Below are 229,981 nucleotides of genomic sequence, written 5' to 3'. Positions count from 1 at the left end.
TCCCTGACGAAGCCGATTTGTTACAGCCGCTGGGCGCGGAGCATATCGCCGCGCTGCGCGATTATTCGGTTGAGGAAATGAGCCAGCGAGCGGTGACGGGCGAACAACGAAAATGGTCGGTAAATGCGCTGCTGGATTCGGTTTTGCCGGGTCACGGTGGCGAAATAGCACCGGTGATTGGCTACGGAGTTTCGCAAGATCTGCATAACACGCCGCCAATGCTTAACCCGCACGGGTTCTCCGTGGAGTGGTTGCGCATTCAGCACGACAATCACATTGGCCTGCACTGCTGCCCGGATGTTCAGGTTTTGATGGTGTTTAAAGGGACGCTGGAAGTGACGTGGAATCGCCCTGGCGAAGAAGTGACGATTGTGGCTGAAGAAGGTTCAGTGATTTCCGTGCCTGCGGGGAGCTGGCGTAAATACCGCGCGGTTGACGGCGTGATGGAAGCGACGCTGACGACGCAGGGCGATCATCGTAAAAAAATCTACTGGGATGTAGAAATTATTGAGCAGGCGCTGGCGCGGGATCGCTGTCTCGATCCCGACGGCTATGTGGCTACGGCAAGTATTTTGCCTGTAACCGCACGCCGGGCGGGTGAGAAAATAGCTCGCGCGTTGTAGACGAGCTTCTCATTATATTGCAGGGATGCATGGCGGCTGAAAGAAACCGCGTGACGGCTTACTTCTGAGCGGTTACGCGGCTCGCAAGCGTTGAGAGGTCGTTATCGGGGAATGGGCTTTCCATGGAAAAGTCCCATTCTTGCGCAGCACAAACACCGTCACTGTTGCCGTGGTTCTCACATTGCGCAATCCGTTTCGCCGGGGCATTCCCACAAGCAACAAAAAAAGCAACAGCGATGACAGCAGGAACCATAAACTTAATCATTAATCTTTTTCTTCATTAAATAAAAACACTGAATGAGGAGAACTGCCTGGTTGTTGATTAACTCATTCAAAAAAATATTATATTATACAAATATATTTTAAGTAAATTTTCTTCTCAGGAAAAAATTGATTTATCCGTTTTTGCCCACCAATTTCATTCATGTTTTTGTAACCCACCGATAACACCTCGCTGTATTTATGTGCATTCTGAATTTGAAACAGCGTTTTCAATTCCTTTCGGTGCAAGTTACCTCTATAATGTGCGCGTCTTGACTTGAATGGTTTCAGCGCATTGAACTGTCCTAATATACTAGAAAGCAATCAATATCCCCGGCAGGCTGAACCGCAAGCACACTTTCCTCTGCACGCTTTATTTCTGTCACCTATCCTTACCGGGTGGCACATGAACAATACCAGCTTTAGTTTGCGCTCCGGCGCCCGTATCGACCGGAACCGAATTTTCACAATCCTTCTCAACTTACAGATAAGACTGTCATGAAAAAGACTAAAATTGTTTGCACCATCGGTCCAAAAACCGAATCCGAAGAAATGCTGAGCAAAATGCTTGATGCTGGCATGAACGTTATGCGTCTGAACTTCTCCCACGGTGACTACGAAGAACACGGTCAGCGTATCAAGAACCTGCGCAACGTGATGGAAAAGTCTGGTAAGAAAGCAGCTATCCTGCTGGACACCAAAGGTCCTGAAATCCGCACAATCAAACTGGAAGGCGGCAACGACGTCTCCCTGAAAGCGGGCCAGACCTTTACATTCACCACTGACAAAACTGTTGTGGGTAACAGCGATATCGTTGCTGTAACTTACGAAGGTTTCACCAGCGACCTGAGCGTGGGCAACACCGTACTGGTAGACGATGGTCTGATCGGTATGGAAGTGACTGCAATCGAAGGCAAAAACGTTGTTTGTAAAGTACTGAACAACGGCGACCTGGGCGAAAACAAAGGCGTTAACCTGCCAGGCGTTTCCATCGCACTGCCAGCACTGGCTGAAAAAGACAAGCAAGACCTGGTGTTCGGTTGCGAGCAAGGCGTTGACTTCGTTGCTGCGTCCTTCATCCGTAAACGTTCTGACGTTGTTGAAATCCGTGAACACTTAAAAGCTCATGGCGGCGAAAACATCCAGATCATCTCCAAAATCGAAAACCAGGAAGGCCTGAACAACTTCGACGAAATCCTCGAAGCTTCTGACGGCATCATGGTTGCTCGTGGTGACCTGGGCGTTGAAATCCCAGTTGAAGAAGTTATCTTCGCTCAGAAGATGATGATCGAGAAATGTGTTCGCGCTCGTAAAGTTGTCATCACTGCAACTCAGATGCTCGACTCCATGATCAAAAACCCACGCCCTACCCGTGCAGAAGCTGGTGACGTGGCTAACGCCATCATCGACGGCACCGACGCAGTAATGCTGTCTGGTGAGTCTGCTAAAGGTAAATACCCACTGGAAGCTGTGACCATCATGGCTACCATCTGTGAGCGTACTGACCGCGTGATGACCAGCCGTCTGGATAACAATCAAGACAGCCGTAAACTGCGTATCACTGAAGCAGTTTGCCGTGGTGCAGTAGAAACTGCAGAAAAACTGGACGCTCCAGTTGTTGTTGTTGCGACTCAAGGCGGTAAATCTGCTAAAGCTGTGCGCAAATACTTCCCTAACGCAACTATCCTGGCTCTGACCACCAACGAAGTAACTGCTCGCCAGTTAGTTCTGAGCAAAGGCGTTGTTCCTCAGCTGGTGAAAGAAATCGCATCTACTGATGATTTCTACCGTCTGGGTAAAGAAGTTGCACTGGAGAGCGGTCTGGCTCGTAAAGGCGACATCGTAGTGATGGTTTCTGGTGCTCTGGTACCAAGTGGCACCACCAATACTGCGTCTGTTCACGTACTGTAAATTTCCTGTGAACGAATAATTTGCTTAAAAAGCGCCTTCGGGCGCTTTTTTTATTCGGTTAAATAGACAATCTGCACTAAAAAGCAAATCGGCTTGCTCTATTTAAGTCGCAATTTAGTAAGATGAATCCGATTAAAATCCTCTGTTTTTTCTATTTTTTTTAGATTTTAGCCCCGGTTCGGTGTTTCTTTGAGCGAACGATCAAATTTAAGTGCATTCCCATCAAAAATTTATTCTCAAGATAAAAAAGTTTGTGTAATACTTGTAACGCTACATGGAGATTAACTCAATCTAGAGGGTATTAATAATGAATCGTACTAAACTGGTACTGGGCGCGGTAATCCTGGCTTCTACTATGCTGGCAGGTTGTTCTTCTAATGCTAAAATCGATCAACTGTCTTCTGACGTTCAGACTCTGAACGCTAAAGTTGACCAGCTGAGCAACGACGTGAACGCAATGCGTTCTGACGTTCAAGCTGCTAAAGACGACGCAGCACGCGCTAACCAGCGTCTGGACAACCAAGCTCACTCTTACCGTAAGTAAGAGTACTTGTATTAAAATGGCGCACATTGTGCGCCATTTTTTTGCCTGAAATTCCTGCAACTCAAAATACCCCGCTAATTCATCACCACGCTGCTTTGCCCACTTATCACACTTGCACCACTACTTGTTACGGGCGCACTGCCTGTCGTCGTCCTGACGCTCTGTATAGGCGTGATATTGACCGGTTGCGACGGCACACCCTGCGGTGCATTCACCAGTACCGGATAACCCGCTCGCCGTGATATGGCACTATCAACCTGCGCCTTGTCGCTCATCGGGTTGTCGATAAACGAACCGAACGAGGCTGAAATGGCAATCGGGACCGTTTGTGGGTTTTCCCAATCGTTGCGCGACAGCGGTTGATGTACTTCCACAAAACGCCGGCCATCCGGCTCAATGCTATATTTCACCGGTTCATTGATGATTTGCACACGCGTGCCCCAGGCGACCTGGCTGAATAACGCTTTAATATCTGGCGCTCGCATACGCATACAACCCGAACTCACACGCAAACCGATACTGTTACGCGCATTAGTGCCATGAATCAGATATTCACCCCCGCCCTGCTCGAGGCGCAGAGCATAACGCCCAAGCGGGTTATTTGGACCCGCAGGCACCACAGCAGGCAGCGTAATGCCTTGAGCCGCTGAGCGCGCGCGAATGTTAGCAGTTGGTGTCCAGGTTGGATTTGGGATCTTTTGGCTGATACGGGTCACCATCACGGGGGTTTCACGCCCCAGCTGACCAATCCCCAATGGATAAACCTCAACACGATTCTGTCCTGGCGGATAGTAATAGAGCCGTAACTCAGCAAGGTTAATAACAATTCCCTCACGTGGCGTATCGGGGAGGAGCATTTGTGAAGGAATAGTCAGTTCACTGCCGGGTTTAGGCAGGAATGGGTCAACGGTATTATTCGCCTCAAGAAGAAGTAACACGCCGGTATTATATTTTGCAGCGACTGTTTCGAGATTTTTACCGTCATTAGGCACAATATAAGTTTGATTCTCACCGATTATCCGACTGCCCGGTGGCGGGAGTAAATAATCGACAGCCCACGCCGACTGGCTTGCCGCCAGAGCGCTAATTAAAAATAATGTTATTTGAGAGAACGCGCGTTTCATACTGAATTCCTGTATTCACCGGCTGAATGCCGGAATGCTGAAAGCCATGCGAGGCAATGAAATTACCTCGCGTTAACAGGATGAAAGCTGTTCTTTGAGTTTAGCTAAGATTGGCGGCTTTGGTACGAATAGCGCGGATCATTGCTTCAAGCCCTTGCGAGCGCGAGGGGGTAAGATGTTGAGCCAGTTCAAGTTTCTCAAACCAGGGGCGCACATCAAACGCGACAATATCCTGTGCAGTCATCTGTTGGTAGAGAATAAATACGATAGCAATCAGCCCCTTGACTATCGCGGCATCGCTATCACCCTCGAGCGTAATTACACCATCAGGCTGTTGATGGATAACAATCCATACCTGACTCTGACAGCCCTGAATAATGTTTTCTGCTTTATGCTCAGCTTGCGGCAACTCCGGGAGGCGCGCGCCCAGCTCTATGATGTAGAGATATTTCTCTTCCCAATTGCTGCACCGACTAAAGTTTTTCAGCAGTTTTTCTTTATCTGGCAACGTAGCCATGGCTTGCTCCCTGTTAGCCCAAAAGGCGATGAATCCGCTGTAAACCAGCCACCAGGCGATCCACCTCTTCTTCGGTGTTGTACATAGCAAATGAAGCGCGGCACATTGCTGGCACTTTGTAGAACGCCATCAGCGGCATCGCACAATGGTGGCCGGTGCGCACTGCAATGCCGTAATTATCGAGGAAACTTCCCACGTCATATGCATGATGTTTACCGAGATTGAAGGCGATAACCCCAAGACGATGTTCAGGCCCGTAGATGGTTAAATCGGGAACCGCTTGTAACGCCTGCTGTGCGTAGCGCATCAGAGAGTGCTCATACTCGCTCACCTCGGCAAGATTGAGGCTTTCTACGTAGCGTAGAGCGGCCCCCAGCCCGATAATCCCGGCAGTGTTTGGCGTACCCGCCTCAAAACGCCACGGGGCTGCGGCATAAGTGGTGCCTTCCGTCAGGCTGACGTTGGCAATCATTGACCCGCCCCCTTCCCATGGCGGCATCTTTTGCAGGATTTCTTCACGCGCATACAACACGCCAATCCCCGTCGGTCCATAAATTTTGTGACCGGAGAAAAGATAGAAATCGCAATCCATCGCCTGCACATCAATGGCATGGTGCATGATGGCCTGTGCGCCATCCACCAGCACTTTTACGCCAGCCTGATGAGCAGTGGCAATCATCTCACGTACCGGGTTTTCCGTACCCAGTACATTCGAAACCTGAGTAATAGCCAGCAGTTTTGTGCGCTCATCAATTAGCGTTGGGAAGACATCCAGCTGCAACATGCCGTCTTGATTCAATGGAATCACGCGCAGCGTCGCATCCGTCTGCTCGCAGAGCATTTGCCATGGCACGATATTGGCGTGGTGCTCCATCGCGGAAATAATGATGTTGTCACCAGCCTGGATATTGGCTCGCCCCCAGCTGTTTGCAACCAGGTTAATTCCTTCGGTTGTCCCACGCACAAAGACAATTTCTTCCGGGGTTCGTGCATTAATGAAGCCTGCCACCTGATTACGCACGTTCTCCATAAGCTGCGTAGCTTCGGCACTCAATGTGTGAATGCCGCGATGCACCGCCGCATAACCATGGCTGTAAAAATTCAGCTCGGCATCAATCACCGCCTGCGGCTTTTGCGCGCTGGCAGCACTGTCTAAATAGACCAGCGGCTGCCCATTCACTTCCCGGCTTAAAATCGGGAAATCAGCCCGCACCCGTTCTATGGAAAAACTCATGCATCGCCCCCTGCAAAGCGCTGGCCGATTCGTGCCAGAACCTGCTGTTTTAATGCCTCGTCACGAATGCTTTCCGTAAGCTCTGCGGCAAAGGCAAAAATAATCATTTGAAGTGCGGCCTGCTCTTTAATCCCGCGCGATCGCAGATAGAACATCTGCTCATCGTCAATGCGGCCAATCGTGGCACCGTGGCTGCATTTCACGTCGTCGGCATAAATTTCCAGTTGCGGCTTGGTATCTACCTCCGCCAGACGCCCCAACAGAAGGTTATTGTTGGTCATCTGCCCGTCGGTTTTAATCGCGTACTTCGCCACTTTGATCATGCCGTTAAACACTGCGCGGCCTTTATCGCGGACAATCGTTTTATGTAACTGGCGACTGTTACAGTAGCCCTTGTTATGTTCAAGCCAGGTGCGGGTGTCGCACACTTCGTTGTTGATTGGCAGCGCCAGGCTGTTCATTCGCAGTTGTGTGTTCTCGCCATTCAATTGGGTACTGGTGTTGTGGCGTAATACCGCGGCTCCCAGCAAGAAACTGCTGCTTTCAACCGCCGCATCCTGACCAATGATTAAATCATTATGAGCAAAGTGGTAACTCTGGGCATTTTCAAAAGCCAATTTGTCATGAAGCAACTGGCTGTTTGCACCAACTTCAGCCGTAAAACGCGCCCCGGTAAAATGGGCGTGCTCATCAAGGCTGACGTAATGCTCAATCACTGTTGCCTTAGCGCCTTCACCAAGCGACAAGTGGTGGCGATAATGCGCGGTATTCATCTCGCCCTGCTCACTACCCCGGCTAATATGCATCAGCAACAGTGCTTTCGCTGGGCTGTGATTACGCGCCACGCGTATATGCGTTACGGTTTCGGCGAGGCTTTCGGTGAGATGCAAAAATACTTCGCCCTGTACTGCCGCCGGTAGAGAGTCGCGAGTTTCATCCACTGTCACGTCAAAACCACTGTGGGTTAAATCGTCACTCAATTGCGCATTGAAGCGCCCGTCGACAAACACCAGCCGCCACGCATCCACTGACAGCGCCAGCGCATCGCGTTGAATCTCAGTCAACTCCTCAGGCGCAGGCAAGACAAACTGGTTATTAAGCAACCCTTCCAGCGGGGTGTATTTCCAGTTTTCATTTTTGCGCGTCGGCAACCCCAGGCGCAGCATTTGCTGCATATGTTCCTGAGCTTCTTTGCTGCGTTTCTCGCCCTGTGTTTCAAACAGGTGGTGCCACTGTTGCAGGGCGTTGCTGTTACTGCTGTTCGGTAAGCCAGCCATAACCCTGCTCCTCCAGTTGTTTCACCAGACTGAAATCACCTGATTTCACAATTTTCCCCTGATACAACACATGGACAAAATCAGGTTTGATGTAGTCAAGAATGCGCTGGTAGTGCGTGACGATAATGAACGCACGGTTGCCATCACGCAGGGAATTCACCCCTTCAGCAACGATCTTCAGCGCATCAATATCCAGCCCGGAATCGGACTCGTCAAGAATACAAAGTTCTGGTTCAAGCACCGCCATTTGCAGAATATCGTTACGTTTTTTCTCACCGCCAGAGAAACCAACGTTGACCGAACGTGTCAGTAAATCCTCCGGCATTTTCAGTAATTTGATCTTCTCTTCCATCAAATCCTGGAAATCGAAACGGTCGAGCTCTTCGAGCCCGCGATATTCGCGCACCGCATTCAGCGCGGTTTGCAGGAAGAACTGGTTGCTGACGCCGGGAATTTCTACCGGGTACTGGAACGCCATAAAGATGCCTTCACCCGCGCGATCTTCAGGTGACAATTCCAACAGATCTTTGCCTTTAAAATGGACTTCACCACCGGTCACTTCATAGTCGTCGCGCCCGGCAAGTGTTGCGGAAAGCGTACTTTTCCCTGAGCCATTCGGCCCCATAATGGCGTGCACCTCGCCCGGTTTTATTTCAAGGCTTAAACCGCGCAGGATCTCTTTGTCCTCAACGCTTACCTGTAGATCTTTAATGCTCAGCATAATTTTCCCTTAATCCTTAACCAACACTGTGCTCAAGACTAATCGCTAATAATTTTTGTGCTTCCACCGCAAATTCGAGCGGCAATTCCGAGAACACGTCTTTACAGAACCCGTTGACGATCATTGAAATCGCATCGTCCTGGGCTATCCCGCGTTGCAGGCAATAGAACAACTGGTCTTCACCGATGCGCGATGTCGTCGCTTCGTGCTCGAGTTGGGCGGTATTGTTGCGGCATTCAACGTACGGGAAGGTATGCGCGCCACTGTCCGGGCCGATAAGCATCGAATCACACTGCGTAAAGTTACGGGCGTTGGTCGCCGTCGGCATGATTTTCACCAGCCCGCGATAGCTGTTCTGACTGTGCCCGGCGGAGATGCCTTTCGAGATAATCGTCGAGCGGGTGTTTTTGCCGATGTGGATCATCTTGGTTCCGGTATCCGCCTGCTGATGCCCCGCCGTCAGCGCCACCGAGAAAAATTCACCGATGGAGTTATCGCCACGCAGGATCACGCTCGGGTATTTCCAGGTAATTGCCGAACCGGTTTCTGATTGCGTCCAGGACATTTTGCTGTTCGCCCCTTCGCACAGCGCACGCTTGGTCACGAAGTTCAGAATGCCGCCGGTGTTTCCATCGCCCGGGAACCAGTTTTGCACCGTGGAATATTTCACTTCGGCATCTTTGTGGATGATGACCTCCACCACTGCGGCGTGAAGCTGGTAGCTATCGCGAACCGGCGCTGAGCACCCTTCGATATAACTGACGTAGCTGCCTTCGTCGGCCACTAAAATGGTGCGTTCAAACTGGCCGGTTTTCTCGGCATTAATGCGGAAATAAGTGGAAAGCTCCATCGGGCAGCGCACACCTTTGGGCACGTAAATAAAGGTGCCGTCGGATGCTACCGCCGCATTCAGCGCGGCAAAGAAGTTGTCGTTACTCGGAACCACTGTACCGAGATATTTTTGCACCAGATCAGGAAACTCGTGAATCGCCTCGCCAAAAGAGCAGAAAATAATGCCCTGTTCGGAGAGTTTTTCACGGTAAGTGGTCGCTACAGAAACGGAGTCAAAAATTGCATCCATGGCGATATTCGAACCTTCGCGCACCGGAACACCGAGCTGTTTAAAAGCTTCTTCCACTTCACCTGTCAGATACGCGTTGCTGCCTGGCTGCTGGACAGCGCCAGGTTGCGATTCACAATTGTCATCGCAACTGCCACACGACGGCGCGGAGTAGTAGCTGTAATCCTGATAGTTAAGCTTATCGTAATGGGCCTTCAGCCAGTGCGGCTCTTCCATTTCAAGCCAGGCGCGATAGGCGCTAAGGCGAAATTCCAGCATCCACTCAGGTTCATTGCGCCGCGCAGAGATTGCCCGCACCACATCTTCGTTGATGCCGTGCGCCATTTCGTCGGTTTTTAGCTGGGTGAAAAAGCCTTCTTTATAGGAATGGCTTCCCGCCCAGGTTTGCACTTCTTCAGACGTTTCAGTGTTACGTGACATAATCCCGCCTACACCCCAAAGCTTTCACCACAGCCACATTCGTGCTGGGCTTTCGGGTTGTTGAATTTGAATATTTCGTTTAATCCTTCATGCACATAATCGACTTCCGTTCCGTCGATAAACGGCATCGCTGAAAGTGGAACCCACAACTTTGCGCCGTCCAGTTCAAAAAGGAGATCGTCAGACTTAGGTTCCTTAACGGTATCCAGCACGTAGCCGAAACCCGCGCACCCGGTCTGTTTAATGCCCAAACGCACACCAAGGAAGCCCGGCTGCTGGCTTGCCAGTTTGCGAATATGAGCAGCAGCATCAGGAGTTAACGTCAGTCCCTTCCAGGCAAATTCACTGGGATCGAAGCTACCGGTTTGCACATCCATAATTCACCTCTTTATGTTTTGCCGCCCAAAGGCCAACACCCTATGTTAATGATAACTATTATCAATACAACATCCTGATAACAGGGGTATTCACGAAATGCGCTATTTTTAGGCGTCTTAACTAAGGATAGACCCTGCTGAAAGTCTTGCAGGCGGTGAAATGAGCTATTTAACTCAATGAAATTAAGAGCATTTAACTGGAATAAGAAAGCTTAGGTGATAGAAAGTAAAAGATGTATAGAGAATACCGATTTATGCGATTGGTGGCCCCAGGAACACGATGATCTCCATCGGCAATGCATACATGAGTATTTGTAATAAACGCCTGGCATAGCATGTTCACCCGGTGGAGTGGTGCACAGTCACAACTTAGGCTATTTTCATTTTCATCAAATACATCTCCCCCTGATTTTGTTTAGGGGTTATCTGGCTAGAAATGGGGCTTTTATGAAAAACTTGATACTGGGTGTGATAGCAAAAATCTCTAAAATGGATGCCGAAGCAAAGCAACTGGCGGCAAAAGTCGAAGCTCAGTCTCTGCTTATCGGCGCATTGTTACTGACCATTGGTAAAAATGGCGGTATGAATGAAATGTTGGAGAACGTCAGAAAAGCAATCAATGCGGCTTTAGACGCGGCTGATACTCCCCTGAAGACTGATGCCGAGATACTTTTAAATGAATTCAATAACCTTCTTTTGTTAACACAACTGCTGGAAACAAACGATGCTGAGATTGATCTTGAAGCTCTGAGAAGTATGCCTGGCGAAACAGCTGCTGAATGAGTTTACCCCGGCCAGAAGTCACCCTTTTAGCCTTTTGCTTGGAATACAGTTACAACCCTATAAAAAAGATAAGTAGATGATAATCATTGAAACCGAAAGATTAATTTTACGTCCTCAAACCATTGCAGATTTTGATGTTTGGTTGCCCATGTATGCAGACCCTCAAATTTTCCATGTGACCAATTCTCCAGGTTTTACACCGGAAGAGGGATGGAATCGTATTTTGAGAAACATCGGGCACTGGTCAACATTTGGATTCGGGATCTTCTCCATCTTCCAAAAATCTGATGGTGTTTTTTTAGGGGAAACGGGGCTGGCTAATTTTCATCGTAGTGTTGATGAGAAGTTTGATAAATGCGCTGAAGCTTCATGGGTTATTACAAGCGCTGCCCAGGGCCAAGGGATTGCAAAAGAAGCTGCCGATGCCGCACACCATTGGTATGTCGATTCGTTTTCGCCAGTCAAAACTGTGTGCCTGATTGTGAAACATCACCCAGCATCAATTCGCGTTGCTCAACATATCGGTTACCGTATTTATGATGAGTGCTTATATAAAGGAGCGGAGTGCTTCAAGCTAGAACGCTTATACGAAAAATAATCAGCTTTTCAGACACCATTAACATCATCAATATTCCTCTTCTTACTCAACACGTTCAGAAGAGGAATTATTTAATCCGCTTTCACAGTTTGTTTAAATCTTAATAACCCGCAGCTTTGTTAGCCGCTTTTATGCGCTTATTTCTTGAATCTTTTTCATTTTTATCAGTAGCCTGCATTATCCCACCAGCAGCATCTACCCAATCACTCGCGGTGCACCCGGATAATGTCAGACTCAATATAAGTGCGAACATATACTTCATTTTAACTCCCTTACTTCTCATCAATGTATAAAAAACGTCCGTGTAATACGCAAAGTATTTGACGCTGAATACATTATTTTGACAAAAAATCTCAAGAGGAGCAAAGGAGAATATGTTGCACAAGTGCTTTTATACATGACATTACACTCCACAATACGCCTGCAACATCATGAAATTCGATTTCAGGAAGCGTTGAGGGCTACTTTATTTGCCTCTAACGCATCAACGGCACATTGCTGATCCAAGTGGCCACCCGGCGCACCGCCAATACCAATGGCACCGATGGTTTGGTTATCAACTTTCACTGGGATACCACCGCCCAATAATAAGAAACCTGGGATATCACGCATGTTCTGCGCACCAGCGTTATCCTGTGCACTCTTCATAACATCGCCCGTTGTATTTTTGGTAGTCAGTGCGGTATAGGCTTTCATACGACTGGCTTCAACGGTGTGCGGGCCTGCGTTATCCATACGCTTAACGATTTTCACAACGCCGGCACGGTCAACAACGGTTACCGCGACATTGTAATTTTTGGCGCTACAGGCCTGAATGGCACTCTGTGCGAGCTTATCGGCAAACTCGAGAGAGAGATTTTTTTCGGTCAGAACATTGCTTGCAAACGCAGGCATTGCTGCGGCAGTGCTGAAAAGAGCAGCGGCTAACAGGATGGATTTTTTCATGGTTTCTTCCCTCAACTCGGTTGTGATTAATTAACGAGAGTTAAGGTAGCGAACCAGGTTGCGCAAAACCATTCGGATGAATACCAGGGAAACCAGGTAATTTTACGTAGTGCCTTTCAGCCCGCCGTAGATTTTTATTAACTTCGCCAACGAGTTGATTTCAAGCCGCGCAAACAAACTTGCGCGATGTGCCTCGACGGTTCGTGGTGACAACGACAGATCCCGCGCCATCTCTTTGTTCGATTTCCCCTGCATGATTAGATTCATCACTTCTTGTTCGCGCGCTGAAAGCGTCGCCAGTTTGGCCTGCAAATCGGACTGGTTTTCACGCTGCTGCTGGCTTTGTTTTTGTTGCTCAAGCGCAGCACTCACAGTTTCAATTAGCAGGTCGGCATCAATGGGTTTTGTTAAAAATTCAAATGCCCCATTTTTAAATGCGCGACGGCAAAGATCTATACTGCCATGCCCGGTCATCATGATAACTGGCAGGCTGCATCCCATTTGTTCCCAGCTTTCCAAAAGCGTGATCCCGGACTTTCCAGGCATACGAATATCCAGCAACAGGCAACCATTCAGGGCTGGCATATCTGGCTCGGATTCCAGGAAATTTTGTACACTGGTGTAGGTTTGTGTTTCCCAACCCATCGTTGCCAGAAGTGCGGTTAATGAAAAGCGTATCGCTTCATCATCGTCAATAAGATAGATTCGCTGCCCCATCACGCCTCCTGGTGTATGTGTGGAAAAGTCAGGGTGAAACACGCGCCACCCGCAGCACTATTTTCTGCGTAGATACTGCCATTTAGCCGCTGTACCAGCGTTTCGGTCAGCGCCATTCCTAGTCCAAGCCCTTCTTTACGGGTGGTAAAGAAAGGCATAAACACCTGTTCTAATGCTTGCTCGCTCAGCCCTGGTCCACCGTCAGTGACGGTCAACACGATGTCGTTCCCGGCCTGACGGGCATTGATTGACACCCAGGCTTTGTCATTGTGCTGCTGGGCCTGAATCGCGTTACTGAGCAGGTTATGGAATATCTGCTCAATACCTAGTGGTGAGGCCATAAGTGAAGGGAATGATTCAGGGATTTGGTTTATTACCGTGACTTTTCCACATTCAATCTCATTACCCAGCAGCATCGCTACTCTTTCCCAGGTACTGTACAAATCCACCGGTTGCAACGTCTGTTCATCACTGTGCAATTTCTCCCGAAACTCCAGCAGCAATGCACTAATACGCTTTGTTTGCATAACCGAAGCTTCCAGCAGCGGCTGAGCTTTTTCAGCCTGTTGTTGTGCAATCAGGCGCTGCGCGGTTTGTGAATAGCTCAAAATTGCCGTAAGCGGTTGATTGAGTTCATGCACCATTCCTGCAGCAATTTCTCCCATCGCGTTCAGACGTGCTAGTTCTGAAAAATGGGCGCGTAAATCAGCAATATTGCGCTGGCGCTTCGTCGTCTGATACTGGTTATATAAGTTGATAGCCATTGCCCAGAAAACACCCACCAGCACCAGAATTAGCCAGGGTAAATTTCGCCAGTCAGGATTATTCGTCACCTGCAGATTTAGCGGTTGCGAGGGGCTGGAAATCTGTTTCTCCCAACTCCACCAATCATCATTCCCGGCTGCGCCCTGAGTGAGAAGTGCGACACCTTGCCAGCTTAGACTAAAGTGATGAAACCTCTGTGTACGCACCAGATCAGTAAGCAATGTGGGTAAATCAATCAACAAAGAACCTTGTGGTGAATTGATCCAGTAGGTCCCCGCGCGTGCAGGGTTGATATCCGGCCGTGGAGGATCATGAGGCGTGGTTTGCCAGCGCAAAATATAGGGGAATTTCTTCTGCACTACCGCCGGGTCGCTACTGTTTGAAAGCAAGGCGAGAATGACATCGTTTTGCGCAAGTTTGACCGTGATATCGCGATACAAAATACGGAACTCAGCGCTTTGTTCCTCATACTGCTGATGCAGAGCATAGACAACCACTCCCCCGCCGCAAAGCGCAGAGAGAATCAGCCAGATAAGGACTTTACGCATCGAGTTCCTTAATTTCGGAGATGTTCAACAGAGATCAAAGCCAACCTTTTTTGCTGAAGGTCGCTCGTGTCGCTTCATTCAAATCATAGTTGCCCAGTTCAGAATGTTTAACCCAGGCGATTTCCTGAAATTCTTCGTTAAACGTGACATGGCGATTGGCGCTCACGCAGTCAAACAACAGATAAATCATGTAGATTTCTTCTTTGCTGCCATCAGCATAGGTCTTCACGCGCACGTCGTCGGCAAAGGTCCAGGGTTTAACACAGCTTATCTGCAGTTCTGCGCCCAGCTCTTCATGAATTTCGCGTAGCAACGCCTCTTCCATTCGTTCACCCGGCTCCATTCCACCGCCGGATAACGCCCATTGCCCAGGGAACACACCGCGATCGTCTGCCATCTTACACAGCAGCACTTCACCGTTATTTTCAATAATTGGGCAGACGATAATTCTCTGACGCATACGACCTCCTGATGTCTTTAGTTTTGCTGACGTTAGCAGAAATGCGCTCGTGAGTCTCACCTGGCATAATGCCTATGGCGCTGATAATTAGATATTTGCGAGGAGAAAGGTCATTAGAATTTATCGAAATAATTGCGGTTGCTTAATGGAGTATTGATGTACCTGGTGAGTGCGCGGGTGGATGATTTGAAAACACCGACTCCTGCGAACCACAAACATAGCTTAAAAAAACCGGTGGATATCGCTTGCGCTAATCCACCCTTGTATCTTGAAACGGTGTCGGGTTAGCGCAGCGTCATCCAACATTAATTCCTTCTATCACTGCCATTCACGACCACGCAAATGCAATGTCTCAGAAGGTTTTTCCAGGAACAAGCGTTGATAGTCAGTGGCGAACTGTCCGAGGTGCCAAAAGCCCCAATGCATCGCCGCGTCCTTCACCGTATTCCAGTTAGACCACGGGCTTATCAATTCCCGGCGAACTGCATTTAAACGGAGTGTTTTAAGCCATGCATTCGGCCCGATACCCAGTACTGCATGGAAACCATTTTGCAAAGTACGGCGACTAACGTGTAACTCATTGCATAGCTCGAGTACCGTTAACGGTTCCGATGTGCGACTTAACACGCAGTCACGTGCCTGTGATACCAGGCGTTGATAGCTGATTTTACGGGACATCAGTTCTGATGCTACCGGCTGGGCACTTTCCAGTAGTTCACTCATCCCCGAGAGCAAATTATGTGTCAGTACTCTGCGCACGTTTTCGTTGCGCATACATTCAGGGTCATGACTGCCATGTGCCAGCGCTTCATTGATAAAACGCCAGATTGTCTCTTTTTTCTGCTGGCACACATCCAGCGCAGAGTTATTTTGCAAAAGCTCAAATAAAACATCGGGTTGCTGAAACAGCCCTGCATTACGAAATAGCACATCGTTGGCAATCACCACGCCAAGAATAGTGTATTCATCTGGTGTGCTAAGCTCAAACTCCGTCCCTCCGGGGCGGGCCGCGATCTCTTCTTTTCCCAACAGTTGAGTACCGATAAACCCTTTTTCGCCATGCGTGGCCGGAATGCCAAACCAGAAGGCATTCGGCCACACCATGCAAGACTGGCGAAGAGCAAGGCTGGTGTATTCACGAAACATTTGGATGTCATCAAATAGCATCTCAGTCAGTTCACCCTGAAAATGCCCAGGCTGGAGCTGATCGTAAAGTTGCTGCCACGCAGTGATGGTGCAGGCATGTTCATAGACATCTTTTGTCACACGCTGTTGAATGACATCATCTTCAATCAGAGGTGTCACCTTTTCGTCCCGCGCATACTCCGTTTTACGCAGATGATGTAAGTCAGTATTAATTTTCTTACTCATACGCGACTCCTTGCGATACTACTCAGACTTCAGACGATAACGGCTGCTACGCTTACGCAATTTTCCGTCATGGAATAAAGCCTCAAGTTGCGTTCTGGCTTCTTCGAGCGGCCAGTTAAAATGCGCCGCGACTTCACCCGCCGTCATCCCGTGCTCCTGGGTTTGCAGCACATCGAGTAACGCTTGTGTTTCCATGGGTTTGACTGCCACCCGTTTGGCTGCGGGCTTACGGCCAAAACTGCAAACTAGCCGCTCAATGTCTTCATCAGGGCGGCCCAGTTCCTTACGGCTAACCACTCGTCCGGTGCGGCTGGCAGCAGCAGAGCCTGCATCCAGCGCTGCACGACAAGCCGCGAGATCCCCTTCAACAACCAACGTCACCATGCCAGGATTGAGCACTTCGTGGTTCAATAAGCGCACGTTTGCTGCTTTTAGCATCGCATCCGCAGCATCAATTCCCGCGACCAGGCCGTACACTTCGAGCAAACCGAGTGAGTTCATCGTTTAGCCCCTATGCACGCTGAATTGGATTACGCGCTATCTCAAGCACAGCTTCACTAAAGGCGTTACAAGCGGCTTTACAAGCGGCCTGACTGCCCGTCATAAACGCTGCTGAGTAGTTGGTTTCCGACGGTGGCGGCACGTAAGTGACAATGCGCACATCAGCAGATTTCAACGCAGCATCAATGCCAAACGTGGCTTCCAGCGGCGGTGCAACCAGGTAAGCCATAGGGTCTCCCAGCAAGATCCCTGCCGTTGTTGAAAGATACGAACCTGTCCGGGAGATTAGATGAGCCAGAAATGCGGTATCTTCCGCATCGTTAGCCCACTGAAAAGCAGGCCCCTGTTCAATAGTGGCAAACATCGAATCCAGCCCGGCACGCACTTCCGCAGGGTTTGGCCCACCCAGCATAATCAGAACTTCCCCGGCTGTAGGTGACGGGCCGTGTGCGGCGCCAGCATACAACGAACGTCCAAACACCACTTCAACCTGTGCCTGTTTTGTCGCTTCGTCGGCGGCAATATAGGTTACATCATCAGAATCAGCAGTAATCAAACCCAGGCTACGAATATGGGCAGGCAATTTCAGCTCACGGGCAAACCCTTCACTGACGTTGGCGATAACCCGCATCGCTTTCACATTCGGTTTAATCAAATCTAAAGCTGGCATGGTAATGCTCCCTTTAACGAGTCAGGTTGATGCCCGACGCTTTCTGCGCCAGCATACGTTTAGCAAGTTCGACAATGACGGCAGCCGCTTCCACTGGCGGTGTACCACCCCGGTGAATGTTAGAGATACAGGTGCGGTCGGCTTCTACCGTGGTGGCAGTTTTTGGCGAGTAAACGGCGTAGCAAGACAAACTTTCCGATTGCCCAAGCCCTGGGCGTTCGCCCACCAGCAAAATCACCACTTTCGCCCCCAGTAGCTCACCGATTTGATCTTCAATCTTCACGCGACCATAGCGCACAAAGAACGGTGTGCCGACATGCAGCCCGGATTGTTCCAGTCCTTGCAGCAGTGGCGGCAAAATTTCGCCGTAGTTGGCGGTGATAGCATCTGTTGAAAGACCGTCGGAAATGACGACCTGGACATCCGGGTTCTGTTTGCAACTGGTGCGCAGCAATTCGATGGCATTAGCGCTAAGGCGGCGCCCCAAATCCGGGCGTGTAAGGTAGAGGTTTTTGTCGCTGATTTCTGATTGCAACTCCAGCAACCCCTGCTGCTGCACCCATTCGGCGGGCACTTCTTTAAGAACGGTATCTTTCGAACGTGAATGGTCAGCTAAAAAGCGCAACAAAGCCTGAGTGCGCGGGCGCGGACCGGCGCGGCCGGTGCATACACGCGCAACCGTACTGTGGCGCAACTCTTCAAGCACATCAGCACGATGCGGGTTCTGCACGCCAATCCACATTTTGGCCTCGGTAGAACCTAAATCGACACTGCAACTTTCTTCTGTTGTTTGCACCACGACAGGCGTAGTTGGGGAAGCAACAACCGCAGGCTGCACGGCATTAGCTGGGGTTTCCATATTCTCCAGCACGCTGCGTACAATTTCTTCAATCTGTTTTTGGTCCATGATGATTTCCCTGATGATTTCAGAAGAACAGCGACGGATCGCCAGCCCGGGACGTTAAACGGCCATTAGCCATCAATCCCATTGTTTCCAGCCACGCTTCAAACTCCGGCGATGGGCGCAGGTTTAGAAGCTGGCGCACGGTAGCGGTATCGTGGAATGCCGTGGTCTGGTAATTGAGCATGATGTCGTCACCCAGCGGCATCCCCATGATGTAATTACATCCGGCGGTCGCCAGCAGGATCATCAGGTTCTCGTTGAGATTCTGGTCCGCATCTGCGTGGTTGGTGTAACAGCAGTCACAGCCCATAGAGATGCCACTTAACTTGCCCATGAAGTGGTCTTCAAGCCCGGCACGGATAATCTGCCGGTCGTTATAGAGGTACTCCGGCCCGATAAACCCGACAACGGTGTTGACGATGAAAGGATCGTAATGGCGTGCCAGGCCGTAATTTCTGGCTTCCATTGTCACCTGATCGGCACCAAAGTTTGCCCCGGCGGAAAGTGCCGAACCTTGCCCGGTTTCGAAGTACAGGCAGTTTTCCCCGGCGATGCGGTTGAACTCCGCTCCTACCGCACGAGCCTCATCCAGCATAGCTAACTCAACGCCGAACTCTTTTAGCCCCTTCTCGCTGCCACAAATACTCTGGAAGATAAGCCCGCCTGGCGCGCCACGCTTGATGGCCTCAATTTGCGTGGTGACGTGCGCCAGTACACAGCCTTGCGTCGGAATCGAATACTTGTCGATAACGCTGTAAATGGTGTCGAGCACGCGGGTTAAGTTGCCTACATCATCCGTCACCGGGTTGACGCCAATCACCGCATCGCCCACACCAAAACACAGCCCTTCGTAAATTTGTGCTTCGATACTACGCACATCATCACGCGTATCGTTCGGTTGCAGGCGCGCACTAAAGGTGCCCGGCAAGCCAATTGTGGTATTCGCTTTTTTGATGACCGGCATTTTTTTGCCGCCATAGATCAAATCCGCGTTCGAGCAGATTTTAGCCACTGCTGCTACCACTTCGGAACTGATGCCTTTGCGTAAAAAGGCAATATCATCAACGCTGGTCTCATCACTGAGGATGTACTCGCGCAGCTCGCTGATGCTCCAGTTTTTAATCCGCGCATAGGACGTTTCGTTGATGTCGTCCTGGATAATGCGCGTCACGCAGTCATCTTCATAAGCGATAACCGGGTTCATGCGGATATCCGCAACCGTCATCTCAGACAACACCTGTTTTGCCGCCACACGTTCCTGTGAACTGTGAGCAGACACGCCCGCCAGCACATCGCCGGAACGTAATTCGTTGGCTTTCGCCAGCACTTCTTTAACATCCTTGAACTGATAAACTTGCCCAAACAGCGTGGTTTTTAGTTTCATTGTGTCGATCCCTCAGGAAGGAAAGGCGAGTGATTTAATGGTTACCGGGACGACGGCTCCGCCAAACAACGGCAAACCAATGTCGATATAATCGCCAGTGCGGGTGACCACTTCGTCAATCACCGCAAGCTTGCGCTGCTCCATTTGTGGATACAGCAGCATCCCCAGCGCCTTGCCCAGATCCTGTTCCGCGACAACAATAAGCGGCTGCAGACCTGGGTTGCGTTGGGTAAAAATATTCACTGCATTGATGACCAACTGCACAGTGGCGTAGCTGGTAGAAAGCTCCGGTGGAATGGCAAGCGCGTAGCTGTCTTGCGCGGCATTAAGGTCCATTAGTGCCAGCCCCTGTTGCCAGTTATCAGCCAGCCCGTCGTGCCCGACAGGGTGAACAACCGGAATATTGCGCAGCGGTAATGTCAGCTCATCGAGCCAGATGGTGCTACCCGAAAGCGAGAGTGTATGTGCGCCAGCGCCAATTACGGTGGCACGAACGGTTTGATCGGGAACTTGTACCGGTAGCGAAGCAAATCCAGCATGGCGATGAATCGCCTGTGCCAGAAGCGGGCCAATATCACCAAAGATAAATGGCGTTTCTGGTGGCTGGCGGTAGCATTCCCCCACTCCACCAGACAGCGTGATCACATCGGCGGGCTTTCCAGCGGGCAACGCATCCGTCATTAACAGACGTTGTGCCAGTGGTGTAATCTCGCCTGCGATAACTTCATAAAGCAGTTGTGCCATGCGGTCGGCAACGGCTTCAAGCTGTGTAGGCGTTAGTGTTTTTTTACCTTCACCGAACAGCTCATCGGCAATCCACTGCCCTGGGCGATGGATGAAAGCGACGTTGCCTTGAGTGTCGGTTTCAAACAAGCGCCCCCCCACATTCAGGCAAGCCGAGGCGACAACTTTACCGCCTTCGAACAGCACATAGTTTGCCGTGCCGCCACCGATATCAATATTCATCACCCGGTTTAATTGACGCTGCGATAACGCCTGCGCTCCGGAGCCGTAACCAGCAATGACCGACTCAAGATGCGGCCCTGCGGTGGCGACAACAAAATCGCCCAGTCGCTGGGCTAGCGCCATCACGGCTGGCCGCGCGTTGCGGGTTTTAGCTGTTTCACCAGTGATAATAATGGCACCAGAATCGATTGTTTCTGGTGCAATGCCCGCAGCCTGATACTGAGCGAGGATAAGGTTTAATAGCTCGTCCTCACGCAGATGGCCGTCAACATCAACAGGGGTAAAGAACACCGGGCTTTGCCAGGTAATTTCACGTTTTACGAACTCATAGCGCGGCACCTGCGAAATAGCAGCCCGGTTCACCAGCGCAAGACAGGAGAAAATCACCTGTGTTGTCGTGGTACCTACATCAATACCCACGCTAATCAGTTCGCGGATTTTCACGATTGCGCCTCCACAGACGTAGCCACAACCTGAGCACTTTCTTCCTTAGGCACCAGCAGCATTGCGACACCAATCGCGGTCACGCCACCCACCAACTTGCCGACAATCATCGGGAAGATCATCGGTGACATATTGGCCGCAGCAAAGCCCAGGTGGTCGCCCAGTGCAAAAGCCGCCGAGACTGCAAACGCACAGTTGATGACTTTGCCACGCGCATCCATATTCTTCATCATGCCGTACATCGGGATATTATTAGCAAGTGTCGCCACCATGCCACCCGCTGCAATATTGTTAATTTTCAGCAAATTACCAACGCGCATTAGCGGTTTGTCAAACCAGCGAGTCAACAGCAGCACCATTGGGTAAGCGCCCAGTAACACGCAAGAAATCGAACCAATCACTTCGATAGCACGCATCACTTCGCCGGGTTTATCACCCTCACTCATAAAGATAGGATCAAGGCCTGGGATCAGTGTCCAGCCTACAAGGAACTTCACCACTGCTGCCGCAAGGCCAACAGTAATAATCGCGACGAGAATTTTGGCGAAAATCTGGAAGCCGTTAATCATTTTTTCGGGGATAAACTTCAACCCCAGTGCCACCAGAATTGCCACGATCAGAACCGGGATCATATTGAGCAGAATCAGGCTCATAGTGAATTCAATCGGCTGCCCGTTCACTTCTACGCCGGAATACATCGCCACCAGGCCACCGGCAATACAACCAATTGGGATCGTCACAATTCCCGCCAGCACGCCCAGCGCCAGATAACGCCGGTCGGAAGGTTCAATAATGCCCAGTGCTACAGGGATCGAGAATACGATGGTTGGCCCCATCATTGAGCCGAGGATAAGCCCTGAATATAGCCAGGCTGCTACATCGCCCCCGGCCAGTTCTTTAGCGAGGAAGAAACCGCCCATATCACAAGCCAGCAGTGTTCCGGCGAACATCGAAGGGTTCGCGCCAAGCATTTCATAGACCGGGATAATCACCGGGCCAAGCAGGTACGCCAGAACCGGGGCCAGCGCAGTCATCCCGACCATCGCTAATCCCAGCGCGCCCATTGCCATGAAGCCCTCTTCAAACTGGCTGCCAGAACCGGAAATGCTTTTGCCGAGCTTGCCAAGCCCGATAAAACCGAGGATTTTTTCTGACCCGCCAAACTGAGTAAACACCCGGTCGACAGCAGCAATCAGCATAAAAATCATCATGATGTACATGATAATGTCGTTAATACCCATATCCCTTCTCCTTCGTCGCCTGCGGGCAGGCGGGTGTAATGTCCGTTCAGGCGTCCTGATACAGCGTGATAATTTGGGCTTCCGTCACAGTGCGTGGATTGGTGGTAATGCAAATGTCGCTCATGGCTGCGTGGGCAAAACCGGCAAAGTCGGCATCACGCCCTCCAGCGGCGCGTAATCCGCTGCCAAGTTCAAGTTCATCAATCAGGTGTTCTACAAAAGCGATACTCTCGCTTGCCGCACAAGGTTTTCCCGTCAGCGCATGGCCAATTTCGCTATACGCTGTTTTGCAAACTAACTGATTAAACTTCATGACTGCGGGCAACATGATGGCGTTTGCCTTGCCATGTGGAATGTCGTATGCCGCGCCAATCTGGTGAGCCGTCGCGTGGCATAACCCTAGTCCCGCGTTAGAAAACGCCATTCCCGCCATATAAGACGCAAGCATCATCGCTTCACGCGCCACCAAATCATGCCCCTGCCCAACAGCTTGCGGTAACGCCTGACAGATGCTGTTAATCGCGCGATACGCAAGCCCACGAGTCAGCGGTGTACCATTACTTGCTACGTAGGCTTCAATGGCGTGGGTTAAGGCGTCGATTCCTGTTGCGGCGGTAATATGTGGCGGGACACCAAGCGTCAGACAAGCATCAATAATCGCTAAGTCTGGGATCAGCATGGCGTGAACCAGCACCTGTTTACGGTGAGTTTGTGCCGCAATAATCACCGCTACATTGGTGGCCTCCGATCCTGTTCCCGATGTAGTTGGAATAGCGATAAACGGCAGGCGGCGATTGAGGCGTGCTCCGCCGACAAGACTTTCCAGGGGGAGCTCAGGATTGGTAGCAATAACGGCGACTACTTTCGCCGCATCCAGAACGGAACCGCCACCTAGTGCGACAATGCCATCACACTGGCAACGGCTGATTTGTTCAACCGCCGCACCTATATCACTGTCGACAGGCTCTCCCGGCGGGCAAGACCAGATTTCATATGCGATGCCGCTATGTTTCAGATTACGTTCCAGAACCTCAGTCATTCCAGCACGGTGCAACATGCCATCGACCATCACCAAAGGGCGATTAATACCGCGCTCGCGCAGCGCTTCACCACAACGCGCCACCGCCCCCGGTCCCATAAACGTGGCGGGCGGAACAGCAAACTCACGCACGTTGCGAGCATTCATCATGTCCAGCGCCTGATATAACGCGGATTGCATTTCTTCACTGTGCATGAGCACCCTCTACTTGTGCCATGCCGCACACCGCGATGGCTAATGGCGTCATGAAAATGGAATGAGGGGGAAGCTGAACGGTGATACCTGGAAAACGTTGGCGGAATAACCCTGCAACACCCGGTTGCATACAAGAACCACCCGCCAGCCAGAGCTGTTCGACGTCGTAACCTTCAATGTGGCGAGCAACAATGTCTGCCATTTTTTCGTAAACCGGACGAACCACCGGCCAGAGGCTGCCGTCGCTATTGCGCTTCATTTGTTCGGCGTCTTCTAGTGCAATGCCTTGATTACCTGCGAGCGTGAGGGAAATATGGTGCCCACCAGTCGCTTCATCCCCGGAGTAAATCACTTGCCCTTGTGACACCACAGCAATGCCGGTTGTGCCACCGCCAATATCCACCACGGCCGCTTTGTCGAGCTGCAACATATCGGCAACGGCTGTCGGTTCATCCAGCACACGGCTCACTTCAAGCCCTGCGGACTCCAGCACGTTGAGCGAAATTCGCGGGTCTGTTCCCGGCGGGAATGAGGTCGCAGCATGGCTAAACCGAAAGCCCAGTTGCTGCTCCAGCGTGTCGAGGTGGCGGCACACAATCTGCACCGCACCAAAGAAATCCCACACCACGCCATCACGAACTACATCGGCCCAGTCAAGGCAAACGGCAACGGGCTGGCAGTCGTTATCGACAACCAGCGACACCACATCGCAAGTGCCAAGATCGATACCCAGCCACAGCGGTTGCTGTACCGTTTTCGGTTGCCCGTTACACAGCAAAGACGCGTTTCTTAAACGGTCGTTGAGCCAGGTCTGCTCGGTGCGTGCCATTACTGCCTCCTTAAACGATGCGGAATCCATCTACCAGTACGCAACGACGCAGGCGCACAAAGGTTCTGGCTGATGTCACACCCTCACCGGTTGGCGTGGTGATGGTCATAGAGGTCCAGCCCTCGCCACCCAATCCCAGTCCGGCAATACAAGGGCCGTTCTTGACGAAAATACTGGTGTCGATGGCGTTCGCCATGGCATTCATATTGTCGATATTGCGTGAGTGCATAGCGGCGGTGTGATGGCAACCACCTTCCAGTTTCACCGCAAGCGCAATGGCTTCGCTGACGTTTGCCACGCGGATCATCGGCAACACGGGCATCATCATCTCTGTTACAGCAAACGGATGACGCGCAGTGGTTTGTACCAGCAGCAAGCGTGTTTCAGAGGCAACGTTGAGGTCGATAGCTGCGGCAATTTTGGTAGCATCACGCCCGACCCAGTCACGGCAGACTTGCCCTTTACCTTGTTCATCAACATTTTTCAGTAGCACTGGCAGCAGTTTTTCGGCCTGTGCATCACTGAGTAAAACTGCGTGATTGCGCTGCATTTCTTCAAGCAGGGCGTCGGCCACGCTTTCCACCACAATCAGCACTTTCTCGTCAGCGCATATGATGTTGTTATCGAATGAAGCGCCCTGCACGATGGCTTTTGCTGCGCGAGGAATGTCGGCAGTTTCATCCACTACAACCGGTGGATTACCCGCACCCGCCGCAATCAAACGTTTGTTGGTGTGCTTACGTGCGGCATCTACTACCGCTTCACCGCCTGTCACCACCAATAAACCGATGCCGGGATATTTGAATAATCGCTGCGCGGTTTCGATATCAGGATTGAGCACCGTGACCAGTAAATTCGCTGGGCCGCCTGCCGCAACGATGGCTTCGTTAAGCCATGTGATGGTTTGCTGCGAGACTTTTTTTGCCGCCGGATGCGGAGCAAATACCACGCTATTTCCGGCTGAAATCATGCTGATGGCGTTGTTGATGACGGTCGCTGCAGGATTAGTAGAAGGTGTAACCGAGGCCACCACGCCCCACGGTGCATTCTCGATGAGTGTCAGGCCGTTATCACCCGTTAACACTTGAGGGGTCAGGCACTCAACGCCCGGAGTACCACGAGCCTGAGCTATATTCTTGGCACATTTATCTGCAACACGGCCCATTCCGGTTTCCGCGACAGCCATTTCGGCAAGCTGTTGCGCATGTTGTTCGCCCGCCAGGCGAATTGCCGCAACGACTTTCTGGCGCATCGCCACGCTGGTTAAGGCTTTTTGGGCGACACTGGCTGCCTGAACGGCGTCATCCAGTGAGGCAAAAACGCCTGTACCGCAAGGTGGGGTAACAGGTTCTGGCGCTGAGTTAGCGGCCATTCCTGCCAGCACGGCTTTCACCACCTGCTCAATTTGTTGCCTGTCCATGTCGTTCAATCCTCACTATTTATGGAAGATGATTTCTCTGTCCATGACCACTTCATCGACAATGCCTATCACGCACATGTCGACCGGAGAGGCTTCACTATGGTGCGCACGGCGAGCGGAACTACCGCCCACCAGCAACACCCACTCGCCGTTTCCGGCACCAATGCTGTCGGTGGCTATTGCGCACTCGCCGCTCGGCTCACCCTGACGGTTAATCATCTCCACCATCAGCAACTTGTCGTGTTCAAGTCCGCTATGGCGGACTGTGCAAACGATTTGACCAATGACCATTGCCAGCTTCATGCTCGCCTCCGGACAAAATTCAGGTACAGCTATCCCGTGCCGCCCTGAGGCTGCCAGATGACTGAATTAAGGAAAGGTGACGTCCGGGGGTGACGTCACCGGCTATCAATCGATAGTCTTGTCGCTACCCAGGCCAATTGGGAACACTTCTTCCAAATCGCCATGTGGACGTGGGATGACGTGAACGGAAACCAATTCACCAATGCGTTGGGCTGCAGCAGCTCCGGCATCGGTTGCCGCTTTACAGGCCGCCACATCACCACGAACCATTGCTGTTACCAGCCCACCGCCGATTTGCTTTACTCCAACCAGTTTGACGCGAGCCGCTTTGACCATCGCATCCGATGCTTCAATCACTGCTACCAAACCTCTGGTTTCGATCAGTCCTAATGCTTCCATGATTTATTTCCTCTCACTCGGTTAAAAATCTAGTTTTATCCAGCTTCACTGTTTGCCCTCTCCCTGAGGGAGATGGTTGGGGTGAGGGTGGTTTGAGCCACCAGCACCAACTCAATAATTTCGCGGGTACTGCATCCACGGGAAAGATCGTGCAAGGGCGCGCTTAACCCCTGAATCAACGGGCCGAGAGCGCGAAACCCTCCCAACCGTTGTGCAATCTTGTAGCCGATATTGCCTGCCTCAAGCGACGGGAATACCAACACATTCGCCTGCCCTGCCAGCACACTTTCAGGTGCTTTTTGCGCAGCAACCTGGGGAACGAAGGCCGCATCGAATTGCAATTCACCATCCACACACAGTTCAGGTGCTCGTTCACGCACGATGTCTGTTGCCTGTTGAACGGTGGCGACACAAGGGTGCCTGGCACTGCCGTTGGTAGAAAATGACAACATGGCGACGCGAGCGGGTTGCCCGGTAATGGCCTGCCAGCTTTGTGCACTACTGATAGCAATATCAGCAAGCTGCACCGCAGTTGGTTGTGGCACTACGCTGCAATCAGCAAATCCAAGAATCCGCTCCCCTTCGGGTGGCAGCATCAGAAACAGTGAGGAAAGCGTTTTAACCCCCGGTTGTAGTCCAATGACTTTTAATCCAGCACGCAAAACAGCTGCTGTTGATGAAATATTCCCCGCAATACACACATCAGCTTTCCCTGCTTTAACCATTGCGGCGGCAAACCAGAGAGGGTCACGCAAGCGTTCTGTTGCGTCATCCGGAGTTTTGTCACCCTGGCGCTGAGAAAGCTGCTGATGAAATTGCACCAGCCAGTCATGTGATGTTGCCGGATCAATAATATGTAACCCATCGAGCGGCAGCCCTGCCGCGAGGGCGAAATGGCGTAAGGCAAATGGATTGGCCAGGATGATGGGTTGTGCCAGGCCATGATGTTGCAGGTAATGCGCCGCTTCTATTACACGAGCATCCTTCGCATCCGGGAAAACAACCCGGCGTGGCTGGTTTTGGGCCTGGCGGCGGCAGCGATCAAGCAGCATGTTGGCCTCCTGTCAGGCGCCGTTGTAGCGCAGATGCATCCGGCCACTCTTTTTTCAGGCACAAGATCATCAGTACATAAACCGCACTCGATAGGCGATTCAGCGCCTGCAACAAATCAGCTTTTTGCACGTGGTAATCCACACCGATAAACACCGTTGCGGCACAAATTTCGGTTTCGCGGATCCTGGTACGCAGAAGATTGAGCAATGCCACATCACGCCCGTGAGCGGCATCTGGCACCAGATGATCATGCCCCAGGTATTTCAACGGTTGATGAGATAACCGGTGTAAATCGTCAGCCGATAACCCAACGATATGCTGTTCTGGTAGCGCCTGATCCAGAGCATCAGCACGCATGATATTCCCAAGCAAAGAGCGGATATCTGCAAGCCAAAGTGCCGCTGTTTTATCAAACTCAGTTTGTAGCCACACCGCAGTCGCAATGGTGCTATCAAGGCTTGCGCGAAACGCCAGACGAGGATCGTTTTTCGCCACAAACACCTGCGCATTGAGATGAGTTAGCGTGTCTGGTTTTTCCTTCACTTGCTGCTGGCACAACTCACAATGGGCTACCTGCGCTACTGCCTCACTCGTCAAGCCATGAACTGGCTGTAACTGCTCCTGCATTTCAACAAACAACCGTCCGTCGTCATCCTGGAATTTCACCAGTAAATGACGAGCGTCAATCAACTCGCGGGCGGATGGCGTCATACGGCTGTCAGCAGGCAGACGAATTTCGCTCCCTTCGCTGAGGGTATGGTTTGCCCGCAGCCAGTCTTCGGTGATGAAGGTGCTCATACGCGCCTCGCCTTAGCATTCCTGCCAGTTGGCAGGCCAGGCAACATAAAGAAAACGAACGTGGCCTGGGGTGCCAAATTCAATACTGGAGCCTTTCGGGATAAACATCACATCCCCGGCTTTGCCGATAAGCGTTTCGCCTTCGTGGCGAATATGTAATTCCCCTTCCAGCACCATATCGATTTCGTCGTAATTCAGCGTCCAGGGGAAAAAGCCGTTTTCCCACTGCATAAAACCCGCGGCCATGCTGCTGCCATCTGCGCCTGTCACCAGATCAGTTAGCCCAACGCACGGCTCTTGCGCACCATCGAAACGACCAAACTTTACCGAGCTGCCATCAATGACTTTAATTCCGCCCTTGCCCGTGACCGCGTGGAAGCTGGGCTGCATTCCGCTGCCCGAGCGGGTTTTCTGCTCTTGCTCAACTTTATCGATGAGTTGTGCCATCAGGCTTTCCGTGAACTTACCTTCAGGTAACTGAGAGAGGATTTCTTCACGAATACGCTGACGTTCAGAACGAGGCGGCGTATGGTCTGCTGCCACCGGGCCTGCATCCTCTTCGACTAAGGTTATCTCGAGTTGGTCGGCAACCACGCGGGCTTCGGGCGTGACAATCGATTCTTTTAGCACGAAAGCGATAGTTTTAAGGCCACGAGTCTGGGCTTCACGAACATCGTTTGCAGTAATCAGCTTTTTCATTGAACAGGTTCCTTCAGGCCTGCGACTTCGGCCAGATAATCCTCAAGTTGCCTGACGCTCTCAGCATCCAGGCTGTTCAGTGCAAATATTGGCGACGTAAATCCTGAGTCAATTAGCATCGCCTGCGTTTGGGCAATATTTGCATCGGGCAAATCAATTTTGCTTATTACCGCAACCTGTTGCAGGTGCGGGTAAATATCCAATAAACCGGCGGGAATACGGCATTGCGAATCATTGGCAGCATGGACATATATCAATAAATCCGCATCAATCAGGGTATTTATTAATGCACAATATAAACGAGGGTGGCTGATAAATTCCCCCGGCGTATCAATATTCCCTGCATCGCTAAATTCAACCGCCTGAGTTTTTCTCGCCAGTGAATAATTTCCCTGTAATGCGTTAAACAACGTTGTTTTTCCCGCGCCCACGGTGCCGACAAAAACGATGCGTTTCATCAGACCTAGCTCCGCGTCATGGTACAGACGGTATAGTTAAGAATGCTGCTCAGGCCGGTAATCGTTTGTTGTAATGCTTCTTCTACCGACCCGACCGAACCGTAAACCACCAGTGCGCCGCTAAATCTGTCCAGAAAACCTATTTGTACGCTGGCAGCTTTCGTGGCGAGATCACCTGCTATCATTGCCGTTTCACCGGGAGTCAGCGTCATAATGCCAATGGCTTCAGCGCCGGGCACACCTATTTTCTTTGCCAGTTCTTCGCCTGGGTGGGCAATTAAATGCGCCAGTGTTACCTGTTTTCCAGGAACAAATTCCTGAATAATGCGTTCCTTTTCCATTGCGCCTCCTGAAGAATTACCGCCATGCTGACAATAAACTGCAAAAGGGAATAACAAATTTCGGCAACTAATGGGGAAAGGTGAAGTGGATCACTCAATAAATACAGAAAAGCACGATTATTCATTTCAGGATGTAAATAAAAAGCGGCGGGATAATATCCCACCGCCATTATTATTTATTTTTGAATAATTCCTGATTCAGGCTATTTATCAAACCACCGCGGTTGTTAAGCGCGATGTGCAACAAAGCCGCCCTTGCTCGTCGCTGATTTCGATTTGCCAGACCTGGTGCCTACGCCCAACATGCACTGCAGTACAAACACCGCGCACGATACCTTCACGCGCGGAACGCAGATGGTTGGCATTAACCTCAAGCCCGACAATTTTCTGCTCGCCTTCGGTACACAAGTACCCGGCCACAGAACCGAGTGTTTCAGCTAACACCACCGACGCACCGCCGTGCAACAGGCCAAATGGCTGGCGAGTGCGGTTATCAACCGGCATAGTGGCTTCCAGCTCGGTTTCTGTGATGCGGGTAAATACGATACCCACATGCTCCACCATATTGTCAGCGCCCATTTTATTAAGCGCATCCAGGTTTACTTCACGTCGCCAGATCATCCCATAATCTCCAGTAGTGCCTGTAGCGGATGGCGAACACCGTTGCCTTCCACACGTTTGACCTGGCTGCGGCAGGAATAGCCGGTTGCCAGGCAGCGTTGGCGCGGCAGGCGCTGCATTGCCTGGTGCCACGAAAGCTCGTAAATCCCCAGTGAGTTAGCATGGTTTTTAACTTCATGCCCGTAGGTTCCCGCCATGCCGCAACAGCCGACGCTGACGTTTTCAAGTTTTGCGCCCAGGCGCGCAAATATTGCCGCCCACTGGTTTGGCGCAGTGGGTAGTGCGGTGACTTCGGTACAGTGACCAAACAGATACCACGACTCACCACCAACGCTTGTCATTTCACGGTTTTCCAACACAGCAGGCAACCATTCATGCACCAGTTGAACGTGGAAATCACCGCGTTCTTCACCGAGCGTCTGCTTATATTCGTCGCGATAGCAGAGCACCAGAGCCGGGTCGACCCCCACCATTGGCATTCCCAATTTCGCAATGCGGTTGAGGAAGTCCGACGTTTTACGCGCGGTGCGAGCGAATTTTTGCAGGAAGCCTTTGATGTGTTGCGCTTTGCCGTTGGGTGAGAATGGCAGAACTACCGGCTCGTATCCCAGCTTTGTCACCAGGCGCACAAAATCCGCCACCACTTGCGCATCGTAGTAACTGGTGAACGGGTCTTGCACCACCAGCACCGTTTTAGCTTTCTGCTCAGCACTGTAGCTCTCAAGCTGCTCAAGTGTGGTATTTGCTGAAATGTGCCCTACTAACTGCTGCTGCAACGATGGCGTCGAGAGCATTGGGAGATCGATCATGCCGATATGTTTGGCAGATAGACTACGTACCCACAGCTGACTCATAAAGAAGTTGAAGGTCTTTGGCGCACGCGCCATTAACGGTGCATAGCTTTCGACAGTTGCCACCAAATGGTCACGCATTGGGCGCAGATAGCGGGTGTGATAGAGCTGCAAGAAGCGAGAGCGGAATTCCGGCACGTCGATTTTAATTGGGCATTGCGTTGAACACGCTTTGCAGGCCAGACAACCCGACATCGCCTCTTTCACTTCATGAGAGAAATCATATTCGCCTTTACGGGCATGCCAAGTATTGCGTGTACGTTCGATAAGCGTACGCAGGCTAGCGCGTTTTTCCGGCAACTGTTTTTCGAGTGCATCCGGGTCAACGCCACGGTCGGCAAGCAAACGCAGCCATTCACGTGTTAACGTCGCCCGCCCTTTTGGCGAGTGAATACGGTTGCTGGTAATTTTCATCGACGGGCACATCGGGCTTTTCACATCGAAGTTAAAGCACAGACCATTGCCGTTACACTCCATTGCACCGCGCCATGAGGTGCGCACCGCTATCGGGATTTGCCTGTCGAAAGTACCGCGCTTCACCGCATCGACCTGCATCATTGGGTCATCCACACCTAACGGCGGGCAGATTTTCCCAGGGTTCAGGCGGTTATCCGGGTCGAATACCGCTTTGATGCGACGCAGTTCTTCATATAACGTTTCGCCAAAGAATGCCGGGCTGTATTCGGCACGGAAACCTTTACCGTGTTCGCCCCACAATAAACCGCCATATTTCGCGGTGAGCGCAACCACATCGTCAGAAATGCGCTTCATCAGCACTTCCTGATGAGGATCGGTCATATCCAGCGCCGGACGCACGTGTAAAACGCCCGCATCGACGTGGCCGAACATGCCGTAACTCAGGTTATGGCTATCAAGCAACGCGCGGAACTCAGTGATGTAATCAGCCAGATGTTGCGGCGGTACACAGGTATCTTCCGCAAACGGGATAGGTTTCGCCTGCCCTTTCGCATTACCCAGCAGGCCAACGGCTTTTTTGCGCATGTTATAAATGCGCTCGATACCAGCCAATTCGGTACAAACCTGCCAGCCGATAACGCCACCTTCGCCTTGTGAAATCAGCGAATCGAGACGCTCACATAGTGACGCAACCTGGTCTTCGATGAGCGCCAGGTCATCACCCGCAAACTCCACGATATTCAGACCCAGCATCTCTTTGCCTGGAACGTCGGTGATTAATTCACTGACCGAATGCCAGACGATATCCTCACGCGCCAGGTTCAGGACTTTTGAATCGACGGTTTCGACGGAGAGCGCACGGGCTTCTACCATAAACGGCGCGTTGCGTAGCGCGGAGTCGAAGGAGTCGTACTTGATATTCACCAGGCGGCGCACTTTTGGCAGACGCGTGATATCCAGTTTCGCCTCGGAAATAAACGCCAGCGTGCCTTCTGAGCCGCAAAGAATGCGTGTCAGGTCGAACTGCGAAAGGTCGTCGTTGAAGACGTGGCGCAGATCGTAGCCGGTCAGGAAGCGGTTAAGTTTCGGAAATTTATCGATAATCAACTGACGATGTTCGCGGCAACGCCCAAGCACCGTGTTATAAATTCTGCCGGTTGGGCTTTCGTCGCGCCCCATTTCTTCAGCAAGCATTGTCGCCATCGGGTGCGTGTCGAGAATATCGCCTCCCAACAACACAGCACGAACGCCCATAACGTGGTCAGACGTTTTGCCGTAAACCAACGAACCTTGCCCTGAAGCATCGGTATTTATCATCCCGCCGAGCGTGGCGCGGTTACTGGTAGAAAGTTCCGGTGCAAAAAAATAGCCGTACGGTTTCAGGTATTGGTTGAGCTGATCTTTAATCACACCTGCTTCGACCCGCACCCAACCCTGCTCGGGGTTAATTTCAATGATGCGATTCATATAGCGCGACATGTCGACAACGATGCCTTTATTCAAGGACTGACCGTTAGTGCCGGTGCCGCCACCGCGTGGTGTAAAGACCAGTGTTTTGAAGCGTTCCTCAGAGGCCAATCTGGCAAGTAATGCCACGTCTGCCGTAGAACGAGGGAATAACACCGCATCTGGCAACAGTTGATAAATACTGTTGTCAGTGGCCATGGTGAGCCTGTCAGCGTAGCTGGTGGCGGTATCGCCGGTAAAACCTTGTTGTTCCAGTGCCTGCAAAAAATTGAGCACCAATTGAACAAGACCTGGTGCCTGAGAAATTTGTGGGATCATTAGTGGGTCGACCCTGCCTGACGTTATAAGTTGTGAGTTATCGTTTGCGTTTAATAATTCTAATACCCTAAATAATTCGAGTTGCGAGCAGGCGACATGGCCGTAAGTCCCCAGGAGCATAGATTGCTATGTGACTGGGGCGCACGGGTGTAGTCAACACACCTGCGGCTCGAATTATGACGGGCATTCGTTTTTAACACATTTTATTCAGACATTCCCGTCTGTTTTGTCCCTGTCCAAAATCGAGGAAATACATCATCATTAACACATCCGCTTCGCGGTTTTAACGTGGCGTTTTGCCCGTTATCAGTAATTAAGGGATTTTATCTATGGTTAAAGTGAGTCAGCCAAAGGATCTGCTACAAATCCTGCTGTCGGTGTTGTTTATCTCGGTGATGATCATCGCCTGTTTGTGGATAGTGCGCCCATTTGTTCTTGGTTTTGCCTGGGCAGGTACAATCGTGCTCGCCACCTGGCCACTGATGCTCAAAGTTCAGAAATTATTGTGGGGAAAACGCTCACTCGCCGTTCTGGTTATGACGCTATTGCTGTTGATGTTGTTTGTTATTCCGGTGGCGTTGCTGGTGAATAGCCTGGTAGATAACAGCGGCCCGGTTATTGATTGGGCGACCAAAGGCAATATGGAGTTACCGAAATTTGAGTGGCTTAATACCATTCCGCTTATTGGCGACAAACTCTACGCAGGCTGGAATACACTGGTCGAGAGTGGTGGCAGTGCCATTATGGCGAAAGTGCGTCCATATATCGGCACCACAACAACCTGGTTCCTGGGCCAGGCGATACACGTAGGTAGTTTCCTGATGCATTGCGGCCTGATGCTGCTGTTTAGTGTGCTGCTGTATGCGAAAGGTGAAACGCTAGGCAATGGGATTCGCCACTTTGCATTCCGCCTCGCGGGAACGCGTGGTGATGCGGCTGTATTACTTGCAGGGCAAGCGATTCGCGCTGTAGCACTTGGTGTAGTTGTCACCGCACTGGTTCAGTCGGTTTTAGGTGGCGTGGGGCTTGCCATCTCCGGTATCCCAAATGCGACACTGCTAACCGTAGTGATGATGTTATGTTGCCTGGTGCAAATCGGCCCATTGCTGGTGCTGGTGCCTTCAATTGCCTGGTTGTACTGGACCGGTGATAACACCTGGGGCACGGTGCTGCTGGTATGGAGTTGCGTAGTCGGCACGATGGATAACTTTATTCGTCCGGTACTGATTCGTATGGGCGCGGACTTGCCGATGATCCTGATTCTTTCCGGCGTTATCGGTGGGTTGATTGCCTTTGGCATGATTGGCCTGTTTATCGGGCCGGTTCTGCTGGCAGTCTCTTACCGTTTGATTTCGGTATGGATGCACGAGGCACCAGCGCCGCAGGATGACCCGAATGAAGTCGTGGAAGTCCTTGAAGAATACGAATAAGTACACCACCTAAAACGAATGTTGCTTCTACAACTGTAGGAGCAACATAACTAAACTGATTAACACTACTTATCAATTCCAGGCTTGCCCCCCTCTCCAGAACTCCTTGATGCATTAAACATCCCGTAATGTGACCCCAACCGTTTACTTTCTATTAACTATTGAGACGAATCCGAGTGACGCTCCAGGATGAGATGCCTACTATTACTTCACGGCTATGAATCAACACATTGATTTATAAGCATGGAAATCCCCTGAGTGAAACAACGAATTGCTGTGTGTAGTCTTTGCCCATCTCCCACGATGGGCTTTTTTTTGGGCTACCCTGCATGCCAGATGTCATAAAAAAAGACCCATCATGAACAAGGTAATGCCGTTCACTTAACGCTTGAAGACTTCAATGCTGCCATATATGCGATGAGCCCTATCAGCTTCAGATGGGTAGTTTCTGCCGCTGGCGCGGCCAGAATTGATAGGGGGATTACAGAGTATTACTGACGCGAGGGGTACCGGGAGAGGATAAATCTGCAATCATCTGGCCGCCAGAGCCAGCGGAAAGTCTTTATCTATAGAGCTAAAAACATACCGGGCATTGCCACATTGATGCAACAACACCTGGTAAGTAGCCAATTATGTCCATCTCGCTTTCTGTACGGCGAGCACTTCTACTGGTATTTCCCTGGAAAGAATCAAACCCTGATGGCAGTGAATAATTGGGTGAGTTAACTACCTGATATTTTTGGTCTGCTGCCCTTTATATAGAAATATTTTGTATGTTATGTGCTGAACTATCTTATTAAAGAGAATTGATGGTTTAAGGCCCTATTTGCAAGTCTAATTTAATATGGTTAAATGATGGTTTAGGGAACTCGGGTTAATAGCCCTTCAATGGAATTGAACCATGAAACTAATATTGACTATAATTATGATTACTACCCTCTCTGGTTGTATTACTGGATATTCAGCAGACAGGGAGAAGCTTTTAGCTATTTCTCCGTGGGGAATAACAGAGATAATGTGATTTGTGTTAGCTCAATCAGGTGCGAAATTTACGGTTTACTTCACGGAAGTGTCGTTGTGGCGTAAATTACTAAATATTATGGTCAACTATAACTGGCCATAATATTTGAGTTTCAGGAGTCGATGTATCTCTTCGTTTGGCTGTAATCAACGGTTATCTTCATGTACTTAAGCCCAGTCCCGGTTCATTCAAATACTGGTCGCGCAGAGTAGTTACAGTTAAACCCCATGACTTGATCGGGTATGACCACCGGTGTCAGCAGACAGGCTTTATCTGCAGACACCGTCACAATTAAAAACCTTTAATCCTTCAATCCCTTTGCAGCCATAGCTGCCGCCGCATGCAAGAGCTGGTTGTGGCTAGTTGCTCGTTTTCATTAAAATCAGCTTTGATTCATCGCCCTATTTTTAGATTGGCTTAGACATCACTTAACGCGAATCAAGTCCAATAGTAAACCGTTCGGAAGTGAAAGCGGGATTGTGACTGCATTTAGGAAAACCGAAGGAACTCTGCTTACAGTTCTGTTTCCTTGAATCGGAGACCCGAATTATCGGGCCTCCATTCCTTAAGTGAACGACATAACTCAAGAACAAGGAGCCTTTGTAGACTTCTGGCGGATGACTCCACCCTATTAAAGAACTCTATTTATTGGTTTCTGCGAGACTTAGCCAGGTTTGCACCACGGTGTCAGGGTTCAGAGAAAGACTATCGATCCCCTCTTCCATCAACCAGGCTGCAAAATCTTCATGGTCGGATGGACCCTGACCGCAAATTCCCACATATTTGCCCTGTTTCTTCGCCGCTTTAATTGCCATCGACAGCAGTGCTTTCACCGCATCGTTGCGCTCGTCAAACAGTTCAGAAACTACGCCGGAGTCGCGGTCCAGCCCCAGCGCCAGCTGAGTCATATCGTTTGAACCAATGGAGAAACCATCAAAATATTGCAGGAACTCATCTGCCAGCAAGGCGTTAGATGGGATCTCACACATCATGATAATTTTCAGCCCGTTCTCACCGCGTTTCAAACCCTGACGTTCCAGCTCTTCCACCACTGCTTTGGCCTGCGCAACAGTTCGTACGAACGGCACCATCACTTCGACGTTAGTCAGGCCCATGTCGTTACGTACCCGTTTCATTGCAGCACATTCCAGCGCGAAACAGTCGCGGAAGCTGTCAGCCACGTAACGGCCTGCGCCACGGAAACCGAGCATCGGGTTTTCTTCATGCGGCTCGTAACGCTCGCCGCCCACCAGGTTGGCGTATTCGTTAGATTTAAAATCAGAGAGACGCACGATAACGCGCTTCGGCCAGAATGCCGCACCGAGTGTCGCAATCCCTTCCGTCAGGCGAGCGACGTAAAACTCAACCGGATCGTCATAACCTTTCATCATCTCGCGGATTTCTTTTTGCAACGCAGGCTCTTGCTGGTCGAACTCCAGCAACGCACGCGGATGCACGCCAATCATACGGTTGATGATGAACTCCAGACGCGCCAGTCCCACGCCTTCGTTCGGCAGGCAGGCAAAATCAAATGCACGATCCGGGTTACCAACGTTCATCATGATTTTCAGCGGCAGATCCGGCATGGTATCTACCGTTGAACTGTTGATGCTGAAATCCAGTAGTTCCTGGTAAACATAACCGGTGTCCCCTTCGGCGCAGGAAACCGTAACGTTCTGGTCATCCGTCATGCGTTCAGTGGCATCGCCACAACCCACAACAGCAGGAATCCCCAGTTCACGAGCGATAATCGCCGCGTGACAAGTACGGCCGCCACGGTTGGTGACAATTGCCGCCGCCTTTTTCATGATCGGTTCCCAGTCCGGGTCGGTCATATCGGTGACTAAAACGTCGCCTGGCTGAATGAGGTTCATCTCGCTAATGTCATGAATCACTTTAACCGGGCCCGCACCGATGCGATGACCGATAGCGCGTCCTTCAGCAATGATTTTGCCTTGAGAATGCAGCTGGTAACGCTCCATCACCTGACCCTGAGAACGCACGGTTTCCGGGCGAGCCTGGACAATAAACAACTTGCCAGTGTGCCCATCTTTGGCCCATTCGATATCCATCGGGCGGCCATAGTGTTTCTCAATTTGTACAGCCTGCTTCGCCAGTTCCTGCACTTCTTCCGGCGTGATAGAGAATTTATCGCGGTCAGCTTGCGGCACATCTTCGATACGCACCTGCTTGCCATGCTCCTGGCTTGGAGCATAAACCATACGGATTTTTTTCGAGCCCATATTGCGGCGCACAATCGATGGTTTACCGGCAGCTAAAGTTGGTTTGTGAACGTAGAATTCATCAGGGTTAACGGCACCCTGCACCACCATTTCACCCAGACCATAGGCGGAGGTGATAAACACCACCTGGTCAAAACCAGATTCAGTGTCGATGGAGAAGAGCACGCCAGAGGATGCAAGGTCTGAACGAACCATGCGCTGGACGCCAGCCGAGAGCGCAACACCACGGTGATCATAACCCTGGTGGACGCGATACGAGATAGCACGGTCGTTGAACAGGGAAGCAAATACATGCTTCACGGCAATCAATACCGCGTCATAACCTTGTACGTTGAGGAAAGTTTCTTGTTGTCCGGCAAACGACGCATCTGGCATATCTTCAGCTGTTGCAGAAGAACGCACGGCAAAAGAAGCATCAGCATCGTCTGAGGAAAGCTGTTCGTAAGCATCATGAATGGCTTTTTCAAGCTCAGGCTGGAATGGTGTATCGATTATCCATTGGCGGATTTGCGCACCGGCTTTTGCAAGCTCAGTCACATCGTCAATATCCGTTTTGTCCAGCAATTCATAGATACGCTGGTTAACACCACTCTGATCAAGAAACAGGTTAAATGCCTCGGCCGTGGTGGCAAAACCATTCGGCACGGAAACACCCATACCGGAAAGGTTAGTAATCATTTCACCCAGAGAGGCATTTTTGCCCCCGACCCTGTCTACATCATTCATGCCGAGTTGGTTGTACCAAAGCACCAGCGGTGACGAGTTGGACATCGAAACAATCCTTTTGTGATATATAAATGAGAATTACATTACATCCCTTTTAGATTGGCATAATTAGATGAGGGAATAAAACAGGTGAATCGTTCAAGCAAAATAAAAATTTGAATTTTTCAGATATATTTACATTTTATCTAACTTGTTGATTCTTAATTTAATCCCTATATTAATAAAGGTTTATCAAGAAAGTAAAAATGAACCGTACATTTCATTAAAAATAAAAACTACGTTTCAGTTTTAAAAATGAAATGAGATTGATCCAGGATGGAAGGTTTTAATTTATGCTTCAGCCTATGTGAAACATTTCAGGAATAAAAAATGGATAACTCAGCAGACAGGCAAGTTTTTTATATTTCCGATGGCACCGCGATCACCGCCGAAGTCCTTGGACATGCGGTTATGTCTCAGTTTCCTGTTGCCATTAACAGCATCACGCTGCCGTTTGTTGAAAACGAAAGCCGGGCCAATGCGGTGAAAGAACAAATCAATGCCATTTATCAACAATCTGGCGTGCGTCCATTAGTGTTCTACTCCATCGTTTTACCAGAAATTCGCGATATTATTTTGCAAAGTGAAGGTTTTTGTCAGGATATCGTGCAAGCGCTGGTTGCGCCTTTACAGCAGGAATTAAAGCTGGAACCGACGCCGATTGCTCACCGAACTCACGGTCTTAATCCGGGCAATTTAATCAAATATGATGCGCGTATTGCCGCCATTGACTACACACTCGCGCATGATGACGGCATTTCAATGCGCAATCTCGATCAAGCACAAGTTATCTTGCTTGGCGTATCGCGCTGTGGCAAAACCCCAACCAGTTTGTACCTTGCGATGCAGTTTGGTATTCGAGCGGCAAACTACCCGTTTATTGCCGATGATATGGATAACATTCAGCTGCCAGCAGTGTTGAAACCTTTACAACATAAGCTCTTTGGTTTGACTATCAACCCAGAACGTCTTGCGGCAATTCGTGAAGAGCGCCGTGAAAACAGCCGTTATGCGTCGATGCGCCAATGCCGCCTGGAAGTGGCTGAGGTTGAAGCCCTATTTCGTAAAAATCAGATTCGCTATCTCAACAGTACCAATTACTCGGTTGAAGAGATGGCGACCAAGATCCTCGATATCATGGGCTTAAATCGTCGCATGTACTAACAAACTAGTGCAAAGGTGCAATTTTGTATGGTAGGGTGTACAGAATCTGGTGGTAACGATTCAGTTCTACGGTTGAATTCAACATAAATTGGTTTATCGTGACTGCCATCACTTCCCGGTACTCCTGCCGAGCTGAAGACAAAATTTCTGAGACACCCAATGAATAAAACAGATGAATTGCGCACAGCGCGCATCGATAGTCTGGTAACACCTGCGGAACTCGCACAGCGTCTGGCTGTATCCCAGGAAGTTGCACAAAACGTAACGGCTTCCCGTCGCCGGATCGAAAAAATTCTTAATGGCGAAGACAATCGCCTGCTGGTGATTGTTGGCCCTTGCTCAATCCATGACCTGGATGCGGCAATGGATTACGCCCGTCGATTGCAGACTGCACGTGAGAAACACCAGCATCGTCTTGAAATCGTGATGCGCACTTACTTTGAAAAACCGCGCACGGTAGTCGGTTGGAAAGGGTTGATTTCAGATCCCGATTTAAACGGTAGTTACCGCGTAAACCACGGTATCGAGCAGGCGCGCCGCCTATTATTGCAGGTGAATGAACTCGGCGTGCCAACGGCGACCGAATTCCTTGATATGGTGATCGGGCAGTACATTGCCGATTTGATTAGCTGGGGTGCGATTGGCGCACGTACCACCGAAAGCCAGATCCACCGTGAAATGGCATCTGCCCTTTCATGCCCGGTCGGTTTCAAAAATGGCACCGACGGCAACACGCGTATTGCAGTTGATGCCATTCGTGCCGCCCGCGCCAGCCATATGTTCCTTTCGCCGGACAAACACGGCCAGATGACCATTTACCAAACCAGCGGCAACCCGTACGGCCATATCATCATGCGCGGTGGCAAACAGCCGAACTACCACGCAGCCGACATCGCCGCGGCGTGTGACAGCCTGCATGAGTTTGATTTGCCAGAACAACTAGTGATCGATTTCAGTCATGGCAACTGCCAGAAGCAGCACCGCCGCCAGCTCGAAGTTTGCGAAGATGTCTGTAACCAAATTCGCAATGGTTCGCGGGCAATTGCGGGCGTTATGGCTGAAAGTTTCATTCGTGAAGGCACGCAGAAAATTGTTGCCGGGCAGCCACTGGTGTACGGACAATCAATTACCGACCCTTGCCTGAACTGGGAAGACACCGAAACGCTGCTCGATATGCTGGCAGACGCAACGGATAGCCGTTTCTAAATTTTCGGTGGATGACGATCATCCGCACTATAACCGCATTTCCCAGGTCGGATTAGCGTAAGCGACATCCGACCTTTTCCCCTCTTCCGCTCAAAATTGATCCATTCACAAATTTCTTACAAATAACACTTGATGATGAAACATAGTTTATTGATAATGATTATCATTGTTACATTGATTGTCATTTGTAAACAGAGTGAAACATGGATAAAGCATTCACCCCTACGAATCCGCAATCTGCGGCTGGCCCACGTCAGATAGACAGCAAGCTTTTGCTCGGCCCTGACGGACGAGTGGTTATTGTTCACGAAGGCCAGCAATATCAGTTAAGACAAACTCAGGCCGGGAAGTTAATCCTGACCAAATAAATTCCCTTCATACTTCAAGTTGTAGGTGCGTTAGCGACTCGCCTTCCTACAACTCGAATTATTTAGGGGGAATAGAACCTAAATACAACCCAAATTATTTCTCCGAAATAGTTCGAGTTGCATCGCGGCGACAAGTGAACGAATCCCGATGAGCTTACATAAGTAAGTGATTCGGGTGAGTGACGCAGCCAACAAAGATGCGGCTTGAAATATGAAGGAGAAACGCAAGCCACCCAGGTTTTTCATCATCCCAGGCAGCCAGCGCTTTTAAATTTTCTTATGGAGATTTGCGCATGCCTGCTTTACACACAGTCGGCTTCCGTCTGTCATTACTGACTGTTGCGGTTTTTTCTGCCCTGCCCGCTTTCGCGAAAGACGATCAAATGACCGTGGTGGCCACTGGCAACCAACGCAGCACATTTGAAGCACCAATGATGGTTACCGTTATTGATGCCAATACCCCTGAAAGCCAAACTTCATCATCTGCCGCTGACATGCTGCGCCGGGTGCCCGGGATCACTCTTTCCGGCACCGGCCGCACCAATGGTCAGGACGTCAGCATGCGCGGTTACGATCGCCGTGGCGTGTTGATGCTGGTTGATGGCGTACGCCAGGGCACGGACACCGGGCATCTCAACAGCACGTTTCTTGATCCGGCTTTAATCAAGCGTATCGAAGTGGTGCGCGGCCCGGCAGCTCTGCTGTACGGCAGTGGCGCACTCGGCGGTGTGATTTCTTATGAAACAGCAGATGCCAGCGATTTGCTGTATGAAGGCCAGAACAGTGGTTTCCGCGTGTTTGGTAGCGGTGCGACGGGCGATCACAGTGTCGGAATGGGTGCCAGCGCCTTTGGCCGCACGGATAACCTTGATGGCCTGGTTGCGTGGTCGAGCCGCGACCGTGGCGACATCCGCCAGAGCGACGGCGAAACCGCGCCAAACGATGAAAACATCGGTAACTTCTTGACTAAAGGCACCTGGTATATCGACCCGGCGCAGTCACTGGCAGGCTCTCTGCGTTATTACAATAACGCCGCACAGGAGCCTAAAAACCCACAGACGACTAACGCTGACTCAAGCAACCCGATGGTTGACCGCTCAACCATTCAGCGCGACGCACAGCTGAAATACCACATTGGGCCGGACCAAAGCGATTGGCTAAATGCCGATGCTACCGCCTACTGGTCTGAAGCTCGCATCAACGCGCAGGGCCAAACTGATGGTGCTGAGTTCCGCAAGCAAACCACCACTGGTGGAAAAGTCGAAAACCGCAGCCGTGTATTTACCGACAGTTTCGCCGCCCACCTGCTGACTTACGGCGGTGAGTATTATCGCCAGGATCAAAAACCTGGCGGCAACACCACGGGCTTCCCACAGGCCAACATCGACTTCGGCTCCGGCTGGTTGCAGGATGAAATCACCCTGCGCGACCTGCCTGTCTCCCTGTTAGCCGGCACACGCTATGACAATTACAGCGGCAGCAGCGACGGCTATGACGACGTGAACGCCGATAAATGGTCATCGCGTGGCGCACTGTCCATTACGCCAACCGAATGGTTGATGCTGTTTGGATCTTATGCGCAGGCGTTCCGCGCCCCAACCATGGGCGAAATGTATAACGATGCGAAACACTTCTCTATCGGCACTCGTTACACCAACTATTGGGTTCCGAACCCGAATCTGCGCCCGGAAACTAACGAAACGCAGGAATACGGCTTTGGCTTACGCTTCGACGATTTAATGCTGGCTGAAGACGGCCTCGAATTTAAAGCCAGCTACTTCGATACCAAAGCAAAAGACTACATTTCTACCACCGTCGATTTCGCCAAAGCGACCACCATGTCCTATAACGTTCCTGATGCCAAAATCTGGGGTTGGGATATGACGGCGAAATACACCAGTGCGTGGTTCAGTTTAGATCTGGCTTATAACCGCACCCGTGGTAAAGACACCGGCACAGGCGACTGGATTTCAAGCCTGAACCCGGACACTGTCACCAGCATTCTGGATGTGCCTGTCGCACAAAGTGGCTTCTCCGTGGGCTGGGTTGGCACCTTCGCCGAGCGCTCAACGCATATCAGCAGCAGCTACAGCGCGCAGCCGGGTTACGGTGTGAACGATTTCTATATCAGCTATACAGGCCAGCAGCAGTTGCGCGGGCTCTCCACTTCCCTGGTACTGGGTAACGCCTTTGATAAGGAATACTGGTCGCCACAGGGGCTCCCACAAGATGGCCGTAACGGCAAAATCTTCGTTAGTTATCAATGGTAAGGAAGCAATATGACTCAGCGTTATGACAACTGGTTGCAGCTCAAACAACAGCACCCTAAAAAATATGCTCGCGACATCGCTCGTCTGATGAACATCAGCGAGGCCGAACTGACTCATGCTCGTGTAGGGCATGATGCATGGCGCTTAAAAGGTGAAGTTCGCGACATTCTCGCCTCCCTTGAAAACGTCGGCGAAATCAAGTCCATTTGCCGTAACGAATATGCGGTGCATGAACAAGTTGGCCGTTTTGAGAACCAACAACTTCATGGCCATGCAGGGTTGGTTCTTAACCCCCGCGCGCTGGATTTGCGTCTATTTCTGAACCAATGGGCTTTCGCTTTCCACATCCGTGAAGAAACCGCTCGCGGTGAACGCCAGAGCATTCAGTTTTTTGACCATCAGGGTGATGCGCTGCTGAAGGTGTATACCACCGACAACACCGATTTCGCTGCCTGGGGCGATATGCTGGCGAAGTTTATCTATGCTGATAACCCGGAGCTTGAGCTGCAAGCAACAGAAGAAAGCGTGATGACACCTGCGGTAGATGGCCAACAGGTTGATTCCGAATGGCGCAGCCTGCGTGACGTGCATCAGTTCTTTGGTCTGCTCAAACGCCACCAGCTAACACGCCAGCAGGCATTTCGCCTTGTCGCTGAAGACCTGGCCTGCCAGGTTGATAACAGCGCACTGGCGCAGCTGTTAGCTCAGGCGAAACAGGATCAAAATGAAATTATGATCTTCGTCGGCAACCAGGGCACCGTGCAGATTTTCACCGGCAAGGTGGAAAAAGTTGTGCCAATGGATAACTGGATCAATATCTTCAACCCTCAGTTCACCTTGCACTTGATGGGCGACACCATCGCTGAAAGCTGGGTGACGCGTAAACCAAGCGGCGATGGCTTTGTGACGAGCCTGGAACTGTTTGCGGCTGACGGCACGCAAATCGCGCAGCTTTACGGGCAACGTACAGAAGGCGAACCTGAGCAGCAGCAGTGGCGCTCACAGCTGGAAGCATTGGTAAGCAAAGGGCTGGCCGCATGAAACGCTGGTTAATTGCCCTGCTTGCAATGCCAGTGATTGCCGCTGCCAATGAACGAGTGGTGGCAATTGGTGGCGACGTTACGGAAATTGCCTTTGCACTAGGTTCGGGTGACCAGTTGGTCGCCCGGGACAGCACCAGTCTGCATCCGGAGGCTGCAACAAAGCTGCCTGATGTCGGTTACTTGCGCCAGCTTAATGCCGAAGGGATTCTGGCTATGCGCCCGACGCTGGTACTCGCGAGTGCGCAGGCCAAACCTTCGCTCGCACTTGAGCAAGTCGCCAGTAGCAACGTCAAAGTGGTCACTATTCCGGCGAGTAATTCACTGGATGCTATCGATGAGAAGATTGACGCAGTCGCGCAAGCGATGGGGAAAACGGCTCAGGGCGATGCTTTGCGCAAGCAAGTGCATAGCAAACTGGCTTCGATTCCTGAGAAACCATTGCCGGTGAAAGTGCTGTTCATCATGAGTCACGGTGGCATGACTGCCATGGCGGCCGGGCAAGAGACGGCGGCTGATGCTGCGATTCACGCCGCGGGTTTGCAAAATGCGATGCAAGGTTTCAAGCGTTATCAGCCAATGTCGCAGGAGGGCGTGATTGCCAGCAAGCCGCAATTGGTACTGGTCACAGCCGACGGCGTGAAAACGCTGGGTGGTGAAGATAACGTCTGGAAACTGCCGGGTCTTGCGCAAACTCCCGCTGGGAAAAGCCGCCAGCTGCTAGTTGTTGATGATATGGCGTTGCTCGGTTTTGGCCTGCAAACACCCGATGCGATCCTTGCGTTACGTAAGAAAGCGGAGCAATTGCCTTGATACGCCGTCCCCTGCCCCAACGCGCTCTGTTCGCCATGATTCTGGCGTTACTGGCACTGTCTTTGGTTGCCGCCAATTTAGGTGCCATGCGTCTTTCCATCGCCGTGCTGTGGCAAACTCAGGATGAAGCGTTGCGTCATATCTGGCTCAACATTCGTCTGCCGCGAGTATTGCTAGCAACGCTTGTGGGCGGCGCACTGGCACTTTCAGGCTGCGTGATGCAGGGGCTATTTCGCAACCCGCTGGCTGATCCAGGTTTACTTGGGATCAGTAGCGGTGCTGCACTTGCGGTTGGGTTTTCAGTAGTCCTGCCGATCGCACTACCGGCAGTCCTGGCATTATATGTTCCAATGCTTGCCGCATTTGTTGGCAGTCTTGCGGTCACGCTGGTGATCTTCTTCTTAAGCCGCCAGGGTAACAACAGTCTTTCGCGCTTGCTGCTGGTAGGGATTGCCATCAATGCGCTTTGCGGCGCGGCGGTCGGCGTGCTTTCCTGGATAAGTAATGATGCCCAATTGCGACAATTATCGCTTTGGGGAATGGGTAGCCTTGGGCAAGCCCAGTGGTCAACCTTACTTGCTACTGCTTCGTTTATTCTCCCGGCTTCGCTGGCTATCGCGTTTCTGTCCAGACGCCTTAACCTGTTACAGCTTGGAGATGAAGAAGCCCATTATCTTGGCGTGGATGTCAAAAAAACCCAACGGCAACTGCTGATTTTAAGTGCGTTGTTAGTCGCAGCAGCCGTTGCCGTAAGCGGTGTGATTGGCTTTGTTGGTTTAGTTGTTCCGCACTTAGTACGGATGTGGCTAGGTGCCGATCATCGCTGGCTGATTCCCGGCTCGGTGCTGGCTGGCGCAATGCTCCTGTTGGTTGCCGACACCCTCGCCCGCACGCTGGTTGCTCCCGCTGAAATGCCCGTTGGCCTGCTGACCAGTCTGCTTGGCGGCCCATGGTTTTTAGCAATGATTTTCCGCCCGGGGAGGGAAACTGATGGCTGATTTATTACAGGCGAAAAACGTTACGTTTCGGCCAGGCGAGCGAAAATTACTCGATGACATTAATCTGACGCTGGCTGCCGGTGAAGTCGTGGCGCTAATCGGCCCTAACGGTGCCGGAAAATCTACGCTGCTGAGAGTACTGACTGGTTTCCAGCCACCAGACGGTGGTGAAATTACCCTTGCTGGGCGTCCACTCACTTCATGGTCTGGAGATGCTCTGTCGCGTAAACGTGCGGTCATGCGCCAGCGCAGTGGTATGGCCTTTAGCTGGGCCGTTAAGGATGTGATTGCTATGGGGCGCGCGCCGTGGCCGGAAAAAGAGACTAAATCTGTCGTCCAGGAAGTGATGGCGCTAACGGGGTGCGATACGCTTGCCGGGCGCGATTTCTGCCAGCTTTCTGGTGGTGAACAACAGCGCGTACAACTGGCTCGCGCACTGGCGCAGCTATGGCTGGATGGGCAACCCCACGGCTGGCTGTTTTTAGATGAACCGACCTCGGCGCTCGATCTTTATCATCAGCAACATATCTTGCGTTTACTGCGCCGTTTATCGCTGATGGGAACATTGTCCGTTTGCGTGGTGCTGCATGATTTGAATTTGGCCGCGTTGTGGGCTGACCGGATTGTATTGCTGCATGAAGGGAAGCTGGTGGCAAATGGCTCGCCGCAACAGGTGTTGAATGAATCGACCTTGCAACATTGGTATCAGGCGGATTTACGGGTGTTCAATCATCCAGAACACCCGGTGCCTCAGGTTTGGTTACAGCAATAATAGGCTAACTAGAGCAACTAACCTCCAGGCGTTTGCCCCAGTCCGGCGGACGCTGTGTCAAATCTTCCGAATGTTCCGCAAATGGCTGGCGCAGTGCTTCATGTAGTTCAGCCAGAACACTCACATCACCTTTATCGGCGGCATCGATAGCACGCTGAGCCAACCAGTTACGCAGAACAATTGAAGGATTTGCAGCTTTCATTGCCTGCTGGCGCTGCTCGTCACTCACCTGCTCCATTTGCAGTCGAGTACGGTAGCGGGTAAACCAGCTATCAAAAGCGGCTCTGTCGATAAATTCATCCCGTAGCGGCGAGCTTGCTGAATTTTGCTCAGTCAGGCTTAGCATTCTGAACGTGCGCGTGTAATCGCTCCCTTCTTTTGCCATCAAGCCAAACAGTTCCGTGAGAATTTCATTATCTGCCGTTTGTTCGGTCAACAGGCCCAGTTTGCCGCGCATTAATTCCCCGAATGCTTTCATCAGCGCGAACTGATAGTGATCGAGCAATTCGTTGAGCCATTCCACCGAAATAAATGGTGACAGCGTCTGCGCCAGGCGCTGCAGGTTCCACAGACCTACTGCTGGTTGATTATCAAAAGCATAACGCCCCTGATGATCGGAATGGTTGCAGATAAAATCAGGCTGATAGTCATCAAGGAAACCGTACGGGCCGTAATCCATTGTCAGGCCGAGAATCGACATATTGTCAGTATTCATAACGCCATGGGCGAAACCGACAGTTTGCCAGTTAGCAATCATCAGTGCGGTACGCTCGACAACATCGCGGAACCAAAGCTGATATTTATCTTTTTCATCAACCAGATGCGGCCAGTGATGGGCAATCACATAATCTGCCAATTGCTGTACTTTTTCGGGTTCACGACGATAGTAGAAATGCTCGAAGTGGCCAAACCGGGCATGGCTTTGCGCCACACGAATCAGCATAGCGCCTTGCTCAGTGGTTTCGCGGCGTACTGGGGTGTCGCTGGTGACGATACTGAGCGCACGCGTGGTTGGTATCCCTAAGCCATGCATCGCTTCACTGGCGAGAAATTCACGTACCGTTGAGCGCAACACAGCGCGGCCATCCCCCATCCGCGAATAAGGTGTTAAGCCTGCACCTTTCAAGTGCCAGTCAAATTTTCGCCCGTCATCCAACTGTTGTTCACCGAGCAAAATACCGCGCCCGTCACCAAGTTGCCCTGCCCAGACACCAAACTGATGACCGCTATAAACCTGAGCTAAAGGCTGCATACCCGGAAGCAGCATTTCGCCACTCCAGATACCCGCATGAGATTCGTCAAACAATGAGGCATCAAGCCCGAGGTCATCAGCCAATGGACGGTTATAATAAAAAAGCCGGGAATGATGCAGCGGCGTTGGCTTCAGAGCCGTGTAAAAGCCGGGCAATTCGTCGTGCCAGCTATTGTTAAATACAGGTTTATTGGTCATGTTACCTCCTGCCAATAGTGTAGTGCTTGTACGAGGTTTTAAACACAGCACGTTGGCAGGGGTATTCACTCGAGCGGGTTAATTAGAATGAAACCAGTCGGTTAATGCCTCAGGTGAAATAGCCGGCCAGCAATTACCCTGCATGGCGAAGGCAGTTAATGAGAGGACTTTCTTACGCGTTGCATCTTCATCAATACCCGTTATAACTAATGTCTGGCAAAAAGGAGTAAGTTGGGCAAGCATTGCTAACATAAAGGGTTCAAAAGAGCGTTGTTTAATTTGTTTATGAATAAATAATTTATCCATAAATACACGTTTAAATAGCCCGTCAAAAATCGGTTTAGTCGTCGCCACTCCCGCACCAAAATTAGCCAACACTAATGAATAATGCTTACACATTGTTACTAACCGCGTATTTTCATTGCCAAGATTTAACTCGGGGAAGTTTTCATTGATAGAAAACTCAATGAACGGAAGTTGCGCCAGGCGGGAAGCCAGCACCGGATTGGCTAAAATCTCATCAACGATTACCGCACTTATATTTACCCAGACAACCATGCTCTGAGCCTTAAAGAATTCTTGATAGTTTTCGAGTAATTCTATTTGCTCATGAAACAATATTAATTGCTGTTCTGATTTAATAACTGGCGCAACTAATTCTGTTGGAATACGCACCGGCGCATCGACCCCAACAAAATTAACCAATAATTCAACACCTAAAACTTCGCCCTTAGGTAAGTAAACAGGCTGGAAATAAAAATCCGAACGATATTGTGCATCGAGTGAGAGGATCATGTTGCCAGCCGTGTTTCGAATGAGGTGGATGGCATCGTGACACGATGAACATCCAGCGTTAACTGGATTGATTTGATTGTATTTAAACGCAAGGTCATCCTTGATATGTGTATCAGATTCTTTTCGAATATAATTATATTATCCTGGTTATCTTCCTATCGCCAGTTTTAGCGAATATGACGGACAGAATCACGGTGGATTATCTCGGGAGAAAAGGATTCATTCTCATAATCATTTTCCAATAATTTACGGATCGCAAAACGCGCCATTTCACTTATCGGAAAATGAACACTGGTAATTGCAGGTCGAACAAACGCGGCTCTTTCTCCACTGTCGTAACAAACCAGTGAGATATCCTGGGGAATTCGCAGCCCACGTTCAGTGATTGCCAGCATCGCACCCACTGCCAATTCCTCATTACAACAATAAATAGCCGTCGGTTGGCTACTTTCAAGTAACTGAGATGCCAGCTGATAGCCAGCCGGCATGTCGTACTCGCCACCCAGCACCGCAGTAGGCACAAGCTGCGCCTGATTCATGGCATCAATAAAGCCCTGAAGACGCAGTAAGCTTGAAGATCGCCCACCCGGCCCATGCAAACAAGCAATTGCAGTATGGCCAGCATCAATAAGAACCTGAGTACCAAGAGCACTCGCCGCAAGATGATCAAACACCACACAGCGTGGCTCAAGCCCCGGTACATCCCGGTCCAGAATAATAAATTTGCGGTCTTGTTCAGCCAATTGCACAAGAGTGTCATCGGTGATGGCGCGGACATGTAATATCAGGCCATCGCAACGTAAATTAAACAGTCGCTGAATAGCATTGAGTTCTTTCTCAGCAGTATCACGCCCTTGAGTCACTAATAGCTGTTTTCCCTGTAATTCAGTTTCACTCTGAATGGTATCCATCAGTGCCCCAAAGAAACCGCCACGATAAGAGGTCGTGACAAGCCCTAAGGTATTGCTTTGACTGGATGCTAAAGCTCGGGCCGCAGGATTCGGCGTGTAGCCTAATTCAATGATCGCCGCTTCAACTTTGATTCGGGTCTGCGCGTTAACTTTACTATCGCCATTCACCACGCGCGAGACGGTCGCCCGGGATACACCTGCGCTGGCGGCAACATCTTCGAGAGTAACCATGAACTATCCTTTAGTGGGAGCGAAATGCTCCCAGATATTACCTGATATCGTGAATCACACCTGGGTTAGCCACGGAATTGCTGAAGGGAGTCACGTTTAGGGCCAATAGACTGGCCCTGCGCGAGGAAAAAGCTGTGCTAGATACGGCGGGCCTGCCAGAATTTCTTGCTCCAGTAGACATTATCGAGAGACGAACGCATCACGCCGCGACTGGTCGAGGCATGAATGAATTGGTTGTCCGTATCGTAAATACCAACATGCAAGCCACTTTCACCGGACCCAGTCTTAAAGAACACCAGATCGCCCGGGAGTAAATCATCTTTATCAATTTCAGTGCCAATTTTAGCCTGTTGGCGCGTTTCCCGTGGCAGTTGCAGATCAAACCGGTCACGGAAAGTAATTGACACAAAACCGGAGCAATCGACGCCACGACGGCTCATGCCACCATAACGATACGGAGTGCCATGCCAGCCGCTGAGTTGATCATTAAGCCTGGCAATTACCGTTATCGAGTCTGAAAGTCGAGAATTTGGAGGTGGCGCATGATGACTACACCCAGCGAGCACCAGACATGCCACTACAAGAATCCATACACGCATTTTCAGGCTAGTCCTCACCCGTTTATAATTTCCAGTAATTTAGCGCTTACCTATGATTTGGTGCAAGTTTTTACCAGCAACTAAAGTGTGGCTATCAGCATGCTATGCCCTTCAACCTGCATTCTGCGAAAGTGCATGTTATAGGCTGTCGCTAAATGCTGCACAGACAGCACATCATCCCGCTGACCTTGCGCAATCATTTTACCCGCACGCAACAACCAGACAGTATGTGCATGACGCAAACTGTGGTTCAAATCATGGCTGCTCATCACCACCGCAATGCCCGCTTCGCATAATGCCATCAGAATTCTGTCCAGCGCAGTTTGCTGAGCAATATCCAGACTGTTCATTGGCTCATCCAGCAGGAGCAAGCGCCCATGCTGGTTAATTTCAGGGTGAATTTGCAATACAACTGCTGCCAGGCGAACACGCTGCCACTCGCCACCAGAAAGCTGGTTAACACTGCGCGTGAGTTTATCTGTCAGACCCAGACTGCTAACGAGCTTGAGCATCACGTTATCGTCAGGACTGACTTGCTGATGCATTTGCAGGTAGTGCCAGACAGGCATGGAAAATGGTGGCATTTGTTGCTGAGAGAGATAAGCACGATGGCGAGCCAGTTGCGTAGGTTGCCATTCGTTCAGGTTGCTGCCGGCAAAGGTAATTTCCCCGCCCCCCAAACTCAACCCCGCAGCCCTCATTAATAATGTGCTTTTCCCCGCGCCGTTTGGCCCGACAAGATGCACCAGTTCACCCGTGCGTACCGTGGCGGAAATCGGCCCTAGCCGCTCCGCCACAACCACATCGTTAAGCTGTAATAACGACATTATCTCGCTAGCGCCGACTTAATAGCATTAATAACCACTGGATCTTCAGGCGTCATATCCGGTGAAAAACGTTGAATAACCTGGCCATCTCGCCCGATAAGGAATTTCTCGAAGTTCCACAGAATATCGCCTACATGAGCGGGCGCACGGCCTTTGCTGCTCATGCGTTCAAAAAAACCACTCCCATCAGGCGCAACCGCAGTTGGCGCAGCAGCCACTAATTTTTGGTACAACGGGTGACGATTCTCTCCGTTGACATCCACTTTGCTAAACATCGGGAACGTTACGCCATAAGTGGTGCTGCAAAAGGTTTTGATCTCTTCTTCATTGCCCGGCTCCTGGCCCAGGAACTGATTGCATGGGAAACCGAGAACCGAGAAACCTTCGTGCTGCAGCTCTTTTTGCAGATTCTCTAACTGTTCGTATTGCACCGTCAGACCGCATTTAGAGGCTACATTTACCACCAGCAGTACTTTACCTTTCCAGTTTTCGAGCGTTGTCGCTTCACCGTCAATGGTGGTGACTTCAGTATTCAGAATGTCTTGCATTGTGTCCCCTTAAATTGAAATCAAACGATGGATTATTTCCCAGCCTTTAATAGTAGCCATATAAATAGCGGAGCGCCCAGCGTTGCTGTCACAACACCTATCGGCAATTCGGCTGAAACCAGCGCCAGACGTGCAATGACATCAGCGCCAAGCAACACTGTTGCTCCAGCCAGCGCACTGGCAGGCAATAAAATACGATGATCCGTTAGCCCCTTAAGACGCAGCATATGCGGGATGACCAGGCCGATAAAACCAATAGCGCCGGCAAGTGCCACACTCACACCGACCAGCCATCCTGTTGCAATAACCATAATATTGCGCCACAACCAGACGGGCAGACCTAGCTGACGAGCAGACATTTCACCCAATGCCATTAAGTTTAATGGTGCATAGTTCCGACATAGCCACAGCATCACCGGAAGCAGAGTTATCATCAGCCACCATTGCCGCCAATCTACACCTCCAAAACCACCCATCATCCAATACATTAACTGGCGTAAGTCGAGGCTTGAACTGAAATAGATAGCCCAGGTCATCAGCGCACTACAGATAATCCCCAGGGCCACACCTGCAAGCAGCAATCGACTATTAGAAAGATGGCGCCGCGAAAAACGCAGCAGGATAAAAGTGATAATCAGCGCACCAGCGATCGCGCAAATACCCAGAATCCAGTCTGGCAGCATCCCTTGTCCAAGTAATACTGCTGCTACCAGCGCAACCCCTGCTCCATTGGAGACACCAAGCAGACCAGGCTCGGCCAGTGGGTTTTCAAATAAGGCCTGCATAATGGTGCCAGAAATCGCCAATGCCGCGCCAACCAAGAGCACTGCTAAGGTACGGGGCATACGGATCTGCCAGATGAACAACTGTGCATCCTCACGCATCCAGTGTTGAGGAGCAAACCACTGGTCCCCGGCGCTTAAACTCAGCACCACCATCCCCAACATTGTGGCAAACAATGCAAGTAGCCAGCGGCGTTCGTGGCGGCGTTGTTGAGCGACAAAAGTGAGCATCTGCTTGGAAAGATCCGATGAGAGTGAATTCATGCAACTGATTTTACGGGGAGTTTCCTACATCCGACAAGCGCTAAAGGAAGCGCGCGGGCCTGCGCATGAGATTTCTTCTATTCTACGCTCCCAATAATACATGAAAGGTAAATAGATAATAATTTATGGCGGAAATAGCACTGATAGTTTCACTTCCATATATAACCAACCACAGCCACCATAAGACCCCATCACGTCATAATTAGCTTTGTAATTATTTAATAAATAACCATTATTTATCAACGGCATTACGAATATTAAATCGGGAATAAACGAAGTGTGATTATAAGAAGGCAAGGCGTGATCATTGCAGACTGCAGGGATTAAAATAAATAAAAACTCAAGGAAAGGTAATTACCGTGTCTGACAACACTCTGCAAAATACATATCTGCAAACTCCCGACAGAAACCTTATTTCTGATCTCATTACAGGAAAACTGCTCCCGGGTGCAATATGGCACAAGCGTAATTATCGGTTTAAATTTATGATGCGCACAGCCCTGTTCTACAATCCCACTCGCCGGATGCTCGAGAGTCTTGCCCTGCGACCTGATTTTGAGCAGATGTTAAAGGCGCAAATAACGTTACCAAGTAAACCTCATCGCCAATATTTAGTTCGGGGATTAAATGCCAGCCAACGTGCTGACGCGGTGATCGGGCATTATCAGTTCGTGGACTCATTATCATCAAAGCAGTTGGCTGGCGCATTAATTGCGGTACAAGAAAAAACACTGGTGACCCTTACAGGAAAAGATGACTGTCAGTTTTCGCTCTCGTCTTCTTGTGCAGGAAGTGCCGAACGTGAAGGTGAAAGTACACTGTGGCTTAAGGACAGCAACCAACACGTGCTCGCCAGTCTCACTTTTAGCGTTTTACGCTCCAAAGACCAATGGCAACTTGTTATTGGTGGCCTACAGGGACCAAGACGGGAAGTACCTCATGAGGTAATAAAGCAGGCAACACGAGCCTGCTACGGTCTGTTCCCTAAACGTCTGCTAATGGAGTTTATCTGGCAATTAGCAGCCCGGAGCGTAATTTCCAGCGTATATGGGGTCAGCGATAATGGTCATGTCTTCAGGGCGCTGCGATACAGGTTAAGTAAAGGCCGCCATTTCCACGCAAGTTATGATGATTTCTGGCAATCCATTGAAGGTGTAAAAGACAACGCATGCCGTTGGCAGCTCCCTTTGCAGTTGGAACGAAAAACTCTTGAGAGCATCGCCAGTAAGAAACGTGCGGAATATCGTCGCCGCTTCCAGCTACTGGATGATATGGCGGCGCAAATTGCTAATCTGTCGTAGAGACGTTTCTTGCTGCGGCATAAACTGAGATAAATTGCTGGATTTTAAGCAAAGAAAAAGGCCGCTAAAGCGGCCTTGATATTTAAATTTAATCGACTGAAATAAAAGGATTTATTCCAAACAGCGTCCACGTGCTGTCCACATCGAAAAATCCAAGCCTCGGTTTTCCGGGGCTTTTTCGTTTATCACATCCACATCGTTTGTTGTCCACCTTGCATCGGGTGAGGCAACACTGGTGTTCTCTCGCCAGGCTTTACGATGTAGTGCTTCACGGTCTCGAGCGTCACAAATGTCGCACTGCAATTCACATTCTGGCACTGGTGGTAACGCTCTTTTGTTTCCGTTGAATGATAGCGACTTGTCCGGGCGTGGGCGGCGGTCTGACACAATGGGCAATGGAACATTTCAACACCTCGACTGAGTTCGTTTGATGCTGATATTTTACCAATTAAATCATTTATTAACAATGAGTTATAACATTTCATTTGCTTTCACCCTCCTCCTGATACTCAACATCAGAAAGCCTCACCTCAAGCTCTAAGGTCGTCGTGTAGCCGCTATTACTGAGCGAATGCATCACCTTAGTGATTGTCCACGCCTGCTCGTCTATGACGCGCTTAAAGCCTGACACTCTGACCGGTGTTTCCGGGTAGAGATCTGCGCGCCCCATGGCAAGACTAATTGAAAACTCCGCGACACCGCGTTGCAGTTTGTCCCATTTCGCCTGAGCCGCACGCATGGCCTGCGCTTTACTGGCGTAAATGGTGGTCAGCGCAAACACATTATCTTCCTCGCCGACCATGTATTCGCCCTCGCGCGCTTCCTTTTCCTTCGGTGTCTTTTTCGCTTTTACCGGTTTGGCTGTCGGGTGCTGGAGTGCGCGCAGGTGCTGCGGCTTTGCCTTGCGCTTGAGCTTCACCTGCTGCTTTTGCTCTTTTGGCTCTTTGGTGTGCAGCCATTTCACTGTCACGCCGGTATAGGCTCCCCGGTCGGCAATCGCAAACTGATGACGGTCACCGTCACGGCGCTCGATGGTCATCTGCGGAATAGGCTTACCGCTGACCGTGACAGCGGCACCCGCTTTCAGAAACAGCAGTTTTCCGGCTTTGACCGACACCTCCGCCCCGTTGCGTTCTGCCAGGCGGGTGAGGAATTTCGCGTCGGACTCCTGCGTCTGGTCGATATGCGGGATGGTAATCGCGGCAAACTGCGGGGCGACACTGGCCGTCAGTTTGTTGCGGCTGGCAATGGTGTTCAGCACTTCACCGAGTGTGGTCTCGTGATACGACGCCTCTCGGCGTGAATTGAGCGTACCGCGAAAATCTGCACTTCTTGCCCGGATGGTCAGCGTGTCCGGTGCGCCCCGGTGCTCAATTTCATCGACCGTGAATTGCCCTTTACCCAGCAATGCCGAACCCTGCCAGCCGAGAAACAGCGACAGCACTGCACCGCGCACCGGCAGCTCAATCAGGCCGTCGCTGTCATCAAGTTCGATATCGAGCTGGTCAGCCTCAAAGCCCCGGTTATCCGACAGACTGAGGCTTATCAGGCGGTCACTGATATTGCGGGTGATATCCTGATTATTCAGGGTAAGCATAAATGCCGGTGCCATCGTCGCCCCGGCATCGAGCGTCATTCCGATCAGCATCAGAATAACCCTCCGATTTTGCTCTGCATGTTCCCGACCAGGCTGTCGGCCTGTTTCTGGATGTCGCCAAACATCGCTGTCAGGGATTCATCCACACGTGTGAGGTTGACGGTGAAATCAATTTTGCGAGCCGAGCCGTCGGCAAAAAACTCGGTGTAGGTCTCGCTCACCGCATTAATCACAAACATGCCGTAAATGGTGCCACTGCCATCGAGCAGCGGCCAGGCGCGCCCCTCATCGGCCATCAGATTAAGCGCCAGCAGTGACAATCGGCCACCGGTGATTTCCGGCAGCAGGCTTCCGCTTAAGACAATTTTTTCCTCATTCACGCCGAGAAACTGCATCGCCGGTCGCTGGCCGACGCGGCTGTTTGACGGCCAGCGGTAATCTACGTCCCGTTGCAGGCTCTGGTAAGGCAGCGTCTGTAACTGAAAAACAAACATGCCGAGAACAAGCATCATGATCGGTCTCCTTAGTCATGCATCATGCTGGCGCGCTGTTTCGCACGCTTCTCACGCTCGTATTTTTCCAGGCTGTCACGGAGCTGGCGGTCAAGCTCGCCGCCGTTCTGCACCCCGCCACCGATGGCAATGTGATATTCGTTGCGGCTCTGGTCGGTATAGCTTTTACCCGCGCTTGCCGTCACTGGCTGATAACTGCCATAACCGCCGGTCAGCACGCCACCGGTCGGGGAATACCCACCACCGCTGGCGTATGCATTTACCATTTCGGCTTTTGCATCGAGCTGGCCGGATTCCTGGTTGATGAGTCCTAGCTTCTCCAGCACGTAATCAATGCCGCTTCGCAGCGCGGTGACCGGTGCCAGGGCGAGTTTAAACGCCCCGGCGAGCGCCTGCCCGACGGCAACCCCCGAATCTTTCCAGGCATCAAGCGTGTCTTTGCTGGCTTTCACCGGGGCAATCAGCTCGGTGAACCACTGCCACACCGCCCGGAGTTTCTGCACCACAGCGTCAAAAATCGGCACGAACGGGGCGAACATTTCCCCGACCGGGGCAAAGGCAGCGGTCAGTCCGGCCACCACACCGGAGAAGAAGGCACCGAGCGGCTCCCAGTATTTGCGGATGAGTATCACACCGGCGACGACTGCCGCACCCACTGCCACAATCGGCCAGGTGAGCGCCCCGAGCACCGTCATCATCGCACCACCGGCGACAGTAAAGGCGGTACCGAGCAGACCGGCAGCGGCAATAATGCCATTGATGCCCGCAATCACCGGCCAGGCCACCAGACCAATCGCGCCGACCATACCAATCACGGCCAGTGCGACACCGCCGACCTTGAGCAGCGTCTGTGCCAGCCCTTTGTTCTGCACAATCCAGTGGTCGAGTTTGAGCACATATTTCGTGGTGGTCTGCGTGAGTTTTCGCAGGGAGGATTCCTGCTGGTCAAACAGGTCGGTGCCGACCGCTTCATACGCTGACTGAAACTCCTTAAAGTCGCCGCCGAGGTTGTCCTGCATCACCTTCACCAGCTCGGCGGTTTTTCCGTCTGAGGCTTTAAAGGTGGCGGTGAGCTTATCGAGTTTGCCGGTCATGGCATCGGTCATCAGGACGGCAGCCGCCGAGCTGGCTTCCTCACCAAAGATGACCTTCATGTACTCCGCACGCTGCGCCGTACCGAGTTTGTTTTTTTCAAAGCTGGTCTGCATTTCTTTCAGGATGGTAAACAGCGGGCGCATGTTGCCCTGGCGGTCGGCGGTGCTGACTTTCAGCTCACTGAGTGCCGTTTTCGCCTGACCGACCGGAGCCTGCAACCGACTGATCACCGCACGACTGCCGGTACCTGCCATCGAGCCGGTGATTTTCGCGTCATGCAGCGCACCGGCCATGGCGGCAGTTTCTTCGATACTGATACCGGCATTTTTCGCCACCGGAGCCACATAGGTGAGCGCATCACTCAGCCCGTTAAAGTCGGCGGCGGTTTTGTTCATGGTGCTTGAGAGCACATCCCCGATGTGTGCGACCTTGTCGTTTGAGAGCTGGAAAGCCGAGCGCATCCCCATCAGCAGCGCGGCGTTTTCTTCCATGGTGCGCTGGTTGGCGAGCGCCATATTCAGCGTGACCGGCGTTGCTGCCTGGATTGCGGCACTGTCACCACCGGATTTGGCGATAATAATCTGCGCACCGGCAGCGTCATCGGCAGAAGCGGCGGTGTTGTCCCCGAGCTGGCGCGCCTGTTTGCGTAAGGCTTCCATTTCCGGCGAGGTTTTTTCCACCCCAAGCACGGCCTGCAACTCCGAGTTTTTCTGCGCAAAGTCATAGCCCGGTTTGAGGATACCGACACCTGCGGCCACACCGGCGGTTGCCATACCCACACCTGCGGCACCGACCGCACCCGCCGTTCCTGCCAGCTCTTTACCCGCCTGATAACGGTTTTTGACCGCGTTGAGTTTTGCCTGTTTCGCGCTGACCTGCTCGAGCGCCAGCTTCTGCCGGTTAAGCTGACTGGTGGTTTCGCTGATGCGACCTTTCAGGCTCTTTTCATCGCGGGTGAGGTTGCGGGTATTAATCCCGGCCTGGCCGAGCTCGCGCTGCTGACGCTTCACCGACTCGGTGAGGCTGTTATATTTGGCCTGTAATCCTTCCGCCGCCGCTTTTGCCGTTGCCAGTACTTTGGCCTGCTCACGCGTCGGGCGCTCGGTGTTTTTAAACTGCGTCGCCAGCGCTTCGGCATCATTCTTCGCTTTCGTCAGTGACTGCCCGGTAACCGCAAGCTGCGCGCTGGTTTTGCGAAAACCCTCGATACGTGACGCCTGGCCGTTTAAATCTTTGAGGGTTTTCTGAGTGTTGCGGATATCACCCGACAGCGTCTTACTTGCCGTCTGGATGTGTTTAAACGGGCGCGTCGCCTGGTCAACGGCTTTTAACAGCACTTCGATTCTGACGTTATTGCTCATGAGAATTTCCGCTCCGTTTCAGCGCCATCTCGCGCCAGCTGATGAGGTCGCTCAGGCTCAGGGCGTAGAGTTCTGACGGCGGCCAGTGAAAAATCACCGCGATATCCGCCATCAGGTCGTCAACCGATAAACCTGGCGGAAAACTTAAGCCACCGAAGCCGGAGCCAAAAAACCGATCACCTTCGCGGCCAGCGTCATCATGTCCGGCAGCTCCATAGCGACGACATCCGACTCGGTCAGACCCGGATAGGTCATGCGCGGCAGCACTTTAATCAGTGCGTTCACATCCGAGCTGGCGACATCAGCGAGGCTCACCCCGCGCAGGGTGCCTGCCGTCGGCTTAATCAGGGTGATAGTTTCAATCACGATGTCGCCGCGTTTAATCGGCTTCACCAGGGTCACAATGTTCGGGTTATCAGAGGTGTTTTTGTAATTTTTTGCGTTGCTCATGAGGTTTTTCTCCGGGAATTTACCAAGGGTTAACCGGCCAGCCAGGCTGACCGGGAAATGCATTAAGACAGACCGATATTGCGGCGGCGCTGCTCAAGACGGTCGACACCGTTGACCTTCTCAATCATGTTGATGGTGTCGATTTCAATCAGCTCTTTGCCGTTCATCGTCAGCTTGTAGTAGGTGCACAGGGTGGTGATTTTGGTCTCGGTGTCCTCACCCTGTTTGCTGTCGCCGCCGTCAAATTCTTTATGACGGCCACGCACCACCACCTCGACGGCGGTTTCTTCTTCGGTGTCGTCGCGCTGATAGGAGCCAGCAAAACGCAGCGGCACACTGGAAGCACCCGGCAGCGCGTACTGCGCCCAGAGTGCCTCATCCGGGAAGCCGCCGAGCGTCCATTCAAGGGTCAGCGCGTCATCATCGAGACCAAAATCCACATGCGCGGCACCGTTCATCCCGGCACCGCGCCAGGCTTCCAGCTTACGGGTGAGTTTGGGCAGCGTGACGGAGGACGCCACACCCATGTAACTGAGGCCGTCGTTAAACAGGTTCAGCGATTTAAGCTTGCGGGGCATTGCCATGTTTCTGGCTCCTTATCCGTTAACCGAGGCAATCAGGTTCACCAGGTATTTATCGGTGATGCGCTGACGCAGGGTGAGGTTTTCCAGTGGCGGCACCGGCGTGTAGTCGTAATCGAGATAGAGCTTCCCGGCTTTCAGCGATTCCTTATCATTGGCGGTTTCATCAAACCAGCAATCCGCATCCACGATATAACCGCCGCTTTTCAGTTCGCGGAATTTGGCTTTGATACCGTCAACAATGTCGCGGATGAGCACCGGGGTGATCGGTTTATCCACCGCCCACATATGCCCCTCCGCCATGGTGTCGGCAATGACCTGCGCGGTGCGGCTGTAGTTTTCAAACAGGAATAACGGGTCGTCAGAACAGGTGCGGTTTCCCCAGAAGCGGAAACCATCTTTGCGGATCAGGGTGGTGACACCGGCTTCGTTCAGCAGGTCAGCATCGGTGCCGGGTGCCTGTAAATCCCAGAACACTGATGCACTGATGCCGGTGACACCCTGCACACCAACGTTAGAAAGGGTTTTATGCCAGCCGACCGTCTGGTCGATAAAAGCACGCAGACCGAGTGCGCGCGCGGTCGCATAAGCCGGAGCACTGGCATTCTTCACCGTATCCCAGGCGATAAAGTCCGGCCAGATAACCATCAGCTCACGCTGGCTGAAATTGTCGCGATACTTGATGGCGTCAGAAATCGTTTTGCAGTTCCACGCACTGACATAGCCAAAGGCGCGCAGACTGACACACACCGAGGCCAGCGCAACCGCCACTTCCTGCGAGTCCAGCCCCGGCACGCCGAGAATGCGTGGGCGGACACCGGTCACCGCTTCGGCGGTCAGCAACGCTTTAATGCCGGTATATTTGCCGTGCTCATCGGTGCCGCCGATGATGTTGGAAATGGTCTGCGCGTGCGCATTGGCTTCATCATCGCCGCTGCCCTCTTCAACACGCACCACGATGGTGACCGGTTTGCACTGGTCAGCAATCGCCTGCAAGGAGGCCGCCAGCGTGCCCAGGGTTCCGGCTTTGGCAATCGCGGCCTGCACATTGGTGATTAATACCGGTTCATTGAGGGGGAAAGTCTTTGCGTCAGCATCGCTGGCGGTACACACCATGCCGATGACCGCCGTCGAGACCGTGGAAATAACACGCGTGCCGTCGTTGATTTCAACAACCTGCACACCGTGGTGATAGTCAGCCATCCGGGTTACTCCGTCGTTTTCAGGAGTGTCTATTTTCAGGTGTTTTTTATCGTGCAGGCGAGCAGTCTGAGATGGCTAGTACAAGGGACAACAACGCATTCAGCAATTAAACATTGCGAATTAAATATTAGAAGTAAGTTGATGATGTATACCTGCTATCAATAAATGCTTAATGTATCTATCGATCCCGCGATTAACGTTCGCACCAACATTTTTTTGGAGTATTTTTCCATGGAGGTATGACTTTGAGGCTGAATTAAAAAGGATAAAGATTAAGAGAAAATTGACGATAATAGGCGCTGGTGATTTTTAATGAGAATTTATAATGAATAGGCAAGATTCTTCTAACTACGTTTATCATTGGATTAAGACAGATTTAGAGAGTAATGATCCAATAGAGCTTTTCGACGCAGCTTTTGATGTCATGCAAAGCATAATTCATGATGGAGTGATAAAAGGAAGTGATAAATTCATTGTTGGTAAAGAAAGATGTGTCTGCTTCACGGAGTCACCACGCAATTTCATTGTGAGCGATATATCTCGTTATCAACCTTTTGGGTTTGGTTTTTCAAAGCAAAAAATATTTGAACTAGGTGGGCGCCCCGTCATTTATCAACCATCAGATGAACTGAGGCTACTAGATAACTCAATTAAATGGAGGCACGTCCAGTATGATCCCCGGAACAACTCTCATCGCAACAAAAAAGGCATTGATTTTACTTGGGAACGTGAGTGGCGCTTAAAAACTGATGAATTAAGCATTCTGGACTGTGTCGAAATTATTGTGCCTGACAGGATGTATAAAAAGGCCATTAATGACTGGGTAGATGCAGGAATTGATTTCACAATGTATAGCAATGAAGTAAGTTATGGTTACCCAGTACCTGACGAACCTTATATCTCTTATGATGAACGATTTAGAGATATAATATTAACCCTTGCAAAAGACATTTAAGGTATGACTAAGAGGGTAACGTGAGAGAGTATTGATCGGCACCAGCGATCAATCAGATGCAATTGATCGTTTATATCCATTGTCTATCAGGGGGTATTGTCGCTATCGTTTCTGCCATTCACGGAGGCGATGCGATGGAATATGTTTTGTGGGGCGTGGTGGCACTGGTCGGCTGGTTGTTATTGGGCTACTTCTGGTGCGTCTGGTTTGTGGACGATGAAGATGATGAGTATCAGGAATGCCCGTATGACTAGCCCGCTTTATGCGGGCTTTTCTTTATCTGTCAGGCAGCAACAGGCGGCTGCGGCCATTCATTGCGACTCATCACCGAAACATCAACGCGACTGAGTAGCACACGATATTTCTTCCAGGCGAGAAGCTGCTCAGCTTCTTTATTCGTTGCGATACCCAAATCAACAGCATCCTGTAGCGGGGATATTACCGCCGCCGCATCGAGTAATAATTCCGCCTTTTCCCGTCCGGCCAGCTCTTTTTCATCCGGGCGGATATCGATAAACACGCCGTTCTCGTATTTATAATTGCCTACCACGTGTTGAGGCACATCTGCCGGATCTACCTCATAAACGCTGCGCCCCTCGGCCATCCCCATCATCGACACATCCGATTCACAGGCGCAAACGATATCAGATTCATTGACCGCAATGGCACCCGCCCAGCCGGTCAGCGTCTCGTACCAGTCACGATCCCTGTCGTCTTTGAAGTAAAGCCCCGTATAAAACATGCCTTCAATATGCACGGATTCATTTTTATAAATTCTCGGATTCAAAAATGTGTCCATATCAATCTCCAATATTTACCCAGGCACCGGTTTGTCTGTTCAGATACTGCAACTGCCGATAATAAATACCCATTTTCCGCCCATCATTTCCCTCGTCGGTATTCAGGCCGGTCATGATGCAACCGGCTGGCGCTTCCCATGCTTTGATCCAGTCGCCGCCAACTTTATGCTGCTGCCCCCCACGCCGGATACCATTCACCACACCGTAACGTGCATCACTCTGGGCTTTGGTATAAGCCTCACCGGCGGGGGTATAGCTGCCTTTGGGCTGATATTTCAAATCAAAATTTGCGTAGTTTGACGGTATTATCTGGCCTGCTGTCCAGTAAAGATTTGAAGTATTCCAATATCCTACGCTTTTGTTGTTAGCCCAGAATGCACATCCACCATCCCCATTAGAATGCAGCCCTGAATCACTGTCTCCAACGTAAACGGCACTCTTTGCCCACACATTTTCATTTACAGTTATAGAGTTATTTACTGTTACTGAGCCATTTATGGTGCCTCCGTTTAAAGGCAATGCCCCAACATCCCCCGCGCTGGGTTTAAATCTTGTATCAAACACCCCGAACCAGGCAGTCCAGACTCCAGTATAAAACCCACGCCGATATTGTCTGCCACTGTTGTATTCCGTGTAAATTTGCGTACAGCCTGCATCTTTAAGCACCATCAATGAGCCGGCATTGGTCGATGGGTAATTTTTTGCGGGGGTTGCATTGGCGTTTGCCGGGTTATAGTAAAGTCCGGGCGTTGTGAGCGTATTTAAATCAATATCGGCAGTAAGGCCGATGGCCTGCCCGTTAAAAATATCCTGTGACGTCACATTCACATCGGCACTGAGCGCGCGACCATTGATTTTTCGGGTTGACGGTACGCGACCATTGGCATTGTCATTCGCCGCCTTGACCGCTTTCGGTGTCGCGGCCAGTACCTCACTGGTGCTGTCAGTGGCACTGCTGAGCTGGACAATCCCTTTGCGCGCGGTCGATGCATCCTGTGCACTGTATTTGCCGTTAGCCAGGTCAAAAGCCGTCTTGACCGCTTTCGGTGTCGCCGCCAGCACTTCACTGGTGCTGTCGGTGGCACTGCTGAGCTGGACGAGGCCTTTGCGCGTAGTGGTCGCATCCAGTGCGGTGTATTTGCCGTTAGCCAGGTCATAAGCCGCTTTCACCGCTTTCGGTGTCGCCGCCAGTACCTCACTGGTGCTGTCGGTGGCACTGCTGAGCTGGACGAGACCTTTGCGCGCGGTGGTCGCGTCCAGTGCGGTGTATTTGCCGTTAGCCAGGTCGTAAGCGGCTTTCACCGCTTTTGGTGTCGCGGCCAGCACCTCACTGGCGCTGTCAGTCGCACTGCTGAGCTGGGTCAATCCTTTCGCGGTGAGTGAGGCATCAGGGTGCCTGCGGGACTGTTCGTGCTCGGCGATTTTGTCGTCGACATAGTCCTGGGTTGCCATCACCATCGTGGTGTCGATAACCAGGTCGACTGACTCCACCGCACTGACGATAATCACCATGCGCAGCGTCTGCGCGCGCCCTGAACCCTCGGCCAGTTCCGGCTTGTAGCTCTCCGCCATATTTGCCACCGCAACCAGGGTGCCGTCAGCGTCATAAAGCCCCATTTCACGCAGCCAGAATCCGCCCACCTCCGGGGGGATCACCAGCTCGGCAATCACGTAGTTTTTCTTTTTCGCGTCCACACTGATTTTATTGAGTGCCGCGCGCCACTTTTCACGGATGAGTTTCGTCTGGGCGACATCAGGCACCGGCAACGTGCCACCACCGTCACCGACGGCCATCTGCGTGATGGTGATTTTTGTCCCGCCTGCGGTTGCAGCGGCAAACTTTGCCGCCCCGGCGGTGGTAATGAGTGTTTTATATTTAACGGTCATGCCTGCCTCTTTTAGCCGGGGTAAACAGTAAGAATGTCGCCGTCGTAGCTGACGCCGCCGGTGTACAGATAACCGGGAATGTCCTGGATAATGTTCAGGCCAATCAGGTGACGGCTGGCTGCTTTTGCATCGGCGATGAGTCGCTCCATTTCGTAGTACATTTCCTCGGTGATACCGCTTTCCAGCACACCGATATCCAGACGGAAAGTGCCGGGGGCATCATTGGTCTGCCACCATTCGGTCACGTTAATCAGGTAGCCGAGCGGCTCCACCACGCGCCGGATGGCCCCGATAGTGCCTTTGTGTTTGTGAATGTATTTCGCCGTCTGAATCACGTTGCGTTTTGCTTCTTCCGTCCAGTTCTCATCCCAGCGGTCGACCGAAAACGCCCACGCCAGATACGGCAGCAAACTTAACGGGCATTCCTGCGGGCTCCAGAGCTGGCGAAGTGGCACCGGGACGCGCGTCAGTTCCGAACAGGCTTTTGCCGCCGCCAGCTCAAGCGGCGATGAGCCCACCGGCAGCAGCCGGACGTTATTCATCAGCACCTCCAATCACGATTTTGTAATCCGCGCAGTAAGAAGCCTGGGTGTCATCGAGCACAATGTCGGCCAGCGGTTTAGCCAGCTCGACACGCTGCACACCTTCCACGTGCAGCGCGGCATAAATCGCAGACTTGCGGATATCACGCCCGAGGCGGTGCTGCGCACTGATGTAAGCCTTGAGTTTCGCTTCGGCTGCCTGCCTGACCGGCTCCATTTCCGGGCCGGGATAAAGATAAAGCGTGGCGTCGATTTCATAGTCGACGATGGCCGCTGACTGCACCGTCACCCGGTCAGCCACCGGACGCACATCCTCATCATTCAGGGCAAGGCTGACGATATTCACCAGCTCGGCGCTGGCGGTGCCGTTCCCTTCACGCGACAACACCGAAATAGTGACGCAGGCCGGTGACGGGCTGATCACCGACACATCCGCGACCCGCCCGTCGGCACTGCGACCATGGAACTGATACGCCCCGACCGGCCCGGCGACACTCAGCCCTTCAAATGACTGCTGAATCCGCAGACGGAAATCACTGTCAGATTCCATCACCGCAGCCACCGGCGGGATAGCGGTGTCATCGGCAGGCGTAATGACAAGGCGGGTGACGTTATTATTTGCGCCGAGCACATCGAGGTCGTTTGCCCTGGCGTGTGCCAGCATCACGGCCAGTGCTGACTCGTTAATGCGCTGGCGCAAAATCAGCTCACGATACGCATTCTCTTCCAGCAGTTTGACGATAGGCTCGGATTCCAGCGACAACGTGCGCGCGACCGCTTCCTGCTCATCTTCGGGATAGAGGGAAATCAGCGTCGCTTTGCGCTCAGCGAGCAGGGTTTCATAGTCCAGCACCTCGACCACATCCGGGGCGGGTAACTGGCTCAGGTCAATGGTTGCCATAGTCTCAGCTCAGGGGAATGGTTAAGGAAAATGACGCGCCACCGGTGCCGGTACGCACGCCTGTGATGTCGACAAATAACGTGCCAACGGTGGTGCTTTCAAAGGTGATGGCCGTCAGCCGGATACGCGGCTCCCATTTCAGGATTGCCATATAGCAGGCGGACATAATTTGCAGGCGCAGCGCCGGGTTATCGGGCTGGTCAATGAGTGCCGACAGCAGCGAGCCGTAGTCGCGGCGCATCAGGCGCGAGCCGATGGGGGTGATAAGAATGTCGTGCACGCTCTGACTGATATGTGCGGAATCGGACACACTCAGACCGGTGGCACGGTTCATGCCGAGATAGCGCACCGTCATTGGGTTCCCTCCGTCTGACTTCCGCCACGCTCAACGCCACCATGTTTATGATTATCCACCTGCACACCGTTGGATTTAAAGGTGCCGCCGCCGTGCTCGATATTGCCGCTCATGCTGCCGCCCTGTTTCACTTCCAGCGTGCCAGTGGTGAGCTTGTTTGTGCAGACCACTTCCGGGGTATCGAGGGTGATTTTCTGGCTGGCCTTAACCGTCACCACCGGCACCGTGACGACCACAGATTCGGATGCCGTGACCGAGGCGGTTTTAATGCCTGAAACGATGAGCGCCCCGGTCTCCGGTTCGTACTCCATCACGGCACCATCAGGAAAGGAAATATGCAACGCATCGGCAGACGCTGATGGCGCGGGGTGGTCATCGGAATAGATGCCAGGCAGCACAAAGGCGGTATCCAGCTCGCCGCCCACCGCCAGCACTAACACCTGCTCGCCGACCGAGGGTGCCCACCATGTGCGGGAGCGACCGGCGCGGGACGTCAGCCAGTGAAGCCAGTCGGTTGTGATGCCGCCTGTTTCAATGCGGCACAACGCCTGCACGGTGTCGACATCGGTCACGATGCCTGTGCGGATAATGTTGCGCAGAAGGCGCGCGAGATCATTGAGTGATGAAAGTGTTTTCATGAAAGAAAGGATGCCGCCCGTAGGCTCGAGCGGCAATGTAGTAGTGTTATTTCAGGAACTGCACAACGTTAAATTTATTTTTTTCGTGACTCAGTTAGTAGATAAGCCAAGTTTGGGAATTTTTTATTGAGACTCGTAATTTCTTTATCAGAAAAACTTTCCTCTAGTAATGGAGCATTATTATCATCGCCACCAGAAATAAATTTATGGATTACATAAATAGAAGGCTCAGAAATTGGCTTGTTGTTTCTCGGTGATGAATTAAATTTATCAATCCCATCACAATAATAATGAACCCCAAAATCTTTAATAATGCCCCTGAATTTCGATTTCCAAAATTCCCTTTCCTCACTATAGGATTCTTTATGGGAATCCATAAGTATTTTGTGACCTAACCGGTCAGCTGTTTTGAGCAATCTCGCAGCATCTAACCACAATTCCCTATCATCAGGCGCTGCGTCATCTTTTTTAGGTTCAAGGACTTCATAAGCACGTTTCAAATATTCTTTGGCATCTTTGAAATAATCTTCTGACATGTGCCTTCTCAAGTTATATATCAACGTGGTCAGTGTTGCTACAGCTGCCAGAAGAGCCACAAAGCTGACATAATGATCACTCTCGGAACTAATAAGAAGGCGCACCAAAAAGAACACGAAAAAAATGAAACTGAAAAGGCAAAAAATATAAAAAATAACATTCACAAATGAAAATGGCCTAAGCCAACGCAGCATTTTCTTCGCCTTCAAAAACAGGCTGCTTTCTATAACATCATCCCTAAGATTTTCCAGCATACGACCCCTCTTAATCAATCCTTCTAGCGAATGCCTCAACTATTAGTTTCGTCATTAGATATTCATCATCTCTGCTAATACCTAACAATACCCTGGGAGAATATACCACCTCTTTTTGATTACGCCCTGGCTTATCCTTTAACCCCTCCTGATGCACCCGCGCAATCCGTTGCACCCGCCCGGTAAACTCCACCAACGCGGCCTCATTTGTACCCTTAGCCTTCATATACCGGTTGGTGCGCAGCTTCGTAAACATTTCACGCTTCACCCGGCCTTTCTTGCCCTTCACCGGCTGACGTTTTCGGGTGGCATACGGTGTGCCGTCCGGTGCCTGCTGGCGTTTAATTCGTTGCTGCTGCGAAGCTCTGAGCTGCTTCGCAATCTCGGCGGTCATCCTGCGGCGCGCAGCCGGTGACAGGCTGGCAATCAGCCCGGCGAGCTTGTCCTCAAAGGGTCTGAACTCATTCATGCCACTGACTCACCAGCTCGCCATGCGCATAAAGCTCCATCGGACGGGTGACATTCTCCGGCAATGGCGGCTCTGGGACGTGCTTCACGTGCAGCGCTTCACCTTCCTGCCTGACCAGCGTGCGCTCGGTCAGCAGCAGGCTGATACTCACGTCGACACTTTCGTCGTCGTTAATATCCGCGATATAGGTGAAACCTCTTTTCTTACCCTCATCCGTGGTCATGATGTCAGGCTGGTTTTCCCGCAGCCAGGCATTGACCGGCACAATGAGATAATCCAGATCGCCGTGATAATCCGTGACCACAATGTTGAGCGTGTACTGATTTTCAAACGACAACGAGGTCGCAAGTGTTGCGGCAATTTTCCCGCTGTCGATAAAAATGCGCAGCATATCTGGGTTATTACGCAGCACCGGAGCGGCATCACAAAGGGCTTTGCGTAAACTGGCGGGCTTGAGCATCGAGTTCGTCCTGGCAGTGTCTGATGGTTTCAGTCTGGGCAGCACAGCTAATGAGTGCTGCCTCAAGCTGGCGAATATCCGCGCTTAAATCACCGTTAGTGCGCGGGCGGCTTGCCGGGATCGGACACAGCGCCACTTTCGGACAGCCACTGTAAATAATCGGCGGTGGTGGTGAAGGCGGGACGGGTGTGCAGCCGGATAATGTCATCAGGCAAATCAGACTCATACCATTCACGCAGCGCTTTATTTTCATTGAGTAACCTCGTCACGGTGTTGCCACGGTTTGCCGCCAGCGTGTTCGCGGTGGCGAGTTTATTGCTTAAATCAACCTGCGCCTGCTCGTTACGCTGTCGGATACTGGCGGCAACATCGAGCTGATTGCGCAGCATGGTTATCTGGGTTTTCTGCTCACCAGCGACACGGTTTGCCTTTTCAAACGAGCGGGTGAGCGTGCTGTTTTCGCGCTTCATCCACACCAGACCGGCGACAGTCAGCACCAGCAGAATAATCAGCGTTTTCATTGCGCCCCCTTAAGGCAGTAAGTCAGCTCACGCGCGCGGCGGTTTTCGAGACCTCTGTTTTTTTCGCCGTTGACGTACACCCAGCGCGGAAGCTGGTTGCACGCCTGCGCCCACTGCTGGCGCTTGATAAACGAGACCAGCGTCGAGCGACAGGCCGCCCCGGTGCCGACGTTAAACGCAAAACTGACCACCGCGTCATAGACTGGCTGCGGCATGGCAACTGGTGCGCAGACTGCAAGGCGTCGCTCAACATTCAGCACGTCGCTGACCAGGTTTTGCGCCGCCTGCTGCTCGGTGATATTGCCTTTAGGCGTGACACCGGCGGTATGCCCGATGCCTGACGTCCAGACACCGGCGCTGCACTGGTAGGGTTTCAGGCGGCACCCTTCGAGGTCGGCAATCAGCGCCAGCCCGTCGGGTGAGGTTTTCAGTAAGCGGAAATCCGGCACCATGACAGCGAGTGCCAGCACCACGGCCACGCTGCAACGTTTAACGATTGATGCCACGTATCACCCCCTCATCCAGCCCCATTGCGCGCAGATAACGGAAGGTCTGACGGCGATACCAGAAATTCACCAGCGCGGTGAAAATCGCACAGCCGCCGCCGACATAAAGCGCCATTTTTTCCGGCGTCTGCGTTCCGAAATACGCCAGCGCCACCGACAGCCAGTAGGTGACAAACGTCGTGATTTTTTCCATTGTCAGTCCCATAAGTTCAGCGTCTCCGCAACAGGGGAAGAATCGATATCCGGCAGCTCAACGGCGGTGCCGTGGGGCATTTCCTCGCCCAGTTCGGCGAGACCGGGATTCGCCAGCAGCACCGCCTCAACCACACCGCCGGTGCGCCCGTAGTGGCGCGCACAGAGTGCGTCCAGCGTGTCGCCCTGCAGGGCAATCACCTTCATCAGATTTGCCCGATGATGCAGCGTGATTTCCCCTGTAAACGGGAGACCGCCCAGCGCATATCGCGCCACAGCTCATCAATGGTGCTTTCCACGTCGTCGGCTTTTTTGTCGCCTTTGGCGCTCGCATCCACGCCGCGATAACGCTCGTAAAGGGTCGCGGTGGTCATCGCGACGACCGCACGCAGGTAGTAAAAACAGCGCACGCTTTCACCGTCGAGTATTTCGGCAGGCACATCGGCCAGGCACTCAAAGCCGAGTGCCATCTGCACGCTGCGGTACTCGAATAACTCGGCGTTGGTCTCGGCGATGCCGTCCTTAATCGCCACGCGCAAGCGTTCCGGGGTAACGGTGTGCTCAAGGCGCATCAGCTCCCGGACGCGTACCGGGTCGACCGGCGGGAAAAAGAAGGTGTTGCTGATAACCGGCTCGCGCACCGGCGGCGGGGGAATAACCACACCGGCCTGCGGTGAGTCGGGCTTGCTGATAATCACTGTCGTCATGACAACCTCAAAATAGGTGGACGGTGGACGCCGGTATCGGTAAGGAATCAATCCAGCCTCAACCGGCGTGCCGTCCGGCGCGGGGCGCATTCTTAACCGGTGGTTTTATCCACTTTGCGGGGGCGACCGCGTTTGCCTGGTGTGGTCGCAGGTTTACGCGCTCCGTGTTTTGTCTTTGGCTTTTTAACCGGTGCAGGTTTGGGTTTCAGCGCACTTTCGAGGCGCTCAATGTCCTTTTTTACCCCCGCCTGCGCATCGAGCTGCATCGCACGCTTGAGGTGCTCCAGCGCATCCGCCAGCAGCCCTTCGTCACGCAGTACCAGCCCGGTGATTTTGTGCAGGCGCCCACGCACTTTGTCGGGCATATCGGCGGCGCTGGTCAGCGTCTGGGTGGACAGCAGCAACCCAATATCGACCGGCTCACCGGCAGCGTGTGCACGCATGGCCGCCAGTGCCACATCTTCGGCCAGCACATACGGCGTGGTGCGCTTATGTTGCGCGGGCATGGTGAGACCGTACTGCATCGCGTAGCGGGCAATCTCCAGCGCACCGGCAATGTCACCGGCATCGAGCTTCCACAGCATGACGGTCATCACGATGTCATCCTGCGCGCCTTTTCCCTCGCTCAGCACACCGGCAATCCAAGGCGCATAGGACGGCAACAGCGCGCGCTTTTTGTCGGCTTTGCGCTCAATGGAATGAATGGTTTTTAACGTGCGTTGGTCAGCGGCCAGTTTGACCAGCATCTGCTCGTAAGCACTTGCATGACGCAGCGGGTTATCGTCCCGCTGCGCGGTCACAATGGCCGAGACCCGCATCATGTGACGTGCGGCGGGACTCGTCATGGCTTACGCCTCCTGCGCCGGTGCGTCGGCTTTCACTTCTTCCGGCGGTGCAGCAAACTCACCGAGCTTGATGTTTTCCACCAGGCAACCGGCGGCGTAGTCTTCAATCACGTAATCGATATTCATTGATTCGTAGTTTTCGATGCGGTCGAGCTTGCCGTTCTCATCAATGATGCGGCGGTGGCTGTCGTCCATGTAGTAAATCGACAGGTTTTCCAGTGTGGTCACCATCAGACCATTGGCCGGGAAGTACGGCACGCGCACCGCAGGCAGGTTGCCGATGCGTTTCTGGCTGACAATCACATCCGCCGCCATCGCCTCGGTGTTGGCCTGCTCCTGGTTCACAATCGGGAAATATTTATCCGCCAGCAGCTGACGGCCACAGATGACGACTAAATCCGGATCTTCCTGATACCACGGCGCAATCATGTTGTTGGTCGCATCCATCACCAGCGCGTCGAGGTTGGCGTAATCACCGTTTTTACCCACGCGGATCACCGCTGAAATCACGCTGCCATCGTCGGCGGTGACTTTATCCATCACGCGCGCTTTCGCTTCGTTGCGGTACTTCTGCAACCAGCCGACCGCCACGTCCTGCAACAGCGGATTTTTGCTGCGGTCAGAGGTCGCCGCACGCTTGATACCATTGAAACCCGCCATAATTAAATCGAGCGACTGACGCTTGATGATGGCGTTACGGATACGGAGCTGGAAGTCCTGGAAACGCGCCCATAAATCGAGGGTGCGGAAACGAATATGGAAATCGAAGTTAATCTGGTCACATTCGTATTTGTTGGACTCCAGCGCGGTGAAATCTTCGGTTTTGCGTTCGTCACCGCTGGCGGTATCGGCGGTGCTGGCAATCGAGCCGGAGACACCGACACCGATTTTTTCACCCTTCATTTCCGCGACCGGCACCATGTTGATGCGGGTCAGAAAGTCGGATGACTCCTGCATGGTGTTCATCAGGGTCTGCGTGACGGACGGGTCAACGCTGAATTTTTTGGTCATGTCACCGGCGTCGACGTTGTTGAGCTTCGCCACCTGGGTGAGATAGGCATTAAATTTAAATCGGGTCTGTGGCTTCATGGTTATTCCTGAATGAGTGTTGGTTTTGTTCCGGCAGTGCGTCCGGGCTTAACAGTTGGTCAGCATCGAGTCGCCATTGCCGCCGCTCGACGGTTCACGGCGGCGCTGCGCAAAGCTCTCGGTCTTATCGAGGGAGGTTTCCAGTGAGGTGAGTTTCTGCTGGCTTTCCTCAAGCTGGGTGGTGAGTTCGCCCTGGAGGGTGTTGAAGGATTGCTCCATCGCAGAAAGACGCTGCTCAGTGGCGTCGTGGTTGGCCTGCACCTGCTCGGTGACAACGGTGACCGCCTCATGCACATCGTTAAAACGCGCGTCATCATCGGCCTGTTTACGGCTGAAAATGCCTTTCACGGTGTCGGTCAATTTGGTCAGCAGGGTGTCGGGCTGGTCTTCAAATTCCAGCTCGGCCAACGTGGCAACCGAGAACAAATCCTCCGGGCGCTCTTTACGGCCAGAAAGTGGATTGGTTTTGGCACGGGAGCAGAATTCCAGATATTCCGTGCCGAGGCTTGCCGGATCGTCGGTGACCGCGAGACCAATCAGATAGCACTTGCCGGTGTTGGAGAAATTCGGGCGAATTTCCATGGAGGTGTAAACCTTCTGGCCTTTACCGACCATTTCCACCAGGTTTGCCAGTGGGTTGATGCGGGCAAACAGTGCCAGCTTGCCATTCAGCGCGGAATCGTCATCAATGGTTTCGGCTTTCAGCTCGGTGACATCGCCGTAACGGCAGAATGGGCTGTCGGGTAACACACTGGTGATGTGTTCGAGATTGATGCGTGCGCCATAAACGCGCGGGTCAAATGAATCGGCCATTTCCTGAATATCGGTGCCGCTGATGACACGACCGTCGCAGGTATCACCTTCGACGCCGATGCGGAACCATTTAGAAACTTTTTTTGCCATGGTCAGGAGTCCTGAGTGTGGAGTGATTGGGTCAGGCTTAGTTTCCTGACTCCGCACCCGGTCTGCCATTCATCCCGGATGGCTTACCCCTGACACAACAGCACCTTAGCGCACATCACCCGCCGCTTAAGTAGCCTTGCCTCTATAAAATAATGCGAGGCAATCATGACCATCATCACAGACACCTCCCTGACTCTTGACCCACGTCGACAGGCGTCACTGCTTTACTGGCAGGGATTTTCCGTGCCGCAGATTGCCGAAATGCTCGGCCAGAAACGCCCGACAGTGCAAAGCTGGAAACAGCGCGACGGCTGGGACGGCATTGCACCGATTACCCGCGTGGAAAACAGTCTTGAAGCGCGGTTAATTCAGCTCATCACCAAGACGAAAAAAGACGGTGGCGACTTCAAAGAAATTGACCTGTTAGGCCGACAGATTGAGCGGCTGGCGCGGGTGAACCGTTACAACCAGACCGGCAGTGAAGCGGATTTAAACCCCAACGTGGCGAACCGCAATAAGGGCGAGCGTAAGAAGCCGAAAAAGAACTATTTCAGCGATGAGGCTATCGGGAAACTGGAAGAGATTTTCTTTGCCGAATCCTTTGAATATCAGCTCGGCTGGCATCAGGCGGGACTCCAGCACCGTATCCGCAATATCCTCAAATCCCGCCAGATTGGCGCGACGTTTTATTTCTCGCGTGAGTCGCTGTTACGCGCCCTGAAAACCGGCCATAACCAGATTTTCCTCTCGGCCAGTAAGACGCAAGCGTATGTGTTCCGCGAATACATCATCCAGTTCGCGCGCCTGGTCGATGTCGACCTGACCGGCGACCCGATTGTCATCGGCAACAACGGTGCAAAACTGATATTTCTCGGCACCAATTCCAACACCGCGCAGAGCCATAACGGTGACCTGCTGGTTGATGAAATTTTCTGGATACCCAACTTTCAGAAACTGCGCAAAGTGGCATCGGGCATGGCGTCACAGCAGCACCTGCGTTCGACCTATTTCTCGACCCCGTCCACGCTGGCGCATGGCGCTTATCCGTTCTGGTCTGGTGAACTGTTCAACAAGGGGCGTGCGGATAAAAGCGAGTGTATTGACCTCGATATCAGCCATGCGGCATTAAAAAACGGCGTGGCCTGCGCCGATGGTCAGTGGCGGCAGATTGTGAACATTGAGGACGCACTCGCCGGGGGCTGTGACCTGTTTAATCTCGACACCTTAAAACGCGAAAACAGCGCCGATGATTTCCGCAATTTATTCATGTGCGAGTTTGTCGACGACAAAGCCTCAGTATTCCCGTTCGAGGAGCTGCAACGCTGCATGGTCGACAGCATGGAAGCCTGGGCGGATGACTGGCAGCCGTTCGCCACACGCCCGTTTGGTTATCGCCCGGTATGGGTTGGTTATGACCCGTCACACACCGGTGACAGCGCCGGATGTGTGGTGCTGGCCCCGCCAGTGGTTGCAGGGGGTAAATTCCGCATTCTGGAGCGTCACCAGTGGAAGGGGATGGACTTCGCGACACAGGCCGAGTCCATCAAAAAACTCACCGAAAAATACCACGTCGAATACATCGGTATCGATGCGACCGGCATCGGCCAGGGTGTTTACCAGCTCGTCAGAGCATTCTACCCGGCCGCACGGGAAATCCGTTACAGCCCAGAGGTGAAAACCGCGATGGTGCTCAAAGCCAAAGACACCATTGGCCGTGGGTGCCTGGAGTATGACGTCAGTTACACCGACATCACCGCCTCGTTTATGGCAATCCGCAAAACCATGACCGGCAGCGGTCGCAGTGCCACCTATGAAGCCAGCCGCAGTGAAGAAGCCAGCCACGCCGATGTTGCGTGGGCAACCATGCACGCCCTGTTAAATGAGCCACTCACCGCCGGTAGCGGCAACGCATCAACCTCAATACTGGAGTTCAACTAATGGCGAAGAAAAATAAAAAACACGCAGCAAAAAACACAGTCACACCACCGGCTGCGGCACCGCAAAAAATGGAAGCCTTCACCTTTGGTGAGCCGTCGCCGGTGCTCGACCGCCGTGACATTCTCGATTACACCGAGTGCGTCGGTAACGGCAAATGGTTTGAGCCACCGGTGAGTTTTACCGGGCTGGCGAAAACCCTTCGCGCCGCCGTTCACCACAGCTCGCCGATTTACGTAAAGCGCAATATTCTTGCCTCGACGTTTATCCCGCACCCGCTGTTATCGCAGCAGGATTTCAGCCGCTTTGCGCTGGATTTTCTGGTGTTTGGCAATGCGTTTCTTGAAAAGCGGATGAGTGTCACCGGCAAACTGTTAAGGCTGGAAACCTCACCGGCCAAATACACCCGCAAGGGCACCGGCGAGGATGCGTACTGGTTTGTGCAGTCGTTTGTCACCCCGCATGAGTTCGCGCCCGGTTCCGTGTTTCATCTGCTGGAGCCGGACATTAATCAGGAGCTTTACGGCCTGCCGGAATACCTCAGCGCGCTTAATTCTGCCTGGCTGAATGAGTCGGCAACCTTATTCCGCCGCAAGTATTACCAGAACGGCGCGCATGCCGGTTACATCATGTATGTGACTGATGCAGCGCAGAGCAGCACCGATGTGGAAGCGCTGCGCGAAGCAATGCGCAGCTCAAAGGGGTTGGGGAATTTTAAGAACCTGTTTTTCTATGCGCCGAACGGAAAACCGGACGGGATTAAAATCGTGCCGCTCAGTGAAGTGGCAACCAAAGATGATTTCTTTAACATCAAAAAGGCAAGCGCTGAGGACTTAATGAGCGCACACCGAGTGCCACCGCAGATGATGGGTGTCATCCCGAATAATACCGGTGGTTTCGGTGACGTGGTGAAAGCCGCTCAGGTGTTTGTGCGTAACGAGCTGACGCCATTGCAGGAGCGAATTAAAGAGGTAAATGAGTGGGTTGGTGCCGAGGTGATCCGCTTTAAACCTTACGAACTGACTCCCGCCGAATAACTCTGATTGAAGCCGCTCACAAAGCGGCTTTTAACACCATCGCCTTACTTCCTCAGACGCTCCACAAAGCAATCCGCTGATAGCTACAACCAAACGCAGCAGTATATTTAAAAAATCCCACAACGATGCAATGAGACAATAATAATCTGTAGAAGCCGAATCCTTTTTCTAACTGTGTGATACGGCAATGCGAGATTAAAATTACAGTCGGCTAAGAGCGAGCAGCGGACGTTAGCCGCTCTCACAAAGAGTAATCTGTATTACCCATGGGCTTTAGTCTTAATAAATATCGATATCATTACATCTGCTTTAAAATCCGGCTGATATTTGCAGCCAGATATTCCTCATTTCCCGAATAGCAGTTTCAACCATGTCATCACCTGACGAAGTGGCGCTGATAGCGCCTTGTACTAATTTTCTACCTTCTGATGAAGAAATCAGGGTGTGCAGTACTCCCCATCCTTCCACTTGATGAGATATGGAGATTACTGATAGTCTTAATTGGAGGGCGTTAACTTTACCGGAGTATTATATGATTAGGATGATAATACCTTGTTTTCTATTCCTATTTTGTTCGCCTTTAATGGCTGAGTCTGTTACATACACGTGCGAACAAAAGTATAGTGTTAATATTGATGCGAGTGGTCATACTGGAACCATAAAAGTTTACAAAAATGGTAAACCAGCAGCAATAACCAAGTCAGATAAATTTTTTATAGATCTAGTGAAACAAGCTTATGATATGAATGGTAATACAGTTACTAATTACTCAGCATATAAAGGATTTGATCATTCTAAAGAAAGCGTTACCGTTTCTGATTTTTATACATTAATAACTCAAAATGATTTTTTAGATCGTCCTTCAAAAAAAGCCAAACTTCAGACTTTGTTTCCTGGCCGTTCTAAACCTGAATTACTAAGTTGCGATTTGGGTCTTGATTTTAAAGGTGTTGATCTGTCAGGTATAGACTTTTCCGATCTTATCCAAGAGGAATCGAAAAAGCCACCGCCTCGGTAATTCTAGGGGCTGCACTTTAATTGGTTAGACAATGAAATAAATACCTGCATATTAACTATGCGGTCATGTAACTAAAAAACTCCTAATATGGACTGACCCCATGTCGCATTGATGGGGTGGCAGTTGATGCAAAGTTACATCATGACTCAACTCGCAGAATGCGCGAGCTATGTAAACGTAAACCAACCATCACCCAGTTCGCCATGATTTTAATAGTGCAAAACGTCTTGAAGAGAAAATATTCACCATTCCCCACGAATAGTTGATGTCTCATGTGGCTCTGTACCAAATGCAGATGCCACAAGAGCACCTCCGTTCCTGGCCTCACCTGCCTCTCGAACACATTAGGCAGCTAAGAGCGAGGAGCAGACGTCATGTCATTCGTGAAGATCCCTGAACACACTGGTTTTAAAGTGTCTTGATGATAAATTGTGACTAAATTACCACATGATGTAAGCAATAAACGCAGGACAGGATGTAGATTTAGCAGTAATCTTATGAATATACAGTAACCTAACCACCAAAGAGGCATAGCATGCGGAACAGCTTTTCAGGATTCTATGGCATCAGTGAAGATTCGATAGGTACAGTGTTTACATCAGAAAATACGATATTCATTTTCGATGCAAACATCCTCCTTACTCTCTATCGATGCGAGGAAGAAACCCGTAACCGCTTCTTTGAAATATGGGGTAATATAAAAGAACAATGTTGGTTCCCTCATCAGGTATGTCTCGAATATCAACGCAACCGGCTAAAAGTGGTCAAGGACAGCCGTGATGCGCTAGAAAAAATACCCAAGAAAATCAAGATATCTATCAATGAGCTAAAAACTCAATTCTTTGATGGTGAACATAATCAAACTATCTCACGATATTCCAATTTAAAAGGTGAGCTAAACACCCTTTTTAGTCAGATAGATAATATTGTCAATGAATTTTCTGAAAACCATATTGATGTCAGAAAAAATAATATCGATTTTTTGAAAAATCATGATGTGATACGTGATAAAATTGACGAATTAACGGAAGGTCGTATCGGCTCTGCACCTCAAGAACAGAGTATTATAGACGCTCTAAATAAAAGTGGAAAAATCCGCTATAAGTATAAAACCGGCCCTGGCTTCGAAGATAGTGCAGATAAGAAAGAAGGTTTCTATTCATTCGGCGGTATTAATTATGATGCTGAATATGGTGATTATTATGTCTGGAGTCAGATTCTTGAATATGTAAGCGGAAAACCAGACAGCAATGTCGTTTACGTTTCGAATGATGCTAAATCTGATTTTTACTATAAGATCGAAGGTAAAATTCGCGGCCCTAATGAATCTCTTCGCTCAGAAATAAAAGAACAGGGTGCAGCAGAGTTTCTACTTCAAAATGTTGATACCTTTCTCCATCATGCTAATAACCATTTAAATGCAAGAATAGATGAGAATGTCATTACAGAGCTGACAAATGCCAGTGCAACCAATGTAATTAGCTCACCATCCCTTAAATACTTTAAAAATAGAAGTAGAATATCTAATTACCTATCCGAAATCAATCAATTAGATATAGAAAGCATGGTGAGTGCTGATCAAATATATCCTATTTACTCTAAATATCAACAACTACTGATATCTTACAGTATTGAATTAGAGAATATAAATGATGCACCTTTGGAAGAATTAGAGAGCTTGCAAGGTGCTGGACTTATGGCGAGAAAAGAACATCTGGCATTACATATAAGCCGCATCAAGGATTTACTAGATTCTTTAGGTGCCAGAATGACATATTTACAAGAAGTAGATGCTATTGAGCAACTTCGGCAGAATGAATAACCTACCATCAGCCCCCCTTATCTCTTTATTATAGAAGAAAAATGGGGGGCTGATTGTCATCGCTCAGTCCGATTAGTGATTTTTTTATTTGGCAACAGAGCAGATCAAACAATCCGAGTTGAGTTCATTTAAATTAATATACTATTTCGTACGACTAGATAGGCAACGTCCGCTTTTGGCACAGAGCGGCCCATCAGATTATGTTTAGCCCTATGCTGTACCATTGTCCGTTCAAATCTGAGCTAATACATTTGAACTGACACCCACCGCATAATCCACGGTATCACCAGATCAGGTAGCGCATTTTCAACGCCCTCTTTTCACTTACTCAGACGTCCCTCACACCGCGTAACGCCACAACCACAACGTGCATACCTGCGCATCGCTCAACACCTCAGCGAGGCGTTCATACGGTGGAAAATAAAATAATTAAATGCTTCAGCGCGCAATGCTATCCCCGCCACGCCTGCCCGCTTCATGAGGTGGTTTTAATGCAGGTGCATTTAGGCTATCAGCCCACTACTGGCAAGAAGATAAATATCGAAGCCCTCACATTCTTTCGGATGCAAATTCATTCACTATAGACATGCAGTGAAAATATGTTGTAATTCTGAGTATTGAGGTAAATTTTACCTTGTTAATCGACTTCACACACATCAAACAGGAACGTTGAAATGGGCGGGGAAACCTCTGCAATACAGCATGTCGCGAATAAAATCACTCAAGACATTTTTAAGGTTTTTAAGTGGCAACGAGCTGTCAGCCAAGACATGAACTGGGACTGCGATCTTCAAGCTCATGACAAAAAAACACACCCAAGTGATGTAGTATTTTTTTACATCGACCCTTATGAAGAAGAACTAGTTTATTTAAACACCGATCTGAAAAGTTATGCCGAAGGAAGTATTGGTAAATCAATAGTTGAAGGTGCCATCTCATCTTTAGCTCTCGCCACAGAATGCGCAAACATCAGTCCTCAATGGCGTACAAGATACGTTTTAGATGAGTCATTAGGGTACAATGTTCGTGGCTTACTTTTTCTTTACAATCATGACAATCTTTATGACAAAGATTTTTACTCTAAAGTAATGAAAAAAGTAGATCCGGAAGTTATTAAATGCCCTCCTAATGTAAAACTACATATTTTAGACCCCTATAAAATATCAGACATAATAAACATATCGTCTGACATCAAAATGCTCATTGGCTCGGGTGAACTACCGCAACCAGACCAGTATCATTATTACTACCCTGACCTTGCGCTAACCAGAATAAAACACCCTGTTAACCACAAAACTGCTGCAACCATTGAAATGTTGTCATCTCCATATGTGATACTGAAGCATGAAAGTTTTAGTTGGATGGGTGATGCAAAAGATAGCGGTTATGTTATTTACTATAACCAGCCAGGCAATAGTGTTGATGAATTTGTTTATTTTTTTGATATGTTATCAAATTATCAAATTCTTACTGATGCAAAAAAAATCACCATCAGACACTGCTATATAAATTCACATCAAGATGCTATCCACAATTTTGAACGAGCAAAGCTTAAATACAGCTCACATTGGCTGCTTGGGGAAAATGAACGGCTTTTTTCTAAAGTTAGCTTTGATAAAGTTGCAACGATTGTTGTTCAATACAGTCTTGAAGCCATTGGGATGGAGCAACGCTAATGAAAAACTCAAATATATACTTTGCAACTGATAAAAACATTTATGATGCATTGCATCACAAACGAATCACAATAACGAAATTGCGAGACATCCTTTTAACGAAAGGAATTATTGTTTCATCGGAGCTTTCAAAGGAAGAATTAATCGAGGAAGTGTGTAAACTCCCTCAAGGGTTCAATGATTTAGATGCTTTAAAAGAACTTGTCCAGACATACGACAAAAGAGAAAGTACAACCAATGTCAAATTAAACACAGTATCATCTCAAAATGAGCTGAAGGCAGCAGCGGAGCAAATAAAGAAAAAATTAACAACAGGTGCAGGTGAGACAGTTTCCATTACTGCAAAAAAAGACGGTTCACTTTCAATTGAAGTAAACTATCAAGATATAGATTTATCAAGAACAGCATTAAGACAAATAGATAATAGAAATATAAAAATAGAAATGAAACCGGGTGACTGTAATGTTGATATCCGCATGCCGCAGAACCAAAAGGCAAAGGATGTAGTAACATTATTCCAAAGTGAGCTTTCAAAAATAAAGTCTGTAGATGTTGAGAAGTTTGAAATATCTCTTGAAGCTGTTACAACCCCGGTACTCAGGAGTCAATTCTTTCAGGAATTGATGAATGGATTAAATGGTTATGAAATTGATGACGTCACTAATGTAGAGCTAAATCGCTATAAATCCCAGAATAGCGATGATGAGGATGACGAAGAAATTGAAACAGGATTTGTTAAAAAAGCCGTTCTAAAAGGTGAATCCGTTAATAGCTCAGGTATATTTTCTCAGTTACATAACAAAGGTTATTACATCGGTAGAATTGCATGGTCTGCCACACCTAAAAATGGTGTCGGTGATCGCATTCTTGTAGAAGCGTTCTTTAAAAATGCTGAAAAATGTTCTGATTTCTCATACCAAATTAAAGGAATGAATAATCACAGACCAAACGGCTATAATGTATCGATACGAGCCGCAAATGATTTTGAGAAAAAAGAAATTAGTAGCTTAATTGAATCATCAGCAGAGAACGCCTATAATATCGTAATTGGTAATAAGGTGGATGAGCATGAAAAAAGTTAAATGGATTATATTAAATAGCCGTTTTTCAATAAGCGAGACCATTGAAAAACTTATGAACGACCCTTTTACAGAACATAAAGGGAAGGGATTTATTTTTGACAAATCCAGGAAATCTAACTTTCATGGCCGCTTTATTGAAAAAGTAATCAGTGAAGACAAAGTCAGTAATTTATACGGTGACATCACGACAATAGAAAGAATTGACTATAGAACGACCTCGTTTAGTATAGACGAACAATTCTCCCCAGTTGTCTTAATTGATAATCCACCAAGGACTCTTAAGCCATTTGCTCAAGCCCTTGTTCGAAATTTAGGATTAGGTGTCAGTTTAGAGGAAATAGATGTTGATCCGTTTACGTGGTTTACTGCTTTAAATGAAAATATTACATTAAAGATCCTACAGCTCGATGTATCTCAAATACAAGTTGCTGAGTTTGCAGTCGCAAAAATGCAAATCAATAGCTCAAATGATTTAAAAAAATATTTCATAGATGATTTATCAAAAAAGACTCTAAGGCTCGATCGCTTGACCTGCTCTATTCATGAACAAGAATTCAGTGGGAAATTAAAGCTATTCCGAAATGGTATGGCTCAAATTGATGCTCGTTCGGAAAGAGATCTGTCTGAATTGCTTTTTTCAAGTTTAATGAAAGCTAGATAGTTTTTCTTGATGGCTGCCTAAATGACAGCCATCACCTTTAAATTTATCCTCTACCCCCTGAAAAAACAATAATCAATAATTGGATAAGAAAATATTTTATCCTTGTAAGTAACCGTTCCTCCACGGGTAAGTACCTCCAACTCCCACCTATTAGGGATTATTCCCTGCTTCGACAGGTCAAAGCGAATTTGTGTAAAACGTTCACATTCCTGGCGTGTTAATCTCGCTGATGGTGCTCTGCCTAGAGATTTTAATAAACTATGACTTTGTAGTGGTGTCTTATCCTGTAATGATTGTTCTTTCAACTCATCCCTGAGTACCTTCAGTACGTCAGCATCTCTCCAACTAACATCGCCACTATCCAGAAGATTTAACACCGCTGCGGCTTGCTCAGACGCTGTAGGTAGCACATCAACCTCACTATTCAAATCATCCAACCCACAGTTATTGACAGGACTCCGAGTCGCGGCAGAGCCGCTCTTTAAGGTCAAAAGACCAAGGTCAACGTCAACGGCTTTAGCAACGATGCGCCATTGAGTTGTACGCGTAACATGAACATTGTCAGAACCAAGATGCGGGGCGAAGATGCCCACAACCTTCTGCACCTCCTCGTCATACGCATTCAGCTCGTCAGCCACCTTACGGGCGACACGGACGGTTTGCGCGTCACGTGGTACGTTTGCCCCACCCTGTGCGGCAATGTACAGGTCAAAATCACCGCCGTCGGCTGCGGCTCTGACATCTTCGACTCGCTCATCAAGTTCACTGGCGATGCTCACGCCACGCGGTAATTTACGCAGCTCGCGATAAGCGCCCATTGTCGGTACACCAATCGGTTTAAATTGAGGGATGCGCCATGTGGACGCCCAGGCATTAACTGCTGCTGCGGTGTCTTTTAACGGCTTGCCGGTGTCTTTATCCAGTTCGCCATCCAGCGCGTAACCGTCGATATTCTTCGCGATGTATTTTGCGATATAACCCGCCGCCCCACCTTTGTTGAGGTGCTTACACTCAAAGCGATTTTTGGCCGCCCCACGCTCATCACCATCTTCTTTTAAAGAGTAACGACTCATGATCCCGATAACCTGTTGACGCTGGTCAGGCTGGCAGAAAAGCATCATGTGCCAGTGTGGAGTGCCGTCATGGTGAGGCTCGACGACGCGCATGCCATACACATTAAGGCCATTGTCTTTGAATGCGGTGCGCATCTTGCTCCAGATGCCACACAGATAGCGCTGACCCTCTTTTGGGCTGTAGGCTTCATCGTTCCATTTATGGTTAAGCTGGACGGTTTTATCCGCGCCAGTGACGCGTGTGGGGTGATATTTGGATGGAGTCGTGATGGTAATAAACAATCCGACATCACCTTTGCTGGAGGCGTAACGCTCAATCCCCGCAATAGTGTTCATTAATTCCATGCGGCGGATTTCAGGGTTTGAAATGCTTTTAAGCACCTTATCAATCAGGTCGATTCGCTCGCCTGTTTCCACGTTCTCCAGTTCGCGGCTTTTCAGATATTCCAGATTAGCCAGGCGACGCGCATGTACATCCCGAATGGCTTGTTTGCTGGCGTAAGGTGAACGTTTTTTACTGACCTCGCCGACCGCAATTAACAGCGCTTCATTCCATCGGGTGCGCTGTGCTTTAAACTGAGCAACCCACCAGTCATCGGTAATCAGACGGAAAACGGCTGAAAACGCTTCACGTGCAGTCAGCTTTCCTTTGCGATACTTTTTCCAGTGCAGCGGCGTGACATTGAACGCGCGGGCTGCCCCCGCAATTTCACCGTAAAGCCAGGATTGAGCCTCATCGGTAAACAGCACTTCTTTTTTATCGCCCTCATGTTCGCTGGCGTAGCTGTCGCTGAGTTCTTCATATGCACTGAATAACTGAGCCGCTATCCGTCCCGCGAACTTCTCCAGCGCTTTATCGTTCATACCCGGCAGATGTGAGTAAGCATCCTGTTCGGACAAAAAACGTATTGAAGCGTCGGTGTTCATCCGGTGATTGCGATTTACGCGTTCAATGCGTGGCCATAAGCGCCGCTTGAAAGTGGAGGTCAGGAACCGCAATGCATCAAGCTGGCTTGAGTGGCGTTTCAGCCAGTAATAGCGATTACTGAATTTGTTGCAGAGGTTATGCGGGAGCGTATTTATCTCAGCTAAAACCGCTTGCACCTGACGGTGTTCGTCACGTGTAAGAGGTCTGTCATAGGGATCTCGCGAGATAGCCTCGCGCGGAGCGTTCCAGGGATAAGCACCGACAAATGATTTGCCGGTGCCTTGAATCAGGGGTGTGGCAGAAGGAGCGATACGCCCCCGCTCATTATTGAGCATTGGCATTAAAAGCGTTTTCACATACCAGCGCAATGCGCGCAATTTCTGCGGCCATTGCCTCAACCGAATCGACAACTGAAGTCTGGATATGATGGTGGATCAGGCCGGATACGAGCTGGTTAATCTTCGGGTAATAACCAATAGTATCTAACCATTCTTTGCCAGCAATTTTCCCTGTTTTCGCTATCTTTTTTTCCTGCAAAATAAACTGATACTGATCGCTGGTAATGACCCACTTATCGCCAACCTGAATATGGACAGACATATTTAACCCTCAATATTATTGATTTTATTCATGGCGGTCTGACACAGCTCGCCACAGTGATTTATCTCTTTTAAAAGTTCGTTGGTGTTATTAACTCGTTTCAGATAAATAGCCCGTTTAACCATCAGGTTAATCAGGTCGGAAATCAGCTTTAACTCACTGGAATAAATTGCGACCGTTGGATAAGAAACCGCACCGGTGTCCTTATCGTGTTTAACATCAGCCAGAACAAATGAGCCATTCAGCTTAGTGACCGAATACCAGTTTTTGACGATGACCCGTTTGGTGCTCACAGGGCTGCCCCCTGTTGTCGGCTCAGCCCTGATATGTGCAGTTTCTGTGACTCTTGGTGAAGCAGCTCAACAATCTCAACATTGGATAGTTCATGACTTGTGATGTGACGAATCAGTCCGTCAATGTGTGATGAGTACATAACAGCCGCATCGGCCTGTGCTTCCTCCCTCGCATGGATGAGAAGTGAATTTAATTGTTCAGTGTTACGTTGGTTATTAATTCTTACGGTCATAATCCCTGACTCCAGATAATAAAAAGCCACACACAGTGAAGTGCGTTAATTTTTTCCGTACATTAATTAATGGAGGTATTGTTCAGGTTTAACAGCTGTCAATATTACAGGCGTGTATTCAAACAAATTAAACAGCTCTCGCATTGCCCGTATGAGAGCATCCCGCCAATGACATTGTTCGTTTTCGATATACCAGTACGGTTGATTAAATTCATCTTCTGTCAGCCCGGCATGTAGAAACAGAGCTCGCCGCTGGCTCACAGTCAGGCGACCAATAAATCCTGCTTTGCTTACACCTATAGCTCGCTGTTTTGTAAAAGCGCTGCGCAGTTCATCAATGGCGCAGACAATACGCTCACGATCGCAATCGTTCATTTCTTCCAGACGCATGACTGAATGGCGTTGTTTTAGCTGAGCGTGAAAGCAAACAGTGAGGCGTTCACGTTCCATCATATCGTTGTAGAAATTACAGGATTCAACCCAGCGAGGTTTTGCCAGGTGCTTAGCAACCAGACCACGCAATCCAGCCGGTTGATTTTTCACTACTGCAAATGTCATGACTGTCATTTAAATAGTCTCCCTGCCATTTTCAAACAACGTTGAAAAGCTCCGGCAACGTTATAACGACGCGGCTGACGAATGATTACGCCTTTACGTCCTTTACCGTGGGTAATGGTGAAGTCCACCGGATTTCTGACTTGATGATTCCGCAGTAACTGAGCAATACATCTTGGTTCTGACATCCCCTTCCCCCTAACGTGTTGGCTCACCCAGACCTAACCACATTAACCACCCTTCCCTGATTTCTTTTGGGCGGCTCTCATACGCCATTTTCATTCCATTATTCCAGGCCGGTAAGTAGACCCAATACTCACCAGCTCGTTTCGTTGCTGACAGCGGGTCGGACATCTCGATGATGGGAAGCTTTCCTTTTTCAATCATGCCTCTGACTGCTGCCGGAGTTTTGCCAATGAGGCGGGCAAATTCAGGATATGGGACAGCATCGCTGATACTTACAACTTGTTTGCTCATCTGCTAACCTTTTATCTAGATCTAACCAATGGGTTCTAATGTTCTCTAATGGGCTTTAGTGTACTCGCACTAACAATAGAGAAACCTGATACAAACTTGAAATTCACGATGATTATTAGAGGATCTCGATAACATGTCAATCGCAATTAGCGAAAAACTGGCGCTTATGCGCGAGTCTGAAAGATTAAACAGAAGGCAATTCGCTGAAATTACAGGGGTTCCATACAGTTCTTTGACTTACTACGAAAGTGGAAGAACAACCCCTCCCACCGATGTAACGATGAAAATCCTAAATCACCCGCAGTTTATGAAATACACGATGTGGTTTATTACTAATCAAATAGCACCAGAATCCGGGCAGATTGCACCGGCACTCGCACACTTTGGGCAAGAAACAACAACCTCACACCACTCAGAGCAAAAGACTGGTTAATCATTTACCGGCAATACATACATTTGAAATGTATATCATTGGCAGATAAATACCCTAACCACAGATATAAAGAGTTAAGAGCAAAAAGCAAGAACACCAATCGGAGGGTTTTCTGATGACAATCAAGAAACTCGATGATGGTCGGTATGAAGTGGACGTAAGGCCGAACGGGCGCAACGGAAAGCGCATCCGTCGGAAGTTTGATAAAAAAAGTGAAGCAGTCGCGTTTGAAAAGCATGTGCAGTTTAACCATCACAACAAAGAGTGGTTATCTAAACCGATTGATAAACGTCAGCTGTCAGAGTTGAAAGATATATGGTGGAAGTACACCGGAAAACATGAGGAGCACGGGACGTCATATCTTCGCAAAATTGAGCGGTTCATAGATATGACATCAGATCCCAGCGCTTTTCAGATAAGCCGCACCTTGATTGCTCAGTATTGTGCAGCCCGCAGAGCTCAAGGGATTAAACCCTCGACGATTAATCGAGAGCTTACTACTTTGGGTGGCATGTTCACTTCGTTAGTTGAGTCCGAGTTATTCATGGGGGAGCACCCTTTCCGGGGAATAAAGCGCCTCAAGGAGCAAACACCGGAAACCGGTTATCTGACCACTGATGAGATTGATTTATTACTTTCCAGATTGGATGGCGATAATCGATTGATTGCAGTGCTTTGTTTGAGTACTGGAGCCAGGTGGGGTGAAGCTGAAAGTCTGAAAGCGGAGCATATTGTCCATAATCGGGTGTCGTTTGTAAAAACCAAAACAAACAAACCCAGAACGGTTCCAATTTCTGAAGAAGTTGCGCAGGAACTGGTAGGTGATAAAAAAGGATTTCTCTTCCCTCGAGCCTCGTATCGGGAGTTTAGAGAAACGTTGAAACAGGTGAAACCTGATTTACCATCAGGCCAGGCGACTCACTCATTGAGACATAGCTTCGCAACTCATTTCATGATTAACGGAGGAAGCATTATCACTCTGCAGCGGATACTGGGACATACCAGAATTGAGCAGACGATGGCGTATGCGCATTTTGCTCCTGAGTTCCTACAGGATGCCATTGCACTTAATCCACTTAGGGGAAATTTGCGTCCACAATGCGTCCACACACAGGTGGTTTCAGGTGGTCACTGATGGGCTTCTAAGCCGCATTAAACCGTTGTAGGTCGGCACTTTCAGGTGCCAGAAGCAAAGAAAAAGGCCGCTAAAGCGGCCTTTTTGGTTAATTCAGGTTACTCGTCTTTCGGCGACGCGTTTTCAACCCTACTCTTCAACTTCTGACCAGGTCTGAAGGTCACTACACGGCGTGCCGTGATAGGAATATCTTCACCAGTCTTCGGGTTACGCCCGGGACGTTGGTTTTTATCGCGTAAGTCAAAATTACCAAAGCCTGATAGTTTAACCTGCTCGCCGTTTTCCAAAGCACGACGGATCTCTTCGAAAAACAGTTCTACCAACTCTTTAGCATCACGTTTGCTAAGCCCTAGCTTATCAAACAGATATTCTGACATTTCAGCTTTTGTAAGCGCCATACGTTCAATCCCTCAATGATGCCTGGAATCGCTCTTTTAATGCCTCTACACATTTTGCAACGGTAGCGGCCATCTCCTCTTCTTCGAGTGTACGGCCCGTATCCTGCAGGATAAGGCTTATGGCAAGGCTCTTATAACCTTCGGCTACACCTTTACCACGGTACACATCAAACAAGTTTACGCCAACTACCTGATTTGCGCCAACTTTCTTACACTCTGCCAAAATATCTGCTGCGGGAACGTTTTCTGCAACCACAACTGCAATGTCACGACGGTTCGCAGGGAAACGAGAAATCTCTTTAGATTCAGGCACAGCGCGGTCTGCAAGCTTGTTCCACAGCACTTCGAACACCAGTGTACGACCGTTGAGTGAAAGCTTACGTTCAAGTTCCGGGTGCACAACACCAATGAAACCAACGTATTCCCCGCATAAATAAATGGCAGCACTTTGGCCTGGATGCAAGGCTGGGTTGCTTGCTGCTTTAAATTCGATGTCTGAAAGTTTACCGGTCAGATCCAGAACAGCTTCCAGATCGCCCTTCAAATCATAGAAGTCGACGGTGTTACGCGCCAGATCCCAATGCTCTTCGTAGCGGTTGCCACAGATCGCACCAGCCAGCATAAGATCCTGACGAATACCCAGGTCTGCCTGCGTATCAGGAACAAAGCGTAAACCGGACTCAAAGATGCGCACACGTGCCTGTTGGCGGTTTTGGTTATAAACCACGGTATTGAGCAGGCCGGTCAGCAGGGACAAACGCATTGCTGACATTTCGCTGGAAATTGGACTTGGCAGAATCAGATTTTCTTCACCCGGGTGCAGCAGTTGTTGAACTTTAGGATCAACAAAGCTGTAGGTGATCACTTCCTGGTAGCCTTTATCGACCAGCATGGTTTTCACACGCTTGAGCGAAAGGTCAGCTTCACGGTGAGTACCCATGATCAGACCCGCTTGTACAGGCTCATTAGGAATGCTGTTATAGCCATAAACGCGCGCTACTTCTTCAACCAGATCTTCTTCAATCTGCATATCAAAGCGCCAGCTTGGAGCCACTGCCGTCCACTGGTTATCGCCTTCAGTCACTTCGCAGCCAAGACGACGCAGAATATCGCCAACCTGCGCATCTGAAATATGATGGCCAATCAGACGGTCCAGCTTGCTGCGACGCAGAGTAATTGTGGCAGCTTTTGGCAGATGTGCTTCATTAGTCACATCAATTACCGGGCCTGCTTCACCGCCACACATATCGATCAACAGACGAGTAGCACGTTCCATTGCTTTGTACTGCAACGCTGAATCCACACCACGCTCATAACGATGAGAAGCATCGGTATGCAAACCATGGCGGCGCGCGCGGCCGGTAATTGACAGCGGGCTGAAGAATGCACACTCAAGCAGTACGTTCTTGGTTTCATCATTCACACCAGAATGTTCACCACCAAAGATGCCGGCCATTGCCAGCGCTTTGTTGTGGTCAGCAATGACCAGAGTATCGGCATTCAACTTCGCTTCGTTACCATCAAGCAGCGTCAGGGTTTCGCCCTCTTCTGCCATACGTACAACAATGCCACCTTCAATGCGGTCTTTATCAAACGCATGCATCGGCTGGCCGAGTTCCAACAGCACGTAGTTAGTTACGTCAACTACCGCATCGATAGAACGAATACCACAACGACGCAGTTTTTCTTTCATCCACAGCGGCGTAGGAGCTTTGACGTTGATACCTTTAACCACACGGCCCAGGTAACGTGGACATGCTTCAGGCGCATCGACACGAATTGGCAGCGTGTCGGTAATAGTCGCCGCTACAGTAACTATTTCTGGCACATTTAATGGCAGTTGGTTCACAACCGCAACATCACGGGCAACACCGATGATACCGAGGCAATCGGCGCGGTTTGGCGTGACGCTGATTTCGATAGTGTTGTCGTCAAGCTTCAGGTATTCGCGGATGTCGGTGCCAATCGGCGCATCCAGCGGCAGCTCAATAATACCGTTATGGTCATCGGAAATACCCAGCTCGGAGAATGAGCAGAGCATGCCTTCTGATGGCTCGCCGCGCAGTTTTGCAGCTTTAATTTTGAAATCGCCTGGCAGAACAGCACCAACGGTTGCCACAGCAACTTTCAGGCCCTGACGGCAATTTGGTGCACCACAAACGATGTCTAACAGACGGTCGCCACCGACATTAACTTTTGTTACACGCAGCTTGTCAGCATTCGGATGTTGGCCGCACTCAACCACCTCACCCACAACCACGCCGTTGAATTCGCCAGCAACGGCATCAACACCATCAACTTCAAGACCAGCCATAGTAATTTGACCGGAAAGCTCTTCACTACTGTTGGCTGGGTTTACCCATTCGCGTAACCAGAGTTCACTGAATTTCATTGGATATCCCGCCCTTATTTAAACTGTTTGAGGAAACGTAAATCATTTTCGAAGAATGCACGCAAATCGGTAACGCCGTAGCGCAGCATGGTTAAACGTTCCATGCCCATACCGAAAGCAAAGCCTGAATAAACTTCTGGGTCGATACCAACGTTACGCAGAACGTTCGGATGCACCATGCCACAGCCTAATACTTCCAACCATTTGCCATTTTTACCCATTACATCAACTTCTGCGGATGGTTCGGTGAACGGGAAGTAGGACGGGCGGAAACGAATCTGCAAATCAGCTTCGAAGAAGTTATTCAAGAAATCGTGAATCGTGCCTTTCAGGTTGGCGAAGTTGATATTGGTATCAACAATCAAACCTTCCATCTGATGGAACATTGGCGTGTGAGTCTGATCGTAGTCGTTACGATACACGCGGCCCGGCGCGATAATACGAATCGGCGGCTGCTTGTCTTTCATGGTGCGAATCTGAACGCCAGAAGTCTGGGTGCGCAGTAAACGAGTTGCATCGAACCAGAATGTATCGTGGTCAGCACGAGCCGGGTGGTGCCCTGGAATATTCAGCGCATCGAAGTTGTGATAGTCATCTTCGATTTCCGGGCCAGTCGCCACGGTGAAGCCTAACTCACCGAAGAAGCTTTCAATACGGTCGATGGTGCGTGTTACTGGATGCAAACCACCATTTTCAACACGGCGACCAGGCAGTGAGATATCAATAGTTTCTTCTGCCAGGCGAGCATTCAGTGCAGCACTTTCAAGTGCATTTTTGCGAGCATTCAATGCTTCCTGCACTTTCTCTTTGGCTTCGTTAATTACTGCACCCGCTGCTGGGCGCTTTTCTGCTGGCAATTCACGTAGGGTGGTCATCTGGAGGGTCAGATGACCTTTTTTCCCTAAATACTCGACGCGTACGTTGTCTAACGCGGCAACATCCTGGGCCTCGTTTATGGCGGCCGTTGCGTTGGCAACCAGCTCTGCGAGATGTGGCATGGTATTCCTCTTATGCCGGCATAATTACCGGGGTAGTTGATTCGTATACAAAGATAAAAAGGATGCAAAAAAAAAGCCTCCATTATGGAGGCTTTCGGCGCTATTTTTCGTTTCTTTTCTTACGCGCAAAGCCCCGAGTTCAGGTGCTAAAGTAAAAAAAGAAACGGAAAATAGCAGCATTCATGCTTGCAGTTACCTTATTGAACAGTGTTAAACATTACCGTTAGAAATTAAAAGAGGGAGCAAGCTCCCCCTAATAACTGGCTTACGCCAGAGCTGCTTTCGCTTTTTCAACTAGTGCAGTAAATGCCACTTTGTCGAATACCGCGATGTCAGCCAGGATCTTACGGTCGATTTCAACAGAAGCTTTTTTCAAGCCGTTGATGAATTTGCTGTAAGAGATCCCGTTCTGACGAGCTGCAGCGTTGATACGTGCAATCCACAGCTGACGGAATTGACGTTTACGTTGACGACGGTCACGGTAAGCGTATTGGCCAGCTTTGATAACAGCCTGGAAAGCAACGCGGTATACGCGTGAACGCGCACCGTAGTAGCCTTTGGCTTGTTTAAGGATTTTTTTGTGACGAGCACGTGCGATAACACCACGTTTTACGCGAGCCATATTAGCTCTCCTGTTCTATATTCTGAATTAATTAAAAAATGCTACTTATGCGTACGGCAGGCAAGCGATGACCAGGCCCAGATCCCCTTTGGAGACCATACCTTTCGGACGCAGGTGACGTTTACGCTTAGTAGACTTTTTAGTCAGAATATGACGCAGGTTAGCGTGCTTACGCTTAAAACCACCACCGGCGGTCTTTTTGAAGCGCTTAGCAGCGCCGCGTACAGTTTTAATCTTTGGCATTTAATAACTTTCCACTTCGCATTGTTAATAAAACGAACCAGAAGGCGAACAAAACTCACGAGGCCGAAACCTCGCGAGAACTGTTACTTGATGGCCTTACTGTTTCTTCTTCGGAGCGAGCACCATGATCATCTGACGGCCTTCGATCTTCGATGGGAAGGATTCGACGACTGCCAGTTCACTCAGATCGTCACGGACGCGGTTAAGCACTTCCATACCAATCTGTTGGTGAGCCATTTCACGACCGCGGAAACGCAGTGTGATTTTAGCTTTATCACCCTCTTCCAGAAAGCGAACCAGGCTGCGGAGTTTTACCTGATAGTCGCCATCATCGGTACCAGGTCGGAATTTGATTTCCTTGACCTGAATAACTTTTTGCTTCTTCTTCTGTTCCTTAGAAGATTTGCTTTTTTCGTAGAGGAATTTGCCGTAATCCATAATTCGACAAACAGGCGGTTCAGCATTAGGACTGATTTCAACTAAATCAACCCCAGCCTCCTCGGCTTTTTCTAAAGCTTCATTCAGACTCACAATACCTAGTTGCTCGCCGTCTATACCTGTCAGACGAACCTCAGTGGCACGAATTTCTCTGTTTATGCGATTAGGACGCGCCGGTTGAACTCTTTTTCCGCCTTTAATAACTCTATTCCTCTAGTTGATTAAGATTGCGACTGCGAATTTCATTCTGCAGCTTTTCAATCAATTCGTTGACGTCCATGCTCCCCAAATCTTTGCCACGACGGGTACGAACGGCAACTTTGCCTGCTTCGACCTCTTTATCGCCACAAACTAACATGTAAGGGACACGACGCAACGTGTGTTCACGGATTTTAAAGCCAATCTTCTCATTTCTCAAGTCTGCTTTTACGCGAATGCCTGCATTTTGCAGTTTACGGGTCAATTCTTCGACATAATCAGACTGTCCATCAGTGATATTCATAACCACTGCTTGTACCGGCGCCAGCCAAGTTGGGAAGAAGCCCGCAAATTCTTCGGTCAGGATACCAATGAAACGTTCCATTGACCCGAGAATTGCACGGTGAATCATTACCGGAACCAGGCGTTCGTTACTTTCGCCGATATAAGACGCGTTCAGGCGTGATGGTAAAGAGAAGTCCAGCTGTACAGTGCCGCACTGCCATGCACGATCCAGGCAGTCATACAGCGTAAATTCAATTTTAGGGCCATAGAATGCACCCTCACCCGGCTGATAATCAAACGGTATATTATTTTCTTGCAGCGCTACGGCCAAATCCGCCTCTGCACGATCCCACATTTCGTCGGTACCGATGCGTTTTTCCGGGCGGGTAGACAGTTTCACAACGATTTTTTCAAAACCGAAGGTGCTGTACATGTCATAAACCATGCGGATACAGCTGTTCACTTCATCGCGAACCTGCTCTTCGGTACAGAATACGTGAGCATCATCCTGAGTAAAGCCACGAACACGCATCAGGCCATGCAACGCGCCTGACGGCTCGTTACGGTGACAGCTACCAAACTCAGCCATACGTAATGGCAGGTCGCGGTATGACTTCAGACCCTGGTTAAAGATCTGCACGTGACCCGGGCAGTTCATTGGCTTGATGCAGTATTCACGGTTCTCGGAAGAAGTAGTAAACATCGCATCTTTATAGTTGTCCCAGTGGCCAGTTTTTTCCCACAGCACACGGTCCATCATGAACGGGCCTTTCACTTCCTGATATTGGTACTCTTTGAGTTTGGAGCGTACAAACACTTCCAACTCACGGAAGATAGTCCAGCCGTCGTTATGCCAGAACACCATACCTGGCGCTTCTTCCTGCATATGATACAGGTCGAGTTGCTTACCAATTTTGCGGTGATCGCGCTTAGACGCTTCTTCCAGGCGTTGCAGATAAGCATTCAACTGCTTTTTATCTGCCCACGCGGTGCCATAAATACGTTGCAGCATTTTGTTGCTGCTGTCGCCACGCCAGTATGCACCGGATGTTTTCTGCAGTTTGAAATGATGGCAGAAACGCATATTCGGTACGTGCGGACCACGGCACATATCAACGTATTCTTCATGATGATACAGACCTGGCTTATCATCATGGCTGATGTTTTCATCAAGAATCGCAACCTTGTAGCTTTCGCCACGGTTAACGAAAGTTTCGCGGGCTTCGTGCCAGCTCACTTTCTTCTTGATGACGTCGTAATCTTTCTCAGCCAGCTCGTGCATACGCTTCTCGAGCAGCTCAAGATCTTCCTGCGTCAGCGTGTGGTCAATGTCAACGTCGTAGTAAAAACCGTTATCAATAACCGGGCCGATCGCCATTTTAGTGTGCGGCCACAGCTGTTTGATGGCATGACCCAATAAGTGGGCGCATGAGTGGCGGAGAATCTCCAGGCCAGCTTCATCTTTAACGGTGATAATCGCGAGTTTAGCATCGTGCTCAATAACATCAGATGCATCAACCAGTTCGCCATCAACACGGCCAGCGATACACGCTTTTGCGAGGCCAGGACCGATGTCCAGGGCTACATCCAGCGGGCTAACAGCATGGTCGTAATGGCGTTGGCTGCCATCAGGAAGAGTAATAACAGGCATTATAAGTCCTTATTCGCAGTGGTGACCCATACGCAAGATCACATGCAACATGTATTTTACTTTGGTTTCAACCGGTTGTGTCGTCATCTCGCCCACAATTGCAAGGCCGACTCCACAATTTATGCGTGAGTGCGAAGTTCACAGCCTCACGACGGTTGAGAATACTATCACTTTAAGGAGGGTATGTCGCGTTTTGCAGTCCAGAGTCATCTTGATACCGGTAATAATAACTGACTGTTTTATCCCCATTTTTTCACGCAACTATCAGTGAAAATACGTTTGTATTCTCGAAAAACATGCAAATGAAACTAATAAGATTTTCTAAACATTGTGCTGACCAATAATTACATTATCGGTTTATAAGATTAGGAAAATAAAAAAACCGGGCATCTTGCTCCGGTTTTTTATTTCATACGAATTTGAAAAATGAGCGATCAATTAGCAAGTTCGTATAAATGAAAACTAATCAGTATTGCTCAATTACTAATACCACTCGCCAGCAACAAGTGTATGGACATCAAAAGCATCATCCATTGAACGGCCAGTTGATTGAGCACCCGGTTGGATATTTGAACCAGCTTCGATATCAGTCGCATGCCACGTGTTGGAAGGTGCAGTCTGCGAGGCGGCTGTAGTGCTTGTTAAAGTAGTGACCGTTACAGGTTGAGCGGCAAACGCACCGCATGAAATCACAGAAAGTAAGGCTGCAGTAGCGATATATTTAATATTTTTCATATTCTTGATTCTCTTATTTAGTGGGACAGCAAGTTATTATCTCGCTATGAAATAAGAGTAGATCCAGATCACACTTTTCACAAGGTGATTTATTTATCAATTTGTGCCAAATATAAAGAAAATATGACGAGACAGATGATTAAGGAGAAATTGTGAAGAAAATTAAAAAAAGATCTTTTTATTTAAAATAAAACCATGGACCAAAATAATAATAGCACATTACGATAAAATAAAACATTAAAGCCGGGAATTACCCGGCTTTGCCAATTACATCTTATAACCAAGAGTAACTGCGGTGCGTCTATCTGTATGCTCTGGAGCTGAATCAGGTGGATTTGAGTTCCAGGTGACGTTGTAGCCAACCCGCAAACCAAAGTGCTCATTGATTGCAACTTCAAGAGCAGTTTCAGAGTTTACCGTCGTATCCTGACTACCCAGCACAGAAACACCCTGGATAAATTTGGCATTGTCGGTCAGCTGCCAGTTATAGATACCTGACGCGTAACCCAACGGCTGAGTCTTATGCCCGCCATCAGTGTACTCGTCATAACGCACGCCTGGACCAAATTCCACACGCAAACTGTGTACCGGGCCACTGAGGAACTGACGACCATAACCTGCGGTCAGCACATCACGCGACTGATATCCGTTGTAGCGGTCTGTTAACCAGCTGGCCTGACCAAAGAGATAATCGCTATCAGTCATGTTGTAACGGCTACGACCACCAGCAGCATAAGTCTCAGAAGAGCGCTCATCGTTAGAAGACGTGTTGTTTGCATTACCCCACAGTGACCACGCGGTAGAGGTGTCGTACCAGGTCATGTTGGTGTTCGCAGTCAACGAAGAACTTGTGGTGTTGCCTGATTGCGCAAGATAACCCGCATTCAGGTTACCTTCGAACGGTTTCTTAGCGGTAGATGGGTCATCCATGACAGTGAAAACCGAATTATCTGCAATTGCAAAGTGACTCAATAGCGCACTTCCGGTCAGCAAAATTGCAGCCGGTACTGTCTTAACTAAATTCATTTAATCGTCCGTACAACATAAAAAGAAACCATCAAGGTTCCGGAATCTCTTCTCTGGATCAAATAATTATGAGCCAAGAAAGGTTACAAATTATAAAAAAGCCCGAATAACATAGCAATGAATTCTTCTTTCATTTTTTGAATAAGAGAGCTCTTAAAACATCTTTATTTTCATAAACATAGTGTTCTATTGCTTTTTACAAATCATATGATAAATCATTGTGTTAATTGACATTATTTGGGCTGAAACAGTGCTACGCTTTAACCCAACGCTCAATTAAGGAGGATATATGGCTCGGATTTATACATTGACACTTGCTCCCTCACTAGATAGCGCAACATTAACCGCACAAATTTACCCGGAGGGAAAACTCCGCTGTACCGCACCAGTGTTTGAACCTGGCGGTGGCGGCATTAACGTTGCACGGGCGATTGTGCACTTAGGAGGCGAGGCAACAGCCATATTTCCTTCTGGTGGCGCGACCGGGGAACACCTTTGTGCCCTCCTGCTAGATGAACATGTCGCTATTGATACTATTAATGCGCGCGACTGGACTCGGCAAAACTTACATGTTCATGCGGAATCAACCGGCGAACAGTATCGTTTTGTGATGCCTGGAGCCGCACTCACCGATGATGAATTCCATCTGCTCGAAGAAAAAGTATTGTCCATTGAACCCGAAGCTATTTTGGTTATCAGTGGCAGTCTCCCACCAGGCATTAACGTTTCTAAACTTTGTGCATTAGTAAAAACAGCTCAACAAGCAGGTATCCGCTGCATCGTGGATAGCTCTGGCGAAGCCTTAAAAGCAACCCTTGAAATCGGCAATATTGAGTTGGTTAAACCAAACCAAAAAGAGCTCAGTGCATTAGTAAACCGTGATCTCACTCAACCTGACGATGTGCGCCAAGCCGCCCAAGAGATTGTCGACAGTGGCAAAGCGAAACGCGTGGTGGTTTCTCTGGGTCCACAAGGTGCTCTTGGTGTTGATGCCAGCGGTTGTGTGCAAGTTGTACCACCACCAGTCAAAAGCCAAAGTACGGTTGGCGCAGGCGATAGCATGGTCGGGGCAATGACGTTGAAACTGGCAGAAGGTGCACCTTTATTAGATATGGTTCGTTTCGGTGTTGCCGCCGGTAGCGCAGCCACCCTAAATCATGGCACTCGTTTGTGTTCACTGGAAAATACGCAAAAAATCTACGATTACTTGCGTAGTTAGCGACTACATCCTGAATGGCGACTTGTCGTTTCGTCAGAAGTCGCCATTTCATATAGATCAACTATGCTGAAACCTTCGGGATAACAATGAGGTGAATAATGAGTAGCGGAGACATCGTGCGCTATGTTGTCACATTTAAGTTCCAGGAAAATAATCTCACGGATCTTAACGAGCTCAATAACCAACTGACACGCGGCGGTTTTTTGCTCACTATGTCAGATGACGAAGGTAAAATTCACGAGTTAGGTATCAACACATTTGGGTTAATAAGCACGTCAAGCCAGGCAGAAGTTGAAGAGTTATCCCGTGGCCTTGGTCAGTTAGCACTGGGTATCGAACCCGAAGTGTCAGTAACAACATGGGAAAACTGGCTACAAGAGAGTAAATAACCAAGTTTTAAATATCATGACCGGGGATGTGCGTCAGTTCGAAGTTTGACCCGGTTAACAGCGATAAGCTAATGATCTACCAGAAAACCTGGGGAGAAGCATCATGTGGCAAGCTATTAGTCGTCTGTTAAGTGAACAACTCGGCACTGCTGAAATTGAACAACGCACGGAATTACCCGGCGGCGAAATTCATGCCGCCTGGCGAATTCAATATGCCGGTCATGAGATCTTTGTCAAAAGCGATGCGCGTGAAATGTTGCCCATCTTCACTGCTGAAGCCGACCAGCTTGAGTTACTTTCGCGCAGCAATACGGTACGCGTACCTAAAGTCTGGGCGGTTGGCAGCGATCGCGATTACAGCTTCCTGCTGCTCGAATACATGCCATCAAAACCGCTGGATGCGCATAACGCCTTTTTGCTGGGGCAACAGCTGGCACGGTTGCATCTATGGAGCGAACAACCGCAATTTGGCCTCGATTTTGATAATGATCTTTCCACTACCCCTCAACCCAATGCCTGGCAACGACGTTGGTCTACATTTTTTGCGGAACAACGCATTGGCTGGCAATTAGAACTCGCCGCTGAAAAAGGGATCCATTTTGGTGATATCGATCTCATCGTCGATTTTGTACACCAAACGCTTGCCTCCCACCAGCCGCAGCCATCATTGCTACATGGTGATTTGTGGTCAGGAAATTGCGCAATGGGGCCTGATGGTCCATTTATTTACGACCCGGCGTGTTACTGGGGAGACCGCGAATGCGATCTGGCAATGTTGCCATTGCATCCTGATCAACCACCGCAAATCTACGACGGTTACCAGTCGATATCCCCTCTTCCCGCCGATTTCCTCCTACGCCAACCGATCTATCAACTCTATACCCTACTTAACCGGGCGATTCTTTTTGGCGGCCAGCATTTAGTGGTCGCAGAAAAAGCATTGGATAGAGTTCTGGCGGCGTAATGACTTCGCCACTCCTCAAACAGGAGTGGCGTTTTCTAGATAAAACCCAGTAATGAAAAGAAGAAGTAGCCGATGACGATAATGATGATGGGTAAAACATAGAGCGGGAAAATTTGCAGGAAAATCGTGTGTCGCGGCACGACAATTTTTGCATCAATCTGCGCTTTCGTTAACCCTTCCGGGCCTTTTGCTTGTTCCAGAATCAATTGATCTTGCACACCTTCACGCAGAAACTTCGCCTGGCGGCTCATACGTGCGCCAGATGCCTGTAATGCGAGGCCAACAAATATCAGCGCGTAGATGACCCAGAACAGAATGTTTGCCTGCTGATGGAACTCCGGTTGTGGCGAGTTGTACCAGAAGAAATTTAAAAATGGAGTATTGAAACGCATCATCTCAATCATGACATGAGCAAAATCCAGCATCACGGCATTAATGCCCGCCTGTTTTTCGCTATGCGCATCCATAAACTTCAAAATCGAAATCAGTGTAGAAATTACCGCTGGGATAAAAATTACCCAGCCAGCCACACGTTTGAGTACGGCAATGCGTCCAGCTTGTTGATACGTCATTCGTTCCCCTTGGTTAAGACGCAACTTGTACGCACAAAGTCTACCTTGTCCGGTGTGATTTCGCCTGAGCTTTACGGGCGAATTTCACAAAGCAGTGGCATCCGCGGGTAATTCCAGCTATTGATTAGAGATCTTATCTTTAATACATAAATGACAGGAGTCGTTAAATGGCTGTTACTCGCCAAATTGTAGCTGCAATTTTTGATATGGACGGTTTGTTGATTGATTCAGAACCGTTATGGGATGAAGCAGAGCTAGAGGTTATGGCAAGCATTGGCGTGGATATCTCCCGCCGTTGCGAACTGCCCGATACGCTCGGCTTGCGTATCGACCTGGTCGTCGACCTGTGGTTCTCCCACCAACCGTGGAATGGCCCAACGCGTGAAGAAGTGACTAACCGCGTCATTACCCGTGCCATTTCCTTAGTTGAAGAGAAACGCCCTCTCTTGCCAGGCGTGCGTGAAGCCGTTGCATTGTGCAAAGCACAGGGGCTGAAAGTAGGTTTAGCTTCTGCATCACCTCTGCATATGCTTGAACGCGTTCTGGAAATGTTTGATCTGCGTGACCAGTTTGATGCCATCGCCTCAGCTGAACACCTGTCTTACAGCAAACCGCACCCTCAGGTTTACCTCGATGCCGCCGCTAAACTTGGCGTCGACCCGCTATCTTGTGTGACGCTTGAAGATTCCGTAAATGGGATGATTGCCACCAAAGCTGCGCGTATGCGTTCAATCGTGGTTCCCGCCGAAGAAAACCATGATGACGTGCGCTGGTGTCTGGCCAACGTAAAACTGCCGTCACTGGTTGAATTACGCGCCGAACACCTGCTTGGCTAATCTTTTATAAGGTGCGGGGCTACCCCGCATCTTTCTCAAAATCATACCTCCGTCAAAATTATTGAAACGCTATTTCATATTAATTTGAATTTCCCCCATCCCGTATCTATTCTTTATTTACACGCGCATATGCGCTTTTCCGGATACCGGGGTAACTATGATTCTCGATGCTTTTAATCTGCAGGGTAAAGTCGCTATCGTCACAGGTTGTGACACTGGATTGGGTCAGGGAATGGCGATCGGCCTTGCTGAGGCTGGTTGTGACATCGTTAGTGTGAACCGCAAAATTCCACACGAAACCGCGCAAAAAGTGGAAGCGCTGGGGCGACGTTTTCTCGCCATCCAGGCAGATTTAAGCCAGCACGAGGTCATTCCGGGCATCATCGAACAAGCCGTGGCGGGAATGGGGAAAATAGACATTCTGGTCAATAACGCGGGCACCATTCGCCGCGAAGATGCCCTTGAGTTTAGCGAGAAAAACTGGGATGACGTGATGAACCTGAACATTAAATCAGTGTTCTTTCTCTCTCAGGCGGTAGCAAAGCAATTCATCAGGCAAGGTGGCGGCGGGAAAATCATTAATATCGCCTCAATGTTGTCATTCCAGGGCGGTATACGGGTTCCCTCTTATACGGCATCAAAAAGCGCGGTGCTCGGTGTCACGCGACTGCTGGCAAACGAATGGGCACAGCACAATATTAATGTGAATGCTATTGCACCCGGATATATGGCTACTAACAATACTCAACAACTGCGTGATGACGAAGTGCGCAGCCAGGAAATACTAGACCGTATTCCGGCAGGTCGATGGGGCGTTCCCGCGGACCTACAAGGCCCAATAGTTTTTCTCGCATCAAGCGCGTCCGATTACGTCAACGGATATACCATTGCAGTCGACGGGGGCTGGCTAGCCCGGTAAATCCGCTATCGCCGGGTAACCGGCGGTAGCAAAATGTTACGCCGTCACCTCTTCCGTCTACTGTATAAAATCCCTATACTGTATGAATCGACAGTTTTCATCCAGGTAGTATCATGACGGCGGAAGGCCATCTTCTTTTTTCCATTGCCTGCGCAGTTTTCGCAAAAAACGCCGAACTCACGCCCGTGCTTGCTCAAGGAGACTGGTGGCATATTGTGCCGTCAGCCATTCTGACCTGCTTATTACCAGATATCGACCATCCAAAGTCGTTTCTGGGCCAGCGTCTGCCGTGGATTTCCAAACCTATTGCCCGAGCCTGCGGTCATAGGGGCTTTACACACAGTTTGTTTGCGGTGTTTGCAAGCCTTGCACTGTTCTATCTTAAAGTCCCTGAAACCTGGGTTATTCCCGCCGATGCGCTACAAGGCATGGTGTTGGGTTATTTGAGCCATATTCTGGCAGATATGCTTACGCCTGCTGGTGTTCCACTGCTGTGGCCATGCCGTTTGCGCTTTCGCTTTCCGATTGTCAGACCGCAAAAAGGCAACCAACTTGAACGCGTTTTGTGTATGGCGCTGTTTGGTCTGGCTGTGTGGATGCCGCAAAGTTTGCCCGATAACAGTGCGGTACGTTGGTCATCACAGGTGATAATTTCAATGCAAATGACCTTCAACAGCATTTTAAATCACCATTCAGCACAATAATTAGACGAAACCATTCAAAATGTAATAATCAATTCCTTTTGAATATAAGTGTCGTTCTAAGCTTCTGGTACGATTTACAGAATAAAGATGGCAATCAGTCCATCTATTTAAAAAACACTCAGGAGATACGGGGATGAATTTTCCACTTATAGCGAACGTTATCGTGTTCGTTATTCTGCTGCTGTTGCTGGCGCAAACTCGCCACAAACAGTGGAGTCTGGCAAAGAAAGTACTGCTTGGTTTAGCAATGGGCGTAGTATTTGGCCTTGCGCTGCATACCATTTATGGCGAAGACAGCCCGGTACTTAAACAATCTATCCAGTGGTTTAACATCGTTGGTAACGGTTATGTACAACTGTTGCAAATGATCGTCATGCCATTAGTGTTCGCCTCAATTCTGAGCGCGGTAGCTCGTTTGCATAATGCCTCTTCACTGGGGAAAATCAGCTTCCTGACTATCGGGACCTTGCTGTTTACCACTTTGATCTCGGCACTTGTCGGCGTGTTGGTGACCAACCTGTTCGGCCTGACCGCTGAAGGCTTGGTACAAGGTACAGCTGAAACCGCCCGTCTGAGCACCATTGAAACCACGTACGTGGGCAAAGTGGCTGACCTGAACGTGCCGCAACTGATTCTGTCATTCGTGCCGAAAAACCCGTTTGCTGACCTGACTGGGGCGAATCCAACCTCAATCATCAGCGTGGTGATTTTCGCCGCATTCCTGGGTGTCGCTGCTCTGAAATTGCTGAAAGACGATGCGCCGAAAGGTGAACGTGTTCTGGTTGCGATTGATACGCTGCAAAGCTGGGTAATGAAGCTGGTGCGCCTGGTCATGCAATTGACGCCATACGGCGTACTTGCACTGATGACTAAAGTTGTTGCCGGTTCAAACCTGCAAGACATCATCAAGCTCGGTAGTTTCGTGGTTGCGTCTTATCTCGGTCTGGCAATTATGTTCGGCGTGCACGCAGTATTGCTGGCCGTAAACGGCGTAAGCCCGCTGAAATACTTCCGCAAGGTTTGGCCGGTACTAACATTTGCCTTCACCAGTCGTTCTAGCGCCGCCAGCATTCCATTGAACGTTGAAGCGCAAACTCGCCGTCTGGGTGTTCCTGAGTCCATCGCAAGCTTTGCGGCGTCCTTTGGTGCCACTATCGGCCAGAACGGTTGTGCTGGTCTCTATCCTGCCATGCTGGCGGTGATGGTCGCTCCAACAGTCGGTATTAACCCGCTGGACCCGGTCTGGATTGCAACTCTGGTTGGTATCGTAACCGTAAGCTCCGCAGGTGTTGCGGGCGTTGGTGGCGGTGCAACCTTCGCAGCCCTGATTGTTCTGCCAGCCATGGGCTTGCCGGTCACACTGGTAGCATTGTTGATTTCTGTTGAGCCACTTATTGATATGGGTCGTACTGCTCTGAACGTTAGCGGTTCAATGACTGCCGGTACTATCACCAGCCAGTTGATGAAGCAGACGGATAAAGAATTACTCAATAGTGATGAAGAAGCGGAATTGGCGCATCGCTAATCAGTAGCAAAACCACCTTATAATCTGCGACAATAAACGGTTCCTGTAACAGGGAACCGTTTTTTTATTTATAACTTAGAGCCCCTCTCAGGGTGCCAAAACACTTTCGCCTTCTACGGACCTCTTCCCTCAATGAAACGACTCTGCATTCTACTTTTCTTCTTTGTCTCTGGCGCCTGGGCAGAAAATGTCGATAGCCCTTACCTGAAACATGCGCAGGAAGGTGACAGCCGTGCGCAATTCTATCTTGCCGATACCCTGGTTAGCGCAGGCGAATATCAGCAGGCAGAAAGCTGGGCTGCCAAATCAGCCGCTCAGGGTGATGCCGATGCCATGGCATTATTGGCTCAACTCAAAATTCATGACCCTGCCACCGCTGATTACCAACAGGCTAAATCGTTAGCACAACAGGCCGTACAACGAGGCAGCCAGTCTGGAAAAGTGACTCTGGCACGCATTTTCGTTAATACCCAAGCGGGTAAACCCGATTACACCAGGGCCATTGAACTGCTGGAAAGCGCCTCGCAGGATATAGAAAGTGACTCAGCAGTCGATGCGCAAATGTTTCTGGGGTTACTCTACGCCAATGGTGTAGGGACAGCGCAAGATGATGAAAAAGCCACTTTCTGGTTTAAACGCAGCTCTACGCTCTCCCGCACCGGATATGCCGAGTATTGGGCTGGAATGTTATTTTTAAACGGTGAAAAGGGTTTTATCGCTGTCAATAAACAGCGTGCATTGCAGTGGTTAAATCTGAGCTGCATGGAAGGCTTTGATACCGGTTGCGAAGAGTTTGAGCGGCTCAGTAACGGCGGGTAAGTCAATCTGCGTTGCAGGGCCTGCACTCGACAGGCCTTTAAATTCAAGTCTCTTAAAACAGCTCTGAGCTCGTTCTTCTCTCAGTAAATCTCATTTTCATGTCTGACCTGTATTGCCCAGCGTTGTGCCGATTCCGGTAAGGTAAAGGGCGGTGACTGGCGGAACGCATTTCCTACCAGCACAAAAGCCACGTAGCGGTTGCGTAGCAGCCACACATCCTTAAACCCATCCACTCGAAAAGCATGAGACGGTGGTGAGGGTTCAACACGCGCTTGGTACGTAAGAACGGGACGAGTATTCGGTTGGCGTAAAGGTTTCATAGGCAATGGAATCAAAACTAAATTGATGAACAACTTCGCTATGATAGCGGAGAACTGTCCCATAAGTCTCGCGTCGAGATGACCTTGTCCTATAGTTAAAGCTGTTTTGGGCCATACGAAGCCCAATGAGAGCAGAACTAAAACAGGAGATGAGTTCAATGTCGACGAACGATAAGCACCCTCTGAATCACAGTGCACCTATACATGACGCCAATGAATCGAAGCCTGGTATGGATTCACTGGCACCCGATGATGGCTCTCATCGCCCTTCAACTGAACCGAGCCCTCCGGGAGCGCAACCCACTGCGGCAGGGAGTTATAAAAGCCCGGACACCTCCAACGAAAAATTAAAATTGCTCGATAAGCATCGCAAGAACGGTGAAAACTTCCCTCTGACCACCAATCAGGGAGTGCGCATTGCCGATGACCAGAACTCGCTGCGTGCTGGTACGCGTGGGCCTACGCTTCTGGAAGATTTTATCCTGCGGGAAAAAATCACCCATTTTGACCATGAGCGTATTCCTGAGCGTATCGTTCACGCGCGCGGATCAGCGGCACACGGTTATTTCCAGCCATACAAAAATATGGCGGAAGTGACCAAAGCAGATTTTCTTTCCGACCCCGACAAAATCACTCCGGTATTTGTGCGCTTTTCAACGGTACAAGGTGGTGCAGGTTCCGCCGACACAGTGCGTGATATCCGCGGATTTGCCACTAAGTTCTACACCGAAGAAGGCATTTTCGATTTAGTCGGTAACAATACTCCGGTATTTTTCATTCAGGATGCGCATAAATTTCCTGATTTCGTCCATGCAGTGAAACCTGAGCCACACTGGGCTATCCCGCAAGGTGGCAGCGCGCACGACACCTTCTGGGACTATGTCTCGCTGCAACCTGAAACACTACACAACGTCATGTGGGCGATGTCTGACCGCGGTCTGCCGCGCAGCTACCGCACCATGGAAGGTTTCGGGATTCATACTTTCCGCATGATTAACGCAGAAGGGAAAGCGACTTTCGTACGCTTCCACTGGAAACCGACCGCGGGGAAAGCTTCTCTGCTTTGGGATGAGTCGCAAAAACTGACCGGACGTGATCCTGATTTCCACCGCCGCGACCTTTGGGAATCGATTGAGGCGGGTGACTTCCCGGAATATGAACTGGGCCTACAATTAATTCCGGAAGAAGATGAATTTAAATATGACTTTGACCTTCTCGACCCAACCAAACTGATCCCGGAAGAACTGGTGCCGGTTCATCTGGTGGGCAAAATGACGCTCAACCGCAACCCGGATAATTTCTTTGCCGAAAATGAACAAGTGGCATTCCATCCGGGCCATATCGTTCCAGGCTTAGATTTTAGTAACGACCCGCTGCTACAAGGCCGTTTGTTCTCTTACACCGATACACAAATCAGTCGTCTCGGGGGGCCAAACTTCCATGAAATTCCGATAAACCGTCCGACCTGCCCATATCACAACTTCCAGCGTGACGGCATGCATCGCATGGATATTGACAGCAATCCTGCCAACTACGAACCCAATTCTATCAACGACAACTGGCCGCGCGAAACACCTCCGGGGCCAAAACGCGGCGGTTTCGAAAGCTATCAGGAGCGTATTGAGGGCCATAAAGTCCGCGAGCGCAGCCCGTCGTTTGGTGAATATTATTCGCAACCGCGGTTGTTCTGGCAAAGCCAGACTCCTGTGGAACAGCAGCACATCATCAGTGCCTTTAGTTTCGAATTATCTAAAGTCGCGAGGCCGTATATCCGCGAACGTGTACTGGATCATTTGACACATATTGATATTTCCCTTGCTCATCCGGTCGCAGAAAATCTCGGAATTGAACTGTCTGATGAGCAGATGCATGTTGCGCCGCCAAAAGATGTGAACGGCCTGAAGAAAGATCCAAGCCTGAGTTTGTATGCCGTGCCAAGTGGTTCAGTGAAAGGTCGCGTGGTGGCTATTTTGCTGAGTGAAAAAGCCAATGCTGCGGATGTCCTGGTTGCGATGAAGGCGCTGAAAGCTCAGGGCGTGCATACCAAACTACTGTTTTCCCGCATGGGTGAAACAAGCGCTGATGACGGATCCCTGCTCCCGATTGCCGCCACGTTTACCGGTTCGCCATCGGTCACGGTAGATGCGGTGATTGTTCCCGGGGGCGATCTCACTTCAATTCTCAACAACGGTGACGCAGCTTATTATTTACTGGAAGCTTATAAACACTTAAAGGTCATTGGTCTTGCAGGGGATGCCCGCCAGTTTAAAACTCAGCTAGGAATCGATAATAACCAGGGCGAGGAAGGCGTGGTTGAAGGTGACACTGTCACGACTGCATTTACCGATGATTTCCTTAAACTGTTAGCCGCGCACCGTATTTGGTCGCGCAGCAATAAAATCAGCCATATCCCGGCTTAACCCACAAAAAAGCCGTCACATCAGTGACGGCTTTTCCATTTCTAACGTGTAATTATTTTTTGACCTGCGGGTCAGTATCGTACTCAGCACAAGTCTGATAACCCGAGTTCATCACATGCCCGGTTTCATCAAGCGCTACGAAATAAGTTTCTGTTTTGCCATCACGCTGACCGAGAATGTAGGTCTGGCAAGTACCACGTGCGTGAATCATGGTCACTTCTGAAGACGGTTTGCCTGCAACCTGTTGAACTTGCTCACGGCTCATGCCTTTTTTCACATCTTTTACAACCGGTGTTGCTACCTGATCTTTAGTACGATCGTAGGCTGTACAACCGGCAAGCATTGTCATAACCGCTGCTGCACTTAAAATTCCTGCAAAAGTCTTGTTCATATTTTATCCTCGTTTTTCAGGGTATTGCTCATGCGTGTTAGATAAGCCTGGAATATAAAAGCGCATTTTTCAACTAAGCAGACCAAATGAACAAATTTTAGGATTATTAAACAAAACACCAGGTTAGCTCCAAAACGTACCAAATAGCTCTAAATCACACCAAACGGCACAACCACTCTCCCATGAGTCTTGTCGTTTTACCCACAAACGGGTAGTTTTAACAAATCTGACTTTTGCTACCTGCATACGCAGGTAAATTGCACCGGAGGGTTAAATGGCTCTGCAACAAGAGATTATTCAGGCACTAGGGGTGAAACCACAGATCGACCCAGCACACGAAATTCGTGTCAGCGTTGATTTCCTGAAGTCGTACCTGAAAAGATATTCATTTATTAAATCGCTGGTGTTGGGTATTAGCGGCGGCCAGGATTCAACCCTTACCGGTAAACTCTGTCAGCTCACCATCAATGAACTGCGTGATGAAACCGGTGACGAAAGTTACCAGTTTATCGCAGTACGCTTGCCATTTGGCGTGCAGGCCGATGAACAAGACTGTCAGGATGCCATCGCCTTTATTGAGCCAGATCGCGTTCTAACCGTGAATATCAAAGGTGCTGTGCTGGCGAGCGAACAAGCGCTGCGCGAAGCAGGTATTGAGTTGAGCGATTTTATTCGTGGTAACGAAAAAGCTCGCGAACGTATGAAAGCACAATACAGCATCGCTGGCATGACCAAAGGCGTTGTTGTGGGTACTGACCACGGTGCTGAAGCGGTAACCGGATTCTTCACCAAATACGGCGATGGCGGCACCGATATCAACCCAATCTTCCGCCTTAACAAGCGCCAGGGAAAAGCACTGCTTAAAACACTGGGCTGCCCGGAACATTTATACCAGAAAGCGCCAACCGCTGACCTTGAAGATGACCGCCCTTCTCTGCCTGATGAAGCTGCTCTGGGCGTAACCTACGAGCAAATTGATGACTACCTGGAAGGCAAAACTCTGGACGATGCCACCAGCAAAATTATCGAAGGCTGGTATCTGAAAACCGAACACAAACGCCGCACGCCGATTACCGTGTTTGATGATTTCTGGAAATAAATAGCATCACGCCATCCGACCTGCTGCGGGTTTTCCAGGTCGGATAAGCGCAGCGTCATCCGACAATCCCTTTCTGGAAACACATGGATACCTCTGCAAAACGTGCCACGGCTTTTGGCCTGCTGGCGATCCTCCTCTGGAGCACCTCGGTCGGTTTACTGCGCAGTATCAGCGAGCATTTTGGCCCGGTGGGTGGCGCTGCGCTGATTTACACCGTCAGCGCATTTTGCCTGTGCATTGCGCGGGGATTACCGAAAATCCGTGAAATCCCTCCGCGCTATCTGTGGATTGGCGGTGCGCTATTCGTCACTTACGAAATTTTCCTCGCCTTAGCGATTGGGCTGGCGCACAGCCGCAGCCAGTCGCTTGAGCTGGGGATGATCAACTATTTGTGGCCAAGTCTGACCATCCTGCTGGCGCTGTTTATCAACCAACAACGCAGCAATTTGTGGCTCTGGCCGGGGCTGGCGCTTTCGCTGGCGGGCATCGTTCAGGTGATGAAAGGCGACGGTGACTGGTCGCCGTTGCAGATGTGGCACAACATTCTGGATAACCCGCTGGCATACGGCCTGGCTTTTGCCGCTGCGTTAATCTGGGCGCTGTATTGCAACATCACTCGCCGCTGGAGCGCAGGCAAAAATGGCGTGTCGCTGTTCTTCTGCGCCACCGCCACCGTGCTGTGGGTGAAATTCGCCTTTGTTAGCGAAGCGCCGATTCACTTCACGCTGCCTTCAACGCTGCAACTGCTGTTTATGGGCGCTTCCACGGCGATAGCCTATTCAGCCTGGAACCACGGCATTCAGCGCGGGAATATGACGTTGCTGGCGACGGCCTCGTATTTCACGCCGGTGCTTTCGGCGTTGATTGCGAGTTTGTGGTTGGGTTTACATCCGGGCTGGGGCTTCTGGCAGGGAGTGGCGATGGTAGTCGGCGGGTCGTTACTCTGTTGGCTCGCGACCCGACGTTATGGTTAACGCTTCATACTTCGAGCTGCAACTGCGTTGGCTGCTACCACAAACCCCAGTCACTTACTTTAGTAAGCTCCCGGGGATTTGCTCCTTTGCCGCCTTGCTGCAACCCGAATTATTTTGCGTTATGAATGGGTAGCATCGGTAGTTTCAGATCTTGCGCTTTCGCGCATTCAACAGCACTTTCATAACCCGCATCGGCGTGGCGCATCACGCCCGTTGCCGGGTCATTCCACAATACGCGACCCAAGCGCACCGCCGCTTCTGGCGTACCATCCGCCACAATCACCACGCCCGCGTGTTGCGAGAAGCCCATTCCTACTCCACCGCCGTGATGCAAACTCACCCATGTCGCGCCGCCCGCGGTATTTAGCAATGCATTCAGCAATGGCCAGTCGGAAACCGCATCAGAGCCATCCTTCATTGACTCAGTTTCACGATTTGGCGATGCTACCGAGCCGCAGTCCAGATGGTCACGACCAATTACGATTGGTGCTTTCAGCTCGCCGTTACGCACCATTTCGTTAAACGCCAACCCGGCAAGATGACGTTCGCCAAGGCCTAACCAGCAAATGCGTGCCGGCAGCCCCTGGAAAGCAATGCGCTCCTGCGCCATATCCAACCAGCGATGCAGGTTCTGGTTATCCGGGAACAATTCTTTGAGTTTCGCATCAGTTTTCGCAATATCTTCAGGATCACCTGAAAGCGCTACCCAGCGGAACGGCCCTTTGCCTTCGCAGAACAGCGGGCGAATATAGGCGGGAACAAAACCTGGGAAATCAAAGGCATTTTCCACTCCTTCATCAAATGCCACCTGGCGGATATTGTTACCGTAATCCACCGTCGGCACGCCCATCTCCCAGAAATCGAGCATCGCCTGAACATGTACGGCCATCGACTCACGAGCTGCTTTATCAACCACTTTTGGCTGCGTGGATCGCTCTTCCTGCCAACGATCCACAGTCCATCCCTGCGGCAAATAACCATTAACCGGATCGTGCGCTGAGGTTTGATCGGTCACAATATCGGGCTTAATTCCCCCCGCTTTCGCGCGTCTAACCAATTCTGGTAGCAGATCGGCGGCGTTGCCTAATAGACCGACGGAGATCGCTTTTTTCTCCGCGTTCGCTTTTTCGATCATTGCCAGCGCTTCATCAAGATTTGTCGCTTTATAATCGAGATAACGAGTACGCAGACGGAAATCAATGCGCGACTCCTGGCACTCGATGGCTAACACCGAAGCGCCTGCCAGCACGCCAGCCAGCGGCTGTGCGCCACCCATACCGCCCAAACCTGCAGTCAGGATCCATTTGCCACGCAAATCCCCACCGTAATGCTGACGACCAGCCTCGGCAAAGGTTTCAAAGGTGCCCTGCACGATGCCTTGCGCGCCGATGTAAATCCACGAACCCGCGGTCATTTGCCCATACATCATCAACCCGGCTTTATCGAGTTCATGGAAATGATCCCAGTTTGCCCAATGCGGTACGAGGTTGGAGTTGGCAATCAGCACGCGCGGAGCATCAGCGTGAGTGCGGAAAATACCGACTGGTTTGCCCGATTGCACCAGTAATGTTTCATCGGCCTTGAGCGTACGCAGCGAGGCAAGGATCTGTTCAAAGCAATCCCAGTTACGAGCGGCTTTACCGATCCCGCCGTACACTACGAGATCTTCCGGGCGTTCAGCGACATCGGGATCGAGGTTGTTTTGGATCATGCGGTAAGCTGCTTCAATCAACCAGTTTTCGCAGTGCAATGTCGCACCATGCGGTGCGCGTACCGTGCGGGCTACCGCCTGTTTTACAGATTCAGTCATTGTAGTGGCTCCCGGCATCAGGCCGACGTAGAAGGGAAAAGTTGTGTAATAACAGCAGGTAATTCACCACTACAGCCCCACTGGCGCATGCTTTCGATATCCGGAGCCAGTAAGCGGTCTTTATCAAGGAAGGCAACACGTTCACGCACGCCACTAAAGACCTGTTCCATGATCGGCGAACTGCGTAATGGGCGGGAAAACTCGATCCCCTGGGCTGCAGCCATCGCTTCAATCCCCACTACGGCGGCGGTGTTGAAACACATTTCCCCAAGGCGGCGCGCGGCATAAGTCGCCATTGAAACGTGGTCTTCCTGGTTTGCTGAAGTTGGCAGGCTGTCCACACTTCCCGGGTGAGCCAGTGATTTGTTTTCAGATGCCAGCGCTGCGGCTGTCACCTGGGCAATCATAAAGCCTGAGTTAATTCCGCCCTCTTTTACCAGGAATGGCGGTAAGCCAGAAAGACCGGTATCCAGCAATAATGCCAGGCGACGTTCAGAAATCGCGCCAATTTCAGCAACTGCCAGCGCAATAATATCGGCGGCGAATGCCACAGGTTCAGCATGGAAATTCCCTCCGGAAATCACCTCTCCGGTTTCGCTAAATACCAGTGGGTTGTCCGACGCGGCGTTAGCTTCAATTTGCAATACGCGTGCTGCATGGCGCAGGTTATCGAGGCATGCTCCCATTACTTGCGGTACGCAACGGATGGAATACGGATCTTGTACACGCCCACAATGCTGATGAGAGTCAACAATTTCACTATCGGCAAGCAATGCTCTGACTGCCGCCGCAACGTCGATTTGCCCGGTCTGCCCGCGCGCTTCATGAATTCGCGCATCGAAAGGTTTCACTGAACCTTTAATTGCTTCCAGTGATAACGCCCCGGCGACAAGGCCAGCACCAAACACTTTTTCGCCTTCAAACAGGCCGCGCAACGCCAGTGCAGTAGAAACTTGCGTACCGTTAAGTAACGCCAGCCCCTCTTTTGGCCCAAGCACCAGTGGCTCGACTCCGGCAATTTTCAACCCGGCGATAGCTGGAAGCTCTTCGCCATTGATACGCACATTACCTTCACCCAACAACATCAGCGAAAGATGCGCCAGCGGGGCTAAATCTCCCGATGCGCCAACTGAACCTTTCTCCGGGATAACCGGCATCACACCTGCGTTAAACAGGCGCAATAAACTGTCGATAACATCCATACGCACACCAGAGTGACCACGCGCGAGGCTAATAATTTTGCTCGCCATCACCAGACGTACCACATCATCTGGCAACGGTTGCCCAAGACCCACGCTATGCGAAAGCACCAGGTTGCGTTGCAATTCAGCCAGGTGCTCTTTGGCAATGGTGGTTTGCGCCAGCTTGCCAAATCCCGTATTAATGCCGTAAACCACATCGCCATGATTGACGATAGCCTCAACGGTTTGCTGGGACTTAATGACCGCATCAATGGCCCTGGAGTCAAGGCTCAAAGTCACGACTCCATGGTAGATTTCACGCAGTGTGGCGAGCGTTACGTGCCCCGGTGTAAGACAGCAAATCTTTTTTTGCAGCGACATAGCGACATCCTGATGGCATCAATTCATGTGAACGTATAGAGTTGTATAGACAACCTAACTAATAAACCCAAATGACCGCCAGCGGGTCATAGGAAATTTTTATTGAACAGTGAGCGAGATCGCGCTTTCGCCGCAAAATGCAATTTTTAAGGAACCGTTGATGTCTGAAATCCAACCTCTGGATCAATTGCGTGCCGCCATCAGTGATTTACCTGCGCCCATTTACCTACGGGTAAAACAAGGAATCATCAGCCAGATCCGCAGTGGGAACTGGCTCGCTCATCAGCGAGTGCCTTCGGAAACCGAACTGGTGAATGCGCTGAATGTAAGCAGAATGACTATCAACCGGGCGTTGCGAGAACTCACTGGCGAAGGTTGGCTGGTACGAATGCAAGGTGTGGGAACCTTTGTGGCAGAGCAAAAAGGCCATACTGCAATGCTTGAAGTGGGTAGCATTGCCGAAGAGATTACCGCGCGAGGTCATCACTACCGCAATCAGGTGGTAGCGCTTGAACAAGTTAAGGCAGATGAAAAGCTGGCACATGCCTTTTCAGTCAACGTTGGCGAGCCGCTATTTTATTCGCAGTTGGTTCACTACGACAACGATATGGCAGTACAGCTGGAAACGCGCCATGTGAACCCGGCGCTTGCCCCAGACTATCTACAACAAGATTTCCGCCTGGTAACGCCACACCATTATCTGAGCAAAGTCGCACCGCTAACTTCGGGTGAACATATTGTGGAAGCGGTGCTGGCAGATGAAACGCAGCAAGGATTGCTTGAAGTGACGGCCAACCAGCCTTGTTTATTGATTCAACGCCGCACCTGGCACCATTCACAGGTGGTGACGGTAGCCCGACTGCTGTATCCGGGCTCGCGTTATCAATTGGTCGGCAGTTTTACCGGGCAATGATCAGAGATAGGTAATTTCGCTAAACAGTAGCTTTCCTTCCGACTTCAGTAAGCGCAAGGTGTGGCGGCCCTCTTGCCACCACGCACCTTGCTCTGGCGTCAGTAGTTTGTCACCCAGTTGCCACTCACCGCTGAGCACATAAACAATGCCGCCACGCGGAGCGAAGGTCGTAAACGTGCGGTCAGCAACACGCACTTTGGCGCGGCAACGGTCACGATGCGTCATGATGTTGAAATCCATCGACATACCCTGCTTTAGCTCGGCTTTAACCGTGTAATCACCGGCAAAAGCAAAAGGCTGAAAGTGCTTTAGGGTATGACGAAACGCCTTTCCGGCATCCAGAACCACTTCCCCCCCTTCAAGCAAGGTGATGACACGGTCTACCTGAGGGAAAGCTGAAAACTCGCCGCTACTGGCGATTGACGCGATACTGGCGCGCCAGTTGAAATCGCGCGTAGCGGGCGGAAAACAGCAAATTTCGCGGGTTTCTCCGGCCCCGTTACGCCACAAGCTGACGGGCACTTTCCGTATATCAAAGAATTCCATCACCACTCCTGAAGAGTGCGCATCACCTGCGCAAACTGTGCATTACTTTGTTCATCGAGTGGGTGCTGCCTGTCGGTTATCACCTGTTTTCCAGCAACCCACACGTCTCGTATTTGTTCGCAGCGTCCACCAAACAACCAGCGGTTAAGAATCGCGTAATCTTCAACATGCGCAAGCCATGAGTCACGCTCGAGTACCAGCCAGTCCGCACGCTGCCCCGGAGCAATCATCCCCATCGTCACACCGCAGGCTTGTGCCCCGCCAACTGCAGCCTGCCGCCACAAAACCTCGCCGACCTGAGGCAATTCTGGCAACACAATGCGGTTGCGCCTTTTATCACGTAGGCGCTGCGCGTACTCAAGCCAGCGTAATTCTTCAAGCGCACTAACCGACACATGGCTGTCAGAGCCCACTCCCCAATGCCCGCCCTGGGCGATGAAATTGGTCGCTGGGAAAATGCCATCGCCGAGATTTGCTTCGGTTGTTGGGCATAAACCTGCCACTGTGCGGCTTTCAACTATTTGGGTTAACTCTTCCGGCGACAGGTGCGTGGCATGAACCAGGCACCAGCGGTCGTCCACTGCAAAGCGGTTATAGAGCCATTCCACCGGGCGCTCATTGCTCCAGGCAAGGCAGTCGTCGACTTCTTTTTCCTGCTCAGCAATATGGATATGAACCGGCAAGCGGTAATCACTCGCTTCCAGAACATCTTCCATCTGCTCCTGTGTCACCGCGCGTAATGAGTGAAAACACAAACCGTGATTAATCAATGGATAACGACATAATGCATTGCCCAACGCTTGTTGTTGGCGCAGATAACGATCGACATCCTGGATAAATCTTTTTTGCCCCGCAGCAGGTGGTTGTGCGCCAAAACCCGCGTGGCTGTACAACACTGGCAACAGCGTTTGCCCTATCCCACTGTTATCGGCAGCAAGCAGCAGTTGCTGTAGCATCAAATCACCTGACGCATACGGTTTTCCGTTAACGTCATGATGTAAATAGTGAAATTCAGCTACCTGAGTGTAACCACCCTTGAGCATATCAATGTACAAATGAGTGGCAATGGCACCGACTTGTTCGGGAGATAGTTTCTGCACCATGCGATACATCATGTCGCGCCACGTCCAGAAACTGTCCTGCGGATTGCCTGCCACTTCTGTCAACCCCGCCATCACCCGCTGAAACGCATGAGAGTGCAAGTTTGAGATAGAAGGAATCACTATGCCCGGTAGCAGTGTGGCATCTTCCCCTGAAGCACCAACTTCGACGTGAGTAATCGTTCCTTGTTCGTTGACGCTAATACGCACATTGTGCCCCCAACCTTGTGGGAGCATCACAACTGGAGCAAAAAATGCAGGCATGGATTTGATTCCTTCTTTTGCGATGCCAATGATTTAGCGATTAAATCAGACTAACGCAAACCAAATTTTAAACTTGTTTAACCCCGTCATAATTCGCATGACTGAAGTTGCCGAAAAGTACATGCTGCGCTAGCTTGTAGTCAATTGTCTATACAACCTGATGTGGAGAATGTCATGACTTACCCTCGCAGCATCGACAGCCTGTGGAGCGGTGCAACGCTTGTCACCATGGTGGATGGGCAATACCAGTTGATTGAAGATGGCGTTATCGCAGTGCATCAGGGGAAAATCGTTTGGCTGGGCGCTCGTGCTGATCTGCCCGACATTACAGCGCAAGCACATCACCACTTTGATGGCGGGATAATTACTCCGGGCTTTATTGATTGCCACACTCATTTGGTGTTTGGTGGCGATCGCAGTGCGGAATTTGAAATGCGGTTAACTGGCATGAGTTACGCAGAAATTGCCGCACGTGGTGGTGGCATTATTTCCACCGTTCGCAGTACGCGCGAAGCCGATGAAGATGAGTTGCTGCATTCTGCCCGCAAGCGTCTGCAACATCTTCTGCAAGAAGGCGTGACGACTGTCGAAATTAAGTCGGGATACGGGCTGGATATCGACAATGAAATCAAAATGCTGCGCGTTATCCGCCGACTGGGCGAAACCTTACCGGTTGAAGTTTACGCCACCTGCCTTGCGGCTCACGCCGTTCCTCCTGAATTTAGCGGTGATAGCGACAGATGGGTCGAAGTGGTTTGCGAACAATTACTCCCGCGTGTAGCACAAGAAAAACTGGCTGATGCCGTAGACGCATTCTGTGAGCATCTGGCTTTTAGCCCGGCGCAAACCGAGAAAGTTTTTACCGCCGCCCGCACTCTGGGAATGCCTGTAAAACTCCATGCCGAGCAGCTTTCAGCACTCGCTGGCAGCACTCTTGCCGCTCGTTTTCAGGCGTTATCTGCCGACCATCTTGAATACGCAACCGATGCTGACGCGCAAGCAATGGCTGAAGCCAATACCGTTGCCGTATTGCTGCCTGGCGCGTTTTATCTGTTACGTGAAAAGCAACAACCGCCGGTTGCTGCATTCCGCAAACATGGTGTGCCGATGGCGGTCGCAAGTGATGCCAACCCAGGCACCTCGCCTGCATTATCATTGCGTTTAATGCTCAATATGGCCTGTACTCTGTTTGGTTTAACCCCTGAAGAAGCGCTGGCAGGTGTCACGCTGCATGCCGCGCAGGCATTGGGTATCCGTGAAAGCCACGGCAGCCTTGAGTGCGGAAAAGTTGCTAACTTTGTGCACTGGCCCGTGGCACGTCCCGCAGAACTGGTCTATTGGTTAGGGGGGCAACTGCCCTGCACCGTTATTTATCAGGGAGAGAAACGTGACAGCACCTTTTAATTTCAGTCGTGGGAAACTGCCCATCCTTATCAGCATTCCACACGCAGGCACCGCACTCACACCAGAAGTTGAGTCGGCCCTAAGCGATGCAGCAAAACCATTGCCTGATACCGACTGGCATATCCCGAAGCTTTATGATTTTGTTCACGCATTGGGTGCAAGCGTTATTACCGGTAATTATTCGCGTATGGTTATCGACCTCAACCGACCGGCGGACGATAAACCGCTCTACACCACTGCCACAACCGGTCTGTATCCTGAAACGCTATTTGATGGCACTCCGGTGTTTATTCCGGGCAAAGAACCGAGTCCGGAACAACGCAAAGCCGCACTTGAGACAATTTGGCAGCCTTACCACCAGCAGTTACAAAGTGAGCTGGAGAGAATGAAAGCGGAGCATGGATACGCGCTGTTGTTCGACGCGCATTCTATCGCCAGCCATATTCCGCGTTTGTTTGAAGGTAAGCTTCCGGATCTTAATTTCGGTACTAACGGCGGTAAAAGCTGTGATGAGTTGATAGAAGAGCATCTGGTGGCTTGTGCGGCATCGCAAAAGCAATTTAGCTGGGTGGCGAACGGGCGCTTTAAAGGCGGGTATATCACGCGTGCTTATGGGCAACCATCACAGGGGATCCACGCGGTGCAGTTAGAGCTAGCCCAATGTAATTATATGGATGAGCAACCGCCGTTCGCATGGCGGGAAGAGCGGGCCGCGCAGTTACAACCGCTGCTTGAGTTGCTTATCCGTTCAATGTTGAACAGCGCGCAGCAGATAGCCTGATCTGAAAAACTGGTGGATGACGCCTGCGGCTTATCCACCCTACAAAACCTGAACATCAAAAATTTACCCTAAATAATTCGAGTTGCAGGAAGGCGGCAAGTGAGCAAGTCCCCAGGAGCTTACAAAAGTAAGTGACTGGGGTTTGCGAGTGCAGCCAACACACCTGCAGCTTGAAGTATGAAGGGTAAAAAGAAAACCGCCGGTTCTGTCCACAGCAATAACGCTATTATGGACAAAACCGGCGGTCTTAAGTCAGTCGATCAGTTATTCCTGATCAGCAGGCATTTTACCTTCATGTTGCGGACGTTCTGTCAGACGCTTCTCAAAATTGGCATTAAATTGTTTTTTCTGTTCCGGCGTCAGAATGTTGTAGATCTTATTCTGTGTTTCCATATGAGCCATCATGCGAGCTTTATTCTGCTCAGCCATTTTATCTACCTGAGCCTGCGCTTTAGCTTTATCGAAGCTGTCGCTGGCAATAATGCTGTGTGCCGCACGGCGCTCTTCTAATGAAGGTCGCTCCATTTTACCGCGCTGCTCTTTCATGATGTCGCGCACTTGTTGTTTCTGCGCGTCAGTCAGGTTTAAATCCTTAAACATCATATCGTGGTGACCGCCACGCATACCTTTATGGTGCGTCATGGTTGCATCAGTTTTTGCAGCGGTAGTGGTATCAGCCGCATGAGCCAGGTTCGCCGCGCCGAGAGCCAGAGTTGAAGCAACAAAGAGAGCTGTTAATTTACGCATATTGTTTATTCCTATTCTGATTTCTATTACGACAAGGTTTGCCGCGTTGACGAAATTAAGTTTACGGGGTTGTGCGTCAAGTAATAGTCCCCGTCGGTAAAGCATTGAAAGGGTAAAAAACAAAATTGCAGCAATTATGAAGAGAATAAGGATAAACAAAGGGGAATTGAAACAGAATACAACAAAGCAATGATTTTAAAAGAATTATGAAGAGAGTGTATAGCAATACGCAGAATGGATAAAGCCGCCAACTAAGATTTATCTGTATATTGTTGTTTGCCCGTTGATTATTTATTGGCCCCACTACTGAGGCCAATACATATTAAATTTCGCGCAGCATTAATCCTGCACGTAATCCCAGCGCAACATTAGGATTAGGGAATAAAACAAACTCGACATCTTCTTTCACCACATATTGCGTGTCGCCATCTTCGGCCAGCAATGTGCCTTTCGGGAATGCGGTGAAGTTCTGTGTTTGCGCTGACATATGCAACACAAAGGCATCACTGTGTCGCGTAATTTGCTGCGCCACTTTATAGCGTAACGGTTTACCTTCAATGGGCTCTGGCGCCTCGCCGCTTAGCAATGCCTGCAATGCCTGTTTTGTCACCTCAAACTGGCTGAGATCGTTTTCGCCAAAAGGCTGTGCTTTGCCCAACTCGAGCGTGCAACTGAGCGCATTGAAATGTTCGCTGCTGAAATGGGTAAAAGTGCCACCAGGTTCCTGATGAAACACCAGCGCCTGTAATCCCGCACAGCCCAGCCAGGAGAGAAATTCCTCATCATATGGCAATGGACGCGAAGGCAAGACGCCGAAACGCGGGTGATAAGAGCTGCGAATGGCAGTATGCATATCCAGATGCCAGCAGATGGTCTCTTCACATTCGGCCAAAAACAGATCCAACGCATGCTCAAGTCGGCAGGCACGTTGTGTTTCAATGCTTTCAGGGAATTGCTGCCAACCACCGCTAAACATACGATTCATATCGCTGTGCTGATAGCGCTGATTGCTGCGCAGTGCCGCAGGATTGCCCAGAATAACCAGCAACCGCCATTGCAACGCTATTTCACCGGACACCAGGCTGTCCACCAACTGTGCAAGTATTTCTACCGGCGCAGTCTCGTTTCCGTGGACTCCTGCCGACAACACCAGTGTCTTTTGCGTCGCCTGATGTGGGGCCAGTGTCAAAATACCTTCATCCCACCACTGCCAATGCAGATGGGCATTTTCTCCGGCGCTCGGAGTTGGCACTTTACCCGTCAGGGTTTGCGCCAAAAAATCCAACATTGTGCCTCCTGTTAGAGCCTGCCAGGCAGGCTCTTAATGTTGAAATGGATAAACAGAACCTAAGTCTAGTATACGGGTTAGTTCATCGAGTGCTTCGCGCCCTTCTCGCAACAACTGTGGGTCAGCTAAATCAGCCTGAGTCAGTTGGTCACGATACCAACGGTCCACCCAGTTATTGAGCGTGACAAACAACGTTTCGTTCATCATCACCGCTGGGTTTAACGCTTTTTGTTCCGCTTCGTTCAGTACAACTCGCAGGCGTAAACATGCCGGGCCGCCGCCATTTGCCATGCTTTCGCGCAGGTCAAACACTTTGAGTTCGCTGATTGGGTTATCGGCTGCCAGCACTTCGTTGAGATAATGCCAGACGCCTGCATGCTGCCGGGACTCTTCTGGCAAAATCAGCGTCATGCGGCCATCGTCACGGCTTAATAACTGGCTGTTAAACAGATAGGTTGCGACCGCATCGGCCACTGAAACTTTATTTGCGGGAACTTCAATAGGCGTGAATCCGGGCACTTTAACACGCAACTGCTCGTATAACGCATGTTGATGAAGAAATGCCTGTTCGTGGCAGAACAATACCTGGCGGTTCGACACCGCAATTACGTCGTTATGGAACACGCCCTGATCGATAACCGTCGGGTTTTGTTGCGCGTAAACCACTAAGTCCGGGTTAACCTGGTTGAGCCGGACGACAGCCTGACTTGCTTCGAGCGTCTGGCGAGCCGGGTAGCGTGCAGGAACCAGCCCAGCTTTTGCCTCTTCGCGGCCATAGACAAAAAGCTGTGTCGATGGCTCGCCATACGCACCACCGAGGCGGTTATGGTTTGCCGCCCCTTCGTCACCAAACATCGCCACCTGTGGAAGTGCACCGTGAACAGAAAAATACTGTTCATTTCGGAAGATAGCCCGTAACACGTTTTCTGTGGTCGGCGCTTCACTGGCACGGTGGAACTTGTTGTTCAGGTTCGCCACGGTGAAGTGGACTTTGCCATCGAGGCTATCTGCTGATGGGCTGACTGTCGCGGCATTTGCTACCCACATTGAGGAAGCCGAACTCACCGCCGACAGCAATTGTGGCGTTTGTTTTGCTACGCGTTCAACAATCTGTTCATCGCTGCCGCTAAAACCCAACTGGCGCAACAGCGGAATATTAGGTCGCTCTTGAGGAGGGATAACCCCTTGTGCAAACCCGGCATCCGCCAGCGCTTTCATCTTCAGCAAACCTTGCTTCGCGGCAAGCTTCGGGTTGGAAACCCGGAACTGATGCCTGGTTGATGCTTCATTCCCGAAAGAAAGCCCGGCGTAATGGTGGGTCAGGCCCACCAGTCCATCAAAATTAACTTCACGCGCTTTCATGATTATTCCTTACCGCTAAAATCAAGTCCCGGGCTCAGGGTGGCAGGCAGCGGGAAGGACGGGCTTTCCAGCGTCGCCATCGGCCATGCGCAGTAATCAGCCGCGTACCAGGCGCTGGCGCGGTGGTTGCCAGATGCGCCCACGCCGCCGAACGGTGCCGCACTCGACGCGCCCGTTAATGGTTTATTCCAGTTAACAATCCCCGCGCGAGCTTCGAGTAACAACTGGTCAAACTGCTCGCGATGCGGGGAAATCAGGCCGCTTGCCAGCCCATAACGTGTGTCATTTGCCATCGCGATAGCATCATCGAAATCGGCATAACGGTATACAGTAAGTAACGGCCCAAACACTTCTTCGTCTGGCACATTCGCCACGCCGGTTAATTCAACAATTCCTGGGGTGAGCAGCGATGTGCCTGCTTTTACCAGTTTCGGCTCGAGCAGTGATTTGCCGCCACGCGCGATATGTTCCTGCCAGCCGGTCAGCACGCGCTCGGCAGCCTGCACCGAAATCAGCCCGCCAATAAACGGCTGCGGTGTGGCATCCCACGCGTCCGGGCGAATACGCCCCGCTACTTCTACCAGACGTTGTAAGAATGCATCGCCCTGAGCACCCTGTTTTACCAGCAAACGACGCGCACAAGTGCAGCGTTGCCCGGCGGTAACAAACGCCGACTGAATGACCAGGTGAACTGCACCGTCGATATCTTGTGGATCTTCAACGATCAGCGGGTTGTTGCCACCCATTTCGAGGGCGAGAATTTTTTCTGGCTGCCCGGCAAACTGGCGATGAAGTTGGTAGCCGGTATTGGCGCTGCCGGTAAATAACAGGCCATCCAGCGTCGATTGCTGCGCCAGTGCCTGTCCGGTTTCGCGCCCGCCCTGCACCAGGTTCAGCACGCCATCCGGCACACCCGCCTGCTGCCACAGCTTCATCACTTGCTCACCAATCAGCGGCGTCAGTTCGCTAGGTTTAAATACGATGGTATTGCCTGCCAGCAGGCCCGGCACGATATGGCCGTTCGGCAAATGGCCGGGGAAGTTGTACGGGCCAAAGACCGCCAGAACACCGTGTGGACGGTGGCGCAATGTCGCTGCACCATCTGGCATCGGAGTGTGCGTTTCGCCGGTGCGCGTGTGGTAAGCCTTAATCGAGATGGATATTTTATTCACCATCGCGGTAATTTCAGTCGCCGCTTCCCAGCGCGGCTTGCCAGTTTCCTGGGAAATAGTCACGGTCAGGGCTTCTTTGTTGGCTTCAAGCAGGCTTGCAAACTTTTCGACGATAGCCTGGCGCTCGGCAAACGGGCGTTTTGCCCATGCCGGGAATGCGCTACGCGCAGCAATGCACGCCTGTTCTACCTGCAATGCGTTAGCCGCAACCCCTTCCCACAGCAAATCACCGTTTACCGGGTTATGTTTTTGTAATGATTCGCCTTGCCCGGAAAGCCATTGTCCATTAATCCACTGAGTCATACTTTTTTCTCCTCGGGGCACAAACGCACCAGACGTACTTTATCGCCAGCACTACATTTCAGGGCATCTGCGGTAACGGCATCAATCACAAGCCGGTCACCTTTTGGATTTGCCTTAATCAGCATGGCGCGGAAATCGTTATATTTTTCATTGGCTACCAGACACATCGGCAGCTCTTCGGTTGCAGGTTGGCCAATAGCAATTTCAACCAGACGGCTTTTGCGAATCGCCCTTACGCGGTCGATATCGCACTCAAGTGTTGGGCCACCGTCAAAAATATCCACGTAATTGCGATAACGGAAACCTTCGGCTTCCAGCACCGCCCGTGCAGGCGCAGTTTGCGGGTGGACTTTGCCTATCACTGCCTGCGCTTCAGGCGAGAGGAAATCGGTGTAAATCGGGTGTTTAGGCATTAATTCGGCGATAAACGCTTTTTGCCCGGTGCCACACAAGTAATCGGCACGGCTAAATTCCATAGAGAAGAAACGATTGCCCAGGCTTTCCCAAAACGGTGAATGACCATGTTCGTCAATCACGCCACGCATCTCGGCCACCACTTTTTCGTTAAAGCGATCGCGAAACGCTGCCATAAACAGAAAGCGTGATTTGGATAGCAGGTAGCCATTGCCCTCTTTACGCCAGTCAGCGTCGAGGAATAGCGTGCAAAGCTCGCTGCTGCCGGTGTGATCGTGGCTGAGAAACAGCGTTGGTAATGCATTGTAAATATTCAGCTCTTTGGAAGCATGAACATGGGTACCCACGTGGTAGTTGTACCAGGGGTCGTTTAACCCAACCGCCACTTCGATGGCGCAAATCCCCACCACGCGTTCGATGGCGGTATCTTCCAACACGAAAACATAGCCCTGGTCGCCTTCTGGCAGGCCACCCTGCCAGGTATTCATTGAGCGTTCGATACGTTCAGACAGCGTTTTTTCATCCGCAGGCAGTGAAGTCAAGCCGCCGCCTGTTTTACCCGCCATCTCCAGCAGCCCGGATAAATCACCGCGCTCAACCGGACGGATAATCATCATGATTGCTCTCCCGCAATAAAGCGTTCACAGGCGCGCTCAAAACGATCCAGCCCTTTTTGCACTTCAGCTTCGCTGACTATCAACGCTGGTGCAAAACGTATGACGTTCGCCCCGGCGATAAGCATCATCAAGCCTTCGACGGCGGCGGCCTGTAAGATAAGTTTAGCCTTTCCGCTGTATTCCGGTTGCAGCACGCAGCCAATTAACAGCCCCAGACCGCGCACTTCACTAAATAGCTGATGTTTCTGGTTTATCTTGTTTAAACGCTCAACAAACCAGGCGTGACGCTGTTTAACACCGTTGAGTACTTCAGGTGTATTAATGATTTCCATTACCCGGCCTGCCACAGCACCTGCCAGCGGGTTGCCGCCATAAGTTGTGCCGTGCGTGCCTACTACCATCACTTTGGAGAATTTATCGGTGGTCAGCATCGCGCCAATCGGGAAGCCACCGCCCAATGCTTTAGCCGTAGAAAGCACATCCGGGGTGATGCCGTAATGCATATAAGCGTACAGCTCACCCGTACGGCCAACACCTGTTTGCACTTCATCAAAAATCAGCACCGCGTTGTGGCGGTCACACAGTTCGCGCAAACCTTGCAGGAACGTTGGATCCGCAGGTACCACACCGCCTTCACCCTGAATTGGCTCCACAATCACCGCGCAGGTATTTTCGTTAATCAGTTCACTGGCAGATTGCAGGACGTTATAAATGGCGTGGCTGATTTGCGGCGGCAATGGCGCAAAGTCTTGTGAGTAAGCAGGCTGTCCACCCGCCGAAACCGTAAACAGCGTGCGGCCATGGAAAGCATTTTTGAAAGCAACGATGCCGCTTTTCTGTGGGCCAAAATTATCGTGCGCATATTTACGCGCCAGTTTTAATGCCGCTTCGTTAGCTTCCGCCCCTGAGTTACAGAAGAACACTTTGTCGGCAAAAGTGGCATCAATCAGCTGTTTTGCCAGGCGCAGAATCGGCTCGTTGGTGTAGCCGTTGCCGGTATGCCAGAATTTTGATGCTTGTTCTTCCAGCGCTTTGCGCAGTTCCGGGTTAGCGTGACCCAGAGCGTTCACCGCAATCCCACCCGCAAAGTCGATATAATCTTTGCCTTGCTGATCCCACAACGTCGACCCTTCACCACGTACCGGAATAAAAGAAGCTGGGGCATAAACGGGCATCATCCATTCGTCGAAATTCTGGCGGGTAATTGACTGCGACATAGCGACCTCTTCCGGTAAATAAAAAGTTATTTATATGTTAATTAATTGGGTGTTTGCGCTGTAAATGTAGATTGCACGCTTCGTGCCAGCCAGCGATATAAATGAATAGCAGAGAGGCTGGATTGTTAAATCAATAGCTTACGCACCATGGCTATTCACATAAAGTGAATATATAGTGCATAGTTTTACGGTGCCGCTTGGATCGCCAGATAAAAACAAGAAAGATTATGCAGTGGGAAAATATAATACTGGATTTGTGATCGATGATGGGGTTTGCACGTTGTTTACGCCCCAAAACGGGGCGGCGTGGCGTATTTTGGTGCAGATTTTGCTCAGTTCAAATTCGCCCAGGGAAAAAATTGGCCATCAGTCTCACTTCCCCGCTTTTTCTGCTACCATCCTGCAACATTGTTAAGCAACCACGGCAGCGACTTATGAAATTCGTCTCTTTTAATATCAACGGCCTGCGCGCCCGCCCACATCAACTTCAAGCCATTGTGGAACAACATCAGCCTGATGTTATCGGTTTGCAGGAAACGAAAGTCCACGACGATATGTTCCCGCTCGAAGATGTCGCAAAACTGGGCTACAACGTCTTTTATCATGGTCAGAAAGGCCATTACGGTGTGGCGTTATTAACTAAAGAGACGCCGATTTCGGTTCGTCGTGGCTTCCCGGGTGATGATGAAGAGGCACAACGCCGTATCATTATGGCGGAGCTTCCAACGCCATTAGGCAACCTGACGGTGATTAACGGTTACTTCCCGCAGGGCGAAAGCCGCGACCACCCGACCAAATTCCCGGCCAAAGCAAAGTTCTACCAGGACCTGCAAAACTTCCTCGACAGCGAACTGAATAAAGACAACCCGGTGCTGATTATGGGTGATGTCAATATCAGCCCAACCGATCTGGATATCGGTATTGGCGAAGAAAACCGCAAGCGTTGGTTACGTACCGGTAAATGCTCCTTCCTGCCAGAAGAACGTGAATGGATGGATCGCCTGAAAAGCTGGGGCCTGGTTGATACGTTCCGCCACGCTAATCCGGAAACTAACGACAAGTTTTCATGGTTTGATTACCGTTCAAAAGGCTTTGATGACAACCGCGGTCTGCGTATCGATCTGCTTCTGGCAAGCCAACCGCTTGCCGAACGTTGTATCGCGACCGGCATTGATTACGATATTCGTAGTATGGAAAAACCTTCTGACCATGCACCAGTGTGGGCTGAATTTAAACTGTAAGGACGTTGTATGAACATCACCTGGCGCTACGGTTTCTTGCCCAATGCGTAAGTTACTTTTTGCCGCTCTGGTGGTTGTTTTTATCCTGCTAATTATCTTCCTGCCGCCGGGTAGCCTGGCGGCACTGCAACATTACCAGGCACAATTCTCTACCTGGCATCAGCTGCATCCGCTGCAAACGGCAATGGCATTTTTTGTAATTTATGTTGTGGTCACCACCCTTTCGATTCCCGGTGCCACACTATTAACGCTGCTGGCAGGTTCGCAATTTGGTTTGATTCAGGGAACCGTGCTGGTGGCGCTGGCTGCAACCTGTGGTGCAACACTCGCAATGCTCATCAGCCGCTATTTGTTACGTGACTGGGTACAGCTTCGTTTTGCTGCGCCGATGTCGTCGATTAACCGCGGCATGGAGCGCGAAGGGTTGTACTATCTTTTTGCGCTACGACTAACGCCTGTTTTCCCGTTCTTTCTGATAAATTTGTTGATGGGCCTGACGCCAATCAAAACGCTGCGCTATTTTGCCGTTAGCCTTGTCGGGATGCTGCCGGCGATCGTGGTTTATCTCAACGCGGGGCGCCAACTGAGCCAGTTGCGTACCCTTAGCGATATTCTTTCACCCGGCATGATCGTGATGTTTATTTTGTTGGGTTTGCTGCCGCTGGCGTCACGCCGGTTAGTCCGCATGCTCCGAAAATCATAAGGACCCCACTTTGCGCCTTTTAACGCTTTTGCTGTCGCTTGTTGCGTTCAGCTTCACAACCTTTGCACAATCCACCAACTGGAACACACTGCGCGAGCAGGCGAACGGTCAGACCGTTTACTTCAACGCCTGGGGTGGCGACCCGGCGGTAAACAGTTATCTCGACTGGGTAGCAAGTGAAATGAAGCAGCAGTACGGCGTGACGGTAAAAGTGGTGCGCCTGGCTGATGCCGCTGATGCGGTAAAACGCATTCAGAGTGAAGCCACCGCCGGACGCAAAGAAAATGGTTCGGTTGATTTACTGTGGGTCAACGGTGAAAACTTCCGCACATTGAAACAAGCTGGATTGTTGAAAGAAGGCTGGGCATGGGAATTACCCAACTGGCGTTATGTAGACCAGAAGAAACCGGTGCGCGAAGATTTTTCCCAGCCTACGGACGGTGCTGAAGCCCCCTGGGGCAGCGCACAGTTGATGTTGATTGGCAACGAACAACCTGATGTGAAATTCCCGCGTAGCGCAGCCGAACTACTGGTATTCGCCGAAAAAAACCCAGGTAAACTGAGCTATCCTCGCCCACCCGATTTTACCGGTACCGCATTTATCGAGCAGTTACTGATTGTGCTGACCCACGACACACAGGCGCTACGCCTGCCGCCGGATCCCGCGACCTTTAAGCAAGTCACTGCTCCACTGTGGGAGTACCTGGATAAACTGCATCCTCTATTGTGGCGCGAAGGTAAAGCTTTCCCACCAACACCCGCGCGCATGGACCGTATGCTGGCAGATGGTGAGTTGCTGTTTTCTGTGACATTCAATCCCGCACACGTCGATAACCTTATCGACCGCAAACAACTGCCGAAAACAGCACAAGCCTTTGGCTTTGAAAAAGGCATGTTGGGCAACGTCCATTTTGTGACTATTCCAGCCAATGCCCGCGCCCAGGCAGGAGCTCAGGTGCTGGCAAATTTCCTGATGTCGCCACAAGCGCAAATTCGCAAAGCCACCCCAGCAATCTGGGGTGATGCCACCATTCTGGATAGCGCAACGCTACCTGCGCCATTAAATGAACAGCTTGATGCGCAAAAACCAGTCCATCAGCAAGCGGTGCCATATCTGGCTGAACCTCATTCTGCCTGGGTTGATGCGCTAGAAAAAGAGTGGTTACAGCGCTACGGAGCGAAGTGAGTAACCGCTGGCTGCAACGCACATTAGCCTTGCTCGCAGTGGGGTGCGTTTTTGCTCCGCTGCTACCAGGCTTAGTGATGATGGCAAAACCAATGTTGATGCCCGATATCTGGCGTCAGCTTTGGGCCGACAACCAGTGGCCAGATGCGCTGCAGGCGACACTATATTCGACCATGATTAGTGTTATCGGCTCGTTGACTCTTTGCCTTGTACTGCTTTGCGGCTTATGGCCAGGCGCGCACTGGCAACGTTTGACCTCGCGACTGCCGCTACTTTTAGCGCTACCACACGTCGCTTTTGCCAGCGGTTTTTTATTCCTGCTTTCCGATAATGGCTGGCTGGCGCGTCTATGCGGCGTGTCGTTTCATCTTGATGAAAATGGTGTTGGGCTGGGTATCTTACTGGCGCTGAAAGAGTGCTGGTTCCTGCTATGGATTACCAGCACGCAGCTCAACCAGCGGTCCCTTTCCCAACAGCTTACCGTGGCACAAAGCCTGGGCTATGGCCCATTGCAAAGCCGCATTCGGGTGCTGGTAGCGCAGTTATTGCCGCGCCTGAAATGGGCGTTGTTAGCGGTGGTGGCCTACAGCCTGTCTGTCGTGGATGTGGCAATCATTCTGGGTCCATCCAATCCACCAACACTCGCCGTTCTGGCCTGGCAGTGGCTTAACGATGCCGATCCACAACGTGTGGCAATGGGCATGTTGACGTCAATGCTGCTGGTGGTGATGCTGGTAATTTTTACTACCGTTGGTTACGCCATATGGCGGTTCAGCCGCCGCTGCCTGGGACAATTTTCCGGGAAGCGCCATCAACTCAGCATTCAGCCTCTGGCATTAGGATCAGGTTTTATCATGACCCTCACAGGCGTTGCAGCGATAGCAATGCTGGTGATGTGGTCATTTGCAGACGGCTGGTTTTACCCGGCACTCTTGCCCGATGCCTTCGCCCTTTCCGGCTGGCAAACGGCTGAACTGTCTCCTTTAATCACCACGTTAGTGCTGGCGCTGGCAAGCAGCCTGATAGGTTTACTGGTGGTTGTTCTGTGGCTGGAAGGGGGAAGTTCACGCTTTGATCTCTGGCTTGCGCTACCGCTTTTCTTACCCGCTCTACCGCTGGTTGCTGGGCAATATCAGATATTGCTGGTTATGGAGCAGGACGGTAGTTGGCTGGGCGTTATCTGGAGCCATTTGCTGTGGGTTGTCCCCTACATGCTTCTGGTCGCACGCCCCGCATGGCAACAGTTTGACTCGCGCCTGGCGATTACTGCGCAAACATTTGGCTGGTCACCGTGGAAGATTTTATGCTGGGTTAAGCTGCCATTGCTTATCCGCCCCCTACTGGCAGCACTGGCTGTCGGATTTTCGGTGAGCGTCGCGCAATATTTACCGACGCTGTACGCAGGTGCCGGGCGCTTTACCTCCGTCACAACAGAAACTGTGGCACTCAGTAGCGGCGGCGACCCGCAGCAGCAGGCCATTCAGGCGTTACTACAAATGCTACTTCCGGCAATCATGTTTATTGTGATGCGACAGCTCAGCAGTTTGTTCACCCATTATCGACAAGGATTACGCTAATGCTGCGTGTTCAGGATTGTTCCATTTCTAATGCCACCCGCTCGTTGATTCAGAATATAAGCTTCACGGTCTCTCCCGGTGAAGTATTGACGCTGATGGGCCCCTCCGGGGCAGGAAAATCGACATTTCTGAGTTGGATGATTGGCGCGCTGCCTGTGGAATTTAGCGTTACAGGAGAGCTGTGGCTGAATCAGCAACGCCGCGATACGCTCCCAACCGCGCGGCGAAATATTGGCATTCTTTTTCAGGATGCCCTGCTGTTTGCGCATTTGAATGTTGGACAAAACCTGGCGATGGCCCTTCCCGCAATAATTAAAGGGCGCGAACAGCGGCAGTATTATGTCGAACAAGCGCTGGCAAATGCGCAGCTAACCAATTTTTCTCGACGCGACCCTGCAACACTTTCCGGTGGTGAGCGCGCGCGCGTTAGCGTGTTGCGGGCATTACTGGCGAAACCCGAAGCGTTATTGCTCGATGAGCCGTTTTCACGATTGGATCAAACCTTACGCGAACAGTTCCGTCAGTTCGTCTGGCAGCAGGTTGAGCAACAAGCCATTCCGGTGGTACTGGTAACACACGATCCGCAAGATATTCCCACGGGCGGGCATATTATTACGGTCAATGATTCCGGCTATTAATTTGTCATACATAATTATGCGTTATCGCAAGGAATAGCCGCCGTTATTCGGCAAGAATAGCGGCTCTTTTTTCTCTTCTTTTCAGGTTATAAGATGAAACGTGTTTCTCAACTAACCGCCGCCTTGATGTTATCCGGGTTGGCGCATATGGCTTTCGCCGCAGGTCAGCCTTCTCAGATGACTTTCTCCAATCTTCAGGCGCAAAAAGGCGTGGTAATCGATACACGTCCAAGTGCCTTTTATAACGGCTGGCCACAAACCGTTCATGGTGTGGGTGGGCATGAACCTGCTGCACTGAATTTGTCTGCCAGTTGGTTAGGTATGATGAACGATGAGCAACTGCAACTGTGGGCAAAGCAACACAGCATCGCACCAGACAGCCTGATTGCGCTGTATGGTCAAAGCACTGAGACAACAGCGGTAAAAGAACGCCTGGCTAAGCTGGGCTACTCGCATATCGCGCTGCTCTCCGATGCTTTGCAACAGCCTGCGCGTTTGCAGAAAATGGCGCACTTCGAGCAGCTCGTTTACCCACAGTGGCTGCATAACCTGATGCAGAACAAACCCGTTGCGGCGAAGCCCGCGGGCGAAGTTAAAATCATCGAAGCCGCCTGGGGCGCGCCTAAGCAGTATTTGCTGAGCCATATTCCGGGCGCGGATTACATCGACACCAATGAGGTGGAAAGTGAGCCGTTATGGAACAAAGTTTCTGACGACAAGCTTAAAGCGATGCTGGCAAAACACGGTATCCGCCACGACACGACCGTTGTTCTCTACGGGCGCGATGTTTATGCTGCGGCACGTGTCGCACAAATCATGCTGTATGCGGGCGTGAAAGATGTTCGCCTGCTGGATGGCGGCTGGCAGAGCTGGTCTGACGCCAAACTGCCTGTGGAACGCGGCTTACCGAGTGACGTTAAACCTGCGGCAGACTTTGGAGCGCCAATCCCGGGCCAGCCACAGCTGATGCTTGATACAGAACAGGCTCGCGGGCTGCTCGGCCGTAAAGATGCTTCTTTGGTAAGTATCCGTTCATGGCCAGAATTTATCGGCACTACCAGCGGCTATAGCTACATCAAGCCAAAAGGTGAAATTGCCGGGGCGCGATGGGGTCATGCAGGTTCAGACTCCACCCATATGGAAGATTTCCATAACCCGGACGGCACCATGCGTTCTGCTGATGACATCGCAGCAATGTGGAAAAGCTGGAACATTACGCCGGATCAGCACGTGGCGTTCTATTGCGGCACCGGCTGGCGCGCATCAGAAACCTTCATGTATGCCCGTGCGATGGGTTGGCAGAATGTGGGCGTGTACGACGGTGGCTGGTATGAGTGGAGCAGTAATCCGAAGAACCCGGTTGTGAGTGGGGAGCGGAAGCCGGAATAGGCTCCGTTTTTGCCCATATAGTAGGACGGTGATTTTCCGTTCACCTGTAAGTTATTCGCTCCCATAAATTCCAGTGCACGGTGAACGTGCCAAGGAGAGAACGCCCTCTCCTTGGCAATCCTGGCGCCCGGCAAATCAATCGCCGCTTTGCGGTAAACACCGTTTTTCACCCAACATTCGCGGTCGTTCGCGACTCGTTTATTCGGCACATCCCTGTGCCTAACCACTTCGTGGCCAACGCAAGCGTTGTTCAAAAATGTTCCTGACATTTTTGTCCGACGATCGCTCTCTCACGTGGCTCCCGGCCACGTGACCCCGACTGAAGGGTAAAAAACGGCACGATTGAAGCCGGGAACAAGGTCAAAACTGGCTCGGTGCTATCTTTTGGTTTTGACGTTGACCTTTGGTTCCGGCTTCAATCGCCTTCATTTTGACTCCAGGTGGCAGGGTCCAGCCGTCGGGAACGGCTGGAGGGCGCGATCGTCTGGAACGAATCGCAACCGACCCTGACACGGAGGCAAAATGGAGGTTTACCGCTTGCGGCGATTGATTTGCCGGACGACGGGGTCGCCAGGGGGATGTCGTTATCCCCATGGCACGTTCACCGTTCGCAGAGTTATATAGGATCGGCGATCTTTCAGGTGAACGGAAAACCACGGTTCCAAAATATTCAACAAGTTAACAGTGGACGACGCTAACGCTTACCCACCCTCCGCAACGTCTCATACCCACTCCACACCCGCGTAAACGTCGTCATCCAACACAGCGCACCAAACACCCACGCGAACCAGACAAACCACTGTGGAAACAGGCAACTCAACACAAATAATGCAATTGTCTCTGTGCCTTCGGTCAACCCGCCCAGATAGTAAAACGATTTATGCGCATAGCCTGGGTTATCAAGCTGGTGTTTTTGCGCCACTGCAGCAAAAGCAAGAAAACTACTGCCGGTGCCAATAAACGCGAACAGCAACCAGCCGCCCGCCAGCGCATTTTGTGCAGGGTCGGCAAGAATAAAACCAAAGGGCACCAGCGCGTAAAACAGAAAATCCAGGGCGATATCGAGAAAACCACCAGCATCAGTCAAGCCGCGCCGTCTCGCCAGTGCGCCATCTAATCCATCGAACAGTCGATTGAGGACGATGGCAACGAGCGCTGCGCCATACCATTGCAGTGCAAGGAAAGGTAGAGCCAGTACTCCGATGGCAAAACCAAACATCGTCAGCCCATCTGGGGTGATGACACTTTTGTCCAGTTTGGCTGCCAGGCGTTCTAGTGAAGGTTTTATGCGCGGATGAAGGTAGCTATCAAACATTCGGCTTTTTCCCTGGTTCGCTCACACATAACCCTTGCGCCGGAATATCCAGCGCGGCATTAAAGCGTGCAGATAGGTTTTGAAAAGCAATTAGCGCGGTTAATTCGGTGATGGTTTTCTCATCGTAATGCGTTTTCAGTTCGGCTTTTAGCGCATCACTGATTTGCGGAGGTGTTGCGGTCATGGCGTCAGCATAGGCCAACGCAACCTGCTCCTTGGCTGAAAACAATGTTTCTTCACGCCAGTTAGCCACCGCCAGCACTTTGTCCATCGAACCACTGCGTTCAGCCAGCCGTAAGCTATTGGCATCAATACAGAATTCACAACAGCACTGCTGGGAAACACGGGTCATCACCAGCGAGCGCACCACCGGGTCGATACCAGAGCGGCGTCTTTCAAGAAACCCAACAAACAAAGCCACCAGCCAGAATAGATAAGGAAAACGCCCCCACCAACGTGTAGGGTTCAGCACCGCACCGAAGTGCTTTTCCTGCATTGAGATAATAGGCCGCAAACTGGCAGGCAATTTTTTAAGCGGCGTCACCCATGGAGAGCTGTTTTTAATCATAATTCGGGAAGATCTTCAGATAATCTTTGGTGGCGCGTATTATGCCACGCCCATAGACAAAGAACGGATTGGTATCATGAAAACCATTGATGTTGTGGCGGCAATCATTGAGCACAACGACAAGATTCTACTCGCTCGTCGGCCGCAAGGCGGCGATCAAGCAGGTTTATGGGAGTTTCCCGGTGGCAAAGTCGATGCGGGGGAATCTCAACCTCAGGCGTTGGTGCGGGAACTGAAAGAAGAGTTAATGATTGAAGCGTTAGTGGGCGATTATATTGCCAGCCATAAGCGTGAAGTATCAGGAAGGATCGTTCATTTACATGCGTGGCATGTAAGCGAATTTAGCGGGGAGCTAACAGCACTTTGCCATAGCGAACTGGCCTGGTGTTTACCTGCCGAGGCATTTGATTATGATCTCGCCCCGGCAGATATTCCGTTACTTGAAGCGTTTATGTCTTTACGCGACGCCAAACTAAAGGGTTAGTGCTAAGCGTTTTTTCATCTCGCTGGCATTGCAGCAATACGCCTCCATCAGCTTTCACCACAGCCCCTTCAGAATAGTTTTGATCCTGATAAATGCAGCATTGGTTACAGGGTGCAGCACGCTGCCCCTGAGTGCTGAACACTTCCGGCGGCACCGAGATATCTACCTGCGGATCAAGACGCTGCGCCATCACTGGCAGAGTCGCCATCAGCGCTACGGCGGCGGCGAGCAGGCTTCTTAGTTGCATTATCACTTCCCTCTTTTTTCGCCCATTGCTTACGCGATTTTTTCTGCTCGTCAAGCGCTTTAACACCTTTGAAAGCATGATGAACCGGCTTGGTTCGAGCCTGGTGAATCAGGTCATACAGCGTTTGTACCAACGGCTGCATGAAGTCCTGATAACGGCACTGCTTCTCGCTGATTTGCGTCAGCGTTGATTCCCATTGAGCCGTCATATCCGGCCTTGCGGCCAGTTCCGGGAGCGAGTGAATTAACGCTCGTCCGGCATCCGATGAATGAATATAGCGGCCTTTTTTGACCAGAAACGTTCGCTTAAACAAAAGCTCAATGATCCCGGCGCGGGTCGCTTCAGTGCCCAGTCCATCTGTGGCGCGCAGGATCTTTTTCAGATCTTTATCCTGCACAAAACGAGCGATCCCGGTCATGGCTGAAAGCAATGTTGCGTCAGTGAAGTGGCGCGGTGGTTGGGTCTGGCGTTCATTCACCTCGCCTTTTTCACACAGCAGTTCATCACCCTTGGCCACCACCGGAAGCGGTGTACCATCGTTCTCTTCATCGCGTTCTTTGCCGCCAAGCAGCGTGCGCCAACCGGCTTCGGCGAGGAAACGCGCTTTGGCATTGAACTTGCCGCCTGCGATATCGAGATCAATGGTGCATTTGCGGAACACTGCATCGGCACAGAACTGCATTAAGTATTGTCGGGCAATCAGGTTGTAAACTTTAGCTTCATTTTCAGAGAGCGAAATTTTGGAGCTACGTGCAGTAGGAATGATTGCGTGGTGAGCATCGACTTTTTTGTCATCCCAGCAGCGGTTACGCAGGTCGGTATTCAGCGCAGGCTGCGGGAATAGATCGGGCTGATGCACACTAATCGCATTCAGTACTGCGTGACGCCCGGCAAAATGCTCATCCGGTAAGTAGCGGCTATCCGAGCGCGGATAAGTAATCAGTTTGTGGGTTTCGTAGAGTTTCTGGCAGATATCCAGCACGTTCTGCGCACTTAGCCCAAAACGCTTTGCTGCCTCGATTTGTAGACTCGAGAGCGAGAACGGCAGCGGAGCGACTTCTGATTCCCGTTTATCATTATAGGCAGTGACAATAGCTGGTTGCCCGCCGATGCGGTTGACCACATGTTCGGCTAGCGGACGATGAAGCAAGCGCCCTTCTTCATCTTGATACGGTTCGCAAGATTCGCTGGGGATCCAGGTGGCGATAAAACGCTCATCGGCAGGCGTGACGATATGCGCTTTCACTTCAAAGAAATCTTTTGCGATGAAATTCTCGATTTCTTCATCGCGACGCACCACCAGCCCAAGCACCGGCGTTTGTACGCGCCCAACCGAAAGCACGCCCTGATAACCGGCGTTGCGCCCAAGAATGGTGTAGGCGCGGGTCATGTTAATGCCGTAAAGCCAGTCGGCACGCGCACGGGCGAGTGCGGAAACACACAAGGGTATAAATTCGCTGTTCGCACGCAGACGGCTGATAGCCCGTTCAACGGCCTGCGGGTTGAGGTCGTTTATCAGGCAGCGTTGAACCTGCTGGCGCTTTGCCGGTGCCAGGTCGAGATAGTCGAGAACTTCATCCACCAGCAACTGCCCTTCGCGATCCGGGTCACCCGCATGAACCACTTCGTCAGCCTGGACGAGTAGTTTTTTGATGGCGTTGAGCTGTTTGGTGACTGATGGACGCGGCTGCAACTGCCATTTTTCCGGCACGATCGGCAGGTCGGCGAGGTTCCAGCGCGCGTATTTCGCGTCGTAAGCATCCGGCTGAGCCTGTTCCAGTAGGTGACCGATACACCAGGTCACCACTTGCCCATTCCCACACTCAATGAACCCATCGCCACGACGATGGGGTTTTGGGAGCACATCAGCAATAGCGCGAGCGAGGCTGGGTTTCTCGGCAATAAACAGACGCATCAGACTAACGAATCTCAATCATCGGGCGGCCTGCGCGGGCGGTTTTTAGCTCACCAATAGCAGTCAGTTTGATGCCATTTCTTTCGGCAACGGCGGCAACCGCGTCTTCTGCGTCGGCTTCAACAGCTAACAACAAACCGCCGGAGGTTTGCGGGTCGCAGAGTAGATCACGCTGTGCCTGGGTCATTTCGCCCATCAGATAACCGTAGCTTGCGAAGTTGCGGGAAGTACCACCAGGAACACAGCCCTGCGCGATGTAATCTTCAACATCAGGTAATTTCGGCACTTTATCAAACCACACTTCGGCCTGAACGCCTGCGCCCTGGCACATTTCGCTGAGGTGACCCAGCAGGCCAAAGCCGGTGACATCGGTCATGGCGTTAACGCCTTCAATGTCGGCAAATTCCGCACCTGGCTTGTTAAGCTGGCACATCACTTCTGCGGCAAGGCCGTAATGTTCAGGTTTGAGTAGGGATTTTTTCTCGGCAGTGGTCAACACGCCAATGCCGAGCGGCTTGGTGAGGAACAGTTTGCAGCCTGCGGTGGCGGAGCTGTTTTTCTTCACGCGGTCGGTTGGCACAATGCCGGTGACGGCAAGGCCAAAGATAGGTTCTGGTGCGTCGATAGAGTGACCGCCAGCCAAAGAAATACCGGCTTGTTGGCAAACAAAACGCCCGCCTTCGATCACTTTGCGGGCAATTTCAGGTGCAAGAGTGTTAATCGGCCAGCCGAGAATAGCGATAGCCATAATCGGTTTGCCGCCCATCGCGTATATGTCGCTAATCGCGTTGGTGGCAGCAATGCGCCCAAAGTCGAACGGATCGTCGACGATCGGCATAAAGAAGTCGGTGGTGCTGATGACACAAGTGCCGTTGCCCAGATCGTAAACCGCAGCGTCATCACTGGTTTCGTTTCCGACCAGCAAGTTAGGGTCGACAAATTTAGCCTGCTCGGAATGCAGAATAGTTTGCAGGACTTTCGGGGAAATTTTGCAGCCGCAACCAGCTCCGTGGCTGTACTGCGTCAAACGAACGGTTTGCTCACTCATGGACTACTCCTGTCATTGGCAATGCCACTATGGTAACTCTTACGCCTGGGAGTAGTAAGTATCAGTGTCTGAATTGGGCCATTGCTGGTCACAATCCAGACAGCTTTTGCGTGATTGCTTAGAATCTGTGCACAAATGGCGTGGTGTCTGGCACGCTGACGGTGGTAGACGCTTTAAGCTGCGGCGTTCCCAGATAAAGGAAACCCACTACTTCATCTTGCTCACGGCACTTGAGCGCGTCGCGCACGGCTTCACTTTCAGTCCAGATGCCAGTACGCCAGATGCCGTTATAGCCCTGCGCAACCGCAGCCATCTGCATTGCCATTACCGCACAACCGGCAGAAACAACCTGTTCCCAGACCGGAACCTTATGATTGTCATCACAATGCGCAACGACCGCTATAATCATAGGAGCACGGAACGGAGCGGTACGGGCTTTTTCGATACCCTTTTCGTCTTGCTCTTCAGCAATAGCAGCTTCTTCCATGACCTTACTGAAACGCTCACGGCCTTCGCCTTCAATGACAATGAAGCGCCATGGTTGCAAGGTTCCATGATCAGGTGCGCGCATACCTGCACGAATGATATTTTCCAGCGTTTCACCTGCTGGAGCAGGTTCCGCCAGGCGGGAAGCGCTGCGACGGTTAAGAAGTAGTTCAAGTGCATCCATTTGATAACTCCTGCAATGAAATTTAGCGCCGAAATTAACACAGCCGTAGATTTTGTTACAGCGCGGGGCAGATTTCCTACTGACTTTTGCCCTGGGGGTATTTAGGATAGCGGTCACTTAAGCTGTTATATGCAGCTTGCCAGATATTACGGAGAATACATGCGCACCATTGGGCGATTTGTTGCCGGTTTTTTTAAGTGGACCTGGCGTCTGCTTAACTTTATTCGAGAATTTATTCTCAACCTATTTTTAGTGTTACTGGTTCTGGTTGGCGTAGGGATCTGGATGCAGATTAACAGCGCGCCAGCAGAACCTGCACGCGGTGCGTTGTTGCTGGATATCACCGGCGTGGTGGTCGATAAGCCTTCTGTCAGCAATAAACTGGGCGTGATTGGCCGCCAGTTGCTGGGTGCCAGTTCAGACCGCCTGCAGGAAAACTCGCTGTTTGATGTGGTCGATACCATTCGCCAGGCGAAAGATGACCGCAATATCACCGGGATTGTGCTGGACCTGAAAGAGTTTGCCGGTGGCGATCAGCCTTCTATGCAATATATCGGCAAAGCACTGCGTGAATTCCGTGACAGTGGTAAACCGGTTTATGCCGTGGGCGATAGCTACAACCAGGGGCAATATTACCTGGCAAGTTTTGCCAATAAAATTTGGCTCTCACCGCAAGGCGTGGTGGATCTTCACGGCTTTGCCACCAACTCGCTCTATTACAAAACGCTGCTCGATAAGCTGAAAGTCTCCACGCATATCTTCCGCGTCGGCACCTACAAGTCTGCCGTGGAACCGTTTATTCGTGATGATATGTCACCTGCTGCGCGTGAAGCGGATAGCCGCTGGATTGGCGAGCTGTGGCAAAACTACCTCACCACCATTGCAGCTAACCGCCAGATTACGGCGCAGGAAGTGTTCCCGGGTGCGCAGGGTCTGCTTGATAACCTGCAAAAACTGGGGGGCGATACCGCGAAATATGCCCTGGATAACAAACTGGTTGATGAACTTGCCAGCAGCGCCACCATCGATAAAGCCATGGTGAAACAATTTGGTTGGAACAAAGAAAACAAAGATTTCAGCTACACCAGTATGTATGACTATGTAGTGAAAAAACCGGCTGATACCGGCGATGCGGTTGCTGTCATTATCGCCAATGGCGCAATTATGGATGGCGAAGAAACGCCAGGCCAGGTTGGTGGTGACACCACGGCAATGCAAATCCGCGAGGCGCGCCTTGACCCGAAAGTGAAATCGATTGTTCTGCGCGTAAACAGCCCAGGCGGCAGCGTCTCCGCATCAGAAGTGATTCGTGATGAGCTGGAAGCGGCACGCGCGGCGGGTAAGCCAATTGTGGTTTCAATGGGCGGTATGGCGGCTTCCGGCGGTTACTGGATTTCAACTCCAGCCAATTACATCGTGGCAAGCCCGAATACGTTAACCGGATCAATTGGCATCTTTGGCGTCATCAATACCGTTGAAAACAGCCTCGATTCGATTGGTGTTCATACTGATGGAGTGGCGACTTCACCATTAGCCGATGTTGCGGTGACCAAATCACTGCCACCGGAAGTTCAACAGATGATGCAGTTGACCATCGAGAACGGTTATAAGCGCTTTGTGAACCTGGTTGCAGATTCCCGCAAGAAAACGCCGGAGCAAATTGATGCAATCGCTCAGGGGCATGTCTGGACAGGTCAGGATGCAAAAGCAAACGGCCTGGTAGACAGCCTGGGTGATTTCGATGATGCCGTAGCGAAAGCCGCTGAGCTTGCAAAACTTAAAAATTGGCACCTGGTTTTCTGGCAGGATGAGCCAAGCGTGCTTGATATGGTATTCAACAGCGTGAGCGGTTCGGTACGTGCCATGCTGCCACAAGCATTACAGGCATATTTGCCAGCACCGTTGGCGGATGCGGCTTTGGCGGTAAAAGCGCAAAACGATAAGTTTGGCACGATGAATGACCCGCAAAACCGATACGCCTTCTGCCTCACCTGTGGTGACGTACGATAATCTAAATCCAGTCCGGTATTTACCGGGCTGATTTTTTTGCCCCATCCCACTATACTGCGGCCAATCACGCCAACTCTCTGAGTTTATTCATGCAAAAAAAATCCATTTACGTTGCCTATACTGGCGGTACTATCGGTATGCAGCGTTCAGAGCACGGTTACATTCCTGTTTCCGGCCATTTACAACGCCAGTTGGCTTTGATGCCAGAATTCCATCGCCAGGAAATGCCTGATTTCACGATTCACGAATATCAGCCACTGATGGACTCCTCCGACATGACGCCAGAAGACTGGCAGCACATTGCTGATGACATTAAAGCCAATTACGACAAGTACGACGGTTTTGTGATTCTGCATGGCACCGACACCATGGCGTTTACCGCCTCGGCGCTCTCCTTCATGCTGGAAAACCTCAGCAAGCCGGTGATTGTGACTGGTTCGCAAATTCCCCTGGCTGAACTTCGTTCTGATGGGCAGATTAACCTGCTTAACTCTTTGTACATCGCTGCCAATTTCCCAATTAACGAAGTCACTCTATTCTTCAATAACCGTTTGTATCGCGGTAACCGCACCACCAAGGCGCATGCCGACGGTTTTGATGCCTTTGCCTCACCCAATCTGGCACCGTTGCTTGAAGCGGGTATCCACATTCGCCGCCTGAATACGCCAGCCGCGCCACACAGCGAAGGCGAGTTAATTGTTCACCCGATTACCCCACAGCCGATTGGTGTGGTGACGATTTACCCAGGGATTTCAGCAGACGTTGTCGGCAATTTTTTACGCCAGCCGGTAAAAGCGCTGATCCTGCGTTCTTATGGTGTGGGTAATGCTCCGCAGCACGGCGCATTCCTCAGAGAGTTACAAGAAGCCTGTTCACGCGGCATTATCGTTGTAAACCTGACGCAATGTATGTCCGGTAAAGTCAATATGGGTGGCTACGCAACGGGTAACGCACTGGCTCAGGCAGGTGTGGTTAGCGGCTATGATATGACTGTAGAAGCTACGTTGACTAAGCTTCACTATTTGCTCAGCCAGAATCTGGGTGTGCAGGCCATTCGCGAGGCCATGACGCGCAACTTGCGTGGTGAACTCACCCCAGACGAGTAAGGAGACACCATGAAACGTGCTTTGTTGATGGTTGATATACAGAATGATTTTTGTGCCGGTGGTGCCCTTGCTGTCCCTGACGGGGATAGCATCGTAGATGTAGCAAATGCGCTGATTAGCTTTTGCAAAGCGAAGGGGGATGCCGTAGTTGCATCCCAGGACTGGCATCCATTCAATCACGGGAGCTTTGCCAGTATTCAGCGAACCGAGCCTTATTCACAAGGGAAGCTTGAGGGACTCAGGCAAACCTGGTGGCCGGATCACTGTGTGCAAAATAGCGAAGGTGCACAGCTCCATCCGTTGCTAAATACGCATGAGATAGACGCTGTTTTTCAGAAAGGTGAAAACCCACTGATTGATAGTTACAGCGCATTTTTCGATAACGGCCATCGCCAGAAAACGCAGCTTGATGACTGGCTATATCGCAATGAAATTAAACAGCTCGTAGTGATTGGTCTGGCGACAGATTATTGCGTGAAATTCACAGTCCTTGATGCGCTGGCGCTCGGTTATGAAGTCACGGTGGTGACCGATGGCTGCCGTGCGGTAAATTTGCATCCTCAGGATGGCCTGCGCGCGTTCCAGGATATGTCTGCGGCTGGTGCAACTTTGATGACGCTGGGTGATTTTACTTACTAAATTTTATTGCTCTGCCTCCCCTGGGCGCGAAAGCGCCCTCCTTTCTTTATTCGATTCCGCTCTCATTCTGAACTTTTATTACTCGCTCATTTTTGAGAGCGCTCTCATAATGAATTTGTTTATTAATGCAGCATGTTAGCTGTGTTTTTTTACCTGTCGCCCCGCTGGGTTGCGTCAGGCTTTTAATCGATATTGCTCGTCAAAGAGGAACTACCCTATGGTCTTCACGCGTAAACTGCTGCCCTTGCTGGCAGTAATACAAATCGCTTGTGCCGGTGTGGCTCAAGCAAGCTCTTACCTCTCCGTCGGTTATTTCAATGGTGGCGGTGATGTTACTGCCGGGCCTGGTGGCGATGTCAATAAACTCGATGTGCGCCAGATAACCCACCTCAACTACTCATTTGGCCTGATTTACAACGATGAGAAAGACGAAACCAACGCGGCACTGAAAGACGCATCAAAACTGCATCAAATTTGGCTCTCGCCAAAAGTCATCTCAGACCTTGAAAAGATCCCTACGCTGCGTAAACAGAATCCCTCCTTAAAAGTTTTGCTTTCTGTAGGGGGTTGGGGTGCTCGTGGTTTCTCAGGCGCTGCGGCAACACCTGAAAACCGCGCGGTGTTTATCCGTTCAGCACAAGACGTTATTGCCAAATACGGGCTGGATGGTATCGATCTGGACTGGGAATATCCGGTCAACGGTGCGTGGGGCCTGGTAGCCAGCATGCCGGAAGATCGCGCTAACTTCACTTCGTTGCTCAATGAGTTACGTACTGCGCTGGGCAAACAAAAATTACTGACCATTGCAGTGGCTGCAAACGTGAAAGGCCCGACCGAATGGGTCGATATGAAAGCCATTGCGCCAGCGCTTGATTACATCAACCTGATGGCCTACGACATGGCGTACGGCACTCAGTATTTCAACTCGAATCTTTATGACTCGAAAGCCTGGCCAACAGTTGCGAAAGCGGATAAGTACAGCGCTGATTATGTGGTGAGTAACTACATTGCTGCGGGCATGAAACCGGCGCAGCTAAATCTGGGTATTGGTTTCTATGGCCGCGTACCTAAGCGCGCAGTGGAGCCAGGCATTGACTGGGATAAACCAGACGCAGCTAAAAACCCGGTCACCCAACCCTACTTTGGCGCACCCGAAAAAACCGTGTTTACATCGTTTGGGCTGGATCTGTCGAAAGACACTTATCTGAAATACAACGATATTGTGAGCAAAATGCTCAACGATCCGCAAAAACGTTTTACTGAGCACTGGGATAACGACGCGCAAGTGCCTTATCTGACAATGAAATCGGCCGAGGGCAAAGATCTGTTTGCTATCTCGTATGAGAACCCACGTTCAGTGGCTGCCAAAGCGGAGTACATCAAAGCTAAAGGATTGGGTGGCGCGATGTTCTGGGAGTATGGCGCAGATGACAATAATCAGTTGGCAAAAGAGTTAGCCAAAGATTTGGGCATTAAAACGGAGCATTAATTTTCAAAATCAAACTGGGCGGCAACTGTGCCACCCAGTTTTTTGAGTTTACAGCTTCACCGTCATAATCGGCGCAGGCTCAATGCCGAACTCAGCTTTAAGCTGCTGCTTACTCTTCATCACGATGTTGCCATCAGTGCCGATGGTCATATGCTGCGGGTCAGTGTTATGACGCGTCTGCCACATCATCACTAATTGCAAACTGTTCTCTTTTTGATCGGGCGTCAATGCCACACCGTCTGGCCATTTTCCCAGCTCAACGGCGGTCACCAGACGTTGATAAACTTCCGGTGTCATTGCTTCTAACATCTCGTCCAGGTTCATCATGCGGCAAGTTCCTGTGGAATAATTTGCTGAATCGATTTTTCAACCTTCGATTTGCTCACCGTTTTGGTCGTCGGTGAAGTTTAATGAGGCTGAATTCACGCAGTAACGCTCACCGGTTGGCTGCGGGCCATCCGGGAAAACATGGCCTAAGTGGGCTTCACATTTGCCGCAGCGGATTTCAATCCGCTCCATACCATGTGAGAAGTCCTTGATGTAGTTAATAGCGCTGTCGCTTACTGGTTCATAGAAGCTAGGCCAGCCGCAGCCTGAGTCATACTTAGACTCTGACATAAACAACGGTGCGTCGCAGACCAGGCAGTGATACACCCCATCCCGTTTGTTATGCAGCAGACGCCCGGAAAACGGTGGCTCAGTGCCATGCTTCTGGGTGACATAAAACTGCATCTCAGAAAGGTTTTTTTTCGATAAATCAGGAGGTAATTGGTTAGCCATATGCGTACATCTCGGGCAGTGGGAACTGTAACTGATAACAGCATGATTCTAACAAAAAATTAACAACACCGTGCTGTTTTTTGTTCTAAACTTAGCCCTGAATTTCTGGCGCAGCGTCAATTGTGATCGCCGTCACATTCTTGTTGGAATGGTCCTTTAAAATTCCTCGCATCGTCCCCATTTGGATAAAGAGCCAAAAGGGAAGCGCGAGGCGGTTCAGTCGTTCAAATGATGTCCATAGGATTGATTTGTCGCAATGATTGACACGATTCCGCTTGACGCTGAGTAAGGTTTTTGTAATTTTACAGGCAACCTTTTATTCACTAACAAATAGCTGGTGGAATATATGACTATCAAAGTAGGTATCAACGGTTTTGGCCGTATCGGCCGTATTGTTTTCCGTGCTGCTCAGGAACGTTCTGACATCGAGATCGTTGCAATCAACGACCTGTTAGACGCTGAATACATGGCTTACATGCTGAAGTACGACTCAACTCACGGTCGTTTCAACGGCACTGTAGAAGTCAAAGACGGCCACCTGGTTGTTAACGGCAAAACTATCCGTGTTACCGCAGAACGTGACCCGGCTAACCTGAAGTGGAACGAAGTCAACGTAGACGTTGTTGCTGAAGCAACTGGTCTGTTCCTGACTGACGAAACTGCTCGTAAGCACATCACTGCTGGCGCTAAAAAGGTTGTTCTGACTGGTCCTTCTAAAGACAGCACTCCTATGTTCGTTAAAGGTGCTAACTTCGAGAAATATGCTGGCCAGGATATCGTTTCTAACGCATCTTGCACCACTAACTGCCTGGCTCCACTGGCTAAAGTTATCAACGACAACTTCGGTATCGTTGAAGGCCTGATGACCACTGTTCACGCAACTACCGCTACTCAGAAAACTGTTGATGGCCCGTCTCACAAAGACTGGCGCGGCGGCCGCGGCGCAGCTCAGAACATCATCCCTTCTTCTACCGGTGCTGCTAAAGCTGTAGGCGTTGTACTGCCAGAGCTGAACGGCAAAATCACTGGTATGGCGTTCCGCGTTCCAACTCCAAACGTGTCTGTAGTTGACCTGACCGTTCGTCTGGAAAAAGCTGCGTCTTACGAAGAAATCAAGAAAGCAATCAAAGCGGCTTCTGAAGGCCCAATGAAAGGCGTTCTGGGTTACACCGAAGACGACGTTGTATCTACTGATTTCAACGGCGAAATCTGTACTTCTGTGTTCGATGCTAAAGCTGGTATCGCACTGAACGACCACTTTGTGAAACTGGTTTCCTGGTACGACAACGAAACTGGCTACTCAAACAAAGTACTGGATCTGATCGCTCACATCTCCAAATAAGTTGAGATGAGCTATTAGTCCTGAAGGCGACCCATGCGGTCGCCTTTTTTTTGCCTTCGATTGATAGGTGAGTCAATGATTAACAAAATTTTTGCCCTTCCAGTAGTTGAACAAATCACTCCTTCTATTTCCCGCCGTCAAATTGATGAGCTGGAAGTTATCGTGGTTGAACATCCACAAGCTCGTGGTGCTGTGACTTTGCAAGGCGCACACCTGTTGTCATGGAAACCAGCAGGTGAAGAAGAAGTGCTTTGGCTTAGCGGCAATACACCGTTCAAACACGGCACCGCTATTCGTGGCGGCGTGCCAATCTGCTGGCCATGGTTTGGCCCTGGTGCACAAGCAGACCTGCCAGCACATGGTTTTGCCCGCAACCTGCCATGGACTCTGACTGCGCATAACGAAGATGAAAGTGGCGTTGCCCTGACCTTCGAATTGCAAAGCAGCGATGCGACTCGCAAATACTGGCCACATGACTTTACCCTGTATGCTCGTTACAAACTGGGTAAAACCTGTGAGATGGAACTGGAAGCGCACGGCGAGTTCGAAGTTAACTCCGCTCTGCATACTTATTTCAACGTTGGCGATATTGCTGATGTGAAAGTGAGTGGTCTGGGTAAAAAATATATCGATAAAGTGCTTAACGCTTCTGAAGGTCAGTTAACCGACGGCGTGCAGACCTTCCCGGATCGCACAGACCGTGTTTATCTGGAACCAGAAGAGTGCAGCGTCATTCATGATGCGAGCCTGAACCGCACCATCGACGTTGTTCACCACCACCACGTCAATGTGGTTGGCTGGAACCCAGGCCCGGCACTGTCTACTTCAATGGCAGATATGCCAGATGATGGTTACAAGACTTTTGTGTGTGTTGAAACCGCATGTGCAAGCGCAACGCAGAAAGCGACCGCTGATAAACCAGCTCGTTTAGCGACAACTATTCGTGTAGCGAAAAAAGCTTAAACCATATCTAAAGGCGTTTTGCGGCCCGGTGCCGGGAACGCCTTTTCCATCAGTGCTATTTCTTCCTGACTCAAGGCAATTTCGAGTGCCGCCGCATTTTCTTTCACATGCGCCACACTCCCCGCTTTCGGAATGGCCATCACACCATCATGGTGAATGACCCACGCCAGTAATAGCTGCGCGACGCTCACACCCTTACGGTTTGCCAACTCATTGAGCGCCGGATGGTTCATCAACCCACTACGCAAACGTCCAGCTTGAGCTAACGGGCAATAAGCCATAACAGGCATATGTTGTTGCTGGCACCATGGCAATAAATCATGTTCAATCCCACGAGATGCAAGGTGATAAAGCACCTGGTTGGTAGCACAACCACGCCCACCAGACGTACTCCATAACTCCTGCATATCTACATAGTCGAGATTCGAAACACCCCAGCGGCGAATTTTGCCTTGCTCAATCAGTTGCTGCATAACACTGACCGTATCCTGCAGGGGGATCTCACCACGCCAGTGCAGTAAATAGAGGTCGAGATAATCTGTTTTTAGCCGTTTCAGGCTCGCCTCGCAGGCGGCAATTGCCTGCTGCCCCGACGCATTCCATGGGTACACTTTTGAAACGAGGAAAACGTCATCGCGTCTGCCGCTAATAGCTTCACCCACCACTTTTTCCGCCTCGCCATCAGCATACATTTCAGCGGTGTCAATAAGCGTTAAGCCGAGATCAAGGCCCGTTTGGAGCGCACGCACTTCATCCGCACGTTGCGAGGTGTTTTCACCCATATACCAGGTACCCTGCCCGATACCAGGCAAAGGTTTTGATGCAGAAAAAGAAATTTGATTCGCCATGACAACTCTCCTTAAATCATTGCACCACCATAATGAAAACGGGGCGCAAGCGCCCCGTTGAAGTGCATGAGTTGCACCATCAGAAACTGTAGGTCACGCCAGTCAGCAATACCCCAGTCCACTGCTTATCGATCATTGGGCTGTCAGTAACTTCGTCTGCCAGACGAACATAGCGACCCATACCGAATACATTCCAGCTGTCTGTCAGCTTGTAATTCACTGACAGCTCAACATACGGTGACCAACTGCTTTCAGCTTCGTAAGAACTCAGGCCACTGCGGCTGGACTCTTTCTTGCTGACACCATAGTAGTAATCGTTCTGGTTATCGCTACTCCACTGCACACCGATACCTGGTGTCAGAGTCAATCTGTCGCTGTTGTAGCGATATAACCATGCGGTATCCCAGGCGATGCCATTACTGTTGTCCAGGGTATCACCTGCAAGCACGGTACGCAGGAAACCATAATCGGTGTAATGCACATAAGAAAGGCCAGCCATCAGCGTCGCGTGGCGATTGTCCAACTGACGCATACTTTTTGAATCACTGTCTTTCGCACGGAAGAAGAGCGGTGAATAATACGCAGTCACAGACAATTTATCGGTCTTGTCATTCCACAGGTAGTAACCCGCATTTAAACCACGTAAGTAAAAACTATCACCTTCGTAACCCACCATCGGAACTGGATACACACGATCCTGATCGCCTTTATATGGATTTGGGGTAACGAGGGCTGCAGCGCCTAAAGACCATGGGCCGTCAGCGGCATGCACAACAGAAAAAGATGAGGCAAGCAATGCCCCTAATGTCAGAATTTTGAATTTGCTCACAATCCATTAAGTCCTTTAATCAAATAATCAGCGGTAAGAGTGTAACCTCCGAAGCTCCTCACCCCAAATTTTTTACTCAAATTAAACCTAAAAGCAACTTATCAACATCTCGCATACAGGTTTCACCTTCTTTTCATTTTTATGAACGACATATGAACGCCGTAGCTTCCTTTAACAACAAAAGGAGAAATAAATGGATGAGTTATTGATATGTCATTGAAATTGGCTTGTGGCCGTATGCAAGTTTTGCAAATGCCATCTACGCTTTATTTTAGGAAGATGAAATACGCTGAACGCAGCAATAAAACTGCCACTAACGAAGTTGGCATAAGGGTTGCTCAAGATTCAGGAGACGTCTTCCGGGAGCCCCCATTACTATTACCTTCGGCTCTCTAACCTGTGCTAAAAACGAAAGGACGGCATGCCATGAATATATTCGATCACTATCGCCAGCGTTATGAAGCTGCCAAGGACGAAGAGTTCACACTGCAGGAGTTTCTTGCTGTATGTAAGCAAGATCGCAGTGCCTATGCTAACGCGGCAGAAAGGCTATTGATGGCCATTGGTGAGCCAGTGATGGTGGATACTGCCACTGAGCCACGGCTATCCCGTCTCTTTTCGAACCGTGTGATTTCCCGATATCCGGCGTTTGAAGAGTTCTATGGCATGGAAGAAGCCATCGAGCAGATTGTTGCCTATCTCAAACACGCAGCCCAAGGGCTGGAAGAGAAGAAACAGATACTCTATTTACTCGGGCCGGTCGGTGGTGGTAAGTCCTCACTCGCTGAACGTCTGAAAGCATTGATGCAGCGTGTGCCGATTTACACATTGAGTGCCAATGGCGAACGCAGCCCGGTGAATGACCACCCGCTGTGTCTGTTCAATCCGCAAGAAGATGCCTCTATTCTGGAAAAAGAGTACGGCGTCCCAAACCGCTATCTCGGCACGATTATGTCACCGTGGGCGGCAAAACGTCTGCATGAGTTTGGTGGCGACATCACCAAATTCCGCGTGGTAAAAGTCTGGCCGTCGATTCTGGCGCAAATTGCCATCGCCAAAACCGAACCGGGTGACGAAAACAACCAGGATATTTCGGCGCTGGTCGGTAAAGTGGATATCCGTAAACTGGAAAACCACGCGCAAAACGATCCTGATGCTTATGGTTATTCCGGTGCATTGTGCCGCGCAAACCAGGGCATCATGGAATTCGTGGAGATGTTCAAAGCCCCAATTAAAGTGCTCCACCCGTTGCTGACTGCAACTCAGGAGGGGAACTATAACGGGACTGAAGGTATCTCCGCCCTGCCGTTTAACGGCATTATTCTGGCGCACTCCAACGAATCTGAGTGGGTGACGTTCCGTAATAACAAAAACAATGAGGCGTTCCTTGACCGTGTTTACATCGTCAAAGTGCCTTATTGCCTGCGGATTTCCGAAGAGATCAAAATCTACGAGAAACTGCTGACTCACTCTGAATTGATGCACGCGCCATGTGCCCCTGGCACGCTGGAAACACTGTCGCGCTTCTCAATTCTGTCGCGCCTGAAAGAGCCAGAAAACTCCAGTATTTACTCCAAAATGCGGGTGTATGACGGCGAGAGTTTGAAAGATACCGACCCGAAAGCGAAATCCTACCAGGAGTATCGTGATTACGCCGGTGTAGACGAAGGCATGAACGGGCTGTCGACACGTTTTGCGTTCAAAATCCTCTCCCGCGTGTTCAACTTTGACCACGTGGAAGTAGCTGCCAACCCGGTACACCTGTTCTACGTCCTGGAGCAGCAGATAGAGCGCGAGCAGTTCCCGCAGGATATTGCAGAGAAATATCTTGAGCACTTGAAAGGCTATCTGATCCCTAAATACGCTGAATTTATCGGTAAAGAGATTCAGACGGCGTACCTCGAATCTTACTCAGAGTACGGGCAAAACATTTTCGACCGTTATGTAACCTACGCTGACTTCTGGATTCAGGATCAGGAGTACCGCGACCCGGATACCGGCCAGTTGTTTGACCGTGAATCCCTGAACGCGGAACTGGAAAAAATTGAAAAACCGGCTGGCATCAGCAACCCGAAAGATTTCCGTAATGAGATCGTTAACTTCGTGCTGCGTGCTCGCGCCAACAATAATGGTCGTAACCCTAACTGGACCAGCTACGAGAAACTGCGCACGGTTATCGAGAAGAAAATGTTCTCGAACACCGAAGAGCTGCTGCCCGTTATCTCGTTCAATGCCAAAACCTCGACCGACGAGCAGAAGAAACACGATGACTTTGTCGATCGTATGATGGAGAAAGGCTATACCCGCAAACAAGTCCGTCTGCTGTGCGAATGGTATCTGCGGGTGCGCAAATCTTCATAACGTCTAAGTCAAAATGGGTGCCACAACCGTGGCACCCCTGCGCAGTTGGCAAAGAAGTTTGGGGGAAATATGGCCTATTTTATTGACAGGCGACTGAACGGAAAAAATAAAAGCGCGGTAAATCGCCAGCGTTTTTTACGCCGTTATAAAGCACAGATTAAACAGTCGATTTCCGAGGCCATCAACAAGCGTTCGGTAACCGACGTGGACAGCGGCGAATCCGTCTCTATCCCAAGTGAAGATATTAGCGAACCGATGTTTCATCAGGGGCGTGGTGGACTGCGCCATCGTGTTCACCCAGGTAACGATCACTTTGTACAGAACGACCGTATCGAGCGCCCGCAAGGTGGTGGTGGCGGTTCAGGGGGTGGCCAGGGCCAGGCAAGTCAGGATGGTGAAGGCCAGGATGAGTTCGTCTTTCAAATCTCTAAAGATGAATATCTCGACTTATTGTTTGAAGACCTGGCATTGCCGAATCTGAAGAAGAATCAGCATCGCCAGATAACCGAGTTTAAATCACACCGTGCGGGTTATACATCGAATGGCGTACCGGCGAATATCAGCGTTGTTCGTTCATTGCAAAACTCACTGGCACGCCGCACTGCAATGACTGCCGGTAAACGGCGTCAGTTACACGAACTTGAAGACAGTCTTGAAACGGTGAGCAACAGCGAACCCGCCCAGTTGCTTGAAGAAGAACGCTTGCGCAAAGAGATTGCCGAACTGCGCGAGAAAATAGCCCGTGTGCCGTTTATCGATACCTTCGATTTACGCTACAAAAACTACGAAAAACGCCCTGAGCCTTCAAGCCAGGCGGTAATGTTCTGTTTGATGGACGTTTCCGGTTCGATGGATCAGGCCACCAAAGATATGGCAAAACGCTTTTATATTTTGCTCTATCTGTTCCTGAGTCGAACCTATAAAAACGTGGAAGTGGTTTATATTCGCCACCACACCCAGGCCAAAGAGGTCGATGAGCACGAGTTCTTTTACTCGCAGGAAACGGGGGGTACGATTGTCTCAAGCGCCCTGAAACTGATGGATGAAGTCATGAAGGAGCGCTACGACCCGGCACTGTGGAATATTTACGCCGCACAAGCTTCTGATGGTGATAACTGGGCTGATGATTCGCCGTTGTGTCATGAATTACTGGCGAAGAAATTACTGCCAATGGTGCGTTATTACAGTTACATCGAAATTACGCGCCGCGCCCACCAAACCTTGTGGCGCGAATATGAGGATTTACAATCTACGTTTGATAACTTCGCGATGCAGCATATTCGCGACCAGGATGATATCTACCCTGTGTTCCGTGAGCTTTTCCAAAAACAGGCGAGTAAAAGTTACAACTAACCCCAAAATCAGCCAGCCTGATACTGGCTGATTTTCTTTATATCCCTCAAATAAAGTCATTTGATTTTTTATATTCCTCAGCAAAGATATAACCTGCGAAAAATCTGCAATATCAATAAACATCATGCATTTGCACAAAAGCACAGGGAATAACTTAAAAAGGCTGACGCCATAACCCTCCTGCGCGTAAAGTGGTTAATAACAATAAAAATAGTTTTCTCTTATTATATTTCGCAAGGAACAAAAATGATTTTCGATCCCACGTTATTAATCCTGCTGGCTCTCGCCGGGCTTGGGTTTGTCAGCCATAACACCACCGTTGCTGTATCAATTCTGGTACTGATTATTGTCCGCGTCACGCCTTTAAGTCATTTTTTCCCGTGGATTGAAAAGCAGGGTCTGACTGTGGGGATAATTATTCTGACTATCGGTGTGATGGCCCCGATTGCCAGTGGCACTCTGCCCGCCAGTACCCTTTTGCACTCTTTCACCAACTGGAAATCGCTGGTTGCTATCGCTGTGGGTGTATTTGTTTCATGGCTTGGCGGACGTGGCGTTACGCTCATGAGTAGCCAGCCGAGTTTAGTGGCGGGCCTATTAGTAGGCACTGTTCTTGGCGTAGCTCTATTCCGCGGTGTACCTGTAGGGCCGCTTATCGCAGCCGGACTGGTTTCACTAATCATCGGGAAACAGTAACAGCGCTACTGTGGTTCCAGTGATGCAAGGTAACGCCCTGGCGTGTTGCCAAGCGCTTTCTTAAACATGGTGATGAAGGCGTTGGTCGAGTCATACCCGAGTTCGCTCGCCACCTGTTGCACAGACGAACCACTAATTAATAACCTCAGCGCGATGATTAATTGCAGCTGTTGCCGCCAGCGCCGAAAACTAAGCCCTGTCTCTTTCACCACCAGGCGGGCCAGATTGCGCTCACTCATCGCCAGTTGTGAAGCCCATTGTTGCAGAGTCTGACGCTGCTGCGGATGCTGCGCCAGTTGGTCAGCGATAAAGCGAATCTTCGGATGCCCTGACATCGGTAAATGCAGTGGCTCTACCGCCTGGCGCGGCAATTCATCAAACAACACCTGCACCAGTCTTTGAGTTGTGGGCTGCGATAAATCACCTTCATGTTGTTCAGTCAGATGCAGGATAAGCTCGCGGACCAACGGTGAAATTCTCAGTGTGCAGCATTGAGCGGGCATCTCTACCGCCCCCGGTTCAATAAACAGAAAACACAGGCGTGCATTAGCCGTAGCCCGGTTACTGTGAGGCATTTCTCCGGGGATCCAGACCGCATGCTGAGTTGGCACCATCCACAGCGCCTGTTCAACTTCGCAGGTAATCCCACCGTGCAAAGCCAGAATCAATTGCCCTTTTCTATGCTGATGGAAGGCAATTTCGTTCTCACTTTCTGACACCAGGATACGAAATGCCTGCGCAGGATGGCAATTGCTATCAGGGTCGAAACCTTCGAGGGCTAAACCGCGCTCCATAACCTTGTCCGAATTTAGGGATAAACTGGCATTTTACGTTGATTCCATCCATTCCTAAAGCGTGTATCTTGAGCGCTTCGTATTAAGGGATATTTCTATGACGTCAATTTCTTCCACAAGCGTGAAAAAACACGGCTTGTTGCTGCTCGGCATTTTAATGATTGCCACAACCCTTCGCGTTACGTTTACCGGTGCAGCACCATTGCTGGATATGATTCGCGATACTTTTGGGCTGACTACGGCACAAACGGGCATTCTTACCACTCTCCCGCTATTAGCGTTTGCGATAGTTTCTCCACTAGCTGCAGGTATTGCCCGCCGCTTCGGTATTGAACGCAGCCTGTTTGCTGCCATGGTGATTATCTGCGGGGGGATAGCACTTCGTTCTGCAGGAAATACTGCACTGTTATATATCGGTACCGCTGTTATTGGCTGCGGGATTGCGATGGGTAATGTGCTATTACCCGGCCTGATTAAGCGTGATTTTCCAGGCCAGGTCGCACGCCTGACTGGCGCGTATTCTCTGACCATGGGCGTTGCGGCGGCGATTGGCTCAATGATGGTGGTCCCGATCGCACAGCATGGTTACGGCTGGCCCGGTGCACTAATGGCGTTAATGATTTTCCCAATAGTCGCTTTGCTTATCTGGCTGCCACAGCTATCGAACCACACCAAAGCTGCGTTGAGTTCAAGTAACGCTCTCCATAGCCGTGGGATCTGGACATCCGCGCTGGCGTGGCAGGTCACGCTTTTCCTGGGTATTAACTCGCTAATTTATTATGTCGTGATTGGCTGGTTGCCTTCGATACTTATCAGCCACGGTTATAGCGAAGCGCAAGCCGGTTCACTCCACGGGCTGATGCAACTGGCGACCGCCGCACCGGGTCTGCTGATTGGTTTGATGCTAAGCCGCCTGAAAGATCAACGAGGGATCGCGATCCTGATGGCTTTGCTGTGTGCGGCCAGCGCCATCGGCTTACTGTTTATGCCAGCTCTTGCCAGCCTCTGGGTGGTGTTATTTGGTTTTGGCACGGGTGCGACGATGATCCTCGGCCTGACGTTTATCGGGTTGCGTGCTAACAGTGCGCACCAGGCGGCAGCGCTGTCTGGCATGGCACAATGCGTCGGTTATTTACTGGCGGCGTTCGGCCCGCCAGTCATGGGGAAAGTCCACGATATTACTGGCCAGTGGAGCCTGCCGTTACTTGGCTGCGCGGTGCTGGCATGCGTGATGGCGATATTCGGTAGCCTCGCCGGGCGTGATGCGGAGATCAGCCCAGCTCGTTCTCATCACTCTTCCTGACTAACGCTGCGCCGCTATGAGCAACGCCTCAACCAGCGGCGCAGGTTTGTCCTTCAGGGCGTTACGCTCATGCTGGAAAAGCGTTGCGACGAAAAAGGGATGCCCGCTTAACTCAACGACACGAATATCACCTTGTCCATCCCACCCAGTAGCATGTAGTTGAGACTGATTCAGCTGTTCGGCAAAATTTTCGGCTATCCCATAATTACAATGGTAGCCTTCCTCAATTCTCCCCCTGCCATACGCTTTAGCAATTATTGAGTTGGCTTCGAGTTCTATAACGTCGGATTTCTCCACCAGCGAGCAGATGAGTGGCGCAATAACCAGTCGACCCTGGCTTTCAGTTTCCGCATGACCAGCATCTTCCCAGCCCATTACGTTCCGTGCGTACTCGATAATTGCGTGCTGGAACCCACCGCAGGTTCCCAGGAATGGAATCTGGTTCTCTCGGGCAAAACGAATTGCCAAAAAAGCACCCTCCTCATTCTGATAAGGACTGGCTGGAACACACCAGATAGCGTCATACCCTATCAGGTCTTCCGGACTTGTGACTTCTGGAGTTGGCAACCAATCGTAGTCAACAGTGACGCCAACATATTCAGCAGCATTATCTAAAGCAAGAGGAATAGCCTGATGTGCAATGACCGACGGGTTATAGTCACCAACCAGCGCAACGCGAAGGGTTTGTTTCAAAGGTAATGGAGGCATTTAATTGATTATCCTTATGTTTAACAGCATCTACTACATAAGGAATGATAGAGTATGCCATTACCTTTTTCCCTGCAACGCCCAAAATTAGCAGGGTGGCGTAAGCACAACATACTGTAGTAACGTGCTCTGTCTCTCACTTCCGCGTGATGTAATGAAAACAAAAATACTGGTCAGTGCCTGCCTGATGGGCTTTAAAATTCGCTATAACGGTCAAGATAAGCCGCTGATTGCAGAGGTGTTAGCTCGCTGGCAGCAAGAGCAACGTCTGGTCGTTCATTGTCCTGAATTAGCCGCGGGGCTTGCAACGCCGCGACTCCCGGCAGAGTTGGTTGGCGGCGGCGGGCAGGAAGCACTAAAAGGCATGGCAACCATTCTGGAAAGTGATGGGACGGACGTTAGCCAGCACTATTTATTAGCCGCATGGCTTGCGTTAAAAACCGCACAAGATTCCGGGTGCCAGCTGGCTTTAATGACGGATGGCAGCCCTACCTGTGGCAGTCAGAAAATTTATGATGGTTCTTTTCAGGGGGTAACGCAGCCTGGAATGGGCGTTGCAGCCGCATTGTTGCGACAGCACGGTATCGAAGTTTATGCGGAAACTGAACTCGTCGAACTGATTGCCAGAGTCGACGAGCTAGATAAGGCTAACGGCTGATAGTCGTGAATGAAGGCAATAGTTGCGAGTAGCTCACCTCCTCTGCCTTCATACTCTTTAATAAACCACCTGCGCTTCATCAACCTCAGGCAATAATGTCTTATCCAGTGGCATCAAATATTCGCCGCGAACAAAGGTATAACCTTCGCGACCATCAAATGCCACGACATTGCCCGTGACCAGCCACAGCGGATAATTCGCATCATGTGGGAGTTGTGTCACAACACCGGTTACTGGGTTCAAAAAGCTTTCACCCGGCTCACACAGCCCAAAAAGCTCGACTGATTTGCCCACATTCACACGCCCGGCGGCCGTACGGGAACCGATGATTATTGCCAGCATTCCCGGTTTTAACTGAAACATAAAGTAACTCTGTAGCTCATTAAATAATTGGCTATATCAGAACATTCTTAGGCGAAAATGTAAACAGGGTGGTGATGAGTGGTAATGCGAGGAACACGGCAAGTAGGGTTGCCGCTCGTACGTTACGCCACTTTATATAGTTTGCGTAACGTACGTAAAAAACTAGCCTGCGTGTTTTATTTTATTTATCGCGGCTTTGCACCCAGAACGCATGAATCAGGCCAGGGATGTAACCCAGTAGCGTTAGTACAATATTCAAAAGAAATGCCCAACCGAACCCTTTACCCAGCAAGACACCAAGCGGTGGTAAAATAATCGTAAAAACAATACGCCAAAAGCCCATAAAAAAACTCCAGTTATTAATGCATGCGAAGCTGAAATAAGTATATTTCACTGGAAGCATAGTCTACCTGGTGTAAACCTACTGAGGGTGCAGCGTTATTTAATGTAAATAATTGAGTAACCACAGAAGATATATGGCATTGATAATAAGGAAAAAAGGTGGGATTCAGGAAATTCAGACAACAAAAAACCCGCACCAGGCGGGTTTATTCACTTCGACTTAACGGCTCGGGTTATTCACCGTCTTCGCATGCGTCAGTCTTAGTATGCGTTAGCAGTCTTACAGAGCAACAACGTTAGTTGCTGATGGACCTTTAGCGCCGTTCTCAACAGAGAACTCAACTTTCTGGCCTTCGTCCAGAGTTTTGAAATCATTGCTCTGAATGGCAGAGAAGTGAACGAACACATCTTTGCTACCATTGTCAGGAGTGATGAAGCCGAAACCTTTTTCTGGGTTAAACCATTTTACTAAACCAGTCATTTTAGACATAGATACTTCCTCGATATTTTATAGCCATTTAATATGGCGAACGTGGTCTGTATTGCAGAACGTTTCTTATTTAGGCACTTAGGAGGAGACTCACGAAGAAGGGTATCTGATGACTTGATAGCGCTTGAACTGAGGACTGCTTTACTAAAACTGCTTTCATAAGGTCTGTCTTCCAAACCGATGACGCATTTACTCATAGACGCTCATTGGAAGCAAGAATTATTTTCAAATAATAATTTTCTCATCCAGACGGCAGACCGTTCTCTGTGACTCTCACTCCAATCATAAATCGTGTATTTATTAATCAAGCCATCAGTGTGCAAGCTATAGTTAAACAGTACCCGGCTGGAAGGCTTAGATGGTGTAGCCATGATCCGCTTGCTGTTGGTAGTACTATTGATCACCACGTTTTTGCCGATGACGCACGCAGCCACCGAAGACCCTCCTTTGAAATTCGAAACCAAAGTTAATACCGTTCTGGGCGACTTTGATGTGATGCAAAAAAGGCGCGTCGTGCGCGTATTGATTCCATACAGTAAAACTTTCTACTTTATTGATAACGGCGGCACACAACGCGGTATCATGGTCGAACTGATGCAAGAGTTTGATAAACAGATTAATAAGGGCTTAAAACCCTCTCAGAAAACACATCTTCTATTTATTCCGACCGCACGCGATCAACTTATCCCTCAACTTGTCGCCGGGCGTGGCGATATAATTGCGGCTAATATGACGATTACAGAGGAGCGCGAAAAACTCGTCGACTTCAGCGCGCCATTGGCGCAAAACGTCCGCGAGGTCGTTATTGCCAGTAGCAAAGCGCCTGAATTAAAGAATGTTGAATCCCTGTCGGGTAAGTCTCTGTTTGTGAATCCTTCGACCAGTTACATTTCCAGTATTGATGCACTGAATAAAAGCTTAGTAGCGAAGAAACTCCCTCCAGCGGTCATCACTAAAGCCCCTGGTAATTTTGAACCAGAAGATATTCTTGAGATGGTGAATGCGAACCTTGCGGATTACACCGTTGTCGACAGGTACCTGGCACTATTATGGAAGCAAATTTATCCCAATCTAGTGGTATATGAAGACATTACTCTTCGTGATGATGGTTCTATCGCGTTGGCAATGCGCAAAAACTCCCCTCTCCTTCGTAAACAATTAGATAAATTCACCACCGCACATAAAATTGGTACTTCATTCGGAAATCAACAAGTTTATAAATATTTGCGTAATACAAAATGGGTGAAAGACTCCCGTTCACAAGAGGAGTTAGATAAGTTTTACCAGGTAACCGAAATTTTCCGCAAATATGGCGAACAATATAATGTCGACTGGCTATTGATGGCAGCGCAAGGCTATCAGGAGTCTCGCCTTGACCAGAAGGTGCGCAGTAAAAGCGGTGCGATTGGCGTAATGCAAGTGCTCCCCACGACCGGGAAAGAGTTAAAAGTCGGTGATATACGGTTAATCGACCCAAACATTAACGCGGGTGTGAAATATATCCGCTTTATGTGCGACCGCTATTTTGCAGACCAGCCCATGACCGAAATGAACAAACTGCTGTTCACCTTTGCTTCCTATAATGCAGGGCCGGCTAAAATTGCCCGGCTACGTAAAGAAGCCGAGGCCAAAGGTCTTGATCCCAACGTCTGGTTTGATAATGTCGAACGCATCGCACAACTGCGCATTGGCAATGAAACAGTGCAATACGTGAGCAATATCTTCAAGTATTACATTGCTTATCAATTAATCATGGAACAGATGAAAGCACGTGAACATGAGACTCCGCTTACAGGAGTTAAAGCAGAATAACCCTCACCTCACCTCTGCACACACTGTGTTTTTTGGGAACAGGCTTGCCTTAAATACCGATATTTATTACTGTATATAAATACAGCTTTAGAAGGAGCATTTTAATGTTCGTTGAATTGGTTTACGACAAACGAAATGTAGCGGGCCTTCCCGGTGCAAATGAAAAAATTCTTAATGAACTGACTCGAAGGGTTCAGGTCATTTTCCCCGATGCCGATGTCAGGGTAAAACCGATGCAGACTAATGCAGTTCACAGCGACTGCACCAAGAATGAAAAAGAAAAGATTAACCGTCTGGTTGAAGAGATGTTCGACGAAGCCGATTTTTGGTTGGTTTGCGAAGAGTAAAACCAAACCTATTCAGTAAACAACGTTAGGTTTTCCGTCTTCAACTCCTGATATCATCCTCGCCACTCATCATCAGTTGTTTTAAACGGGTTTCGCAGTTATGAGAAAAACAACCATCGTATTAATAGTGGTAGCAATTCTTGTATGGCTAGCAAGCCAGCAGGGTTGGATCTAGGAAATAAGAAGGAAGTGCTATCAACAGCTAGCCTTCCTTTTTCACTAAAATACAGACGAAAAAAAACCACCTAAAAGGTGGCTTTTTTAATGTATGGTGCCGACTACCGGAATCGAACTGGTGACCTACTGATTACAAGTCAGTTGCTCTACCTACTGAGCTAAGTCGGCGTGGAAAACATATTATACAAAGCCGAGCAGCTATGCAAACCCCTGTGAATCGTTCGCTCAAAAATTCAACTTATTGATTTTAAATGAACCATTTCAGGCATAAAAAAGCAGCAAAGCATTTAAAAAGGGCTAAATTATTCAAAACCAAAGCACCATTTGCAGATTAATATCTCATGATGCGAGTAACCCGTGAAGTTAAACTCCATAGCGAAACGTGTTACCTTATTATTACAATGCATTACAAATAAGATATTTTATGAAACTCATTCTCTTAATTACCCTTCTGGGTTTTGCTCAATCTTCCGCTTTTGCTGCTACAGCGACCCAGCTTTCATGCCCCCAACGCGAAAATGTAGTGATATCACGGTTTAGCCACAATCTTTCGACAATGAAATGGGACGATCACTTTATGGTTGCGTCTGGCATTAGGGTAACCAAAACAAAAAATGACGTTCCCTTTCGCGTAACTAGTTTCCAGAATGGAGATGATCTGGTTTTCTTCCCGGAGAAACAGCAGTATTTTTTGTTTTATTCAGGAATACCGACGCCGGACAGATGCACCATCGAAAGCACGAAAGTTTATCAAGTCACCCAATTGCCACGTTACGAAAAACCTGAAGTATAAATTTGCCCATAAAAAACGGGAGCACCAGGCTCCCGTTTTAGCATTAGCAAACTTTACTAATTACATATGTTCGATCATTGCATCGCCAAACTCTGAACATTTCAGCAGCTTAGCGCCTTCCATCAGGCGTTCGAAATCGTAAGTTACGGTTTTCGCGTTAATCGCGCCTTCCATACCTTTAACAATTAAGTCAGCAGCTTCGAACCATTCCATATGACGCAACATCATCTCAGCGGACAGAATAATAGAACCTGGGTTCACTTTATCCTGGCCTGCATATTTTGGTGCGGTGCCGTGGGTGGCTTCGAACAGGGCACATTCATCACCGATGTTCGCACCTGGTGCAATACCGATACCACCAACCTGAGCGGCCAGAGCGTCGGAGATGTAGTCACCGTTCAGGTTCATACAAGCGATAACGTCGTATTCAGCCGGACGCAGTAGAATCTGTTGCAGGAATGCATCAGCAATCACGTCTTTAACGATAATCTCTTTGCCGGTGTTAGGGTTTTTCAGTTTCACCCATGGGCCGCCGTCGATCAGCTCGCCGCCGAACTCTTCACGCGCCAGCTGGTAGCCCCAGTCTTTGAAAGCACCTTCGGTGAATTTCATGATGTTGCCTTTGTGAACCAGGGTCACGGAATCACGGTCGTTGGTGATTGCGTATTCGATGGCTGCACGAACCAGGCGTTTGGTGCCTTCTTCTGAGCAAGGCTTGATGCCGATACCGCAATGTTCCGGGAAACGAATTTTCGTCACACCCATTTCATCACGCAGGAATTTGATGACTTTTTCAGCTTCAGCGCTGTCAGCCTTCCACTCGATGCCCGCATAAATATCTTCTGAGTTTTCACGGAAGATAACCATGTTGGTCAGCTCTGGGTGTTTAACCGGGCTTGGTGTGCCCTGGTAGTAACGCACCGGACGCAGGCACACGTACAGGTCAAGTTGCTGACGCAAAGCAACGTTCAGAGAACGAATGCCGCCGCCAACTGGCGTGGTCAGTGGCCCTTTAATCGCCACACGGTAATCACGAATCAGGTCCAGAGTTTCTTCTGGCAGCCAGACGTCCTGGCCATAAAGTTGGGTAGATTTTTCGCCGGTATAGATTTCCATCCAGGAAATTTTCCGCTCGCCTTTGTAGGCCTTCTGCACAGCGGCATCAACCACTTTAATCATAGCTGGCGTCACGTCCACACCGATACCATCACCTTCAATGAAAGGAATGATTGGGTTGTGAGGAACATTCAGTTTGCCATCTTGCAGGGTGATCTTTTTACCTTCCGCCGGAACAACTACTTTGCTTTCCATTAACCTTCTCCTTCGAGCGCTTCTTTTTGTTAATGATTTGTAATGTGCGTGTCAATACTACTTGAATATCAGGCCCGCGCCAATCACTGGTGATTTCCGTTATAATGCGTTAATACCTAACGTCTGAAAACACTATGAATAAAACTTCTTTTAGAAACCAGCAAGTTAAACGATTCAGCACACAACGACCTGCCAAAAAACCACAGCATAGCGGACCGAAGCGGCTGGTTATCTTCAATAAACCCTATGATGTGCTACCGCAATTCACCGACGAAGCAGGCCGCAGCACGCTGAAAGATTACATACCGTTACAAGGAATTTACGCGGCGGGCCGTCTGGACAGAGATAGCGAAGGTTTGCTGGTGTTAACCAATGACGGCGCATTGCAGGCAAAACTGACTGAGCCAGGTAAACGCACCGGTAAAGTTTATTTCGTGCAGGTTGAAGGCGTACCGACGGAAGAGGCGCTGGAATCGTTGCGAAATGGCGTGACGCTCAACGATGGTCCGACTCTGCCAGCAGGCGCTGAGTTAGTTGATGAGCCAACATGGATATGGGCACGTAATCCTCCAATTCGTGAGCGTAAGGCCATTCCAACCAGTTGGTTAAAGATAACGTTGTATGAAGGCCGTAATCGCCAGGTTCGGCGGATGACGGCGCATGTCGGTTACCCGACTCTGCGCCTGGTGCGTTATGCAATGGGGACGCTGGAACTGGCAGATTTAGCGCCGGGTGAATGGCGCGAAATCCCAATGGACACGCTATAAAAGGTGCTGAGTATTCACGCCGTGTTGAGTGACATGCGAAACACGGCTACTGAGGAAAGCATCGCCATCAGGCACGGTGATTTCCAACGCCTGCTCAAAGAGCGACGAGTGAATAAGGAAATTGGCGCTACACGCGTTGCTGGCAATCGGGATATTCCAGGCCGTTGCCAGCCGCATCAAAGCTTTGACATCAGAATGATGTGGCACCGCGCTGAGCGGGTCCCAGAAGAAAATCAGCACATCTATCTGGCCTGATGCAATCAAATATCCAAGCTGTTGATCGCCCCCTATCGAACCACTCATCAGCGCCAGAACGGATAACCGAGTGTGTGCCTGCAATAAGTTTCCGGTGGTGCCAGTTGCGTAAATGATATGTTGGCTAAGAGCCGTCTGGTTATCAACCGCCCAGTTCAGCAAGTCGGGTTTACAAGGATCGTGAGCTACTAAAGCGATACGTTTCTGTTGCGGCATAATACGCGTGGTAAGCTGCATGATGGTACCCTCGTGGGATTTTTGAAATCCAACAGAGTATAGGTCACAGAAAAAATATGTGATCCAGATCGCTTTCTAATGATCGCACTAACGAATTTGAGACAGGAAGAATAACGATGTTTAAACCGCACGTTACCGTCGCCTGCGTGGTTCAGGCACAAGGGAAATTTTTGGTTGTTGAAGAAACAATCAATGGCAAAGCCACGTGGAATCAGCCTGCCGGGCACCTGGAAGCTGACGAAACGTTAATAGAAGCGGCTAAGCGCGAATTATATGAAGAAACCGGTATTTGTGCGCAACCGCAGACGTTTATCCGCATGCACCAGTGGATAGCCCCGGATAAAACCCCTTTCCTGCGATTTCTGTTTTCCATCGATCTCGACGAACAACTCCCGACAACGCCACACGATAGCGACATCGATCGTTGTTTATGGCTCGATGCGCAACAAATTGTTAACGCTGATAATTTGCGCTCACCGCTGGTTGCCGAAAGTATCCGCTGCTACCAACGTGCTGAACGTTATCCGCTCAGCATTCTGGGTGCATTTAACTGGCCGTTTAGTTAGGGGTGATAGCTTTGGGGATGCGTGATAGAATACGCCGCCTTATAAGTTCAATGTCGTGAGTTACTCCAATGTCTGAAAGCCCAAAAAAAGTGATCGTCGGGATGTCCGGCGGTGTCGATTCCTCCGTTTCCGCGTACCTGTTGCAACAACAAGGTTACAAGGTGGAAGGCCTGTTCATGAAGAACTGGGAAGAGGATGATGGCGAGGAGTACTGCACTGCAGCTGCTGATTTAGCGGATGCACAAGCCGTTTGTGACAAACTCGGCATTGAACTGCACACCGTAAACTTTGCCGCAGAATACTGGGATAACGTGTTTGAACACTTCCTGGAAGAGTACAAAGCCGGGCGCACACCAAACCCGGATATTCTGTGCAACAAAGAGATCAAATTTAAAGCTTTCCTCGAATTTGCCGCCGAAGATTTAGGTGCCGATTACATCGCCACCGGTCACTACGTGCGTCGCGAAGATGTGGACGGTAAAAGTCGCCTGTTGCGCGGCTTAGACAGCAACAAAGATCAGAGCTACTTCCTTTATACACTGGGGCACGAGCAAATCGCACAAAGCCTGTTCCCGGTCGGTGAGCTGGAAAAACCAGAAGTTCGCCGTATTGCTGAAGAGTTAGATTTGATCACCGCGAAGAAAAAAGACTCCACCGGTATCTGTTTTATCGGCGAGCGCAAATTCCGTGAATTCCTTGGCCGTTACCTTCCTGCGCAGCCGGGTAAAATCGTCACCGTTGATGGTGAAACCATTGGTCAGCACCAGGGTTTGATGTACCACACTTTGGGCCAGCGTAAAGGTCTGGGCATTGGTGGCACCAAAGACGGTAGCGAAGAGCCGTGGTACACCGTCGATAAAGACGTTGAGAACAATATTCTGGTTGTGGCTCAGGGTAGTGAGCATCCGCGCCTGATGTCCGTTGGCTTAATTGCACAGCAACTGCATTGGGTTGACCGTGAAACGTTGACCGAACCACTGAAGTGCACGGTCAAAACCCGCTATCGTCAGACTGACCTTCCATGCGTGATTACACCGCTGGATGCAGACCGTATTGAAGTGCGTTTTGATGTACCTGTTGCTGCCGTCACACCAGGCCAGTCTGCCGTGTTCTATCTCGGTGAAGTATGCCTCGGTGGTGGTGTTATTGAGCAGCGTCTGCCGCTCACTGTTTAAAAATTGTCAGCAAGGAAGAAGCTCCGTGGCCAAGAATTACTATGACATCACCATCGCACTGGCAGGGATCTGCCAGTCTGCCCGTCTGGTTCAGCAATTGGCACACCAGGGGCATTGCGATAACGATGCGCTGCATGTCTCGTTGAACAGCGTTATCGATCAAAACCCAGGCTCCACGCTGGATGTTTTTGGTGGCAACGAAGCCAATCTTAAACTCGGTCTGGAAACCTTGCTCGGCGTGTTGAACGCCAGTAATCGCCAGGGTCTGAACGCTGAACTGACGCGCTACACATTAAGTCTCATGGTGCTGGAACGTAAGCTTCACGGCAGCAAAGGCGCCATGGACAAACTCGGCTCAAGCATTGCCGGGTTGCAGCGTCAGCTTGATCATTTTGACCTTGAGTCCGATACGCTTCTGAGCGCCATGGCCGGGATTTATGTTGATGTTATTAGCCCACTTGGCCCACGTATTCAGGTCACCGGCTCCCCTGCAGTGCTGCAAAGCCCGCAGGTGCAGAGCAAAGTTCGCGCCTCATTATTGGCCGGTATCCGTGCCGCCGTGTTGTGGCATCAAGTTGGCGGTGGCCGCTTGCAGTTAATGTTTTCTCGTAGTCGCCTGTGTGCTCAGGCCAAACAAATTCTTGCTCAATGTTAACCTCTCTGGAGTTGTAACTTATGGAATTATCCTCACTGACCGCCGTTTCCCCCGTTGATGGACGTTACGGCGACAAAGTCAGCGCTCTGCGCGCTATTTTCAGCGAATTTGGTTTGCTGAAATTCCGCGTACAAGTCGAAGTACGTTGGCTGCAAAAACTGGCCACGCACGCAGCGATCAAGGAAGTTCCTGCTTTTGACGCAGACGCAATCGGTTACCTTGATAAAATTGTTGCTGAGTTTAGTGAAGAAGATGCAGCACGCATCAAAACTATTGAACGCACCACCAATCACGACGTAAAAGCGGTTGAGTATTTCCTGAAAGAAAAAGTAGAGGCCGTTCCTGCCCTGCATGCGGTATCTGAATTTATTCACTTCGCCTGTACTTCTGAAGATATCAACAACCTGTCCCACGCGTTGATGCTGCAAACTGCACGCCAGGACGTGGTACTGCCGTACTGGCGCAAAGTGATCGACGCGGTGAAAGATCTGTCGGTTCAGTATCGCGATATTCCACTGCTTTCCCGTACCCACGGCCAGCCAGCCACCCCATCAACAATGGGTAAAGAGATGGCGAACGTGGCATACCGTATGGAACGCCAGTTCCGTCAGTTAGAGAAAGTGGACATTCTGGGCAAAATCAACGGCGCTGTGGGTAACTATAATGCCCACATGGTTGCTTACCCGGAAGTTGACTGGCACCAGTTCAGCGAAGAGTTCGTGACTTCACTGGGCATTCAGTGGAACCCGTACACCACACAAATCGAGCCGCACGATTACATCGCTGAGCTGTTTGACTGCATCGCACGCTTTAACACCATTCTGATCGACTTCGATCGTGACGTCTGGGGTTACATCGCGCTGAACCACTTCAAGCAGAAAACGATTGCTGGCGAAATCGGCTCCTCTACTATGCCGCACAAAGTTAACCCAATTGACTTCGAAAACTCCGAAGGCAACCTGGGCCTGTCTAACGCGATGCTGCAACATCTGGCGAGCAAACTGCCTGTTTCACGCTGGCAGCGCGACCTGACTGACTCCACCGTGCTGCGTAACCTGGGAGTTGGTATTGGCTATGCGCTGATTGCATACCAGTCAACCCTGAAAGGTGTGAGCAAGCTGGAAGTGAACCGTGACCGTCTGCTGGCAGAACTTGATCTCAACTGGGAAGTGTTGGCTGAGCCAATTCAGACCGTGATGCGCCGTTACGGCATTGAAAAGCCTTACGAGAAGCTCAAAGAACTGACTCGCGGCAAACGCGTTGATGCTGAAGGCATGAAACAGTTTATCGACAGCCTTGAGCTGCCAGAAGAGGAAAAAACTCGCCTGAAAGCGATGACCCCGGCTAACTATATTGGCCGCGCCATCACCATGGTTGACGAGCTGAAATAACCTTCCTACGCCACCCTCCGCGGTGGCGTTTTTTTCATCCCCGCCTGTTTATACATGGTTTATGCCCCCTCGTTGATAATTAGCGTTAAACTATCAATGCCGTTTATATTCTGGGGGATAAAGAATGCGAGTTCTGGTTGTAGAAGATAATACTCTGTTACGTCACCATCTCAAGGTTCAGCTTCGTGAGTCCGGGCATCAGGTCGATGCAGCTGAAGATGCCAAAGAAGCTGACTATTTCCTGAATGAACATACCCCCGATATTGCCATAGTCGATTTAGGCCTGCCCGATGAAGATGGCTTAAGCCTGATTCGCCGCTGGCGCAGCCATGACGTGACGATTCCTATCTTGGTTCTGACCGCGCGTGAAGGCTGGCAAGACAAGGTCGAAGTGCTGGGTGCGGGTGCTGATGATTACGTAACCAAGCCGTTTCATCTCGAGGAAGTGGTCGCCCGCATGCAGGTTTTAATGCGCCGCAACAGCGGCCTGGCATCACAGGTTATTTCCCTGCCCCCTTTCCAGGTCGATTTGTCACGCCGCGAGCTGCTTATCAACGACAACCTTATCAAGCTCACTGCCTTTGAATACACCATTATGGAAACGCTAATTCGTAACAATGGCAAAGTGGTTAGCAAAGATTCACTCATGCTCCAGCTTTACCCCGATGCCGAACTGCGTGAAAGCCACACCATTGATGTATTGATGGGACGTCTGCGCAAGAAGATCCTGGCTGAATACCCGCACGAAGCCATCACCACGGTGCGCGGTCAAGGTTACCGCTTCGATCTGCGTTAACCATGAAATTCATCCGACATTTTTTACCGTTATCGTTACGAGTTCGCTTTTTACTCGCAACCGCCGCCGTCGTTTTGGTGCTGTCACTGGCCTACGGCGTTGTGGCACTGGTGGGTTATAACATCAGTTTTGATAAAACAACTTTTCGTTTGCTGCGCGGCGAGAGCAACCTGTTTTATACCCTCGCGACCTACGAGAACGGCAAGATAAATGTCGTGATTCCTGAAAACCTGAATCTGAAAACTCCGACTATGGCCCTTATCTACGATGATAAAGGCAAGCTGATGTGGGCTCAGCGTGATTTGCCGCATGTAGTGCAGCAAATTAAAAAAGAGTGGCTCGTCACCGACGGTTTTCACGACCTGGAAGCCAATTTTGATACCAGCCATGACTTGTTAGGCAACGACCAAAATCTCCAGAACCAGCTAAAAGATTTTTATGATGGCGACTATAGCGATGAAGTCAGCCACTCCGTAGCGGTCAACAAATACCCGGCAATGGGTAAAATGCCCGCTTTAACCATTGTGGTGGTCGACACCATTCCAATCGAGTTAAAACGCTCGTATACGGTCTGGAGTTTGTTTACCTGTGTTTTCCTCGCCAACCTGTTGTTGGTTATCCCGTTGCTTTGGTTAGCCGCCCGCTGGAGCTTGCGCCCTATCGAAGAGTTGGCAAAAGAAGTGCGTGAGCTCGAAAAACATGACCGAGACAGCCTGAACCCAGAAACCACACGCGAGCTAACCAGCCTGGTGCGTAATCTTAATCGCCTGCTGCGCACTGAACGCGACCGTTACGATAAATACCGCACCACACTTACCGACTTAACGCACAGTCTGAAAACACCGCTGGCGGTTTTACAGAGCACCTTGCGATCGATGCGCACGAAGAAGCTAAATATTGAAGAAGCAGAACCGTTGATGCTGGAACAAATCAGCCGTATCTCGCAGCAAATTGGCTATTACCTGCATCGCGCCAGCATGCGTGGCGACAGTGCGCTTATCAGCCGTGAGCTTCATCCGGTCGCCCCGCTACTCGACAGCCTGTGTTCCGCGCTTAACAAGGTTTATCAACGCAAAGGCGTGAATATCACGCTGGATATCTCCCCTGAAATCACTTTTGTGGGCGAGAAAAATGACTTTATGGAAGTGATGGGTAACGTGCTGGATAACGCCTGCAAATACTGCCTCGAATTTGTTGAGATATCAGGCCGCCAGCTCGATGACACGCTGCATTTAATCGTTGACGACGACGGCCCAGGAATCCCGGAAAGCAAACGCAGCATGGTGTTTGACCGTGGGCAACGCGCAGACACCTTGCGACCTGGGCAAGGTGTCGGATTATCCGTCGCTCGTGAAATCGTGGAGCAATACGACGGCGAGATTCAAACCTCGACCAGTGAACTGGGTGGTGCACGTATGGAAGTGATTTTTGCGCGCCAGCGTCCAGACCGAGAAGAAGATTGAAAATACTCCCGTAACGGCGGGCACCATCCGTTATAATCCTCGGCAGGCTCCTTCACCTGCCGGATAATAATATGGACTATCAACTCGACCTAAATTGGCCCGATTTCATCGCGAACTACTGGCAAAAACGCCCGGTGGTTCTAAAACGTGGCTTCAAAAATTTCATCGACCCTATCTCCCCTGATGAACTGGCAGGCCTTGCCATGGAAAACGAGGTGGACAGCCGCCTGGTCAGCCATAACGACGGCAGATGGCAAGTCAGTCACGGTCCGTTCCAGAGCTACGATCACCTGGGCGAAAACAACTGGTCTTTACTGGTTCAGGCGGTTAACCACTGGCATGAACAAAGTGCCCGCCTGATGCGCCCATTCCGTGCCCTGCCAGACTGGCGAATTGACGATCTGATGATCTCTTTCTCGGTTCCAGGCGGCGGCGTTGGCCCGCATTATGACCAGTACGACGTATTTATCATTCAGGGCGTTGGCCGCCGCCGCTGGCGTGTCGGGGAGAAAGTCGCCCTGAAACAACACTGCCCGCACCCTGATTTGCTGCAAGTTGAGCCGTTCGACGCCATCATCGACGAAGAGCTGGAGCCGGGCGATATTATCTATATTCCGCCTGGTTTCCCGCACGAAGGTTACTCGCTGGAAAACTCGATGAACTACTCGGTAGGTTTCCGTGCGCCAAGTGGCCGCGAGCTGATTAGTGGTTTTGCCGATTATGTGTTGCAACGCGAACTGGGCAGCCAGCGTTATACCGACCCTGACGTGCCTGCACGCCAGCACCCTGCCGATGTGCTGCCGCAGGAAATGGACAAGTTACGCGAAATGATGCTGGAACTGATTAACCAGCCAGAGCATTTTAAAACCTGGTTCGGCGAGTTTGTTTCCCAGTCACGCCACGAACTTGACGTTGCGCCACCAGAGCCACCCTATCAGCCTGACGAGATTTATGACGCACTGAAACAAGGTGATGCCATTACTCGCCTCGGTGGATTACGCGTGCTGCGTATTGCCGATGAGATTTACGTCAACGGCGAGAAAATTGACAGCCCGCATCGCCCGGCGCTTGAAGCATTAGCGAGCAATATTACACTGAAAGCAGAAATGTTTGGTGATGCGTTAGAAGACCCGTCGTTCCTTGCCATGCTGGCAGCGCTGGTGAATAGCGGGTACTGGTATTTCGAAGATTAAATAGAAACGTATGGGTGGATGTCACTTGCGTTAATCCACCCTACATCAGTCTTCCGTAGGTCGGATTAGCGCAAGCGACATCCGACTTATGTTTACCCCCGCTTAGCCACCAGCTCCGCTATCCTCACAATCACAGCCACCGCTTTTTCCATCCCCTCCAGCGTCACAAACTCGTGTTTGCCGTGATAGTTATAGCCGCCGGTGAACAGGTTAGGACAAGGCAAACCTTTAAACGACAGTTGTGCGCCATCGGTGCCACCGCGAATCGGTTTCATGATCGGTTCGATGTCGCAGTCACGCATCGCCTGCTGCGCCACTTCGATAATATAAGGGTGCTCGGCCACTTTCTCGCGCATGTTGTAATAGCTGTCGTCGATCACTAGCTCGATATAGCAATCCGGGTGCAGGCCTTTGCCCACCTTCTTTGCGATATCCATCATCTTGCGTTTACGCGCTTCAAACTGTTCACGGTCAAAATCACGGATGATGTAGTGCATTTCCGCTTTATCAACCGAGCCTTTAATGCCGTGCAGATGGTAGAAACCTTCATAGCCATCGGTGCATTCAGGGCTTTCATCGGCCGGGACTTCTGCGTGAATGCGCGCGGCAATCGAAAGTGCGTTGACCATCACTCCTTTTGCAGAACCGGGGTGAACATTGTTGCCGACAATTTTAATGGTTACAGACGCCGCATTGAAGTTCTCGCACTCCAGTTCACCGACACCACCGCCATCAACGGTATAGGCCCAGCGTGCATCAAATGCGTCAACGTCAAAGTGCTTAGCACCTTTGCCAACCTCTTCATCCGGCGTGAACGCCACACGAATATCACCATGCGGGATTTTTTTCTCCTGGAGTACCGCCAGCGCGGTCATGATCTCAGCAATACCGGCTTTGTCATCGGCACCAAGCAGCGTCTTGCCATCGGTGGTAATCAGCGTTTGCCCAAGTAACTGGTGTAAAACCGGGAACATCACCGGTGATAGCACTTCATCGCCAATGCCTAGCGCGATATCACCACCACGATAGTTTTCGACAATCTGCGGATTAACGTTTTTGCCCGAAAAGTCAGGTGCGGTATCTACATGAGAGATAAAACCAATAGCCGGGACTTTTTTATCGACGGTAGACGGAAGTGTTCCCATGACTGTGCCATGCTCAGCAATAGTCACATTCACTAAACCCATATCTTCCATTTGTTCTTTTAGCAACCGCAACAACTTCCACTGACCTTCAGTGCTGGGAACTTGTTTTACGCCGGATTTGGACTGCGTATCCAAAGAGACATAATGTAAGAAACGTTCAAGTAATTTATCCATGTCGCGCTACCCTCAATTTTTGTGACTTCATTATCAGTAAGCCACAGATGCAAATATTGCGTTAGGTCACTTTTAGCCTGGTAGTGTTGAAAATAGTCACGAATGTAATGCAATGCGAGAGGATTTGGTGTTTGCTGCTTTAAACATCTTCATAATCAATCCCCAGGAAAGCATCAAGGATTGGCGATTTCAATGCTTTGCCGTAGAATGCCTGCCCTTACTTAAACGTGCAGAAACCGCAAGGTGGTTAATCACAAACCCCGCATCAGCCCGCAATTTGATGCGTCTTATATGGGACAGCGTAAAAAATTGAATAAACAGCAATGTTCGCTCTCTCCGCTGGTAGAACTGGTGGGAGTAAGAAAGAGCTTTGATGGTAAAACCGTTATTTCTGATTTATCTCTCACCATTAATGATGGTGAATTCCTGACACTCCTTGGCCCTTCCGGCTGTGGCAAAACTACTGTGCTGCGCTTAATTGCCGGACTGGAAAGCGTTGACTCCGGGACTATCTCTCTTGAGGACCTGGACATTACACGGGTTCCGGCTGAGCATCGCCACGTCAACACCGTCTTCCAGAGCTACGCTCTTTTCCCTCACATGACCGTTTTTGAAAACGTGGCATTCGGTCTAAGAATGCAAAAAACACCCGCTGCCGAGATACCTCCGCGCGTGAATGACGCGTTGAAAATGGTGCAGCTTGAGGAATTTGCGCAGCGTTTACCGCATCAGCTTTCTGGCGGCCAGCAACAGCGCGTGGCGATTGCGCGTGCGGTAGTCAACAAACCCCGTCTGTTGCTGCTTGATGAGTCACTTTCCGCACTCGATTACAAATTGCGCAAGCAGATGCAGAACGAATTAAAGGCGCTGCAACGTAAACTCGGAATCACCTTTGTCTTCGTCACTCACGACCAGGAAGAAGCATTGACCATGTCCGACAGGATTGTGGTGATGCGTGATGGTCACATTGAGCAAGACGGCACGCCGCGTGAAATTTACGAAGAGCCGAAAAACCTGTTTGTGGCGAGTTTCATTGGTGAAATCAATATCTTCGATGCCATCGTCATTGAGCGGGTTGACGAGCAGCGCGTGCTGGCGAACGTTGAAGGCCGCGAATGCCATATTTACGTAACGATGCCAGTCACCGCAGGCCAACGGCTGAAAGTGCTGCTGCGCCCAGAAGATCTGCGTGTTGAAGAGATCAACGATACCCACGTTGCCGATGGTTTAATTGGCTATGTGCGTGAACGAAACTATAAAGGTATGACGCTGGAATCTAACGTTGAGTTGGAAAACGGCAAAATGGTGATGGTCAGCGAATTCTTCAATGAAGATGACCCTGATTTTGACCATACACTTGATCAAAAGATGGCTGTGAATTGGGTTGAAAGCTGGGAGGTAGTGCTGGCAGATGAAGAGCTCACGTAAGTTCCAGAATCTGGTGATCGCCACCATCGTCGGTTGGTTGCTGTTGTTTGTGTTCTTGCCCAACCTGATGATCATTGGGACAAGTTTCCTGACGCGTGATGATGCTAATTTCGTCAGCATGGTTTTCACGCTGGATAACTACACCCGGCTTGCCGACCCACTGTATGCACAAGTGCTACTTCACTCGCTAAATATGGCGGTGATAGCCACCCTCGCCTGCCTGGTGCTGGGCTATCCGTTTGCCTGGTTCCTTGCTCGCCTGCCAGAACGCGTGCGCCCGCTGCTGTTGTTTTTGCTGATTGTTCCCTTCTGGACTAACTCACTGATTCGCATTTATGGGCTGAAGATTTTCCTCAGCACCAAAGGTTACATGAATGCGTTCCTGCTGTGGCTCGGCGTGATTGATACCCCGATTCGAATCATGTACACCGAAAGCGCGGTCATCCTCGGCCTGGTTTATATCCTGCTACCGTTTATGGTGATGCCACTCTATTCGAGCATCGAGAAGCTCGACAAACCGCTACTGGAAGCGGCGCGTGATTTGGGTGCGAGCAAACTACAGACCTTTATCCGGATTATTATCCCGCTCACCATGCCGGGAATTATTGCCGGTTGTTTGCTGGTTATGCTGCCTGCAATGGGGCTTTTTTACGTGTCAGACCTGATGGGTGGCGCGAAAAACCTGCTGATTGGCAACGTCATTAAGAGCCAGTTCCTGAATATTCGTGACTGGCCGTTTGGGGCGGCCACCAGCATTACACTGACACTGGTGATGGGTCTGATGCTGCTTATTTACTGGCGTGCCGCCAGATTGCTGAATAAAAAGGTGGAATTAGAATGATGGGTCGCCTGCTCCGTGGCGGCTTTATGACCGCCATCTACGCGTATCTGTACATCCCGATTATCATTTTGATCGTCAACTCATTTAACAGTTCGCGTTTCGGTATTAACTGGCAAGGCTTTACCGGCAAGTGGTATAGCCTGCTGATGAACAACGATAGTCTGCTGCAAGCTGCTCAACACTCGCTGACTATGGCGGTGTTTTCTGCCACCGCGGCGACGTTAATTGGCTCGTTAACGGCCGTGGCGTTATACCGCTACCGTTTTCGCGGCAAGCCTTTCGTCAGCGGTATGTTGTTTGTGGTGATGATGTCGCCCGATATTGTGATGGCGATTTCACTGTTGGTGCTGTTTATGCTGCTGGGCGTTTCGCTCGGATTCTGGTCGCTGCTGTTCTCACACATCACCTTCTGCCTGCCGTTTGTGGTGGTGACCGTCTATTCCCGCCTCAAAGGGTTTGATGTACGGATGTTAGAAGCGGCGAAAGATTTAGGTGCCAGCGAACTGACAATTCTGCGCAAGATCCTCTTACCGCTGGCAATGCCTGCCGTTGCCGCAGGCTGGTTGCTCAGTTTTACGCTCTCGATGGACGATGTAGTGGTTTCATCGTTTGTTACCGGGCCAAGTTATGAAATTTTACCGTTGAAGATTTACTCAATGGTGAAGGTCGGTGTTTCACCCGAGGTGAACGCACTTGCGACCATTCTGTTAGTACTCTCGCTGGTCCTGGTTGTTGCCAGTCAGCTTATTCTTCGTGATAAAACTCAGGGGACGTTAAAATGACTAAATGGCCACGCCACCTGCTCGCTGCGGGCGCTCTGGTACTGGGTATGGGCGCTGCACATGCCGACGATAGCAAGACGCTCTACTTCTATAACTGGACCGAGTATGTGCCGCCAGGACTGCTTGAGCAGTTCACTAAAGAAACCGGTATTAAGGTGATTTATTCGACCTACGAGTCGAATGAAACCATGTACGCCAAGTTGAAAACCTATAAAGAAGGTGCCTACGATTTAGTGGTGCCATCGACCTACTTTGTCGCGAAAATGCGCAATGAAGGCATGATCCAGAAGATCGATAAAAGCAAACTGAGCAACTTCAAGAATCTCGATCCGGAAATGCTCAACAAGCCCTTCGACCCGAATAATGACTATTCCATTCCTTATATCTGGGGTGCTACGGCGATTGGTGTTAATAGCGACGCCATAGACCCGAAAACCATCACCCGTTGGGCCGATTTATGGAAACCGGAATATAAGCAAAGCCTGTTGCTGACTGATGATGCACGCGAAGTGTTCCAGGTCGCTCTGCGCAAGCTCGGCTACTCCGGCAATACCACCAATCCAAAAGAGATTGAAGCGGCGTACCACGAGCTGCAAAAACTGATGCCAAACGTCGCGGCATTTAACTCGGATAACCCAGCCAACCCGTTTATGGAAGGCGAAGTGAATCTTGGGATGGTGTGGAATGGCTCCGCTTACGTTGCCCGTCAGGCGGGGACTCCGCTGGAAATTGTCTGGCCAAAAGAAGGCGGGATTTTCTGGATGGATAACCTTTCTATCCCGGCAAATGCTAAAAACGTCGATGGTGCGCTGAAACTGATTAACTTCCTGCTGCGCCCGGACGTGGCAAAACAGGTGGCTGAAACCATAGGCTACCCAACGCCAAATCTTGAAGCACGCAAACTGCTGCCGAAAGAAGTGTCCGGTGATAAGACGCTCTACCCGGATGAAGCGGTGCTGAAAAATGGTGAGTGGCAGAACGATGTCGGCGATGCCAGCACGATTTATGAGAATTACTATCAGAAGCTGAAAGCAGGCCGTTAATTTTTATACCAGGCGGGGCAATCGTCCCGCCTTTTTAATTCATCCTTTCGCCTTATGGCATCAGTTCCCTCTCTTTCTACGCTTGAATGAGCGCCTGACTGTTGCCGTTATCTCACTACACCCGCTCGTTGCAGACTGAGTGAAAATCGTGATGAATACATTCTTTATACTCGCCCAACTGCTCAACCTTGGTATTTTCACCGCGTTTATTCTCGCGAGGAAAGAGAAGCCCGAGGCTAAACCACTGATTGATCTCAGAGCGATACAACTCTTACGGCTGACTTATTTACTGCCAATAATCGCCTTCGCCTGGAGCCTTTTCCTTGTGGAATACGTTACGCCGCTGGATTGGGTTTGTTTGCTGATAGCAATTGCAGGAACCGTTCTGGTGGTGAAAGGGAAAATCGATTTAGGGACACATCATACCTGGGCGGGGTATTACCTTCCTCATGCGCAGCGAATACACAGCGGGATCTTTTCGTGGATAGCTCACCCCATGTACGCGGGAATCATTATGGTGATCCTCTCTTGCAGCGCAGTGTATGTGACCCGATTGCCGTGGTATATCAGCGCATTGGCATTACTTTGTTGCGCGTATATTTCGCTATTTTTGATTGTCGTGGCTTTGCGGGAAGAGAAGTTATTTGTCACGGCGAAAGCGTAATTTGTTGATATTAATAGGCGGGCAGCATCGGCTACCCGCTATTTGTTATAGACCTTTCAACAAGCGGTCGACATACTCCGGCACCACTTCACTGGCTAAGCCGTAGAATTTTTCCTCGAACTCACTGCCAACCTGGCTCGGTTCAAGATTCAGCTCAACCGTATGCGCGCCTTGCAAACGGGCTTCGTGTACGAACCCGGCAGCTGGGTACACATGGCCCGACGTACCGATAGCAATAAAGTAATCAGCCGTAGCAATAGCCTGATAAATCTCATCCATACCCAGTGGCATTTCGCCAAACCACACCACATGTGGGCGAAGCGGTGCAGAAAGCTGGCAGCAATGGCAGCGGTCTTCGCGGGTAATATCCCCTTTCCACTCCAGCACTTGCCCACTGCGCGCACAGCGAACTTTCAGCAGTTCACCATGCATATGGATAATGTTTTTATTGCCGGCTCGTTCATGGAGGTTATCAATATTCTGCGTCACCAACAGGAAGTGATCACCCAGCTCTTCTTCCAGACGGGCCAGTGCCAGATGGGCAGCATTCGGTTTAATTTCCGACTGCTGAAGTTGCTGGCGGCGAGCGTTATAAAACGCCTGTACCAATTCAGGATCGCGTGCGAAGCCTTCAGGCGTCGCAACATCTTCAACCCTATGCTCTTCCCACAAACCATCAGTGGCGCGGAACGTTTGAATGCCTGACTCAGCGGAAATTCCCGCTCCGGTCAGAACCACAACTCTGGGTTTTTCCATCGCTTCGGGTCCAGGTATATCTCTGAAAAAAGCACGCTGACGTAAACGCTGACGGAGCAGGCGCTTAGTTTTGCGAAACCGGCTTAGCCGATGTTGACGACGCGATAGCATAATTTACTCCGTGAGATGGAGGAATGCCGCACCACGCATGCCACCGGCATCACCATGACGCGCAGGTTCAATACGCGGTACTTTTGCCACAGGCAGAAGATACTTAGGCAGACGCTCAGGCAGTTGCTGGTACATCTCAGTAAAGTTAGACAACCCGCCGCCGATCACGACCAGATGCGCATCAATGGCCGTTAACAAGCTGCCAAGGCAGCAGGCCAGCAGCTCAACGAAGCGATCGACATGGGCTACAGCCTTTTCATCACCTGCGCGGTAGCGGGCAACAATTTCTTTAGAGTCCAGTGGTTCAGAGTAGAAGTGCTGATAAACCCACGCAAATCCACGGCCAGAAAGATAGTTTTCAATACAGCCATGTTGCCCGCAACCGCAGCGCGTGAGGGGAATATCACGGCCCAGCACGTTAAGTGCATCAACTGGCAGGCGGGTATGACCAAATTCGCCGGTAATATAGTTGCGCCCGGTAATGGATTTACCGTTGACAATGATGCCACCACCAACACCCGTACCGAGAATCAGGCCCATAACCACCGGGTAATCACGAAACTCATCGTCCCAGGCCTCAGAGAGCGCAAAACAGTTCGCATCGTTGTCCATGCGTACATCACGCCCGAGCATCGCGCTCAGATCTGCCTGTACCGGTTTCCCGCTGGCTGCCGGGACATTCGCTGCGTATAACGTGCCATCATCTGTGACGGGCATTCCGGGGATACCAATACCCACCGAGCCTTTAATACCAAAACGGCTATCGGCTTCCTGTACCATGGAAGCGATAGCCGCTAAAAAGTTCTCATAACTGTCATGCGGGGTGGGAACACGTTTTTCCCATTGCAGACGACGCTCACTGTCGTAGACCCCAAGAGCCATCTTGCTGCCACCAATATCAAATCCGTAATACATCGTTTCTCCCTATACCCGTCAAACTTCAAGCTGCAGGAGTGCCGCCTACCTGCAACTTGAATTATTCGGGGTATATATTTTTGGTGAAGAATTTATTGTCCGCTTAATACTCGCGCCGGATCGATATTACTGGCTCGACGCGCCGGATACCAACTGGCAAGTAAACTCAGTAGCAATGCTGTGATCAGGACATAAAATACATCCAGCCAATGCAGTTCAGATGGCAAGAAATCAATGAAGTAGATATCGCCGGACAAGAACTGGTGACCGATTAATTTTTCAATCACGTGGATAATATTGGTCAATTGCCAGGAGGCCAGCACCCCAACAATCACACCACTTACACTACCCAGCAACCCCGCCAGCAGACCGTACCAGACGAAAATGGCGCGAATCAGACCATCTTTTGCCCCAAGGGTACGCAATACAGCAATGTCGCTACTCTTGTCTTTAACCGCCATGACAAGCGTGGAAACGATGTTAAAACAGGCAACGCCGATAACCAGCACCATCGCCAGATACATGATGGCGCGAATCATTTGAATATCGCGATACATATAGCCGTAGGTGCCAATCCAGCTTTTGATATAAACGTAAGCATTAGTCACTTCGCCCGCATCACGCACAAGCTTATTGGCATTGAAGACGTCATTGACCTTGATAGCGATACCGGTGACGCTATCGCCCATATCAAGATAGCTCTGCGCATCAGCCATTGGCACCATTGCCAGGCTGTGGTCAAGCTGACCACTGAGAGCCAGGATTCCAGTGACATGCAGGCGAACACGTTTCGGTTGCAGAAGTTTGGTACCACCATCACTGTTCGGAATCATGATGGAGACCCAGTCGCCCTGCTTCACCTTCAGCGCATCGGCAACACCTTTACCAATAATGATTTGCTGCTGACCCGCTTTAAAATCCTTCCAGCCATTGTTCTGCACATATTCTGGCAACGCGCTCAGGTGAGTTTCCTGCTCCGGATCGACGCCTTTTACCACGATGGCTCGCAGGTTCGCACCGCTTTCCACCAGGCCAGTGAAGTTGATGTATGGCGCAGCTGCAACGATGCCTTTAACCTTCTCGACACGTTGCAACACACCTTTCCAATCGTGGAATGGCTGATTAACCGGCTCGATTTCACCATGTGGCACAACGGCAAGCACGCGATTATTCAGCTCGCGCTCAAAACCGTTCATCGCACTCAGACCCACAATCAGTACCGCTACACCTAATGCGATACCTAACGTGGAGATAATGGAGATGAGAGACACCATGCCGCTGCGACGACGCCCGCGGCTAAAACGTAAACCAATCAGCAGTGACAGTGGCGAAGCCATTAATCGGCTCCCATCAAAGTCAGCTCATGAGTCAGCCGGCCATCTTGCATTTCTAACTGACGAGACATGCGCTTCGCCAGTTTGAGGTCGTGAGTAACCACTAAGAACGCGGTTCCCTGACGCACATTCAGCTCGCCCAGCAGTTCGAAAATGCTATCTGCATTTCGTGCATCGAGGTTACCAGTCGGTTCATCAGCCAATACCAGGCGCGGGTTATTTACCAGCGCACGAGCAATCGCCACACGCTGGCGCTCGCCACCTGACAACTCTGACGGACGGTGATTACTGCGGTGATCAAGCCCTACCGCTTTTAGCATATCCAGAGCACGTTGCTTTGTTTCATCGGTATTCTTTTTGCCGATGAGCAGTGGCATGGCGACGTTTTCCATCGCGGTAAAATCAGGCAGCAAATGGTGGAACTGATAAATAAACCCCAGTTCCCGATTGCGCAGTTCCGCTTTTGCGGAAGAGGACATTGAACTCATTGCTTTGCCATTAAAAATGACATCGCCTGACGTTGGCGTATCCAGGCCGCCCAACAGGTGAAGCAAAGTACTTTTACCAGAACCAGAGCTGCCGACAATCGCCATCAACTCACCGGTATTGATGCTGAAGCTGACATCATGCAACACGTCCGTTTGCACTTTGCCTTCCTGATAGCGTTTGCACAGCTTGTCACACTGCAACAGGACAGAATTACTCATAACGTAAAGCCTCAGCGGGAAGTGTCGCGGCGGCACGCCACGATGGATAAAGCGTGGATAACAAAGCGACAGCCATAGCAATAATCGCAATCACAATAACTTGTACAGGGTCGATAGTGACCGGCAGCGCAGCACCATCGAGCAACGCGCCAATAATCGGCATCAAGTTGTTCAACTGGCTGGCAAGTAGCGCGCCAAGTAACGCACCCAGCAAAGCACCGATAACACCCGCACTCGCCCCCTGCACCATAAACACTGCCATAATTTGGCGACGCGTAAGTCCCTGAGTCTGGAGAATGGCAACTTCGCCTTGTTTCTCCATCACCAGCAAACCGAGCGACGTGATGATGTTAAATGCGGCAACGGCCACAATCAGACTCAACAGCAGCCCCATCATATTTTTTTCCATGCGCACAGCCTGGAACAGCTCACCTTTACGCTCGCGCCAGTCTTTCCACTCGGTCCCTTGAGGCAAGGTTTGCTGGCTCAGGACATCCACCTTGAGTGGTTCAGCCAGCCACAAGCGCCAGCCGGTAATATTGCCTAGCGGGTAACGCATCAGGCGTGATGCATCTTGCTGGTTCACCAGCATTTGATAACCGTCGACTTCACTATTAGCCGCGAAGGTACCAATCACATTAAACAAACGCTGACTTGGTAAACGTCCCATAGGCGTAAACTGACTGGCGGAAGGCACCATCACGCGGATGCTATCGCCACGCTTAATACCCAATTGCCCGGCAAGCTGTTCGCCGAGAATAATGTTGTACTGCCCAGCGACCAGGTCTGTTTGTTTCACGTTGACCAGGAACGGCGAAAGCGGATCTTTTTCTTCCGGATTAACCCCTAGCATGACGCCCACAGCAACGCTGCGCGCACTCTGCAGTACTACGTCACCCGTAGTAATCGGTGCGATTCGCGTAACACCTTCGAGTTTTAGGTCTTTCGCAGGAAGTGTTTCAGGGTTAATAGAACCACTGGTTGAGGTGATTACAGCTTGTGGCATCAAGCCAAGAATGTTGTTTTGCAGCTCACGTTCAAAGCCGTTCATCACGGAAAGCACCGTGACCAGCGCCATTACGCCAAGCGTAATGCCAATAGTCGACAGCCAGGAGACGAAGCGACCGAAGCGGTCAGCTGCTCGCCCACGCATGTAGCGCAGGCCTATAAATAACGCGACAGGTTGATACATGTATTCCGTCTTGTGGCAGTTGCGGATGCAAAGTTGGCAAGAAGTATATAAGCGATACCGCATCAAGTAAATGAAACGTAACGTTTTTTTGATATTTCAGAACATGTGAAATACCAATTAAATCAAACTCATAACATCTTGTTTTCGCTGTAAAGCCGCATCAATTCGATTATTAATTAATCATGCGGAATTTCTGAATTGCGCCTGATTCTTACAAAAACAGACAAATCAGGTAAAAAAATGCCCGACGATCTTCCACCCTGAAAGCAAATACAGGCCAACAGAAGATTAAGCCCGCGCATGAAAAATAAACAACTGTGGATCAACCATATCAAAGGGCTGTGTATCTGCCTTGTCGTTATCTATCACTCAGTGATCACCTTTTACCCGCATTTGACGCAACTCGAAGCTGGTCTGCCTGAATACATTGCGAAAAGCTGGATCTACCTGAATCTCTATCTGGCACCTTTTCGTATGCCAGTGTTCTTCTTTATTTCTGGCTTTTTGATCACTCGCTATATCGAGTCGGTGAAATGGCGTGACTGCGTGGATAAGCGCATCTGGAATATTTTCTATGTCCTGGTTCTATGGGGAGTTTTGCAATGGTTGGGGATTTCGCTTATCAACCAGTGGCTTGCCCCCGACCTGGTACGCAACCCCACGTCTAATGCCGCGTACTCGGAAACCCTGTTGCAATTTGCCACCAGCATGGCAAAAGCCAGCACCAGCCTTTGGTATCTCTATGCGCTGATAATCTATTTCGCGATATTCAAAAGTCTGCGTCGCTATAAAGTTCCGGTCATCATCATGCTGCTTGGAGTAAACGTGGCAATCAGCTTTATGCCGTTACCGTGGTGGGGCATGAACAGCGTGGTGCGCAATATGTGTTATTACGGTTTGGGCGCATGGTTCGGCCCACAATTGATGAAGTGGATGAAAACGACCCATTTCCGCCGACATCCGTTGCTGTGTACGGCAGTCGCTCTGCTCTGCGTGGCGCTGTATCTGGTGAATGTCCCTGTAGTGATTTCCGTGGTGTCTATTTTTGTCATCATGAAGCTGTTTTATATTCTGGATAGTTGGCGCGAGAGCCGTTCCGATGCATTTCTGAATATTGTTGGTTCAAACACCATCGCCATTTACACCACCCACCGTATCATCATCGAAGCGTTGAGTTTGTTTATGATCGGGCAAATTAATGCAGACAGAATCTCCGATAACCTGCTGATCGTCGTTTTACTGGTGTATCCGTTTGTCAGCCTGGCAACCTGCACTCTAATAGGTTTGGGATTCAGGAAATTATCACGCGCGCTATGGGGCGATATGCTTTTTACTCCTCCGGCTAAAATGGCGTACGCGGCTGGCATACGTTAAGCGGTCTCGATTGGGTTGCTAATACAAAACGATCGCGGATAATAAACAACATTGTTTTCGAGTGCTTATCAATACCCTGCAGCTTGATAGATGAAGGGTAAACACGGCGCAACCTGAGAGATGCTGACGTCCACCATGTCTGAAAATTATCGCTATTCCTTACCTGTTAAAGCTGGCGATCAGCGCCAGCTTGGAGAACTCACCGGTTCAGCTTGTGCAACCGAAGTTGCCGAGATCGTCGAGCGCCATAGTGGGCCGGTGGTGCTGATTGCCCCTGATATGCAGAATGCTCTACGCCTGCATGACGAAATTAGCCAGTTTACGGATAGCCTGGTGGTGAATCTTGCCGACTGGGAAACGCTGCCGTACGACAGTTTTTCACCGCATCAGGAAATCATCTCTTCGCGTTTATCCACGCTGTATCAATTGCCAACCATGCAGCGCGGCGTGCTGATATTGCCAGTCAACACCTTGATGCAACGCGTTTGCCCGCATAGTTATTTGCATGGCCACGCGCTAGTGATGAAAAAAGGTCAACGTTTATCGCGTGATAACCTACGTAGCCAATTAGAACAGGCAGGTTACCGCAGCGTTGATCAAGTCATGGAACACGGCGAATTTGCTACCCGTGGTGCATTGCTAGATTTGTACCCGATGGGCAGTGAGCAGCCTTATCGCATCGACTTTTTCGATGATGAAATCGACAGCCTGCGTGTGTTTGATGTCGATACACAGCGCACACTCCAGGAAGTTGATGCCATCAACTTACTCCCTGCTCACGAATTCCCGACCGATAAAACGGCTATTGAGCTGTTCCGTAGCCAATGGCGCGACAAGTTTGACGTGAAGCGCGAGCCTGAGCATATTTACCAGCAAGTCAGTAAAGGCATGCTCCCGGCAGGGATTGAATACTGGCAGCCGCTGTTCTTTAGCGAGCCACTACCGCCGCTGTTCAGCTATTTCCCGAAAAATACCTTGCTGATAAACACCGGCGATATTGAAAGCAGTGCCGAGCGCTTCTGGCAGGATACGTTCGCCCGCTACGAAAACCGTGGTGTTGACCCAATGCGTCCACTGCTGCCACCGGAAAGTCTGTGGCTGCGCGTTGATGAACTCTTCAGCGAGATAAAAGCCTGGCCGCGAATCCAGCTAAAAACCGACTCTCTGGCCGATAAAGCTGCGTTTACCAATCTGGGTTATCGCGCCCTGCCGGATCTTTCTGTTCAGGCGCAGCAAAAAGCGCCGCTCGATAACCTGCGTAAATTCCTTGAGTCTTTCGCCGGGCCGGTAGTGTTTTCCGTAGAAAGCGAAGGCCGCCGCGAAGCATTGGGCGAGCTGTTAGCTCGCATTAAAGTGGCACCAAAACGTATTTACCGCCTCGATGAAGTGACGGATAAAGGCCGCTACTTAATGCTTGGCTCCAGTGAGCATGGTTTTATCGACACGCTGCGCAACCGCACGTTGATTTGTGAAAGCGATCTGCTGGGTGAGCGCGTTAGTCGTCGACGTCAGGACAGCCGTCGCACCATTAACCCGGATACGTTGATTCGTAACCTCGCAGAGCTGCGTACCGGGCAACCGGTTGTGCATCTTGAACATGGCGTTGGCCGATATGCGGGTTTAACTACCCTTGAAGCGGGTGGCATAACAGCTGAATATTTGATGCTGACCTATCATGGCGATGCAAAACTGTACGTGCCGGTTTCGTCGCTACATTTGATTAGCCGCTATGCAGGCGGTGCCGAAGAAAACGCGCCACTGCATAAACTCGGCAGCGATGCATGGTCCCGTGCGCGCCAGAAAGCGGCAGAAAAAGTGCGCGATGTTGCTGCTGAACTGCTGGATATTTACGCGCAACGCGCTGCCAAAGAGGGCTTTGCCTTTAAGCATGACCGCGAGCAGTATCAGTTGTTCTGCGACGCCTTCCCATTTGAAACCACACCCGATCAGGCACAAGCCATCAATGCGGTATTAAGCGATATGTGCCGCCCGCTGGCGATGGACCGGCTGGTATGTGGTGACGTGGGCTTTGGTAAAACCGAAGTCGCCATGCGCGCCGCATTCCTTGCGGTTGAAAACCATAAGCAAGTTGCGGTGCTGGTGCCAACCACCCTGCTTGCCCAGCAGCATCTCGACAACTTCCGTGACCGCTTCGCCAACTGGCCAGTGCGCATTGAAATGCTGTCACGTTTCCGTACGGCTAAAGAGCAGGCGCAAATCCTCGAAGAAGCACGAGAAGGGAAAGTCGATATTCTGATCGGTACGCATAAGCTATTGCAGAATGACGTGAAGATGAAAGATCTCGGCCTGCTGATTGTCGACGAAGAACACCGCTTTGGTGTGCGTCATAAAGAGCGCATCAAAGCCATGCGTGCCGATGTCGATATCCTGACGCTAACTGCCACACCAATTCCACGTACGCTGAATATGGCAATGAGCGGAATGCGCGATTTGTCGATTATCGCAACGCCTCCGGCACGCCGACTGGCAGTTAAAACCTTCGTTCGCGAGTACGACAGTCTGGTGGTTCGCGAAGCAATCTTGCGTGAAGTGCTGCGTGGTGGCCAGGTCTACTATCTCTATAACGATGTAGAAAACATCCAGAAAGCAGCAGATCGCCTCGCCGAGCTTGTACCGGAAGCACGTATTACTATCGGCCACGGCCAAATGCGTGAGCGCGAGCTAGAACGAGTGATGAACGACTTCCACCACCAGCGGTTTAACGTGCTGGTGTGTACCACGATCATCGAAACGGGTATCGATATTCCGACCGCCAATACCATCATTATTGAACGTGCAGACCATTTCGGTCTCGCACAGTTACACCAGTTGCGTGGCCGCGTCGGGCGTTCGCATCACCAGGCTTATGCATGGCTTCTGACACCACATCCGAAAGCAATGACCACCGATGCGCAGAAACGCCTGGAAGCTATCGCATCGCTAGAAGACCTGGGTGCGGGCTTTGCGCTGGCGACTCACGATCTTGAAATTCGCGGTGCGGGTGAATTACTTGGCGAAGGCCAGAGTGGTTCGATGGAATCAATCGGGTTCTCGCTGTACATGGAGATGCTGGAAAACGCCGTCGATGCGCTTAAAGAGGGTCGCGAGCCGTCACTTGAGGATTTGACCAGTAGCCAAACCGAAGTTGAACTGCGTATGCCCGCGTTGTTGCCGGATGATTTCATCCCGGACGTCAACACCCGTCTGTCGTTCTATAAGCGCATTGCCAGTGCCAAAACGGCGCATGAGCTTGATGAATTAAAAGTGGAATTGATTGACCGTTTTGGCCTGTTGCCGGATGCCGCTCGTAATCTGCTGGATATTGCGGCATTGCGCCAGCAGGCACAAAAACTCGGCGTACGTAAGATTGAAGGCCATGATAAAGGTGGTGTGATTGAGTTTGCTGAGAAAAACCACGTTGACCCGGTTTGGTTGATTGGTTTGCTGCAAAAACAGCCGCAACATTACCGTCTGGATGGGCCAACCCGACTCAAATTTATTGAAGACCTCGCAGATCGTAAAGCGCGTATGGACTGGGTACGTAACTTTATGCATCAGTTGGCGCAGAACGCTGTAGCGTAGTTCTCATGATGGCGGGTAGCGCTTGCGCTTACCCGCCATCCCCCATTTAATCGTAACATTTACACATCCTTTCAATCCGCCAGGATTTCCCGACATCCCCCCCTGCCATAATCATCGATTAACTTTTTTATAACATTAACCATAATATTTATAGGGTTTATCGTGATTACCTCTTTGAGCGTTTTATCATCTCGCAAGGCACGCGCCATGCGTTGGCTGGCGTCGATTATGCTGCTTAGCGCAGCATTCACCGCTTTTAACGCGAATGCCAACTCTTATCCTCTGCCAGCACAAGGCAGCCGTCTTATCGGTCAGAACTTTTTCCATGAGGTAAAAGATGACGGTGGTTCACTTGAGGCTATCGCAAAAAAATACAATGTTGGCTTCCTTGCTTTATTACAGGCCAACCCTGGTGTGGATCCCTATGTTCCCCGTGCGGGCAGTGTTTTGACCATTCCGAGCCAAATGATATTGCCGGATGCGCCACGTGAAGGGCTGGTTCTCAATCTTGCCGAGCTACGCGTTTACTATTATCCCAAAGGAAAGAACAGCGTGACGGTTTATCCGATTGGTATCGGCCAACTTGGCGGTGATACGGTAACGCCAACGATGGTGACCAGTGTTTCAGATAAACGAGCCAATCCAACCTGGACTCCAACTGCAAATATTCGCGCTCGTTACCTGGCAAATGGCATCAAGCTTCCAGCTGTTGTTCCTGCCGGGCCGGAGAACCCAATGGGTCACCATGCGATTCGTCTCGCAGCCTTTGGTGGTGTTTATCTGCTGCACGGAACTAACGCAGATTTCGGCATTGGTATGCGTGTCAGCTCGGGCTGTATTCGTCTGCGTGATGACGATATTAAAGCGCTGTATAAAGATATGCCTGTCGGAACGCCCGTTCGCATTATTAATACCGCGATTAAAACGTCCATCGAGCCAGATGGCAGACGTTTAGTTGAGGTACATCAGCCACTGTCGAAAAATATTAATGATGATCCTCAAGTGCTGCCGATTACGCTGACTGAACAAATGAAACAGTTCCAGGCCGCACCTGAAACTGATGCGACAGTTATGGAACAGGCGATGCAACACCGCTCGGGCATGCCAATTGAAGTCAACGCGCATACTGTAGCGACGAACGAAATCTGATTATCACGGTCGTTCGGAATAGAACAAAGGCCCTGTTTTTCAACAGGGCCTTTTTTATTGAATTGGCGTTATAAAGTGGCGCTACCCGATGAGCTTACTCAAGGGTTTGTCAGCGCTACCAACACCGCTGCAACTTGAAGTATGAAGGGAATGCTTATTTATAAATTACCGCAGTACCGTGCAAAGTGTTCGGGCCGGTAACTGAAGTAATACGGAATGAGCTGGCACCCATTTGATCGGCTTTCTCAGCCAGTTGATCTTCCAGCGAACCCAGGTTTGTCCCCGCAGTTGCGGTGATTGTGCCGACTTTCTGTTGACCGGTTGGCGTCGCCTGAACTTCAACAGCCGCAAAACTTGCAAAAGACAGGGAGCTAAGAACAGCAGCAACGATCAGAGTTTTTACGTTTTTCATGTTATTTACCTTGAGCAGATTATTTGGAAGACCGTTAAATCTATTTACTTAACGTTCGATAAGTAAATATTAAACGTGATCTGAATCACGGTCAAATAATTTTTATAATGATCGTTAATTATTTTATAAAAACACTATTTTTCATAAAGATAGAATTAATTTATTTTTATACCTAAAGCCTCTGGCTCCTACATGATATTATTTTTATAATGATCGTTCACTAAACAGACAAAGGTTAAACGGTTCCCATGTCCACTGACACTAGTTGCATTAAAAAAAGCCGTGGCCGACCGAAGGTGTTTGATAGGGAAGCTGCACTTGACAAGGCCATGGCTTTGTTCTGGAAACACGGCTACGAAGCCACCTCTATGGCACATTTAGTTGAAGCAACAGGTGCAAAAGCGCCAACGCTTTATGCAGAGTTCACCAACAAAGAAGGTATGTTCAAGGCAGTATTAGATCGCTATATCGCACGAGTAACGCAGCAGCGTGAGACTTGCCTTTATTGCGAAGATCGTACTCTGGAACAGACCCTGGAAGATTATCTCTCTTTGCTGGCAGAGATGTTTACTGACAAAGAGACACCATCAGGCTGCTTTATGATATGTACCTCTGCGGTGCTGGCCGTCTCTTCGGAAGATATCTCCGCGATGATAAAAATGCGTCAGTCGATGCAGGAAGCAACTCTGGTTCACTTCCTTGAGCAGCGACAGCAAAAAGGTGAAATTCCGGCAACCACAAGCGTACGCAATCTGGCGAAATATCTCTGTTGTATCATTCAGGGGATGTCGATCAGTGCAATCGAAAATGCCAGCTATGAAGAGCTGATGCAGATCGTGAAAACCACACTACGATTGTTGCCGGAACTAAAGAAAATCTAACCATGGGCGGCTTTGCCGCCCTTTTTGTATTAACGCTCTCGCCCTTTGCTCCAGTAGGCCATAAAGTTGATAGCGTCATGGCTCACACCGCATTCTCCAATTAAGTAACGGCGCAGCATTTTCACAACCGATGATTCCGCCGCAACCCAGCCGTAAAAAGCGTTACTGGCCGTTGTGGCTTTATCCCACAACAGTTCACCTTCAGCTTCTTCATTAACTGTTTCTGTAATCCCCGCAGCTGTAGGGAGTTTGGCACATTCACTCACCGCCTTGAGTAAGCACTCCCCATGCCTTGCGTTGACAGCCTTTCGCGGCAACCAATGAATTTTCGCAAAACCAAATTCACTTAAATCCACGCAATCCCCCTGCTCCGGGACTTCAAAAAACGCCTGAATTTCTGGCGGATCTTGCTGTTTCGACAGAAGTTCAAGTATGCCTCGCGCCGCAGGCATTGCAGTTTCATCAGCAATAATTAACCCCTGGCGCAAACCCGCAGGTGGCGTCCATTCATAACCGCCGCTGTCTGCCGGGTAATCGGCATTCGGTGCGACAATTTGTATTTTTTCACCGGGTTGCGAGCTAATCGCCCATGCGGAGGCAGGCCCTTCCGTGCCGTGACTGACGAATTCAACCGTCACTTGCTGACGCTCGCGGTCAACGTGGCGCAAGGTATAAGTGCGCACAATCGGCCGCTTTTCTTTGGGTAATTCTTGCAGCAACGAATACCACTGCCCATGTTCTGGCAAGCTCGGAATTGAGCCATCTTCAGACGGGAACAACATTTTGATTCGCTGGTCGGGTGAATCACATTTCATGTTTGCCACATCCGGACCGCCGAATACCAGACTCAACAGCGAAGGTGAAACGTGTGATTTATGCAATAGCTGCACATTAAACAATCTGTAGCTTTGTACCTCTGCCATTTCAACTCCTTTGCCTGGGCTTGCCATCAACAAATAAATAACCCACAGAAATCATATGATTATTCATAAGATTAATTTGAGAAATACTATCAATTGAGATTGATAATGAGAACTGTTATCGGCAGAATTCAGCTCGTTCTTATTTCAAAACATTTTCAAATGTTAATATTTCCCCATCCAAGGAATGATGATGATGCATAACAACGCACGCTGGGTGCTTAACCCGTTGCTTCTGGCGATGATGGCCCCGGCTTTCGCGCAGCAAACTTCCGAAGAAAATATTCTGGTTTCTGCGAACCGTATGCACCGTACGGTAGCTGAAATGGCGCAGACCACCTGGGTTATTGAAGGTACCGAGCTTGAGCAACAGATTCAGGGAGGCAAGGAGCTGAAAGACGCACTTGCACAGTTAATTCCCGGTCTGGATGTCAGCAGCCAAAGCCGTACCAATTACGGTATGAACATGCGTGGCCGTTCTATCGTGGTTTTAGTGGATGGCGTTCGTCTGAACTCTTCCCGTACCGATAGCCGCCAACTCGACTCTATCGACCCTTTTAACATCGAACACATCGAAGTTATCTCTGGTGCAACTTCGCTGTATGGCGGTGGTAGTACTGGCGGTCTGATTAATATCGTGACGAAAAAGGGCCAGCCTGACACTCAGGTCGAATTTGAAACTGGGATTAAGTCTGGTTTTAACAGCAGCAAAGATCATGATGAACGTGTCGCCAGCGCCATTTCTGGCGGTAACGATAATGCCTCTGGCCGTTTATCTGTGGCTTATCAGAAATTTGGTGGCTGGTTTGATGGTAACGGCGACCAGACCTTGCTTGATAACACGCAAACCGGTTTACAGTATTCCGACCGCCTGGATGTGATGGGTACCGGCACGATAAACATTGATGAAACCCAGCAACTGCAGGTGGTGACACAATATTATAAGAGCCAGGGAGACGATGATTACGGGCTGAATCTGGGTGAAAACTTTTCCGCAGTGACCGGTAATGGCAAAGCGTTTGTCAGTGACAATCTTAATTCTGACCGCATTCCTGGTACCGAACGCCATCTGATTAGCCTGCAATACTCCAACAGCGACTTCCTCGGCCAGGAAGTGGTTGGGCAGATTTACTATCGTGATGAGTCTCTGACCTTCTATCCTTTCCCGACGCTAACGCGTGGAGCCGTAACCAGTTTCTCGGCCTCCCAGCAGGATACCGATCAGTACGGTGCGAAACTGGCTCTGACCAGCCAACCGCTGGATGGCTGGCAGATTACCTATGGCGTCGATGCCGATCACGAGAGCTTTACCTCGAACCAGATGTTCTTTGATCTCGCAAAAGCCAATGCTTCTGGTGGCCTGAATAACCAGAGCATTTACACCACCGGTCGTTATCCGGGTTACACCATCACTAACCTCGCTCCGTTCCTGCAAAGCAGTTATGACATCAACGAACTGTTTACCCTGAGCGGCGGCGTGCGCTATCAGTGGACTGAGAACAAAGTCGATGACTTTGTTGGCTTTACTCAGCAACAAGGTATTGCAAACGGCATCGCTCAGTCTGCAGACGCAATCCCTGGCGGCAGCACGGATTATGACAATGCGTTATTCAATGCCGGTCTGTTAATGCATATTACTGACCGCCAGCAAGCGTGGTTTAACTTCTCGCAAGGTGTGGAGCTTCCTGACCCTGGCAAATACTACGGTAATGGCACTTACCGACTGGTGAATGGCCATTATCAACTGGTAAATAGCGTGAATGTCGGGCAGTCAAAACTTCAGGGGATCAAGGTCGATTCTTATGAGCTGGGTTGGCGTTATACCGGCGATAACCTGCGCAGCCAAATTGCGGCGTACTACTCGTTGTCTGACAAGTCCATCTCCATCAACCGTGCAGATATGACCATCAATGTGGAAGATGACAAGCGCCGTATTTACGGTGTTGAAGGTGCTGTGGATTACTTTATTCCAGACTCGAACTGGAGCACCGGCGTTAACTTCAACGTGCTTAAGTCTGAAACTAAAGTGGATGGCAAATGGCAGAAATGGGACGTGATTTACGCAAGCCCTTCAAAAGCCACCGCGTATGTTGGCTGGGCGCCAGATCCATGGAGCCTGCGCGTTCAAAGCCAGCAGACCTTTGATTTAACCGATGCCAGCGACAATAAGATCAATGGTTATAACACCGTCGACTTTATTGGCAGCTACGCTCTACCGTTAGGCAAACTCAGCTTCAGCATCGAAAACCTGCTGGATAAAGACTACACCACCGTGTGGGGCCAGCGCGCACCATTGCTTTACAGCCCAACTTACGGCAGCCCTTCGCTGTACGAATATAAAGGACGTGGGCGCACTTACGGTGTGAATTACTCCCTGCAATTCTAAATTGACCACAATAGGCTGGCTAAAAACCAGCCTATTTTTACTCTCCTACACAAAATCCTTCTCGACCAAAACCCAGTAGTCATTTAAAACATAGGGACTCTAATGATAGGTACAGCTTATATTTGGTAGGATTATCTTATGTTGGCAGGTTTAATCGGTTTAGGTCCAGTCATCGAAACAGCATATCTTCCGGCGCTACGCCGCATCTCTCCCCCCTTGCTCGAATGTTACGGTTATGACGCTGACCCAGCGCGTCAGATTGACGGCATTACCCGTTGTGATTCCCTGGATGCACTTTTAGCAATGCCGCTCGACGTGGTGCTAATCACGACTTCTTCTCTGCATCACCTTCCCGTGCTTGAGCGAGTCTTGCAAAGTGATGTGCCCGCGATTGTGGTAGAAAAACCGGTTGCTGCCACGCTGGCACAACTTGAGACACTTAAAAAGCTGCTCGCGAAACCAAAAAATACCGCGCGTGTTTTGGCTTTGGATCACTGGATGGTTCGTACTCAAGCCTGTAATCACATTCACAACATCAATGAAATAAAGTGCATCGAAGGTTTTCTACTGGAGCCAAGTGGTTTTAATGCCGCGGGTGAACCTATTGCCCTGAACTTTGCAACGGGTGAAGCGGACACCCGCCAGTTGCGTCATCCTGACGGTGTCATTGTGGATATCGGCACACATACTCTCGCTATGATGCGTGAAACTGTTCATCAGTTAGGTGGCAATGACCAGCTCACGGTGGAGCTCAGTTACGCACGCGACCGTCTGGGGAATGCAATTGCGGCGGGTGACTTCACTACCGCGGAAGGTGAAGCGCTGTTAACCGGAACGATGAGCGGCATTCCCTTTACGCTCCATCTTAATAAATATGCCGGGCCTGCTGGCGGCCAAAAAGGGATGCGAATTCATCTTCATGACGGGCACATTATCAATATCGATCGTCAAGGTTTGAATGAGGTAGTTGAACGGATTTCTGAACAGGGAACCGAGCGTAACACCCTCGCAGGGCCGCTTTACGACCGTTGTTTGCATGATGTCGTCTTTGGCGAGCAAAGGCTGTTCTTGCGCACGCCTGAAGAAATACCAGCCTACACTCAGCGCCGGATAGCAGAAGTTACTGCGTTGCTGGAGTTGCAACAGCAGCTACGCGGCACACATTGATGGGATTTTCAGGGAGCGAAAGAACAACTTTATGGGTTGCCAGAGACCGGCCATTTGTTTGTGGAAAATATTTGACTGATCGTTCCATAATCAATACTATGCCGCTTCAACTCATTTCGAGTCACCCTTCCCTATGAGTGTCGAAAAACCAACTTATCCTGGTCGTCCAAGAACGTTCGAAGACAAGGATGTCATTGATGCCGCTGTAGCTGTTTTTAGTACTCATGGTTACGCGGGCACCTCTGCGCAAGATTTATGCAATGGCACCGGATTAGGGCGGGGAAGCTTATATAATGCCTTTGGTAGCAAGCAGGCTCTGTATGAGCAAGCTTTGTTGCGTAGCCATGAGCAAACAATGTCGGCACAGCTAGCAATTCTTACACAATCTGGTCCGGTGAAAGAACGATTACATACCCTTCTGCTCTGGGGTATTACCGAAGATCTCTCGCAGCCAGAACAACATGATGCAATGGTCCTTTTTTCTGCTCTGGAGCAAGGCAGTAAAGACGGAACAGTTGCCAACCTGAACAGGGAATATCGCCAGCGTTTAGAACAAACTTTGGTATTGGTATTTTCCGAGGGTCAACAGAATGGTGAACTAAGCAATAAAGCTTCTGCTATAGAAATGGCAAGAGGTTTTATGGCGGGTTACTATGGTTTACGTGTTCTAAGCAAAAATATTTCAGATAGAAAAACCCTCGAAGATGTCGTCGTTGGCCTGTTAATCAACTTGTAATTTCCATCTAAAACATTCATCTATTTTCACCTTTCATTTTGTAACGATCATTCCAATACATGGAGAAAATTAAAAATTATGCCGTTAGTTGTTTATATTTTAGGGTTGGCTATTTTTTCACTTGGCACTGCTGAATTAATGGTAGCGGGTATGATGTCTACCCTATCAGAAGCATTCGATATTACGGTGGGTGAAGTCGGGCATCTCATCTCTTATTATGCTTTTGGCGTGATGCTGGGCGGCCCAATATTAACCTACGTTTTTCTAAAATTTAAAGCTCCCTATAGAACAACATTATTATGGCTATTAGGGCTGTATGTTATCGTTCAAGGATTCAGTGCGTTTGTCTCGGATTACAATGTTCTGGTGGTAATACGAATTGTGACGGGTATTTTGTGCGCGGGTTGTTTGAGTCTGTCTTTGGCAACAAGCATGGCACTCGTGCCAGTGGAGAGCCGTCCACGCGCGGCTTCAATCGTCATCGCTGGCTTTATGGTATCTAACGTTTTTGGCGTCCCGCTTGCGACTATCATTGATCAGCAATGGGGCTGGCGAATGAGCTTTGGATTAGTCGCCATTCTTGTCTTCATATGCCTGTGCGCATTAATGCGTTTACTACCGCCTATGGCTGGCGGTAGTACCATCAAAATGGCAGAAGAAATCAAAGCCTTTAAAAACAAAGCTTACTGGAAAGCCTGTACCACAAGCTGCTTAATTTTAGGTGCCAGTTTCGCAGCCTTTAGTTATTTCGTACCCGTATTGGTTGATGTGTCTGATTTTAATATGCAGACAGTTCCCTTTATTCTGATGCTCTATGGGCTGGCGAACATTGTGGGTAATATGATAACCGGAAGGCTGGCATATCGTCATAGCTTAGCCATTATGGTTGTCGGGTTAATTGTTTTAAGCATTTCATTATTAGGTATGGCCTTATTTGCACAATATCAATCGATTGCAATTCTGGCAGTCATATTTATCGGTTTATCTGGCGTTCCTATGAATCCGGCTATGATGGCACGTATTGTTAGTGTGGCTCATCCAGGTCCGATGGTAAATGCGGTTCATACTTCGGTAATTAATATTGGTTTGGGTGGCGGTTCTTATTTAGGTGGAATGGCTATTTCATCTGGGTATGGATTACGTTCAGCTTTATGGATTGGTCTGATATTAGCTCTTCTGGCTTTATTGTCTGTTTTACCTTATGCACGCCGTGGAAAACAGGGATGGAATTAATCTACTGAATCGTAACTAAAACGCCCGGTTCATTAATGAACCGGGCGTTTAGCGATCAATTTAAAACAGTTAGATTTTGTTTAAAACTAACTGGCCATTGTCATTGAGCGGAATCTGCGTACCAGGGTCTTTATCCATACGAATTTTGCCCTGCTGATCGCCAATGCGATAAGTTACGTCATAACCGATCATTTTCTCTGATTTGTCATAGACGGTTTTGCATTTCTGCTGGCTAGTTGTGTAGGTGTCGCGGTCTTGCATTGCGCCCTGAACCTGGTTACCTGCGTAACCACCACCTAATGCACCGGCCACCGTTGCAACATCTTTACCACGGCCGCCACCAAACTGATGGCCAATCACGCCGCCAGCAACCGCACCCAACGCGGAACCGAGCAGACGGTTTTCATCCTGAACCGGACGCCGATGAGTGGTGGTAACGTTACGGCATTCCTGGCGTGGTGTTTTTACTGTTTCCTTAATTGGTGTCGCTGACACCACCTGTGCGTACTGAGGGCCACGGTCAAAAACATTCATGCTGGCAACCGCTGCCAGACCCAGTGCTGCGGCCACACCGATACCTATACCCGCTAACATTGATTTATTCACAGGACATCCTCCTGATTGTGCAATTGCTTACAATTTTGCAGCCAAAGGAGGCTTTCCACAAATCAGACAACGGATGAAAAATGCGGATTCATAGGCAGAAACTATGTGTTTGAGAGAAATCCTAAGCATGAAATGTTCATTTATGGATTTTTATGCTGCCATGTATAAAAAAACCCGGCTCAAGGCCGGGTTTGAATATCAATCTTAATCGCGATTAGTGCAGTTTCAGGCGCGGACGAATCACGCGGTTAATACTACCTACCAGCATCATCAAGCCAGTTTTGAAGTAGCCATGCAGTGCGACCTGATGCATACGGTAAAGCGAGATATAGACGAAACGTGCCATACGCCCTTCTACCATCATCGAGCCTCGCATCAGGTTACCCATCAGGCTGCCAACAGTTGAGAACTTAGACAGCGACACCAGTGAACCGTGATCCTTATAAACATAGGACTTCAGCGGTTTATCTTTCATCTGCGCCAGAATATTAGTCAGAACCAATGAGGCCATCTGGTGGGCCGCTTGTGCACGTGGAGGCACAAAGCCGCCTTCAGGACGTGCGCAGGATGCACAGTCACCAATCGCGAAAATATCAGGGTCGCGGGTGGTTTGCAGCGTAGGCTCAGTCACCAGTTGATTGATACGGTTAGTCTCAAGACCACCGATATCTTTCATAAAGTCTGGTGCTTTGATACCTGCAGCCCAAACCATCAGATCTGCTGCGATATATTCACCATCTTTGGTATTGAGTCCACCAGCATCCGCAGAAGTCACCATGGTTTGCGTCAGAACACGCACGCCCAGTTTAGTCAGCTCGCTGTGAGCTGCTGCTGAAATACGTGGTGGCAGCGCAGGCAGAATACGTTCACCAGCTTCCACCAGCGTTACATTTAGCGCTTCGTTCGTCAGGCCTTTGTAGCCGTAGCTATGCAGCTGTTTCACTGCGTTATGCAGTTCGGCAGACAGCTCAACACCGGTTGCCCCGCCACCCACGATAGCAATATTTACTTTGCCACTGGCACCCAGATTTGCAGAATACTTGAGGAACAAATTCAGCATTTCAGAGTGGAAACGACGCGCCTGATGCGGGTTATCGAGGAAGATACAGTTATCTTTCACGCCCGGCGTGTTGAAGTCGTTGGAAGTACTACCCAGCGCCATCACCAGCGTGTCGTAAGGGATTTTGCGTTCAGGAACCAGCAACTCGCCTTTGTCGTCACGCAGTTCTGACAGCGTCAGCGTTTTGCTTTCACGGTTGATATCAACCACTGAACCAAGCTGGAACTGGAAGTGATGGTTACGGGCATGAGCCAGATAGCTAAGCGCGTCCACACCTTCATCCAGTGAACCAGTTGCCACTTCGTGCAGCAGCGGTTTCCATAAATGGCTGTGGTTACGGTCGATAAGCGTAACCTTCGCTTTCTTTCCACGACCCAGTTTTTTACCTAACTGAGTGGCCAGTTCAAGTCCGCCAGCACCACCACCGACAATGACAATCTTTCTTAATGGCGTAGTCAAAGTGACCCCCTTAAAATATTAACCAATTGTTAATTAAAGGTTATGTAAATAGCATTTAATTAACAACAAGTTACCTAAACAAACTCACTAATGTGACCAAAGAATAACATGGATGGTGTATTGGTCATACCAAAATTGATGTGCATCAAATTTTTATGCCGAAAAGATAAACAAAAAGGGCCAGCACATGGCTGACCCTTTCATTTTCACGCCTTTAAGCCCCGGTTAGCCGAGGGTTTTGAAAGCTTTTATACGTTGCAAATGTGGTGAGATATTTTTGAATTTATGGGTCTGTTCCTGATCCCATACAATTTCATAATAATGATGCAGTAATTCTGCGGCACGGGCATTATCCAGCGCTTCGTCATTACGCGACAAAATCGCCAGGCAACGATCGCGATTTTTCTCACGGAAGTTTTGCACGCACTTAGTCGAAATGTCGGTGTACTCTTCAGGACGGTCTATTTTCCCTTCCATGTTCTCTTGCGGGAACAAATTCGGGTTAAAGATCACTTGACGAATATCGCACAAGAAACCGATGCGTTCCGCCCAGAAACCGCCAAGCCCTACGCCACAAATCAGTGGGCGCTCATCGGCACTCAGTTGCAGCATCTTGTCGACTTCTTTGAGTAGATGCTGCATGTCGTGTTTCGGATGCCGCGTGCTGTAGCTGATAAGCCGCACGTCCGGGTCGATAAACTGGAGTTGCAAAACCTTTTCATGGTTACCAGGACTGTTAGAGTCGAAACCGTGTAAATAGATAATCATTACATCCATCCTCACCACACGAATTCAGGCCGTCTGGCCTGAGGAGTTAAAGACCCGCCTTGTGGGCTTGCCACTGCTCATGCAGCGCCTCAAGTTGCTGGTTTGCTGCCTTCCAGCGCGCTGATGACATCAGCTCCTGACGGGTAAATGAACCTTTATGATACAAACCTGTAACACGCTCTGCTTTGACCGGAGACAGGTTATCTAACACGCTCACTGCACCATTACGATTATTGCAGACCAGGATCATATCGCAACCTGCATTCAGTGACGCCTGGCCACGTTCCGCATAGCTGCCCATGATCGCCGCCCCTTCCATCGACAAGTCGTCAGAGAAGATAACGCCGTTAAAGCCAAGCTCACTACGTAACACAGTTTTCAGCCAGTGTGGGGAACCACTCGCCGGAAGTGGGTCAACGTCAGTGTAGATAACGTGTGCAGGCATAATGGCATCAAGTTTGTTATCGGTGATAAGCGTACGGAAAATCTGCATATCGTGTTCGCGGATAAGCGCTTCATCACGCGGGTCACGCGGCGTTTCTTTATGAGAGTCGGCAGTAACCGCACCATGCCCCGGGAAGTGTTTGCCGGTAGTTTTCATGCCTGCAGCATGCATGCCTTCAATAAAACGTGTCGCCATAGCCAATGCTTTGCGCGGATCTTCATGATACGAACGCTCGCCAATGGCGGCACTGATATGGCCGATATCCAGCACTGGCGCGAAGCTGATGTCGATATCCATAGCGATCATCTCGCTCGCCATCAACCAGCCTGCTTCCTGAGCCAGTTTGCCGCCCTGCTCAAGCCCATGTAACGCAGCAAAAGATTGGGCCGCCGGTAGAAGGGTAAAACCTTCACGAAAACGCTGAACACGACCGCCTTCCTGGTCAACGGCAACCACCAGACGATTGCGGGAAGTCTCGCGAATTTGACGCACCAGTTCACGCAGTTGCTCGGGATCGTGATAGTTGCGGGTAAACAGAATCAGCCCACCGACCAGTGGATGTTTTAGAATTTCACGCTCTTCGGCATCCAGCTCAAAGCCTGCCACATCTAACATTACCGGACCCACATCAACCTCTCTTTATCAATTCTTATCCCGCAGCTGGCTCCAGGCCTCGTCTGCAAGAGTTATAAATGTTCTATCCTGCGTTTGCGACCAACGGCATTCATACCAGGATGCCATCAGCATGATGACCCAAGGTTGCCAACGTGCGACCTGTCGGGCTAACGCCTCTGGCGGAATATGGCTTAACTGCGCGTAAGCATGAAGCAACCGCTCACTATCAACGTTACTAGCCAGCGTGATTGCCGCCAACTCCAGCGCCACATCCCCATCACCGGCATATTCCCAGTCGATAAGCTTGATACCGTCCGGCTGATTTACCAGATTTCCGGCATGCACATCCATATGCAGTGGTGCCAGACGCAGTGGCTTCGGTTCACCCTGCCGCTTCATTTGTTTCAACAACCGCAACCAGAGCAAACTTCTTCGTTCTGATGCGGCATTTTTCCAATAATGCTCAAGCAATGGCAACAGACTGATTCGCCAGCCAAAACAGTGTTGACGATGCAAATCATACAGCAACGAAGTGAGCGCTTGCAGTGAGGGGAGTTCCGATTTCACCTCCCCATTCAGCCATTCAACAATAAGCCAGCCTTCTGCCAGACAAACGGGCCGAGGCCCTATTCCGGTAGGAATACGCCTCAGTGCCCGATATTGTCTGCTGAGAGAAACCCCAGGCATTGGCGCCGCAAGCTGATGCCGGGCAACATACTCTTTCCTACCAAGGGTGAAATGCAGACTGCCGCCGCTTAATCCCTGAAGATGAGAAAAGCAACCGGCGGCCTGAGCCGCCGGAAGGTATTTCTCAATCACACGTTGCAGTGTCGAATTATTGAGTTTGTTGTACAGCACCGCTTCCTGACCAGATAATTTCGCCAGTTTGTACCAACATCAACTGCATTTTCAGCGTTGGGGCGTTCACATTACCGCTGGCGTTACTGTAGAGCACGTATTGCGCGCCAACATTACGGGCAATGCCAATCGCTTTACTGCGCGATCCAAGACTGTCTTGCGGTGATAGCCCTAATTGCTGTTTCGCCAGCGAAAGCTGTTGTGCTGAAACAAGGGTAAATTTGGCATTGTTTTCCAGCGCACCACGTAGTGCTTCTGTCGCTTTGCTGGTTTGCAGTGAACCATTAGTGTGGTTATTTACGCTGTCCACCAGTAAGACTTCACCAGCTGTCACACCATCGGCTTGCAGCATTTTTCCAACCATCGGCTGCATGGTGCTGCCCCAATCGTAGCTGCGCACTTTTGGTGTCGCAGGAATGGTTGGCTGTGGTTGTTCAATCGGGCCTGGCTGAGTGGGTACAGTTGGCACTGTTGGAACAGTTGGTTGCGGCTCTACTGGTTGCTGCGGAACAGGTTTTACTTCTTCCACAGGTGCAGGCGCTTCACCACGGTTAATACACCCGGATAAAATCATCGCCGCAGCGAGAATAACCAGATAACGATAGATTCCCTTAATCAAAATTCACCCCTTACAAAGAGAGAGAAAGACGAACTTTATGTGCGTCTGGATAACTGGCTATGGATGACACCGAAACGCTTGATTTCGCTGGTAACGTAATCGTACGCGGCTGCTCGAGAGGATGAATCTCAAGACCCTTTTCGTCATACCAATAGAAACGATAGTTGATGATGACTGGGTTAGACTGTTCATTATATAGCTGGCTGCGAGAAACAGTGGCGCCCTTGTCAGTTGAAATTTCAGGTTTTTCAGCACTGACTCCCGCCGCCAGCACAGATGCCTCCATGACCAGCGTTTGCCCATCGTTGACAGGGATAGCAGGTTTAGAGCTACACCCTGCCATCACAACGACGGCTAATAGCATTAACAGCGGGTTATTTTTCATCAACTTATCCTTTATGCGCCAACATCGGCCCCAACACGCGACCGCCCAGCAGATGCATGTGGATATGATAGACTTCCTGCCCGCCATGACGATTACAGTTCATGATCAGACGATAGCCATCTTCAGCAATCCCTTCTTGCTCAGCAATTTTTGCAGCAACGGTCAACATGCGCCCCAGCGCCAATTCATGCTCGGCAGTGACATCGTTCACTGTTGGGATCAGTATGTTCGGAATAATGAGGATGTGGGTAGGAGCCTGCGGAGATATGTCACGGAATGCAGTAACTAACTCATCTTGATAAACGATATCTGCCGGAATTTCGCGGCGAATAATTTTACTGAAAATAGTTTCTTCGGCCATGACGTTACCTTTATTCATTAATTGCTGGCTATTTGCTCGTTTAAGCCACTGCGCGCACAGGCTTAAAGGCATAACGTAAGAGTATGAGCGAGTTACTCGTGCTCTTTCAACCTTAACCCATTATTTCTTTATCACTCTTTGGGCAACCAGCTTCTCAGATCTTTCGTAAACCCTGCACTTCTCGTGATTAAAACGATATTTCATTTGGGCTGTAACATATGTTTACAGCCTATCAATGAATGAGTATATTTCTCATTTGCATTTTCATTCGTATGACATATGTAAAATCGCAAACAATCAATGTACTCCGTGACCGGACTCCTTTGGCACTGAGACACAACCTCCAACAATTCATAAGGGTTTTAAGATGTCTTTAACCATTTCTACCAGGGATGGGCAGCGCGCACCTGCCAGCGCTATTTCTATGCTGGCATCCTGTATTGCTTTCGCACTCCTTCCTTCTACCGCTTTCTCCGCCACTCAAAATGCAGAAGAAACGCTGGTTGTCGAAAACTCGGTGTCCAATACACCCGATATAGAAGATAAGGATTACAGTGTTAAAACCACCACCAGCGGGACGAAAATGTTGCTGGTACCGCGTGATATTCCGCAGTCCGTTAGCATCATCAGCGAACAGCGCATGCAGGACCAGAATCTGGAGTCACTGGGCGATGTACTGAGAAACACCACGGGTATATCCGAAAGTGTTGCCGACTCCGACCGTAGCAACTTCTACTCGCGCGGATTTTTAATAGACAACTACATGGTCGATGGTATCCCAACGCTGTTTGAATCGCGCTGGAACCTGGGCGACGCCCTGACCGATACCGCGATGTATCAGCAGATTGAAGTTGTCCGTGGTGCTAATGGCCTGATGACCGGTTCCGGTAACCCTTCAGCCGCCGTCAATATGGTACGTAAACATGCCGATAGCCGTGAATTCCAGACCAACGTTTCGGCAGAGTATGGAAGCTGGAATAAACAGCGCTATGTTGCTGATATGTCTACGCCACTGACCGACAACGGTAATGTTCGCGGCCGCATGGTTGCAGGTTACCAGGATAACGACAGTTGGCTTGACCGCTACAATCAGAAGAAAAAATTCTTCTATGGTGTGCTCGATGCGGATTTGACCGAGGCCACCAGTTTCTCAGTCGGTTATGACTATCAGGAAACCAACGTTAACAGCCCGACCTGGGGTGGCATTCCGCGCTGGAACACCGATGGCAGCAAAACTGATCCGGATCGCAGTTACAGCACGGCCCCTGAATGGGCTTACAACGACAAAGAATCGCAGCGCACCTTCGTCACTCTGAAGCAAAAGTTGGGCAATGACTGGCAGCTCACGGTGAACGGTACGCACACGGAAATGGACCTCGAGAGTAAGCAGCTTTACCTGGATGGACTGGTAGATAAGAACAGCGGCATGATGGTTAGCCCATATGGCGCATCCTACCCCTATGTGGGTGGCACGGGTTACAACACAGGTAAACGCAAAGTTGATGCTCTCGATACCTTTGCCAATGGCTCTTATGAGCTCTTTGGCCGCCAGCATGAACTAATGATTGGCACCAGCTATACCAAACAGAACAACACCTATTACAGCTCCTGGGAAAATATCAGCGATACCCAGTTAGGTAATTACAATGACTATGACGGTAACTTCCCGGAAACCAACTGGACACCGTTGAGTCTCGCTCAGGAAGATACGGTTCGCCAGAAGTCTGCTTATATGGCAACCCGTATTACTCTCGCCGACCCTCTGCACGTGATTGTCGGCGCGCGTTATACCAAATACAACCTGCATACCCTGACCCAGGAACTTGAAAAAAATAACACCTCGCCTTACGCCGGTGTGGTGTTTGATATCAATGATGACTGGTCAACTTACGCAAGCTATACCTCAGTCTTTAAGCCGCAAACCGAACGCGATGAGCAAGGCAACTACCTCACCCCCATCACCGGTAATAACTATGAAGCAGGTGTGAAATCAGACTGGATGAATAGCCGCCTGACCACGTCTCTTGCCATCTTCCGTATTGAGCAAGATAACCTCGCGCAATCGACCGGCATGGTAATTCCAGACAGCAACGGTGAGACAGCCTACCGTGAAGCTGATGGTACCGTAAGTAAAGGTGTGGAGTTTGAGATCAACGGCGCGCTGACTGATGACTGGCAGATGACATTTGGTGCAACACGCTATGTTGCAGAAGACAGCGATGGTAAAGCGGTTAACCCTAACCTGCCTCGCACTTCAGTTAAATTGTTCACCAGTTACCGCATCCCGACACTGCGCGAGCTAACAGTGGGTGGTGGTGTTAACTGGCAAGATCATGTGTGGGCGGATGTTCCAGTACCGGGTGGTACTTTCCGTTCGGAACAAGGCAGTTATGCGTTGGTTGATTTGTTTGCCCGTTATCAGGTTACAAAAGCATTCTCCATGCAGGCGAACCTCGATAACCTGTTCGATAAAACTTACGACACCAACATCGACAGCCGTTCCATCGTCTACGGCGCACCACGCAACTTCTCTGTAAGCGCTAATTACGCTTTCTAATCTCAATGGCGGATGACGCAAGTTATCCGCCCTACAAAGCAAATTAATTTCCACAATATTGCCTAAATAATTCAGATTGCAGGTAGGCGGCAAGAGAACGAATCCCCGGAGCTTACTAAAGTAAGTGACCGGGGTGAGAGAACGCAGCCAACACCCCTGCGACTTGAAATATGACGGCTATGTGATGGCAATAAAAAAGGGAGGCCAATGGCCTCCCTCAGTTCTCCCCAACGACTTCTTAGCTGTTACGGATCCACTCATCCATTTCAGTTTTCAGGTTATCGGATTTAGTACCGAAGATTGCCTGAACACCTGAACCAGCTACAACTACACCTGCTGCACCCAATTTCTTCAGGCCAGCCTGGTCGACTTTAGAAATGTCGGCCACGCTAACACGCAGACGGGTAATACACGCATCCAGGTTAGTGATGTTTTCTTTACCGCCGAAAGCGCTAACCAGAGCTGGTGCCATTTCGCTTGTGGAAGTGGTCGTAGTCTCTGAAGTTGCGTCTTCACGACCTGGAGTTTTCAGGTCCAGCGCTTTAATCAGCACACGGAACACGGTGTAGTACACAGCCGCGTAGCACAAGCCAACGATTGGGAACAGCCACAATTTGCTGCTGTTACCGCTCAGCACGATGAAGTCAATCAGACCGTGTGAGAACGAAGTACCGTCACGCATACCCAGCAGGATACAGATTGGGAACGCCAGGCCTGCCAGCACCGCGTGGATGAGGTACAGGATTGGAGCGACGAACATGAAGGAGAACTCGATTGGCTCGGTAATACCGGTCAGGAACGAGGTCAACGCAGCGGAGATCATGATACCGCCGACTTTTGCACGGTTCTCAGGTTTAGCTGAGTGCCAGATTGCGATAGCCGCAGCAGGCAGACCGTACATTTTAAACAGGAAGCCACCAGACAGTTTGCCCGCAGTTGGGTCACCTGCCATATAACGTGGGATATCGCCGTGGAATACCTGACCTGCAGCGTTGGTGTATTCACCAATTTGCATCTGGAATGGAACGTTCCAGATGTGGTGCAGACCGAATGGTACCAGGCAGCGCTCGATGAAGCCGTAGATACCAAACGCAACAACCGGGTTCTGGTATGCAGCCCACTGAGAGAAGGTCTGGATAGCCGTACCGATTGGAGGCCAGATGAAGGACAGCACAACGCCCATGAAGATCGCAGCCAGACCAGAGATGATCGGCACGAAACGTTTACCGGCGAAGAAGCCCAGATACTCAGGCAGCTTGATACGGTAGAAACGGTTAAACATGTAGGCCGCGATCGCACCCGCGATGATCCCGCCCAGAACACCGGTATCAGCCAGGTGTTTTGCGGTGATCTCTTCTGCAGGAAGATGCAGAACCAACGGTGCAACAACTGCCATGGTTTTAACCATGATGCCGTAAGCGACTACAGCAGCCAGCGCAGAAACGCCATCGTTATTCGTGAAGCCTAACGCCACACCGATAGCAAAGATAAGCGGCATGTTGGCGAATACTGAACCGCCCGCTTCCGCCATAACATGAGAAACCACTGCTGGCAGCCAGCTGAAGTTTGCAGAACCGACGCCCAGCAGGATACCTGCGATAGGCAGTACGGATACTGGCAACATCAGCGATTTACCCACCTTTTGCAGGTTAGCAAATGCATTCTTAAACATAATTGAGAGTGCTCCTGAGTATTTGTGCTTTTTTTTACGCGTTATGCGCATCGGTCTGGGGGGAGATCCAGCCCATTAACAGGCATCTAAGTGCCTTTTGATTTATTACGCAGAGTAAAATAAATCGAAGAAAGTTTGTTTGACGGCTATCACGTTTCTCAAACAGCCCAGTGAAAAACTTTCATAAGTTTACATTATGCGTATCTGAATGTTACAAAAACAGCCTTCACCGCCATTTTTATGGCGGTGAACTTTACTCGCTTAGATAATTAATTACGAGCTTTAAAATAAGTCTGATTTATCATGCGGATTGCAAGCGGGAGTCAGGAATATGGAACAAAGTGGCGAAGTTTTTTGTCGTCGCAACGGCCAATTCCTCAAGTGAAACACCTTTCAGTACCGCCATATATTCCGCTACATCGCGCGTCATTGCCGGTTGGTTTTCCTTACCGCGGTGCGGTACTGGCGCAAGATAAGGTGAATCAGTCTCCACCAGTATGCGATCCAGTGGCACATAACGCGCCGCATCCCTGAGTTGTTCAGCATTGCGGAAGGTCACAATGCCGGAGAAAGAGATGTAAAAGCCCATGTCGAGCAATTTTCCAGCAGTTTCTCTATCTTCCGTAAAACAGTGTAGTACCCCACCGCAGTCTGTCACTTTCTCTTCGCGCAGAATGGCCAGGGTATCGGCACGAGCATCACGGGTATGAACAATCACTGGTTTGTTAAGCTCGCGGCCAATCTGGATGTGATGGCGGAATGATTCCTGCTGGCGTGGCTTGGTTTCCGGAGTATAGAAATAATCCAACCCGGTCTCCCCCATTGCCACCACACCCGGATCTGCGGCCAGGCGGCGAAGTTCTTCAACATCATATTCTTCGGCCTGGTTTAGCGGGTGTACACCACACGAATAAGCTACGTTCTGGCGCTCGCCCACCAACTGACGCATATCGCGATAACCTTCTAGCGTCGTCGCAACTGCAAGGCAGAACTTCACATCGCGCGCGGCAGCTTTTTCCAGGACATCATCGACGCTTTTGTGTAGGGATTGATAATCGAGGCCATCAAGATGGCAATGTGAGTCAACCAGGAACATACAAATACTCTTTAAAGATGGAAGGTAGGAAGGACAGCACCCGGTTGCATTAAACGCTCCCAGGTGAGCAATTGTTCAGTCAGCATTAATTCTCGGTTCACACCCACAACACTTAACAGTGTTTCACGGCATGAAAACCAACTATGCAGTATAGCTTGTAGCATCGCGGGGGTTGCGCTGGAGGCAAGGTTTGCTACCAATGTGTGTTGGTCATCATTGGTCAACCAAGGTGTAGCCCCTTGCTGCCATTTTAGTGCATCAACCAAAAGAGAGCATAACCAGTGAACACGGACAGCTGCATCATCGCTATTTAACGCAGGCAATAACGCCAGCATGTTTTTAGTCGCACAGGCCTCATTGAGTTTGTCACACAGCAACTGCCGATGTTTCCACTGCTCGGGTTGCAGCAACGCCAAAGCGCCTGCTGGTGCTCCAGAACTTAAACGTAACGCAGCACGCAATTGTGCGTTATCAAGCGTGATTTCCCGCACAAGCCAGGCAAGGGAAAAATTTTCATCCGGTGGAGTCAAATACCAGTACAGGCAGCGGCTTCGGAGTGTGGCGGGTAAACGCGCCGGTTCACGGCAACCGAGGAAGAACCAAGTGTTGGCTGGCGGCTCCTCAAGGGTTTTCAGCAGCGCATTGGCAGCAGCCTCAGTGAGCAGCCCGGCATCTTCAATCCAGACGACTTTTGCCCCACCCTGCTGAGCGTGGCTGTAAAGCTTCTCTGTAATTTCGCGGATGGCGTCAATCCCGAGACTTGATTTGCCTTTCTCGGGTGCAACCACATAGCTGTCCGGGTGCGTACCGGCCTGCATCAACTGGCAACTGCGACACTGGCCGCAGCTTTTACTCCCTTGTGGTTTCTGGCACATCAACCAGCGGGTGAGCGCGTAAATTAACGCGTCATCACCCATACCGGACAATGAATGAAGCAGTAATGCATGGTGCCCACGCCCGGCCTGATACTGGCTGAGTATTTGCTCAAACGGCGCGCGTAACCATGGATACCATTTCATTACACCAGCCCCTTAGCCCACTCAAGTACGGCGTTACGCACGTCTTGCGACACTTCATCCAGCGATTGTGTTGCATCAATCGTATGAATACGGCTGTCGGCTGCTGCGAGTTCAAGGTAACGCGCACGGGTGCGGTTAAAGAAGTCGACAGACTCCTGTTCGATGCGGTCTAGCTCGCCACGCGCACGCGCACGTGTCAGACCCACTTCTGGCGTGACATCAAGATAAATCGTCAGGTCCGGGTAAAAATCACCAAGCACGGTGTTACGCAGTGCCATCAGTAATTCCTGATCGATGCAACGACCACCGCCCTGATAAGCCTGAGTAGAGAGATCATGGCGATCGCCTATCACCCAGGCACCACGTGACAATGCCGGTTTGATAACCGTTTCCACCAGTTGCACACGTGCCGCGTAGAACATCAGCACTTCGGCTTTATCAGTAACGATTTCATCACCGATACCTTTGTTGTTCAGCGTCAGCTCGCGCAATCTCTCAGCAAGAGGGGTACCGCCGGGCTCACGCGTGAACACCAGATCGGTTACTCCCAGCTCTTTTAAAGTCGCAACTACCACATTGTGCGCGTTAGTTTTCCCTGCTCCTTCGAGCCCTTCAATGACGATAAATTTACTGACCATTCTTATCCTTCAGCGCTTTGATATACACCTGCACAGCCTGGTTATGGCCAGCAAGGTTGGTATTGAATGTGTGGCCGCCCTTTCCATCAGCGACAAAATAGAGATACGGCGTTTTCGCAGGGTGAGCGGCAGCCTGTAGCGATGCATTGCCTGGAATCGCAATTGGCCCAGGCGGCATACCGCTAATCACATAAGTATTATACGGTGTAGGCGTTTCAAGATCTTTACGTGACAGCTTACCGTTGTAGCTTTCACCCATGCCGTAAATTACCGTAGGGTCAGTTTGCAGACGCATGCCAATACGCAGACGGTTGATGAACACCGATGCGACCTGATCGCGCTCTGCTGCAACAGCCGTTTCTTTCTCGATGATCGAGGCCATAGTGACCAAATCATTTTGCGTTTTGTACGGTAGCCCCTCTTTTTTACCATCCCAGGCAACCTGCACCGCTTTGAGCATCCGCTCATGGGCACGCTTTAAGAGGGCAATATCTGTGGTGTTTGCGGTGTACAGCCAGGTGTCAGGGAAAAACCAGCCTTCAACCCATTCCGGGTTTTCGAATTTTAATGCCTCGGCGACGGTCGCATAGCTGTCATCTTTAAGCTTGTGTTGAATGTATGGCGCTTCACGCAATTGTTTAAGCCAGTCACTCAGGCGAGTCCCTTCCACAAAGCGAATAGGGAACTGCGCTTCTTTGCCGCTCGCTAACAGTTTGAGCATCTCACGCACTGTCATTTGCGGCGTAAAGCGGTAAGTACCCGCTTTAAATTTCGCGAGATCGGGTTCAGCTTTAAGCAGCCACTGGAATACACGCGGGCGGTTTAGCAGCTTTTCATCATAAAGCTGTTTACCCAACGCCAGGCGCCCGGTTCCAGGTTTAAGGGTAAAAATGGTTTCTTGCGCAATGGTCAGATGGCTGTTGGCGAGCTGACGGACTTTATATAAGCCAACGCCTGCCGCCACGCCAAATACCACTAACAGCAGCAGAAAGAAACGTAGCATCTTTTTCATCGTTAATCGGTTACTCACAAAGTGGTGCTAAAAATTGATAAAGCTCGCGAGATTCAAATCGCCATAATTCAGCCTGGTTCACAGGGACAACCGGCATCAATGCATTGCAAATGAGTAACTCGTCGGCTTGAGCCAGACTTTCAGGACGCTCCCGCACTTGCGTTACTTGCCAGGGTGAGTCTGCAAGACAGGCAATAATATGCTGGCGCATCGTGCCGTTTACACCAGATTTATCCATATAAGGGGTAAAGACCTGAGATCCTTTACGCCAGAATAAATTAGCGGCACAGCATTCCGTAAGCCACCCATCACTGTCAAGAACCAGGGCTTCCTGGGCTTGCGTCTGTTCAAGATGCGTACGAATCAGCACTTGCTCGAGCCGGTTCAGGTGTTTAATTCCGGCAAGATGCGGATTGATGCCCAATCGAATGGGGCTTAATGCCAGGGTAATCCCCTGCTCACGCCATTGTGGATAAAACGAAGGGTAAGCTGAAACGCTGAGTAACCGTGTCGGATGTTGGCAATTTGCTGCACTGTAACCGCGCCCACCGCTTCCACGAGTGATCATCACTTTTAGTACGGCTTGTGATTGTGACAATGCAAGCTGCTGCATTTCACTTTCCAGCACTGACCATTCGACAAACGGGATAAGAAGTTTTTCACAGGCTTGTTTTAAACGCCCAAGGTGCTGCGCTAAAAACCGAACGCTACCGTCTTTGACCCGTGCCGTTGTGAAACAGCCATCGCCAAACTGCACTGCGCGATCGTTCGCCGGTAGATTTGCCGTTAACTCACCATTGATTAAATACATCATCGCTCCTCAATGTTCCGTGAATTAAGAGTGCCAGTGTGGAGGATTTGCAGCAAGAGGGGGGAACTTTAGATGTATAAAGGGCCCGCAAGCGAGCCCTTTATTATTAGCAGGTTAGACCTTTTTAAAGATCAACGAGCCGTTTGTACCACCAAACCCGAAGGAGTTACACAGAGTGTATTCCATTCCTGTTACCTGGCGCGCTTCATGTGGGACAAAGTCCAAATCGCACCCTTCATCAGGATTATCGAGGTTAATGGTTGGCGGAATAGCCTGGTCGCGAAGTGCAAGAACAGAGAAGATTGACTCTACCGCTCCAGCAGCACCTAACAGGTGACCGGTCATAGACTTGGTTGAGCTCACCAGAACACGGTAGGCATCATCACCAAAAATAGTCTTAACCGCTTGCGTTTCAGCTTTATCGCCTGCAGGTGTTGAGGTGCCATGCGCATTCACATAGCCCACCATGCCCGGAGTCAGACCTGCATCACGCAGAGCATTTTCCATGGCCAGTGCCGCACCCGCGCCGTTTTCTGGCGGAGAAGTCATGTGATAAGCATCGCTGCTCATACCAAAACCAACGACTTCTGCGTAGATTTTCGCGCCACGTTTTTTAGCATGTTCGTACTCTTCGAGTACCATCATGCCCGCACCATCACCCAGTACAAAGCCATCACGGTCTTTGTCCCACGGACGGCTCGCCGCTTGTGGGTTTTCATTACGGGTAGAAAGTGCACGCGCAGCACCAAAGCCGCCCACGCCCAACGGAGTACTGGCTTTTTCTGCACCACCTGCCAGCATAGCGTCTGCATCGCCATAAGCGATCATACGCGCTGCCTGACCGATGTTATGCACACCAGAAGTACACGCTGTAGCAATGGAAATACTTGGACCACGCAGGCCGAACATAATGGTCAGGTGACCTGCCACCATATTCACAATAGTAGACGGCACAAAGAATGGGCTGATCTTACGTGGACCACCGTTGACCAACGAGGAGTGGTTCTCTTCGATAAGACCCAGACCACCAATACCAGAACCAATTGCGGCGCCGATACGGATTGCATTCTCTTCCGTTACTTCCAGACCAGAATCCAGCATGGCCTGGTGGCCAGCAACAATTCCATATTGAATGAAGGCATCCATTTTGCGCTGTTCTTTGCGCGAAATGATGTCGTCACAGTTAAAATCCTTTACTAAGCCAGCAAATTTCGTTGCATAGGCGGTAGTATCGAAATGGTCGATTAGGCTGATGCCACTCTGACCGGCAAGGAGAGCTTTCCAGGTAGACTCTACGGTATTGCCGACAGGAGACAACATGCCCAGTCCGGTCACAACTACACGACGCTTAGACACGTTTGTCCTCCAGGGAGGGAAAAAATAATACTAGTGGGACACTTAGATAAAACTCAGGCGGTCGAATGACCGCCTGGAGATGTTCACTTACGCTTGGTGACCGTTGATGTAATCAATGGCAGCCTGAACGGTGGTGATTTTCTCAGCTTCTTCGTCCGGAATCTCAGTATCAAACTCTTCTTCCAGAGCCATTACCAGCTCAACGGTGTCAAGAGAATCAGCGCCCAGGTCCTCTACGAAGGAAGCGGAGTTGATAACTTCTTCCTGCTTAACGCCCAGTTGTTCGCCGATAATTTTCTTAACGCGTTCTTCGATAGTGCTCATACTCTTAAATTTCCTATCAAAACTCGCTTTCGCGATGGTTTTCGTAGTGTATAAAATGTTGAAAAAGATGCAACTAAATCCCGGCAGGTCATACCACGATTTTACGCTATTTTGCGGGCATTCGCCCAAATAACGCAAATAGTTTTATCTTGCGGTTAAACCATGTACATTCCGCCATTGACGTGCAGGGTCTCACCAGAGATGTAACCCGCCTCGTCAGAGGCTAAAAATGCAACAGCACTGGCGATTTCTTTTGCGTCGCCTAAACGACCCGCTGGAACTTCCGCCAGTATACCCGCACGCTGTTCATCAGAAAGCGCACGTGTCATGTCCGTTTCAATAAAGCCCGGAGCAACAACGTTTACAGTAATACCTCGTGACGCAACTTCACGTGCCAGAGATTTACTGAAACCGATCAGACCCGCTTTCGCCGCAGCGTAGTTAGCCTGACCAGCATTTCCCATGGTACCAACCACAGAACCAATAGTGATAATACGACCATGACGCTTTTTCATCATAGCGCGCATTACCGCTTTTGACAGACGGAAAACTGATGACAGATTGGTTTCGATGATATCGTTCCATTCGTCATCTTTCATGCGCATTAACAGGTTATCACGAGTGATACCGGCATTATTAACCAGAATGTCGACTTCGCCAAATTCTGCGCGAATATTTCCTAAAACAGCTTCGATAGAAGCTGGATCGGTGACATTAAGCATATAACCTTTGCCGTTATCGCCCAGATAGTCACTGATCGCCTGCGCACCGCTTTCGCTGGTAGCAGTACCGATAACTTTCGCACCACGGGCCACTAAGGTTTCCGCGATTGCGCGGCCAATACCGCGGCTTGCACCGGTTACCAGCGCAATTTTTCCTTCAAAACTCATGGTTTTCCTCGTCTTATTGCTCGAGCGCTGCTGACATCGCTACCGGCTCGTTAATGGCCGATGCAGTCAGTGTGTCAACAATACGTTTTGTTAGGCCAGTCAATACCTTACCTGGCCCTACTTCCAGCAACTGGGTCACACCCTGCGCTGCCATAAATTCTACTGATTTAGTCCACTGTACCGGGCTGTAGAGCTGGCGTACCAGAGCACTACGAATAGCTTCCGCAGAGGTTTCACATTTCACGTCAACGTTGTTCACAACCGGAACAACTGGAGCATTGAAAGTAATATCTTCCAGCGCAACGGCAAGTTTATCTGCCGCAGGTTTCATCAATGCACAGTGAGATGGCACACTGACAGGCAGTGGCAGAGCACGTTTTGCACCAGCGGCTTTACAAGCTGCACCGGCACGCTCTACAGCGTCTTTGTTACCCGCAATCACAACCTGACCTGGTGAGTTAAAGTTCACCGGAGAAACCACTTCGCCCTGAGCTGCTTCTTCACAGGCTTTTGCAATAGACGCATCATCAAGACCGATGATGGCATACATTGCGCCTGTGCCCGCAGGGACCGCTTCTTGCATCAATTTGCCGCGTAATTCAACCAGACGCACCGCATCTGCAAAATCAATGACGCCAGCACAAACCAGAGCTGAGTACTCACCCAGACTGTGTCCTGCCATCAATGCAGGGGTTTTGCCACCCAGCTGCTCCCAGACACGCCATAATGCGACAGAGGCTGCCAGCAATGCTGGCTGAGTTTGCCAGGTTTTGTTCAGTTCTTCAGCCGGACCTTGTTGAGTCAGCGCCCACAAATCATAGCCCAGCACATCTGAAGCTTCACGGAAGGTTGCTTCAACAACAGGATTCGCTGCTGCGATTTCTGCCAGCATACCAACTGCTTGCGAACCTTGCCCTGGAAAAACAAAAGCAAATTGAGTCATGGTTAAATCCCTAATAATCAAAAACGAACCAGTGCTGAACCCCAGGTAAAGCCGCCGCCGAAGGCTTCGAGCAATACCAGTTGGCCACGTTTAATCCGCCCGTCGCGTACCGCTTCATCCAGCGCTGCCGGAACAGAAGCTGCAGAGGTATTACCGTGACGATCCAGGGTAACGACCACATTATCGAGTGACATGCCGAGTTTTTTGGCCGTCGCGCTGATAATGCGCAGGTTAGCCTGATGCGGAACTAACCAATCCAGATCGGAACGATCCAGATTATTCGCCTCAAGGGTTTCATCAACAATGTGCGCAAGCTCTGTAACTGCGACTTTAAAGACTTCATTACCAGCCATCGACAGGTGAATCGAATTTTCAGGATTCACGCGATCGACATTCGGTAGCGTCAGCAGTTCACCATAGCTACCGTCAGCATGCAGGTGGGTTGAAATGATACCAGGCTCTTCAGAAGCACTCAGTACAACCGCCCCTGCACCATCACCAAAAATAATAATTGTGCCGCGATCGGTAGGATCGCAAGTACGGGCCAGCACATCAGAACCAATAACCAGCGCTTTTTTTACTGCGCCGGATTTCACATATTGGTCTGCCACGCTTAATGCGTAGGTAAAACCTGCGCAAGCGGCTGCAACATCAAATGCAGGGCAGCCTTTAATCCCTAACATTGCCTGTACCTGGCAGGCAGCACTTGGGAAAGCGTGAGTTGAAGAAGTTGTGGCAACGATAATCAGCCCAATTTCAGACTTATCGATTTCTGCCATTTCAAGCGCACGCGTAGCCGCAGCAAAAGCCATTGTTGCAACGGTTTCATCTGGCCCAGCAATTCGACGTTCACGAATACCTGTGCGGGTGACAATCCACTCGTCAGAAGTATCCACCATTTTTTCCAGGTCGGCGTTGGTACGCACGTGTTCTGGCAGATAGCTACCAGTACCAATAATCTTCGTATACATGTACGTCAGTCACTCTTGGGTAATACAGATTCCAGGCGGGCAGCAATCCGTGTAGGGACTTGCCGCACCACCGCCTGCACTGCCTGTTCTATCGCGACAACAAACGCTCGCTGATTGGCCGCTCCGTGACTCTTAATCACTGTGCCGCGCAATCCTAACAGACAGGCGCCATTATACTGGTCGGGGTTGAGGTGACTGAATCGCCTTGTCAGGCTTTTTTGTAACCAATGCTTCAATATAATTAGCCACCACGACCTTTTTTTCCCTTCGCCCTGTGATTTCAAAAGCGAGAGGAACATCCTTGCAACCCCTTCCATCGTCTTGAGGGTGACGTTACCGACAAAACCATCGCAGACCAGCACGTCGGTTTTTCCCGTCAACAACTCGTTCGCTTCAAGATAACCAATATAGTTGATAGAAGGCATTGTTTTTAATAAAGCTGAAGCATCGCGAATGCTATCAAGACCTTTCGTCTCTTCTTCGCCGATGTTCAGCAATGCGACACGTGGAGAGTTGATGCCGAGGAGTTCCTCAGCCATCACTGAACCCATTATCGCAAATTGCACCAGCATATTACTGTCACAATCCACATTCGCGCCAAGATCAAGCACGACTGTTTTACCTTTTTGCTGATGCGGCAATACTGTCATCAACGCCGGGCGCTCAATCCCTTCAATCGGTTTGAGCAATAGTTTGGCCAGGCCCATCAGAGCACCGGTATTCCCTGCACTGACGCAAGCTTCTGCTCGCCCTTCTTTTACTAACTCAAGCGCCACTCGCATCGAGGATCCGCGACTATTTCGGATCGCATACGATGGTCTTGCATCACTGGCAATAACCGACTCTGCAGGAACTATCTGCGCACGAGAGCGTTTTTCAAAATCAGCTTTGGCAAGTAATGGCGTGATGGCGTCGGGGTCGCCGACTAATAGAAGGTTTAGCTGAGAGTTAGAGTCCAGTGCCTGCAATGCTGCAGGCACTGTCACGGAAGGACCGAAGTCCCCACCCATGGCATCTAACGCAAGGGTTAGACGTCTCAAGGTATCGCCAATTACTTAGCGATAACCTTGCGACCGCGGTAGAAACCGTCGGCGGTGATGTGGTGACGCAGATGAGTTTCGCCAGAAACTTTGTCCACGGACACTGCTGCTGTGGTCAGCGCGTCATGGGAACGACGCATGCCACGTTTAGAACGGGTTGGTTTATTCTGTTGTACGGCCATGGACCTTACTCCTTAATTACTTATGCTTTAAACTGGCTAATACGGCAAATGGGTTTGGTTTCTCCGCCTCGGAAGGCAGTTTGCCAAATACCATGTCCGCCTCGGACACTTCACAGTGTTCAGAATCATGCACCGGAACAACTGGCAAGGAGAGGATAATTTCATCTTCAACCAACGCCAGAAGATCGATTTCACCAAATTCGTTGACCTGAACTGGTTCATATCCTTCCGGGAGTGCTTCAGCCTGCTCGTCTTTGACGATCGGGCTAAAACAATACTGTGTGTAAACCTGATGGGCAAATGGCTTTCCGCAACGCTGACACGCCAATGTTACCGAAACTTTCGCATCACCAGTAAGAACTGCGAGGCGTTGGTTATCGATGGCAAATGACATATCGCATTCCACATCACTGTCTACACTGACTACAAACTCGGCGACACGCTCCACCTGAATAGGGGTGTAAACACCCGTGTAATCAAGGCGTTTTTGAGCCGTACGAACCGGATCGAGAGTCAGGGGTAATTTTACTTTTTGCATAGGGCGCGCATATTAACTTTGTAACGTCATAGAGTCAAAGAAAAAGCCTGTAAACAGTGCCTTTTCTACTTATTCGCACACATTGCGGTGGCATAGTTTAAAATGCCTTTTCTCGGATCGCTATCATTAATGAAAAAAATATGACGCAAATTGTTCTGGCCTCAACTTCGCCATACCGTCGAGAGCTGCTTGAAAAGCTCGGCATGCCCTTTATCACCGCGGCCCCACAGGTCGATGAAACGCCAATTCCCGGTGAGGATGCTCGTCATCTCGTCATGCGACTGGCGCAAGCCAAAGCACAGGCGTTGAGCCCGGAGTACCCAAATCATTTGATTATCGGCTCAGATCAGGTCTGCGTTTTAGAAGGGAACATCGTCGGCAAGCCGCACACAGAAGAAAAAGCAGTCGAACAATTGCTGATTGCGCGCAACAGTATTGTTACTTTTTATACCGGCCTTGCACTTTATAATTCCTCCGCAGGGAATTTACAGGTGATTTGCGAACCCTTTGATGTGCATTTTCGTCATCTGAGTGAGCAAGAAATCCGCAATTACGTGCGTAAAGAACAGCCGTTGCAATGTGCCGGAAGTTTTAAGAGTGAAGGCTTGGGCATTACATTGTTTGAGCGGCTTTCAGGAAAAGATCCCAATACCCTGGTGGGCCTGCCGCTTATTAGCTTGGGTGAAATGCTGCGCAACGAAGGTGTCAATCCGCTGCTGATATAAGTGGCCAAGGGTGGATAGCTCCACCCTGGCAGCAACAACTAGCGCGCGTTGTTACGCAATACAGTAAGACAACGCTTTAGTTTCTCATCCAGCGGCGCTTCAACTCGCATAATTTCACCGGTGTTAGGATGAGTGAAGCGCAAGGCCGCAGCGTGCAAGAACAAGCGATTCAGACCCGTTCCTGCGAGTTGCTTATCAAATTCACGATCGCCATAACGATCGTCAAACGCAATCGGGTGACCTGCGTGAAGCGTGTGCACACGAATCTGGTGAGTTCGCCCGGTAATCGGGCTACAACGCACAAGTGTGGCAAACTCGTAACGTTCTTCCACTTTAAAACGCGTCTCTGAAGGTTTCCCTTCGCTATTTACGCGCACAATGCGCTCACCGCTTTGCAAAATATTCTTAATCAACGGAGCCTGCACAGCTTTCACATGCGATTGCCATTGGCCCCGAACTAACGCCAGGTAATCCTTCTGCATTCCTTTTTCACGCAGTTGCTCGTGTAACGAACGTAATGCAGAACGTTTCTTCGCAACCAGCAAAATCCCGGAAGTATCACGGTCCAGACGGTGAACCAATTCGAGGAAACGCGCTTCAGGGCGTAACGCACGCAAACCCTCAATCACACCAAAGCTTAAACCGGAGCCGCCGTGAACTGCTGTGCCCGATGGCTTATTTAGTACCAGAATGTGGTCGTCTTCATAGAGAATCGCATCGGTCAATGCCGCCACTTTTTGCAGATGCGGGGAAACCGCCTCTTCTTCACGTTCAGCAACGCGAACTGGTGGAATACGGATTTCGTCACCATCCTGAATTTTATATTCAGGCTTGATGCGTTTTTTATTCACGCGCACCTCGCCTTTACGCAAAATGCGATAAATCATACTTTTCGGTACGCCTTTTAAGCGCGAGAGCAAAAAGTTATCGATACGCTGCCCGGCTTCGTCGGACGAAATGGCAACGATTTGTACTGAAGGTGTCTGAGTTTTCATGGTCGGCGATTCTAAATAGCGTGCGCGCATAGCGCCACTCATTTTTATGTGCTTAACTGAGAAATTGCTTGGTTTTAAGTCGCCTGACTCTCCTTTTTCAAATTTCTGCGACGCACAGCGAAAAAGTGAGTTAAAAAACTGTAAGAAACGAGGCATCAAAGGCAAAAGTCATCTTGCTATAATAAGGTTAGCAATGGAATAATGTTGCGGTTTTCCGTGTTGATACTTGTTAGAACAAGGAATTTTGCGGAATTACCAGTTTTGCCTGAATGTTCATCCACGCAGCAATGGCGTAAGACGTATTGTACTTTCAGGCAGTTAGCGGGCTGCGGGTTGCAGCCTGACCGGTAAAATGGAATCAACTCTTAAGAAATTTTCTAAGGTTATTCCCACGATAATTGCGCTGTATTTCCGTATGAAATACAGGCTACCGACACTTTGCGCCTCTCAGCAAGCGACAACCGTGAGGTTGGCGACTTAATGCGTTTAGTCACGAGGCCATCGGTTCACTCCCGGTCAGCGTCACCATGCCCGTAGCTCTGTCACCAATGTAAGAATAATGAGTAAGTTACGATGAAAAGAATGCTAATAAACGCGACTCAGCAAGAAGAGTTGCGTGTCGCCCTTGTAGATGGGCAGCGCCTGTACGATCTGGATATTGAAAGTCCTGGACACGAACAGAAAAAAGCCAACATCTATAAAGGTAAAATCACCCGTATTGAACCAAGTCTGGAAGCGGCATTTGTAGATTACGGCGCGGAACGTCATGGTTTCCTTCCTTTAAAAGAAATTGCCCGCGAATATTTCCCGTCTAATTATTCATCACATGGTCGTCCAAACATCAAAGATGTTCTGCGCGAAGGCCAGGAAGTGATCGTCCAGATTGATAAAGAAGAACGTGGTAATAAAGGCGCAGCCTTAACCACCTTTATTAGCCTGGCAGGTAGTTATTTGGTACTGATGCCTAACAACCCACGTGCTGGTGGTATTTCCCGCCGCATTGAAGGTGACGATCGTACCGAACTGAAAGAAGCACTGTCTTCTCTTGAACTGCCAGATGGCATGGGTCTGATTGTACGTACAGCTGGCGTGGGCAAATCCGCCGAAGCACTGCAATGGGACTTAAGTTTCCGTCTGAAGCATTGGGAAGCCATTCAAAAAGCGGCAGAAAATCGCCCGGCTCCATTCCTTATCCATCAGGAAAGTAACGTTATCGTCCGTGCTTTCCGTGATTATCTGCGTCAGGATATCGGTGAAATTCTTATCGATAACCCGAAAGTGCTCGAACTGGCTCGCCAGCATATCGGCGCGTTGGGTCGTCCTGATTTCAGCAGCAAAATTAAGCTCTACACCGGTGAAATCCCGCTGTTTAGCCACTATCAAATTGAATCGCAGATTGAATCTGCTTTCCAGCGTGAAGTTCGCCTGCCTTCCGGCGGCTCGATTGTTATCGACTCCACCGAAGCATTAACCGCCATCGACATCAACTCCGCGCGCGCAACTCGCGGCGGCGATATCGAAGAAACGGCGTTCAATACCAACCTTGAAGCTGCTGATGAAATCGCGCGCCAACTGCGCTTGCGTGACCTCGGTGGCCTGATTGTTATCGACTTCATCGACATGACGCCTGTGCGCCACCAGCGCGCGGTAGAAAACCGTCTGCGTGAAGCGGTACGCCAGGACCGTGCTCGTATCCAGATTAGCCATATTTCACGCTTTGGCTTGCTGGAAATGTCACGTCAGCGTCTCTCCCCTTCTCTGGGCGAGTCCAGCCACCACGTCTGCCCGCGCTGTAGCGGAACAGGTACGGTGCGTGACAACGAATCCATGGCTCTCTCCATTCTGCGTCTGATTGAAGAAGAAGCGCTGAAAGAGAACACCCAGGAAGTTCACGCGATTGTTCCGGTGCCAATTGCTTCCTACCTGCTGAACGAAAAACGTGATGCGGTGAGCGCGATTGAAACCCGTCAGGGTGGTGTGAAAGCTATCATCGTTCCTAACGATCAGATGGAAACTCCACACTATTCCGTATTGCGCGTACGTAAAGGCGAAGAAAGCAAAACTTTGAGCTACATGCTGCCGAAGCGGTATGAAGAAGAGATGGCTGTGCCGTCTGAAGAAGAGTACGCAGAGCGTAAACGCCCTGAGCAACCTGCACTGGCAACCTTCGTGATGCCTGAAGTGCCGCCAGCTCCGCCTGAGTCAGCTCCCGCGGCAACTGCGGTGCAAACTCCAGTGACTAAACCAGTAGCTGCGAAAGTAGCAACAACAGAGCAGCCTGGCTTGCTTAGCCGCTTCTTCGGTGCGTTGAAAAACCTGTTCGCAGGTGAACCAACTACTGAAAGCAAAGAAGTTCAGGAAGCAAAACCTGCTGAGACTGAAGGTCAACGTCAAAATCAGGATCGCCGTAATAACCGTCGCCAGAATAACCGTCGTGATCGTAACGACCGTGGCGATCGTAATAACCGCGATCGTGATAATCGTGGCGAAGGCCGTGGAGAAAATCGCAGCGAAAATCGTGACAACCGCGAGCCGCGTGAAAACCGCGACCGCGACGATAACCGCCGTAATCGCCGTCAGGGTCAGCAGCAAAATACTGAAGTGCGTGAAAACCGCCCAGCAGTTGCTGAAGAAATTGAGAAGCCAAAAGCACGCGACGAGCAGCAACCACGTCGTGAACGCAACCGTCGTCGTAGCGATGACAAGCGTCAGGCGCAGCAAGAAGTTAAAGTTCTACAACGTGATGAAACTGTAGAAGTTGAAGTCGAGACTGAGCAGGAAGAACGCGTCCAGGTTATGCCTCGTCGTAAACAGCGTCAGCTGAGCCAGAAAGTTCGCTTCGAATCAGCTCAAGATTCTGCTGTTGAAATTGTGGCAACGCCTGAAATCGCTGAAACAGTTGCAGCACCAGCTACCCACACTGAACTGGCAACTATTCCGTTACCAGCCGTTATCGAGAAGCCAGTTGTTGAGCAAGAAGACAACAACGATTCACGTAACGACTCTAACGGTATGCCGCGCCGTTCTCGCCGCTCTCCACGTCATTTACGTGTTAGTGGTCAGCGTCGTCGTCGCTATCGTGATGAGCGTTACCCAGCACAGTCGCCAATGCCGTTGACCGTAGCATGTGCTTCTCCTGAACTGGCCTCTGGTAAAGCCTGGATTAGCTATCCGGTTGCCCGTTCGCAAGAAGAGTCGCAGTACGACAACGTTGACCGTACCCCGGTCTTCGTCTCTCACGAGCAAGAAGTTCCAGAAGTGATTGTTTCACAACCAGTTGTTGAGACTGCACATGTTGAAACGACACATCCGGAAGTGATTGCAACGCCAGTTAGCGAGCAACCACACCTGATTGCTTCTGAAGATGACGTTGTCGCTGAACAAGTGATTGACGAAGTTGCACCTGCACAAGATGAAGTAATTGTAGAAACTCATCCGCAGCAGGCCGCTGAAGTGGCTCAGGAAGCGCCGGTTATTGTTGCAGAAACTGTGCCAGTGGCTCCGGTTGAAGAAACAAAACCAGTCGAAGTGGTTGAAGTGCAAACTTCTGTTACTCAAGAAGCAGCTGTTGCAGAAACTGCCGCTGAAACTGTGCCAGAAGTGAAAGCAGCCCCTGCAGAAGTAGCCGTAGTTGCTCACGCCGTTAAGCATGCGACGGCACCGATGACTCGTGCTCCAGCACCGGAATATGCGCCAGAATCACCACGTCAAAGTGATTGGGTACGCCCAACTTATGACTTTAGTGGTCGCGGTTCTGCCGGTGGTAGCAGTGCAACTCATCAGGCAGCAGCACCAGCAACACGCCCGCAAAGCACTGACTAATCGCTAAGCGTTGCTAAAAAGCCGACCAGGACTCTGGTCGGCTTTTTTATTTCTGCGTGTGCTGTCATGTAGCAACCCGGATCCTACCTACAAAAGCAATTTGTCTATTCATAGGGAAATTGCCAGCGCCCCCCCTTACCCTCTATTTTTAGGCAAAAAAAAAGCCCACTCTGGGGTGCAGAAGCGGGCATATAAAGCGTGCCCAGTTTCATGGCACACCCAAAATGTTAAAGCTTATTTGTTTAGCTGGAACAAGGACATCCCTTGCATATCGCTGAAAGCTTTATAAGAGGCCTGAAGAGCTGCCTGCTGCATCACATAAGAAGAAATAGCCGAGTTCCAGTCCACATCAACCAAATCACTCATTTGCTGAGCCTGGCCTAATGCGCGGTCACTACCTAGCTCATCAAGCTTATCCAGCTCGTTCAGCTGCGTACCGAGTTCAGCACGTACAGTCAGCACGTTATTGAGGGAGTTTCTCAACCCACGGTTGGTTTTATCAATAGCCGCGCCCAAGTCAGCTTTCTGAGTGTCATCCAGACCTTCTGTTGGAGTTCTCAGCGTCGCAATAGCTGAGTCAAGCATATTGAAAAGACTCTTCTCAGACGTACCAGTACCCGGTTCAGGCACCGCATTACTGGTCAGTGACTCGAAAATCTCTGAGCCCAGATGCCCTACGGTCATGGTGCGAGATGCGTCTACAGACTGAGTTACCGATGTACTACCACCGGTATAAGTGATGCTGTTGGCCCCACCGCTAAACGGTGCCGAATCCGTTTTATAACCCGCAAAAATATAGCGCCCGTTGCCGTCCGTACTGTTGGCAAGGTTCAATATCTGATTGCGAATACCTTCCAGATCGGTCGCCAGTGATGCACGGTCGTCATCGCTTAACGTACCGTTACCGGCGTTAACGATTCTTTCTTGTGCTGACTGGATAGCTGTTGTCACCTGCCCTAACACGTTTTCTTCCAGCGAAATTTTTTGAGTTGCAAAGGTACGCGCCAACGCATACTGGCTGTTTTGTGCCTGAGCCTGAGACAGCACTACGGCCTGCGATGCAGCAATCGGATCGTCAGAAGGTTTAGTAACTCGCTTACCGGTCGACATCTGCTCGCCATAACGCAACCACTCACTTTGCGAGTTAGTTATGCCGCGCATGTTCTGTTGGTACATCATTGCGGTACTGATACGCATACGCCAGATTCCTTAATTAACGAATGGACAGTAACGCATCAAACAGAGTTGATGCCGTCTGTAGTACCTGGGCATTGGCCAGGTAATATTGTTGGAAACGCTGCAAGTTACCGTACTCTTCGTCGAGATTGACGCCAGAGATAGACTGCTGTTGGTTACTCAACTGCGTGACCACGTTGTTTTGTGTGGTGCTGGTGACTTTCAGCGTGCTGGTTTTGTTGCCAACATCGCTTACAAGGCTCGCATACGCATCGTTAAACGATTTGTTACCGTTAACGATTTTGCCACTTTGCAAATCCAGCATTGCCTGGGCATTACGGTTGTCGCTTGCGCCACCGCTGGTATTGCCAGTGCCACCATTAGGGTCACCCGCCAGGGCCAGCATACTTTCGTCGGTAATCAGCACGCCCATGTTCACAACAGCGTCAGAAACAGGTTTAACTATGAAGCTGTCATTTTCGCTCGGCGCCGTACCGCTAATATCAAGTTTCAGACCATCAAAGCTCATGCTTTTGCCATCAGTGGAGAGCGTGGCTTTGAATTGCTTATTATCCGCCAGGCGCGTGACTTGCCAGTCCTTGCCGTCATAGACCACTTTGTAGTCGCTGGCCTGCACTTCCGAGCTGTTCGTCATGCTTACTTTAAGCGAGGTATCTTTAGCGACATTGTTGGCATTCCCCCAGGCTGTCGGCCCACCGATTGAAAAGAACTTGCCGCCAGCATCACCATTGGCATCAACCCCTTTGCCATGTTGTTGATTTATCGCATCGGCAAATGTCAGAGCCAGTTGCCCCAGGCGGTTGCGAGCGCTATCAAGGTCTTGAGAACGGAAGGTCAACACGCCGCCCAGCGTGCCGCTGCTCAATTGGTTTTCCGGGATTTCCTTAGTGCCGGAAACTGGGTCAACATACGCAACAGTAGTGCGTGAAGGGTCAGCACTGGAAGGGACTGCCGCCAGTTTATTGGCTTTATCACCCTGCACCAGGGACAAACCATTCGCGATGGAGACGTTATAAGTACCGCCATCCTGAACACTGACTTCAACACCGACAATCTGGTTTAACTCGCTAACCAGTTGGTCGCGCTGATCTAGCAGATCGTTCGGTGCTGCACCTGCGCCCACACCCGTCAGACGCGAAATCTGGTTATTCAGATTGGCAATCTGGCTGGCGTAATTGTTGATTTGCTCCACGCTGCTCTGGATGCTGGTATTCACCTGCTTATCCTGGTCGCGTAGATACTGATCGGTCACCTTAAACTGGTTTACCAGACCGTTGGCATTGCCAAGCAGAGCCTGGCGTGCCGCCGGGTCTTCGGAGTTACTAACCAGAGTCTGCAAGCCGCTAAAGAAGCTCTGCATGGTTGTAGCGAGGGTATTTGTAGTGCCAGACAGAATATTGTCAATTTTAGACATTTGCTGGTACTGAGTATTCAGACCACTGCTTTGCGTTTGTGCCGCACGCAGTTGATTAGTGATGAACGCATCATATTCACGTTGCACACCGCTGACTTGCACGCCATTACCAATCCAGCCACCTGCGCCAAACGTACTTTGCGACTGCGACAACACGGTAGTCTGGCGGGTATAGCCTGTGACGTTATAGTTAGAAATGTTGTTACTGACAGTATTCAGTGCCGCCTGGGCAGCACCCAGGCCACTCATGGCACTGTTAATCAGGCTACTGGACATGAAATTTCCTTAGCGCGTTAATCACGATTCCTGTTGGTAAGTATCGGCAGCGTCTGGCAACACTTGAGGTGTTAGCTCTAAATAATTCGAGTTGCAGGAAGGCGGCAAGGGAGCAAATCCCCAGGAGCTTACATAAAGTAAGTGACTGGGGTTTGTGAGTGCAGCCAACGCACCTGCGGCTCGAAGTATGATGAGCTTCAGAACAAATTGGATAAGTCATTGCTATACGCTTTTGCGACCTTCTCCCCCATCGCCTTCATCTGCTGAATCATGCCCGTCAGCTTACGGGCATAGTTCGGGTCGGTGGCGTAACCGGCATTTTGCAATGCCTGTGCACCCTGTTCTGCGGTATTGGCGTTAGTGACTGCGGCGTATCGCGGGTTGCGCGTCAGCAAACCGACGTAATCAGAAAGAGCTTCGAGGTAAGAGCTATAGACACGGAATTTCGCTTTCACCTTTTTCGCTTCACCATTTTCATACTCGGTAGTGGTGATTTCCGTCGTCGGGCCTTTCCAACTTCCCGACGCCTTCACGCCAAACAAGTTAAAACTCGGCTCACCTTTCTCAGTAAGAATCTGCCGCTGGCCCCACCCTGACTCCAGCGCAGCCTGCGCCAGAATCAAGTGATGCGGAATACCGCTCTGTTCACTGGCAAGCCTTGCTGGTAACGAAAGCTGCGCCAGGAAGTCTTTGCTGTCACCCGTCAGCGGCTCTTCGTTAGAAGGCGCTTTCGGAATGGCCTGGCGCACCATTTGCGTTAACGCCTGGTTCTGGAAACTGGTCACAGTTTGCAGATCAAACTTCATCGGCACTTTGCCAGCATCTTCCGATGGGTCGGCATTGCCGCCCATTTGCTCCACCATCATATCGGCCAGCCCAAGCCCTTTAGAACTGAGCTGTTGTGCGATTTGCTGGTCATAGATGCTGGTGTACATGCGCGTCTGCTCGCTGCTAAACAAGCCATCTTTTGGCAGCGCCTCACGCATGCTTTTCAGCATCATCTGCACGAACATCCCTTCCACCTGGCGAGCAACCGATTTCATGTTACCTTTTGGATCTTGCCCGGTTTTCGCTTTTAGCTCGTTAAGAGAGTTAGCATCCCATGCAGCATTCGCCAGTGACTGGGTATCGTTAAGCATCAGATGATTTCCACTTTGGCACGCAGACATCCGGCGGTTTGCATCGATTGCAGAATCGACATCAATTCCATGGGTGAAGCACCCAGCGTATTCAGTGCACGAACCACATTATTCAGATTGGCACTGGCGTTAACCCGTTGCAGCGCACCGCCGTTCTGACGCAGATCGATTTGGGTTTGCGGCGTCACCACTGTTTGGCCGCCACCAAATGGCGTATCCGGCTGGCTTACCTGTGCTGAACGGTTAACCGTTACAGACAAGTTACCCTGCGCCACAGCACAAGTGTCAAGTGTCACTTCCTGGTTCATCACCACCGAGCCGGTACGTGAGTTGATAATCACTTTCGCGTCCTGCGCAGGCATGTTGACTTCAAGGTTCTGAATATCAGCCAACAAACGCACTTGCGAACTGTTACCGCTTGGTACACGAATCTGAATAGTGCGCGCATCTAAAGCTGAAGCACTGCCAAAACCACGTGAGCGGTTGATGGTGTCAGTTATCTGCTGCGCAAGAGTGAAATCATCGTTGTTAAGTTGCAGGCTAATCATATTCCCGGTGCCAAAAGTGCCCGGCAACTCACGTTCGATAACCGCACCGTTTGTGATACGACCGCCGTTAAGCTGGTTAACCTGAACGCTGCTGCCGCCCGCTGAAGCCCCGGCACCGCCTACCAGAATGTTACCCTGCGCGAGCGCATAAACCTGGTTATCAACACCTTTCATCGGCGTCATCAGCAAGGTGCCACCACGCAGGCTTTTGGCGTTACCCATGGATGAAACCACCACATCAATATTCTGCCCGGATCGTGCAAATGCTGGGTATTTTGCCGTCACCATTACCGCTGCGACGTTTTTAAGCTGCATGTTAGTGCCCGCCGGAACGGTGATCCCCAACTGCGAAAGCATGTTGTTAAGTGTCTGGGTAGTGAACGGTGTTTGTGTGGTTTGGTCGCCTGTGCCATCGAGCCCAACCACCAGACCGTAACCAATCAGGGAGTTTTCACGCACGCCCTGAACCGTTGTCAGGTCGCGGATACGGTCGGCTTGCGCAAAGGTTGCCACCAGAATCAGCAATCCGAATAAATATTTGGTCATGAGTTTCCTCGCTTACATCGGCGATAAATTAAGGAAGAAGCGTTGCAACCAACCCATATTCTGCGCTTCGTTGATATAGCCGTTACCGACATATTCGATGCGTGCATCCGCCACTTGCGTAGACGGCACGGTATTGGAGCCGCTAATAGTGCGAGGATTCACCACGCCGGAGAAACGAATAAATTCGGTGCCCTGGTTAATGGCTATCTGTTTTTCACCCACGACGTGCAGGTTGCCGTTTGCCAGTACCTGATCCACCGTCACGGTTAAGGTTCCACTAAAGGTATTACTGGCGTTTGCCCCACCTTTACCGTTGAAACTGTTGCCGCCAGAGGCATCCACTGACGCGCGATCGTTGCCGAATAGCCCCTCGAGATAACGAGGCGTTACGTCAAAGCCAAAGTTTGTTTTGCCATCACGGCTGGCATTAGCCGACGAGCTTTTGCTGGCACTGACATTTTCCTGGAGCTGAATAGTCAAGGTATCGCCGACATTCCTTGGACGGCGGTCTTCGAACAAAGGTTGATACCCATAGTTCACCGGTTGCGCCGTCTGGAAAATTGAACCATTGACGATAGGCGCAGGGCCTGGCACTGGCTGGGCCGTTGTCGCCCCTTCCACCAGCGGTTTAGTTGGTATCAGCGCGCAGCCCGTTGAGGCGAGCACCAGACACATCACGATAGGACGGAGAACCATTGGGTTTTGCATTGCTTTCATCTTCAGGTCATTCAGATAAAGACAGCCGGTGCAAAACTGCACACCGGCAAACGCCTTACAGTTGCGTCAGTTTTTGCAGCATCTGATCGGTGGTAGAAACGGCT

Annotated in this window: 236 protein-coding genes, 1 tRNA gene, 1 other RNA gene and 1 other annotated feature (2 of these 239 only partly in view); of the genes, 87 read left to right on the top strand and 151 right to left on the bottom strand. The window is 50.3% G+C overall.

Annotation, left to right across the window (positions count from 1 at the left end):
• On the top strand, positions 1-623 hold the 3' portion of the coding sequence (locus LVQ76_RS11805; protein WP_232903783.1) for a cupin domain-containing protein. It extends 544 nt beyond the left edge of the window; only the last 623 of its 1,167 coding nucleotides appear in the window; its start codon lies off the left edge, out of view; its stop codon occupies positions 621-623.
• 58 nt (positions 624-681) lie between these two features.
• On the opposite strand, the gene LVQ76_RS11800 is transcribed toward LVQ76_RS11805, so the two are convergent.
• A complete protein-coding gene (locus LVQ76_RS11800; protein WP_064518370.1) occupies positions 682-888 on the bottom strand; it encodes a hypothetical protein in 207 nt (68 codons plus the stop codon).
• Positions 889-1,161: 273 nt separating this feature from the next.
• Here LVQ76_RS11800 and ynhH point away from each other — a divergent pair, with 273 nt between their 5' ends.
• From ynhH to LVQ76_RS11790, 3 genes are all read left to right on the top strand, one after another.
• On the top strand, positions 1,162-1,386 hold the full coding sequence (gene ynhH / locus LVQ76_RS22470; protein ID WP_502258292.1) for a protein YnhH: 225 nt from the start codon (positions 1,162-1,164) through the stop codon (positions 1,384-1,386).
• Positions 1,383-2,795: a pyruvate kinase PykF gene (pykF, locus tag LVQ76_RS11795; RefSeq protein ID WP_034455914.1), complete on the top strand. Its 1,413-nt coding sequence runs from the start codon at positions 1,383-1,385 to the stop codon at positions 2,793-2,795. The genes ynhH and pykF overlap by 4 nt, the downstream gene beginning before the upstream one ends.
• 307 nt (positions 2,796-3,102) lie before the next feature.
• Positions 3,103-3,339 (top strand): major outer membrane lipoprotein, encoded by a 237-nt coding sequence (locus LVQ76_RS11790; protein WP_034455915.1) that lies wholly within the window; start codon positions 3,103-3,105, stop codon positions 3,337-3,339.
• A 74-nt stretch (positions 3,340-3,413) separates the two neighbouring features.
• Here the strand turns inward: LVQ76_RS11790 and ldtE are convergent, their stop codons facing one another.
• The 7 genes from ldtE to sufA form a co-directional block, all read right to left on the bottom strand.
• Positions 3,414-4,463 (bottom strand): L,D-transpeptidase LdtE, encoded by a 1,050-nt coding sequence (gene ldtE / locus LVQ76_RS11785; RefSeq protein WP_232864336.1) that lies wholly within the window; start codon positions 4,461-4,463, stop codon positions 3,414-3,416.
• Positions 4,464-4,563: 100 nt separating this feature from the next.
• On the bottom strand, positions 4,564-4,980 hold the full coding sequence (gene sufE / locus LVQ76_RS11780; protein ID WP_232921713.1) for a cysteine desulfuration protein SufE: 417 nt from the start codon (positions 4,978-4,980) through the stop codon (positions 4,564-4,566).
• A gap of 13 nt (positions 4,981-4,993) precedes the next feature.
• Positions 4,994-6,214, bottom strand: a complete 1,221-nt coding sequence (gene sufS, locus LVQ76_RS11775; protein ID WP_232921712.1) for a cysteine desulfurase SufS — start codon at positions 6,212-6,214, stop codon at positions 4,994-4,996.
• Positions 6,211-7,491: a Fe-S cluster assembly protein SufD gene (gene sufD / locus LVQ76_RS11770; protein WP_232921711.1), complete on the bottom strand. Its 1,281-nt coding sequence runs from the start codon at positions 7,489-7,491 to the stop codon at positions 6,211-6,213. Before sufD ends, sufS begins: the two co-directional genes overlap by 4 nt.
• The gene (sufC, locus tag LVQ76_RS11765) at positions 7,466-8,212 is read right to left on the bottom strand and encodes a Fe-S cluster assembly ATPase SufC (RefSeq protein ID WP_232864332.1); all 747 of its coding nucleotides are present in this window, start codon (positions 8,210-8,212) and stop codon (positions 7,466-7,468) included. The genes sufD and sufC overlap by 26 nt, the downstream gene beginning before the upstream one ends.
• Before the next feature lie 16 nt (positions 8,213-8,228).
• Positions 8,229-9,713, bottom strand: coding sequence for a Fe-S cluster assembly protein SufB (sufB, locus tag LVQ76_RS11760; RefSeq protein WP_232864331.1), 1,485 nt, complete (start codon positions 9,711-9,713; stop codon positions 8,229-8,231).
• Positions 9,714-9,721: 8 nt separating this feature from the next.
• Entirely contained in the window at positions 9,722-10,090 is a 369-nt protein-coding gene (gene sufA / locus LVQ76_RS11755) for a Fe-S cluster assembly scaffold SufA (protein WP_232921710.1), read from the bottom strand.
• Positions 10,091-10,537: 447 nt separating this feature from the next.
• Between sufA and iraP the strand changes: the two genes are divergently transcribed.
• Together iraP and LVQ76_RS11745 are read left to right on the top strand one after the other, a co-directional pair.
• Complete coding sequence (iraP, locus tag LVQ76_RS11750; protein WP_232864329.1) at positions 10,538-10,873, top strand: anti-adapter protein IraP; 336 nt, start codon at positions 10,538-10,540, stop codon at positions 10,871-10,873.
• Positions 10,874-10,949: 76 nt separating this feature from the next.
• Positions 10,950-11,471, top strand: coding sequence for a GNAT family N-acetyltransferase (locus LVQ76_RS11745; RefSeq protein WP_232903789.1), 522 nt, complete (start codon positions 10,950-10,952; stop codon positions 11,469-11,471).
• A 100-nt stretch (positions 11,472-11,571) separates the two neighbouring features.
• On the opposite strand, the gene LVQ76_RS11740 is transcribed toward LVQ76_RS11745, so the two are convergent.
• The 24 genes from LVQ76_RS11740 to ydiJ all read right to left on the bottom strand — a co-directional run bounded on the left by LVQ76_RS11740 (position 11,572) and on the right by ydiJ (position 33,595).
• Entirely contained in the window at positions 11,572-11,733 is a 162-nt protein-coding gene (locus LVQ76_RS11740; RefSeq protein ID WP_232921709.1) for a hypothetical protein, read from the bottom strand.
• 182 nt (positions 11,734-11,915) lie between these two features.
• A complete protein-coding gene (locus LVQ76_RS11735; protein WP_232864326.1) occupies positions 11,916-12,416 on the bottom strand; it encodes a GlcG/HbpS family heme-binding protein in 501 nt (166 codons plus the stop codon).
• Positions 12,417-12,518: 102 nt separating this feature from the next.
• Entirely contained in the window at positions 12,519-13,133 is a 615-nt protein-coding gene (locus LVQ76_RS11730) for a response regulator transcription factor (protein WP_232921708.1), read from the bottom strand.
• Entirely contained in the window at positions 13,133-14,446 is a 1,314-nt protein-coding gene (locus tag LVQ76_RS11725) for a sensor histidine kinase (RefSeq protein ID WP_232921707.1), read from the bottom strand. Before LVQ76_RS11725 ends, LVQ76_RS11730 begins: the two co-directional genes overlap by 1 nt.
• Before the next feature lie 34 nt (positions 14,447-14,480).
• Positions 14,481-14,906 (bottom strand): nucleoside triphosphatase NudI, encoded by a 426-nt coding sequence (nudI, locus tag LVQ76_RS11720; protein ID WP_232864323.1) that lies wholly within the window; start codon positions 14,904-14,906, stop codon positions 14,481-14,483.
• Positions 14,907-15,224: 318 nt separating this feature from the next.
• Positions 15,225-16,277 carry an HTH-type transcriptional regulator EutR gene (gene eutR / locus LVQ76_RS11715; RefSeq protein ID WP_134183065.1) on the bottom strand — a complete coding sequence of 351 codons (1,053 nt, stop codon included), beginning with the start codon at positions 16,275-16,277 and terminating at the stop codon, positions 15,225-15,227.
• An 18-nt stretch (positions 16,278-16,295) separates the two neighbouring features.
• Positions 16,296-16,778: an ethanolamine utilization microcompartment protein EutK gene (gene eutK / locus LVQ76_RS11710; RefSeq protein WP_154149993.1), complete on the bottom strand. Its 483-nt coding sequence runs from the start codon at positions 16,776-16,778 to the stop codon at positions 16,296-16,298.
• 10 nt (positions 16,779-16,788) lie between these two features.
• Positions 16,789-17,448, bottom strand: coding sequence for an ethanolamine utilization microcompartment protein EutL (gene eutL, locus LVQ76_RS11705; protein WP_134183069.1), 660 nt, complete (start codon positions 17,446-17,448; stop codon positions 16,789-16,791).
• Positions 17,449-17,461: 13 nt separating this feature from the next.
• Positions 17,462-18,355 carry an ethanolamine ammonia-lyase subunit EutC gene (gene eutC, locus LVQ76_RS11700; protein ID WP_232921706.1) on the bottom strand — a complete coding sequence of 298 codons (894 nt, stop codon included), beginning with the start codon at positions 18,353-18,355 and terminating at the stop codon, positions 17,462-17,464.
• A 19-nt stretch (positions 18,356-18,374) separates the two neighbouring features.
• Positions 18,375-19,736, bottom strand: coding sequence for an ethanolamine ammonia-lyase subunit EutB (locus LVQ76_RS11695; protein WP_134183073.1), 1,362 nt, complete (start codon positions 19,734-19,736; stop codon positions 18,375-18,377).
• A gap of 12 nt (positions 19,737-19,748) precedes the next feature.
• Complete coding sequence (gene eutA / locus LVQ76_RS11690) at positions 19,749-21,146, bottom strand: ethanolamine ammonia-lyase reactivating factor EutA (protein WP_232921705.1); 1,398 nt, start codon at positions 21,144-21,146, stop codon at positions 19,749-19,751.
• Positions 21,143-22,387, bottom strand: a complete 1,245-nt coding sequence (gene eutH, locus LVQ76_RS11685; protein ID WP_232921704.1) for an ethanolamine utilization protein EutH — start codon at positions 22,385-22,387, stop codon at positions 21,143-21,145. Before eutH ends, eutA begins: the two co-directional genes overlap by 4 nt.
• Before the next feature lie 46 nt (positions 22,388-22,433).
• Positions 22,434-23,621: an iron-containing alcohol dehydrogenase gene (locus LVQ76_RS11680; RefSeq protein ID WP_232903796.1), complete on the bottom strand. Its 1,188-nt coding sequence runs from the start codon at positions 23,619-23,621 to the stop codon at positions 22,434-22,436.
• Positions 23,611-24,450, bottom strand: coding sequence for an ethanolamine utilization protein EutJ (gene eutJ / locus LVQ76_RS11675; protein ID WP_232864318.1), 840 nt, complete (start codon positions 24,448-24,450; stop codon positions 23,611-23,613). The genes LVQ76_RS11680 and eutJ overlap by 11 nt, the downstream gene beginning before the upstream one ends.
• Before the next feature lie 10 nt (positions 24,451-24,460).
• Positions 24,461-25,870 carry an aldehyde dehydrogenase family protein gene (locus LVQ76_RS11670; protein ID WP_232921703.1) on the bottom strand — a complete coding sequence of 470 codons (1,410 nt, stop codon included), beginning with the start codon at positions 25,868-25,870 and terminating at the stop codon, positions 24,461-24,463.
• Between the two features lie 15 nt (positions 25,871-25,885).
• Positions 25,886-26,173 carry an ethanolamine utilization microcompartment protein EutN gene (gene eutN, locus LVQ76_RS11665; protein WP_134183085.1) on the bottom strand — a complete coding sequence of 96 codons (288 nt, stop codon included), beginning with the start codon at positions 26,171-26,173 and terminating at the stop codon, positions 25,886-25,888.
• Between the two features lie 105 nt (positions 26,174-26,278).
• Positions 26,279-26,572: an ethanolamine utilization microcompartment protein EutM gene (gene eutM, locus LVQ76_RS11660; RefSeq protein WP_034455942.1), complete on the bottom strand. Its 294-nt coding sequence runs from the start codon at positions 26,570-26,572 to the stop codon at positions 26,279-26,281.
• Positions 26,573-26,607: 35 nt separating this feature from the next.
• Complete coding sequence (gene pta, locus LVQ76_RS11655) at positions 26,608-27,624, bottom strand: phosphate acetyltransferase (RefSeq protein WP_232921702.1); 1,017 nt, start codon at positions 27,622-27,624, stop codon at positions 26,608-26,610.
• Positions 27,614-28,423, bottom strand: a complete 810-nt coding sequence (gene eutT / locus LVQ76_RS11650; protein ID WP_232921701.1) for an ethanolamine utilization cob(I)yrinic acid a,c-diamide adenosyltransferase EutT — start codon at positions 28,421-28,423, stop codon at positions 27,614-27,616. Before eutT ends, pta begins: the two co-directional genes overlap by 11 nt.
• A gap of 12 nt (positions 28,424-28,435) precedes the next feature.
• Positions 28,436-29,122 (bottom strand): ethanolamine utilization acetate kinase EutQ, encoded by a 687-nt coding sequence (gene eutQ, locus LVQ76_RS11645; RefSeq protein WP_232903801.1) that lies wholly within the window; start codon positions 29,120-29,122, stop codon positions 28,436-28,438.
• Positions 29,119-29,580, bottom strand: a complete 462-nt coding sequence (gene eutP / locus LVQ76_RS11640; RefSeq protein ID WP_232864313.1) for a EutP/PduV family microcompartment system protein — start codon at positions 29,578-29,580, stop codon at positions 29,119-29,121. Before eutP ends, eutQ begins: the two co-directional genes overlap by 4 nt.
• 5 nt (positions 29,581-29,585) lie before the next feature.
• A complete protein-coding gene (eutS, locus tag LVQ76_RS11635) occupies positions 29,586-29,921 on the bottom strand; it encodes an ethanolamine utilization microcompartment protein EutS (protein ID WP_232864312.1) in 336 nt (111 codons plus the stop codon).
• A 210-nt stretch (positions 29,922-30,131) separates the two neighbouring features.
• The gene (gene menI, locus LVQ76_RS11630) at positions 30,132-30,542 is read right to left on the bottom strand and encodes a 1,4-dihydroxy-2-naphthoyl-CoA hydrolase (RefSeq protein ID WP_134183097.1); all 411 of its coding nucleotides are present in this window, start codon (positions 30,540-30,542) and stop codon (positions 30,132-30,134) included.
• On the bottom strand, positions 30,539-33,595 hold the full coding sequence (gene ydiJ / locus LVQ76_RS11625; protein ID WP_232921700.1) for a D-2-hydroxyglutarate dehydrogenase YdiJ: 3,057 nt from the start codon (positions 33,593-33,595) through the stop codon (positions 30,539-30,541). The genes menI and ydiJ overlap by 4 nt, the downstream gene beginning before the upstream one ends.
• 329 nt (positions 33,596-33,924) lie before the next feature.
• Between ydiJ and ydiK the strand changes: the two genes are divergently transcribed.
• Together ydiK and rprA are read left to right on the top strand one after the other, a co-directional pair.
• Positions 33,925-35,025: an AI-2E family transporter YdiK gene (ydiK, locus tag LVQ76_RS11620; RefSeq protein ID WP_232921699.1), complete on the top strand. Its 1,101-nt coding sequence runs from the start codon at positions 33,925-33,927 to the stop codon at positions 35,023-35,025.
• Positions 35,026-35,236: 211 nt separating this feature from the next.
• Positions 35,237-35,344: antisense sRNA RprA (rprA, locus tag LVQ76_RS11615), an RNA gene on the top strand.
• A gap of 1,343 nt (positions 35,345-36,687) precedes the next feature.
• Here rprA and ppsA read toward each other — a convergent pair.
• Positions 36,688-39,060 carry a phosphoenolpyruvate synthase gene (gene ppsA / locus LVQ76_RS11610; RefSeq protein ID WP_232864310.1) on the bottom strand — a complete coding sequence of 791 codons (2,373 nt, stop codon included), beginning with the start codon at positions 39,058-39,060 and terminating at the stop codon, positions 36,688-36,690.
• A 324-nt stretch (positions 39,061-39,384) separates the two neighbouring features.
• Between ppsA and ppsR the strand changes: the two genes are divergently transcribed.
• From ppsR to LVQ76_RS11570, 8 genes are all read left to right on the top strand, one after another.
• A complete protein-coding gene (gene ppsR, locus LVQ76_RS11605) occupies positions 39,385-40,218 on the top strand; it encodes a posphoenolpyruvate synthetase regulatory kinase/phosphorylase PpsR (protein ID WP_151996135.1) in 834 nt (277 codons plus the stop codon).
• Positions 40,219-40,377: 159 nt separating this feature from the next.
• Entirely contained in the window at positions 40,378-41,424 is a 1,047-nt protein-coding gene (gene aroH / locus LVQ76_RS11600) for a 3-deoxy-7-phosphoheptulonate synthase AroH (RefSeq protein ID WP_134183107.1), read from the top strand.
• 203 nt (positions 41,425-41,627) lie between these two features.
• Positions 41,628-41,792: a hemin uptake protein HemP gene (gene hemP, locus LVQ76_RS11595; RefSeq protein WP_034455958.1), complete on the top strand. Its 165-nt coding sequence runs from the start codon at positions 41,628-41,630 to the stop codon at positions 41,790-41,792.
• A gap of 293 nt (positions 41,793-42,085) precedes the next feature.
• Positions 42,086-44,062: a TonB-dependent hemoglobin/transferrin/lactoferrin family receptor gene (locus tag LVQ76_RS11590; protein WP_232921698.1), complete on the top strand. Its 1,977-nt coding sequence runs from the start codon at positions 42,086-42,088 to the stop codon at positions 44,060-44,062.
• Positions 44,063-44,071: 9 nt separating this feature from the next.
• Positions 44,072-45,103, top strand: coding sequence for a hemin-degrading factor (locus LVQ76_RS11585; RefSeq protein WP_232921697.1), 1,032 nt, complete (start codon positions 44,072-44,074; stop codon positions 45,101-45,103).
• Positions 45,100-45,915: a heme/hemin ABC transporter substrate-binding protein gene (locus tag LVQ76_RS11580; protein WP_232921696.1), complete on the top strand. Its 816-nt coding sequence runs from the start codon at positions 45,100-45,102 to the stop codon at positions 45,913-45,915. Before LVQ76_RS11585 ends, LVQ76_RS11580 begins: the two co-directional genes overlap by 4 nt.
• A 35-nt stretch (positions 45,916-45,950) precedes the next feature.
• Positions 45,951-46,913 (top strand): FecCD family ABC transporter permease, encoded by a 963-nt coding sequence (locus LVQ76_RS11575; protein ID WP_232921727.1) that lies wholly within the window; start codon positions 45,951-45,953, stop codon positions 46,911-46,913.
• On the top strand, positions 46,906-47,685 hold the full coding sequence (locus LVQ76_RS11570; protein WP_232921695.1) for a heme ABC transporter ATP-binding protein: 780 nt from the start codon (positions 46,906-46,908) through the stop codon (positions 47,683-47,685). The genes LVQ76_RS11575 and LVQ76_RS11570 overlap by 8 nt, the downstream gene beginning before the upstream one ends.
• A gap of 4 nt (positions 47,686-47,689) precedes the next feature.
• On the opposite strand, the gene selO is transcribed toward LVQ76_RS11570, so the two are convergent.
• From selO to btuC, 7 genes are all read right to left on the bottom strand, one after another.
• A complete protein-coding gene (gene selO / locus LVQ76_RS11565) occupies positions 47,690-49,135 on the bottom strand; it encodes a protein adenylyltransferase SelO (protein WP_232921694.1) in 1,446 nt (481 codons plus the stop codon).
• Positions 49,136-49,213: 78 nt separating this feature from the next.
• Positions 49,214-49,930, bottom strand: coding sequence for an EAL domain-containing protein (locus LVQ76_RS11560; protein WP_232921693.1), 717 nt, complete (start codon positions 49,928-49,930; stop codon positions 49,214-49,216).
• A 167-nt stretch (positions 49,931-50,097) separates the two neighbouring features.
• The gene (locus tag LVQ76_RS11555; protein ID WP_232921692.1) at positions 50,098-51,072 is read right to left on the bottom strand and encodes a LacI family DNA-binding transcriptional regulator; all 975 of its coding nucleotides are present in this window, start codon (positions 51,070-51,072) and stop codon (positions 50,098-50,100) included.
• A 137-nt stretch (positions 51,073-51,209) separates the two neighbouring features.
• The gene (locus LVQ76_RS11550) at positions 51,210-51,671 is read right to left on the bottom strand and encodes an NlpC/P60 family protein (RefSeq protein WP_034455965.1); all 462 of its coding nucleotides are present in this window, start codon (positions 51,669-51,671) and stop codon (positions 51,210-51,212) included.
• Positions 51,672-51,751: 80 nt separating this feature from the next.
• Positions 51,752-52,498: a vitamin B12 ABC transporter ATP-binding protein BtuD gene (gene btuD, locus LVQ76_RS11545; RefSeq protein WP_232921691.1), complete on the bottom strand. Its 747-nt coding sequence runs from the start codon at positions 52,496-52,498 to the stop codon at positions 51,752-51,754.
• Positions 52,498-53,046 (bottom strand): glutathione peroxidase, encoded by a 549-nt coding sequence (locus LVQ76_RS11540; protein ID WP_232921690.1) that lies wholly within the window; start codon positions 53,044-53,046, stop codon positions 52,498-52,500. Before LVQ76_RS11540 ends, btuD begins: the two co-directional genes overlap by 1 nt.
• A 32-nt stretch (positions 53,047-53,078) precedes the next feature.
• On the bottom strand, positions 53,079-54,059 hold the full coding sequence (btuC, locus tag LVQ76_RS11535; protein WP_064553914.1) for a vitamin B12 ABC transporter permease BtuC: 981 nt from the start codon (positions 54,057-54,059) through the stop codon (positions 53,079-53,081).
• Positions 54,060-54,451: 392 nt separating this feature from the next.
• On the opposite strand from btuC, the gene LVQ76_RS11530 reads away from it, so the two are divergent.
• The gene (locus LVQ76_RS11530; RefSeq protein WP_232921689.1) at positions 54,452-55,393 is read left to right on the top strand and encodes a VirK/YbjX family protein; all 942 of its coding nucleotides are present in this window, start codon (positions 54,452-54,454) and stop codon (positions 55,391-55,393) included.
• Positions 55,394-55,578: 185 nt separating this feature from the next.
• On the opposite strand, the gene LVQ76_RS11525 is transcribed toward LVQ76_RS11530, so the two are convergent.
• The 8 genes from LVQ76_RS11525 to LVQ76_RS11490 all read right to left on the bottom strand — a co-directional run bounded on the left by LVQ76_RS11525 (position 55,579) and on the right by LVQ76_RS11490 (position 62,192).
• Positions 55,579-55,797: a DNA-binding transcriptional regulator gene (locus tag LVQ76_RS11525; protein WP_232864299.1), complete on the bottom strand. Its 219-nt coding sequence runs from the start codon at positions 55,795-55,797 to the stop codon at positions 55,579-55,581.
• A 77-nt stretch (positions 55,798-55,874) separates the two neighbouring features.
• The gene (locus LVQ76_RS11520) at positions 55,875-57,041 is read right to left on the bottom strand and encodes a phage late control D family protein (protein ID WP_232921688.1); all 1,167 of its coding nucleotides are present in this window, start codon (positions 57,039-57,041) and stop codon (positions 55,875-55,877) included.
• Complete coding sequence (locus LVQ76_RS11515; protein WP_232921687.1) at positions 57,041-57,502, bottom strand: phage tail protein; 462 nt, start codon at positions 57,500-57,502, stop codon at positions 57,041-57,043. The genes LVQ76_RS11520 and LVQ76_RS11515 overlap by 1 nt, the downstream gene beginning before the upstream one ends.
• A gap of 11 nt (positions 57,503-57,513) precedes the next feature.
• Entirely contained in the window at positions 57,514-59,958 is a 2,445-nt protein-coding gene (locus LVQ76_RS11510) for a phage tail tape measure protein (protein WP_232921686.1), read from the bottom strand.
• Positions 59,948-60,070 carry a GpE family phage tail protein gene (locus LVQ76_RS11505; RefSeq protein WP_115628221.1) on the bottom strand — a complete coding sequence of 41 codons (123 nt, stop codon included), beginning with the start codon at positions 60,068-60,070 and terminating at the stop codon, positions 59,948-59,950. The genes LVQ76_RS11510 and LVQ76_RS11505 overlap by 11 nt, the downstream gene beginning before the upstream one ends.
• Before the next feature lie 32 nt (positions 60,071-60,102).
• Positions 60,103-60,408, bottom strand: coding sequence for a phage tail assembly protein (locus tag LVQ76_RS11500; RefSeq protein ID WP_232921685.1), 306 nt, complete (start codon positions 60,406-60,408; stop codon positions 60,103-60,105).
• 62 nt (positions 60,409-60,470) lie between these two features.
• The gene (locus tag LVQ76_RS11495) at positions 60,471-60,992 is read right to left on the bottom strand and encodes a phage major tail tube protein (RefSeq protein WP_232921684.1); all 522 of its coding nucleotides are present in this window, start codon (positions 60,990-60,992) and stop codon (positions 60,471-60,473) included.
• A 12-nt stretch (positions 60,993-61,004) separates the two neighbouring features.
• Complete coding sequence (locus LVQ76_RS11490; protein ID WP_232921683.1) at positions 61,005-62,192, bottom strand: phage tail sheath protein; 1,188 nt, start codon at positions 62,190-62,192, stop codon at positions 61,005-61,007.
• 325 nt (positions 62,193-62,517) lie between these two features.
• Between LVQ76_RS11490 and LVQ76_RS11485 the strand changes: the two genes are divergently transcribed.
• Positions 62,518-63,147: a hypothetical protein gene (locus LVQ76_RS11485; protein WP_232921682.1), complete on the top strand. Its 630-nt coding sequence runs from the start codon at positions 62,518-62,520 to the stop codon at positions 63,145-63,147.
• 56 nt (positions 63,148-63,203) lie between these two features.
• Positions 63,204-63,401, top strand: coding sequence for a hypothetical protein (locus LVQ76_RS11480; RefSeq protein ID WP_232921681.1), 198 nt, complete (start codon positions 63,204-63,206; stop codon positions 63,399-63,401).
• A 29-nt stretch (positions 63,402-63,430) separates the two neighbouring features.
• Here the strand turns inward: LVQ76_RS11480 and LVQ76_RS22330 are convergent, their stop codons facing one another.
• The 18 genes from LVQ76_RS22330 to LVQ76_RS11390 all read right to left on the bottom strand — a co-directional run bounded on the left by LVQ76_RS22330 (position 63,431) and on the right by LVQ76_RS11390 (position 74,753).
• A complete protein-coding gene (locus tag LVQ76_RS22330; protein WP_304503003.1) occupies positions 63,431-63,946 on the bottom strand; it encodes a tail fiber assembly protein in 516 nt (171 codons plus the stop codon).
• Position 63,947: 1 nt separating this feature from the next.
• Positions 63,948-65,834, bottom strand: coding sequence for a tail fiber protein (locus LVQ76_RS11470; RefSeq protein WP_232921680.1), 1,887 nt, complete (start codon positions 65,832-65,834; stop codon positions 63,948-63,950).
• Between the two features lie 11 nt (positions 65,835-65,845).
• Entirely contained in the window at positions 65,846-66,376 is a 531-nt protein-coding gene (locus LVQ76_RS11465) for a phage tail protein I (protein ID WP_232921679.1), read from the bottom strand.
• Positions 66,369-67,277 (bottom strand): baseplate assembly protein, encoded by a 909-nt coding sequence (locus LVQ76_RS11460; RefSeq protein ID WP_232921678.1) that lies wholly within the window; start codon positions 67,275-67,277, stop codon positions 66,369-66,371. The genes LVQ76_RS11465 and LVQ76_RS11460 overlap by 8 nt, the downstream gene beginning before the upstream one ends.
• A gap of 4 nt (positions 67,278-67,281) precedes the next feature.
• A complete protein-coding gene (locus LVQ76_RS11455) occupies positions 67,282-67,632 on the bottom strand; it encodes a GPW/gp25 family protein (RefSeq protein WP_232921677.1) in 351 nt (116 codons plus the stop codon).
• A complete protein-coding gene (locus tag LVQ76_RS11450; RefSeq protein WP_232921676.1) occupies positions 67,629-68,270 on the bottom strand; it encodes a phage baseplate assembly protein V in 642 nt (213 codons plus the stop codon). Before LVQ76_RS11450 ends, LVQ76_RS11455 begins: the two co-directional genes overlap by 4 nt.
• A gap of 74 nt (positions 68,271-68,344) precedes the next feature.
• A complete protein-coding gene (locus LVQ76_RS11445; protein ID WP_151994596.1) occupies positions 68,345-69,061 on the bottom strand; it encodes a hypothetical protein in 717 nt (238 codons plus the stop codon).
• Between the two features lie 10 nt (positions 69,062-69,071).
• The gene (locus tag LVQ76_RS11440) at positions 69,072-69,530 is read right to left on the bottom strand and encodes a phage virion morphogenesis protein (RefSeq protein WP_232921675.1); all 459 of its coding nucleotides are present in this window, start codon (positions 69,528-69,530) and stop codon (positions 69,072-69,074) included.
• The gene (locus LVQ76_RS11435) at positions 69,523-69,990 is read right to left on the bottom strand and encodes a phage tail protein (protein WP_232921674.1); all 468 of its coding nucleotides are present in this window, start codon (positions 69,988-69,990) and stop codon (positions 69,523-69,525) included. The genes LVQ76_RS11440 and LVQ76_RS11435 overlap by 8 nt, the downstream gene beginning before the upstream one ends.
• Positions 69,953-70,198, bottom strand: a complete 246-nt coding sequence (lysC, locus tag LVQ76_RS11430; RefSeq protein ID WP_232921673.1) for an Rz1-like lysis system protein LysC — start codon at positions 70,196-70,198, stop codon at positions 69,953-69,955. Before lysC ends, LVQ76_RS11435 begins: the two co-directional genes overlap by 38 nt.
• Positions 70,086-70,511 (bottom strand): Rz-like lysis system protein LysB, encoded by a 426-nt coding sequence (gene lysB, locus LVQ76_RS11425; protein ID WP_232921672.1) that lies wholly within the window; start codon positions 70,509-70,511, stop codon positions 70,086-70,088. Before lysB ends, lysC begins: the two co-directional genes overlap by 113 nt.
• The gene (locus LVQ76_RS11420; protein ID WP_232921671.1) at positions 70,508-71,017 is read right to left on the bottom strand and encodes a lysozyme; all 510 of its coding nucleotides are present in this window, start codon (positions 71,015-71,017) and stop codon (positions 70,508-70,510) included. Before LVQ76_RS11420 ends, lysB begins: the two co-directional genes overlap by 4 nt.
• Positions 71,001-71,222, bottom strand: a complete 222-nt coding sequence (locus LVQ76_RS11415; protein WP_115628235.1) for a primosomal protein — start codon at positions 71,220-71,222, stop codon at positions 71,001-71,003. The genes LVQ76_RS11420 and LVQ76_RS11415 overlap by 17 nt, the downstream gene beginning before the upstream one ends.
• Positions 71,213-71,416, bottom strand: a complete 204-nt coding sequence (locus tag LVQ76_RS11410) for a tail protein X (protein WP_232921670.1) — start codon at positions 71,414-71,416, stop codon at positions 71,213-71,215. The genes LVQ76_RS11415 and LVQ76_RS11410 overlap by 10 nt, the downstream gene beginning before the upstream one ends.
• On the bottom strand, positions 71,416-71,916 hold the full coding sequence (locus LVQ76_RS11405; RefSeq protein ID WP_232921669.1) for a head completion/stabilization protein: 501 nt from the start codon (positions 71,914-71,916) through the stop codon (positions 71,416-71,418). The genes LVQ76_RS11410 and LVQ76_RS11405 overlap by 1 nt, the downstream gene beginning before the upstream one ends.
• Positions 71,917-72,008: 92 nt before the next feature.
• Positions 72,009-72,761, bottom strand: a complete 753-nt coding sequence (locus LVQ76_RS11400; RefSeq protein ID WP_232921668.1) for a phage terminase small subunit — start codon at positions 72,759-72,761, stop codon at positions 72,009-72,011.
• Between the two features lie 3 nt (positions 72,762-72,764).
• On the bottom strand, positions 72,765-73,850 hold the full coding sequence (locus tag LVQ76_RS11395; protein ID WP_232921667.1) for a phage major capsid protein, P2 family: 1,086 nt from the start codon (positions 73,848-73,850) through the stop codon (positions 72,765-72,767).
• 48 nt (positions 73,851-73,898) lie between these two features.
• Positions 73,899-74,753, bottom strand: a complete 855-nt coding sequence (locus LVQ76_RS11390) for a GPO family capsid scaffolding protein (RefSeq protein ID WP_232921666.1) — start codon at positions 74,751-74,753, stop codon at positions 73,899-73,901.
• A gap of 165 nt (positions 74,754-74,918) precedes the next feature.
• Here LVQ76_RS11390 and LVQ76_RS11385 point away from each other — a divergent pair, with 165 nt between their 5' ends.
• The 7 genes from LVQ76_RS11385 (at position 74,919) to LVQ76_RS11355 (ending at position 83,984) form a co-directional block, all read left to right on the top strand.
• Positions 74,919-76,691: a terminase ATPase subunit family protein gene (locus LVQ76_RS11385; protein WP_232921665.1), complete on the top strand. Its 1,773-nt coding sequence runs from the start codon at positions 74,919-74,921 to the stop codon at positions 76,689-76,691.
• Positions 76,691-77,725 carry a phage portal protein gene (locus LVQ76_RS11380; RefSeq protein ID WP_232921664.1) on the top strand — a complete coding sequence of 345 codons (1,035 nt, stop codon included), beginning with the start codon at positions 76,691-76,693 and terminating at the stop codon, positions 77,723-77,725. Before LVQ76_RS11385 ends, LVQ76_RS11380 begins: the two co-directional genes overlap by 1 nt.
• 532 nt (positions 77,726-78,257) lie before the next feature.
• Positions 78,258-78,743 (top strand): hypothetical protein, encoded by a 486-nt coding sequence (locus LVQ76_RS11375; protein ID WP_232921663.1) that lies wholly within the window; start codon positions 78,258-78,260, stop codon positions 78,741-78,743.
• Positions 78,744-79,278: 535 nt separating this feature from the next.
• A complete protein-coding gene (locus LVQ76_RS11370) occupies positions 79,279-80,565 on the top strand; it encodes a PIN-like domain-containing protein (RefSeq protein ID WP_232921662.1) in 1,287 nt (428 codons plus the stop codon).
• A gap of 674 nt (positions 80,566-81,239) precedes the next feature.
• Positions 81,240-82,241 carry a PD-(D/E)XK nuclease domain-containing protein gene (locus tag LVQ76_RS11365; RefSeq protein ID WP_232921661.1) on the top strand — a complete coding sequence of 334 codons (1,002 nt, stop codon included), beginning with the start codon at positions 81,240-81,242 and terminating at the stop codon, positions 82,239-82,241.
• Complete coding sequence (locus LVQ76_RS11360) at positions 82,241-83,323, top strand: hypothetical protein (RefSeq protein WP_232921660.1); 1,083 nt, start codon at positions 82,241-82,243, stop codon at positions 83,321-83,323. Before LVQ76_RS11365 ends, LVQ76_RS11360 begins: the two co-directional genes overlap by 1 nt.
• Complete coding sequence (locus tag LVQ76_RS11355; RefSeq protein ID WP_232921659.1) at positions 83,310-83,984, top strand: hypothetical protein; 675 nt, start codon at positions 83,310-83,312, stop codon at positions 83,982-83,984. Before LVQ76_RS11360 ends, LVQ76_RS11355 begins: the two co-directional genes overlap by 14 nt.
• A gap of 50 nt (positions 83,985-84,034) precedes the next feature.
• Here the strand turns inward: LVQ76_RS11355 and LVQ76_RS11350 are convergent, their stop codons facing one another.
• The 7 genes from LVQ76_RS11350 to LVQ76_RS11320 all read right to left on the bottom strand — a co-directional run bounded on the left by LVQ76_RS11350 (position 84,035) and on the right by LVQ76_RS11320 (position 88,143).
• Positions 84,035-86,326 carry a replication endonuclease gene (locus LVQ76_RS11350; protein ID WP_370640075.1) on the bottom strand — a complete coding sequence of 764 codons (2,292 nt, stop codon included), beginning with the start codon at positions 86,324-86,326 and terminating at the stop codon, positions 84,035-84,037.
• Positions 86,310-86,585: a DUF5405 family protein gene (locus tag LVQ76_RS11345; RefSeq protein ID WP_232921658.1), complete on the bottom strand. Its 276-nt coding sequence runs from the start codon at positions 86,583-86,585 to the stop codon at positions 86,310-86,312. The genes LVQ76_RS11350 and LVQ76_RS11345 overlap by 17 nt, the downstream gene beginning before the upstream one ends.
• Before the next feature lie 2 nt (positions 86,586-86,587).
• Positions 86,588-86,878, bottom strand: coding sequence for a DUF5405 family protein (locus LVQ76_RS11340; RefSeq protein ID WP_232921657.1), 291 nt, complete (start codon positions 86,876-86,878; stop codon positions 86,588-86,590).
• Positions 86,875-87,111 carry a DUF2732 family protein gene (locus tag LVQ76_RS11335; protein WP_232921656.1) on the bottom strand — a complete coding sequence of 79 codons (237 nt, stop codon included), beginning with the start codon at positions 87,109-87,111 and terminating at the stop codon, positions 86,875-86,877. The genes LVQ76_RS11340 and LVQ76_RS11335 overlap by 4 nt, the downstream gene beginning before the upstream one ends.
• 66 nt (positions 87,112-87,177) lie before the next feature.
• Positions 87,178-87,678 carry a phage replication protein B gene (repB, locus tag LVQ76_RS11330; RefSeq protein WP_232921655.1) on the bottom strand — a complete coding sequence of 167 codons (501 nt, stop codon included), beginning with the start codon at positions 87,676-87,678 and terminating at the stop codon, positions 87,178-87,180.
• Entirely contained in the window at positions 87,675-87,854 is a 180-nt protein-coding gene (locus tag LVQ76_RS11325) for a hypothetical protein (RefSeq protein WP_232921654.1), read from the bottom strand. The genes repB and LVQ76_RS11325 overlap by 4 nt, the downstream gene beginning before the upstream one ends.
• Before the next feature lie 10 nt (positions 87,855-87,864).
• Positions 87,865-88,143, bottom strand: a complete 279-nt coding sequence (locus LVQ76_RS11320; RefSeq protein ID WP_232921653.1) for a Cox family DNA-binding protein — start codon at positions 88,141-88,143, stop codon at positions 87,865-87,867.
• Positions 88,144-88,276: 133 nt separating this feature from the next.
• Here LVQ76_RS11320 and LVQ76_RS11315 point away from each other — a divergent pair, with 133 nt between their 5' ends.
• Positions 88,277-88,576: a helix-turn-helix domain-containing protein gene (locus LVQ76_RS11315; RefSeq protein WP_232921652.1), complete on the top strand. Its 300-nt coding sequence runs from the start codon at positions 88,277-88,279 to the stop codon at positions 88,574-88,576.
• 115 nt (positions 88,577-88,691) lie between these two features.
• Positions 88,692-89,711 carry a phage integrase gene (locus LVQ76_RS11310; RefSeq protein ID WP_232921651.1) on the top strand — a complete coding sequence of 340 codons (1,020 nt, stop codon included), beginning with the start codon at positions 88,692-88,694 and terminating at the stop codon, positions 89,709-89,711.
• A gap of 98 nt (positions 89,712-89,809) precedes the next feature.
• Here the strand turns inward: LVQ76_RS11310 and ihfA are convergent, their stop codons facing one another.
• From ihfA to LVQ76_RS11260, 10 genes are all read right to left on the bottom strand, one after another.
• Positions 89,810-90,109, bottom strand: a complete 300-nt coding sequence (gene ihfA, locus LVQ76_RS11305; RefSeq protein WP_001229265.1) for an integration host factor subunit alpha — start codon at positions 90,107-90,109, stop codon at positions 89,810-89,812.
• 4 nt (positions 90,110-90,113) lie between these two features.
• Positions 90,114-92,501 (bottom strand): phenylalanine--tRNA ligase subunit beta, encoded by a 2,388-nt coding sequence (gene pheT, locus LVQ76_RS11300; protein ID WP_232921650.1) that lies wholly within the window; start codon positions 92,499-92,501, stop codon positions 90,114-90,116.
• 14 nt (positions 92,502-92,515) lie between these two features.
• Complete coding sequence (gene pheS, locus LVQ76_RS11295; protein ID WP_232921649.1) at positions 92,516-93,499, bottom strand: phenylalanine--tRNA ligase subunit alpha; 984 nt, start codon at positions 93,497-93,499, stop codon at positions 92,516-92,518.
• A gap of 66 nt (positions 93,500-93,565) precedes the next feature.
• Positions 93,566-93,688 (bottom strand) — a sequence feature (Phe leader region).
• Positions 93,639-93,683 (bottom strand): pheST operon leader peptide PheM, encoded by a 45-nt coding sequence (gene pheM, locus LVQ76_RS11290; RefSeq protein WP_001386830.1) that lies wholly within the window; start codon positions 93,681-93,683, stop codon positions 93,639-93,641. Its footprint overlaps the feature before it by 45 nt.
• Before the next feature lie 76 nt (positions 93,689-93,764).
• Complete coding sequence (rplT, locus tag LVQ76_RS11285) at positions 93,765-94,121, bottom strand: 50S ribosomal protein L20 (protein WP_000124850.1); 357 nt, start codon at positions 94,119-94,121, stop codon at positions 93,765-93,767.
• 45 nt (positions 94,122-94,166) lie between these two features.
• Complete coding sequence (gene rpmI, locus LVQ76_RS11280) at positions 94,167-94,364, bottom strand: 50S ribosomal protein L35 (protein ID WP_005968897.1); 198 nt, start codon at positions 94,362-94,364, stop codon at positions 94,167-94,169.
• 96 nt (positions 94,365-94,460) lie between these two features.
• The gene (gene infC, locus LVQ76_RS11275; RefSeq protein ID WP_072009408.1) at positions 94,461-95,003 is read right to left on the bottom strand and encodes a translation initiation factor IF-3; all 543 of its coding nucleotides are present in this window, start codon (positions 95,001-95,003) and stop codon (positions 94,461-94,463) included.
• Between the two features lie 4 nt (positions 95,004-95,007).
• Positions 95,008-96,936, bottom strand: a complete 1,929-nt coding sequence (thrS, locus tag LVQ76_RS11270; RefSeq protein ID WP_064518256.1) for a threonine--tRNA ligase — start codon at positions 96,934-96,936, stop codon at positions 95,008-95,010.
• A 483-nt stretch (positions 96,937-97,419) separates the two neighbouring features.
• Positions 97,420-97,671 (bottom strand): hypothetical protein, encoded by a 252-nt coding sequence (locus LVQ76_RS11265; protein WP_232921648.1) that lies wholly within the window; start codon positions 97,669-97,671, stop codon positions 97,420-97,422.
• 267 nt (positions 97,672-97,938) lie between these two features.
• Positions 97,939-98,697 carry a DUF481 domain-containing protein gene (locus LVQ76_RS11260; protein WP_151995436.1) on the bottom strand — a complete coding sequence of 253 codons (759 nt, stop codon included), beginning with the start codon at positions 98,695-98,697 and terminating at the stop codon, positions 97,939-97,941.
• A 289-nt stretch (positions 98,698-98,986) separates the two neighbouring features.
• Here LVQ76_RS11260 and pfkB point away from each other — a divergent pair, with 289 nt between their 5' ends.
• The 3 genes from pfkB to LVQ76_RS11245 all read left to right on the top strand — a co-directional run bounded on the left by pfkB (position 98,987) and on the right by LVQ76_RS11245 (position 101,269).
• Positions 98,987-99,916: a 6-phosphofructokinase II gene (pfkB, locus tag LVQ76_RS11255; RefSeq protein ID WP_232921647.1), complete on the top strand. Its 930-nt coding sequence runs from the start codon at positions 98,987-98,989 to the stop codon at positions 99,914-99,916.
• Between the two features lie 98 nt (positions 99,917-100,014).
• Complete coding sequence (gene ghoS, locus LVQ76_RS11250) at positions 100,015-100,305, top strand: type V toxin-antitoxin system endoribonuclease antitoxin GhoS (protein WP_232903815.1); 291 nt, start codon at positions 100,015-100,017, stop codon at positions 100,303-100,305.
• Between the two features lie 103 nt (positions 100,306-100,408).
• The gene (locus LVQ76_RS11245; protein ID WP_232921646.1) at positions 100,409-101,269 is read left to right on the top strand and encodes a fructosamine kinase family protein; all 861 of its coding nucleotides are present in this window, start codon (positions 100,409-100,411) and stop codon (positions 101,267-101,269) included.
• 35 nt (positions 101,270-101,304) lie between these two features.
• Here the strand turns inward: LVQ76_RS11245 and LVQ76_RS11240 are convergent, their stop codons facing one another.
• A complete protein-coding gene (locus LVQ76_RS11240) occupies positions 101,305-101,841 on the bottom strand; it encodes a YniB family protein (RefSeq protein WP_064518235.1) in 537 nt (178 codons plus the stop codon).
• A 167-nt stretch (positions 101,842-102,008) separates the two neighbouring features.
• On the opposite strand from LVQ76_RS11240, the gene hxpB reads away from it, so the two are divergent.
• The 5 genes from hxpB to LVQ76_RS11215 all read left to right on the top strand — a co-directional run bounded on the left by hxpB (position 102,009) and on the right by LVQ76_RS11215 (position 106,644).
• The gene (gene hxpB / locus LVQ76_RS11235; RefSeq protein ID WP_232903817.1) at positions 102,009-102,677 is read left to right on the top strand and encodes a hexitol phosphatase HxpB; all 669 of its coding nucleotides are present in this window, start codon (positions 102,009-102,011) and stop codon (positions 102,675-102,677) included.
• Positions 102,678-102,834: 157 nt separating this feature from the next.
• On the top strand, positions 102,835-103,596 hold the full coding sequence (kduD, locus tag LVQ76_RS11230) for a 2-dehydro-3-deoxy-D-gluconate 5-dehydrogenase KduD (RefSeq protein WP_154153176.1): 762 nt from the start codon (positions 102,835-102,837) through the stop codon (positions 103,594-103,596).
• A 113-nt stretch (positions 103,597-103,709) separates the two neighbouring features.
• Positions 103,710-104,300: a metal-dependent hydrolase gene (locus LVQ76_RS11225; RefSeq protein ID WP_151995440.1), complete on the top strand. Its 591-nt coding sequence runs from the start codon at positions 103,710-103,712 to the stop codon at positions 104,298-104,300.
• Positions 104,301-104,433: 133 nt separating this feature from the next.
• A complete protein-coding gene (locus tag LVQ76_RS11220) occupies positions 104,434-105,825 on the top strand; it encodes an L-cystine transporter (RefSeq protein ID WP_151995441.1) in 1,392 nt (463 codons plus the stop codon).
• Positions 105,826-105,957: 132 nt separating this feature from the next.
• Entirely contained in the window at positions 105,958-106,644 is a 687-nt protein-coding gene (locus LVQ76_RS11215) for a tetratricopeptide repeat protein (protein ID WP_151995442.1), read from the top strand.
• Between the two features lie 80 nt (positions 106,645-106,724).
• Here LVQ76_RS11215 and cedA read toward each other — a convergent pair whose 3' ends face one another.
• Complete coding sequence (gene cedA, locus LVQ76_RS11210) at positions 106,725-106,964, bottom strand: cell division activator CedA (protein ID WP_151995443.1); 240 nt, start codon at positions 106,962-106,964, stop codon at positions 106,725-106,727.
• Positions 106,965-107,122: 158 nt separating this feature from the next.
• Between cedA and katE the strand changes: the two genes are divergently transcribed.
• Entirely contained in the window at positions 107,123-109,384 is a 2,262-nt protein-coding gene (gene katE / locus LVQ76_RS11205; RefSeq protein ID WP_232921645.1) for a catalase HPII, read from the top strand.
• 52 nt (positions 109,385-109,436) lie between these two features.
• Here katE and osmE read toward each other — a convergent pair whose 3' ends face one another.
• Complete coding sequence (osmE, locus tag LVQ76_RS11200; protein ID WP_064518222.1) at positions 109,437-109,775, bottom strand: osmotically-inducible lipoprotein OsmE; 339 nt, start codon at positions 109,773-109,775, stop codon at positions 109,437-109,439.
• Positions 109,776-110,049: 274 nt separating this feature from the next.
• Here osmE and nadE point away from each other — a divergent pair, with 274 nt between their 5' ends.
• On the top strand, positions 110,050-110,874 hold the full coding sequence (gene nadE / locus LVQ76_RS11195; protein WP_232921644.1) for an NAD(+) synthase: 825 nt from the start codon (positions 110,050-110,052) through the stop codon (positions 110,872-110,874).
• Between the two features lie 83 nt (positions 110,875-110,957).
• Entirely contained in the window at positions 110,958-111,848 is an 891-nt protein-coding gene (gene yddG, locus LVQ76_RS11190; RefSeq protein ID WP_232921643.1) for an aromatic amino acid DMT transporter YddG, read from the top strand.
• Between the two features lie 109 nt (positions 111,849-111,957).
• On the opposite strand, the gene hutU is transcribed toward yddG, so the two are convergent.
• Both hutU and hutH read right to left on the bottom strand, forming a co-directional pair.
• Entirely contained in the window at positions 111,958-113,658 is a 1,701-nt protein-coding gene (hutU, locus tag LVQ76_RS11185) for a urocanate hydratase (RefSeq protein WP_232921642.1), read from the bottom strand.
• A gap of 17 nt (positions 113,659-113,675) precedes the next feature.
• Positions 113,676-115,220 (bottom strand): histidine ammonia-lyase, encoded by a 1,545-nt coding sequence (hutH, locus tag LVQ76_RS11180; RefSeq protein ID WP_232921641.1) that lies wholly within the window; start codon positions 115,218-115,220, stop codon positions 113,676-113,678.
• 160 nt (positions 115,221-115,380) lie between these two features.
• Here hutH and hutC point away from each other — a divergent pair, with 160 nt between their 5' ends.
• On the top strand, positions 115,381-116,133 hold the full coding sequence (gene hutC / locus LVQ76_RS11175) for a histidine utilization transcriptional repressor HutC (protein WP_232865473.1): 753 nt from the start codon (positions 115,381-115,383) through the stop codon (positions 116,131-116,133).
• Here the strand turns inward: hutC and ves are convergent, their stop codons facing one another.
• Together ves and LVQ76_RS11165 are read right to left on the bottom strand one after the other, a co-directional pair.
• The gene (gene ves, locus LVQ76_RS11170) at positions 116,134-116,679 is read right to left on the bottom strand and encodes an environmental stress-induced protein Ves (protein ID WP_232865474.1); all 546 of its coding nucleotides are present in this window, start codon (positions 116,677-116,679) and stop codon (positions 116,134-116,136) included. It lies immediately after the preceding gene.
• The gene (locus LVQ76_RS11165) at positions 116,679-118,043 is read right to left on the bottom strand and encodes a formimidoylglutamate deiminase (protein ID WP_232921640.1); all 1,365 of its coding nucleotides are present in this window, start codon (positions 118,041-118,043) and stop codon (positions 116,679-116,681) included. The genes ves and LVQ76_RS11165 overlap by 1 nt, the downstream gene beginning before the upstream one ends.
• Positions 118,044-118,217: 174 nt before the next feature.
• Between LVQ76_RS11165 and hutI the strand changes: the two genes are divergently transcribed.
• Together hutI and hutG are read left to right on the top strand one after the other, a co-directional pair.
• The gene (gene hutI, locus LVQ76_RS11160) at positions 118,218-119,447 is read left to right on the top strand and encodes an imidazolonepropionase (protein WP_232921639.1); all 1,230 of its coding nucleotides are present in this window, start codon (positions 118,218-118,220) and stop codon (positions 119,445-119,447) included.
• On the top strand, positions 119,431-120,228 hold the full coding sequence (hutG, locus tag LVQ76_RS11155; RefSeq protein ID WP_232921638.1) for an N-formylglutamate deformylase: 798 nt from the start codon (positions 119,431-119,433) through the stop codon (positions 120,226-120,228). Before hutI ends, hutG begins: the two co-directional genes overlap by 17 nt.
• A gap of 264 nt (positions 120,229-120,492) precedes the next feature.
• On the opposite strand, the gene spy is transcribed toward hutG, so the two are convergent.
• The 6 genes from spy to astC all read right to left on the bottom strand — a co-directional run bounded on the left by spy (position 120,493) and on the right by astC (position 127,348).
• Positions 120,493-120,975 carry an ATP-independent periplasmic protein-refolding chaperone Spy gene (gene spy / locus LVQ76_RS11150; RefSeq protein WP_232903828.1) on the bottom strand — a complete coding sequence of 161 codons (483 nt, stop codon included), beginning with the start codon at positions 120,973-120,975 and terminating at the stop codon, positions 120,493-120,495.
• Positions 120,976-121,297: 322 nt separating this feature from the next.
• Positions 121,298-122,263 (bottom strand): succinylglutamate desuccinylase, encoded by a 966-nt coding sequence (astE, locus tag LVQ76_RS11145; RefSeq protein WP_232921637.1) that lies wholly within the window; start codon positions 122,261-122,263, stop codon positions 121,298-121,300.
• Positions 122,264-122,296: 33 nt separating this feature from the next.
• A complete protein-coding gene (gene astB, locus LVQ76_RS11140) occupies positions 122,297-123,625 on the bottom strand; it encodes an N-succinylarginine dihydrolase (RefSeq protein WP_232921636.1) in 1,329 nt (442 codons plus the stop codon).
• A 2-nt stretch (positions 123,626-123,627) separates the two neighbouring features.
• Complete coding sequence (gene astD / locus LVQ76_RS11135; RefSeq protein ID WP_232921635.1) at positions 123,628-125,100, bottom strand: succinylglutamate-semialdehyde dehydrogenase; 1,473 nt, start codon at positions 125,098-125,100, stop codon at positions 123,628-123,630.
• The gene (astA, locus tag LVQ76_RS11130) at positions 125,097-126,131 is read right to left on the bottom strand and encodes an arginine N-succinyltransferase (protein WP_151995458.1); all 1,035 of its coding nucleotides are present in this window, start codon (positions 126,129-126,131) and stop codon (positions 125,097-125,099) included. Before astA ends, astD begins: the two co-directional genes overlap by 4 nt.
• The gene (gene astC / locus LVQ76_RS11125; RefSeq protein ID WP_232921634.1) at positions 126,128-127,348 is read right to left on the bottom strand and encodes a succinylornithine/acetylornithine transaminase; all 1,221 of its coding nucleotides are present in this window, start codon (positions 127,346-127,348) and stop codon (positions 126,128-126,130) included. The genes astA and astC overlap by 4 nt, the downstream gene beginning before the upstream one ends.
• A gap of 434 nt (positions 127,349-127,782) precedes the next feature.
• Between astC and xthA the strand changes: the two genes are divergently transcribed.
• The 6 genes from xthA to LVQ76_RS11095 all read left to right on the top strand — a co-directional run bounded on the left by xthA (position 127,783) and on the right by LVQ76_RS11095 (position 134,082).
• Positions 127,783-128,589 carry an exodeoxyribonuclease III gene (xthA, locus tag LVQ76_RS11120; RefSeq protein WP_154153124.1) on the top strand — a complete coding sequence of 269 codons (807 nt, stop codon included), beginning with the start codon at positions 127,783-127,785 and terminating at the stop codon, positions 128,587-128,589.
• 43 nt (positions 128,590-128,632) lie between these two features.
• Positions 128,633-129,292, top strand: a complete 660-nt coding sequence (locus LVQ76_RS11115; RefSeq protein ID WP_232903833.1) for a TVP38/TMEM64 family protein — start codon at positions 128,633-128,635, stop codon at positions 129,290-129,292.
• Between the two features lie 10 nt (positions 129,293-129,302).
• Positions 129,303-130,478 (top strand): ABC transporter substrate-binding protein, encoded by a 1,176-nt coding sequence (locus tag LVQ76_RS11110; RefSeq protein WP_232921633.1) that lies wholly within the window; start codon positions 129,303-129,305, stop codon positions 130,476-130,478.
• Positions 130,475-132,055 (top strand): ABC transporter permease, encoded by a 1,581-nt coding sequence (locus LVQ76_RS11105; RefSeq protein WP_232921632.1) that lies wholly within the window; start codon positions 130,475-130,477, stop codon positions 132,053-132,055. The genes LVQ76_RS11110 and LVQ76_RS11105 overlap by 4 nt, the downstream gene beginning before the upstream one ends.
• Positions 132,055-132,693, top strand: coding sequence for an ATP-binding cassette domain-containing protein (locus tag LVQ76_RS11100; protein WP_232921631.1), 639 nt, complete (start codon positions 132,055-132,057; stop codon positions 132,691-132,693). The genes LVQ76_RS11105 and LVQ76_RS11100 overlap by 1 nt, the downstream gene beginning before the upstream one ends.
• A gap of 93 nt (positions 132,694-132,786) precedes the next feature.
• On the top strand, positions 132,787-134,082 hold the full coding sequence (locus tag LVQ76_RS11095; RefSeq protein ID WP_232921630.1) for a rhodanese-like domain-containing protein: 1,296 nt from the start codon (positions 132,787-132,789) through the stop codon (positions 134,080-134,082).
• Between the two features lie 694 nt (positions 134,083-134,776).
• Here LVQ76_RS11095 and LVQ76_RS11090 read toward each other — a convergent pair.
• Positions 134,777-135,397, bottom strand: coding sequence for a CDP-alcohol phosphatidyltransferase family protein (locus LVQ76_RS11090; protein WP_232921629.1), 621 nt, complete (start codon positions 135,395-135,397; stop codon positions 134,777-134,779).
• Complete coding sequence (locus LVQ76_RS11085; protein ID WP_232921628.1) at positions 135,390-135,965, bottom strand: carboxymuconolactone decarboxylase family protein; 576 nt, start codon at positions 135,963-135,965, stop codon at positions 135,390-135,392. The genes LVQ76_RS11090 and LVQ76_RS11085 overlap by 8 nt, the downstream gene beginning before the upstream one ends.
• A gap of 76 nt (positions 135,966-136,041) precedes the next feature.
• Here LVQ76_RS11085 and LVQ76_RS11080 point away from each other — a divergent pair, with 76 nt between their 5' ends.
• Positions 136,042-136,449: a pyrimidine (deoxy)nucleoside triphosphate diphosphatase gene (locus LVQ76_RS11080; RefSeq protein WP_232865490.1), complete on the top strand. Its 408-nt coding sequence runs from the start codon at positions 136,042-136,044 to the stop codon at positions 136,447-136,449.
• Here the strand turns inward: LVQ76_RS11080 and LVQ76_RS11075 are convergent.
• The 4 genes from LVQ76_RS11075 to LVQ76_RS11060 all read right to left on the bottom strand — a co-directional run bounded on the left by LVQ76_RS11075 (position 136,415) and on the right by LVQ76_RS11060 (position 140,329).
• Positions 136,415-136,657, bottom strand: a complete 243-nt coding sequence (locus LVQ76_RS11075) for a YnjH family protein (protein WP_370639857.1) — start codon at positions 136,655-136,657, stop codon at positions 136,415-136,417. The genes LVQ76_RS11080 and LVQ76_RS11075 overlap by 35 nt on opposite strands.
• Complete coding sequence (locus tag LVQ76_RS11070) at positions 136,623-138,611, bottom strand: DNA topoisomerase III (RefSeq protein WP_232921724.1); 1,989 nt, start codon at positions 138,609-138,611, stop codon at positions 136,623-136,625. The genes LVQ76_RS11075 and LVQ76_RS11070 overlap by 35 nt, the downstream gene beginning before the upstream one ends.
• Before the next feature lie 4 nt (positions 138,612-138,615).
• A complete protein-coding gene (gene selD / locus LVQ76_RS11065; RefSeq protein ID WP_232921627.1) occupies positions 138,616-139,659 on the bottom strand; it encodes a selenide, water dikinase SelD in 1,044 nt (347 codons plus the stop codon).
• Between the two features lie 118 nt (positions 139,660-139,777).
• Positions 139,778-140,329 carry an NAD(P)H nitroreductase gene (locus LVQ76_RS11060; RefSeq protein WP_232921626.1) on the bottom strand — a complete coding sequence of 184 codons (552 nt, stop codon included), beginning with the start codon at positions 140,327-140,329 and terminating at the stop codon, positions 139,778-139,780.
• Between the two features lie 159 nt (positions 140,330-140,488).
• On the opposite strand from LVQ76_RS11060, the gene sppA reads away from it, so the two are divergent.
• From sppA to chiD, 4 genes are all read left to right on the top strand, one after another.
• Positions 140,489-142,339 (top strand): signal peptide peptidase SppA, encoded by a 1,851-nt coding sequence (sppA, locus tag LVQ76_RS11055; RefSeq protein ID WP_232921625.1) that lies wholly within the window; start codon positions 140,489-140,491, stop codon positions 142,337-142,339.
• 89 nt (positions 142,340-142,428) lie between these two features.
• Positions 142,429-143,445: an asparaginase gene (gene ansA, locus LVQ76_RS11050; RefSeq protein ID WP_232865494.1), complete on the top strand. Its 1,017-nt coding sequence runs from the start codon at positions 142,429-142,431 to the stop codon at positions 143,443-143,445.
• 9 nt (positions 143,446-143,454) lie between these two features.
• Entirely contained in the window at positions 143,455-144,084 is a 630-nt protein-coding gene (gene pncA / locus LVQ76_RS11045; RefSeq protein WP_232921624.1) for a bifunctional nicotinamidase/pyrazinamidase, read from the top strand.
• 217 nt (positions 144,085-144,301) lie between these two features.
• Positions 144,302-145,573: a chitinase ChiD gene (chiD, locus tag LVQ76_RS11040; RefSeq protein WP_232921623.1), complete on the top strand. Its 1,272-nt coding sequence runs from the start codon at positions 144,302-144,304 to the stop codon at positions 145,571-145,573.
• Positions 145,574-145,621: 48 nt separating this feature from the next.
• On the opposite strand, the gene LVQ76_RS11035 is transcribed toward chiD, so the two are convergent.
• Together LVQ76_RS11035 and msrB are read right to left on the bottom strand one after the other, a co-directional pair.
• Positions 145,622-145,897, bottom strand: coding sequence for a YeaC family protein (locus LVQ76_RS11035; protein WP_122974001.1), 276 nt, complete (start codon positions 145,895-145,897; stop codon positions 145,622-145,624).
• Positions 145,898-145,939: 42 nt separating this feature from the next.
• Positions 145,940-146,353 carry a peptide-methionine (R)-S-oxide reductase MsrB gene (gene msrB / locus LVQ76_RS11030; RefSeq protein ID WP_232921622.1) on the bottom strand — a complete coding sequence of 138 codons (414 nt, stop codon included), beginning with the start codon at positions 146,351-146,353 and terminating at the stop codon, positions 145,940-145,942.
• A gap of 346 nt (positions 146,354-146,699) precedes the next feature.
• On the opposite strand from msrB, the gene gapA reads away from it, so the two are divergent.
• Both gapA and LVQ76_RS11020 read left to right on the top strand, forming a co-directional pair.
• Positions 146,700-147,695: a glyceraldehyde-3-phosphate dehydrogenase gene (gene gapA / locus LVQ76_RS11025; protein WP_064518118.1), complete on the top strand. Its 996-nt coding sequence runs from the start codon at positions 146,700-146,702 to the stop codon at positions 147,693-147,695.
• Between the two features lie 75 nt (positions 147,696-147,770).
• Positions 147,771-148,658 (top strand): D-hexose-6-phosphate mutarotase, encoded by an 888-nt coding sequence (locus LVQ76_RS11020; RefSeq protein WP_232865497.1) that lies wholly within the window; start codon positions 147,771-147,773, stop codon positions 148,656-148,658.
• Here LVQ76_RS11020 and LVQ76_RS11015 read toward each other — a convergent pair.
• Entirely contained in the window at positions 148,655-149,506 is an 852-nt protein-coding gene (locus tag LVQ76_RS11015; RefSeq protein WP_232903843.1) for an aldo/keto reductase, read from the bottom strand. The genes LVQ76_RS11020 and LVQ76_RS11015 overlap by 4 nt on opposite strands.
• Before the next feature lie 79 nt (positions 149,507-149,585).
• A complete protein-coding gene (locus LVQ76_RS11010; RefSeq protein WP_232921621.1) occupies positions 149,586-150,335 on the bottom strand; it encodes a MipA/OmpV family protein in 750 nt (249 codons plus the stop codon).
• A gap of 426 nt (positions 150,336-150,761) precedes the next feature.
• On the opposite strand from LVQ76_RS11010, the gene yeaG reads away from it, so the two are divergent.
• The 3 genes from yeaG (at position 150,762) to LVQ76_RS10995 (ending at position 154,745) form a co-directional block, all read left to right on the top strand.
• Entirely contained in the window at positions 150,762-152,696 is a 1,935-nt protein-coding gene (gene yeaG / locus LVQ76_RS11005; protein WP_232865500.1) for a protein kinase YeaG, read from the top strand.
• A gap of 69 nt (positions 152,697-152,765) precedes the next feature.
• Complete coding sequence (locus tag LVQ76_RS11000) at positions 152,766-154,049, top strand: YeaH/YhbH family protein (protein WP_064518108.1); 1,284 nt, start codon at positions 152,766-152,768, stop codon at positions 154,047-154,049.
• A gap of 249 nt (positions 154,050-154,298) precedes the next feature.
• Positions 154,299-154,745 carry a DUF441 domain-containing protein gene (locus tag LVQ76_RS10995; RefSeq protein WP_232921723.1) on the top strand — a complete coding sequence of 149 codons (447 nt, stop codon included), beginning with the start codon at positions 154,299-154,301 and terminating at the stop codon, positions 154,743-154,745.
• A 5-nt stretch (positions 154,746-154,750) separates the two neighbouring features.
• On the opposite strand, the gene LVQ76_RS10990 is transcribed toward LVQ76_RS10995, so the two are convergent.
• A complete protein-coding gene (locus LVQ76_RS10990) occupies positions 154,751-155,539 on the bottom strand; it encodes an AraC family transcriptional regulator (protein ID WP_232865501.1) in 789 nt (262 codons plus the stop codon).
• Positions 155,540-155,636: 97 nt separating this feature from the next.
• On the opposite strand from LVQ76_RS10990, the gene LVQ76_RS10985 reads away from it, so the two are divergent.
• The gene (locus LVQ76_RS10985) at positions 155,637-156,842 is read left to right on the top strand and encodes a CynX/NimT family MFS transporter (protein ID WP_232921620.1); all 1,206 of its coding nucleotides are present in this window, start codon (positions 155,637-155,639) and stop codon (positions 156,840-156,842) included.
• Here the strand turns inward: LVQ76_RS10985 and LVQ76_RS10980 are convergent, their stop codons facing one another.
• Positions 156,843-157,550, bottom strand: coding sequence for a CTP synthase C-terminal region-related (seleno)protein (locus LVQ76_RS10980; RefSeq protein ID WP_232921619.1), 708 nt, complete (start codon positions 157,548-157,550; stop codon positions 156,843-156,845).
• Between the two features lie 154 nt (positions 157,551-157,704).
• Between LVQ76_RS10980 and LVQ76_RS10975 the strand changes: the two genes are divergently transcribed.
• Complete coding sequence (locus tag LVQ76_RS10975) at positions 157,705-158,208, top strand: 2-thiouracil desulfurase family protein (RefSeq protein WP_232865504.1); 504 nt, start codon at positions 157,705-157,707, stop codon at positions 158,206-158,208.
• 57 nt (positions 158,209-158,265) lie between these two features.
• Here LVQ76_RS10975 and LVQ76_RS10970 read toward each other — a convergent pair whose 3' ends face one another.
• The 3 genes from LVQ76_RS10970 to cspE form a co-directional block, all read right to left on the bottom strand.
• Positions 158,266-158,571: a hypothetical protein gene (locus tag LVQ76_RS10970; protein ID WP_232865505.1), complete on the bottom strand. Its 306-nt coding sequence runs from the start codon at positions 158,569-158,571 to the stop codon at positions 158,266-158,268.
• Between the two features lie 181 nt (positions 158,572-158,752).
• A complete protein-coding gene (locus LVQ76_RS10965) occupies positions 158,753-158,914 on the bottom strand; it encodes a YqaE/Pmp3 family membrane protein (RefSeq protein WP_064518094.1) in 162 nt (53 codons plus the stop codon).
• Positions 158,915-159,193: 279 nt separating this feature from the next.
• On the bottom strand, positions 159,194-159,403 hold the full coding sequence (gene cspE, locus LVQ76_RS10960) for a transcription antiterminator/RNA stability regulator CspE (protein ID WP_034456078.1): 210 nt from the start codon (positions 159,401-159,403) through the stop codon (positions 159,194-159,196).
• A 369-nt stretch (positions 159,404-159,772) separates the two neighbouring features.
• Here cspE and LVQ76_RS10955 point away from each other — a divergent pair, with 369 nt between their 5' ends.
• Positions 159,773-161,215 (top strand): MltF family protein, encoded by a 1,443-nt coding sequence (locus tag LVQ76_RS10955; RefSeq protein WP_232903847.1) that lies wholly within the window; start codon positions 159,773-159,775, stop codon positions 161,213-161,215.
• 104 nt (positions 161,216-161,319) lie between these two features.
• A complete protein-coding gene (locus LVQ76_RS10950; RefSeq protein ID WP_232865507.1) occupies positions 161,320-161,562 on the top strand; it encodes a DinI-like family protein in 243 nt (80 codons plus the stop codon).
• Positions 161,563-161,831: 269 nt separating this feature from the next.
• Here LVQ76_RS10950 and LVQ76_RS10945 read toward each other — a convergent pair.
• Positions 161,832-161,907 (bottom strand) — tRNA-Thr (locus LVQ76_RS10945).
• Between the two features lie 256 nt (positions 161,908-162,163).
• On the opposite strand from LVQ76_RS10945, the gene LVQ76_RS10940 reads away from it, so the two are divergent.
• Positions 162,164-162,532, top strand: coding sequence for a hypothetical protein (locus LVQ76_RS10940; RefSeq protein ID WP_232921618.1), 369 nt, complete (start codon positions 162,164-162,166; stop codon positions 162,530-162,532).
• 60 nt (positions 162,533-162,592) lie between these two features.
• On the opposite strand, the gene icd is transcribed toward LVQ76_RS10940, so the two are convergent.
• A complete protein-coding gene (gene icd, locus LVQ76_RS10935; RefSeq protein WP_064518026.1) occupies positions 162,593-163,843 on the bottom strand; it encodes an NADP-dependent isocitrate dehydrogenase in 1,251 nt (416 codons plus the stop codon).
• 134 nt (positions 163,844-163,977) lie between these two features.
• On the opposite strand from icd, the gene rluE reads away from it, so the two are divergent.
• Positions 163,978-164,610, top strand: coding sequence for a 23S rRNA pseudouridine(2457) synthase RluE (rluE, locus tag LVQ76_RS10930; RefSeq protein WP_232921617.1), 633 nt, complete (start codon positions 163,978-163,980; stop codon positions 164,608-164,610).
• On the opposite strand, the gene LVQ76_RS10925 is transcribed toward rluE, so the two are convergent.
• A complete protein-coding gene (locus tag LVQ76_RS10925; protein ID WP_151995488.1) occupies positions 164,605-165,102 on the bottom strand; it encodes a methylglyoxal synthase in 498 nt (165 codons plus the stop codon). The two genes, rluE and LVQ76_RS10925, sit on opposite strands and share 6 nt — an antisense overlap.
• 116 nt (positions 165,103-165,218) lie before the next feature.
• On the opposite strand from LVQ76_RS10925, the gene LVQ76_RS10920 reads away from it, so the two are divergent.
• From LVQ76_RS10920 to LVQ76_RS10890, 7 genes are all read left to right on the top strand, one after another.
• Positions 165,219-165,668, top strand: a complete 450-nt coding sequence (locus tag LVQ76_RS10920; protein WP_232865510.1) for an NUDIX hydrolase — start codon at positions 165,219-165,221, stop codon at positions 165,666-165,668.
• A 68-nt stretch (positions 165,669-165,736) separates the two neighbouring features.
• The gene (gene mnmA / locus LVQ76_RS10915) at positions 165,737-166,843 is read left to right on the top strand and encodes a tRNA 2-thiouridine(34) synthase MnmA (protein ID WP_064518017.1); all 1,107 of its coding nucleotides are present in this window, start codon (positions 165,737-165,739) and stop codon (positions 166,841-166,843) included.
• 25 nt (positions 166,844-166,868) lie between these two features.
• The gene (gene hflD, locus LVQ76_RS10910) at positions 166,869-167,498 is read left to right on the top strand and encodes a high frequency lysogenization protein HflD (protein WP_134183377.1); all 630 of its coding nucleotides are present in this window, start codon (positions 166,869-166,871) and stop codon (positions 167,496-167,498) included.
• Between the two features lie 20 nt (positions 167,499-167,518).
• Positions 167,519-168,889 carry an adenylosuccinate lyase gene (gene purB / locus LVQ76_RS10905; protein ID WP_154153033.1) on the top strand — a complete coding sequence of 457 codons (1,371 nt, stop codon included), beginning with the start codon at positions 167,519-167,521 and terminating at the stop codon, positions 168,887-168,889.
• Between the two features lie 124 nt (positions 168,890-169,013).
• Entirely contained in the window at positions 169,014-169,685 is a 672-nt protein-coding gene (gene phoP, locus LVQ76_RS10900) for a two-component system response regulator PhoP (protein WP_232921616.1), read from the top strand.
• 2 nt (positions 169,686-169,687) lie between these two features.
• Positions 169,688-171,148, top strand: a complete 1,461-nt coding sequence (phoQ, locus tag LVQ76_RS10895) for a two-component system sensor histidine kinase PhoQ (RefSeq protein WP_232921615.1) — start codon at positions 169,688-169,690, stop codon at positions 171,146-171,148.
• A gap of 71 nt (positions 171,149-171,219) precedes the next feature.
• Positions 171,220-172,341 carry a ribosomal protein uL16 3-hydroxylase gene (locus LVQ76_RS10890; protein WP_232921614.1) on the top strand — a complete coding sequence of 374 codons (1,122 nt, stop codon included), beginning with the start codon at positions 171,220-171,222 and terminating at the stop codon, positions 172,339-172,341.
• Positions 172,342-172,433: 92 nt separating this feature from the next.
• Here the strand turns inward: LVQ76_RS10890 and pepT are convergent, their stop codons facing one another.
• Complete coding sequence (gene pepT / locus LVQ76_RS10885) at positions 172,434-173,660, bottom strand: peptidase T (protein WP_232903852.1); 1,227 nt, start codon at positions 173,658-173,660, stop codon at positions 172,434-172,436.
• A 291-nt stretch (positions 173,661-173,951) separates the two neighbouring features.
• On the opposite strand from pepT, the gene potA reads away from it, so the two are divergent.
• The 5 genes from potA to LVQ76_RS10860 all read left to right on the top strand — a co-directional run bounded on the left by potA (position 173,952) and on the right by LVQ76_RS10860 (position 178,418).
• Positions 173,952-175,088 carry a spermidine/putrescine ABC transporter ATP-binding protein PotA gene (potA, locus tag LVQ76_RS10880; protein ID WP_034457169.1) on the top strand — a complete coding sequence of 379 codons (1,137 nt, stop codon included), beginning with the start codon at positions 173,952-173,954 and terminating at the stop codon, positions 175,086-175,088.
• Positions 175,072-175,929: a spermidine/putrescine ABC transporter permease PotB gene (gene potB, locus LVQ76_RS10875; protein WP_064517974.1), complete on the top strand. Its 858-nt coding sequence runs from the start codon at positions 175,072-175,074 to the stop codon at positions 175,927-175,929. The genes potA and potB overlap by 17 nt, the downstream gene beginning before the upstream one ends.
• On the top strand, positions 175,926-176,711 hold the full coding sequence (gene potC, locus LVQ76_RS10870) for a spermidine/putrescine ABC transporter permease PotC (RefSeq protein WP_232865515.1): 786 nt from the start codon (positions 175,926-175,928) through the stop codon (positions 176,709-176,711). The genes potB and potC overlap by 4 nt, the downstream gene beginning before the upstream one ends.
• Entirely contained in the window at positions 176,708-177,754 is a 1,047-nt protein-coding gene (gene potD / locus LVQ76_RS10865) for a spermidine/putrescine ABC transporter substrate-binding protein PotD (RefSeq protein ID WP_232921613.1), read from the top strand. The genes potC and potD overlap by 4 nt, the downstream gene beginning before the upstream one ends.
• 151 nt (positions 177,755-177,905) lie before the next feature.
• Complete coding sequence (locus LVQ76_RS10860; RefSeq protein WP_232921612.1) at positions 177,906-178,418, top strand: methyltransferase; 513 nt, start codon at positions 177,906-177,908, stop codon at positions 178,416-178,418.
• A 45-nt stretch (positions 178,419-178,463) separates the two neighbouring features.
• Here the strand turns inward: LVQ76_RS10860 and cobB are convergent, their stop codons facing one another.
• The 5 genes from cobB to lolC all read right to left on the bottom strand — a co-directional run bounded on the left by cobB (position 178,464) and on the right by lolC (position 183,433).
• A complete protein-coding gene (gene cobB / locus LVQ76_RS10855; RefSeq protein ID WP_232921611.1) occupies positions 178,464-179,285 on the bottom strand; it encodes a Sir2 family NAD+-dependent deacetylase in 822 nt (273 codons plus the stop codon).
• Positions 179,286-179,288: 3 nt separating this feature from the next.
• Positions 179,289-180,200 (bottom strand): N-acetylglucosamine kinase, encoded by a 912-nt coding sequence (nagK, locus tag LVQ76_RS10850; protein ID WP_232865518.1) that lies wholly within the window; start codon positions 180,198-180,200, stop codon positions 179,289-179,291.
• 92 nt (positions 180,201-180,292) lie between these two features.
• Positions 180,293-181,537: a lipoprotein-releasing ABC transporter permease subunit LolE gene (gene lolE / locus LVQ76_RS10845; RefSeq protein WP_134183432.1), complete on the bottom strand. Its 1,245-nt coding sequence runs from the start codon at positions 181,535-181,537 to the stop codon at positions 180,293-180,295.
• Positions 181,537-182,241 carry a lipoprotein-releasing ABC transporter ATP-binding protein LolD gene (gene lolD / locus LVQ76_RS10840; RefSeq protein ID WP_064517961.1) on the bottom strand — a complete coding sequence of 235 codons (705 nt, stop codon included), beginning with the start codon at positions 182,239-182,241 and terminating at the stop codon, positions 181,537-181,539. The genes lolE and lolD overlap by 1 nt, the downstream gene beginning before the upstream one ends.
• Positions 182,234-183,433 carry a lipoprotein-releasing ABC transporter permease subunit LolC gene (lolC, locus tag LVQ76_RS10835; RefSeq protein WP_232921610.1) on the bottom strand — a complete coding sequence of 400 codons (1,200 nt, stop codon included), beginning with the start codon at positions 183,431-183,433 and terminating at the stop codon, positions 182,234-182,236. Before lolC ends, lolD begins: the two co-directional genes overlap by 8 nt.
• 300 nt (positions 183,434-183,733) lie before the next feature.
• Here lolC and LVQ76_RS10830 point away from each other — a divergent pair, with 300 nt between their 5' ends.
• The 3 genes from LVQ76_RS10830 (at position 183,734) to ldtC (ending at position 189,538) form a co-directional block, all read left to right on the top strand.
• A complete protein-coding gene (locus tag LVQ76_RS10830) occupies positions 183,734-184,807 on the top strand; it encodes an acyltransferase family protein (RefSeq protein ID WP_232921609.1) in 1,074 nt (357 codons plus the stop codon).
• A gap of 135 nt (positions 184,808-184,942) precedes the next feature.
• Entirely contained in the window at positions 184,943-188,389 is a 3,447-nt protein-coding gene (gene mfd, locus LVQ76_RS10825) for a transcription-repair coupling factor (RefSeq protein ID WP_232921722.1), read from the top strand.
• Positions 188,390-188,596: 207 nt separating this feature from the next.
• The gene (gene ldtC / locus LVQ76_RS10820; RefSeq protein ID WP_232921608.1) at positions 188,597-189,538 is read left to right on the top strand and encodes a L,D-transpeptidase LdtC; all 942 of its coding nucleotides are present in this window, start codon (positions 188,597-188,599) and stop codon (positions 189,536-189,538) included.
• 154 nt (positions 189,539-189,692) lie between these two features.
• Here the strand turns inward: ldtC and bhsA are convergent, their stop codons facing one another.
• Positions 189,693-189,950: a multiple stress resistance protein BhsA gene (bhsA, locus tag LVQ76_RS10815; protein ID WP_232865522.1), complete on the bottom strand. Its 258-nt coding sequence runs from the start codon at positions 189,948-189,950 to the stop codon at positions 189,693-189,695.
• Between the two features lie 248 nt (positions 189,951-190,198).
• Here bhsA and LVQ76_RS10810 point away from each other — a divergent pair, with 248 nt between their 5' ends.
• Positions 190,199-190,831: a TetR/AcrR family transcriptional regulator gene (locus tag LVQ76_RS10810; protein ID WP_232865523.1), complete on the top strand. Its 633-nt coding sequence runs from the start codon at positions 190,199-190,201 to the stop codon at positions 190,829-190,831.
• A gap of 29 nt (positions 190,832-190,860) precedes the next feature.
• Here LVQ76_RS10810 and LVQ76_RS10805 read toward each other — a convergent pair whose 3' ends face one another.
• The gene (locus tag LVQ76_RS10805) at positions 190,861-191,754 is read right to left on the bottom strand and encodes a siderophore-interacting protein (RefSeq protein ID WP_232903857.1); all 894 of its coding nucleotides are present in this window, start codon (positions 191,752-191,754) and stop codon (positions 190,861-190,863) included.
• A 193-nt stretch (positions 191,755-191,947) separates the two neighbouring features.
• On the opposite strand from LVQ76_RS10805, the gene LVQ76_RS10800 reads away from it, so the two are divergent.
• The 4 genes from LVQ76_RS10800 to LVQ76_RS10785 all read left to right on the top strand — a co-directional run bounded on the left by LVQ76_RS10800 (position 191,948) and on the right by LVQ76_RS10785 (position 197,273).
• Positions 191,948-194,137, top strand: coding sequence for a TonB-dependent siderophore receptor (locus LVQ76_RS10800; protein ID WP_370640074.1), 2,190 nt, complete (start codon positions 191,948-191,950; stop codon positions 194,135-194,137).
• A 138-nt stretch (positions 194,138-194,275) separates the two neighbouring features.
• Positions 194,276-195,304: a Gfo/Idh/MocA family oxidoreductase gene (locus LVQ76_RS10795; protein ID WP_232921606.1), complete on the top strand. Its 1,029-nt coding sequence runs from the start codon at positions 194,276-194,278 to the stop codon at positions 195,302-195,304.
• A 133-nt stretch (positions 195,305-195,437) separates the two neighbouring features.
• The gene (locus LVQ76_RS10790; RefSeq protein ID WP_064517944.1) at positions 195,438-196,040 is read left to right on the top strand and encodes a TetR/AcrR family transcriptional regulator; all 603 of its coding nucleotides are present in this window, start codon (positions 195,438-195,440) and stop codon (positions 196,038-196,040) included.
• Between the two features lie 78 nt (positions 196,041-196,118).
• The gene (locus LVQ76_RS10785) at positions 196,119-197,273 is read left to right on the top strand and encodes an MFS transporter (protein WP_232921605.1); all 1,155 of its coding nucleotides are present in this window, start codon (positions 196,119-196,121) and stop codon (positions 197,271-197,273) included.
• A 69-nt stretch (positions 197,274-197,342) separates the two neighbouring features.
• Here the strand turns inward: LVQ76_RS10785 and LVQ76_RS10780 are convergent, their stop codons facing one another.
• From LVQ76_RS10780 to hinT, 8 genes are all read right to left on the bottom strand, one after another.
• Positions 197,343-197,879, bottom strand: coding sequence for a glycine zipper 2TM domain-containing protein (locus LVQ76_RS10780; RefSeq protein WP_232921604.1), 537 nt, complete (start codon positions 197,877-197,879; stop codon positions 197,343-197,345).
• A gap of 214 nt (positions 197,880-198,093) precedes the next feature.
• Positions 198,094-199,398, bottom strand: a complete 1,305-nt coding sequence (locus tag LVQ76_RS10775; RefSeq protein ID WP_034456136.1) for an NAD(P)/FAD-dependent oxidoreductase — start codon at positions 199,396-199,398, stop codon at positions 198,094-198,096.
• Positions 199,399-199,623: 225 nt separating this feature from the next.
• A complete protein-coding gene (gene ycfP / locus LVQ76_RS10770; RefSeq protein WP_034494636.1) occupies positions 199,624-200,166 on the bottom strand; it encodes an alpha/beta hydrolase YcfP in 543 nt (180 codons plus the stop codon).
• A gap of 46 nt (positions 200,167-200,212) precedes the next feature.
• Positions 200,213-201,238 (bottom strand): beta-N-acetylhexosaminidase, encoded by a 1,026-nt coding sequence (nagZ, locus tag LVQ76_RS10765; RefSeq protein WP_232921603.1) that lies wholly within the window; start codon positions 201,236-201,238, stop codon positions 200,213-200,215.
• Positions 201,239-201,253: 15 nt separating this feature from the next.
• Positions 201,254-202,084 (bottom strand): thiamine kinase, encoded by an 831-nt coding sequence (gene thiK, locus LVQ76_RS10760; RefSeq protein ID WP_232921602.1) that lies wholly within the window; start codon positions 202,082-202,084, stop codon positions 201,254-201,256.
• Entirely contained in the window at positions 202,062-202,658 is a 597-nt protein-coding gene (gene lpoB, locus LVQ76_RS10755; RefSeq protein ID WP_233337966.1) for a penicillin-binding protein activator LpoB, read from the bottom strand. The genes thiK and lpoB overlap by 23 nt, the downstream gene beginning before the upstream one ends.
• 55 nt (positions 202,659-202,713) lie before the next feature.
• A complete protein-coding gene (locus LVQ76_RS10750) occupies positions 202,714-203,088 on the bottom strand; it encodes a YcfL family putative periplasmic lipoprotein (protein ID WP_151995516.1) in 375 nt (124 codons plus the stop codon).
• A 4-nt stretch (positions 203,089-203,092) separates the two neighbouring features.
• Entirely contained in the window at positions 203,093-203,449 is a 357-nt protein-coding gene (gene hinT, locus LVQ76_RS10745) for a purine nucleoside phosphoramidase (protein WP_034494554.1), read from the bottom strand.
• Between the two features lie 367 nt (positions 203,450-203,816).
• Here hinT and fhuE point away from each other — a divergent pair, with 367 nt between their 5' ends.
• A complete protein-coding gene (gene fhuE / locus LVQ76_RS10740) occupies positions 203,817-206,006 on the top strand; it encodes a ferric-rhodotorulic acid/ferric-coprogen receptor FhuE (protein ID WP_232921601.1) in 2,190 nt (729 codons plus the stop codon).
• Between the two features lie 238 nt (positions 206,007-206,244).
• Here fhuE and ptsG read toward each other — a convergent pair whose 3' ends face one another.
• From ptsG to yceD, 14 genes are all read right to left on the bottom strand, one after another.
• Complete coding sequence (gene ptsG / locus LVQ76_RS10735) at positions 206,245-207,678, bottom strand: PTS glucose transporter subunit IIBC (protein WP_232865532.1); 1,434 nt, start codon at positions 207,676-207,678, stop codon at positions 206,245-206,247.
• 301 nt (positions 207,679-207,979) lie between these two features.
• Positions 207,980-208,774, bottom strand: coding sequence for a metal-dependent hydrolase (locus LVQ76_RS10730; RefSeq protein WP_151992586.1), 795 nt, complete (start codon positions 208,772-208,774; stop codon positions 207,980-207,982).
• Positions 208,775-208,785: 11 nt separating this feature from the next.
• Positions 208,786-209,793: a DNA polymerase III subunit delta' gene (holB, locus tag LVQ76_RS10725; protein ID WP_232921600.1), complete on the bottom strand. Its 1,008-nt coding sequence runs from the start codon at positions 209,791-209,793 to the stop codon at positions 208,786-208,788.
• Entirely contained in the window at positions 209,793-210,431 is a 639-nt protein-coding gene (gene tmk, locus LVQ76_RS10720) for a dTMP kinase (protein ID WP_151992588.1), read from the bottom strand. The genes holB and tmk overlap by 1 nt, the downstream gene beginning before the upstream one ends.
• Positions 210,421-211,443, bottom strand: coding sequence for a cell division protein YceG (gene yceG, locus LVQ76_RS10715; RefSeq protein WP_151992589.1), 1,023 nt, complete (start codon positions 211,441-211,443; stop codon positions 210,421-210,423). The genes tmk and yceG overlap by 11 nt, the downstream gene beginning before the upstream one ends.
• A gap of 10 nt (positions 211,444-211,453) precedes the next feature.
• Positions 211,454-212,254, bottom strand: coding sequence for an aminodeoxychorismate lyase (gene pabC / locus LVQ76_RS10710; protein ID WP_232865581.1), 801 nt, complete (start codon positions 212,252-212,254; stop codon positions 211,454-211,456).
• A 114-nt stretch (positions 212,255-212,368) separates the two neighbouring features.
• Complete coding sequence (gene fabF, locus LVQ76_RS10705) at positions 212,369-213,610, bottom strand: beta-ketoacyl-ACP synthase II (RefSeq protein ID WP_232921599.1); 1,242 nt, start codon at positions 213,608-213,610, stop codon at positions 212,369-212,371.
• Positions 213,611-213,697: 87 nt separating this feature from the next.
• Positions 213,698-213,934, bottom strand: a complete 237-nt coding sequence (acpP, locus tag LVQ76_RS10700; protein WP_034456161.1) for an acyl carrier protein — start codon at positions 213,932-213,934, stop codon at positions 213,698-213,700.
• Between the two features lie 155 nt (positions 213,935-214,089).
• A complete protein-coding gene (gene fabG, locus LVQ76_RS10695; RefSeq protein WP_034456162.1) occupies positions 214,090-214,824 on the bottom strand; it encodes a 3-oxoacyl-ACP reductase FabG in 735 nt (244 codons plus the stop codon).
• 13 nt (positions 214,825-214,837) lie between these two features.
• Positions 214,838-215,767: an ACP S-malonyltransferase gene (gene fabD, locus LVQ76_RS10690; protein ID WP_232921598.1), complete on the bottom strand. Its 930-nt coding sequence runs from the start codon at positions 215,765-215,767 to the stop codon at positions 214,838-214,840.
• A 17-nt stretch (positions 215,768-215,784) separates the two neighbouring features.
• Positions 215,785-216,738 (bottom strand): beta-ketoacyl-ACP synthase III, encoded by a 954-nt coding sequence (locus tag LVQ76_RS10685; RefSeq protein ID WP_232865536.1) that lies wholly within the window; start codon positions 216,736-216,738, stop codon positions 215,785-215,787.
• 5 nt (positions 216,739-216,743) lie between these two features.
• Positions 216,744-217,778 (bottom strand): phosphate acyltransferase PlsX, encoded by a 1,035-nt coding sequence (gene plsX, locus LVQ76_RS10680; protein WP_232865537.1) that lies wholly within the window; start codon positions 217,776-217,778, stop codon positions 216,744-216,746.
• Between the two features lie 11 nt (positions 217,779-217,789).
• The gene (rpmF, locus tag LVQ76_RS10675; protein WP_034456167.1) at positions 217,790-217,960 is read right to left on the bottom strand and encodes a 50S ribosomal protein L32; all 171 of its coding nucleotides are present in this window, start codon (positions 217,958-217,960) and stop codon (positions 217,790-217,792) included.
• A 16-nt stretch (positions 217,961-217,976) separates the two neighbouring features.
• Positions 217,977-218,498: a 23S rRNA accumulation protein YceD gene (gene yceD, locus LVQ76_RS10670; RefSeq protein ID WP_034456169.1), complete on the bottom strand. Its 522-nt coding sequence runs from the start codon at positions 218,496-218,498 to the stop codon at positions 217,977-217,979.
• Between the two features lie 140 nt (positions 218,499-218,638).
• Between yceD and LVQ76_RS10665 the strand changes: the two genes are divergently transcribed.
• Positions 218,639-219,223: a Maf family protein gene (locus tag LVQ76_RS10665; RefSeq protein ID WP_232865538.1), complete on the top strand. Its 585-nt coding sequence runs from the start codon at positions 218,639-218,641 to the stop codon at positions 219,221-219,223.
• Positions 219,224-219,261: 38 nt separating this feature from the next.
• On the opposite strand, the gene rluC is transcribed toward LVQ76_RS10665, so the two are convergent.
• Positions 219,262-220,218: a 23S rRNA pseudouridine(955/2504/2580) synthase RluC gene (rluC, locus tag LVQ76_RS10660; RefSeq protein WP_232865582.1), complete on the bottom strand. Its 957-nt coding sequence runs from the start codon at positions 220,216-220,218 to the stop codon at positions 219,262-219,264.
• Between the two features lie 573 nt (positions 220,219-220,791).
• On the opposite strand from rluC, the gene rne reads away from it, so the two are divergent.
• Entirely contained in the window at positions 220,792-224,040 is a 3,249-nt protein-coding gene (gene rne / locus LVQ76_RS10655) for a ribonuclease E (RefSeq protein WP_232921597.1), read from the top strand.
• A 234-nt stretch (positions 224,041-224,274) separates the two neighbouring features.
• Here rne and flgL read toward each other — a convergent pair whose 3' ends face one another.
• The 6 genes from flgL to flgG all read right to left on the bottom strand — a co-directional run.
• Positions 224,275-225,237 (bottom strand): flagellar hook-associated protein FlgL, encoded by a 963-nt coding sequence (gene flgL / locus LVQ76_RS10650; protein WP_232903867.1) that lies wholly within the window; start codon positions 225,235-225,237, stop codon positions 224,275-224,277.
• A gap of 16 nt (positions 225,238-225,253) precedes the next feature.
• On the bottom strand, positions 225,254-226,927 hold the full coding sequence (gene flgK, locus LVQ76_RS10645) for a flagellar hook-associated protein FlgK (protein ID WP_232865541.1): 1,674 nt from the start codon (positions 226,925-226,927) through the stop codon (positions 225,254-225,256).
• A gap of 197 nt (positions 226,928-227,124) precedes the next feature.
• On the bottom strand, positions 227,125-228,066 hold the full coding sequence (gene flgJ, locus LVQ76_RS10640; RefSeq protein WP_064517893.1) for a flagellar assembly peptidoglycan hydrolase FlgJ: 942 nt from the start codon (positions 228,064-228,066) through the stop codon (positions 227,125-227,127).
• Positions 228,066-229,160: a flagellar basal body P-ring protein FlgI gene (locus tag LVQ76_RS10635; RefSeq protein WP_151992600.1), complete on the bottom strand. Its 1,095-nt coding sequence runs from the start codon at positions 229,158-229,160 to the stop codon at positions 228,066-228,068. The genes flgJ and LVQ76_RS10635 overlap by 1 nt, the downstream gene beginning before the upstream one ends.
• A gap of 12 nt (positions 229,161-229,172) precedes the next feature.
• The gene (flgH, locus tag LVQ76_RS10630; protein WP_151992923.1) at positions 229,173-229,868 is read right to left on the bottom strand and encodes a flagellar basal body L-ring protein FlgH; all 696 of its coding nucleotides are present in this window, start codon (positions 229,866-229,868) and stop codon (positions 229,173-229,175) included.
• A 64-nt stretch (positions 229,869-229,932) separates the two neighbouring features.
• A protein-coding gene (gene flgG, locus LVQ76_RS10625; RefSeq protein WP_064517889.1) for a flagellar basal-body rod protein FlgG crosses the window boundary here: on the bottom strand, positions 229,933-229,981 show its final stretch. The gene runs 734 nt beyond the window's last position; 49 of the gene's 783 nt are visible here — the last part of the coding sequence; its start codon lies off the right edge, out of view; the stop codon is at positions 229,933-229,935.

The sequence above is a fragment of the Buttiauxella cochleicola genome (assembly GCF_021283185.1).
Taxonomy (GTDB): Bacteria; Pseudomonadota; Gammaproteobacteria; order Enterobacterales; family Enterobacteriaceae; genus Buttiauxella; species Buttiauxella massiliensis.
The sequence above is the reverse complement of the archived record's forward strand: the minus strand, read 5'-3'. Positions and strand labels throughout refer to the sequence as shown.

Bases quoted from the DNA above. Each gene is read 5' to 3' on its own strand.
- LVQ76_RS11800 (WP_064518370.1), bottom strand. From the start codon at position 888: ATGATTAAGTTTATGGTTCCTGCTGTCATCGCTGTTGCTTTTTTTGTT.
- pykF (WP_034455914.1), top strand. From the start codon at position 1,383: ATGAAAAAGACTAAAATTGTTTGCACCATCGGTCCAAAAACCGAATCC.
- LVQ76_RS11790 (WP_034455915.1), top strand. From the start codon at position 3,103: ATGAATCGTACTAAACTGGTACTGGGCGCGGTAATCCTGGCTTCTACT.
- ldtE (WP_232864336.1), bottom strand. From the start codon at position 4,463: ATGAAACGCGCGTTCTCTCAAATAACATTATTTTTAATTAGCGCTCTG.
- sufE (WP_232921713.1), bottom strand. From the start codon at position 4,980: ATGGCTACGTTGCCAGATAAAGAAAAACTGCTGAAAAACTTTAGTCGG.
- sufS (WP_232921712.1), bottom strand. From the start codon at position 6,214: ATGAGTTTTTCCATAGAACGGGTGCGGGCTGATTTCCCGATTTTAAGC.
- sufD (WP_232921711.1), bottom strand. From the start codon at position 7,491: ATGGCTGGCTTACCGAACAGCAGTAACAGCAACGCCCTGCAACAGTGG.
- sufC (WP_232864332.1), bottom strand. From the start codon at position 8,212: ATGCTGAGCATTAAAGATCTACAGGTAAGCGTTGAGGACAAAGAGATC.
- sufB (WP_232864331.1), bottom strand. From the start codon at position 9,713: ATGTCACGTAACACTGAAACGTCTGAAGAAGTGCAAACCTGGGCGGGA.
- sufA (WP_232921710.1), bottom strand. From the start codon at position 10,090: ATGGATGTGCAAACCGGTAGCTTCGATCCCAGTGAATTTGCCTGGAAG.
- iraP (WP_232864329.1), top strand. From the start codon at position 10,538: ATGAAAAACTTGATACTGGGTGTGATAGCAAAAATCTCTAAAATGGAT.
- LVQ76_RS11745 (WP_232903789.1), top strand. From the start codon at position 10,950: ATGATAATCATTGAAACCGAAAGATTAATTTTACGTCCTCAAACCATT.
- LVQ76_RS11740 (WP_232921709.1), bottom strand. From the start codon at position 11,733: ATGAAGTATATGTTCGCACTTATATTGAGTCTGACATTATCCGGGTGC.
- LVQ76_RS11735 (WP_232864326.1), bottom strand. From the start codon at position 12,416: ATGAAAAAATCCATCCTGTTAGCCGCTGCTCTTTTCAGCACTGCCGCA.
- LVQ76_RS11730 (WP_232921708.1), bottom strand. From the start codon at position 13,133: ATGGGGCAGCGAATCTATCTTATTGACGATGATGAAGCGATACGCTTT.
- LVQ76_RS11725 (WP_232921707.1), bottom strand. From the start codon at position 14,446: ATGCGTAAAGTCCTTATCTGGCTGATTCTCTCTGCGCTTTGCGGCGGG.
- nudI (WP_232864323.1), bottom strand. From the start codon at position 14,906: ATGCGTCAGAGAATTATCGTCTGCCCAATTATTGAAAATAACGGTGAA.
- eutR (WP_134183065.1), bottom strand. From the start codon at position 16,277: ATGAGTAAGAAAATTAATACTGACTTACATCATCTGCGTAAAACGGAG.
- eutK (WP_154149993.1), bottom strand. From the start codon at position 16,778: ATGAACTCACTCGGTTTGCTCGAAGTGTACGGCCTGGTCGCGGGAATT.
- eutL (WP_134183069.1), bottom strand. From the start codon at position 17,448: ATGCCAGCTTTAGATTTGATTAAACCGAATGTGAAAGCGATGCGGGTT.
- eutC (WP_232921706.1), bottom strand. From the start codon at position 18,355: ATGGACCAAAAACAGATTGAAGAAATTGTACGCAGCGTGCTGGAGAAT.
- LVQ76_RS11695 (WP_134183073.1), bottom strand. From the start codon at position 19,736: ATGAAACTAAAAACCACGCTGTTTGGGCAAGTTTATCAGTTCAAGGAT.
- eutH (WP_232921704.1), bottom strand. From the start codon at position 22,387: ATGGGTATTAACGACATTATCATGTACATCATGATGATTTTTATGCTG.
- LVQ76_RS11680 (WP_232903796.1), bottom strand. From the start codon at position 23,621: ATGCACAGTGAAGAAATGCAATCCGCGTTATATCAGGCGCTGGACATG.
- eutJ (WP_232864318.1), bottom strand. From the start codon at position 24,450: ATGGCACGCACCGAGCAGACCTGGCTCAACGACCGTTTAAGAAACGCG.
- LVQ76_RS11670 (WP_232921703.1), bottom strand. From the start codon at position 25,870: ATGGACAGGCAACAAATTGAGCAGGTGGTGAAAGCCGTGCTGGCAGGA.
- eutN (WP_134183085.1), bottom strand. From the start codon at position 26,173: ATGAAGCTGGCAATGGTCATTGGTCAAATCGTTTGCACAGTCCGCCAT.
- eutM (WP_034455942.1), bottom strand. From the start codon at position 26,572: ATGGAAGCATTAGGACTGATCGAAACCAGAGGTTTGGTAGCAGTGATT.
- pta (WP_232921702.1), bottom strand. From the start codon at position 27,624: ATGCTGCTTGATCGCTGCCGCCGCCAGGCCCAAAACCAGCCACGCCGG.
- eutT (WP_232921701.1), bottom strand. From the start codon at position 28,423: ATGAGCACCTTCATCACCGAAGACTGGCTGCGGGCAAACCATACCCTC.
- eutQ (WP_232903801.1), bottom strand. From the start codon at position 29,122: ATGAAAAAGCTGATTACTGCAAACGATGTTCGTGAAGCCCAGACTCGT.
- eutP (WP_232864313.1), bottom strand. From the start codon at position 29,580: ATGAAACGCATCGTTTTTGTCGGCACCGTGGGCGCGGGAAAAACAACG.
- eutS (WP_232864312.1), bottom strand. From the start codon at position 29,921: ATGGAAAAGGAACGCATTATTCAGGAATTTGTTCCTGGAAAACAGGTA.
- menI (WP_134183097.1), bottom strand. From the start codon at position 30,542: ATGATCTGGCGACGTGAAGTAAACCTGGATGCGCTTAATAAAATGGGC.
- ydiJ (WP_232921700.1), bottom strand. From the start codon at position 33,595: ATGATCCCACAAATTTCTCAGGCACCAGGTCTTGTTCAATTGGTGCTC.
- ydiK (WP_232921699.1), top strand. From the start codon at position 33,925: ATGGTTAAAGTGAGTCAGCCAAAGGATCTGCTACAAATCCTGCTGTCG.
- ppsA (WP_232864310.1), bottom strand. From the start codon at position 39,060: ATGTCCAACTCGTCACCGCTGGTGCTTTGGTACAACCAACTCGGCATG.
- ppsR (WP_151996135.1), top strand. From the start codon at position 39,385: ATGGATAACTCAGCAGACAGGCAAGTTTTTTATATTTCCGATGGCACC.
- aroH (WP_134183107.1), top strand. From the start codon at position 40,378: ATGAATAAAACAGATGAATTGCGCACAGCGCGCATCGATAGTCTGGTA.
- hemP (WP_034455958.1), top strand. From the start codon at position 41,628: ATGGATAAAGCATTCACCCCTACGAATCCGCAATCTGCGGCTGGCCCA.
- LVQ76_RS11590 (WP_232921698.1), top strand. From the start codon at position 42,086: ATGCCTGCTTTACACACAGTCGGCTTCCGTCTGTCATTACTGACTGTT.
- LVQ76_RS11585 (WP_232921697.1), top strand. From the start codon at position 44,072: ATGACTCAGCGTTATGACAACTGGTTGCAGCTCAAACAACAGCACCCT.
- LVQ76_RS11580 (WP_232921696.1), top strand. From the start codon at position 45,100: ATGAAACGCTGGTTAATTGCCCTGCTTGCAATGCCAGTGATTGCCGCT.
- LVQ76_RS11575 (WP_232921727.1), top strand. From the start codon at position 45,951: ATGATTCTGGCGTTACTGGCACTGTCTTTGGTTGCCGCCAATTTAGGT.
- LVQ76_RS11570 (WP_232921695.1), top strand. From the start codon at position 46,906: ATGGCTGATTTATTACAGGCGAAAAACGTTACGTTTCGGCCAGGCGAG.
- selO (WP_232921694.1), bottom strand. From the start codon at position 49,135: ATGACCAATAAACCTGTATTTAACAATAGCTGGCACGACGAATTGCCC.
- LVQ76_RS11560 (WP_232921693.1), bottom strand. From the start codon at position 49,930: ATGATCCTCTCACTCGATGCACAATATCGTTCGGATTTTTATTTCCAG.
- LVQ76_RS11555 (WP_232921692.1), bottom strand. From the start codon at position 51,072: ATGGTTACTCTCGAAGATGTTGCCGCCAGCGCAGGTGTATCCCGGGCG.
- LVQ76_RS11550 (WP_034455965.1), bottom strand. From the start codon at position 51,671: ATGCGTGTATGGATTCTTGTAGTGGCATGTCTGGTGCTCGCTGGGTGT.
- btuD (WP_232921691.1), bottom strand. From the start codon at position 52,498: ATGTCGTTATTACAGCTTAACGATGTGGTTGTGGCGGAGCGGCTAGGG.
- LVQ76_RS11540 (WP_232921690.1), bottom strand. From the start codon at position 53,046: ATGCAAGACATTCTGAATACTGAAGTCACCACCATTGACGGTGAAGCG.
- btuC (WP_064553914.1), bottom strand. From the start codon at position 54,059: ATGCTCACTTTTGTCGCTCAACAACGCCGCCACGAACGCCGCTGGCTA.
- LVQ76_RS11525 (WP_232864299.1), bottom strand. From the start codon at position 55,797: ATGTTCCATTGCCCATTGTGTCAGACCGCCGCCCACGCCCGGACAAGT.
- LVQ76_RS11520 (WP_232921688.1), bottom strand. From the start codon at position 57,041: ATGCTGATCGGAATGACGCTCGATGCCGGGGCGACGATGGCACCGGCA.
- LVQ76_RS11515 (WP_232921687.1), bottom strand. From the start codon at position 57,502: ATGATGCTTGTTCTCGGCATGTTTGTTTTTCAGTTACAGACGCTGCCT.
- LVQ76_RS11510 (WP_232921686.1), bottom strand. From the start codon at position 59,958: ATGAGCAATAACGTCAGAATCGAAGTGCTGTTAAAAGCCGTTGACCAG.
- LVQ76_RS11505 (WP_115628221.1), bottom strand. From the start codon at position 60,070: ATGGCGGATATCGCGGTGATTTTTCACTGGCCGCCGTCAGAACTCTAC.
- LVQ76_RS11500 (WP_232921685.1), bottom strand. From the start codon at position 60,408: ATGAGCAACGCAAAAAATTACAAAAACACCTCTGATAACCCGAACATT.
- LVQ76_RS11495 (WP_232921684.1), bottom strand. From the start codon at position 60,992: ATGGCAATGCCCCGCAAGCTTAAATCGCTGAACCTGTTTAACGACGGC.
- LVQ76_RS11490 (WP_232921683.1), bottom strand. From the start codon at position 62,192: ATGGCTGACTATCACCACGGTGTGCAGGTTGTTGAAATCAACGACGGC.
- LVQ76_RS11485 (WP_232921682.1), top strand. From the start codon at position 62,518: ATGAATAGGCAAGATTCTTCTAACTACGTTTATCATTGGATTAAGACA.
- LVQ76_RS11480 (WP_232921681.1), top strand. From the start codon at position 63,204: ATGCAATTGATCGTTTATATCCATTGTCTATCAGGGGGTATTGTCGCT.
- LVQ76_RS22330 (WP_304503003.1), bottom strand. From the start codon at position 63,946: ATGGACACATTTTTGAATCCGAGAATTTATAAAAATGAATCCGTGCAT.
- LVQ76_RS11470 (WP_232921680.1), bottom strand. From the start codon at position 65,834: ATGACCGTTAAATATAAAACACTCATTACCACCGCCGGGGCGGCAAAG.
- LVQ76_RS11465 (WP_232921679.1), bottom strand. From the start codon at position 66,376: ATGAATAACGTCCGGCTGCTGCCGGTGGGCTCATCGCCGCTTGAGCTG.
- LVQ76_RS11460 (WP_232921678.1), bottom strand. From the start codon at position 67,277: ATGGCAACCATTGACCTGAGCCAGTTACCCGCCCCGGATGTGGTCGAG.
- LVQ76_RS11455 (WP_232921677.1), bottom strand. From the start codon at position 67,632: ATGACGGTGCGCTATCTCGGCATGAACCGTGCCACCGGTCTGAGTGTG.
- LVQ76_RS11450 (WP_232921676.1), bottom strand. From the start codon at position 68,270: ATGAAAACACTTTCATCACTCAATGATCTCGCGCGCCTTCTGCGCAAC.
- LVQ76_RS11445 (WP_151994596.1), bottom strand. From the start codon at position 69,061: ATGCTGGAAAATCTTAGGGATGATGTTATAGAAAGCAGCCTGTTTTTG.
- LVQ76_RS11440 (WP_232921675.1), bottom strand. From the start codon at position 69,530: ATGAATGAGTTCAGACCCTTTGAGGACAAGCTCGCCGGGCTGATTGCC.
- LVQ76_RS11435 (WP_232921674.1), bottom strand. From the start codon at position 69,990: ATGCTCAAGCCCGCCAGTTTACGCAAAGCCCTTTGTGATGCCGCTCCG.
- lysC (WP_232921673.1), bottom strand. From the start codon at position 70,198: ATGACATTATCCGGCTGCACACCCGTCCCGCCTTCACCACCACCGCCG.
- lysB (WP_232921672.1), bottom strand. From the start codon at position 70,511: ATGAAAACGCTGATTATTCTGCTGGTGCTGACTGTCGCCGGTCTGGTG.
- LVQ76_RS11415 (WP_115628235.1), bottom strand. From the start codon at position 71,222: ATGGGACTGACAATGGAAAAAATCACGACGTTTGTCACCTACTGGCTG.
- LVQ76_RS11410 (WP_232921670.1), bottom strand. From the start codon at position 71,416: ATGAAGGTGATTGCCCTGCAGGGCGACACGCTGGACGCACTCTGTGCG.
- LVQ76_RS11405 (WP_232921669.1), bottom strand. From the start codon at position 71,916: ATGACGACAGTGATTATCAGCAAGCCCGACTCACCGCAGGCCGGTGTG.
- LVQ76_RS11400 (WP_232921668.1), bottom strand. From the start codon at position 72,761: ATGACGAGTCCCGCCGCACGTCACATGATGCGGGTCTCGGCCATTGTG.
- LVQ76_RS11395 (WP_232921667.1), bottom strand. From the start codon at position 73,850: ATGAAGCCACAGACCCGATTTAAATTTAATGCCTATCTCACCCAGGTG.
- LVQ76_RS11390 (WP_232921666.1), bottom strand. From the start codon at position 74,753: ATGGCAAAAAAAGTTTCTAAATGGTTCCGCATCGGCGTCGAAGGTGAT.
- LVQ76_RS11385 (WP_232921665.1), top strand. From the start codon at position 74,919: ATGACCATCATCACAGACACCTCCCTGACTCTTGACCCACGTCGACAG.
- LVQ76_RS11380 (WP_232921664.1), top strand. From the start codon at position 76,691: ATGGCGAAGAAAAATAAAAAACACGCAGCAAAAAACACAGTCACACCA.
- LVQ76_RS11375 (WP_232921663.1), top strand. From the start codon at position 78,258: ATGATTAGGATGATAATACCTTGTTTTCTATTCCTATTTTGTTCGCCT.
- LVQ76_RS11370 (WP_232921662.1), top strand. From the start codon at position 79,279: ATGCGGAACAGCTTTTCAGGATTCTATGGCATCAGTGAAGATTCGATA.
- LVQ76_RS11365 (WP_232921661.1), top strand. From the start codon at position 81,240: ATGGGCGGGGAAACCTCTGCAATACAGCATGTCGCGAATAAAATCACT.
- LVQ76_RS11360 (WP_232921660.1), top strand. From the start codon at position 82,241: ATGAAAAACTCAAATATATACTTTGCAACTGATAAAAACATTTATGAT.
- LVQ76_RS11355 (WP_232921659.1), top strand. From the start codon at position 83,310: ATGAAAAAAGTTAAATGGATTATATTAAATAGCCGTTTTTCAATAAGC.
- LVQ76_RS11350 (WP_370640075.1), bottom strand. From the start codon at position 86,326: ATGCCAATGCTCAATAATGAGCGGGGGCGTATCGCTCCTTCTGCCACA.
- LVQ76_RS11345 (WP_232921658.1), bottom strand. From the start codon at position 86,585: ATGTCTGTCCATATTCAGGTTGGCGATAAGTGGGTCATTACCAGCGAT.
- LVQ76_RS11335 (WP_232921656.1), bottom strand. From the start codon at position 87,111: ATGACCGTAAGAATTAATAACCAACGTAACACTGAACAATTAAATTCA.
- repB (WP_232921655.1), bottom strand. From the start codon at position 87,678: ATGACAGTCATGACATTTGCAGTAGTGAAAAATCAACCGGCTGGATTG.
- LVQ76_RS11325 (WP_232921654.1), bottom strand. From the start codon at position 87,854: ATGTCAGAACCAAGATGTATTGCTCAGTTACTGCGGAATCATCAAGTC.
- LVQ76_RS11320 (WP_232921653.1), bottom strand. From the start codon at position 88,143: ATGAGCAAACAAGTTGTAAGTATCAGCGATGCTGTCCCATATCCTGAA.
- LVQ76_RS11315 (WP_232921652.1), top strand. From the start codon at position 88,277: ATGTCAATCGCAATTAGCGAAAAACTGGCGCTTATGCGCGAGTCTGAA.
- LVQ76_RS11310 (WP_232921651.1), top strand. From the start codon at position 88,692: ATGACAATCAAGAAACTCGATGATGGTCGGTATGAAGTGGACGTAAGG.
- ihfA (WP_001229265.1), bottom strand. From the start codon at position 90,109: ATGGCGCTTACAAAAGCTGAAATGTCAGAATATCTGTTTGATAAGCTA.
- pheT (WP_232921650.1), bottom strand. From the start codon at position 92,501: ATGAAATTCAGTGAACTCTGGTTACGCGAATGGGTAAACCCAGCCAAC.
- pheS (WP_232921649.1), bottom strand. From the start codon at position 93,499: ATGCCACATCTCGCAGAGCTGGTTGCCAACGCAACGGCCGCCATAAAC.
- rplT (WP_000124850.1), bottom strand. From the start codon at position 94,121: ATGGCTCGCGTAAAACGTGGTGTTATCGCACGTGCTCGTCACAAAAAA.
- rpmI (WP_005968897.1), bottom strand. From the start codon at position 94,364: ATGCCAAAGATTAAAACTGTACGCGGCGCTGCTAAGCGCTTCAAAAAG.
- thrS (WP_064518256.1), bottom strand. From the start codon at position 96,936: ATGCCTGTTATTACTCTTCCTGATGGCAGCCAACGCCATTACGACCAT.
- LVQ76_RS11265 (WP_232921648.1), bottom strand. From the start codon at position 97,671: ATGAAAAATATTAAATATATCGCTACTGCAGCCTTACTTTCTGTGATT.
- LVQ76_RS11260 (WP_151995436.1), bottom strand. From the start codon at position 98,697: ATGAATTTAGTTAAGACAGTACCGGCTGCAATTTTGCTGACCGGAAGT.
- pfkB (WP_232921647.1), top strand. From the start codon at position 98,987: ATGGCTCGGATTTATACATTGACACTTGCTCCCTCACTAGATAGCGCA.
- ghoS (WP_232903815.1), top strand. From the start codon at position 100,015: ATGAGTAGCGGAGACATCGTGCGCTATGTTGTCACATTTAAGTTCCAG.
- LVQ76_RS11245 (WP_232921646.1), top strand. From the start codon at position 100,409: ATGTGGCAAGCTATTAGTCGTCTGTTAAGTGAACAACTCGGCACTGCT.
- LVQ76_RS11240 (WP_064518235.1), bottom strand. From the start codon at position 101,841: ATGACGTATCAACAAGCTGGACGCATTGCCGTACTCAAACGTGTGGCT.
- hxpB (WP_232903817.1), top strand. From the start codon at position 102,009: ATGGCTGTTACTCGCCAAATTGTAGCTGCAATTTTTGATATGGACGGT.
- kduD (WP_154153176.1), top strand. From the start codon at position 102,835: ATGATTCTCGATGCTTTTAATCTGCAGGGTAAAGTCGCTATCGTCACA.
- LVQ76_RS11225 (WP_151995440.1), top strand. From the start codon at position 103,710: ATGACGGCGGAAGGCCATCTTCTTTTTTCCATTGCCTGCGCAGTTTTC.
- LVQ76_RS11220 (WP_151995441.1), top strand. From the start codon at position 104,434: ATGAATTTTCCACTTATAGCGAACGTTATCGTGTTCGTTATTCTGCTG.
- LVQ76_RS11215 (WP_151995442.1), top strand. From the start codon at position 105,958: ATGAAACGACTCTGCATTCTACTTTTCTTCTTTGTCTCTGGCGCCTGG.
- cedA (WP_151995443.1), bottom strand. From the start codon at position 106,964: ATGAAACCTTTACGCCAACCGAATACTCGTCCCGTTCTTACGTACCAA.
- katE (WP_232921645.1), top strand. From the start codon at position 107,123: ATGTCGACGAACGATAAGCACCCTCTGAATCACAGTGCACCTATACAT.
- osmE (WP_064518222.1), bottom strand. From the start codon at position 109,775: ATGAACAAGACTTTTGCAGGAATTTTAAGTGCAGCAGCGGTTATGACA.
- nadE (WP_232921644.1), top strand. From the start codon at position 110,050: ATGGCTCTGCAACAAGAGATTATTCAGGCACTAGGGGTGAAACCACAG.
- yddG (WP_232921643.1), top strand. From the start codon at position 110,958: ATGGATACCTCTGCAAAACGTGCCACGGCTTTTGGCCTGCTGGCGATC.
- hutU (WP_232921642.1), bottom strand. From the start codon at position 113,658: ATGACTGAATCTGTAAAACAGGCGGTAGCCCGCACGGTACGCGCACCG.
- hutH (WP_232921641.1), bottom strand. From the start codon at position 115,220: ATGTCGCTGCAAAAAAAGATTTGCTGTCTTACACCGGGGCACGTAACG.
- hutC (WP_232865473.1), top strand. From the start codon at position 115,381: ATGTCTGAAATCCAACCTCTGGATCAATTGCGTGCCGCCATCAGTGAT.
- ves (WP_232865474.1), bottom strand. From the start codon at position 116,679: ATGGAATTCTTTGATATACGGAAAGTGCCCGTCAGCTTGTGGCGTAAC.
- LVQ76_RS11165 (WP_232921640.1), bottom strand. From the start codon at position 118,043: ATGCCTGCATTTTTTGCTCCAGTTGTGATGCTCCCACAAGGTTGGGGG.
- hutI (WP_232921639.1), top strand. From the start codon at position 118,218: ATGACTTACCCTCGCAGCATCGACAGCCTGTGGAGCGGTGCAACGCTT.
- spy (WP_232903828.1), bottom strand. From the start codon at position 120,975: ATGCGTAAATTAACAGCTCTCTTTGTTGCTTCAACTCTGGCTCTCGGC.
- astE (WP_232921637.1), bottom strand. From the start codon at position 122,263: ATGTTGGATTTTTTGGCGCAAACCCTGACGGGTAAAGTGCCAACTCCG.
- astB (WP_232921636.1), bottom strand. From the start codon at position 123,625: ATGAAAGCGCGTGAAGTTAATTTTGATGGACTGGTGGGCCTGACCCAC.
- astD (WP_232921635.1), bottom strand. From the start codon at position 125,100: ATGACTCAGTGGATTAATGGACAATGGCTTTCCGGGCAAGGCGAATCA.
- astA (WP_151995458.1), bottom strand. From the start codon at position 126,131: ATGATGATTATCCGTCCGGTTGAGCGCGGTGATTTATCCGGGCTGCTG.
- astC (WP_232921634.1), bottom strand. From the start codon at position 127,348: ATGTCGCAGTCAATTACCCGCCAGAATTTCGACGAATGGATGATGCCC.
- xthA (WP_154153124.1), top strand. From the start codon at position 127,783: ATGAAATTCGTCTCTTTTAATATCAACGGCCTGCGCGCCCGCCCACAT.
- LVQ76_RS11115 (WP_232903833.1), top strand. From the start codon at position 128,633: ATGCGTAAGTTACTTTTTGCCGCTCTGGTGGTTGTTTTTATCCTGCTA.
- LVQ76_RS11100 (WP_232921631.1), top strand. From the start codon at position 132,055: ATGCTGCGTGTTCAGGATTGTTCCATTTCTAATGCCACCCGCTCGTTG.
- LVQ76_RS11095 (WP_232921630.1), top strand. From the start codon at position 132,787: ATGAAACGTGTTTCTCAACTAACCGCCGCCTTGATGTTATCCGGGTTG.
- LVQ76_RS11090 (WP_232921629.1), bottom strand. From the start codon at position 135,397: ATGTTTGATAGCTACCTTCATCCGCGCATAAAACCTTCACTAGAACGC.
- LVQ76_RS11085 (WP_232921628.1), bottom strand. From the start codon at position 135,965: ATGATTAAAAACAGCTCTCCATGGGTGACGCCGCTTAAAAAATTGCCT.
- LVQ76_RS11080 (WP_232865490.1), top strand. From the start codon at position 136,042: ATGAAAACCATTGATGTTGTGGCGGCAATCATTGAGCACAACGACAAG.
- LVQ76_RS11075 (WP_370639857.1), bottom strand. From the start codon at position 136,657: ATGGCGACTCTGCCAGTGATGGCGCAGCGTCTTGATCCGCAGGTAGAT.
- LVQ76_RS11070 (WP_232921724.1), bottom strand. From the start codon at position 138,611: ATGCGTCTGTTTATTGCCGAGAAACCCAGCCTCGCTCGCGCTATTGCT.
- selD (WP_232921627.1), bottom strand. From the start codon at position 139,659: ATGAGTGAGCAAACCGTTCGTTTGACGCAGTACAGCCACGGAGCTGGT.
- LVQ76_RS11060 (WP_232921626.1), bottom strand. From the start codon at position 140,329: ATGGATGCACTTGAACTACTTCTTAACCGTCGCAGCGCTTCCCGCCTG.
- sppA (WP_232921625.1), top strand. From the start codon at position 140,489: ATGCGCACCATTGGGCGATTTGTTGCCGGTTTTTTTAAGTGGACCTGG.
- ansA (WP_232865494.1), top strand. From the start codon at position 142,429: ATGCAAAAAAAATCCATTTACGTTGCCTATACTGGCGGTACTATCGGT.
- pncA (WP_232921624.1), top strand. From the start codon at position 143,455: ATGAAACGTGCTTTGTTGATGGTTGATATACAGAATGATTTTTGTGCC.
- chiD (WP_232921623.1), top strand. From the start codon at position 144,302: ATGGTCTTCACGCGTAAACTGCTGCCCTTGCTGGCAGTAATACAAATC.
- LVQ76_RS11035 (WP_122974001.1), bottom strand. From the start codon at position 145,897: ATGAACCTGGACGAGATGTTAGAAGCAATGACACCGGAAGTTTATCAA.
- msrB (WP_232921622.1), bottom strand. From the start codon at position 146,353: ATGGCTAACCAATTACCTCCTGATTTATCGAAAAAAAACCTTTCTGAG.
- gapA (WP_064518118.1), top strand. From the start codon at position 146,700: ATGACTATCAAAGTAGGTATCAACGGTTTTGGCCGTATCGGCCGTATT.
- LVQ76_RS11020 (WP_232865497.1), top strand. From the start codon at position 147,771: ATGATTAACAAAATTTTTGCCCTTCCAGTAGTTGAACAAATCACTCCT.
- LVQ76_RS11015 (WP_232903843.1), bottom strand. From the start codon at position 149,506: ATGGCGAATCAAATTTCTTTTTCTGCATCAAAACCTTTGCCTGGTATC.
- yeaG (WP_232865500.1), top strand. From the start codon at position 150,762: ATGAATATATTCGATCACTATCGCCAGCGTTATGAAGCTGCCAAGGAC.
- LVQ76_RS11000 (WP_064518108.1), top strand. From the start codon at position 152,766: ATGGCCTATTTTATTGACAGGCGACTGAACGGAAAAAATAAAAGCGCG.
- LVQ76_RS10990 (WP_232865501.1), bottom strand. From the start codon at position 155,539: ATGGAGCGCGGTTTAGCCCTCGAAGGTTTCGACCCTGATAGCAATTGC.
- LVQ76_RS10985 (WP_232921620.1), top strand. From the start codon at position 155,637: ATGACGTCAATTTCTTCCACAAGCGTGAAAAAACACGGCTTGTTGCTG.
- LVQ76_RS10980 (WP_232921619.1), bottom strand. From the start codon at position 157,550: ATGCCTCCATTACCTTTGAAACAAACCCTTCGCGTTGCGCTGGTTGGT.
- LVQ76_RS10975 (WP_232865504.1), top strand. From the start codon at position 157,705: ATGAAAACAAAAATACTGGTCAGTGCCTGCCTGATGGGCTTTAAAATT.
- LVQ76_RS10970 (WP_232865505.1), bottom strand. From the start codon at position 158,571: ATGTTTCAGTTAAAACCGGGAATGCTGGCAATAATCATCGGTTCCCGT.
- LVQ76_RS10965 (WP_064518094.1), bottom strand. From the start codon at position 158,914: ATGGGCTTTTGGCGTATTGTTTTTACGATTATTTTACCACCGCTTGGT.
- cspE (WP_034456078.1), bottom strand. From the start codon at position 159,403: ATGTCTAAAATGACTGGTTTAGTAAAATGGTTTAACCCAGAAAAAGGT.
- LVQ76_RS10955 (WP_232903847.1), top strand. From the start codon at position 159,773: ATGATCCGCTTGCTGTTGGTAGTACTATTGATCACCACGTTTTTGCCG.
- LVQ76_RS10950 (WP_232865507.1), top strand. From the start codon at position 161,320: ATGTTCGTTGAATTGGTTTACGACAAACGAAATGTAGCGGGCCTTCCC.
- LVQ76_RS10940 (WP_232921618.1), top strand. From the start codon at position 162,164: ATGAAACTCATTCTCTTAATTACCCTTCTGGGTTTTGCTCAATCTTCC.
- icd (WP_064518026.1), bottom strand. From the start codon at position 163,843: ATGGAAAGCAAAGTAGTTGTTCCGGCGGAAGGTAAAAAGATCACCCTG.
- rluE (WP_232921617.1), top strand. From the start codon at position 163,978: ATGAATAAAACTTCTTTTAGAAACCAGCAAGTTAAACGATTCAGCACA.
- LVQ76_RS10925 (WP_151995488.1), bottom strand. From the start codon at position 165,102: ATGCAGCTTACCACGCGTATTATGCCGCAACAGAAACGTATCGCTTTA.
- LVQ76_RS10920 (WP_232865510.1), top strand. From the start codon at position 165,219: ATGTTTAAACCGCACGTTACCGTCGCCTGCGTGGTTCAGGCACAAGGG.
- mnmA (WP_064518017.1), top strand. From the start codon at position 165,737: ATGTCTGAAAGCCCAAAAAAAGTGATCGTCGGGATGTCCGGCGGTGTC.
- purB (WP_154153033.1), top strand. From the start codon at position 167,519: ATGGAATTATCCTCACTGACCGCCGTTTCCCCCGTTGATGGACGTTAC.
- phoP (WP_232921616.1), top strand. From the start codon at position 169,014: ATGCGAGTTCTGGTTGTAGAAGATAATACTCTGTTACGTCACCATCTC.
- phoQ (WP_232921615.1), top strand. From the start codon at position 169,688: ATGAAATTCATCCGACATTTTTTACCGTTATCGTTACGAGTTCGCTTT.
- LVQ76_RS10890 (WP_232921614.1), top strand. From the start codon at position 171,220: ATGGACTATCAACTCGACCTAAATTGGCCCGATTTCATCGCGAACTAC.
- pepT (WP_232903852.1), bottom strand. From the start codon at position 173,660: ATGGATAAATTACTTGAACGTTTCTTACATTATGTCTCTTTGGATACG.
- potA (WP_034457169.1), top strand. From the start codon at position 173,952: ATGGGACAGCGTAAAAAATTGAATAAACAGCAATGTTCGCTCTCTCCG.
- potB (WP_064517974.1), top strand. From the start codon at position 175,072: ATGAAGAGCTCACGTAAGTTCCAGAATCTGGTGATCGCCACCATCGTC.
- potC (WP_232865515.1), top strand. From the start codon at position 175,926: ATGATGGGTCGCCTGCTCCGTGGCGGCTTTATGACCGCCATCTACGCG.
- potD (WP_232921613.1), top strand. From the start codon at position 176,708: ATGACTAAATGGCCACGCCACCTGCTCGCTGCGGGCGCTCTGGTACTG.
- LVQ76_RS10860 (WP_232921612.1), top strand. From the start codon at position 177,906: ATGAATACATTCTTTATACTCGCCCAACTGCTCAACCTTGGTATTTTC.
- cobB (WP_232921611.1), bottom strand. From the start codon at position 179,285: ATGCTATCGCGTCGTCAACATCGGCTAAGCCGGTTTCGCAAAACTAAG.
- nagK (WP_232865518.1), bottom strand. From the start codon at position 180,200: ATGTATTACGGATTTGATATTGGTGGCAGCAAGATGGCTCTTGGGGTC.
- lolE (WP_134183432.1), bottom strand. From the start codon at position 181,537: ATGGCTTCGCCACTGTCACTGCTGATTGGTTTACGTTTTAGCCGCGGG.
- lolD (WP_064517961.1), bottom strand. From the start codon at position 182,241: ATGAGTAATTCTGTCCTGTTGCAGTGTGACAAGCTGTGCAAACGCTAT.
- lolC (WP_232921610.1), bottom strand. From the start codon at position 183,433: ATGTATCAACCTGTCGCGTTATTTATAGGCCTGCGCTACATGCGTGGG.
- LVQ76_RS10830 (WP_232921609.1), top strand. From the start codon at position 183,734: ATGAAAAATAAACAACTGTGGATCAACCATATCAAAGGGCTGTGTATC.
- mfd (WP_232921722.1), top strand. From the start codon at position 184,943: ATGTCTGAAAATTATCGCTATTCCTTACCTGTTAAAGCTGGCGATCAG.
- ldtC (WP_232921608.1), top strand. From the start codon at position 188,597: ATGCGTTGGCTGGCGTCGATTATGCTGCTTAGCGCAGCATTCACCGCT.
- bhsA (WP_232865522.1), bottom strand. From the start codon at position 189,950: ATGAAAAACGTAAAAACTCTGATCGTTGCTGCTGTTCTTAGCTCCCTG.
- LVQ76_RS10810 (WP_232865523.1), top strand. From the start codon at position 190,199: ATGTCCACTGACACTAGTTGCATTAAAAAAAGCCGTGGCCGACCGAAG.
- LVQ76_RS10805 (WP_232903857.1), bottom strand. From the start codon at position 191,754: ATGGCAGAGGTACAAAGCTACAGATTGTTTAATGTGCAGCTATTGCAT.
- LVQ76_RS10800 (WP_370640074.1), top strand. From the start codon at position 191,948: ATGCATAACAACGCACGCTGGGTGCTTAACCCGTTGCTTCTGGCGATG.
- LVQ76_RS10795 (WP_232921606.1), top strand. From the start codon at position 194,276: ATGTTGGCAGGTTTAATCGGTTTAGGTCCAGTCATCGAAACAGCATAT.
- LVQ76_RS10790 (WP_064517944.1), top strand. From the start codon at position 195,438: ATGAGTGTCGAAAAACCAACTTATCCTGGTCGTCCAAGAACGTTCGAA.
- LVQ76_RS10785 (WP_232921605.1), top strand. From the start codon at position 196,119: ATGCCGTTAGTTGTTTATATTTTAGGGTTGGCTATTTTTTCACTTGGC.
- ycfP (WP_034494636.1), bottom strand. From the start codon at position 200,166: ATGATTATCTATTTACACGGTTTCGACTCTAACAGTCCTGGTAACCAT.
- lpoB (WP_233337966.1), bottom strand. From the start codon at position 202,658: ATGATTTTATCCGGGTGTATTAACCGTGGTGAAGCGCCTGCACCTGTG.
- LVQ76_RS10750 (WP_151995516.1), bottom strand. From the start codon at position 203,088: ATGAAAAATAACCCGCTGTTAATGCTATTAGCCGTCGTTGTGATGGCA.
- hinT (WP_034494554.1), bottom strand. From the start codon at position 203,449: ATGGCCGAAGAAACTATTTTCAGTAAAATTATTCGCCGCGAAATTCCG.
- fhuE (WP_232921601.1), top strand. From the start codon at position 203,817: ATGTCTTTAACCATTTCTACCAGGGATGGGCAGCGCGCACCTGCCAGC.
- ptsG (WP_232865532.1), bottom strand. From the start codon at position 207,678: ATGTTTAAGAATGCATTTGCTAACCTGCAAAAGGTGGGTAAATCGCTG.
- LVQ76_RS10730 (WP_151992586.1), bottom strand. From the start codon at position 208,774: ATGTTCCTGGTTGACTCACATTGCCATCTTGATGGCCTCGATTATCAA.
- holB (WP_232921600.1), bottom strand. From the start codon at position 209,793: ATGAAATGGTATCCATGGTTACGCGCGCCGTTTGAGCAAATACTCAGC.
- tmk (WP_151992588.1), bottom strand. From the start codon at position 210,431: ATGGTCAGTAAATTTATCGTCATTGAAGGGCTCGAAGGAGCAGGGAAA.
- yceG (WP_151992589.1), bottom strand. From the start codon at position 211,443: ATGAAAAAGATGCTACGTTTCTTTCTGCTGCTGTTAGTGGTATTTGGC.
- pabC (WP_232865581.1), bottom strand. From the start codon at position 212,254: ATGTATTTAATCAATGGTGAGTTAACGGCAAATCTACCGGCGAACGAT.
- acpP (WP_034456161.1), bottom strand. From the start codon at position 213,934: ATGAGCACTATCGAAGAACGCGTTAAGAAAATTATCGGCGAACAACTG.
- fabG (WP_034456162.1), bottom strand. From the start codon at position 214,824: ATGAGTTTTGAAGGAAAAATTGCGCTGGTAACCGGTGCAAGCCGCGGT.
- fabD (WP_232921598.1), bottom strand. From the start codon at position 215,767: ATGACTCAATTTGCTTTTGTTTTTCCAGGGCAAGGTTCGCAAGCAGTT.
- LVQ76_RS10685 (WP_232865536.1), bottom strand. From the start codon at position 216,738: ATGTATACGAAGATTATTGGTACTGGTAGCTATCTGCCAGAACACGTG.
- rpmF (WP_034456167.1), bottom strand. From the start codon at position 217,960: ATGGCCGTACAACAGAATAAACCAACCCGTTCTAAACGTGGCATGCGT.
- yceD (WP_034456169.1), bottom strand. From the start codon at position 218,498: ATGCAAAAAGTAAAATTACCCCTGACTCTCGATCCGGTTCGTACGGCT.
- LVQ76_RS10665 (WP_232865538.1), top strand. From the start codon at position 218,639: ATGACGCAAATTGTTCTGGCCTCAACTTCGCCATACCGTCGAGAGCTG.
- rluC (WP_232865582.1), bottom strand. From the start codon at position 220,218: ATGAAAACTCAGACACCTTCAGTACAAATCGTTGCCATTTCGTCCGAC.
- rne (WP_232921597.1), top strand. From the start codon at position 220,792: ATGAAAAGAATGCTAATAAACGCGACTCAGCAAGAAGAGTTGCGTGTC.
- flgL (WP_232903867.1), bottom strand. From the start codon at position 225,237: ATGCGTATCAGTACCGCAATGATGTACCAACAGAACATGCGCGGCATA.
- flgK (WP_232865541.1), bottom strand. From the start codon at position 226,927: ATGTCCAGTAGCCTGATTAACAGTGCCATGAGTGGCCTGGGTGCTGCC.
- flgJ (WP_064517893.1), bottom strand. From the start codon at position 228,066: ATGCTTAACGATACCCAGTCACTGGCGAATGCTGCATGGGATGCTAAC.
- LVQ76_RS10635 (WP_151992600.1), bottom strand. From the start codon at position 229,160: ATGACCAAATATTTATTCGGATTGCTGATTCTGGTGGCAACCTTTGCG.
- flgH (WP_151992923.1), bottom strand. From the start codon at position 229,868: ATGCAAAACCCAATGGTTCTCCGTCCTATCGTGATGTGTCTGGTGCTC.